This window comes from bacterium (assembly GCA_016703265.1).
In the GTDB taxonomy this organism is placed as follows: domain Bacteria; phylum Krumholzibacteriota; class Krumholzibacteriia; order LZORAL124-64-63; family LZORAL124-64-63; genus CAINDZ01.
The window spans coordinates 1-230,686 of record JADJCK010000001.1 but is presented as its reverse complement, the minus strand read 5'-3'; the positions used below and the strand labels follow the sequence as shown (position 1 = coordinate 230,686).

204 protein-coding genes, 2 tRNA genes and 6 pseudogenes (1 of these 212 cut by a window edge) are annotated in these 230,686 nt (G+C 69.1%); 19 read left to right on the top strand and 193 right to left on the bottom strand.

Annotation, left to right across the window (positions count from 1 at the left end):
* The 11 genes and pseudogenes from mtaB to uvrC form a co-directional block, all read right to left on the bottom strand.
* On the bottom strand, positions 1-1,396 hold the 5' portion of the coding sequence (gene mtaB / locus IPG61_01060) for a tRNA (N(6)-L-threonylcarbamoyladenosine(37)-C(2))-methylthiotransferase MtaB (protein MBK6732691.1). The gene continues 14 nt to the left of window position 1, outside the view; 1,396 of the gene's 1,410 nt are visible here — the first part of the coding sequence; its start codon is at positions 1,394-1,396; its stop codon lies beyond the left edge, outside the window.
* Positions 1,397-1,523: 127 nt separating this feature from the next.
* Positions 1,524-3,479, bottom strand: a complete 1,956-nt coding sequence (locus tag IPG61_01055; GenBank protein MBK6732690.1) for a 30S ribosomal protein S1 — start codon at positions 3,477-3,479, stop codon at positions 1,524-1,526.
* A 108-nt stretch (positions 3,480-3,587) separates the two neighbouring features.
* Positions 3,588-5,066, bottom strand: a complete 1,479-nt coding sequence (locus IPG61_01050; GenBank protein ID MBK6732689.1) for a (d)CMP kinase — start codon at positions 5,064-5,066, stop codon at positions 3,588-3,590.
* Positions 5,067-5,068: 2 nt separating this feature from the next.
* Entirely contained in the window at positions 5,069-5,905 is an 837-nt protein-coding gene (gene aroF / locus IPG61_01045; GenBank protein ID MBK6732688.1) for a 3-deoxy-7-phosphoheptulonate synthase, read from the bottom strand.
* Entirely contained in the window at positions 5,905-7,008 is a 1,104-nt protein-coding gene (locus IPG61_01040; protein MBK6732687.1) for a histidinol-phosphate transaminase, read from the bottom strand. Before IPG61_01040 ends, aroF begins: the two co-directional genes overlap by 1 nt.
* Positions 7,009-7,055: 47 nt before the next feature.
* Entirely contained in the window at positions 7,056-7,877 is an 822-nt protein-coding gene (locus tag IPG61_01035; GenBank protein MBK6732686.1) for an rRNA pseudouridine synthase, read from the bottom strand.
* Positions 7,840-8,601 (bottom strand): SMC-Scp complex subunit ScpB, encoded by a 762-nt coding sequence (scpB, locus tag IPG61_01030; protein MBK6732685.1) that lies wholly within the window; start codon positions 8,599-8,601, stop codon positions 7,840-7,842. The genes IPG61_01035 and scpB overlap by 38 nt, the downstream gene beginning before the upstream one ends.
* Before the next feature lie 833 nt (positions 8,602-9,434).
* A pseudogene (locus IPG61_01025) lies at positions 9,435-9,908 on the bottom strand (segregation/condensation protein A).
* A gap of 51 nt (positions 9,909-9,959) precedes the next feature.
* Positions 9,960-10,916: a tryptophan--tRNA ligase gene (gene trpS / locus IPG61_01020; protein ID MBK6732684.1), complete on the bottom strand. Its 957-nt coding sequence runs from the start codon at positions 10,914-10,916 to the stop codon at positions 9,960-9,962.
* 175 nt (positions 10,917-11,091) lie between these two features.
* Complete coding sequence (locus tag IPG61_01015) at positions 11,092-12,012, bottom strand: site-specific tyrosine recombinase XerD (protein MBK6732683.1); 921 nt, start codon at positions 12,010-12,012, stop codon at positions 11,092-11,094.
* Positions 12,009-13,835 (bottom strand): excinuclease ABC subunit UvrC, encoded by a 1,827-nt coding sequence (gene uvrC, locus IPG61_01010; protein MBK6732682.1) that lies wholly within the window; start codon positions 13,833-13,835, stop codon positions 12,009-12,011. The genes IPG61_01015 and uvrC overlap by 4 nt, the downstream gene beginning before the upstream one ends.
* Positions 13,836-14,005: 170 nt before the next feature.
* On the opposite strand from uvrC, the gene rpsT reads away from it, so the two are divergent.
* Positions 14,006-14,263 (top strand): 30S ribosomal protein S20, encoded by a 258-nt coding sequence (rpsT, locus tag IPG61_01005; GenBank protein MBK6732681.1) that lies wholly within the window; start codon positions 14,006-14,008, stop codon positions 14,261-14,263.
* Positions 14,264-14,397: 134 nt separating this feature from the next.
* Here the strand turns inward: rpsT and IPG61_01000 are convergent, their stop codons facing one another.
* The 11 genes from IPG61_01000 to IPG61_00950 all read right to left on the bottom strand — a co-directional run bounded on the left by IPG61_01000 (position 14,398) and on the right by IPG61_00950 (position 26,780).
* Positions 14,398-15,165: a 4-hydroxy-tetrahydrodipicolinate reductase gene (locus IPG61_01000; GenBank protein MBK6732680.1), complete on the bottom strand. Its 768-nt coding sequence runs from the start codon at positions 15,163-15,165 to the stop codon at positions 14,398-14,400.
* Positions 15,162-16,085: a 4-hydroxy-tetrahydrodipicolinate synthase gene (locus IPG61_00995; GenBank protein MBK6732679.1), complete on the bottom strand. Its 924-nt coding sequence runs from the start codon at positions 16,083-16,085 to the stop codon at positions 15,162-15,164. The genes IPG61_01000 and IPG61_00995 overlap by 4 nt, the downstream gene beginning before the upstream one ends.
* Positions 16,078-16,923 carry a diaminopimelate epimerase gene (locus IPG61_00990; protein ID MBK6732678.1) on the bottom strand — a complete coding sequence of 282 codons (846 nt, stop codon included), beginning with the start codon at positions 16,921-16,923 and terminating at the stop codon, positions 16,078-16,080. The genes IPG61_00995 and IPG61_00990 overlap by 8 nt, the downstream gene beginning before the upstream one ends.
* 2 nt (positions 16,924-16,925) lie before the next feature.
* Positions 16,926-18,185, bottom strand: a complete 1,260-nt coding sequence (locus tag IPG61_00985) for a hypothetical protein (GenBank protein MBK6732677.1) — start codon at positions 18,183-18,185, stop codon at positions 16,926-16,928.
* A gap of 5 nt (positions 18,186-18,190) precedes the next feature.
* On the bottom strand, positions 18,191-19,105 hold the full coding sequence (gene argF, locus IPG61_00980; protein MBK6732676.1) for an ornithine carbamoyltransferase: 915 nt from the start codon (positions 19,103-19,105) through the stop codon (positions 18,191-18,193).
* A 106-nt stretch (positions 19,106-19,211) separates the two neighbouring features.
* A complete protein-coding gene (gene hslU / locus IPG61_00975; protein MBK6732675.1) occupies positions 19,212-20,570 on the bottom strand; it encodes an ATP-dependent protease ATPase subunit HslU in 1,359 nt (452 codons plus the stop codon).
* Positions 20,551-21,120: an ATP-dependent protease subunit HslV gene (gene hslV / locus IPG61_00970; protein ID MBK6732674.1), complete on the bottom strand. Its 570-nt coding sequence runs from the start codon at positions 21,118-21,120 to the stop codon at positions 20,551-20,553. Before hslV ends, hslU begins: the two co-directional genes overlap by 20 nt.
* Before the next feature lie 23 nt (positions 21,121-21,143).
* Complete coding sequence (locus tag IPG61_00965; protein ID MBK6732673.1) at positions 21,144-22,106, bottom strand: tyrosine-type recombinase/integrase; 963 nt, start codon at positions 22,104-22,106, stop codon at positions 21,144-21,146.
* Between the two features lie 96 nt (positions 22,107-22,202).
* Entirely contained in the window at positions 22,203-23,552 is a 1,350-nt protein-coding gene (trmFO, locus tag IPG61_00960; GenBank protein ID MBK6732672.1) for a methylenetetrahydrofolate--tRNA-(uracil(54)-C(5))-methyltransferase (FADH(2)-oxidizing) TrmFO, read from the bottom strand.
* Positions 23,549-26,323, bottom strand: a complete 2,775-nt coding sequence (topA, locus tag IPG61_00955; protein MBK6732671.1) for a type I DNA topoisomerase — start codon at positions 26,321-26,323, stop codon at positions 23,549-23,551. The genes trmFO and topA overlap by 4 nt, the downstream gene beginning before the upstream one ends.
* Before the next feature lie 79 nt (positions 26,324-26,402).
* On the bottom strand, positions 26,403-26,780 hold the full coding sequence (locus IPG61_00950; protein ID MBK6732670.1) for a DUF494 family protein: 378 nt from the start codon (positions 26,778-26,780) through the stop codon (positions 26,403-26,405).
* On the opposite strand from IPG61_00950, the gene IPG61_00945 reads away from it, so the two are divergent.
* Positions 26,779-26,925, top strand: coding sequence for a hypothetical protein (locus IPG61_00945; GenBank protein ID MBK6732669.1), 147 nt, complete (start codon positions 26,779-26,781; stop codon positions 26,923-26,925). The two genes, IPG61_00950 and IPG61_00945, sit on opposite strands and share 2 nt — an antisense overlap.
* A gap of 65 nt (positions 26,926-26,990) precedes the next feature.
* On the opposite strand, the gene secA is transcribed toward IPG61_00945, so the two are convergent.
* The 8 genes and pseudogenes from secA to IPG61_00905 all read right to left on the bottom strand — a co-directional run bounded on the left by secA (position 26,991) and on the right by IPG61_00905 (position 41,690).
* Positions 26,991-30,002, bottom strand: coding sequence for a preprotein translocase subunit SecA (gene secA, locus IPG61_00940; protein ID MBK6732668.1), 3,012 nt, complete (start codon positions 30,000-30,002; stop codon positions 26,991-26,993).
* A gap of 24 nt (positions 30,003-30,026) precedes the next feature.
* The gene (locus tag IPG61_00935) at positions 30,027-31,541 is read right to left on the bottom strand and encodes a transglycosylase SLT domain-containing protein (GenBank protein ID MBK6732667.1); all 1,515 of its coding nucleotides are present in this window, start codon (positions 31,539-31,541) and stop codon (positions 30,027-30,029) included.
* Positions 31,523-32,278: a hypothetical protein gene (locus IPG61_00930; GenBank protein ID MBK6732666.1), complete on the bottom strand. Its 756-nt coding sequence runs from the start codon at positions 32,276-32,278 to the stop codon at positions 31,523-31,525. The genes IPG61_00935 and IPG61_00930 overlap by 19 nt, the downstream gene beginning before the upstream one ends.
* Positions 32,275-35,154 (bottom strand): T9SS type A sorting domain-containing protein, encoded by a 2,880-nt coding sequence (locus IPG61_00925; GenBank protein ID MBK6732665.1) that lies wholly within the window; start codon positions 35,152-35,154, stop codon positions 32,275-32,277. Before IPG61_00925 ends, IPG61_00930 begins: the two co-directional genes overlap by 4 nt.
* Positions 35,155-35,246: 92 nt before the next feature.
* Positions 35,247-36,774 (bottom strand): annotated as a pseudogene (gene purH / locus IPG61_00920) (bifunctional phosphoribosylaminoimidazolecarboxamide formyltransferase/IMP cyclohydrolase).
* Positions 36,756-37,661 (bottom strand): phosphoribosylaminoimidazolesuccinocarboxamide synthase, encoded by a 906-nt coding sequence (locus IPG61_00915; protein ID MBK6732664.1) that lies wholly within the window; start codon positions 37,659-37,661, stop codon positions 36,756-36,758. The pseudogene purH and the gene IPG61_00915 overlap by 19 nt, the downstream one beginning before the upstream one ends.
* The gene (locus IPG61_00910; GenBank protein MBK6732663.1) at positions 37,579-40,245 is read right to left on the bottom strand and encodes a DNA internalization-related competence protein ComEC/Rec2; all 2,667 of its coding nucleotides are present in this window, start codon (positions 40,243-40,245) and stop codon (positions 37,579-37,581) included. Before IPG61_00910 ends, IPG61_00915 begins: the two co-directional genes overlap by 83 nt.
* A 47-nt stretch (positions 40,246-40,292) precedes the next feature.
* Positions 40,293-41,690 carry a GGDEF domain-containing protein gene (locus tag IPG61_00905; protein ID MBK6732662.1) on the bottom strand — a complete coding sequence of 466 codons (1,398 nt, stop codon included), beginning with the start codon at positions 41,688-41,690 and terminating at the stop codon, positions 40,293-40,295.
* A gap of 209 nt (positions 41,691-41,899) precedes the next feature.
* Between IPG61_00905 and IPG61_00900 the strand changes: the two genes are divergently transcribed.
* The gene (locus IPG61_00900) at positions 41,900-43,765 is read left to right on the top strand and encodes a LysM peptidoglycan-binding domain-containing protein (GenBank protein ID MBK6732661.1); all 1,866 of its coding nucleotides are present in this window, start codon (positions 41,900-41,902) and stop codon (positions 43,763-43,765) included.
* A gap of 86 nt (positions 43,766-43,851) precedes the next feature.
* Here the strand turns inward: IPG61_00900 and IPG61_00895 are convergent, their stop codons facing one another.
* The 41 genes from IPG61_00895 to IPG61_00695 all read right to left on the bottom strand — a co-directional run bounded on the left by IPG61_00895 (position 43,852) and on the right by IPG61_00695 (position 83,303).
* Positions 43,852-44,910, bottom strand: a complete 1,059-nt coding sequence (locus tag IPG61_00895; GenBank protein ID MBK6732660.1) for a UPF0164 family protein — start codon at positions 44,908-44,910, stop codon at positions 43,852-43,854.
* 125 nt (positions 44,911-45,035) lie between these two features.
* Entirely contained in the window at positions 45,036-46,178 is a 1,143-nt protein-coding gene (locus IPG61_00890; protein ID MBK6732659.1) for a sigma 54-interacting transcriptional regulator, read from the bottom strand.
* Between the two features lie 470 nt (positions 46,179-46,648).
* Entirely contained in the window at positions 46,649-47,560 is a 912-nt protein-coding gene (locus IPG61_00885; protein ID MBK6732658.1) for an HDOD domain-containing protein, read from the bottom strand.
* A gap of 10 nt (positions 47,561-47,570) precedes the next feature.
* On the bottom strand, positions 47,571-48,467 hold the full coding sequence (locus IPG61_00880; GenBank protein ID MBK6732657.1) for an HDOD domain-containing protein: 897 nt from the start codon (positions 48,465-48,467) through the stop codon (positions 47,571-47,573).
* A gap of 84 nt (positions 48,468-48,551) precedes the next feature.
* The gene (locus IPG61_00875) at positions 48,552-48,980 is read right to left on the bottom strand and encodes a hypothetical protein (GenBank protein MBK6732656.1); all 429 of its coding nucleotides are present in this window, start codon (positions 48,978-48,980) and stop codon (positions 48,552-48,554) included.
* Positions 48,981-49,044: 64 nt separating this feature from the next.
* Positions 49,045-49,386 carry a hypothetical protein gene (locus IPG61_00870; GenBank protein ID MBK6732655.1) on the bottom strand — a complete coding sequence of 114 codons (342 nt, stop codon included), beginning with the start codon at positions 49,384-49,386 and terminating at the stop codon, positions 49,045-49,047.
* A gap of 37 nt (positions 49,387-49,423) precedes the next feature.
* Positions 49,424-50,404, bottom strand: a complete 981-nt coding sequence (locus tag IPG61_00865; GenBank protein ID MBK6732654.1) for a FliA/WhiG family RNA polymerase sigma factor — start codon at positions 50,402-50,404, stop codon at positions 49,424-49,426.
* A 64-nt stretch (positions 50,405-50,468) separates the two neighbouring features.
* Complete coding sequence (locus IPG61_00860) at positions 50,469-50,669, bottom strand: hypothetical protein (protein ID MBK6732653.1); 201 nt, start codon at positions 50,667-50,669, stop codon at positions 50,469-50,471.
* Complete coding sequence (locus IPG61_00855; GenBank protein MBK6732652.1) at positions 50,669-51,781, bottom strand: hypothetical protein; 1,113 nt, start codon at positions 51,779-51,781, stop codon at positions 50,669-50,671. The genes IPG61_00860 and IPG61_00855 overlap by 1 nt, the downstream gene beginning before the upstream one ends.
* A gap of 13 nt (positions 51,782-51,794) precedes the next feature.
* A complete protein-coding gene (gene flhA / locus IPG61_00850) occupies positions 51,795-53,918 on the bottom strand; it encodes a flagellar biosynthesis protein FlhA (protein MBK6732651.1) in 2,124 nt (707 codons plus the stop codon).
* A 17-nt stretch (positions 53,919-53,935) separates the two neighbouring features.
* Positions 53,936-54,997 (bottom strand): flagellar biosynthesis protein FlhB, encoded by a 1,062-nt coding sequence (gene flhB / locus IPG61_00845; GenBank protein ID MBK6732650.1) that lies wholly within the window; start codon positions 54,995-54,997, stop codon positions 53,936-53,938.
* 39 nt (positions 54,998-55,036) lie between these two features.
* Positions 55,037-55,819 (bottom strand): flagellar biosynthetic protein FliR, encoded by a 783-nt coding sequence (locus IPG61_00840; protein MBK6732649.1) that lies wholly within the window; start codon positions 55,817-55,819, stop codon positions 55,037-55,039.
* Positions 55,820-55,827: 8 nt separating this feature from the next.
* Positions 55,828-56,091, bottom strand: coding sequence for a flagellar biosynthesis protein FliQ (fliQ, locus tag IPG61_00835; GenBank protein ID MBK6732648.1), 264 nt, complete (start codon positions 56,089-56,091; stop codon positions 55,828-55,830).
* A gap of 17 nt (positions 56,092-56,108) precedes the next feature.
* Complete coding sequence (gene fliP, locus IPG61_00830) at positions 56,109-56,984, bottom strand: flagellar type III secretion system pore protein FliP (GenBank protein ID MBK6732647.1); 876 nt, start codon at positions 56,982-56,984, stop codon at positions 56,109-56,111.
* Positions 56,985-57,164: 180 nt separating this feature from the next.
* Positions 57,165-57,581, bottom strand: coding sequence for a hypothetical protein (locus IPG61_00825; protein MBK6732646.1), 417 nt, complete (start codon positions 57,579-57,581; stop codon positions 57,165-57,167).
* On the bottom strand, positions 57,581-57,940 hold the full coding sequence (gene fliN / locus IPG61_00820) for a flagellar motor switch protein FliN (protein ID MBK6732645.1): 360 nt from the start codon (positions 57,938-57,940) through the stop codon (positions 57,581-57,583). The genes IPG61_00825 and fliN overlap by 1 nt, the downstream gene beginning before the upstream one ends.
* A gap of 6 nt (positions 57,941-57,946) precedes the next feature.
* The gene (locus IPG61_00815; GenBank protein MBK6732644.1) at positions 57,947-58,978 is read right to left on the bottom strand and encodes a flagellar motor switch protein FliM; all 1,032 of its coding nucleotides are present in this window, start codon (positions 58,976-58,978) and stop codon (positions 57,947-57,949) included.
* A 20-nt stretch (positions 58,979-58,998) separates the two neighbouring features.
* A complete protein-coding gene (locus IPG61_00810) occupies positions 58,999-59,646 on the bottom strand; it encodes a flagellar basal body-associated FliL family protein (protein MBK6732643.1) in 648 nt (215 codons plus the stop codon).
* 212 nt (positions 59,647-59,858) lie between these two features.
* The gene (locus IPG61_00805) at positions 59,859-60,074 is read right to left on the bottom strand and encodes a flagellar FlbD family protein (protein ID MBK6732642.1); all 216 of its coding nucleotides are present in this window, start codon (positions 60,072-60,074) and stop codon (positions 59,859-59,861) included.
* A gap of 89 nt (positions 60,075-60,163) precedes the next feature.
* A complete protein-coding gene (locus IPG61_00800) occupies positions 60,164-62,194 on the bottom strand; it encodes a flagellar hook-basal body complex protein (protein ID MBK6732641.1) in 2,031 nt (676 codons plus the stop codon).
* Between the two features lie 47 nt (positions 62,195-62,241).
* A complete protein-coding gene (locus tag IPG61_00795; protein MBK6732640.1) occupies positions 62,242-62,892 on the bottom strand; it encodes a hypothetical protein in 651 nt (216 codons plus the stop codon).
* A 3-nt stretch (positions 62,893-62,895) separates the two neighbouring features.
* On the bottom strand, positions 62,896-64,551 hold the full coding sequence (locus IPG61_00790; GenBank protein ID MBK6732639.1) for a flagellar hook-length control protein FliK: 1,656 nt from the start codon (positions 64,549-64,551) through the stop codon (positions 62,896-62,898).
* On the bottom strand, positions 64,551-65,075 hold the full coding sequence (locus IPG61_00785; protein ID MBK6732638.1) for a hypothetical protein: 525 nt from the start codon (positions 65,073-65,075) through the stop codon (positions 64,551-64,553). The genes IPG61_00790 and IPG61_00785 overlap by 1 nt, the downstream gene beginning before the upstream one ends.
* Positions 65,076-65,265: 190 nt before the next feature.
* A complete protein-coding gene (locus IPG61_00780; protein MBK6732637.1) occupies positions 65,266-65,724 on the bottom strand; it encodes a flagellar FliJ family protein in 459 nt (152 codons plus the stop codon).
* Position 65,725: 1 nt separating this feature from the next.
* On the bottom strand, positions 65,726-67,168 hold the full coding sequence (locus IPG61_00775) for a FliI/YscN family ATPase (GenBank protein MBK6732636.1): 1,443 nt from the start codon (positions 67,166-67,168) through the stop codon (positions 65,726-65,728).
* Positions 67,165-67,908, bottom strand: coding sequence for a hypothetical protein (locus tag IPG61_00770; protein ID MBK6732635.1), 744 nt, complete (start codon positions 67,906-67,908; stop codon positions 67,165-67,167). Before IPG61_00770 ends, IPG61_00775 begins: the two co-directional genes overlap by 4 nt.
* Entirely contained in the window at positions 67,889-68,890 is a 1,002-nt protein-coding gene (gene fliG, locus IPG61_00765) for a flagellar motor switch protein FliG (protein MBK6732634.1), read from the bottom strand. The genes IPG61_00770 and fliG overlap by 20 nt, the downstream gene beginning before the upstream one ends.
* A 1-nt stretch (position 68,891) precedes the next feature.
* The gene (gene fliF, locus IPG61_00760; GenBank protein ID MBK6732633.1) at positions 68,892-70,451 is read right to left on the bottom strand and encodes a flagellar M-ring protein FliF; all 1,560 of its coding nucleotides are present in this window, start codon (positions 70,449-70,451) and stop codon (positions 68,892-68,894) included.
* 32 nt (positions 70,452-70,483) lie between these two features.
* Complete coding sequence (fliE, locus tag IPG61_00755; GenBank protein MBK6732632.1) at positions 70,484-70,789, bottom strand: flagellar hook-basal body complex protein FliE; 306 nt, start codon at positions 70,787-70,789, stop codon at positions 70,484-70,486.
* A gap of 27 nt (positions 70,790-70,816) precedes the next feature.
* The gene (gene flgC, locus IPG61_00750; GenBank protein MBK6732631.1) at positions 70,817-71,320 is read right to left on the bottom strand and encodes a flagellar basal body rod protein FlgC; all 504 of its coding nucleotides are present in this window, start codon (positions 71,318-71,320) and stop codon (positions 70,817-70,819) included.
* Between the two features lie 17 nt (positions 71,321-71,337).
* Positions 71,338-71,748, bottom strand: a complete 411-nt coding sequence (gene flgB / locus IPG61_00745; GenBank protein MBK6732630.1) for a flagellar basal body rod protein FlgB — start codon at positions 71,746-71,748, stop codon at positions 71,338-71,340.
* 4 nt (positions 71,749-71,752) lie between these two features.
* Positions 71,753-73,123, bottom strand: a complete 1,371-nt coding sequence (locus IPG61_00740; protein MBK6732629.1) for a sigma-54-dependent Fis family transcriptional regulator — start codon at positions 73,121-73,123, stop codon at positions 71,753-71,755.
* 29 nt (positions 73,124-73,152) lie between these two features.
* The gene (locus IPG61_00735; GenBank protein MBK6732628.1) at positions 73,153-73,860 is read right to left on the bottom strand and encodes a HAMP domain-containing histidine kinase; all 708 of its coding nucleotides are present in this window, start codon (positions 73,858-73,860) and stop codon (positions 73,153-73,155) included.
* Positions 73,857-74,255: a hypothetical protein gene (locus IPG61_00730; protein ID MBK6732627.1), complete on the bottom strand. Its 399-nt coding sequence runs from the start codon at positions 74,253-74,255 to the stop codon at positions 73,857-73,859. Before IPG61_00730 ends, IPG61_00735 begins: the two co-directional genes overlap by 4 nt.
* Positions 74,227-75,498 carry a hypothetical protein gene (locus IPG61_00725; GenBank protein MBK6732626.1) on the bottom strand — a complete coding sequence of 424 codons (1,272 nt, stop codon included), beginning with the start codon at positions 75,496-75,498 and terminating at the stop codon, positions 74,227-74,229. The genes IPG61_00730 and IPG61_00725 overlap by 29 nt, the downstream gene beginning before the upstream one ends.
* Before the next feature lie 314 nt (positions 75,499-75,812).
* Complete coding sequence (locus IPG61_00720; GenBank protein MBK6732625.1) at positions 75,813-77,267, bottom strand: sigma-54-dependent Fis family transcriptional regulator; 1,455 nt, start codon at positions 77,265-77,267, stop codon at positions 75,813-75,815.
* Complete coding sequence (locus tag IPG61_00715) at positions 77,264-79,534, bottom strand: hypothetical protein (protein MBK6732624.1); 2,271 nt, start codon at positions 79,532-79,534, stop codon at positions 77,264-77,266. Before IPG61_00715 ends, IPG61_00720 begins: the two co-directional genes overlap by 4 nt.
* 142 nt (positions 79,535-79,676) lie before the next feature.
* Positions 79,677-80,033: a flagellar biosynthesis anti-sigma factor FlgM gene (locus IPG61_00710; protein MBK6732623.1), complete on the bottom strand. Its 357-nt coding sequence runs from the start codon at positions 80,031-80,033 to the stop codon at positions 79,677-79,679.
* A gap of 78 nt (positions 80,034-80,111) precedes the next feature.
* Positions 80,112-81,161, bottom strand: coding sequence for a glycosyltransferase (locus IPG61_00705; protein ID MBK6732622.1), 1,050 nt, complete (start codon positions 81,159-81,161; stop codon positions 80,112-80,114).
* A gap of 28 nt (positions 81,162-81,189) precedes the next feature.
* Positions 81,190-82,323, bottom strand: a complete 1,134-nt coding sequence (locus tag IPG61_00700) for a glycosyltransferase (protein ID MBK6732621.1) — start codon at positions 82,321-82,323, stop codon at positions 81,190-81,192.
* Positions 82,320-83,303: a GNAT family N-acetyltransferase gene (locus IPG61_00695; GenBank protein MBK6732620.1), complete on the bottom strand. Its 984-nt coding sequence runs from the start codon at positions 83,301-83,303 to the stop codon at positions 82,320-82,322. The genes IPG61_00700 and IPG61_00695 overlap by 4 nt, the downstream gene beginning before the upstream one ends.
* Before the next feature lie 239 nt (positions 83,304-83,542).
* Between IPG61_00695 and IPG61_00690 the strand changes: the two genes are divergently transcribed.
* The 8 genes from IPG61_00690 (at position 83,543) to IPG61_00655 (ending at position 90,298) form a co-directional block, all read left to right on the top strand.
* Complete coding sequence (locus IPG61_00690) at positions 83,543-84,388, top strand: flagellin FliC (protein MBK6732619.1); 846 nt, start codon at positions 83,543-83,545, stop codon at positions 84,386-84,388.
* Between the two features lie 251 nt (positions 84,389-84,639).
* Positions 84,640-85,461 carry a flagellin FliC gene (locus IPG61_00685; protein ID MBK6732618.1) on the top strand — a complete coding sequence of 274 codons (822 nt, stop codon included), beginning with the start codon at positions 84,640-84,642 and terminating at the stop codon, positions 85,459-85,461.
* Positions 85,462-85,613: 152 nt separating this feature from the next.
* Positions 85,614-86,438, top strand: a complete 825-nt coding sequence (locus IPG61_00680) for a flagellin FliC (GenBank protein MBK6732617.1) — start codon at positions 85,614-85,616, stop codon at positions 86,436-86,438.
* A 299-nt stretch (positions 86,439-86,737) separates the two neighbouring features.
* Complete coding sequence (locus tag IPG61_00675; GenBank protein ID MBK6732616.1) at positions 86,738-87,562, top strand: flagellin FliC; 825 nt, start codon at positions 86,738-86,740, stop codon at positions 87,560-87,562.
* A 67-nt stretch (positions 87,563-87,629) separates the two neighbouring features.
* Complete coding sequence (locus IPG61_00670; GenBank protein MBK6732615.1) at positions 87,630-88,022, top strand: flagellar protein FlaG; 393 nt, start codon at positions 87,630-87,632, stop codon at positions 88,020-88,022.
* Positions 88,023-88,077: 55 nt separating this feature from the next.
* The gene (gene fliD / locus IPG61_00665; GenBank protein MBK6732614.1) at positions 88,078-89,403 is read left to right on the top strand and encodes a flagellar filament capping protein FliD; all 1,326 of its coding nucleotides are present in this window, start codon (positions 88,078-88,080) and stop codon (positions 89,401-89,403) included.
* Between the two features lie 21 nt (positions 89,404-89,424).
* Entirely contained in the window at positions 89,425-89,952 is a 528-nt protein-coding gene (locus tag IPG61_00660) for a flagellar protein FliS (GenBank protein MBK6732613.1), read from the top strand.
* Between the two features lies 1 nt (position 89,953).
* On the top strand, positions 89,954-90,298 hold the full coding sequence (locus IPG61_00655) for a hypothetical protein (protein MBK6732612.1): 345 nt from the start codon (positions 89,954-89,956) through the stop codon (positions 90,296-90,298).
* Between the two features lie 137 nt (positions 90,299-90,435).
* On the opposite strand, the gene csrA is transcribed toward IPG61_00655, so the two are convergent.
* The 16 genes from csrA to IPG61_00575 all read right to left on the bottom strand — a co-directional run bounded on the left by csrA (position 90,436) and on the right by IPG61_00575 (position 105,173).
* Positions 90,436-90,678, bottom strand: a complete 243-nt coding sequence (gene csrA / locus IPG61_00650) for a carbon storage regulator CsrA (GenBank protein MBK6732611.1) — start codon at positions 90,676-90,678, stop codon at positions 90,436-90,438.
* Positions 90,679-90,726: 48 nt separating this feature from the next.
* Positions 90,727-91,266 carry a flagellar assembly protein FliW gene (fliW, locus tag IPG61_00645; GenBank protein ID MBK6732610.1) on the bottom strand — a complete coding sequence of 180 codons (540 nt, stop codon included), beginning with the start codon at positions 91,264-91,266 and terminating at the stop codon, positions 90,727-90,729.
* Positions 91,267-91,309: 43 nt separating this feature from the next.
* Positions 91,310-92,842 (bottom strand): hypothetical protein, encoded by a 1,533-nt coding sequence (locus IPG61_00640; GenBank protein MBK6732609.1) that lies wholly within the window; start codon positions 92,840-92,842, stop codon positions 91,310-91,312.
* Positions 92,843-92,855: 13 nt separating this feature from the next.
* The gene (gene flgK, locus IPG61_00635) at positions 92,856-94,226 is read right to left on the bottom strand and encodes a flagellar hook-associated protein FlgK (GenBank protein ID MBK6732608.1); all 1,371 of its coding nucleotides are present in this window, start codon (positions 94,224-94,226) and stop codon (positions 92,856-92,858) included.
* 11 nt (positions 94,227-94,237) lie between these two features.
* Positions 94,238-94,765, bottom strand: coding sequence for a flagellar export chaperone FlgN (flgN, locus tag IPG61_00630; protein MBK6732607.1), 528 nt, complete (start codon positions 94,763-94,765; stop codon positions 94,238-94,240).
* A gap of 38 nt (positions 94,766-94,803) precedes the next feature.
* The gene (locus tag IPG61_00625) at positions 94,804-95,490 is read right to left on the bottom strand and encodes a lytic transglycosylase domain-containing protein (GenBank protein ID MBK6732606.1); all 687 of its coding nucleotides are present in this window, start codon (positions 95,488-95,490) and stop codon (positions 94,804-94,806) included.
* Between the two features lie 429 nt (positions 95,491-95,919).
* Entirely contained in the window at positions 95,920-97,065 is a 1,146-nt protein-coding gene (locus tag IPG61_00620; GenBank protein MBK6732605.1) for a flagellar basal body P-ring protein FlgI, read from the bottom strand.
* Positions 97,066-97,074: 9 nt separating this feature from the next.
* Entirely contained in the window at positions 97,075-97,683 is a 609-nt protein-coding gene (locus tag IPG61_00615) for a flagellar basal body L-ring protein FlgH (protein MBK6732604.1), read from the bottom strand.
* A gap of 1 nt (position 97,684) precedes the next feature.
* Positions 97,685-98,623 carry a flagellar basal body P-ring formation protein FlgA gene (gene flgA, locus IPG61_00610; protein MBK6732603.1) on the bottom strand — a complete coding sequence of 313 codons (939 nt, stop codon included), beginning with the start codon at positions 98,621-98,623 and terminating at the stop codon, positions 97,685-97,687.
* A gap of 3 nt (positions 98,624-98,626) precedes the next feature.
* On the bottom strand, positions 98,627-99,418 hold the full coding sequence (gene flgG, locus IPG61_00605) for a flagellar basal-body rod protein FlgG (GenBank protein MBK6732602.1): 792 nt from the start codon (positions 99,416-99,418) through the stop codon (positions 98,627-98,629).
* 33 nt (positions 99,419-99,451) lie between these two features.
* Positions 99,452-100,249 carry a flagellar hook-basal body protein gene (locus tag IPG61_00600; GenBank protein ID MBK6732601.1) on the bottom strand — a complete coding sequence of 266 codons (798 nt, stop codon included), beginning with the start codon at positions 100,247-100,249 and terminating at the stop codon, positions 99,452-99,454.
* Between the two features lie 278 nt (positions 100,250-100,527).
* Positions 100,528-102,039: a hybrid sensor histidine kinase/response regulator gene (locus IPG61_00595; GenBank protein ID MBK6732600.1), complete on the bottom strand. Its 1,512-nt coding sequence runs from the start codon at positions 102,037-102,039 to the stop codon at positions 100,528-100,530.
* Between the two features lie 164 nt (positions 102,040-102,203).
* Positions 102,204-102,593 (bottom strand): PilZ domain-containing protein, encoded by a 390-nt coding sequence (locus IPG61_00590; protein MBK6732599.1) that lies wholly within the window; start codon positions 102,591-102,593, stop codon positions 102,204-102,206.
* A gap of 386 nt (positions 102,594-102,979) precedes the next feature.
* A complete protein-coding gene (locus tag IPG61_00585; GenBank protein MBK6732598.1) occupies positions 102,980-103,279 on the bottom strand; it encodes an integration host factor subunit beta in 300 nt (99 codons plus the stop codon).
* Positions 103,280-103,755: 476 nt separating this feature from the next.
* The gene (locus tag IPG61_00580) at positions 103,756-104,646 is read right to left on the bottom strand and encodes a hypothetical protein (protein MBK6732597.1); all 891 of its coding nucleotides are present in this window, start codon (positions 104,644-104,646) and stop codon (positions 103,756-103,758) included.
* Positions 104,613-105,173: a hypothetical protein gene (locus IPG61_00575; protein MBK6732596.1), complete on the bottom strand. Its 561-nt coding sequence runs from the start codon at positions 105,171-105,173 to the stop codon at positions 104,613-104,615. The genes IPG61_00580 and IPG61_00575 overlap by 34 nt, the downstream gene beginning before the upstream one ends.
* A 281-nt stretch (positions 105,174-105,454) precedes the next feature.
* On the opposite strand from IPG61_00575, the gene IPG61_00570 reads away from it, so the two are divergent.
* From IPG61_00570 to IPG61_00560, 3 genes are all read left to right on the top strand, one after another.
* Positions 105,455-105,829, top strand: a complete 375-nt coding sequence (locus IPG61_00570) for a c-type cytochrome (GenBank protein MBK6732595.1) — start codon at positions 105,455-105,457, stop codon at positions 105,827-105,829.
* A 74-nt stretch (positions 105,830-105,903) separates the two neighbouring features.
* Complete coding sequence (locus tag IPG61_00565) at positions 105,904-107,556, top strand: DUF3373 family protein (GenBank protein ID MBK6732594.1); 1,653 nt, start codon at positions 105,904-105,906, stop codon at positions 107,554-107,556.
* Between the two features lie 9 nt (positions 107,557-107,565).
* A complete protein-coding gene (locus tag IPG61_00560) occupies positions 107,566-108,972 on the top strand; it encodes a hypothetical protein (protein ID MBK6732593.1) in 1,407 nt (468 codons plus the stop codon).
* 91 nt (positions 108,973-109,063) lie between these two features.
* Here the strand turns inward: IPG61_00560 and IPG61_00555 are convergent, their stop codons facing one another.
* From IPG61_00555 to IPG61_00520, 8 genes are all read right to left on the bottom strand, one after another.
* Positions 109,064-112,204, bottom strand: coding sequence for an efflux RND transporter permease subunit (locus tag IPG61_00555; protein ID MBK6732592.1), 3,141 nt, complete (start codon positions 112,202-112,204; stop codon positions 109,064-109,066).
* Entirely contained in the window at positions 112,201-113,355 is a 1,155-nt protein-coding gene (locus IPG61_00550) for an efflux RND transporter periplasmic adaptor subunit (GenBank protein ID MBK6732591.1), read from the bottom strand. The genes IPG61_00555 and IPG61_00550 overlap by 4 nt, the downstream gene beginning before the upstream one ends.
* Before the next feature lie 5 nt (positions 113,356-113,360).
* Positions 113,361-114,845 carry a TolC family protein gene (locus tag IPG61_00545; GenBank protein ID MBK6732590.1) on the bottom strand — a complete coding sequence of 495 codons (1,485 nt, stop codon included), beginning with the start codon at positions 114,843-114,845 and terminating at the stop codon, positions 113,361-113,363.
* 20 nt (positions 114,846-114,865) lie between these two features.
* Positions 114,866-115,507, bottom strand: a complete 642-nt coding sequence (locus IPG61_00540; protein ID MBK6732589.1) for a TetR family transcriptional regulator — start codon at positions 115,505-115,507, stop codon at positions 114,866-114,868.
* Positions 115,508-115,645: 138 nt separating this feature from the next.
* The gene (locus tag IPG61_00535) at positions 115,646-116,536 is read right to left on the bottom strand and encodes a DMT family transporter (protein ID MBK6732588.1); all 891 of its coding nucleotides are present in this window, start codon (positions 116,534-116,536) and stop codon (positions 115,646-115,648) included.
* Positions 116,536-118,089, bottom strand: a complete 1,554-nt coding sequence (locus IPG61_00530; GenBank protein MBK6732587.1) for a PAS domain-containing protein — start codon at positions 118,087-118,089, stop codon at positions 116,536-116,538. The genes IPG61_00535 and IPG61_00530 overlap by 1 nt, the downstream gene beginning before the upstream one ends.
* Before the next feature lie 88 nt (positions 118,090-118,177).
* Positions 118,178-118,927 (bottom strand): VTT domain-containing protein, encoded by a 750-nt coding sequence (locus IPG61_00525; GenBank protein MBK6732586.1) that lies wholly within the window; start codon positions 118,925-118,927, stop codon positions 118,178-118,180.
* A 94-nt stretch (positions 118,928-119,021) separates the two neighbouring features.
* Positions 119,022-119,097 (bottom strand) — tRNA-Ala (locus IPG61_00520).
* 143 nt (positions 119,098-119,240) lie between these two features.
* On the opposite strand from IPG61_00520, the gene IPG61_00515 reads away from it, so the two are divergent.
* Positions 119,241-119,327: transfer RNA gene (locus IPG61_00515), tRNA-Leu, on the top strand.
* Positions 119,328-119,468: 141 nt separating this feature from the next.
* Here the strand turns inward: IPG61_00515 and pruA are convergent.
* Positions 119,469-121,104, bottom strand: a pseudogene (gene pruA / locus IPG61_00510) (L-glutamate gamma-semialdehyde dehydrogenase).
* Between the two features lie 229 nt (positions 121,105-121,333).
* On the opposite strand from pruA, the gene fbp reads away from it, so the two are divergent.
* Positions 121,334-122,368 (top strand): class 1 fructose-bisphosphatase, encoded by a 1,035-nt coding sequence (fbp, locus tag IPG61_00505; GenBank protein ID MBK6732585.1) that lies wholly within the window; start codon positions 121,334-121,336, stop codon positions 122,366-122,368.
* Positions 122,369-122,450: 82 nt separating this feature from the next.
* Here the strand turns inward: fbp and IPG61_00500 are convergent, their stop codons facing one another.
* From IPG61_00500 to nadB, 14 genes and pseudogenes are all read right to left on the bottom strand, one after another.
* Positions 122,451-122,780, bottom strand: coding sequence for a cupin domain-containing protein (locus IPG61_00500; protein ID MBK6732584.1), 330 nt, complete (start codon positions 122,778-122,780; stop codon positions 122,451-122,453).
* A gap of 35 nt (positions 122,781-122,815) precedes the next feature.
* Positions 122,816-123,586 carry a tetratricopeptide repeat protein gene (locus tag IPG61_00495; protein MBK6732583.1) on the bottom strand — a complete coding sequence of 257 codons (771 nt, stop codon included), beginning with the start codon at positions 123,584-123,586 and terminating at the stop codon, positions 122,816-122,818.
* Between the two features lie 18 nt (positions 123,587-123,604).
* Positions 123,605-124,138 (bottom strand): OmpA family protein, encoded by a 534-nt coding sequence (locus tag IPG61_00490; GenBank protein MBK6732582.1) that lies wholly within the window; start codon positions 124,136-124,138, stop codon positions 123,605-123,607.
* Between the two features lie 32 nt (positions 124,139-124,170).
* A complete protein-coding gene (locus IPG61_00485) occupies positions 124,171-125,469 on the bottom strand; it encodes a PD40 domain-containing protein (GenBank protein MBK6732581.1) in 1,299 nt (432 codons plus the stop codon).
* The gene (locus tag IPG61_00480) at positions 125,466-126,167 is read right to left on the bottom strand and encodes a TonB family protein (protein ID MBK6732580.1); all 702 of its coding nucleotides are present in this window, start codon (positions 126,165-126,167) and stop codon (positions 125,466-125,468) included. Before IPG61_00480 ends, IPG61_00485 begins: the two co-directional genes overlap by 4 nt.
* A 1-nt stretch (position 126,168) precedes the next feature.
* Positions 126,169-126,594 carry a biopolymer transporter ExbD gene (locus tag IPG61_00475; GenBank protein MBK6732579.1) on the bottom strand — a complete coding sequence of 142 codons (426 nt, stop codon included), beginning with the start codon at positions 126,592-126,594 and terminating at the stop codon, positions 126,169-126,171.
* Positions 126,594-127,331: a MotA/TolQ/ExbB proton channel family protein gene (locus tag IPG61_00470; GenBank protein MBK6732578.1), complete on the bottom strand. Its 738-nt coding sequence runs from the start codon at positions 127,329-127,331 to the stop codon at positions 126,594-126,596. The genes IPG61_00475 and IPG61_00470 overlap by 1 nt, the downstream gene beginning before the upstream one ends.
* 196 nt (positions 127,332-127,527) lie before the next feature.
* Positions 127,528-127,905, bottom strand: a complete 378-nt coding sequence (locus tag IPG61_00465) for a hypothetical protein (GenBank protein MBK6732577.1) — start codon at positions 127,903-127,905, stop codon at positions 127,528-127,530.
* Positions 127,906-127,973: 68 nt separating this feature from the next.
* On the bottom strand, positions 127,974-129,131 hold the full coding sequence (bshA, locus tag IPG61_00460) for an N-acetyl-alpha-D-glucosaminyl L-malate synthase BshA (protein MBK6732576.1): 1,158 nt from the start codon (positions 129,129-129,131) through the stop codon (positions 127,974-127,976).
* 5 nt (positions 129,132-129,136) lie between these two features.
* The gene (gene bshB1, locus IPG61_00455; GenBank protein MBK6732575.1) at positions 129,137-129,904 is read right to left on the bottom strand and encodes a bacillithiol biosynthesis deacetylase BshB1; all 768 of its coding nucleotides are present in this window, start codon (positions 129,902-129,904) and stop codon (positions 129,137-129,139) included.
* A 51-nt stretch (positions 129,905-129,955) separates the two neighbouring features.
* Positions 129,956-130,975: a bacillithiol biosynthesis BshC gene (gene bshC / locus IPG61_00450; GenBank protein MBK6732574.1), complete on the bottom strand. Its 1,020-nt coding sequence runs from the start codon at positions 130,973-130,975 to the stop codon at positions 129,956-129,958.
* Positions 130,976-131,099: 124 nt separating this feature from the next.
* A pseudogene (gene bshC / locus IPG61_00445) lies at positions 131,100-131,363 on the bottom strand (bacillithiol biosynthesis BshC).
* A gap of 104 nt (positions 131,364-131,467) precedes the next feature.
* Positions 131,468-132,262: a class I SAM-dependent methyltransferase gene (locus IPG61_00440; GenBank protein ID MBK6732573.1), complete on the bottom strand. Its 795-nt coding sequence runs from the start codon at positions 132,260-132,262 to the stop codon at positions 131,468-131,470.
* Positions 132,255-134,045: an L-aspartate oxidase gene (gene nadB / locus IPG61_00435; protein ID MBK6732572.1), complete on the bottom strand. Its 1,791-nt coding sequence runs from the start codon at positions 134,043-134,045 to the stop codon at positions 132,255-132,257. The genes IPG61_00440 and nadB overlap by 8 nt, the downstream gene beginning before the upstream one ends.
* 34 nt (positions 134,046-134,079) lie before the next feature.
* On the opposite strand from nadB, the gene IPG61_00430 reads away from it, so the two are divergent.
* A complete protein-coding gene (locus tag IPG61_00430; GenBank protein ID MBK6732571.1) occupies positions 134,080-134,661 on the top strand; it encodes a hypothetical protein in 582 nt (193 codons plus the stop codon).
* Here the strand turns inward: IPG61_00430 and IPG61_00425 are convergent.
* The 42 genes and pseudogenes from IPG61_00425 to lexA all read right to left on the bottom strand — a co-directional run bounded on the left by IPG61_00425 (position 134,658) and on the right by lexA (position 183,392).
* A complete protein-coding gene (locus IPG61_00425) occupies positions 134,658-135,737 on the bottom strand; it encodes a tetraacyldisaccharide 4'-kinase (GenBank protein MBK6732570.1) in 1,080 nt (359 codons plus the stop codon). The genes IPG61_00430 and IPG61_00425 overlap by 4 nt on opposite strands.
* The gene (locus tag IPG61_00420) at positions 135,734-136,345 is read right to left on the bottom strand and encodes a DUF374 domain-containing protein (protein MBK6732569.1); all 612 of its coding nucleotides are present in this window, start codon (positions 136,343-136,345) and stop codon (positions 135,734-135,736) included. Before IPG61_00420 ends, IPG61_00425 begins: the two co-directional genes overlap by 4 nt.
* A gap of 1 nt (position 136,346) precedes the next feature.
* A complete protein-coding gene (gene lpxB / locus IPG61_00415) occupies positions 136,347-137,528 on the bottom strand; it encodes a lipid-A-disaccharide synthase (GenBank protein ID MBK6732568.1) in 1,182 nt (393 codons plus the stop codon).
* Between the two features lie 31 nt (positions 137,529-137,559).
* The gene (lpxA, locus tag IPG61_00410; protein ID MBK6732567.1) at positions 137,560-138,366 is read right to left on the bottom strand and encodes an acyl-ACP--UDP-N-acetylglucosamine O-acyltransferase; all 807 of its coding nucleotides are present in this window, start codon (positions 138,364-138,366) and stop codon (positions 137,560-137,562) included.
* 40 nt (positions 138,367-138,406) lie between these two features.
* A complete protein-coding gene (gene lpxC, locus IPG61_00405; protein ID MBK6732566.1) occupies positions 138,407-139,720 on the bottom strand; it encodes a UDP-3-O-[3-hydroxymyristoyl] N-acetylglucosamine deacetylase in 1,314 nt (437 codons plus the stop codon).
* Positions 139,721-139,723: 3 nt separating this feature from the next.
* Positions 139,724-140,809 carry a UDP-3-O-(3-hydroxymyristoyl)glucosamine N-acyltransferase gene (gene lpxD / locus IPG61_00400; protein ID MBK6732565.1) on the bottom strand — a complete coding sequence of 362 codons (1,086 nt, stop codon included), beginning with the start codon at positions 140,807-140,809 and terminating at the stop codon, positions 139,724-139,726.
* Between the two features lie 177 nt (positions 140,810-140,986).
* Positions 140,987-141,514 (bottom strand): OmpH family outer membrane protein, encoded by a 528-nt coding sequence (locus tag IPG61_00395; protein ID MBK6732564.1) that lies wholly within the window; start codon positions 141,512-141,514, stop codon positions 140,987-140,989.
* Positions 141,515-141,552: 38 nt separating this feature from the next.
* The gene (gene bamA / locus IPG61_00390; GenBank protein ID MBK6732563.1) at positions 141,553-143,919 is read right to left on the bottom strand and encodes an outer membrane protein assembly factor BamA; all 2,367 of its coding nucleotides are present in this window, start codon (positions 143,917-143,919) and stop codon (positions 141,553-141,555) included.
* Between the two features lie 336 nt (positions 143,920-144,255).
* Positions 144,256-146,721 (bottom strand): annotated as a pseudogene (locus IPG61_00385) (ATP-dependent Clp protease ATP-binding subunit).
* A gap of 248 nt (positions 146,722-146,969) precedes the next feature.
* Positions 146,970-148,046: a hypothetical protein gene (locus IPG61_00380; protein ID MBK6732562.1), complete on the bottom strand. Its 1,077-nt coding sequence runs from the start codon at positions 148,044-148,046 to the stop codon at positions 146,970-146,972.
* Positions 148,043-148,546: a UvrB/UvrC motif-containing protein gene (locus tag IPG61_00375; protein ID MBK6732561.1), complete on the bottom strand. Its 504-nt coding sequence runs from the start codon at positions 148,544-148,546 to the stop codon at positions 148,043-148,045. The genes IPG61_00380 and IPG61_00375 overlap by 4 nt, the downstream gene beginning before the upstream one ends.
* Complete coding sequence (locus IPG61_00370; GenBank protein ID MBK6732560.1) at positions 148,543-149,235, bottom strand: ABC transporter ATP-binding protein; 693 nt, start codon at positions 149,233-149,235, stop codon at positions 148,543-148,545. Before IPG61_00370 ends, IPG61_00375 begins: the two co-directional genes overlap by 4 nt.
* A 30-nt stretch (positions 149,236-149,265) precedes the next feature.
* On the bottom strand, positions 149,266-150,510 hold the full coding sequence (locus tag IPG61_00365) for an ABC transporter permease (GenBank protein ID MBK6732559.1): 1,245 nt from the start codon (positions 150,508-150,510) through the stop codon (positions 149,266-149,268).
* Positions 150,511-151,944, bottom strand: a complete 1,434-nt coding sequence (gene lysS / locus IPG61_00360; GenBank protein ID MBK6732558.1) for a lysine--tRNA ligase — start codon at positions 151,942-151,944, stop codon at positions 150,511-150,513.
* A gap of 152 nt (positions 151,945-152,096) precedes the next feature.
* Positions 152,097-153,201 (bottom strand): peptide chain release factor 2 gene (gene prfB / locus IPG61_00355; GenBank protein ID MBK6732557.1). Its coding sequence is split into 2 segments (ribosomal slippage): positions 152,097-153,134 and positions 153,136-153,201, totalling 1,104 coding nucleotides; the frame shifts between segments, so codons are not numbered across the junction.
* Positions 153,202-153,237: 36 nt separating this feature from the next.
* Positions 153,238-153,825: a dephospho-CoA kinase gene (gene coaE / locus IPG61_00350; protein MBK6732556.1), complete on the bottom strand. Its 588-nt coding sequence runs from the start codon at positions 153,823-153,825 to the stop codon at positions 153,238-153,240.
* Entirely contained in the window at positions 153,822-156,689 is a 2,868-nt protein-coding gene (polA, locus tag IPG61_00345; GenBank protein MBK6732555.1) for a DNA polymerase I, read from the bottom strand. The genes coaE and polA overlap by 4 nt, the downstream gene beginning before the upstream one ends.
* Before the next feature lie 37 nt (positions 156,690-156,726).
* The gene (gene nadD / locus IPG61_00340) at positions 156,727-157,320 is read right to left on the bottom strand and encodes a nicotinate (nicotinamide) nucleotide adenylyltransferase (protein ID MBK6732554.1); all 594 of its coding nucleotides are present in this window, start codon (positions 157,318-157,320) and stop codon (positions 156,727-156,729) included.
* On the bottom strand, positions 157,317-158,096 hold the full coding sequence (gene bamD / locus IPG61_00335) for an outer membrane protein assembly factor BamD (protein MBK6732553.1): 780 nt from the start codon (positions 158,094-158,096) through the stop codon (positions 157,317-157,319). Before bamD ends, nadD begins: the two co-directional genes overlap by 4 nt.
* 1 nt (position 158,097) lies before the next feature.
* On the bottom strand, positions 158,098-158,805 hold the full coding sequence (locus tag IPG61_00330) for a hypothetical protein (protein ID MBK6732552.1): 708 nt from the start codon (positions 158,803-158,805) through the stop codon (positions 158,098-158,100).
* Positions 158,806-158,879: 74 nt separating this feature from the next.
* On the bottom strand, positions 158,880-160,340 hold the full coding sequence (locus tag IPG61_00325) for a MiaB/RimO family radical SAM methylthiotransferase (GenBank protein MBK6732551.1): 1,461 nt from the start codon (positions 160,338-160,340) through the stop codon (positions 158,880-158,882).
* Positions 160,340-162,757 (bottom strand): DNA translocase FtsK, encoded by a 2,418-nt coding sequence (locus IPG61_00320; protein ID MBK6732550.1) that lies wholly within the window; start codon positions 162,755-162,757, stop codon positions 160,340-160,342. The genes IPG61_00325 and IPG61_00320 overlap by 1 nt, the downstream gene beginning before the upstream one ends.
* Positions 162,729-164,111, bottom strand: coding sequence for an acetyl-CoA carboxylase biotin carboxylase subunit (gene accC, locus IPG61_00315; protein ID MBK6732549.1), 1,383 nt, complete (start codon positions 164,109-164,111; stop codon positions 162,729-162,731). Before accC ends, IPG61_00320 begins: the two co-directional genes overlap by 29 nt.
* Positions 164,112-164,351: 240 nt before the next feature.
* Complete coding sequence (locus IPG61_00310; protein MBK6732548.1) at positions 164,352-165,494, bottom strand: type IV pilus twitching motility protein PilT; 1,143 nt, start codon at positions 165,492-165,494, stop codon at positions 164,352-164,354.
* A 209-nt stretch (positions 165,495-165,703) separates the two neighbouring features.
* A complete protein-coding gene (locus IPG61_00305; protein ID MBK6732547.1) occupies positions 165,704-166,198 on the bottom strand; it encodes an acetyl-CoA carboxylase biotin carboxyl carrier protein in 495 nt (164 codons plus the stop codon).
* Positions 166,199-166,225: 27 nt separating this feature from the next.
* Positions 166,226-166,783 (bottom strand): elongation factor P, encoded by a 558-nt coding sequence (efp, locus tag IPG61_00300; GenBank protein ID MBK6732546.1) that lies wholly within the window; start codon positions 166,781-166,783, stop codon positions 166,226-166,228.
* 133 nt (positions 166,784-166,916) lie between these two features.
* On the bottom strand, positions 166,917-167,357 hold the full coding sequence (locus IPG61_00295; GenBank protein ID MBK6732545.1) for a 3-dehydroquinate dehydratase: 441 nt from the start codon (positions 167,355-167,357) through the stop codon (positions 166,917-166,919).
* Positions 167,354-168,103, bottom strand: coding sequence for a tetratricopeptide repeat protein (locus IPG61_00290; GenBank protein MBK6732544.1), 750 nt, complete (start codon positions 168,101-168,103; stop codon positions 167,354-167,356). The genes IPG61_00295 and IPG61_00290 overlap by 4 nt, the downstream gene beginning before the upstream one ends.
* 11 nt (positions 168,104-168,114) lie before the next feature.
* A complete protein-coding gene (locus IPG61_00285) occupies positions 168,115-169,743 on the bottom strand; it encodes an acyl-CoA dehydrogenase family protein (GenBank protein ID MBK6732543.1) in 1,629 nt (542 codons plus the stop codon).
* Between the two features lie 109 nt (positions 169,744-169,852).
* Positions 169,853-170,758: a PhzF family phenazine biosynthesis protein gene (locus IPG61_00280; protein ID MBK6732542.1), complete on the bottom strand. Its 906-nt coding sequence runs from the start codon at positions 170,756-170,758 to the stop codon at positions 169,853-169,855.
* Between the two features lie 175 nt (positions 170,759-170,933).
* Positions 170,934-171,425, bottom strand: a complete 492-nt coding sequence (gene acpS, locus IPG61_00275) for a holo-ACP synthase (GenBank protein MBK6732541.1) — start codon at positions 171,423-171,425, stop codon at positions 170,934-170,936.
* Positions 171,317-172,003 (bottom strand): sugar transferase, encoded by a 687-nt coding sequence (locus IPG61_00270; GenBank protein ID MBK6732540.1) that lies wholly within the window; start codon positions 172,001-172,003, stop codon positions 171,317-171,319. The genes acpS and IPG61_00270 overlap by 109 nt, the downstream gene beginning before the upstream one ends.
* Complete coding sequence (locus tag IPG61_00265) at positions 171,993-173,582, bottom strand: glycosyltransferase family 39 protein (protein MBK6732539.1); 1,590 nt, start codon at positions 173,580-173,582, stop codon at positions 171,993-171,995. The genes IPG61_00270 and IPG61_00265 overlap by 11 nt, the downstream gene beginning before the upstream one ends.
* A 51-nt stretch (positions 173,583-173,633) precedes the next feature.
* Positions 173,634-174,332: a DUF3108 domain-containing protein gene (locus IPG61_00260; protein ID MBK6732538.1), complete on the bottom strand. Its 699-nt coding sequence runs from the start codon at positions 174,330-174,332 to the stop codon at positions 173,634-173,636.
* A 128-nt stretch (positions 174,333-174,460) separates the two neighbouring features.
* Positions 174,461-175,561: a glycosyltransferase family 9 protein gene (locus IPG61_00255; protein MBK6732537.1), complete on the bottom strand. Its 1,101-nt coding sequence runs from the start codon at positions 175,559-175,561 to the stop codon at positions 174,461-174,463.
* Positions 175,558-176,748, bottom strand: coding sequence for a glycosyltransferase family 9 protein (locus tag IPG61_00250; GenBank protein ID MBK6732536.1), 1,191 nt, complete (start codon positions 176,746-176,748; stop codon positions 175,558-175,560). The genes IPG61_00255 and IPG61_00250 overlap by 4 nt, the downstream gene beginning before the upstream one ends.
* Complete coding sequence (locus tag IPG61_00245) at positions 176,745-177,356, bottom strand: HAD family hydrolase (GenBank protein ID MBK6732535.1); 612 nt, start codon at positions 177,354-177,356, stop codon at positions 176,745-176,747. The genes IPG61_00250 and IPG61_00245 overlap by 4 nt, the downstream gene beginning before the upstream one ends.
* Positions 177,353-178,507: a lipopolysaccharide heptosyltransferase II gene (gene waaF, locus IPG61_00240; GenBank protein ID MBK6732534.1), complete on the bottom strand. Its 1,155-nt coding sequence runs from the start codon at positions 178,505-178,507 to the stop codon at positions 177,353-177,355. Before waaF ends, IPG61_00245 begins: the two co-directional genes overlap by 4 nt.
* Positions 178,491-179,666: a glycosyltransferase family 9 protein gene (locus IPG61_00235; GenBank protein MBK6732533.1), complete on the bottom strand. Its 1,176-nt coding sequence runs from the start codon at positions 179,664-179,666 to the stop codon at positions 178,491-178,493. Before IPG61_00235 ends, waaF begins: the two co-directional genes overlap by 17 nt.
* Positions 179,667-179,694: 28 nt before the next feature.
* Positions 179,695-182,073 (bottom strand): endopeptidase La, encoded by a 2,379-nt coding sequence (lon, locus tag IPG61_00230; GenBank protein MBK6732532.1) that lies wholly within the window; start codon positions 182,071-182,073, stop codon positions 179,695-179,697.
* A gap of 75 nt (positions 182,074-182,148) precedes the next feature.
* Positions 182,149-182,583, bottom strand: a complete 435-nt coding sequence (locus tag IPG61_00225; GenBank protein MBK6732531.1) for an Hsp20/alpha crystallin family protein — start codon at positions 182,581-182,583, stop codon at positions 182,149-182,151.
* Positions 182,584-182,786: 203 nt separating this feature from the next.
* Entirely contained in the window at positions 182,787-183,392 is a 606-nt protein-coding gene (lexA, locus tag IPG61_00220; protein MBK6732530.1) for a transcriptional repressor LexA, read from the bottom strand.
* Between the two features lie 253 nt (positions 183,393-183,645).
* Between lexA and IPG61_00215 the strand changes: the two genes are divergently transcribed.
* Complete coding sequence (locus tag IPG61_00215; GenBank protein ID MBK6732529.1) at positions 183,646-183,990, top strand: HIT domain-containing protein; 345 nt, start codon at positions 183,646-183,648, stop codon at positions 183,988-183,990.
* A 25-nt stretch (positions 183,991-184,015) separates the two neighbouring features.
* Here the strand turns inward: IPG61_00215 and IPG61_00210 are convergent, their stop codons facing one another.
* The 15 genes from IPG61_00210 to IPG61_00140 form a co-directional block, all read right to left on the bottom strand.
* Entirely contained in the window at positions 184,016-185,539 is a 1,524-nt protein-coding gene (locus tag IPG61_00210) for a hypothetical protein (protein MBK6732528.1), read from the bottom strand.
* 77 nt (positions 185,540-185,616) lie between these two features.
* A complete protein-coding gene (locus tag IPG61_00205; protein MBK6732527.1) occupies positions 185,617-187,101 on the bottom strand; it encodes a hypothetical protein in 1,485 nt (494 codons plus the stop codon).
* Between the two features lie 346 nt (positions 187,102-187,447).
* Positions 187,448-187,660 (bottom strand): hypothetical protein, encoded by a 213-nt coding sequence (locus IPG61_00200; protein MBK6732526.1) that lies wholly within the window; start codon positions 187,658-187,660, stop codon positions 187,448-187,450.
* Positions 187,639-189,591 (bottom strand): VCBS repeat-containing protein, encoded by a 1,953-nt coding sequence (locus tag IPG61_00195; protein ID MBK6732525.1) that lies wholly within the window; start codon positions 189,589-189,591, stop codon positions 187,639-187,641. Before IPG61_00195 ends, IPG61_00200 begins: the two co-directional genes overlap by 22 nt.
* Positions 189,592-189,658: 67 nt before the next feature.
* Entirely contained in the window at positions 189,659-192,310 is a 2,652-nt protein-coding gene (locus tag IPG61_00190; protein ID MBK6732524.1) for a hypothetical protein, read from the bottom strand.
* 302 nt (positions 192,311-192,612) lie between these two features.
* Positions 192,613-193,932 (bottom strand): hypothetical protein, encoded by a 1,320-nt coding sequence (locus IPG61_00185; protein ID MBK6732523.1) that lies wholly within the window; start codon positions 193,930-193,932, stop codon positions 192,613-192,615.
* Positions 193,929-194,606, bottom strand: a complete 678-nt coding sequence (locus tag IPG61_00180) for a class I SAM-dependent methyltransferase (protein MBK6732522.1) — start codon at positions 194,604-194,606, stop codon at positions 193,929-193,931. The genes IPG61_00185 and IPG61_00180 overlap by 4 nt, the downstream gene beginning before the upstream one ends.
* A complete protein-coding gene (locus IPG61_00175) occupies positions 194,572-195,831 on the bottom strand; it encodes an undecaprenyl/decaprenyl-phosphate alpha-N-acetylglucosaminyl 1-phosphate transferase (protein MBK6732521.1) in 1,260 nt (419 codons plus the stop codon). The genes IPG61_00180 and IPG61_00175 overlap by 35 nt, the downstream gene beginning before the upstream one ends.
* Before the next feature lie 89 nt (positions 195,832-195,920).
* Entirely contained in the window at positions 195,921-197,054 is a 1,134-nt protein-coding gene (locus tag IPG61_00170) for a glycosyltransferase family 4 protein (protein MBK6732520.1), read from the bottom strand.
* Positions 197,051-197,554, bottom strand: coding sequence for a hypothetical protein (locus tag IPG61_00165; GenBank protein ID MBK6732519.1), 504 nt, complete (start codon positions 197,552-197,554; stop codon positions 197,051-197,053). Before IPG61_00165 ends, IPG61_00170 begins: the two co-directional genes overlap by 4 nt.
* A 1,183-nt stretch (positions 197,555-198,737) precedes the next feature.
* Entirely contained in the window at positions 198,738-199,070 is a 333-nt protein-coding gene (locus IPG61_00160; protein ID MBK6732518.1) for a hypothetical protein, read from the bottom strand.
* Positions 199,057-199,581, bottom strand: coding sequence for a hypothetical protein (locus tag IPG61_00155; GenBank protein MBK6732517.1), 525 nt, complete (start codon positions 199,579-199,581; stop codon positions 199,057-199,059). Before IPG61_00155 ends, IPG61_00160 begins: the two co-directional genes overlap by 14 nt.
* A gap of 58 nt (positions 199,582-199,639) precedes the next feature.
* Positions 199,640-199,852, bottom strand: coding sequence for a glycogen-binding domain-containing protein (locus IPG61_00150; GenBank protein ID MBK6732516.1), 213 nt, complete (start codon positions 199,850-199,852; stop codon positions 199,640-199,642).
* Between the two features lie 243 nt (positions 199,853-200,095).
* Positions 200,096-200,713 carry an AAA family ATPase gene (locus IPG61_00145; GenBank protein ID MBK6732515.1) on the bottom strand — a complete coding sequence of 206 codons (618 nt, stop codon included), beginning with the start codon at positions 200,711-200,713 and terminating at the stop codon, positions 200,096-200,098.
* 204 nt (positions 200,714-200,917) lie between these two features.
* Complete coding sequence (locus tag IPG61_00140) at positions 200,918-201,355, bottom strand: divergent PAP2 family protein (GenBank protein MBK6732514.1); 438 nt, start codon at positions 201,353-201,355, stop codon at positions 200,918-200,920.
* Positions 201,356-201,619: 264 nt separating this feature from the next.
* Between IPG61_00140 and IPG61_00135 the strand changes: the two genes are divergently transcribed.
* Positions 201,620-203,437, top strand: a complete 1,818-nt coding sequence (locus tag IPG61_00135) for a SurA N-terminal domain-containing protein (protein MBK6732513.1) — start codon at positions 201,620-201,622, stop codon at positions 203,435-203,437.
* A gap of 508 nt (positions 203,438-203,945) precedes the next feature.
* Here IPG61_00135 and IPG61_00130 read toward each other — a convergent pair.
* The 26 genes and pseudogenes from IPG61_00130 to IPG61_00005 form a co-directional block, all read right to left on the bottom strand.
* Positions 203,946-205,172: a ribonuclease H-like domain-containing protein gene (locus tag IPG61_00130; GenBank protein MBK6732512.1), complete on the bottom strand. Its 1,227-nt coding sequence runs from the start codon at positions 205,170-205,172 to the stop codon at positions 203,946-203,948.
* 4 nt (positions 205,173-205,176) lie between these two features.
* On the bottom strand, positions 205,177-207,459 hold the full coding sequence (locus IPG61_00125; protein ID MBK6732511.1) for a DEAD/DEAH box helicase: 2,283 nt from the start codon (positions 207,457-207,459) through the stop codon (positions 205,177-205,179).
* 16 nt (positions 207,460-207,475) lie between these two features.
* Positions 207,476-207,718 (bottom strand): twin-arginine translocase TatA/TatE family subunit, encoded by a 243-nt coding sequence (tatA, locus tag IPG61_00120; GenBank protein MBK6732510.1) that lies wholly within the window; start codon positions 207,716-207,718, stop codon positions 207,476-207,478.
* A gap of 37 nt (positions 207,719-207,755) precedes the next feature.
* Positions 207,756-208,019, bottom strand: coding sequence for a DUF4321 domain-containing protein (locus IPG61_00115; GenBank protein MBK6732509.1), 264 nt, complete (start codon positions 208,017-208,019; stop codon positions 207,756-207,758).
* Positions 208,020-208,138: 119 nt separating this feature from the next.
* Positions 208,139-208,654 (bottom strand): HIT domain-containing protein, encoded by a 516-nt coding sequence (locus IPG61_00110; protein MBK6732508.1) that lies wholly within the window; start codon positions 208,652-208,654, stop codon positions 208,139-208,141.
* A 2-nt stretch (positions 208,655-208,656) separates the two neighbouring features.
* The gene (locus IPG61_00105) at positions 208,657-209,430 is read right to left on the bottom strand and encodes an NTP transferase domain-containing protein (GenBank protein MBK6732507.1); all 774 of its coding nucleotides are present in this window, start codon (positions 209,428-209,430) and stop codon (positions 208,657-208,659) included.
* 16 nt (positions 209,431-209,446) lie between these two features.
* Positions 209,447-210,328 (bottom strand): pantoate--beta-alanine ligase, encoded by an 882-nt coding sequence (locus IPG61_00100; GenBank protein ID MBK6732506.1) that lies wholly within the window; start codon positions 210,326-210,328, stop codon positions 209,447-209,449.
* Positions 210,329-210,333: 5 nt separating this feature from the next.
* On the bottom strand, positions 210,334-211,251 hold the full coding sequence (gene panB, locus IPG61_00095) for a 3-methyl-2-oxobutanoate hydroxymethyltransferase (GenBank protein MBK6732505.1): 918 nt from the start codon (positions 211,249-211,251) through the stop codon (positions 210,334-210,336).
* A 33-nt stretch (positions 211,252-211,284) separates the two neighbouring features.
* Complete coding sequence (locus IPG61_00090; protein ID MBK6732504.1) at positions 211,285-211,926, bottom strand: deoxynucleoside kinase; 642 nt, start codon at positions 211,924-211,926, stop codon at positions 211,285-211,287.
* An 88-nt stretch (positions 211,927-212,014) separates the two neighbouring features.
* Positions 212,015-212,489, bottom strand: a pseudogene (gene folK, locus IPG61_00085) (2-amino-4-hydroxy-6-hydroxymethyldihydropteridine diphosphokinase).
* Positions 212,486-212,887, bottom strand: a complete 402-nt coding sequence (gene folB, locus IPG61_00080) for a dihydroneopterin aldolase (protein MBK6732503.1) — start codon at positions 212,885-212,887, stop codon at positions 212,486-212,488. The pseudogene folK and the gene folB overlap by 4 nt, the downstream one beginning before the upstream one ends.
* Positions 212,884-214,038 (bottom strand): aminotransferase class I/II-fold pyridoxal phosphate-dependent enzyme, encoded by a 1,155-nt coding sequence (locus IPG61_00075; protein MBK6732502.1) that lies wholly within the window; start codon positions 214,036-214,038, stop codon positions 212,884-212,886. The genes folB and IPG61_00075 overlap by 4 nt, the downstream gene beginning before the upstream one ends.
* A 99-nt stretch (positions 214,039-214,137) precedes the next feature.
* Positions 214,138-215,322, bottom strand: coding sequence for a tetratricopeptide repeat protein (locus IPG61_00070; protein ID MBK6732501.1), 1,185 nt, complete (start codon positions 215,320-215,322; stop codon positions 214,138-214,140).
* Positions 215,323-215,464: 142 nt separating this feature from the next.
* Positions 215,465-216,259, bottom strand: a complete 795-nt coding sequence (locus IPG61_00065) for an EF2563 family selenium-dependent molybdenum hydroxylase system protein (protein ID MBK6732500.1) — start codon at positions 216,257-216,259, stop codon at positions 215,465-215,467.
* The gene (locus IPG61_00060; GenBank protein ID MBK6732499.1) at positions 216,256-217,122 is read right to left on the bottom strand and encodes an XdhC family protein; all 867 of its coding nucleotides are present in this window, start codon (positions 217,120-217,122) and stop codon (positions 216,256-216,258) included. Before IPG61_00060 ends, IPG61_00065 begins: the two co-directional genes overlap by 4 nt.
* Entirely contained in the window at positions 217,112-217,786 is a 675-nt protein-coding gene (locus IPG61_00055) for an NTP transferase domain-containing protein (protein ID MBK6732498.1), read from the bottom strand. The genes IPG61_00060 and IPG61_00055 overlap by 11 nt, the downstream gene beginning before the upstream one ends.
* Positions 217,773-218,606 (bottom strand): putative selenium-dependent hydroxylase accessory protein YqeC, encoded by an 834-nt coding sequence (gene yqeC, locus IPG61_00050; GenBank protein MBK6732497.1) that lies wholly within the window; start codon positions 218,604-218,606, stop codon positions 217,773-217,775. The genes IPG61_00055 and yqeC overlap by 14 nt, the downstream gene beginning before the upstream one ends.
* Complete coding sequence (locus IPG61_00045) at positions 218,606-219,832, bottom strand: glycosyltransferase (GenBank protein MBK6732496.1); 1,227 nt, start codon at positions 219,830-219,832, stop codon at positions 218,606-218,608. The genes yqeC and IPG61_00045 overlap by 1 nt, the downstream gene beginning before the upstream one ends.
* 65 nt (positions 219,833-219,897) lie before the next feature.
* The gene (groL, locus tag IPG61_00040) at positions 219,898-221,538 is read right to left on the bottom strand and encodes a chaperonin GroEL (GenBank protein MBK6732495.1); all 1,641 of its coding nucleotides are present in this window, start codon (positions 221,536-221,538) and stop codon (positions 219,898-219,900) included.
* Between the two features lie 69 nt (positions 221,539-221,607).
* Positions 221,608-221,892, bottom strand: coding sequence for a co-chaperone GroES (groES, locus tag IPG61_00035; protein ID MBK6732494.1), 285 nt, complete (start codon positions 221,890-221,892; stop codon positions 221,608-221,610).
* 242 nt (positions 221,893-222,134) lie between these two features.
* Positions 222,135-223,169 (bottom strand): protein-glutamate O-methyltransferase CheR, encoded by a 1,035-nt coding sequence (locus tag IPG61_00030; protein ID MBK6732493.1) that lies wholly within the window; start codon positions 223,167-223,169, stop codon positions 222,135-222,137.
* A 61-nt stretch (positions 223,170-223,230) separates the two neighbouring features.
* Positions 223,231-224,331 carry a chemotaxis-specific protein-glutamate methyltransferase CheB gene (cheB, locus tag IPG61_00025; protein ID MBK6732492.1) on the bottom strand — a complete coding sequence of 367 codons (1,101 nt, stop codon included), beginning with the start codon at positions 224,329-224,331 and terminating at the stop codon, positions 223,231-223,233.
* 35 nt (positions 224,332-224,366) lie between these two features.
* Positions 224,367-226,139, bottom strand: a complete 1,773-nt coding sequence (locus IPG61_00020) for a methyl-accepting chemotaxis protein (GenBank protein ID MBK6732491.1) — start codon at positions 226,137-226,139, stop codon at positions 224,367-224,369.
* Positions 226,140-226,197: 58 nt separating this feature from the next.
* Positions 226,198-226,704, bottom strand: a complete 507-nt coding sequence (locus tag IPG61_00015; GenBank protein ID MBK6732490.1) for a chemotaxis protein CheW — start codon at positions 226,702-226,704, stop codon at positions 226,198-226,200.
* Positions 226,697-229,639, bottom strand: coding sequence for a chemotaxis protein CheW (locus IPG61_00010; GenBank protein ID MBK6732489.1), 2,943 nt, complete (start codon positions 229,637-229,639; stop codon positions 226,697-226,699). The genes IPG61_00015 and IPG61_00010 overlap by 8 nt, the downstream gene beginning before the upstream one ends.
* A gap of 126 nt (positions 229,640-229,765) precedes the next feature.
* A complete protein-coding gene (locus IPG61_00005) occupies positions 229,766-230,617 on the bottom strand; it encodes a type III pantothenate kinase (GenBank protein ID MBK6732488.1) in 852 nt (283 codons plus the stop codon).
* Between the last annotated feature and the right edge of the window lie 69 nt (positions 230,618-230,686).

The following is a 230,686-nucleotide window of genomic DNA, read 5'->3' as shown; positions in this document are numbered from 1 at the left end:
CGTAGAGCCGGCCGTCCTGTTCGAGTTCGATGCGCACGTTGACCGGCGCCCCCGGGTGAAGGCCGTCGCCGTCCACCATCGGGATCATCACCGTTTCGTAGTTGTCGGTCGTGGCCTGGTGGCAGCCGGGCACCTCGCTGCCGTTCTCGACGATGGCCTCGCAGGCGCGGCCGAGCAGCAGCCTGCGGAACCGTGCGCGCTTGGCGCCGGACAGTTCGCGAAGGGCCGCGGCGCGCTCCGAGACCACCGGTCCGGGCACGGCGCCGGCAAGGCCGGCCGCCACGGTGCCGGGACGCGCCGAATAGCGGAACACATGCACATAGCTGAACGGCTGGTCCTCGACGAGGCGCAGCGTGTCGGCGAACTCGGCGTCGGTCTCTCCCGGGAAGCCGACGATGAAATCGGCGCCGATCCCCCAATGGTCGCCGAGGGACGCCGCGGCCGCCACTGCCCGCCGCGCACCTTCACCGCGGTAGGGGCGCTTCATGCGGCGCAGGACGCTGTCCGAGCCGCTCTGCAGGGAAAGGTGGAGATGCGGCCGCAACCTGGGCTCCGTCGCGCAGAGTTCGAGCAGCGCCGGGCCCACCTCGTTCGGATGGATGCTGCTCAGGCGCAGCCGCATGTCGGGCAACTCGGCGAGGCAGCGGCGCACCAGGTCGGGCAGGCGCCCCTCGCCCGTGTCGCGGCCCCAGCCGCCCAGGTGGACGCCGGTCAGCACCGCCTCGCGGTAGCCGGCGCGGGCCAGGCGCTCGAGCTGCGCGACGACGTCGGCCGTGCTTCGCGAGCGGCCGGGTCCGCGGGCCTGCCAGATGGCGCAGTAGGTGCAGCGAAGGTTGCAGCCGTCCTGCACCTTCACGAAGGCGCGGCTGCGCCCCGGGAACGCGTCCACGAGCGGGGCGTAGAACTTCGTTTGGGCCGCGAACGGCGCCACCTGCACGCGCGGGCCCGCTTCACCCAGTGCCGCCGGCAGCCAGGCGGCGACGTCGTCCTTGGTGGCGTTGCCGACAACGGCGTCGATCTCGGGCAGGCGCGCCAGCGCTTCCGGCTGCGTCTGGGCGTAGCAGCCCGCCACCACCACGCGGCAGCCGGGGTGACGCTGCTTGGCCTGGCGGGCCAGGCGACGGCATTCGTGTTCGGCCTTGGCCGTCACCGTGCAGCTGTTCAGGATGTAGAGGTCGGCCGGCTCGTCCCAGGGCACCACGCGCATCGGCGTCAGCTCGCCGAGGCGCAGCCGCAGGCTCTCGGTGTCGTACTGGTTCAGGCGGCAGCCGAGGGTGTGGAAGGCGACGCGCAGGGTCCGGTCGGCATCGCGGACGACGGCCGGAGCGGCGGACGGCAGCGGCGCGGACAGCGACCGCGGGAGCGTCATCTGCAGCTGCTGCAGCGGTGCGTCCATGCCGTCCTTCGCGCCGGGCGGCGGTGCCCGGTCAAAAGCAAGGAGGGGCGGGGCCTGAACCCCGCCCCTCCGGCGGGCGACCGGTGCTTCCGGCCGCTGATTGGCAGAGGCTGACGCCCCGGCCGGCCTACTGGCCGGGAGCCGGGTAGTCGACCTCGTCGGCATAGTCGTCGTCGACCGCGGACTTCTCCGGCAGCTCGCCGGCCGCCGCCAGGGCCGCCTCGGCCTGGACAACGTCCTCGAGCCGCGGGTGCGCCGCGACGAACGCCTCGACGGCGTCGTTGCCGTCCTCCTTCAGGCGCTCGGCGATCGACAGCACGATCCGCCGGTTCTCGACGTCCATCTTGATGACCTTCAGCTCGCAGGCCTCTCCCTCGCGGAAGTAGTACTGCGGCTTGTCCAGCTTCGGGATGCCCAGGTGGCCCAGGGGCACGAAGCCTTCCAGGTCGTTGCCCATCTCGATGATGGCGCCGTGATCGAGCATGCGGCTGACGGTTCCGCTCACGTCGTGGCCAACCGGGAAGCGGTCGGCCAGGTCGGGCCACGGATTGTCCTGCAGCTGCTTGATGCCCAGGCTGATGCGACGCTTCGAGGTGTCGATGTCCAGGATCTGCACCTTCACCGAGTCGCCGCGCTTGAGCAGCTCCTTCGGGTGACGCACGCGCCGCGTCCAGCTCATGTCCGAGATGTGGACCAGGCCGTCGATGCCTTCCTCGACCTCGACGAAGGCGCCGAAATCGGTCAGGTTGCGGACCTTGCCCTCGATGGCCGAGCCGACCGGGTAACGCTCGATCAGGGTCAGCCAGGGGTCGCTCTCGCACTGCTTGAGGCCCAGGCTGATCTTCTCGTTCGCCTTGTCGGTCTTCAGCACCATCACGTCGACCTCGTCGCCGATCGAGACGACCTTCGACGGGTGCTTGATGTGGCGCGTCCAGCTCATCTCACTGATGTGGATGAGGCCCTCGACGCCCTTCTCCAGCTCGACGAACGCGCCGTAGTTGGTGATGCTCACCACGCGGCCGCGCACGATGGCCTGCTCCGGGTACCGGTCTTCCACGTGATCCCACGGGTAGGACTGGAGCTGCTTGAGGCCGAGGCTGATGCGCTCGCGCTCCTGCTCGAAGTCCAGGACCTTGACCTCGATCTCCTGGCCGATGGCCACGACTTCGCTGGGGTGGTTGACACGGCCCCAGCTGAGGTCGGTGATGTGCAGCAGGCCGTCGATGCCGCCGAGGTCGACGAACGCACCGAAGTCGGTGATGTTCTTGACGACGCCCTTGCGGACCTGGCCCTTCTGCAGCTCGGAGATCAGGTTCTTCTTCTTCGACTCGCGCTCCTGCTCGAGAACGATACGGCGGCTGACCACCACGTTCCGGCGGCGCTTGTTCTTCTTGATGATCCGGCACTGGATCTCTTCGCCGATCATGTCCTCCAGGTTCGGCACCTGGCGCAGGGCCACCTGGCTGCCCGGCAGGAACGTGTCGACACCCCACAGCTTCACCACGAGGCCGCCCTTGATGCGGCGGTCCACAAGGCCGGTGACGACTTCGCCGGCTTCGTGCGCGACCTTGATCTTGTCCCAGACCTTGAGGAAGTCAGCGCGTTCCTTCGAGAGGACGACCAGGCCGTCCAGGTTCTCGAGCTTCTCCAGGAACACATCGAACGTGTCGTTCACGTTGATGATCGCCGAGCCGAATTCCTCGCGGTTGATGACGCCTTCGCTCTTGAAGCCGATGTTCATCAGGACTTCGTTCTCGCGGACCTCGATGACGGTACCCTTGAGGATCTGGCCCTCCTGGATGTCCGTCAGGGTCTCTTCATAGCTGTTGATCAGCGCGAGCATCTCGGCGCCGGACAGTTCGTCGAACTTACCGTCGTCGCCATGGTAGTCCAGATTGACGATCGAGCCGGAGGTGTACTCCGTGCTGAGCTTGGGCGCTGAGGGCGTGCGGAACTCGTCGCCGCCGCCGCTGTCGTCCTGGTCGTCGTCGTGATTCAGGCTCCCCTTGCCGCGCGGGCGGTAAGAAGAATGGCCCGCCGACCGACGGGGCCCGTCGGAATCGGAAGCGGGGTTGAAAGACATGAACGGTTGCCTCCTGGTGACAGATGAACGCACCGGACCGAGTGGCCCGGCGAGTCGCCAAATATATTCCAAGCGGTCGGTTAAGGCAAGTCCGGGAAGGCCGGAGGCTCACTGGCGGAAAACACGGGCCTGACGCGCCGCAAACTGGCGCAACTGCTTTTCGGCCAACGTCTTCTCGAATTCGGTGACCGGATGCTGGTGGTAGCTGCGCGCCTGGAGTTCCCCCCACGCGGCCCGGCACAACTGTCCGATGCGCTCGGAGACCACGCGCCTGTCCATCTCGAGCAGCAGGTCATCCACGGCGTGCCAGCGGAGCATGGGGCCGTACCAGATCTCCAGCGGCGAGTCGAGCGAGCCCCCGCAACGGCGGCCGTAACCTCCGCGCAGGAAGATGGGCGTAACCGGGGCGCGCGACTCCTGGACGAGGATCCCGAGCCCGCTGCGCACCAGCCCGGGATGCCCGATCGCCTGCCGCGTTCCTTCCGGGAAGATCAGCAGGTTGGCGCCGCGCTTCAGTCCGGCCGTGGCCTCGCTGAAGGCGTTCCGGTCGTACCCCTTGCGTCGGATCGGGATCGAGTCCAGCCAGCGAAGGAAACGACCCATCGGCCACGACGGCCGGAAGAGCTCAGCCTTGGCCAGGGAATGGACGCGCGAGCGCCGGAACGTCGCGCCCACCAGGATCGGGTCCCACAAGCTGATGTGATTCGCGGCAAGGATGCAGCCGGGCGGCGCCGGCCGTCCCGCGTTGCCGTACTCCTTCAGGCCATAGAAACGCGCGATGGTGCCCATGACGCCGTAGGCGAGCCGATATTGCGGCGGCAATTCGCGGCGCGCGCGATCGGGGTCATGGTCGATCGCCGCGTCGAGCGTCGGGTTGACCAGGCAGGCCCGCGCGCACAGTTCGTTCTGCTCTTCGAAACTGAGATCGCTGCTGTCGATCACGATGGCGTCAGGCGAGATCTGAAGCGGACTCGTAGCCCGTTCGCTGTCCTGGCGGTCGCGCGCGGCCAGTTCGGCGGCCAGGGCCACCGGGTCGACTTCCACGCCGCGCTGCCGGAACTGCAGATGCCGCCGTCGGGCGCGGGCTTCGGGGGTCGCCGTCAGGTGGATCTTGGCCGTCGCCAGCGGGAACACGACGCTGCCGATGTCGCGGCCCTCCATGACGACGCCGCCCCGGCGACCGAGCGCCTGCTGCCGCTCGACCATCAGGCGCCGCACCTCCGGATGACTGCTGACCTGCGAGACGGCGGCCTCGACTTCCGGCGTCCGGATGACCCGTGAGACATCGCCGCCGTCCCAGAGCACGGTGGTTTCCCCGCCGGATGGGCGCAGAGCGAGATCCACCGGGCCGAGCAGCGCGGCCAGCGCCGCTTCGTCGGCGGGGTCGACGCCTGCCGCCAGCGCAGCGTGCGTCAGCGCGCGGTACATGGCGCCCGTGTCGATGTAGAGCAGGCCGAAGCGCTCGGCCAGGGCGCGGGCGGTGCTGGACTTGCCCGAGCCGGCGGGGCCATCGACGGCGATCACCGCGTCGGCTGGCAGCAGGCCGGCATCGCCGGGAGGCAGGTCTTCGGGGTGGCGGAAGGCCATCGCTACAGGTCCCGGCCGATGGCGCGCGCGACGGCGCGACACGACACAGCGAGTTCGGCGAACTGCTCCGGCGTCAGGCTCTGCACCGCATCGCTGAGGGCGGCGGCCGGGTCGGGATGCATCTCGACAAGCAGGCCGTCGGCGCCCGCGGCAACGGCGGCCCGCGCCAGGGCTGCGACGAAGCGCGCCTCGCCTGCGGCGTGGCTGGGATCGACGATGACGGGGAAATGGGTCAGCTCGCGCAGGACCGCGACGGCGCCCACATCGAGCGTGTTGCGGAGCGTGGGATCGAACGTGCGGATGCCGCGCTCGCAGAAGACGATCTGCCGGCCGCCGGCGGCCAGGACATGTTCGGCGGCGTGCAGCCATTCGGCGACGGTCGTCATCATGCCGCGCTTGAGGAGCACCGGCTTGCCGCTGCGGCCGGCTTCGCGCAGCAGCGGGAAATTCTGCACGCTGCGGCTGCCGATCTGCAGCATGTCGGCCTTCTCGGCCACCAGTTCAACGTCGCGCGGATCGAGCACCTCGGTCACGAACGGCAGTCCGGTGGCCTCGCGGGCGTCAACAAGGTGCGCCAGGCCCTCGGCGCCGAGGCCCTGGAAATCGTAGGGACTCGTGCGGGGCTTCCAGGCTCCGCCGCGCAGCATGGAGCCGCCGGCTTCGCGCACGACGCGCGCCGCGCGACCAACCTGGGCATGGCCCTCGACGGCGCAGGGGCCGCCGACGAGCACCACGCGCGGGCCGCCGAAGGCCACGGCGCCCACCTGGACGATGGTCGTCGCCTGCCCCGGCTGGCGGGCGGTCAACGGGTTGGTGCCGGATAGGCGCGGGTCCGTCATCAGGACAGGATCTCCCTCAGTGCAGCGACGCAGCGGTCGTTCTCTTCGGGCAGCCCCACGCTGATGCGGAGCGCGCCCTCTCCCAGTCCGAAAGCGTGCATGGGGCGCACGATCACGCCCTTGTGCAGCAGGGCCGTGGTCAGCTGTCCCGCGTTCCCGTCGCAGCGCGCCAGGAGGAAGTTCGCCTGGCTCGGCGTGACCCGGAAGCCCAGCCCCTTCAGTTGCGCCGCGAGCCGTTCGCGCTCGCGCTCGTTGCGCAGCGCGCGCTCGGGCACCACGCGCCAGTTCTCGAGACAGGCCAGCGCCGCGGCCTGGCTCAGCGAGTTCACGTTGAACGGCTCGCGCGTCTTGTGCAGCTCGGTGACCAGGTCGGCGTGCCCGACACCATAGCCGATGCGCAGCCCGGCCAGCGAGTGGATCTTGCTGAAGGTCCGCAGGGCCACCAGGTTCGGGTACTCCTCGCGCAGGGACAACGTCTGCGGGTAGTCCGGCGCGGTGACGTATTCATAATAGGCCTCGTCAACCGCCACCACCACCCGCTTCGGCACCGCGCGCAGGAAGGACACGAACTCCTCCAGCGTGTTGTAGGTGCCGGTCGGGTTGTTCGGGTTGCAGACGATCACGAGCTTGGTGCGATCGTCGATGGCGGCGGCCATCGCCGGCAGGTCGTGCCGGTCGTCCGCCGTCAGCGGCACGGCGCGCCCGCACTCGAAATGGACCATGGTCGTCAGGGCGTAGACGATGAAGCTGTGCTCGCTGTAGACCACGTTCTCGCCGGGCGTGACCAGGGCCCGGATGAGGATGTCGATGACCTCGTTGCTGCCGTTGCCGAGGATGATCTCGCCGGGCTCGACGTCGAGATGCGCGGACAGCGCCTCGAGCAGCCGGAAGGCGGATGAATCGGGATAGCGGTTCAGGTCGCGGGCGGCACGGGCGATCGCCTCGAGAACCTCGGGCAGCGGGCCCTCCGGATTCTCGTTGCTGGCCAGCTTGATGACGGAACCGAGGCCCAGTTCGCGACGGACCTCGCAGATGGGCTTTCCTGGACTGTAGGGACGCGTCGCAATGATTCCGGGTCGGAACAGGCCCTTGAAGTCGATCATGCTTGCCTCCGGCTTCGGTTCGGCCGTCCCGTGCGTCCGCCGCCGGGTCAGCCGCCATCCCTGGCGCCCCCGCCGCGACGAGGACGCTCCCGACCCTTACCCGTTCCGAATACCGCGCCCCGCAGGGCTTCGACCTCCGCCGCCGACAGGCGCCGGAAATCGCCCGGGTGCAGGCGCCCCAGGGTGATCGGGCCCACCGCCACGCGGTGCAGCGCCGTCACGTTGAAACCCACCGCGCCGAACATCCGCCGGATCTGCCGCTTGCGACCTTCGTGCAGTTCCAGCACCCAGTGCCGCCCGTCCGGGCGGTGGCCCGGTCGCATGCGGCAGGGTCGGCAGGGCCGCCCGTCCAGCACGATCCCGCCGCCGGTCAGCTTCGGCAGCAGCGCGTCGGGCAGGACCATACTGAGTTCGACTTCGTAGGACTTCCAGACCCCGGACCGCGGTCGGCAGAGCGCCTGGTTGAGCTCGCCGTCGTCGGTCCAAAGGAGCAACCCGGAAGACGTCTGGTCAAGGCGCCCGACCGGTACGAATCGCTCGGGAAGTTCAGCCAGACGCCGCCACTCGTCGAGCGCCGGCTGGCCCGTCTGCGATTTGAGAGTGCAAACGATTCCCAATGGCTTGTGGAAGGCATAGACGCGGAAATCATCGGGCATCTGCACGAGCCGGCCATCGACCGCCACGCGGTCGGCGGCCGGATCCACGCGGCGGCCCAGGTCGGTAACGACCTCGCCGTTGATCGCCACGCGGCCGGCCACCACAAGCTCTTCCACGGCGCGGCGCGAACCGTGGCCGGCCCGCGCCAGGAAGCGGTTCAGGCGGATGCCGGGGTCAGCGGGCTTCATCGTCACCGGCATCGTCGGGGGCATCCTGCACTTCGCCGTCCGGCTCTTGATCGACGTCGGCTTCAGCCGACTCCGATTCCGGCTCCGCCCCGGCTTCCGGCTCGTCCGTTCCGTCGGGCTCCGGCGGCGTCGGTTCCTGCACGTGCGCCACGGGCGCGGCGAAGTATTCCTCCAGCTCCTCGTCCGTGACCTCGCGGCCGATGCGGCTGGCGAACTCCTTCAACTGCTCGCGATCCTCGAGCACGCCTTCGAGCGCCGGCAGGTCGGGCAACTGTCCGAGGCCCTTCAGCCCGAGGTGGTTCAGGAACTCGCGCGTTGTGCCGTAGAGGAGCGGGTTGCCCACGGTCTGCGAGCGCCCGACCACCGTGATCAGGTTGCGCTCGGTCAGCGTACTGATGGCCCCGCTGCTGTTGACGCCGCGGATCTCGTCGATCTCCAGCCGCGTGATGGGCTGGCGGTAGGCGATGATCGCGAGCACCTCGAGGCCCGCCTTGGACAGGCGCGTGAAGCTCCGCGACTTCAGCAGGTTGTCCACGAGCGGCGCATACTCGGGCCGCGTGGCGATCTGCCAGCCGCCGCCGAACTCCACCACCGTGAAGGCCAGGCCGGCCGCGGTGTAATCCTGTTCCAGTTCGGAGATGGCGCTGCGGATCTCCGCGTTCTCGCGTTCGGGGAAGATCTTCTTCAGCCTCGCAATGGTCAGCGGGCTGTCGGCGGCGAACAGCAGGGCTTCCAGTTCCCTCTTCAAGTTTCCGTCTCCCGTCAACGCTGGTCGTCGTCTTCGTCGTCGTCCGCCGGGGCGTCGTCGTCGTCATCGTCGTCGTCCCAGTCGTCCTCGTCGTCGTCGTCCCAGTCCTCGTCATCGTCTTCATCGTCATCGGGGTCGGCGACGGCGGCTTCATCGTCCTCGTCGTCCTTGTCGTCGATGGAGGCCACGACTTCGGCCTGCGACGCGGTGTCCTTGGCGTCGTCACCGTCCGGGGTGTCGTCGTCATCGACCCAATCATCGTCGTCGTCGTCATCCCACTCGACGTCGTCATCGTCATCGTCATCGTCGTCGAGGTCCTCGTCGGACCAGCCGTCCTCGTCGTCATCGTCGTCGGCAGCGCCGATGGGACGGGCGGGATCCGCGACCGGCATGGGCGCGACAGCGACAGCGGACTCTTCCAGGTCGGACCCTTCGGCGGCGGGCGCCGCGCTCTGCAGCCAGATCGGTCCCAGGGGTTCGGTTTGCACGAACACGAGACGTCCTCGTTTCACCATCTCGAGGATGGCAATGAAGGTGACCACGACTTCCATCTTGATGGTGTCGTCCGCGAACAGTTCCTCGAAACGAACAAGACTGCCGTCAACGGTGCGAGAGGCGATCAATTCGATCTTCTCGTCGACCGTAAACGGCTCACGTACGATATCGTGCACGGGCCGTTTCCGCACGCGGTCATATATGCCGGCCAGCGCGGCCAGCAGGTCGAACATCTCGATGCGCAACGCCGGCTCCACGGCCAGGTCGTTGGTGAACGGGAAGCGAAGCTGCCGGGTGTGGTACTGGCTGCGCTCGTCCTCGCGCTCCTGGAAGGCGAGTGCCGCTTCCTTGAAGCGCTTGTACTCCAGCAGGCGGCGCACAAGCTCGGCGCGCGGGTCCTCTTCGGTTTCCTCTTCCTCGTCGGCCCGCGAGGGCATCAGCATCTTCATCTTGATGACGAGCAGCGTCGCGGCCATGGCGATGAATTCGCCGGCCTGGTCGAGGCTGATCGACTGCATCACCTCGATGTGCCGGATGAACTGGTCGGTGATGCGCGCGATGGGGATGTCGTAGATGTCGACCTGGTCCTTGTCGAGCAGGAACAGGAGCAGGTCGAGCGGGCCCTGGAATCCGGTCAGCTCGATCTGGTAGGCGGCGCTGGAACGGAAATAATCCAGCTCCGGCGGCAGCGCGTCGAGGTTCCAGGTCTCGGGGCTGCCCCGGCCTGCGCGCACGGGCGCCGGGGCCGGCGCCGCACCGTCTTCTTCACTGAGCACGTCGCTGTCCTGCACCGTGTCGTCTCCCCGCTCCATCGGTCCGCCGATCGTGTTCAGCCAATGCCCATGCTCAGCCGATGCGAATGCTCAGCCGATCCCCATGGCGTCGTGGACGCTCTTCATGGTCTCGCTGGCCAGCCCGCGGGCGCGCTCGCAGCCGGCGGCGATGATCTCGTCCAGGCGCGCCGGGTTCGCTTCATATTCGGCGCGGCGCTCGCGCAGGGGCGCGAAGTGCGTGATGGCGGCCTCGGCCAGCTGCTTCTTGCAGTCGACGCAGCCGCGCGCGGCGCTCCGGCATTCCTCGGCGACCTGGGGCACCGCTTCGGGCAGGAACTTCTGGTACCAGGTGTAGACGCCGCAGACCTCGGGATGCCCGGGGTCGCTGCGCCGCAGGCGCGCCGGGTCGGTGAACGCCGGCTTGATCTTCGTGCGGATCTCGTCCGGTGTCGCGGAGATCTCGATGGTGTTGCCGAGCGACTTGCTCATGCGGTTGCCGTCGGTGCCGGGGAACCGCGCGAACTTCGTCACCAGCGCCTCCGGTTCGGGGAAGGTCTCGCCGAACAGGAAGTTGAACCGGCGCGCCATCTCGCGCGTCAGTTCGAGGTGCGGCAGCTGGTCCTCGCCCACGGGCACCGCGTGCGCGCGGTAGGCCAGGATGTCGGCCGCCTGCAGCACGGGATAGCCGAGGTGCCCGAAGCTGATCTCGCCGCCGAGATTGAGGTCGCGCACCTGTTCCTTGAACGTCGGGTTCCGCTGGAGCCGTCCCATGCTGATCATCATGCTCATCAGCAGGAACAGCTCGGAGTGCTCTTTGATCGACGACTGCAGGAACAGGACGGAGCGGTCGGGGTCGAGCCCGGCGCCCAGCCAGTCGAGGAACATCTCGCGGCTGTTCGCGGTGATCTCGCCCACCTTGTCCAGCGCCGTGGTCAGCACGTGCCAGTCGGCGACCATGAAACGGCAGTCATACTCGTCCTGCAGCCGGACCCAGTTCTCCAGGGCGCCTGTGTAGTTTCCCCAATGCAGGCGGCCGGTCGGCCGCATGCCGCTGAGGATGACACGGCGGCCGGCGGGATTCAGATCGCTCAACTCTCAGCCTTTCAGCTGGTTGCATGGATGGAGCCGAAGCGGCGGGCTCCCTCGGTGGGTCGCAGTCGCGCAACAGTACCATCGGCCATGGGTCCTGTCAAAGGGGCCACCGCGTGGGCCGTACCGGGCCTCAGCGGCGGCCGGACCGCGGATGGGCCGAGCGCCAGGCCTCTGCCAGCCAGGCGCGGTCCACGTGGGTGTAGATCTCGGTGGTGGAGATGTCGGCGTGGCCCAGCAGTTCCTGCACCACGCGCAGGTCGGCCCCGCCTTCGAGCAGGTGCGTGGCGTAGCTGTGCCGCAGCGTATGCGGGGAGATCGTGGCCGGCAGGCCGGCAGCCGCGCCCGCCTTCTTGAGCAGCGACCACACCGACACGCGCGACAGCCGGCCGCCGCGCTGGTTCAGCAGCAGGGCCGGGCTCGGGCGCTTCCCTGCCAGGTGCGGCCTGCCGCCCTGCAGGTAGGCCGCGACGGCGGCCAGGGCCGGCTCGCCGACCGGCACCTGCCGCTCCTTGCTGCCCTTGCCGCGCAGCCGCACCACCGCCTCGGCCCGGTCAAGGTCGGCGACGTCGAGGCCGCAGAGTTCACTGACCCGGCAGCCGCAGCCGTAGAGCAGTTCCAGCGCTGCCCGGTCGCGCAGGCCGGGCGGCGAGGCATCGCCCCACTCCAGCAGCCGCTCGACCTGGGCCACGCCGAGCACGTCGGGCAGGTGGCGACCCCGCTTGGGCGCGATGATGGTCGCGGTGGGATCACCCTTGAGGCGGCCTTCGGCCTGCAGGAAGCGGAAGAACGAGCGCAGCGTGGACAGCAGACGTGCACGCGAGGTCGCCGCGAGGTCGTGGGAACTGGCCAGAAGAAACGCACGCAGGTTGCTGTCGCTGACAGCCTCGGGGCCGGACAACCCGGACTCGGTGGCCCAGGCGCGCAGGCGTTCAAGATCGTGTCGCTGCGCCTCGAGCGTCGCCGCCGCCAGGCCCTTCTCGACGCCGGCGTGGCCGAGGAAGTTGTCCACGGCCTCGTCCCAGCGCTTCTCGCGTTCGTCGCTGCGGCTCATGGCTCGTCCGCAGCCGGCCCGGAGCGCGCGGCGAAGAAGGCCAGCAGGGTGGCGACATCGTGGCGGTTCAGGCCGCGCACCTCCGACAACTCGGCGGCCGAGGCCGCCCGCACCTGCGCCACGGAACCGAAATGGTACAGCAGCGCGAGCTTCTTGATGCGCCCGATGCCGGGCACGAGGTCCAGTTCGCTGGCGGTCGTCTTGCGGTCGCGCAGCAGGCGGTGGTAGGTGATCGCGAAACGATGCGCCTCGTCGCGCACGCGCTGCAGCAGCTTCAACGCTTCGCTGCGACGGGACAGGCTGATGGTCCCGTTCTCCCGGTGGATCGTCTCCTCGCGCTTGGCCAGGCCGATCAGCTGTGCGCTGTGGAAGCCGTGCCTGGCCAGCACCTCGCGCGCCACGCCGAGCTGTCCGGCCCCACCGTCGACGACGATCAGGTCGGCCGGCTCGCCGCCTGTCGCGGCCAGCTTGCCGTAGTGGCGGTCGAGCACCTCGCCCATGCTGGCAAAGTCGTCGCAGCCCTCAACGGTGCGGATGCGGAAGCGCCGGTATCGGCTCTTCAGCGGTTCGCCGCCCTTGAAGTAGACCAGCGATGCCACCGTCTCGCGGCCCTGGAAGTTCGAGATGTCGAAGCACTCGATCGTGTCCGGCACGGTGTGCAGGTCGAGCGCCTCCTGCAGTTCGATGTCGGCGGGCGTCACCTTGCGCGACGGGCGCAGGTGCCGGTTCACGGCTGCCTGCCGCAGCTTGAAGGCGGCGTTCGTCCGTGCGAGGTCCACCGCCTGGTGGCGTGCCCCGCGCACCGGCACCTTGAGGGCGCAGGCGCCGTCACGCAGGCGGCGCAGCCAGAGGTTCCAGTCCTCCACGTCCTCCACGGCATGTGACAGCAGGATCTCGGCCGGGATATCGCCGGCGCGCGGATAGTACTCGCGCAGGAGCTGGGCCATGATGTCGCCGAGCCCGCGGTCCAGCCGGTCGGTCAGCAGGAAATGGTGCGTGGTCAGGATGCGGCCGCTGCGCACGCGCATCACCACGCCGGAGGCGTCCTCGCCGTCGCGGGCGATTCCGACCAGGTCGACGTCGCCGCTGACGCCCGAGACGGGGCGGCTATGGCTGATCGTGCGGTCGAGCCGCGCCACACGATCGCGCAGCCTGGCGGCCTCCTCGTAGCGCCGGTCGGTGGCCATCTGCGCCATCTGCGTGCGCAGTTCGGCGAGCACCTCGTCCTCGGCGCCGGACAGGAAGCGCACCAGCCGGCTCACCTTCTCGCGGTACGACTGCTGGTCGTCGTATCCCACGCAGGGCGCGCTGCAGCGGCCGATCTGCCAGTCCAGGCAGGCCCGGTCGACGGTCTGCTCCGGCAGCCCCAGGTGGCAGGTGCGCACCTGGAAGGCGCCGGCCGCGAACTTGAGCGTCTCGCGCATCGCGTGCACGTCGGTGAAGGGCCCGAAATAGCGGGCGCCGTCACGTTCGAGGCGGCGCACCACCTCCACGCGCGGGAAGGGCTCGTTGAGGGTCACGCGCAGGTACGGGTACGCCTTGTCGTCCGTCAGGCGGATGTTGTATTTGGGCCGATACTCCTTGATGAGCTGGTCCTCGAGGATCAGCGCATCGGCAGCGGTCTCGGTGACGATGAAGTCGAAATCGCCGATCTGGCGCACGAGGGTGCCGGTCTTGGGGTCGTGGTCGGCGCCGGCCTGGAAATAGGACCGCACGCGCTGGTTCAGGCGCGCGGCCTTGCCGACGTAGATGACCCGGCCCTGGCGGTTCTTGTGCAGGTAGACGCCGGGGGCCGCCGGGAGGGCGGCGAGTTTCTCGCGCACCTCGGCCGGGGGGCTCCGGCAGGGCCTCGGGAACGGGCTCCTGGGCAGGCTCCGGCCCACCTGGGGAGGGCGGACCGGGCGCGTCGTCGAAATCATTGTGGTCGCTTGACATCGCCGCCCCCGGTGGGTATCTTTTCCCGTCTGTGGAAACCCTGACGGAGGTCGTAAACGTGCCCCATCACAAGAGTTGTAAGAAGCGCCTGATCACGAGCCAGAAGCGCAACGAGCGCAACCGGGCCAACCGCTCGCTGATGCGGTCCAGGATCAAGGCGTTCCGCGCTGCCGGCACCGAGGAAAAGACGTCGTCGCTGTCCGAAATGTACAGCCTCGTCGACGTGCAGGCGCGCAAGGGTCTCATGCCGAAGAAGCGGGCCGCCCGGCTGAAGAGCCGCCTGGCCGCCGCCTCGCTGAAGCCCGCCACCAAGTAATCGCCCCGCAGGCAGCTCGCCTGCCTGCCGATGCGATCGCTGTGGGACACTTCGAGGGCCTCTCCACACGAGAGGCCCTCTTGTTGTAGCCCGAATCAGGACTGTACCCGGAATCGGAGCTGCTGTTCCCTGCTTCAACGGTCGCTGTCCCGCTGCCCGAGGTCCTGCAGCACATCCCCCAGCCCGTACAGGCCGCGTTCGCGGCCGGCGACGAAGCGCACCGCCGGGAGCACGCCGCGCAGGAAGGCACTCCGTGACTGCGCACGGTGCGTCAGCACGAGGGTCTCCTCCTGGTCGCCGATCGTCCACGTGTGCTCACCGACCACGCCGCCGATTCGTTGCGAATGCACCGGCGCCGGAGCGCCGCCGCGGGCGCGCTGCCAGGCCTCGGCCAGCGTGCGCGCCGTGCCGCTCGGCCGGTCGAGCTTGGCCGTGTGGTGCGTCTCCACCAGCTCCGCGTCGAAACCGGCGGGCAGCGTCCGCGCCAGCAGCTGAAGGACCATCTGCAGTGCCGGGATGCCGATGCTGAAATTCGTGGCGTGGACAACCGGGTGCGACTCCGCGTGGCGCTGCAGCAGCGCGTGCTGCTCGGCCGTGAAGCCGGTCGTGCCGCTGACCAGGTGCGCATCGAGCAGGTCCGCCGCCGCCAGCAGGCCGGGCAGCGCGGGTGCCAGCGAGAAATCAATGATGACGCAGCCGGACGGCAGCAGCATCGCCATCGCGTCCTGGCCGATGGCGGGCAGGGTCGGGTGCAACACGCCGGCCGGCACCAGGCGGCCGGGTTCGGTCACCAGGCCGACGAGCGCACAATCCGGCGCCGCCTCGACCAACGCCGCCACCAGGCGCCCCATGCGGCCCTCGGCTCCATGGACGACGACGGCCAGCGGCAGCGTGGCGGTCACGCGGCGCCTCCGGTGGTGTCCTGCGCCAGCATGGCCGCAAGCGTGCCCTCGTAGAACTGGACCAGCCGCGTCAGGCTCTTCTCGGACACCGGCACCAGCGGCAGGCGGGGGTCGCGGCGGCAGAGGCCGGCCATCGACAGCAGTTCCTTCACCGGCACCGGGTTCGTCTCCACGAAGCAGGCGTTGCAGACCGGGTCGAGGCTGCGCGCCAGCGGCCAGGCGCGGTTGAGGTCGCCGGCGGCGAACGCCTTCCACATGCGGGTCAGGGTGCCCGGCAGCAGGTTGCTCACGACGCTGATCGCGCCGGCGGCGCCGAGCCCGTAGATGCTGAAGTTCAGCCCGTCGTCACCCGAGTAGACCTTGAGGTCACAGCGGGCGATGGCGTCCTCGATCTGGGCCAGGTTGCCGCTCGCTTCCTTGAGCGCGACCACGTTCGGCTCGGCTGCCAGCTGCGCCACGGTCTCGGGCAGGATATTCACGGCCGTGCGGCCGGGCACGTTGTAGATCACCTGCGGGATGTCGACGGCACGTGCGATGGCCCGGTAGTGCGCGAGCAGGCCGGCCTGCTGCGGCTTGTTGTAGTAGGGCGAGATCAGCATCGCCGCGTCGGCGCCCCAGGCCTTGACATCGCGCGTCTGGGAAATCGACTCGCGGGTGCAGTTGGAGCCGGAGCCGGCCACGACGGCGCAGCGCCCCTTGCAAACCTCCACGGCGGTCCGCACGAGCCACTCCCGTTCCTCGCGCGTGAGCACGGCTGCCTCGCCGGTGCAGCCGACGGGAACCACGCCGGCCACGCCGCCGTCCACCTGCCGTTGCACCAACCGGCGCCAGGCCGCGCGGTCCACCGCGCCGTCCGCCGTGAACGGCGTGACGAGCGCCGTGTAGACGCCATCGGGCATCGCCCAGGTCTTGTCAGCCATCGAGAACGACCTCGCCTTCGAACGCCACCAGGGCCGGACCGCGCAGGCGCAACGCGCCGGCTTCGCGGTCGACGGCCACGGCAAGCACGTCGCCGCCGCGGGTATGCAGCCGGACGGGACTCTCGGCCCGGCCCAGCGCGCAGAGTATCACGGCGCTTGCCGAGGCGCCAGTGCCGCAGGCCAGGGTCTCGGCCTCGACCCCGCGTTCGTAGGTGCGGATGCGCCAGGCGCCGCGCGGGCCATCGGGCGAGACCCAGTTCACATTGGTCCCGGCGGCGCCGAACAGCGGGTGCCGGCGCAGGCGCGGGCCCCACTGGACAAGGTCGACGGCGTCGACATCGGCCACGGGGATCACCAGGTGGGGCACGCCGGTATTGCAGGACGCATGCAGGTCCCAGGGCGTGTCGGTGAGCGCAACGGCCAGGTCCAGGTTGCGCCAGGCAGGCAGCGTGATCTCGATATCCCCCGGTCCGTGCACCCAGCCGGAAAGCTCGCCGGACCAGGTGTCGAAGCGGCACTCGCGGCCGGCCAGGCCCAGGTGGTGGGCGTGGGCCACGCTGCAACGGGCGCCGTTGCCGCACATCTCGGCCTCGCCCCCGTCGGAGTTGAAGTACGTCATGCGGAACGACGTGCCCGCGGCGGAACCGGGGCCGATGATGATCAGCCCGTCGGCGCCGACACCCTTGCGCCGGTCGCAGAGCGCCGCGATGAGTTCGCCGTCGAGCTTCCCGTCGGCCAGGCCCGCCGAGAGCACGCGGTGGTCGACCATGATGAAATCGTTGCCGGCCCCGTGCATCTTCACGAAGGGCAGGCGGAACGGCGCGTGGGCGGGATCCATGGTCACTCCTTCGGGGTCGCAGTACTGTCCGGCGCGGTGCCGGTGGTGCGGGCGCTGTCGGGCACGGCCCGGGCGGTGAATGTCGGCGGTTGGGCCGGTACGCGCAGCGGGGCGGCAAGGCCCGGCGGCACCTGCAGGCCCTCCACCAGCCACCACGGCTCCAGGTAGGACACGGCGCGCAGGGTGTCGGGCCAGCCGGCGGCCGTCGCCAGGGCGCGCAGCAGGTCGCCCGTCACGTCGCCGAGCAGGCTGTCGCCGTTGACGTCGGCGAAGACGACGACGCGAACGGCGCCGGACGGTACGTCGGCGACGAGCGTCTCCGCCTCCGGCATCAGCGGCGATGCGCGCCTGTCCCGCGGCCCGGCGGGCTGCACTCCGGGCGTCCAGCCCGTGTCGTTCTCGGTCACGGCCAGGGGCCAGGCGGCCCAGGTCCCCGGCCAGCCGCTTCGATCGAAGGCCGGCACGCGCAGCAGTCCTGGCGTGCCGTGGGAATAGAGCGTCAGTACGCCCACCTCGATCGCAGGCTTCTCCGCGCTCAACCTCAGGGTATCCGGGACCACGCGCTGGGCCTCGCGATCCCCCGCCCGCAGGTTGGCGTCGTTGTCGCTGAAGGCACGCACGAGCCACGGGCCACCGGGCGCCGGCAGCCAGTCGAAGGACCAGTGCCCGGCCTCGTCGGTGACGGTGCGGCGCAGCAACGGCTGCTGGAAATACTCGACGGTGTCGGGCGGGACGGCGAACAGCTCGAGGACGCCGTTGGTCACGGCCGAATCACCCATGACCAGGGCGCCGGCAAGCCGGCCGCCCGGCAGCGCGGCCCCGGTCGCGAGCGGATAGCGCCGGCTCCCGCGCGACTTCACCTTGTGCGCGTCCTGGAGCGAGGCCGTGACCTCCACCACCACGACCGTGTCGGCGGGCAGCGGCTCGAACAGTTCGACCTCGGCAACCTGCGCCCCCTTCCAACTCGTGCTGCGGAAACGCTGGGCGGGATAGAAATGCAGCCAGCCCTCGGCGGGCTGGCGCGTCATCTTCTCGCTGAACGACAGGCGAAATGTGCGCACCGGCCCGACCGCCACCGACCCGGACTCGGGGAAGGCGGCGGCCAGGCGCGGCGGGGTCAGGTCCACGGGACCGCCGGGCGGCGCTTCGACCACGGCGCAGGCAACCAGCAGCAGGCAGGCGGCCAGCCCGCCCCCGACGGTGAGACCGCGGACCGGCCACCTGCCGCTCCGGGTCCCCGTTCCTGGTCGCGCGAGCTTCATGCCGCCTACTTGATGAGCGTCGCCAGGATGGCGCGCTGGGCATGAAGCCGGTTCTCGGCCTCGTCGAACACCACCGACTGCGGGCCGTCCATCACCTCGTCGGTGATCTCCTGGTTGCGGTGGGCGGGCAGGCAGTGCAGCACGATGTGGTCCTTGTGCGCGGCCTTCAGCAGCGGTGCCGAGATCTGGAAGTTCGCGAAGTCCTTCCGGCGCTTCACGGCCTCTTCCTCCTGGCCCATGCTGTAGAAGGCGTCGCCGTAGATGACATGGGCGCCCTCGACCGCTTCCTGCGGGTCGTTGGTGATGCAGAAGGAGGCGCCGGCGGCCTCGGCCTTGGCGACGATGGCCTCGTTCGGCTCGTAGCCCTTAGGGCAGGCGAGGATGAAGTTGAATGGAAAGCGGATCGCGGCGTTCAGCCAGCTCACGGCCAGGTTGTTGCCGTCGCCGACCATGACCACGTTCTTGCCCTCGATGGTGCCGAGGTGCTCCTCGACGGTCAGGATGTCGGCCATCACCTGGCAGGGATGGTTCAGGTCGGTGAGCCCGTTGATCACCGGCACCGTGGCGTGCTTCGCCAGCTGCACCACCTCGTCATGGTCGAACCAGCGGATCATGATGCCGTCGCACATGCGGCTGAGCACCTTGGCGACGTCGTGCACCGACTCGCGCGTGCCCATCCCGATTTCCTTGTCGGTGATGAACATCGTCTGGCCGCCGAGCTGGCGGAACGCGACCTCGAAGCTGATGCGCGTGCGCAGGCTGGGCTTGGCGAACACGCAGGCCAGCACCCGGTTGGGATGCGTGTGGGGCAGCGTGTGCGCCCGCGCCAGGGGCTTGGTCTGCTTCGCGAGGTCGAGAATCGCCCGCAACTCGGGCAGCGTGTAGTCGTCGATCGCCAGGAAATCCCGCTTGTCCGCCACGTCCCGCTCCTAACGCCTGGGTGGATCCGCCGCCGGTCGTGCCGGCGCCGCAAAAATAGCCCATCGCCGGGCCGCGTCCAGCCCGCTTTGGGGTTCGTCCGCGCGGCTACAGGATGTAGCGCGTGAGGTCCTCGTCGCGCACGATGGCGCCGAGCCGCTCGCGGACGAAGGCGCCGTCGATGGCCAGGTCGCCGCGGTGCGACTCGGGAACGTCGTACAGCACGTCGTCCAGCAGCTGGGCGAGAATCGTCTGCAGCCGCCTGGCGCCGATGTTCTCCATCCGCTTGTTCAGCTCGGCCGCCAGCCCGGCCAGTTCGTCCATGGCGTCATCGGTCACCGTCAGCCGGCACCCGTCGACCTCGAGAAGCGCCTGGTACTGGCGGATCAGCGAACCCTCGGTGTCGCGCAGGATGCGCACGAAATCCGCGCGGTCCAGGCTCTGCAGTTCCACGCGGATGGGGAAGCGGCCTTGCAGCTCGGGGATGAGGTCGCTCGGCTTGCTCATGTGGAAGGCGCCCGCCGCGATGAACAGCACGTGGTCCGTCTTCACCGGCCCGTACTTAGTGCTGACGGTGGACCCCTCGACGATCGGCAGCAGGTCGCGCTGCACGCCCTCGCGACTCACGTCGGGCCCGCCGCTGTGGCCGCGCCCGCCGGCGATCTTGTCGATCTCGTCCAGGAAGATGATGCCGCCGTTCTCGACGAGTTCGATCGCCTCGGACGTGATCTGGTCCTGGTCGAGCCGCTTCTCGGCCTCCTGTTCGCGCAGCAGCTTGCGCGCCTTGGCCACCGGCACGCGGCGTTCCGTCTTCTGGCGCGGGAACATGCCGCGCAGGCTCTCGCCGATCGAGGCGTCGAACTCCTCGCCGGCCGAGGTGAAGATGTTCGCGAGCGGCATCCGCTGCTGCTCGCCGGCCACGGTCACCTCGCGGTCCTCGAGCACGCCTTCGCGCAGCTGCGAGCGGATCTTCTCGCGACTGCGCTCCCAGCGCGCCTGCCGTTCAGGGTCGTCCTTCATGCCGGCCAGGGGCGGGAAGAGGATGTCCACGAGCGACTCCTCCACGGCGGCGTCGATCTCGACCGTGTGCCGCGATTCAGCCCGACGTCGCACCAGTGCGATGCCGGCCTCGACCAGGTCCCGCACCATCGAATCGACATCGCGGCCGACATAGCCCTTCTCGGTGAACTTCGTGGCCTCGACCTTGAGGAACGGCAGGTCCGCCAGCTGCGACAGGCGTCGCGCGATCTCCGTCTTCCCCACGCCCGTCGGCCCGATCAGGATGATGTTGTTGGGCACGACCTCGCGGCGCGCCTCGCCGGTCAGCTGCATCCGGCGCCAGCGGTTGCGCAGGGCGATGGCCACGGCCTTCTTCGCGTCGGCCTGCCCGATGATGTAGCGGTCGAGCATCGCCACCGTCTGCGGGCACGTCCACGCCGAGGTGTGTTCAATCTGCCGGATCTGCATGGGGCTCGCCGCCTTCCGCGCCTGTCTCCAGGATGGTGAGGTTGGTATTCGTGTAGATGCAGATCTCGCCGGCGATCTGCAGGGATTCGCGGCAGATCTCGGCCGCGGACAGGTCGGTACGCCTGGCCAGCGCGCGGGCCGCCGCCAGTGCGTACGGTCCACCGGAGCCGATGGCCGCCAGATGGTCGTCGGCCTCGATGATGTCGCCGGATCCGGAGACCGTGAAGATGTCGGTGCGGTCCATGACGACCATCATCGCTTCGAGCCGACGCAGGACGCGATCGCTCCGCCACTCGCGCGCCATCTCGACCGTGGCGCGCTTGAGGTGGCCGCGGTAGCGTTCGAGGTGCCCTTCGAACTTCTCGAAGAGGGAAAAGGCGTCGGCGGCACCGCCGGCAAAACCAACGAGCACCTGGCCGCCGAACAGAGGGCGCACCTTGACGGCGCCGTGCTTGACGGCCGTATTGCCGAGCGTGACCTGGCCGTCGCTGCCGATCGCGCCGCGCCCGTCGCGCAGCACCGCGAGTACCGTGGTGGAACGGATCTTCATGGGGTCCTTCCGTGGGCCGCGACTCAACCGCCGCGGCGGGTGCGGGCGCGCGGGTGGGCGGCCTCGAAGCTCGCCCGCAGCCGACTGCGGCCCAGATGGGTGTAGATCTGCGTGGTCGACAGGTGCCGGTGCCCGAGCAGTTCCTGCACGACACGGATGCCGGCCCCGCCGTCGAGCAGGTGCGTGGCGAAACTGTGCCGGAGCGTGTGCGGGGAAACGCCGGCGACCTGCGCCAGTTCCCCCGCATAACGTGCCACGAGCGCCTGCACGGTGCGGCGACCGATGCGTCGCCCCGGCCGGCCCTCGAAGACGGGCAGGGCTGCCGCGGTGCGTCCCGCGGCGCCGTCGCGCACGTCCTGCCACAGGCCCGGTTCCAGCGACCCCGCCAGGTGCACGGCCAGCGCGTCGGCGGCGCAGCCGGCCAGCGGCAGCACGCGTTCGCGGTTGCCCTTGCCCAGCACGCGCACGCGCTGCTCCGGGAAATCCAAGTCACCCAAATCCAGCCCCGTCACCTCGGCGAGGCGCAGCCCGAGCCCGTAGATCACCTCGAGCAGCGCGCGGTCACGGCGCCCGCGCGGCGTCGCCGTGTCCGGCATTTCCAGCAGCCGTGCGGTCAGTTCCACGTTCAGGTCGTGGGGCAGTTCGCGCCGCCGTCCGCCGCGTCCGATGCCCAGATTTCCCGGCACATCCTCGACTTGCGACGTCAGCTTAAGGTAGCGGTAGAACGAGCGGATCGCCGCCAGGTGGCGGTCCAGCGTGCTTGGGCGGCAGCCGCGGCGGCGCAGGGCTGCCAGGTGCGTGCGGATGAGGTCGCGCTGCCCGGCCAGGCGCGGCCACTGGTCGCGACCGGCCGGCTCCTCCACCAGCCCGGAAGCGACGGCGGTGGCCAGGAAGTCGCGGATGTCGCGACCGTAGGCCGTCACCGTGCGCGGGCTCAGCCCCCGTTCGATGCCGAGGTGGTCGAGGTACGGCTGGAGCGGATCCATGGCCCAGGTTCCCTCCCGGTCCAGGGGGCGCGGACGGCGGATTGCCGACGGGGCGGGAACGTACCATCGGCGGGCAGGGCTGGCAAGCGGGGCGGCTCAGCCGGCGAGCAACGCGCGCACGGGTGACTGCGCCAGCCAGGCGGCGAGTTCGCGCGCGGCCAGGTCGCCACGCGCCAGCTTGCGAAGGCGCTTGTCGCGCACCAGCTCGGGCAGGTCCGGCAGCAGGCCGAAGTTCGCGTTCATCGGCGTCAGTCGCGCGGTGGTCTGGTCGAAGAGGAATCCGCCGAGCAGGGAGCCGAGGATCGTCTCCCGCGGCAGGGCCGGCAGGGCCAGGCCCCGTAACCGCGCGGCGGCGTGCCACGCCGTCAGCAGTCCCGAGGCGATGGATTCGACGTAGCCCTCCACGCCCGTCATCTGGCCGGCCACCAGGATGTCGGCGCGTCCCTTCAGCGAGAAGTCGGGTTCGCAGCACCGCGGCGTGTCGAGGTAGAAGTTGCGGTGCAACTGGCCGTAGCGGACGAACTCGGCGTTCTCCAGGCCGGGGATCAGGCGCAGCACGCGGCGCTGCTCGCCCTGCTTCAGTCGCGTCTGGAATCCGACGAGCCCGAACAGCGTGCCCTCCCGGTTCTCCTGTCGCAGCTGCACGACGGCGTGCGGGCGACGCCCGCCGGCGCGCGGGTCAGCCAACCCCACCGGACGCAGCGGACCGAAGGCCAGCGACATGGGACCGGAAGCCGCGATCTCCTCGATCGGCTGGCAGCCGGCAAACAACTCGTCGCGATCGAAGGCGTGGACGTCGGCCTTCTCGGCGGCGATCAGCTCGCGGTGAAGGAGTTCGTAGGTTTCCCGGTCGAGGGCCGAGTTCAGGTAGTCGCTGTCGCCCTTGCCGTAGCGGGCGGCGCGGTAGAGCCGGTCCAGGTCGAGCGACTCCAGGGTGACCGTGGGCGCGATCGCGTCGAAGAAGTGCAGGGCCGGGCGGCCCGTGACGCGGCCCAGTTCCTCGACCAGTGCTGCCGAGGTCAACGGCCCGGTCGCCACCAGCCACAGGTGGTCCGCGATGACGGGCAGTGATTCCACCGGCCCGCGGTCCACGGTGACGCCGGCCGCCGCCAGGCGCCCGGCAACTTCCTGGGAGAACGCGTCGCGATCGACCGCCAGCGCGCTTCCGGCCGGCACCGCGCAGGCGCGCGCCGCGTCCAGCAGCCGGCAGCCCAGCGCATCCAGCTCCTGCTTGAGGACACCGCTCGCGGTGGCCGGTTCGGTACTCTTGAGGGAATTGCTGCAGACGATCTGGGCCAGCGCATCGCCGCGATGAACGGGCGAGCCCGAGACGGGGCGCATCTCGGCCAGGCGCACCGGCACGCCGAGCCGCGCAAGCTGAAGGGCAGCCTCACAGCCGGCCAGGCCGCCGCCGACCACCGTCACCTGCGGCGGCGCGGCGCTCACTCGGTGCCGGGCCCGGCAGGACGCCTACGGGGCGCGGCCTTGGTCGCGGCGGCGCCATCGCCCTTCCTGGCGGCCTTCTTCACCGTCTTCTTCGCGGTGGTCTTCTTCACGGTCTTGCCGGAGCCGGCCTTCTTCGCCGTCTTCTTCACGGCCTTGCCGGCAGCCTTCTTGGTGACCTTGCGCCCGCCGCGCCCCGGTCGTCCGCCGCCCTGCGCCGCGCGTTCCGCAGCCGCCACGAGCAATGCCACCGCGTCGGCCACGGTCACTTCCTCGGGGTCGGTGTCGCGCCCGATGGTGCCGTTCGACTTGCCGTCGGTCACGTACGGGCCGTAACGGCCCTTGCAGATGACGAGCGGCAGGCCGGTCTCCGGGTGCGGTCCCAGTTCGCGCAGGACCGGCCGCCGGTTCTTGTTCTTGATGCGCTCGAGCGCCTGTTCGAGCGTCACGCTGAACAGCTCGTCGACCGAGGCCACGCTCGCGAAGACGCGCTCGCATTCGACATAGGGCCCGAACCGGCCCAGGCCGGCGCGCACGGGCTTGCCGGTGGCGGGATCGGTGCCGATCAGGCGCGGCAGGCTCAGGAGCCGCAGCGCGTAGTCGAGGTTGATGGTCGAGAGGTCCGTCTTGGCGCCGAGGCTGATGCGCTTGGGCTTCGTGTCGCCCTCCTGCTCGCCGAGCTGCAGGTAGGGGCCGAACGGCCCCGTCAGCGCGTAGATGTCCTGCCCGGTCTCCGGATGCCGGCCGATGGGCTCGCGGGAGCGGTCGCGCTCCGTGATCAGGTCGAGCGCGCGCTGCGGCGTCAGCTCGTCGATCAGCAGGTCGACCGGCACCGTGGCGCGTCGCTCGTCGTCGCCTTCCATGTTCACCGAGACGTAGTTGCGACCGATCCGCAGCACGATCGGCGCGCCCGTCTCGGGATCGTCGCCCACGTGGATGCGCGGGAACTCGATGCGGTCCAGGCCGACCGAAATATCCTTCTCCAGGCCCGCCTCGTCGCCGCGGCCGTGGTAGAAGCTGTCCAGGAACTCGACCCAGTCGCGCTCGCCGGCGGCGATCTGGTCCAGTTCCTCTTCCATGCGCGCCGTGAACGCGACATCGACGTAGCGGTTGAAGTGCTCGCGCAGCAGGTGCGTGACCGCCATGCCGATGTAGGTCGGCAGCAGCGCGCCGCCCTTCTTGGCCACGTACTCGCGGCTCTGGATGGTGGCGATGACGGACGCGTACGTCGAGGGGCGGCCGATGCCCTCCTCCTCCAGCTTCTTGATCAGCGAAGCCTCGGTGTACCGCGCCGGCGGCTGGGTCTCGTGCGCCGCATGCGTGACATCCTTCACGTCGATGCCGCCCGGCTCGCTCGCTGCGGCCCCGCCGATCGACTGGCCCTCGCGCAGGTCGGGCAGCAGTGCGTCCTGGCCGCGGTCGCCGTAGACGCGGAGGAAGCCCGGGAACTTCACGACCGAGCCGTTGGCCCGGAAGGTGAGTTCGCGCCCGTCGGCCTTCACCACGAGGTCGGCCGCGGTCTTGTCCAGCTTGGCGTCGGCCATCTGCGAGGCAACGGTGCGGTTCCAGATGAGCGTATAGACGGCCAGTTCGTCCTTGTCCAGGCGCCCGGCCACCGAGGCCGGCGTGCGACTGACGTGCGTGGGGCGGATCGCCTCGTGCGCTTCCTGCGCGCCCTTCGACTGCGTCCGGTAGCGCCGCGGCCCGTTCGTGTACTCGGGGCCGTATTCGCGGGCGACCAGCTCGGCCGTCTCGGCCAGCGCACCCTCGCTGAGGGTCAGCGAGTCGGTACGCATGTAGGTGATGAGGCCCTCGGCGAAGTCTCCCACGCCTTCGTACAGTCGCTGGGCGATGCGCATGACGCGCTGCGGCGTCATCTTGAGCTTGCTGCTGGCGGCCTGCTGCAACGTGGAGGTGATGAACGGCGGCGCCGGCCGCTGTGTCGTCTCCTTGCGCTCGACGGCGCTCACGCGCCAGGGCACGGTCGCCTTCGCGGCTGCCGCCAGGCCGGCCGCCTCCGCCTCACCCAGCTGCAGGCGCCCCTCGCCCGACTTGAGGGCCCCGGTAGCCGGGTCGAAATCCTTGCCGCCGGCCACACGCTTGCCGTCCACGGTGGTCAGGCGCGCGCCGAACTCGAGATCCCGGCCGGCCAGCGTCGCCTCGACATCGCAGTACCTGGCCACGCGGAAGGCCTGCCGCTCCTCTTCCTTCTCGACGACCAGCCGCACCGCCACGCTCTGCACGCGCCCGGCCGACAGCTTGGTCCGCACCTTCTTCCAGAGCACGGGCGACAGCGAGTAGCCGTAGAGGCGGTCGAGGATGCGCCGGCCCTCCTGCGCCCGCACGAGCTCCATGTCGATCTCGCGTGGATTCTCCAGCGCTGCCATGATCGCGTTGCGCGTGATCTCATGGAACGTGATGCGGCGAACCGGCACCTTGGGCTCGAGCACCTCGAGCAGGTGCCAGCTGATGGCCTCGCCCTCGCGGTCTTCGTCCGTCGCGAGCAGGATCTCGTCCGCCTGCTTCAGGAGCTTCTTCAGCTCGGCGACCTGCGCCCGGCTGTCGGGCGAGACGATGTAGATGGGCGCGTAGCGGTCGTCGATGTTCACGCCCAGGCGAGACCATGACTCGTTCTTGTAGCGGGCGGGGATGTCCTTGGCGGACGCCGGAAGGTCGCGGATGTGACCGTAGCTGGACGCGACGACGTAGCCGTCGCCGAGGAAGCGCGTGATGGTCCGGGCCTTGGCGGGAGACTCGACGATGATCAGTTTCAAACGGCCCGTCCTTCAAGCAAAACCCGGCCGTGGCAGCCAGCGGCCGGTTTCGCGTTTCTGAGGACGACCATGGCCGGCCTCAATGGATATTGTCGAAGCCTTCCGAGGCGCCCCCGGTCAGGCCCGGCCGCCCGGGGCGGAACAGGACCTGCTCGAGGATGGGCTCAAGGTCATAGGGCGTCAAAGGGCGGAAGGCGATGTGCGACGAATACTGCAGCAGCGCTTCCATCTGGGCACGGTCGATCTGGCCCGTGTTGAACAGGTCCAGCAGCAGGCCCAGGCCGTCCCGCGTCAGGTATTCGTCCTCCATCTCGCCGAACAGGCGGAAGGCCTTGTCCGACGGGGCGTCCGGGGCCGGTTCCTGGGGCCAGTCCTGGCGGTTGTCCGGCAGGAGACGCTCCTCGATCCAGTCCAGGAGGGCGTGAACGTCCTCCTCCTCGAGCCCGGAGGCCGTCATGCGCTCGCGCAACCGGGTCAGCCTGGCGGCCGAAACCTCGGCGCCCCGAGAGGGCCTCGAGCAGCAAAACCAGCAGGTGCTTATGCTTACCACGTTCGGTGTTCATCGCTGGCATCGCTTTCCGTCACCGGCCAATGGCCGCTGACGTGGCCAAACCTAGCACGGGCATCCCCCGGCGGCAAGACCGGCCGCCCCGGCCCGGCCCGTCGCCTAGACGGCGCCGCAACACTTCTTGTACTTCTTGCCGCTGCCGCAGGGGCACGGGTCGTTGCGCCCGATGTTGGCCGAGGCCACGTTGACCACCGGTCGGGGACGCCCCGCGATGGCATCCTCGTCCGGCGCCGGCTCGGTGGAAGCGCTGCCGAAAGCCGCGACTTCCTGGTGCTTCGTCTGCATGACCGGCGGCGGCGTCGCGGGCCGCTCGGGCGGCGGCGCCAATTCGGCCCGGAAGAACAGGTTGATGGCCGACTTCTCGATGCTGCCGACGAGCGCCTCGAACATCCGGAACGACTCGCCCTTGTACTCGACCAGCGGGTCGCGCTGCCCGTACGAGCGCAGGCCGATGCCGCTGCGCAGCATGATCAACTCGTTGAGATGGTCGCGCCACTGCTCGTCCAGGATCTGGATCATCACGAACTTCTGCAGCTGTCCCGTCAGGTGCTCGCCCAGCAGCTCGCACTTGGCCTGGTAGCGCTGGCGGGCCTGGTCGCGCAGGCGCTCGGCCAGTGCGTCGTAGCCCATCTCCAGGTGCTCACGCGGGGCAATCGGCAGCGGCGCCAGTACGAGCGGTCCCCACAGGCGCTGGAGCTTCTCGAGGTCCCAGTCGTCGGGCACGGTCTCGGGGTCGATGCATTCGGCCAGCACCCCGTCGACGGCGTTCTCCAGGAAGTCGCTGAACTGCTCGCCCAGCTCGTGGCCCTCGAGCGCATCGCGACGCATCCCGTAGATGACCTCGCGCTGCTTGTTGACGACGTCGTCATATTCGAGCAGGTGCTTGCGGGTGTCGTAGTTCTGGTTCTCGACGCGCATCTGCGCCTTCTCGATCGCCCGCGTGACCATCGAGTGTGTGATGACCTCGTCTTCCTGGACGCCCAGCTTGTCCATCACCTTGATGATGCGCTCGGGGCTGAACAGGCGCATGAGGTCGTCCTCGAGCGACAGGAAGAAGATGGCCTGGCCCGGGTCGCCCTGGCGGCCGGCGCGGCCGCGCAGCTGCCGGTCGATGCGCCGGCTCTCGTGCCGTTCGGTGCCGATGATCTGCAGGCCGGTGGCCTGGCCTTCCCATTCCTCCTTCTTGAGGTCCGGGTCGCTCGGCCATTTAGACGGCAGGTCCAGCACGCCGGGGGCCAGCTTGATGTCCGTGCCGCGGCCGGCCATGTTCGTCGCGATGGTCACCGCGCCGATGCGCCCCGCCTCGGAGACGATCTCGGCCTCCATCTTGTGGTGCTTGGCATTCAGCACGTTGTGGTTGATGCCCTGCAGCTTCAGCAGCCGGCTCAGCAGTTCACTCACCTCGACGGTGGTCGTGCCGACGAGGACCGGCAGGCCCAGGCGGTGGAGCCGCTTGATCTCCTCCACGATCGCCTTGTACTTGGCCTTCTTCGTCTTGTAGATGACGTCGTCGAGGTCCTTGCGGGCAATCGGCCGGTTCGAGGGGATGATGACCACGTCCAGCTTGTAGATCCCGTTGAACTCCGCCTCTTCGGTCTCGGCCGTGCCGGTCATGCCGGCCAGCTTCTCGTATTTGCGGAAGAAGTTCTGGACCGTGACCGTGGCCAGCGTCTGCGTCTCGCGCTGGACGACCACGCCTTCCTTCGCCTCGAGCGCCTGGTGCAGGCCCTCGCTGAACCGGCGGCCCGGCTGCAGGCGACCGGTGAAGGTGTCGACGATGATCACCTTGCCGTCCTGCACGACGTACTCGACATCCTTCTCGTAGAGCGAGTACGCGCGCAGCAGCTGGTCGGCGTTGCTGATGAGCTCGTTCTTCAGCGCATACGCCTGCTCGATCGCCGCCAGGCGCTGCGCCTTCTCGATGGGCGTGAGCGATTCGTCGTTCTGGATGGCGCCGGCGCTCTCGGCCAGGTCGGGCAGCACGAAGAAGTCGCGTTCCTCGCGGGCAAAGACCTCGCGCCCCTTCTCGGTCAGGTCGACGTGGTGGTTCTTCTCCTCGACCACGTAGAGCAGGTCGGCGTCGGCCTCCCACATGGCCTTGTCGCGCATGTAGTTTTCCTCGGTGCGCTGGATCGTCTCCAGGACGCCGGGGATCTGGCCGAGCTTGCGGAAGCGCTGGTTCTTGGGAGCGCCGCGGCTGATGCGCAGGAGCTTCAGCGCGGTCTCGTCGTCGATCTTGACGTCCTCGCCGTCGGCGGCGGCGCGGAGCGCGCGCTCGACATCGCCCAGCCAGTCGTTGACGATCTTCATCTGGCCACGGACGACGTTCTGCACGCGCGGGTTCATCTCGGTGAACTGGTGCGTCGACTTGTCAACGGCGCCCGAGATGATGAGCGGCGTGCGCGCCTCGTCGATCAGGACCGAGTCCACCTCGTCGACGATCGCGTAGAAGAACTCGCGGTGCACGAGGTGCTCGGGGTGCACGACCATGTTGTCGCGCAGGTAGTCGAAGCCGAACTCGTTGTTGGTGCCGTAGGTCACGTCGCAGGCGTAGGCCACGCGGCGTTCCTCGGGCGTCATCTCGCCCAGGATGTAGCCGACCTTGCAGCCGAGGAACTCGAGCACGCCGCCCATCCACTGCGCGTCGCGCTTGGCCAGGTAGTCGTTGACGGTCACCAGGTGGGCGCCGCGCCCGGGCAGCGAATTCAGGTACAGGGGCATGATCGCGACGAGGGTCTTGCCTTCGCCGGTGGCCATTTCCGCGATCTTGCCCTGGTGCAGCACGATGGCGCCCATCATCTGGACGTCGTACGGCACCATGTCCCAGGTCATTTCCTGGCCCCAGACGATCCAGGTGGCCTTCCGCTCGGTCAGGCGGCGGCAGCCTTCCCAGACCACGCCGTAGGCCTCGACGAGAAGGTCATCCAGCGATTCACCGGCCGTGTGGCGGCGCCCGAATTCGGTGCGGAGGGCACGAAGGTCGTCGTCGCTCAGCGAGCGGTAGCGCTCACGGTTGGCCTTGATCTTCTCGACCAGCGGGCTCAGCTTCGCCGCATCGCGGTTCTTCTTCCCGAACGCCTTCTCGAACCATCCCTGCAGGCCGTTGGCCATGAGTCGCTCCTTGTGCGGTGTACTTCAGTCGCGGGCAGGCGCCGTGCCGCCGATGACGGCCTCGTAGATGGCGCGATCGACCAGGACCTTCTCGACATAGTGGCGCGTCTCGGGATAGCCGATCCAGGCCAGGTAGATGTCGCGGGCCGCATTGCCGCCCAGTTGCCGGTCCCAGCGATCGGTGGCCTCGTAGCCGGCGTTGTAGCCGGCCAGCACCCGGTAGGGGTCGCCCCCGTAGCGTCGGGCCCCATCGCTCACGAGGTGGTCGCCCCGGGCGATGGAAATCCGCGCATTGCTCCAATGGCCCGCCCCGGGCAACGCGCCGGGTCGCTCGTAGTGGAAGGGCGTGATCTGCATCCAGCCCAGCGCGCCGGCCCAGGAACGTACCCCGGCCTCGAACAAAGATTCGTTGCGCGCGATCGCGAGCAGGAGCGCCGGGTCGTTCTCCGCGCGCAGCAGGGCATCGCGCACCGGTCCCGGCCCCGGGAGGGGGTAAAGGAATAGCCTTCGCTCGGCCGCTGTCAAACCGCGCTGTGGCAGCACACTGGCCGCACCCAGGGCCCCGCGCATGTCGCCGGCGGCCAGAGCGAACCCCAGGAGGGCGTGGATGCGCACGTAATCGCTCCCGGCGGCCTGGACCAGGGCCGGCACCAGGGAAGGCCGCGCCGGCGTTCCGCCCCCGGTCAGGAAGGCCACATCGGCATCCAGGAGCTGGCCGGCCAGACGGTCCTCCGCCAGCAGGGGGGCCACGGCAAGCATGGCCGCTGCCGCCGGCGCGCTGCTGCCCGCCACGCGAGCCAGGCGCCGGGCGTACTCGGCAGCAACTCCGCCACCGGGGTTCGAGTCCGCAAACGACAGCCCCCACTTGACCCACAGGTCCCACAGCGGGCGGTCGGCGGCCGCGACGAAGGCGTCCCGGACCGCGGCATCGGCCGGCCTCACGCGCGGCGCGCGCCCGGTCTCCACGAGCCACGCGGCGCGGGCTGTCATCTCGGCGGTGTCGGGCACCGCGGCGGCGGCCCCGAGGCGGGCTTCCCAATGCCGGGTCTCGGCGCGGAACGCATCGAGCTCCGCCCCGGTGAACGTGGTGCGCCCGGCTTCACGCAGGGTGCGGGCGCCGGCCAGGTCGCCCTTGGCGATGGCCCGCACCATCGACTGTTCCACCCATTGCCGCAGGCGTCGCCGCGTGGCGTTCGTGCCGTTGCCCTCGCGCGCCAGGGCCAGGGCCTTGTCGAGGTCGGCGCGGGCCCGCACCTCACTGCCGTCGAGCAGGCGCAGCTCTGCGGCGCGGCGCCACAGGTCCAGGCGCCAGGTCGGCTTCAGGCCGGGCGTGGCGGCGATCGCTTCGTAGGCGGCGGCATCGCCCTGCTGGGCGGTGCGGCGCCCGTTCACCCACATCCCCTGCAGGTCGATGTCGTCCGGAGGGGTCGGATGCCGGCGGAAATGGGCCACCAGTGCCGCCTTGGGCAGCACGGCGGCGCCCACGGCCGCGCGCCAGGGCTCCGGCAGCCCGGACGCGGTCAGGTCCTGCGACTGCACGCCCCGCCGCGACCGGCGCCGACGAAGAAGGCGCGCCAGGCTTCACTGGTTTCGGGCGGCATGATCGGGGCCTGTCCGCGCTGGCGGCAATACCCGACCCAGAGCGCCCAGGCGTTGCCGGCGTCGACCGAGGGCAGCGGCAGGGCCTCGGCCCAGATCGTGGAGCTCTCGGCGGCGGGACCGCCACCGAGTCGCGCCACGCGGCGGGCGCGCAATCCCCAGGTGAAATTCTCGCGCGGCTCGATGCCGGGACCGCGTCGCGTCGCCAGGTTGTCGGCGATGCCGCGGGCGGCGGCCAGGTCGCCGGAAGCCAGGGCGACGAAGAAGCGCCGGGCCCCCAGCTCGCCTTGGAGCACCGCCGCGCCGTCGACGGCGGCGAGCGCAGTTGCCGTAGCTGTCGTGTCGGCGTAGGCGCGGACGGCCTGCGACATCGCACGAAGGCGTTCCTCGGCGGTGGCCGGATCTCGCGCCGCCAGCCAGCGACGCGTCAGGTCGGCGCCGGGCACCGGCGTCTGCCGCGGGTCCAGGCAGCGCGCGGCAGCCCGCGTCCAGGCGGTGTCGATGCGCGCCGGTTCCAGCAGGCCGACCGGATAACCGTCATCCAGGCCCGCCGCAACCCCGGCGGCGCCGACCTGGAACTTCTCGAGCCAGGGATCGAAGAGCGGACCGGCCCCGGCCGCAGCCGGGACGATCGCCAGCGTGAGCGCCGTCAGCGTCGCCTTTACCTGCCACTTCAATGTCGCAGCACCACCTTGCGTGTCACGGGCGCACCGGCGCCGGATAGTTTCAGGAAATAGGTCCCCGAGGGCAGGCGTCGCCCGCCGGCGTCGCTGCCGTCCCAGGTGGCGAGCAGGGTGCCCGCAGGCACGTCGCGCCGGTGAACCAGGCGGCCGCGCAGGTCGTAGATCCGCAGTTCGCCGACGGTTCCGTCGGGAACCTGCAGCGTGAAACGGAGAACTGCCGCCGCCGGGTTGGGCCACGGCTCGCCCAGTGACGGCCCGGCAACGGCACCATCGTCAACGTACACGGTCAATGGTTCCAGCGCGAGGACTCCCCACAACGTCGGTCCCGTGACGCGCACCTCGTGACGCCGGTCGGGTGGGCCCGGCAACAGCGCCGTGATCGTCGCCCGGTCCACGGGGTCCTGCACGCCGGTCAGCAGCGTCGTCCAGATGCTGTCGGGCCTGGCGCGGGCCTGGATGTCGAACCGCGGCTCGGCCGCCCCGGCGTCCCAGGTCCAGTCCCAGGACAGGCTTCCCGACCAGCGGCAATCCTCGTCGAAGCCGGCCGGGGGCGCGCTGAGCGCCTCGCAGCGCGCGACCACCCAGCCGCGCGCACGCCACAGGGCATTGGCGGCGAACTCCAGCCGCAGGCGCCAGGGGCCGGTGCCTTCGGCCGGGACCGGGAAGATGTCCGTGCGCCAGATCGGCTCGCCGGCCGGGGTCAGTTCGGCGGCCGAGCCCCCGAACGAACCGCGACCGCGCAGGGCGCTGCCGGAGGTCGGGTCCACGCGCGCGGGCCAGCCGCGCAGCGGCTCGGCGGGTATCTCGGCGCCGTCCGGGCCGATCCAGCTGACCACGGCGGCGTCCATCGGCGCCCCGGTCGGCAACGACTCCACGTCGACCCAGTGCAGGAGGCGGACGCCGGTCGTGGCGCCGGCCAACGGCCCACTGGTCAGGCGGGCGCGGCCCCCGTTCGTGTAGGCGACGTTCGGCCAGTCGGTGGGATCGGCCGCGGCTGCGGTGCAGACGAGGACCGGGACCTGGCCTGGGGCCGGCGAATCCGCGCCGGTCCACCGTTCCCACGCGGTGCCGGGCCCGTCGGGTTGTTCGATGGTCCACGAACCCGGCCACCCCGCGGCGAAATCGAGCGCCAGAGCGGTGCTCGTCCAGGCCCTGGGCCGCGTGTCGTCGCATGTCCTGACACCCGGACCGGAAAGGGTGTAGCGGAATCGCGTGAAGGCATCCGTCGGCTGTCCGCCGGGGGTCGTCCAGCGGACGGTTGAAGCCGGTCGCCAGGCGCCGTCACCGTGCGCGAGCAGGGGAACCTCCACGGACCGCGAACCGCCGCCGAAATCGCCCCAGACCGGTTCGCCCACCGCCTCGACGCGCAGCGACAGCGAAGCGGCCGCACCCCCGTGGACGCGGGCCGTCAACACCATCTCGTGCACGGGCCCCTCGCCGAACGCGACGTCGAAGTCCAGCCACGGTTGCGCGTCACCCAGCGTGTGATGGACCGCGAGACCGTTGGCATAACCGATGCCCGATATCGCGACGCCGGTCGGTCCCCCGTAGCCGTCGCTGGAGGGAGTCGTGTCCGGTGCCAGCGAGGTGACGTTGCCCGGGCCCGGGAAGACATCCCCGGCGGCGCCTGCATCGAGCCCGTCCCGGAGTTCCCGGCCGCCGTCGGCCTCGAGCAGCCGCGCGCGCAGGTGCCATTGCCCGAAGCCGTCGTCGCGCCAGCTGCCTTCGGGCACGGTTTCGTCCACGTGCAGGGCGACGAGCCCCGCGGCCGGCAGCGCCGCGTCGAACGGGGCGGCCGCGCCCGGATCGCGCGCCTCGAGCAGGAAGAACTCGGGTCCGGGTTCGCCGCGTGTCCAGACACGATGCGTCTCGGTGCCGTCGGGCGCCGCCCGCAGCGTGTCGCCCCCCGCAGGGCTGGACGCGATGGTGACGACATCGCACCATCCGAGCAGCGCGCGCGAATAGGCATCGGGCAGCGAGGGCCCCCAGCCGCCGCCGGTGCCGCGGGCGCCGGCGGCCATGAGGCTGAAGACGCCGAGGCCGCCGGCGCCGGCCAGGTCGCCGGCGCCCGAGCCGCCCCCGGGGTCGGGCGGCAGCAGCGGATCGTAGCGGTCTTCCATGCCCAGCAGGTGCGCGGTCTCGTGCGCCCAGATGCCCGGGCCGCTGGCCAGGCTCGCCGTGGCGTAGGGACCGGCGGTAATGCCTTCGGCCGCGAAGGGCGGGTCGAGATAGTACTGCAGCGCCTGGATGAGCCCGTTCGCGGCATCGTTCTCCTGGCCCGGGTCGGCATGCAGGATGAGCACACCGTCAACCCAGCCGTCGTCATCCGCCGTGCCGGCGCGTCCATCGGGACCGTCGAGGTCCGCCGCGCGCAGGTCGAAGCCTGCGGCGGCGACCGCCTCGATCGCCAGGGCGGCCAGCCGGCGCGAACGCGTGAATCCGTTGAGGCCGATGTCCGAGTAGTCGCGGGCGATGCCGGGCAGGCGCACGAGCGGCGCGAGGACCGGCACCACCTCGCAACGCCCGGCGGAAGCGACGGTGAAATAGTGACGCAGGGATTGTCCGTCGACCGCCGTCAATCGCGGCGCCAGGCCGGCGGGATCCCACCCGGCTGGCAGCCGGTGGTCCGCGAAATCGACGGGGATGACCAGCAGTCCGAAGCGCGCCGGCGCGGCCGCGGGATCAGCCAGGGTCTTCGCAGCGCTTGCCAGGCTCCGTGCGCGCACCTCGGCCCGGCGGGCGGCGCGCCAGGCATGCAGCGCAGCGTCGTCCGCGACCGGCACCGAGGCTCCTGCATGCGGGGCCGGGCAACCCGCAGCCAGGCAGGCCGCGAGCACGATCAGGACCAGGGTGCGCGAACTCGCGAGCATACGTCTCCGGTGGCGGTACGGGGCGGTCCTGCGACCCGCAGCCGCGGTGAAGGGTCTGCCATGCCCGCTCACCCTCAATATAGGTCGGACCGTCAGTGGTTGAAATGGCGCCGTCCGGCCAGCAGGAGCGTCACGCCCAGTTCGCCGGCACGCGCCGCCACCTCGTCGTCGCGGATCGAGCCCGCCGGCGCGATCACTGCGCGGATACCCGCGGCGGCCAGTTTCTCGATGCCGTCCGGGAACGGGAAGAACCCGTCTGAAGCCGCGAGGGCCCCCGTAAGTTCCAGCCCCTGCGCGCGCGCCTTGCTGATCGCCAGCTCGACAGAATCGACGCGGCTCATCTGCCCGAAGCCGCAACCGAGCGTGGCTTCACCGTCGACGAGCACGATCGCATTGCTCTTGCCGTGTTTGGCGACCTTCCAGCCCAGGGCCAGCCCGGCCCGCGTGGCAGCGTCCGGAGCCGGCCCGGCGGCCAGCTTCGGTTCGAGCAGTTCCGGGAAACCTTCGTCTTCGTCCTGCCGCAGCATGAGTCCGCCCCAGGCGCGCGAACGGCCGCGCGTCGAGGCAAGGAAGAGCGTGAGGTCGGCCGAGAGCACGCGCACGTTCTTCTTCTTCGTCAGCTTCGCCAGCGCCGCCGGCGTGAACGACGGCGCGGCGATGATCTCGAGGAAGCGCTCGGCGAGCAACGCCGCCGCCTCTTCGTCGATCTCGGCATTGAAGGCGAAGACGCCGCCGAAGGCCGAGACCGGATCGCAGCGCAAGGCGCGCTCCAGCGCCTGCGCCGGCGTCCCCACGGCGAAGCCGCAGGGATTCGTGTGCTTCAGGATGGCGCAGCACGGCTCGCGGAAATCGCCCGCCAGCTTCAGGCCGGCGATGAGGTCGACGAGGTTGTTGTACGAGAGTTCCTTGCCGCCGTGCAGCACGAGGCCCACCGAGGCCAGGTCGCCGCCTCCGGGCAGGAACATGCGCGCGCCCTGGTGCGGGTTCTCCCCGTAACGCAAGCCGACGCCGTGGTCCACGCGGCCGGTCACGCCCTCCAGCCAGTCGGCGATGGAATCGTCGTAGCGCTCGGTCAGGCGGAAGACCGCGGCGGCAAGCCGGCGACGCAGTTCCAGCGAGGTCGAGCCGTCGTTCATCTCGAGTTCGGCCAGGACCTCGGCGTAATGCGCCGGGTCGGGGACCACCGTCACGCGCTGGAAATTCTTGGCTGCGGCGCGCAACATCGTCGGCCCGCCGACATCGATCTTCGACACCAGCTGCGCCTCCGTCCCGCCCTGCGCCCTGGCCTCGCCGAACCGGTAGAGGTTCACCGCGACGAGGTCGATCGGGGTAATGCCGAGCTCCGTTGTCGTCCGCGAACGACGCCTCGTCCGGGCCGAGGATGCCGCCGTGCACCGCCGGGTGCAGCGTCTTGACGCGACCGCCGAAGATCTCCGGGTAGCCGGTGATGGCATCGACGTCGGTGACGTCGAAGCCGGCCTCGCGCAGCGCCGTCGCCGTGCCGCCCGAGGCGACGAGCTCGAATCCGTGCGCGGCGAGGCCGCGCGCGAAGTCGGCGAGTCCCGACTTGTCGGTCACGCTGAGCAGGGCGCGCTTGCGCCTCACAGGTATGCCTGCCATGCAGCAGCCTCCTCCGGGAACAGGATTTCCAGCACTTCGCGATAGCGCTGCGCCGTGCGCGCGAGCACATCCTGCGGCAGCGGCGGCGGCGGCGGCGCCTTGTCCCACGTCAGCGTCTCGAGGTGATTGCGCAGGATCTGCTTGTCCCAGCTGGGCGGCTCCTGGCCCGGCACCACTTCGCCGGCCGGCCAGAACCGGCTCGAGTCCGGCGTCATCACCTCGTCGATGAGGGCCACGCGCCCGTCGATCAGCCCGAACTCGAACTTCGTGTCCGCCAGCACGACGCCGCGGCCGCGCGCGAAGTCCGCGCCCTCACCGTACAGCCGCAACGTCAGGTCGCGAAGGGCCTTCGCTTGTACGGCGCCCACCGCGTCTTCGACCTCGGCAAACGTCATGTCGAGGTCGTGCCCCTCGTCGGCCTTGGTGGTCGGCGTGAACAACGGGTGGGGCAACCGGTCGGCCAGCTTCAGTCCGGCAGGCAGCGGCTGTCCGCAGATCGCGCCCGTGGCGCGGTACGACTTGAAGCCGGACCCGGCCAGGTAGCCGCGCACAACGCACTCGACCGGGAAGCGATCGGCCTTGCGCACCAGCATGGAGCGTCCGCCGAGCGCGGCGGCATGCGTGTCGAACGGCGCCGGGAACCGGTGCGGATCCGCGGTCACGACATGGTTCGGCACGACGTCGCCGAAGCGCTTGAACCAGCCGAGGCTCATGACGTTGAGCACGACGCCGCGACCCGGCACGAGATCGTTCATGATGACGTCGAAGGCGGAGACGCGGTCGGTGGCGACGACCAGCAACTCGTCACCGAGGTCGAAGATGTCGCGCACCTTCCCCTCGTGATCGGGCCGCAGGCCCAGGTCGCGCGTGCTGCGCAGGGCAGGCATGGACTCTCCTCCGGGTTCGCCCCGGAGCGGCGTCCGGTGGCGGCAAGTGCGGTGGCGCCAACCGGTGCCGCGGCGCGCCCGGGCAACCCCGATGACCGGCGACGGCGTCGCGCCCGCATGGTAGGCGGGCCCACCGCCGGGTGTCAAGGCAGCCATCCGGACGTTTGGCGGACCCGTGCCAGGCGCTGTCGTGGCGCATTTGGCCCCGGCCGTCCCAGCGTACCGTGACCGTCCCGTGGAGGTCGGACCGGCGCAGGGCCAGGGTGTCCCCGCCCACCACATAGGGCCCGTGGCTCGGGTGCCGGTACCGGTTCCCGACCCCGCAGCTGACCAGGACCAGCCCGGGCCGCAGGCGCGACAGCCAAGGCTTGCCGCCCGAAGTATCACTGCCGTGGTGTCCGGCCTTCCAGACGTCGGTGGACGCCAGGTGCGGATGGGCGGCCAGCAGCCGCTCTTCGCCCGGCTCCTCGAGGTCGCCGCTCCAGACCAAGCGCAGGTCCCGCCCCAGGTAGAGCAGCAGGACCAGCGACCGGTCGTTCTCGTCCGCCGTGCCGCCTTCCGGAACCGGAGCGGCGACGAGTGTCACCTCCCACCGGCCCCAGCGATGCAGGGTGACCGTGTCGGGCCGTTCGGTGACCAGCGACGGATCCACCACACCGGCCAGCACCGCAGCCGCCTTGCCTCCGCAATACCAGCGCGCGACTGCCAGCTTCGCGGCCGCTGCGGCAGCCCCGCCCGTATGGTCGCGATGGCCGTGGGTCAGGACGATGGCGTCGAAACCGTCACGACCCCGCCGATGCAGCCACGGCAGCACCTCGCGTTCGAACGGTCCCTCGGTGGCTCCGCGTCCACCATAGACACCGGCGGTATCGAGCAGGACCGCCCAGCCGTCCGGGAACTCAAGCAGGCCGCAGTCCCCCTGGCCGACGTCGAATTGCGTCAGCACGACTTCGCCCCGCCCGCCGGGCACGCGCGATGGTGCGACCACCAGCATCAGGCCCAGCGGCGCCGACAGGCCGAGCACCAGCAGCGACCTGCCGGGACGCCCTGCCCGCCGCAGGGCGGCCAGGGTCCAGAGCAGGGCGATGCCGAGCATGAGCCAGGCCCCGAGTTGCCAGGGCGCCATTGCCGGCAGGCCCAGGTCCCAGGCCTCGGCGCGCGCCGCCGTCCAGGCGACCGAGGCCGCGAGCAGGCGGAACTGCAGCCAGGCGAACGCCCCACAGGCCTGTCCCGCGGGCAGCCACACCGGGGCCAGGGCCAGCCCGAGCACGGTCATCCACACCGCCGACCCGAACAACGGCACCGCCACCAGGTTGGCCGCCGGCGCCAGCAGTGAGATTCGCCCGAACGCCTGCGCCGCCAGCGGCAGCGTGAACCACTGCGCCGCCAGGGTGACGCCCAGGCCGCTGCCGAGCCACGCCCATGGTCGACGCCGGCAGAAGCGCAGGCCGCCCGTGGCGCGACTGGTGGCGAGGATGCCGCCCGCTGCCAGGTACGAGAGCCGCAACCCGATGTCGAGGGCCGCCGTCGGCTCCCAGGCCACGGTCGCGGCGTAGATGACGCCGAGCCCGCGCAACGGATCGAAGCGCCGACCGAGGCACGGCGCCAGCAGCGCGAGCGTGCCGAGTCCGGCGGCGCGGATCACCGAGCCCGGCAGCCCCGTGAGGACCGCGTACGGCGGCAGCAGGATGAAGACCGGCAGTGCGGCGGCGAGCGGTCCCAGGCCTGCAGCGCGTGCGGGTGCCAGGACCAGGCCCAGCAGGATGCCGACGTGCAGGCCGCTGACGGCAAACAGGTGCGCCAGCCCGAGGTCGGCGAACGGCTGGCTTGTGCGACGACTGTCGGCATCGCGGGCGCCCAGCAGCACCGAGGCCCCCAGCGAACTTTCACGCGGCGGGAGCACGAGCGAGAGCGTGCGCGTCAACGCCCGTTGCAGGGGATCGAGCCAGCGACGTCCCACCACGCCGGCGATGTCGCTCGCTCCCGTCGGCACAATGACGGTGACGGAGTCGACACGTCCCGTCCACGCGAGCCGGCGCCCCGCCAGATGACGACGGTAGTCGAACGCGCCCTCGATGCCGGCGCCGCGCGGCCGGCCGAGACTCAGTTGACAGGCAACCAGGCTCCCGATCGGGGGCGCAGGGCCTTTCCCGGTCAACATGACACCGTCGCCGGGCTGCGCCGCGCACGGTGAAGCTGTCGCGGAGCCGGGCATGCGAAAGTGCAGCACCCGCGCCGGCGCACGCCAGCGTCCGCCCGCAGCCGGTGACGACCACCCGCTGATGCGCAACAGCGCCGCCCCGTCGTGGCGCACCGCGACTGCCGGCGACCACGGGTCGGGAGCGACCGCGTCGACACGCGCAACTCGTGCCGTCGCTTCGCCCCATCCCCAGGCGCCGGCCAGGCCGAAGGTGGCCGCGCCGGCCAGCAACGCACCGCCCGGCCCCGTGCCGCAGGCCAGCAGGGGTGTCAACATCGTGACCCGTCCCCAGCTCTCCGGCGCTGCGGCGAGCAGAGCCGGCGCGGGGCCGGGCAGGGCACCGCCGACGACCACCCCGCCCAGATGCAGCGAAGCCCAGGCCACGGGCCACCAGGTTCTCAGGAGATGGACGAGGGACGCCGCCCGACCGCTCAGCTGGGTCGGGGCACCAGGCGCAGGTGTTGGCCTTCGCTGTCCCAGAAATGGCATTGGTCGCGGCCGAGGTCCTTGGAGAGGTAGAGCATCGCGTCCGCCTTGCGATAGAGCTCGAACGGGTCGAGCCCGGCGCCGGGGAACGTGACGGCGCCCGCCGAGAAGGTCACCCGCAGCGGGCGGCCGTGGCCTTCGTCATCGACGGTCTCGGTGTATTCGGCGTCGAGCAGTCGGCCGACGACCTCATGCGCGGCTTCGGCCGGCGTGTCGGTCAGGATCAGCGCGAACTCCTCGCCGCCCACGCGGCAGACATGGTCGATGCGGCGCAGCGCATCCTGCAGGCGGCGGGCCATCATCTTCAGCACGCGATCGCCGGCCGGATGGCCGTAGCGGTCGTTGACGGACTTGAAGTGGTCGAGGTCGGCGAGGACCAGCGTGAGCGGGCCCTGCGAACGGCGCGCGCGTTCGAGTTCGAGCGGGAACTGGCTGTCGAAATAGGCGCGGTTGAAGACGCCGGTGAGCCCGTCCTTGTGGATGCGCAGGTTGACTTCACGCTGGCTCTGCCAACGCCGGGTGACAAACCGCGACAGCCTCTCGGCCAGCCGCAGCAGGGGCTCGCGGCCCCAGTCGCCGCTGGCGGTGAGGTACAGGAGTCCGGCCTCGGCGAGGGCTTCGGCGGGATCGCCCGTGCGCAGCGGCTCCCAGAGCGGCACGGCGACGCCGCAATCGGCGGGCGCGCCGCGGCGGTGCTCGTGGCGCTGGCGAATGATCTCCGGCAATTCGGACGGCGACGGGATCCAGACCGAGTGGCCGGCGGGCCGCAGGGCATTCCAGCCGGACTTGAGTTGCGCGGCGTCGAGGGCGAAGACGTGCTCGGCATCGTCGGGAGCGGCCTCCCCGGCGGGAAGCTGCAGGTGCAGGTCGAACTGCGGCACGAAACGACCGACCAGGCGCAGGACGCCCGCGAGGATGCTCGCCTTGTCGGCGGTGCGCAGGTCGGCGACTTCCAGGTCCTGGGCGAATTCCATGGCCCCGAGCAGGCCCGCGACGTCACCCAGGTCGGGCGCATGTTCCGGCGTCGGCAGCGACGGACCCGGCGTGGAACTGCCCGTCCAGCTCCGGTCGCTGCCCAGGCAACCGAGGTCGATCAGGCGCGTGGACCCGGGAACCAGCACGAAAGGCCCGGCCGGGCCGCCGGCGCCGGCCTCGACGGCCACCCTCAGCAACCGGCCGCTGCGCAGCAGTTCCCCCACCACGGCGCGGGCCACGGCACGCAACCGGGGCTCGTCGCCGGCGCGCAAAGCGCGGCGCACCGCGTCCCGCTGGTCGGGTCCCACGGCGTCGAGGGGCAGGTCAACGGCGAGCAGGCGCCGCAGGCCGGGCAGGCTGGTATCCATGTTCGGGAAATGGTGCTTTCACGGTTATGGGTCTGATTCCCCCGCTCCAGAGATTATGACATATGATAAGGATTTTTTCAAGCATTGACGTTGGCGGGTGGCCCGGTACCTGCTATCTTCGGCTCTTCAGCCCCAGACGGATCTCGATCCGGGAACCGAGGCGCGGCGTTTACGTTCCAACGCGCTCCCGACCGGAAGGACTGACAAGGATGACGTTTCGACATGCCTCCTGGCCGACCAACTGCGGACGGCACAGGATCTTAGCTCGTTTTGGCCTACCTGGAACCTCGCGCGCAGCGCTTCTGGTCCTGCCTCTGGCCCTGGCGGCGATGTTCCATTCCGGCTGTGCCGGCGGGGGCGGCCCTCCCGTTCAGCGGGCCGTCGTCGCCGACGACAACTTCTACAGCGAAACGACGCGGGCACGCCGCATCGCGGACACGACGCCTGACGACGGTATCCTCGACGGTGCCCTCGAGGTGACCGCGGAGCCTGTCGTCGAGCTGCAACTCGATGACCAGGGCCGCGCTTCCCTGCCGTCCTTGGAAAAGATCGCCCGGACGGCCCTGTCCCTGGCCGCTGAAGGCCGTCTCAACGAGGCGCAGGACCACCTCTATGTGCTGGAGGACCAGGCCGCACTGCCGGCGCCTGTCGATGCCGATTCCCTGTACCTGGAACAGATGCTGAGCCTGCAGCGCCGTGCCGGGCTGCTGGGCGCCGTACTGGCCGAACAGCTCGCCTTCGCCGGCGAGGCAAGCCTGGCCGATTCGCTGCTGGCCGACGGTTACGCCCGGCTGGGCCAGAGCGCTTTTCCCGATTCGCTGGTCCCGGCTACCGGCGCCACGCTGCCGGCGATCACCGTCGATCTCCTGAAGGTCGACAACCAGGAAGTCACGCGCTGGGTCAACTATTTCGCCGGCCGCGGCCGCGACCATTTCCAGGTCTGGCTGGAGCGGCGTGCGGAAGTCGACTCGATGATCACCGCGATCCTCGACGAGAACGGCCTGCCGCGCGAGATGATCTACCTGGCGCTGATCGAGAGCGGACTCAGCCCGCGCGCGGGCTCGAGCGCGAACGCTGTCGGCCCGTGGCAGTTCATGGCGCCGACCGGCAAGGGCAACGGGCTGCGCATCGACTGGTGGATCGACGAGCGCCGCGACATGGAGGCCTCCACGCGCGCGGCCTGCAAGTACATCCGCACACTCTATGCGCAGTTCAACGACTGGGCGCTGGTGTTGGCCGCCTACAACACCGGTGAAGGTCGCGTCGAGCGCGTGATCAACCAGCACGGTCACGACGATTTCTGGAACCTGCGCCTGCCCAGCCAGACGACCGCGCACATCCCGAAGTTCATCGCGGCGGCGCGGATCGGCGAGGATCCGGAACGCTTCGGATTCGCGGTGCCGGCGGCGCGGCCGTTGCACTACGACCTGTTGCCGGTCGACATCGCCACCGATCTCGGCGTGATCGCGAAATGCGCCGGCGTCGAAGAGGCGGAGATCAAGGCCCTCAATCCGGCGCTGGTGCGGGGTGTCGCCTCGCCCGACAAGAAGACGTACAACGTGAAGGTGCCGAAGGGCAAGGGCGCGTCGGCGCAGGTGGCGTTGGCGAAGGTGCCGGCAGCGAAGCGTCTGATGTGGAGCAGCCACCGCGTGGCGCGCGGCGAGACGCTCGGGCGCATCGCCTCGACCTACGGGGCCACCGTGGCGGACATCGCGCGCCTCAACCGCCTGAACAAGCCGTACCTCATTCACCCGGGTGATGAATTGCTGATCCCGATGCCGGGCGAGTTGAGCGCATCCGCGCGCGAGCGGATGGCCTCGGCGCAGACAAGCGGCAATTCCGGCGGGAAATCCGGCGGCAAGGCGAAGGCCGCCACCAAGGGCAAGGGCAAGTACGAACCGCCCGCAGGCTGGGAGCGCGTCAGCTACGACGTGCGCAAGGGTGACACCGTGGGCATCATCGCCAAGAGGCTGGGCGTCACGGTGACACACCTGCGCCAGGTGAACTCGCTGCCGCGCTCGAACCTGATCCGCGCCGGCCAGAGGCTGTTCGCCTACAAGCCGCCCAAGGGGTAGCAGCGTCAGGCGACATGTGCATGGATCCGAAAAGAAAGAGCCCGCCGGCTGGCGGGCTCTTCTCGTCTGCGAGCGCAGGTGTTCTGCTAGAAGCGCACCGACACGCTCACCCGGTGCGTGACCTCGTCGATCTCCAGCGCATCCCCGGCGTAGGCGTAGTCGATGGTCAGCGGCTCGAGCCGGAAACCGGCGCCGGCCGCGAAGTGCCCTGCGTCGAAACCACCGTCGAATCCCGTTCGCACGAAGACCCGCTGCGAGAAGCCCAGTTCAAGGCCGGCGTGAGCGTTTGCACTCAACGAGCCGCTGCTGTACTGGTCGGCGTCACCGCGATTGTCGAATCGCGTCTCCACCGATCCGGCCAGGGTCACGTCCATGTTCCAGCGCGGCACCGGCTGCCGCCAGGCCAGGCCCGGCACGATGGCCGGCGTGATGACCTCGTTGTGGCCGGTGCTCCACGACAGGTAGGTCGTCGTGACGTCCTGCAGCTTCAGCCCGAAGTCGAGCCGCTTCCAGATGGCCGGGCGCAGCACCGCAAGGTCGGCGCCCACGCCGAGGCTCGAGTACGGACCCACGCTCTGGCGGATGAACTTCAGCGAACCGCCGACGCGCCAGGCGCCCTTCTGCTCGCCGTAGGAAAGCAGCAGGCCGAATTCCTGGTCGCTCTTGTAGCGGATCTGGTCCTGCAGGTCGAACAGGCCCAGGAGCTCCTCGTCATCGACGGTGCCGTCGCCGTTGTCGTCGAGGTCGTCAGTCAGGTGGTTCGTGAACGGGATGTCGTCGACACCCAGGCGGATCAGCGAGATGCCGACTCCGGCGCTCTCGCCGCAGAACAGGCGCCAGCCGACAGGCTGCACGTAGGCCGCGAAGTCGCGGTCGATGAGATCGCCGAAACGCTCGCTGTGCATGAGCAGCAGCTCGCGACGGGTGACGCCGGCCAGCCCGGCCGGGTTCCAGAACGTGGTCGATGGATCATCGGCCACGGCCGTGAAGGCGGCGCCCATGCCGAGGGCCCGGGCCCCGCCCCCGCTTTCCATGAAGGCGCCGGCGTACTTGTCGGCGTGGGCGGCGCCCGGAATGGCGGCGCAGAAGACGACACTAGCCAGCAGACTCAGGCGCCGCAGCGGGCGCACCGGGTTGACGATCATGCGTGCCTCGCGATCCAGGGGTTGGTTTCGCTTGCGAACGGGCGATGTCGAGCGACCTGTGGAAGATTATAGAGCATTTCCGGTTCCCCGCAAAGCACCGGTCTGGCCGCCGGCGGGCCCCGCCCCTACAGCCCGTAGGACCGGATCTTCCGGTAGAGGGTCCTTTCGCTGATCCCCAGTCGTTCGGCGGCTTTCCGCCGGTTGCCTCCGTTGGTGCGCAGGGCCGCCTCCACCAGGGTCCGTTCGGCGGTCTGGAGGTCCCCGGCCGCGGCGCTGCTCAGGGGGCTGTAGGCGTCGTTGCCCCCGAACGTCTCGACGCCGCCGGTCGCCGGTTCCCAGGCCGTGGTGTCCGCCGGGTGCCAGCCGCCGGCCAGGTCGGCCGGAGGCGCCTGCCGGGTCAGCAGGGTCCGCAGTTCGCGGATCTCCTGCCGGATGGCCAGCAGTGTCGAGGCGAACATGGCCATGTCCAGCTCGGGCGCCACGGCCGCGCCCAGGGCCACGGGCAAGTAGGAACGTGAGCCGCCGGCAGCCGGCGCGCCGCCGGGCAGGTCCTCCACGTCGATCAGCCCGTTCTGCTTCATCACCACGGCGGAGCTGATGAGGTTGCGAAGCTCCCGCACGTTGCCGGGCCAGTCCATCTCCAGCAGGGCCTGCTCGGCTGCGCGGGTCAGGCCGCGGACATGCAGTCCGTGCTTCTCGTTCTCGGATCGCAGGAAGGTGCTGGCGAGAATCGGGATGTCCTCGCGATGGGCACGCAGCGGCGGCGTCTGGATGACGACCACGCGCAGGCGGAAGTAGAGATCCTGACGGAACCGGCCGCGGGCGACATCGTCGGCCAGGTTGCGGTGGGTGGCTGCGACCAGGCGGATGTTGCTCGTGCGCGGCGCGCGGCCGCCCACCGGCGTGAACTCGCCGGTTTCCAGTGCGCGCAGGAATCGCGTCTGCATGCCGAGCGGCATCTCGGCGACCTCGTCCAGAAACAGCGTGCCGTTATCGGCGCGGCGGAAGACGCCTTCGTGGTCGGTCACCGCGCCGGTGAACGCACCGCGCGCGTGCCCGAACAGTTCGCTCTCAAGCACGCCTTCGCTCATGGCACCGCAGTTGAGGCTGACGAAAGGTCCGGCGGCGCGGCGCGAATTGTCGTGGATGGCGCGCGCCACCAGCTCCTTGCCGGTGCCGCTCTCGCCGAGGATCAGGATGTTGACGTCGAGCGGTGCGGCATGGGCCACGAGCGACAGGACTTCCTGGATCGGTGCGCTGCGTCCCACAATGCCGCTGCTCGCGCACGCGCCGCAGGCGCAGGTGCCGCTCGATCGTCTGGAAGATCTCGGCGGGTTCCGAAGTCTCCGGCAGGGCCGTGACCGAGGCCGAAGGAGCCCCGTCGGCGCCGTCCTCGTTCACGTCCTCGCCCCCGACGAGGACCAGGTCCGCGTCCACCTTCATCGACAGGAACTTGCGGACGACATGCCGGTGGCGCGGGTAGTCGCGCGTGTCGAAGACGAAGACCGCCGCGTGGCCCAGTGAGAGCTTGGCAAGGGCCTCGGACGGCGAATCGAACAGGAACAGCTCCACCCCGGGAACCTTCCAGCCCGCGGCGGCGGCAAAGAGTCGGTGTCGGCGGCTGAGCAGGACCACCATGCGCATCGTTCGGCCTCCCTGACCGGATACCTGTCAAGTTGGCAGGATAACGCAGGCAGGGCTGCACGGCAAGTTCGGCAAGTCGCTGAATAGAGGTGACTTAGAGCTGCAGGAACGCTCCGGCCTTTTCGACTGCGTCGCCGATCGCGTCGCGGTTGGCCTCGACCAGCTCCACCGGCACGCCGGCCGTGTCGTGCAGTCGGGCGGCGTCGACGACGGTCGGGTCGAAGCCCAGGTCGCTGCGGGCCGGCTCGAAGGTGTTGGCGAGGTAGTCGGCCAGGGAGACGAGGGCGGCAGCCTGTTCGTGGCGGGCGCGGGCCCGTCCCACGATCTCGCAGTGGTGTTCGGCGAAGGCGCGCACCAGCAGCGGCGGGAAGCGCCACGATTCGGCGAACGCGGCGCCGAGGCTGGCGTGGTCGAAGCCGAAGGTCTCGCGTTCGAGATCACTGAGCGAGCCGCCGCGGCGCCGCCGCTCGGACACGACCTGGGTGTAGATCTGCGGTGCGTGGACCTCGAGCACGAACTTGCCCATGTCGTGCAGCAAACCGGCGGTGAAGGCCTCTTCGGGATCGGGATAACCGGTCATGCGGGCAAGGTGCTTGGCGATGGCGCCGGTAACGACGGAGTGTCGCCACAGCTCACGGTAGTCCAGTTGTCCGCCGGCCTTCTCGACCGAGGTGATCAGGCTCGTGGCCACGGTGATGCAGATGGCCACCTGGCGCACGGTGCGGTAACCGAGCACGGCGACACAGCGGTTGATGTCGGCGAGATCGCCGCGGCTCGAATAGTAGGGCGAGTTCGCCAGGCGCAGGATCTTGGCCATGACGGGCGCATCCATGCGGACAACACGCGTGAGATCGGCCGGGCCGCTGGCCGGATCGTCGAGCACCTTCAGGATCCGGATCAGGGTCTCCGGGATCGAAGGCAGATCGTTGACCTCTGCCAGCAAAACCTGCATGTCGACCGTTCGGGAGGGGTCGATCAGGATCATCGAGCTGTTCGCGTTGCTCATGGCGCCGCCTTCAGATGTAGATCTCCATCTCACTCTCCAGGGTCACCTGGAGCGTGGCCGCAGCCGACTCGAACGACGAGCGATCGAGGCCGAGGATGCGGTTTGCCGGACAGTCGAGAATGTCCAGTTCCGGCTCGTCGATGAACCCGATGCCCATCTTCTTACACATCTTGTTGCCCAGGTCGAGATACAGCAGGAGCGGATTCTCGGCCGTGAGAGCCTCGGGGTTGTGGTGGTTCAGGATCGCTTCCTCGAGCAGCGGCGAGAGCTTCCACTTGTTGACCAGCAGGGCGCCGACCTGTGCGTGGTCGAACCCGAGCAGTTCGGCTTCGGTCGTGTGGAAGGGCCGGTTCTCGTTGTAGACCACCTGCACCACTTCGTCGAACTTCTCGGGCACTCGCAGGTTGAGGACCAGCTTGCCGATGTCGTGCATGAGGCCGGCAAGGAAAGCTTCTTCCGCCAGGCCGGGGATGCGTTCCGCGGCCAGCAGGCGGCAGGCGATCGCGCAGCCGATGGAGTGCTCCCACAACAGCCGTTCCTTCAGGCCGGTGCGGGACTTGCGCGTGTTGTAGAGGTTGCGCGCGGCGCTGGTGACGACCAGGCTCCGGATCGAATTGAAGCCCAGCATCACGATCGCCTCGCTGAGCGTCTTGATGCGGCGGCTGCAGGAGTACATCGCACTGTTGGCGATCTTCAGGATGCGGCCGGTCATGGCCTGGTCGTCGGAGATGACCTGTTGCAGCTGGCCGGCGGAAGTGCCCGGGTCGGAGGCGAGCTCAAGCACCTTCGCGGCGACCTGCGGCATGGCCGGCAGGTCGCGCGTCGTCATGACGATGCTCTGCAGCCGTTCGGCAGTCTCCGGCGCGAGCAGGGCCACGCTTCCTTCGACTTCGACCGATGTGCTCATGCCGACTCCTGCCACCGCTGTACCCGGGCGCGGCGCCGGCAACCGATGCTGCCGGCGGGAATACGCCGCGGTGGGCTTCGGCTGCTAGCCGACGCCTCTGCGGTACAGTTGTTCGGTACGGGCAGGGGCTGCCTTTAGGCGGGAATCGCCGGTCTCGGCCTGGATGGCGGCGAGGCGGTCGCTGGCGCGCCTCAGGCGGGCCAGCAGGGGCTCGAGATCGGGGGCTTCGGCCGCGACGGGGGCCTTGACCTGGCTGGGCATGGCCGGCCGGGCGGGTGCGTAACCCCCGGGAACCGCCTTGGCGAGGCCGGGGACGGCGGTTCGGGACGGACGGGACGGCCGGAGTCGGAACCGGAGCCGGCCGAAGCGCGGGCGGCGAACAGCGGGACCCCGGCGGCGCAGGTGCATGACCAGGGCGGCGCTCAGGAGGGCCGCGCCGAGGGCGGCGGCGGCGGCGGCGCCCCAGAAGAGCGGCCCCTGTCCCGTCATGAGTGTCCGGAGTCCCTCGAACATGGCAGGTGTCCTTCCCTTGCCCCCAGGTGCCCGTCCCTGGACTTCAGGTGCCCATCCTCTGCCCTCAGGCCCGCAGATCGACGAGGTTGCCCAGCGGCGAGGCGTTCTCTTCGTCTTCCGCGCCCTCGGCGGAGGCGCTCCCCGCCCCCTGCTCCTCATTCCTGCCCAGGCGCTTCTGGCGCCGGCGCTGTCGCTTGTCCAGGCCGTCATGGTCCGGGTCGACCTTGTGGTCGGCCGTCTGGGCCTGCGTCTCCTGGACGCGATGGGCCTTCACCACGCCCTTCTGTTCCGCGAGATCGGCGAACGGGGTCGTCGGCTGCGGCACGGCAGTGGCCCGCACCTGCGTCTTGGCGACGTTGCCCAGCTGGGCCAGCGTCGTCGGCAGTGATACCCCGTCACCGGCCATGGGCGCGCCTCCCTTGCGCGGCCCGCGCGAGCGGGCGCTAGCCCGGCCAGTTGCCGCTGCGGGCCAGCCACGTCAGGCATGACGTGAGCTGGAACAGCGACAGGCAGGCCATGACATTGACCGGTTCGAACTCGCGCCGAACGGCCTTGACGTTGGTCGGCGTCGGCTCGAGTTCGTCCTGCCGGTCGGTCTCCTCCTGGCGACGGCGGATCTGGCGGGTGATCTGGCCGATCGAGCTCTTGCCCTCGTGGCGGTCGATCTTCCCCTTCAGCCGCATGATCGCGCGCGTGTGGATCTGGCAGACGCGGCTCTCGGTCACGTCGAGGATCTCGCCGATTTCCTTCAGCGTCAGTTCCTCGTAGTAGTAGAGCACCAGCACGAGCTGCTCCTTCTCGGGCAGCTCGGCCATGCGTGAGCCGATCAGTTCCTTCATCTCCTGGCGCGCGATGACCTTCTCGATGTCTTCCGTGCGCGAATCGGCCAGGTAGTCACCCAGGCTGGTCGAGTTCTCGCTGTCGTCGCCGGAGGTGTCGGCATCCAGCGAGACGATCGTGGCCACGGCCACCTCGCCCAGCATGCCGTCCAGTTCGCTGATGTCGATGGACAGGCGTTTGGCCACCTCGGCGTCGGTCGCCGGGCGGCCCAGCTGCACTTCCAGCGTGCCGTACGCTTCTTCCAGCATCTTCGCCTTGCGCCGCAGCGAGCGCGGGAACCAGTCCTGGCTGCGCAACTCGTCGAGGATCGCGCCGCGGATGCGCGGGATCGCGTAGGTCTCGAACTTGATGCCGCGCTCCGGGTCGAAGTTGTCGATGGCCTGCAGCAGTCCCAGCAGTCCGGCCGAGATCAGGTCATTGAACTCGACGTAGTGCGGCAGCCCGATCGCCATGCGACCGGCCACATATTTGACGATCCGCGCATGGAGATCGACCAGGTCCCGCCGGGCGTCCTGGCAGTTCTCACGGCGATAGTGGCGCCACAGGTCGAGGTGCGGGATCGGGATGACGACGGTCTCAGTCATGCTGGAACCTTTCTGGAGAAGCGTCCTCGGCCATGGCAGCAGATTCCGTGCCATGGCCGCGCGTTCAATCCTGTCCCCCGTGATCACGGGGATTCAGGGCGCCCGACCGCACGAGCAGGAGCAGCAGGGCGCCCAGGACGAAGAAGCCGAGATAGGCGATGGCAGCCCGCTTGAGCACCGCCAGGGTGCCCCAGCCCTGCCAAAGCCCCACCGCGAGCACACAGCTGGCCGCCGCGACAGCCACTGTCTGTATGACTTGGGCCATCAACGCAGCACTCCGCGGTCAAGGCGGCCGGCTGCCGGTGCGGCCGTCGGGACCATCAGGGCGGCCAGCGCGGCCGAGGCGCCGACGGCCAGGTCCCCGCCATGCAGCGGATCACGACCGACCAGCGAGACGGCCAAAGGCACGGTCTCGAGCAGATCCAGGAGCTTGCCGGGACGCGTCGTCCGGTCCAGGCGCGAGAAGGCGACCCAGTCGCAGTTCCAGTCGCGAACGGCGCCGGGCAGGTCGCTCTGGTCGGCCGGGTCACGGTCGGCGGCGACGACGAGATGGCGATGGAAACCGGTATGCGGCGCCAGCCAGGCGTGGAGGGCGCCGCCGAGGGCCATGGCGGGGTCGTCCAGCCGCGGCAGTTCGACCAGCACCGCGTCATAGGCGGCGAAGTGCGGCTCGGCTTCGGTGAGGTGCCGGGCTTCGTTCACGACGGCGGCATCGTAGCCCCCGGCCCCCGCCGACTCCTGCAGGCGGTGAACGTGTCCCGGGTCCGACGGCAGGGCGGCCATCACCAGCGTCTTGCGGCCGAGGGCCTGCAGGCGGGTGGCGGCGGCAAGGACCAGGTCGGAACGGCCGCAGCCGCTGTCGCCAGGGAAGGCGTGGCAGCCGTAGAAGCCGTCCCAGCCGCAGTTGCTGGCGCGCAGCTGGGTGGTGAGCCAGCCGCGGAATTCGCCGGCGTCGCGGGGCGCATGGCCAAGGGTCGCCGCGCACCGCGCCAACAGGCGACGTACGACCGCGGTCGAGACGCCACACGCCAACAGGGGGCCGGCGACGGCGTCACGCGACAGCCAGGCCTCGTCGTTGCGGCCGCGTTCATAGTCGGCGGCGACCTGCTCGACCAGGGTCTCGATGCGATCGATCTCGCGCATCAGATCGTCGGGGATGCCGGCCGCTTCGGGAGCGGCGACCGGCCGGGACTGCCAGGTGCGGCCGCGCGACGGGCCGGAGCCGGGCGGCTGCACGGTCACCTCGACGCCGCGATCCTGCCCCAGGCCCAGTTCGTGTCGGCGCGTGACCGAGCGCGTGCTCAGGATCACCGCGTCGTCACCGAAGCGCTCCCGGATGCGACGATGGGCGGTCTGCAGCGAGGGGGCTGCGATCACCACCGGTCCGCCGTCAGGCGACTGCCTGCTGTTCGAGCCTGGCGCCATTGGTCACCACCGTTCCGGCGGACACGATGGACGCCGAGGAAGTGACCTCGGTGTACCCCATGACCGCCAAATTGGGATAGGTCGGCTCGATGAGCCGCTTGACGAAGAGTCGGATCGGCGTTGGTACCAGCAGCACGGGCGGCGTGCCGCCGGCGTAGGCTGCGCGAAGCACGGTCTCGAGTCGCGACAGGAACTCGCGGGTGAAGCCCGGGGCGATGGCCACGCCGCCGCTGCTCTCCGAATCGCGGGCGGCAGCGACCAGCACCTGTTCGCATTCGGGATGCAGCGCCACGACGTGCAGCTTGCCGTTGCCCTCGGTGTAGAGGGCGGTGATCGAGCGCGCCAGCGCCTCGCGGACGCGCGCGACGAGGAAGTCGGGTCCGTGCGCGGTGGCACCCTGGTTGGCCAGCGTCTCGAGGATGGTGGTCAGGTCCCTGACGGGTACGCGCTCGTGCAGCAGGGCCTTCAGGACATTGTGCAAGGTGTTGATCGGGACGCGATCCGGGATCAGGTCCTCGACCAGCGACGGCGCGAACTCGCGCATCGACTCGCACATGTCCTTCACGTCCTGCCGGCTCAGCATCTCGTCGGCATGCGCGCGGATGAGCTCCGACAGGTGCGTGGCAAGCACAGCCGCCGGCTCGACCACGGTGTAGCCCTCCATCTCGGCCCGTGACTTCGAATCGCTGTCGATCCAGACGGCCGGCAGGTTGAATGCCGGCTCGGTCGTGGCCATGCCTTCAAGCGGCCCGCAGTCGGGCCGCGTGCTCATCGCGAGCAGGCGGCCGGGGATCAGCTGGGCCCGCGCCACCTCCACGCCCTTGAGCTTGATCACGTACTCCTGCGCCGAGAGCTGCAGGTTGTCGCGGACCCTGACCGGGTGGATGAAGATGCCGAGCTCGCTGCCGACCTGCCGCCGGATGCTGCCGATGCGGTGCAGCAGGTCGCCGCCGCGGGCCTCGTCCACCAGGGGGATCAGCCCGTAGCCGATCTCCAGCTCGAGCTTGTCCAGCACGAACAGGTCCTCGCCGCGCAGGCCCGGCCGCTCCTCGACGGCCTTCGCCTGCTGCTGGACCTGGTCCTCGTTCTCGATCTGGTCCTCGGTCGCCTTGTCGAAGTCCTTCACGCGCCGGCTCATGAAATTGCCGGTGATGGCGGTGCCCGCCGCGAAGATCAGGAACGGCACCGTCGGCAGCCCGGGCACCAGCGCCAGCACCGCCAGGGCGCCCGACGACAGGTAGAGCGCCTTGGTCTGCCGGAAGATCTGCACCGTGATGGTCTGGCCGAGGTTCAGGTTGCCCGAGGTGCGGGTGACGACCAGGCCGGCCGCCGTCGACACCAGCAGCGCCGGCACCTGGCTCACCAGGCCGTCGCCGACGGTCAGCATCGTGAAACGCGACAGCGACTCGCTGGCCGACATCCCCATCTGCAGCATGCCGATGGCGAAGCCGCCGACGATGTTGATGACGGTGATGATGATGCCGGCCATGGCATCGCCCTTGACGAACTTGCTGGCGCCGTCCATGGCCCCGAAGAACTCGGCCTCGCGGGCGATGTCCGCGCGGCGCATGCGGGCCTGCTTCTCCGTGATCATGCCGGCGTTCAGGTCGGCGTCGATGGCCATCTGCTTGCCGGGCATGGCGTCGAGGGTGAAGCGCGCGGCCACTTCGGCGATACGGCCGGCGCCCTTCGTGACGACGACGAAGTTGATGATCACGAGGATGATGAACACGATGATGCCGACGGCGTAGTTGCCGCCGACCACGAAATGGCCGAAGGCGTCGATCACCTGGCCGGCCTGGCCGGTGCTCAGGATCAGCCGCGTCGAGGCCACGTTGAGCGACAGCCGCATCAGGGTCAGGATCAGCAGCAGGGACGGGAAACTGTTGAACTGCAGCGGTTCCTTCAGGTACAGGGCGACCAGCAGCACCGTCACGGAAAACGCGATGCTGAAGGTCAACATCAGGTCGAGCAGGATCGGGGGCACCGGCACGATCATGAGGCCCAGCACCACGAGCACCGCAACGGCGCTCAGGATGTTGCTGTTGGCCAGCACCAGATCGCGATTGATGACCTGTTCCTGCTCCACGCACTATCCCTTCGCGGTCAGGACCGCTTCAAGCGGTACACGTAGGCCAGCACTTCGGCCACGGCCTGGAAGAGGCTTTCGGGGACGTAGTGCCCCACTTCGACTTGCGCATGCAATGCCCGCGCCAACGGCTTGTTCTCGATGACCGGCACGCGGTTCTCGCGCGCAAGCTTGCGGATGATGCCTGCGAGGTGGTCCTGGCCCTTGGCCACGACCTTCGGCGCCGGGGAACCTGGCTCGTATTTGAGCGCCACGGCGAAATGCGTCGGGTTAGTGACCACCACGTCGGCAGTCGGTACGGCGGCGATCATCCGCTTGCGGAACGCCTCGTACTGCATGCCGCGGATCCTGGCCTTGATCTGCGGGTCGCCGTCGTAGTCCTTGGCCTCCTGCTTGACCTCGTACTTGGACATCTTGAGGTTTTCCTCATAGCGCCATTTCTGCCAGAACCAGTCGCCCAGGGCCAGCACGGCGCAGAACGCCAGAAGCTTCGCCACCACCTTGATGAAGGCGGCCTTGCCCGTCGCCACGACGGCCGGCAGCGACAGGAGCGACGATCCGACGATCGTGTCCATGAGCCCGCTGATCGTGGTCCAGGCCAGGATGCTCACGAGCACGATCTTCAGGAAGTTCTTCCCCAGTTCGAAGAACGCCGTCATCTTGAAGAATTTCTGCATGCCCGAGACGGGGTTCAGCCGGTCGAACTGCAGGCCCATGGCCTTCGGCGTGAACTTGAAGCCGAACTGGGCCACGTTGCCCCAGATCGAGGCGATGAGGATGCCGAGGATCAGCGGCGCCAGGGCGCCGGCGATCGGCCAGAACGAACCCTCGATGAGTTCACTGGCTGCATAGACGTTGATCGGCCCCAGGATATGGGCCTGCCCGAGCATGTAGCCGGTCGTTTCGCAGATCTTGTTGGCCATGAATCCGGAGCTGGCCACCAGGAGGGTCATGCCGGCAATGAGCACGACAGCGCTGCTAACTTCCTGGCTCTTGGGTACGGTCCCCTTCTCGCGCGCTTCGTCGCGCCGTTTACCTGTCGCTTTTTCTGTGCGTTCCCCGGTTCCGCTGTCGGACATTGCTCACCTCCCCTGCGGCGCGGTGCCGCTGAACCAACCCTATTGCATGGCAGCGAGTGTCCGGGCAAGCTGGTCGGGCATGCCGGCGAACATCCCGGTGACCACCTGCTTGAAGAACATGAGCGAGGCGCCGAGCGTGATGAGGCCGACCCCGATCTTGATCGGGAAGCCGACCACCAGCACGTTCAACTGGGGCACCGTCTTGACGATGACGCCCATGGCCGCGCTGATCAGGAGCAGGACGATGACGATCGGCGCCGCGATGCGCAGGCCCATCACGAATACCGAACTGAACTCGCGCAGCAGGTGCCAGGCTCCACCCGTCAGGTCGCCGCCGCCGAACGGAGGCAGCGCCAGGCAGGACTGGAACATCGCCGAGATCAGCACCAGGTGCGCGCCGGTGGCGAAGAAGAGCAGCACCGCCAGCAGGTGGTAGAACTGCGAGATGACCGAGATCTGGCTGTTGGTCATGGGATCGAAGGCATTCACGATCGAGAAGCCGATCTGCATGCCCGCCACGTCGCCGGCGAAGCGGACGGCGACGAAGACGAGGTTCAGCGTGAAGCCGAGCATCATGCCGATGACCAGCGAGCGGAAGGCCTCCGTCACGAACGGGCGCCAGGCCAGCGTGATTGCGCCCGGCGGGACGGAGAGAGCCACCGCCGGCGCCAGGGCCGCCGCCAGCGTGACGGCCAGCCCGAAGCGCCAGATCGCAGGCACTGCCTTGACGTCGAGCATGGGCAGCGTCGCGGCCAGCACGGCGAACCGGACGGTCAACGCGAAGGTCACGGCCAGCAGGGTGATGTCGAGCTCGAAGACCACCGGGCCCCCTACATGTTGGCGATGCGGTTGAACATCGCCTCGGTGAAGGCCGTCATCTGCTGGATCGTCCAGGGCAGGGTGATGATCAGCACGACGAAGACGGCCAGGATCTTCGGCACGAAGGTCATGGTCATCTCGTTGATCTGGGTCGCCGCCTGGAAGATGCTGATGACCAGGCCGACGACCATGCCGGCCAGCAGCATCGGGCCCGCCACCAGCACCACCGTCTTCATTGCGTATTGTCCGATCTCGACCACGCTCTCCGGGGTCATGGCTGTCCTTTCCGCGGCTACTGGAACGCCTGCACGAGCGACTTGACGACCAGGAACCAGCCGTCAACGAGCACGAACAGGAGGATCTTGAAGGGAAGGCTGATGAGCACCGGCGGCAGCATCATCATACCCATCGACATGAGGACCGAGGCGACCACCATGTCGATGATGAGGAAGGGCATGAAGAGCACGAAGCCCATCTGGAACGCCGTCTTGAGTTCGCCGATGACGAAGGCGGGCACGACGACCAGCATCGGCAGTTCCTCGGGGCTGCCGGGCACCGGGGTCTGCGTCAGGTCGAGGAACAGCGCGATGTCCTTCTCGCGCACCTGGCGCAGCATGAACTCCTTCAGCGGCACCTGGGCCTTCTCGAAGGCCTCGCGCTGCCCGATCTGCTCGTTGAGCAGCGGCTGCACCGCATCGGTGTTGATGCGCGTGAAGGTCGGCGCCATCACGACCATGGTCAGGAACACGGCCAGGCCGACGAGGATCTGGTTGGCCGGCGCCTGGTTGGCGCCGATGGCCTGGCGCAGGAAGCCCAGCACGATCACGATGCGCGTGAAGCTGGTCAGCAGCATGAGGATGGCCGGCGCCAGCGAGAGGACCGTCATCAGGATGACGATCTTCAGGGCCGAATCCATCGACTTCGGGCCGTCTGCGCCCTCGAGCTTGAGGGTCAGCGTCGGCGACGAAGGAGGCGCGGTATTGGCCCCGCGGATGGGCGCGATCGGCGCGGCGGCCAGGGCCGGGGCCGCCAGGCCGGCCAGGAGCGCCAGCAGGAGCACCAGGTGGACGACCCGGACCAGCCGGCGCGGGCCGGCCCCGTGCGGTGCGGCGGCCAGCGGTCGGAGCAGTGAGTCGAGATGCGACAAGCGGTTCCCCGTTTCCGGCATGGTCCCGCCCACCGAGCGGTGACTGCCGCTGAGGTACCGCAACGGGCGTGCCAGTCGGGGCCTTCCCGGCGGGCTGCTAACATCTTGTCGAAAAGGAAGTTGCGAAATCGGGCGGGCGGCGGGAGGCGCTTCCGGGGCCACCGTCGCCGGGGCCCCGTCAGCCAGGCGGCCATATTCTGGTCAGGCGCCGGGGCGGTTCAGACGCGCGGTGAGCGGGTTGAACAGGCGCGCGAAGGCCGGCGGGATCGTCGCTCCCGGCACGGGCCCGGTTGCCGCGTCCCCGTACTGGCGACGGTACTCGTCCCAGGCCTCCTGCTTCAGCATCACCATCGCGTTCTCGTGGCGGTAGACGTAGGAGACGGCGTCCCCCAGCCGCAGCACCTGGATCTCGCGCCGCGGGCCGAGGTGCCACACCGTCAGCAGGCGGGCCTGGGCGGCGCCCGTGCGCTTGCCGTAGCGGGTGAGCAGCTTCAGGCAGAGGAACAGCAGCCCGAAGACGACGGCCAGGCCGCCCATGACGCGCCACCACGAGCCGCCGCCGAGCGAAGCGGTCTCGAGGGCGCCGGGCGCGATGGCAGCCAGGAAGTGCGGCATCATCACAGGACCCTCTTCAGGCGTTCGACGCGGTTCAGGAGCTTTGTGATGCGAACGGCGAAATGGTCATCGATGACAACGACTTCGCCGCTGGCCAGCAGGGCCCCGTTGACCATGATGTCGACCGGTTCGCTCGTCTGCCTGCCCAGCTCGACGACCGAGCCGGACGACAGGTTGAGGACGTCGCGGAACTTCAACCTGGCCCGGCCGAGTTCGACCGAGATCTGCAGGTTGACGTCCAACAGGAGGTCCAGGTTGGCGGCGCCCACCAGGTCCTCGCCCAGGTCGGCGATCAGGGCACTGGATTCGTCGTCGCCGGTCACCGCCGCGCCGCCGCGCCGGTTCGTGTCCTCGCTGCTCATGAGGCGCTACTCCTTGGTCAGCTGTCGGGTCAATTTCACGGCGCGCTTCTGGCCGAGGCGCCCCGCCTCGCCCAGCCACGCGGTCTGGCCCTCGATACGCACCCGCAGCGGCCCGTTCACCGACTGCGGCAGGTGCAGGATATCGCCGGGGACCAGCTTCATCACTTCCTCGAGGTTCATCTCGACTTCGCCAAGCACCACGACCAGCTCGCTGCTGGTCGAACGGACCATGTCCAGGATCTTCCGCCGGTCGTCGCGCAGTTCGGGCGCCGTGCGCATCTCGAGCGCGTCGCGCGGATCGAAGACGTCGCGCACGGGGCCGAAAGCCGACTGCGGGATGGCGATCTGGACCGGGCCTTCCACGGTATCGAGGCGGAACTGGAACTTGAGGATGATCAGCGACTCGCCGTCGTTGATGCCGCTCAGGTAATTCGCGTTGTTCTCGAGCGAGACGAACGACGGTTCCATCTTCATGAACTTGGTGGCCGAGCGCCGCAGCAGGTCGAGGAACCGCTCGATCATGCCGGCGTTGATCCCGCGCTCGATTTCCGTGAATTCCCGCACCGAGTCCTCGGCGTCGGGGATCCCGCCCATCAGCTTCTTCATGAACACGAAGCCGAGCCCCAGGTCCACATGGACCAGGGCGTAGCCCTTCAGCGGCGACATCGTCACCAGCGACACGCAGGTGGGGTTCGGCAATTCGGAGACATACTCGCCGAACGTGCACTGCCGAAGGCCCTTGTAGTCGATCTGCACGCTCATGCGCAGCAGGCTGGTGAAGTCGATCGAACCCATCTTGGCGAACCCGTCGGCCACCGCCTGCAGGTTGTGCTCGAAGGTGCGGGAGATGTTGTGCGGGCGGTAGAAATCGTAGCGCCGCGGCCCGCGGTCGCTGCCGCCCTCGTCCGGACCCGCGCGCAGGACCTCCTCGAGGTCCAGGCCGCCCGCCCCGTCGACAACGCCGGCCATGCTCTCGGCCGCGTCGATCGCGGCGTCGAGGTCCCGGGAGTCGTCGTTGTTGCTGCCCTGGCGCGCCATGGTCTTCTGCTCCGTGTCTGCTACTGGACGACGAGGTCGGAGAAATACACGTTGAGGAGCGCGCCTTCCGGCAGCTGCTCGGAGGCGCGCCGGAAGATCTCCTCGCGGAGGCGCTTCTTGCCGTCAGGTGTGCTCAGCATCGCCGGCGTCTTGTCCGAAAGGGTCATGATGACGGCGTCCCGCACCTGCGGGCGCCTGCCGACGACCAGGGGCACGAATTCCGGGTCGGCCATCTCGAGGTTGACGGCGATGCGCAGGTAGCGCGGGCGGGCCGAGTCGCCGGCCAGCGTCACGATGATCTCCTGCAGGTCGGCCAGGTTGCCGCCTTCGCCTTCCGCGCCGGCCTCGCCGCCGCCGCCGCCGTGGCCGCCCTTCTTTTCGCTCTTCTTTTCCTTCTTTTCCTTCTTCTCGCCCTTGGCTTCCTCGCCGTGCTTGCCTTCGGCGGCGGGCTTCTCGCCATGGGCGTCGGCCACGGCCTCGCCCCCGGCGGCGGCGGCGCCGACCCCGAGCCGGGGCACGATCACGAACTGCGTCAGGCCGATGGCCACCACGGCCTGGACGATCACGATGATGCCCAGCACCAGGGCCTTGTTCTCCAGCAGGTTCGGCTTGCCCTTGGCCTTCGGCGCCGCCTTCTCCTGCTCCGCGTCCTTCTTGTTCTCGGCCATCTCTTCGGCTCCTTCCCCGGTCAGCGGGGGTTCGTGCGCTGGTCCGGCTTCGGCCCGCCAGATTGTCCTCAGGATGCAAACTGGCCGCACCGCCGGATTTCCGGGCACCTGCCTTCAGGCCGCGCCCCGCCACGCCGCCATTGGACGCCTTGCGAAGGTCCTGCCTTCCGGCAAGGTGTCGGATTTGAAATATTCGTGCCAGCCGCGACGGCTCAGGCGCCCGTGGCGGCACCGGCGAAGGACACCTGGCGCATCACAAGGACCCGGTAGTCGAGGACAAGCTGCACCACCTCGTCGGGCGTCTCGCGGACGATGAGCTTGCGGCCGCTCGTCAGGGAGACCAGGGTGTCCGTGCCGCAGTTGACGGATTCGATCAGCTCGGCGTTGACCACCAGCTTCTCGCCGTCGATTTTCGTCAGTTTGACCATTTGCGTTGCTCCCATGGGCCGTGACGCCGCCGGCTCCCCTCAGGAAGTCCGGCGGCGTCCGGCATTCAGGACCAGGTTGCCGGACCGGACTACCTGACCAGGTTCACCAGTTCCTGCATCACCTGGTCGGCGGTGGTCACGACCCGGCTGTTGGCCTGGAAGGCGCGCTGAGCGACCACCAGGTTGGTGAACTCGCGCGCCAGGTCCACGTTGCTCGTCTCCAGGGCGCCCGTCACCAGCGACACCCCGTTGCCGGAGCCGGCGAAGACCTCGACGGCCTCGCCCGAGTTGCCGCTGCGCCGGTACGTATTGTTGGCTTCACGCGTCAGGCCGTCGGCGTTCGAGAACGTCGCCAGCGCGATCTGGGCGATGGCCTGCGAGGTGTCGTTGGAGAAAACGCCGGTGATCAGGCCGCTCTGGTCGATGTTGAAGTCGACCAGGGTGCCGGTTCCGTAGCCGTCGGCCACGGACTTCAGCGTGCCGGAACCCTCGAACTGGGTCAGTCCGTTCAGGGCGCCGATGTCGCCGTAATCGATGGCCAGCGTCACGTTCGAAGCGCCCTCGAGGCCGGTCGCCTGCGGCTGGAACTGCAGCCCGCTGCTGCCGTCGTCGAAGGTGAAGCTGCTGATGGCGCCGGCCTCGGAGAACCGCATGCGGCCCGAGCCGCCCGACAGGATGTCCTCGCCGCCCTCCATGGCGGCGTTCCAGATCCATTCGTTCTGGCCGGGCACCTTCTCGAAGCTGAAGCTGACCGTATGCTCGGCGCCAAGCGAATCGTAGACCGTCGTCGACATCGAGAAGGTCTTCTGGTCCTCGGCCTGCTGGGTTTCGGTGAATGCGAAGGCATCGTCGAAGTCGGTCACGGCGCCCACCTGGGCGATAGTCACGTCGCCGATGGCCTGGTCCATGCCTACTTCGCCGCGCACCACGATGCGGCCCGTGTCGTTGATCTCGACGGGGCTCGTGTTGATGCCGAGTGAGTACTGGATCTCCTGCATCAGGTCGGCCAGCGTGGTCGTGCCGTCGACCGAGAGCGTCCGGCCGGTGACCGGATCGCCGCCGACGGAGCCGCCGACCGCCAGGTCGACCGCACCCGCCGTGACGTCGATGCCCAGAGGTTCACCCTCGGCATTGCGCAGGTTGACCAGGAGATCCGTCTCGTCGGCGTAGGACAGGGCCGCCGTCGAGGAGCCGGTGCCGGCAGCGGCAATCGAGCCCGCGAAGGAGAACAGCGTACCGCCGCCGCTGCTGTTGGAGATGGAGAGGTTCTCGACGATGCCGCCGGCATTGGTCGCCGTCAGCGAACCGTCGGCGGCGACGGCCAGCGTGAGCAGCTGGCTGTCCGCCGTCAGCGCCGCGTTGAGGCCGGCGACGAGGTCCTGCAGCGTCATGCCCTCGGTGATCGTCACCGGCGCGGCGGTGATGGCGTTGCCTCCGGCCTGACCGTTGATCTGCACCTGCGTACCGGGGCTCAGGGCCATGCTGGAACCGGTTGCCGTGCTGAGGGTGCTCAGCAGGTCGGTGCCGGCGGCCGCGACCAGGAAGCTGCCGCTCTGGCGCACGGTGCCCTTGGCGTCGCTGGCCGAGTCGAGGTTGCCCATCAACTGCACGGTGCTCGACGGCTGGGCCGGCACCACGAGCGCGGGGTCGATGAAGATGTCGCCGAGCGGGCCGGCGACGATGTTGCCGGTGGTGTCGGCCATCAGGCCCTGAACGCGCAGGCCGGTGGCCGGGTTGACCATCTGGTTCTCGCTGTCGAGGCCGAACACGCCGGCGCGCGTGTAGACACGGCTGGTGCCGTCACTGAGCACGAAGAAGCCCGGCCCCTGGATGGCGATGTCGGTCTTCTTGCCGGTGGTCTCGAAGTTGCCCTGGTTGAAGTTGGTGTCGATGCTGCCCACCATCGTGCCCAGGCCGATCTGCTGCGGATTGGTGCCGCCCAGGCCGCCGCTCACGGGACGGCTGGCGGACTTCATGGTCTGCGTGAGCATCTCGTTGAACGTGACGCGCCCCGACTTGAACCCGACAGTGTTGCTGTTGGCAATGTTGTTGCCGATGACGTCCAGGTTCGTCAGGTTGGCACCGAGGCCCGATACACCGGAGTAGAGAGACTTGAACATGGATTCCTCCCGGTTTCCGTTTAAGCCCCGTTGCCGGGGCTGTCGCGTCAGCTGACCTTGTAGATCTCCGAAACGAAGAATTCCTCGCCGTTCACGATGACGACGGCCTGGTTGTCGCTGTAGCGCAGGCCCGACACGGCGCCGGTCATCAGGTTCGTGAATTTCACGGCTTCGCCGTTGTTGTCCTTGACCTCGGCCGAGATCGTGTAGGCGCCGTCGGTGGCGACGGTGCCGTCGTCGGCCTTGCCGTCCCAGGTCACGGTGTTGAGGCCCTTGGTGATGTCCTGCTCGTAGGTGCGCACCACGCGGCCGTTGCTGTCCGTGATCTTGATGGTGGCCCTGCCGTTGCCGCTGGCGGCAATCATGCTCTCGTTGGCCGTGCCGCCCGTGAGCGTCACGTCATTGCCCTCGACGGTCACCTGGCGGCCGACCAGCGCCAGCATCGCCGTGTTGTTGATGGCCGTGCCCACCGCCACGTTGTCCTCCATGCTCTGCGACATGGTCTCGAGCTGCTCGAGCATCGAGAACTGCGTGATCTGGCTGGTGAACTGCGCGTTGTCCATGGGACTGGTCGGGTCCTGGTTCTTGATCTGTGCGACCAGCAGCGTCATGAAGTCGAGCTTGCTGACCTGCGAGTAGTCGCGGCCGGCCTGGCCGAGTACGGCCCCGGTCCCGTCGGTGATTCCGGCGATCGGCATGGTCTAACCCTCCTGCCCGAGATCGGCCCAGGCCCGCGCCCAAGCGGCGCTCGCCTCGTCGCGGCCGTTGCCGGGGCGGCGGTCCCGCCCCTCTTCACGGCCTTCACGTCGTCCATCCTGGCGGCCATCCTGGCGGCCGTCCTGCTTCTGGTCCTGCTGACGATCGTCGGTGCGATCCTGGCGCGGCGTGGCGCCGTCGCGCATCTCGACGCGCACTTCAACGTGCTGGAAGCGTCCCGAACGATCGACGATGGAATCGGTCAGTTCGCGCGCGCCCGAACGCAGCGCCTGCTCGGCCTCGGGCGTGCTCGCCCGCAGGATCACGGTCAGGCGGTCGCCTGCAGAGTGGAACTCGGCGTCCACCTGGCCCAGGTTCTCCGGGTGCAGGCGCATGGTCAGCTTCTGCTCGGCGGCGGGGTCGAGCAGGCTGCGCGTCAACTGTTCCGCAACCTGGGTGCGGATCGAGGCGGCCAGTCCGCCGTCGGCGCGCTGCGGCGTGCCGAGGGAGTTCGTGTTCACTGCCGGCGCTTCGCCGTCACCGAGCGTGGCCATCGCCAGTGCCGCCAGGGCGCGGTCCACGGTGGCGGCAAAGGCCGCCGGGCGTCCCTGTGCGGCGGCTTCACCGGCAGCCTTCTGCTGGCCGGCGTCGAGAGCGCTCGCGTCCTGGTGGCCCAACGCGCTCACCTTCGCGTAGCTCTGCAATGCCGCCTGGGTCACGGCGAAGGGCAGGGTCACCGGCTGGCGGGATGCGGGATCGTGTGTCCCGGTTTCCGCATCCGACGCCTGGGCATCCGACGTTTCGGCATCCGACGTTTCGGCATCCCGGTGGCTGTCATCGTCGGCAGTCGCGGACTCTTCGCCTTCGGGCAGGTCCTGCTCGACTGCGGCCGCTTCGATGGCGGCGGTCTCGACGCCGGCGTTGTCGACGTCGGCGATGGCGGCATCGGTCACCGTTACCGGCGCGCCGGCATCCACGGGCTCGCGTCCGGCCAGTGCGCTGCCGGCTGCCGCGGCTTCGTCCGCCGGTGCGGGCTGCGCCTGCGCCAGGGCGGCGTCGTCAGCCGGCAGCACCGAAACCTGGTCGGTGGTCGCAGGCGCAGCCGCGGCCGTGGCGGCCGGGGCGGCGGTCGGCGCCACCGGCACGGAGACCGGCGCGGGGACGGCGTCGGACACAGGCTGCCCGGCAGGCACGGCCGCGGCCGCTTCCGTCGCCGGCGTGGCCGCACCGCTCGAGACGACGATTCCGGCCGGGCCTGCAGCCGGATCCACGGCAACGATCGGCGTCATGGCGGTGCCGGTGGCGGCAGCAACGGTCGGCGCCTGCACGCCGGCGGCAGCGGGAACGAGCTGGCCTGCGGCGGTTGCGGGAGCCTCGGCCGTCGCACCGGCGACTTCCAGCCCAGGCAGCGGGGCCTGCGCGGTCGTGTCGGGCGCGTTGACCATGGCGGCGACGACGGCAGCTGCGCCCTTCGACATCGTGACACCGGGCACGCCGTTCACCGCGCCCGTGGTCTCGGTCGCCGGCGTGGCCGGGACGGCGGCGAGGATGCCGGCGAACGCCGACCCGGCGGCCTCGACCTCGGCTGCATTCGCGCTGCGCGGGGCGCCGGCGGCCGGGCGCGTGGCCGCGGGCACCAGTCCGAGAAGGGCGGCATCCATCAGCTTTCCCCCCGCAGGCTCATGCGTGTGCTGACCTGGGCGGCCAGGCCGGCGTCCATGTGCGCCAGGATCTTCGCCGCCGGGCGCTCTTTCATCCGCCCCATGATGTCGAGGATGATCTCGAGTTCGAGGGCGCTGATGATCGGCGCCGCCTGGGCCGGCTTCATGGCTTCGTACATCTTCGCCAGCTTGGCCGCTGACTGGTCGCGTTCCTCGGCGTAGACCTTCTGGCGTGCCTCGAGCTGGCGGATCACCTCGAGCAGCTGCTCGCGTTCCTGCACCAGGATGACCTGCTGGGCGGACGTTGCCTGCCGCAGCGTGGCGAGTTCCTCGCGCTCCTGCTGGATCCGGTCCCGCTCGATCTGCATGTCGCGAAAGACGCGCTCGGCGCCCTCGTAGTCGGTCGCCGTCAATTCGGGCCCGCTCACGGGGGCGGCCGCCTGCTTCATCTGGGTGCTGAGCAGCATGACGCCCCCGAAGATCAGGGCGAAGGTCAGTGCGGAGATGATCAGGACGCTCTTCATGCCGAATTCCCCTCAAGTTCGCTCGCCAGCGGCCGACGGCTCCGATCCCACTCGCAACGTCCGTTCCCATCGGCGCCTGCGACGCTTATCGCCGCGAAACGCCGCCAATGCGGCCCGCGGCCGCTGTTTCGGGACGGTCCGGGCCCTATGCCGGCCGTTCCGTCCGGGGCCCGGCGGCAGTTCGTGCCGCTCAGGAGGAAACCTTTGACCGTCGCAGCCGGTCGGCCCGGATGCCGCCGACCTCGTCCAGCCGGCGACTCTCGTCGCGCCGCTGTTCCTCGTCCCACTGGTCACGCCGGCGCTGTTCCAGCTTCCGGAGCACCTCGACATCGCGCCAGGCTGCGGTCAACCGCTGGCGCTGCTGGTCCAGTTCAATGGTGGCGGCCAGCGTGGCGCGGGCCGCTTCGAGCCGCAGTTCGCCCAGGCGCCGCAGGCGCAGGGCCTGCTCGGCCAGGTCGCGCACATCCAGCAGGGCGCCATTGGCGGCGGGCTCGGCCTCGCTGACGCTCCGGTACGCTTCAGCCACGGCGGCTTCGCGGTCCAGGCAGGCCTGGCGGGCGCGATCGGCCTCGGCCACCTCGCGCGTACGCTGTTCCAGCACCCGCTGGCGGACCTTCAGGACCTTCTCGAGGCGGAAGCGGAAGGGCATGTCACGCCGTCCCGGATGTCCGTGTGCCCGGCGCCGTCAGCCTGGCTGTCGTCGGCCTGGCAGGCGCCGGCTTCGCTGCCGCGGGCTTCGCTGCCGGTGATGTGGCGGCAGGCGCGGCGGCCGCGGGCGCTTTAATGCCCGTCAATTGCCGCAGGCCGGCCAGGCTGGCCTCGACGTTGGTCGACTCCAGCACGTCCTGCTTCAGGAAGGCGCGGATGTCCTTCTCGCGGGCCAGGGCCTCGTCCAGCACCGGGTCGGCGCCGGCCACGTAGGCCCCGATGTTGACCAGGTCGCGGTTGTCCTCCAGCGTCTTCAGCCACTGCATGAGGCGGGCGCCGGCTTCGCGGTCGGGCGCCTCGACGATGTCGCTCCGCAGACGGCTCACGCTGCCGAGCACGTCGACGGCGGGGTAATGGTGCTGGCGGGCCAGATCGCGGCTGAGCATCACGTGGCCGTCGAGGATCGAGCGCATGGCATCGCCCACGGGGTCGTGGATGTCGTCGCCCTCGATCAGTACCGTGAAGAAGGCGGTCATCGCGTTGACCTCGGACCAGCCGGCGCGTTCGCAAAGGCGGGGCAACGCGGCGAACGTGGACGGCGGATAGCCCTTGGTCGTGGGCGGCTCGCCCGCCGCCAAGCCGATTTCGCGCAGGGCCATGGCATAGCGGGTGGCCGAATCCATCATGAACAGCACTTCGTGGTCGCTGTCCCGGAACTGCTCGGCGATCGTCATGGCCGTGTCGGCGCCCTTCGCGCGCATCACGGCGCTCTCGTCCGAGGTGACGACCACCACCACGCTGCGCGCCAGGCCTTCGGGGCCCAGGTCGCGCTCGATGAACTCACGGACCTCGCGGCCGCGCTCGCCGATGAGCGCCAGGACGTTGACGTCGACGCGGGCCTGCCGGGCCAGCATGCCCATCAACACGGACTTGCCCACGCCGCTGCCGGCAAAGATGCCCATGCGCTGGCCGCGGGCCGTCGTGATCATGCTGTCGATGGAGCGGATGCCGGTCGAGACGGCGTCGGTCACGCGACGTCGGTGCATGGCGCTCGGCGGTGTCCCGCCCAGCTTTACGCGCGGCAGCGAGCCGAGGCCGGGGCCGCCGTCTAGCGGGCGCCCGAGCCCGTCGACCACGCGACCCAGCAGCGCCGGACCGACCGGGACGGTGAGATGGCTGGCCAGGATCGTCGCCCGGCAGCCCGGGGCGATCCCGCGGGCCTCCTGGTAGGGCATCACCAGCAGGCGGTCGTCGCGGAAACCGACGACTTCGCAAAGCACGGGAGCCCCCTGGCGCCCGGTCTCGATGCGGCACAGGGAACCGACGGGCGCGCCGAGGTCGGCCACCTCGACGATCATGCCGACGAGATTCGCCACGCGCCCCACCGCGCGGCCGGGGTCGGCCAGGCGCAGCCGATCCTCGAGATCGGCCCAGTCGAGACTCATGGCTGGCCGCCAAGGGAGTCGCCGGCGCGCGTGCTCACGGCTTCCTCGATGATTTCCGCCAGCACTTCCAGCTGGCCGGCAATGGTCAGGTCCCATTCGCGACCATCGGAACGGACACGGCAGTCGCCGTCGGCCAGGCGGCGATCGTCGGACACGACGGCGATGTTGAGGCGTTCGCGAAGCCCGGACTGGTCTGCCAGCCAGACGGCGTCGCGAGGGCTGACAAACACCTGCAACGGTTCGGCGGCCTGCTGCTTGAACAGGATCGTCTCGATGGCGCGGGTGAGCACGGCATGGTCGACGGCCACCGAACCGCGCACGATCTTCTCGGCGATCCGGATGGCAAGCCGCGCGGCGCCGGCGGCCGCCGCCGAAAGATCGGCCTGCACCACCGTCTCGAGATCGCGGGTCCATGACGCGAGGCTCGCGGCGGCCTCCTGCTTCGACTCGGCCAACTGGGAGGCGAACGTGTCCGCCAGCGACTTCTGGCGCTCCTCGTAGGTGCCGGCCACGTCCTGCTCGGCCAGTTCGTACAGGTCGGCGCGTTCACGCCGCGTCAGCGTGGCCAGCAGGGAATGAGGGTCGGTATACCCGGTCTCGCCCTGGAACTGGAGCGGTTCGCCCTCGACGGCGGCATCCGCCGCGGTGGCGGCGCCGTCGGTTCCCCGGAACACGAGCCCTGCTGCCGGCGAGGCCGGCCCGTCGACAGCCGCGAACGGCTCAGGACACCATTTCTGCATCCTTGCCGCCCTTGCCGAGGGTGATGGTGCCGGCTTCCTCCAGGCTCCGGATGACTTCCACGACGCGCTGCTGGGCTTCCTGGACCTCGGAGAGCTTGACCGCCCCCATCAGTTCCATGTCCTCCTGGATGCCCTCGCCGGCGCGCTTGGACATGTTCTTGAAGACCTTCCGCCGGATCTCGTCGGTGGCGCCCTTCAGCGCCATCGTCAGTTCCTTGCCGTCGATCTCCTTGAGGACTTCCTGGATGTGCTGGTCGCTCATCAGGACGACGTCCTCGAACACGAACATGAGGTTGTTCACCTCGTTGGCCACCTCGTCGTCGATCTCGCGCATCTCGTCCAGGATCTCCTGCCAGACCTCGCGCTCGATCTCGTTGAGGATCTCCGCCACCTGCTTCTTGCCGCCGTACTTCGAATCCTTGGCCGCAACCTCGCCCTGGAGCTGGCCGGCCAGCACCTTCTCGACGGCCTTGAGCGTCTCGGGATGCGGCGCCTCGAGCACCGCCATGCGGTGGGCGACGGTCCCCTGCATCTCGGCCGGAAGCAGCTGCAGGATCGGGCCGCTGCTGCGCGGGTCCATGTGCGCGAGAACGACCGCGATCGTCTGCGGGTGCTCGTTCTTCAGGTAGTTCGCGATCGTCAGCGGATCGACGGCGCGCAAGCTCTCGAAGTTGTTGATCTCGCTATAGCTCGTGACGCGGCTGAGCAGCGACGTGGCCTTGTGGGTGCCGAAGCCGGCCTCGAGGATCTGCTTCGCGGTCTCTTCGCCGCCGAAGCCGATGCCCGAGATCTGGCTGCTCATCTTGATGAACTCGCTGAGGACCTTCTTCTTCTCCTCGAACGTGACATGGCCGATGGAGGCGATGTTGTGGGTCAGCTCTTCCACCATGGATTCGGGCAGCTTTGCCATCACGCGGCCTGCCACATCAGGCCCCAGCGACATCAGGAAGACCGCGGCCTTGCGTACCGACTGCTGCTTCACGTCAGTTACCCACCGCTTCCCGGCTGTTGCCGGAGAGGTCGATCTCCCGGATCCAGCTCTGGATGACCTCGGCCACCCGCTCCGGATTGTCCGCCGCGTAGTCCCGGATATCGCCCATGACCTGGTCGTTCAGGTCGGGGATACCGTCGAAGTGCTCGAGTTCCTCGGCCGGCACTGCCGGCGCACCGCGGGCCGGAGTACCGGCGCGGGCCGCGGCGACCGCCGCCTTGCCGCCGGTCGCCTCGCCGCCGGTCACCAGCTTGCCCAGGGTGCGGCGCACGCTCAGCGCCATGACCAGGAGCATGACCACCAGCAGCACCTTGCCGCCGTACTCGGTCACCAGGCCCATCCAGTCGGTGAGCGGCGTGGCGCCGGCGGGCTCTTCCATCTGCCGGAACTGCATGTTGACGACCTCGATCTGGTCGCCGCGCATGGCGTTCAGGCCCACCGCGGTCTGCACGATGCGCCGCAGCTGGCCCAGCTCGTCCTCGGTCAGCGGGGTGTACGTCGGCTCACCCTCGCCGCCGGGTGCGGGCTCGTAGTGCCCATCGACGAACACCGAGACCGACAGGGTGCTGATGCCGCCCGTCTGCCCCACGATGTGTTCGACTGTCCGGTTGATCTCGTAGTTGGTCGTGCTGTTCTCGGTGGTGCCGCCGGTCGACGGGTCGACTTCCTCGTTCCGGACCTCGCTGCGGACCACGGTCGAGGCCGGGTCGTAGATCTCGCGCTCGCGCGTGATCTTCTCGAAGTTCAGGGTGGCATCCACGCGCACGATGGAGCGGCCGGCGCCCAGCACCTTGTCCAGCATCGAGCCGGCCTTCTCGGTCAGGTAGTCCTCGACGTCCTTTCGCAGCGCCAGCTGGGTCTCGGAGCGCCCGGTCTCCTCGTCGGACACGGCGGCCGAGAGCACCTTGCCGGTCTGGTCGATGACGGCCACCGATTCGACGGCCATGTTCTCGACGCTGCCGGCGACCAGCGCCTGGATGCCGGCGATCTGCGCCTCGTTGAGCTTGGCCCCGCGGCCGAGCCGCAGGACGACGCTGGCGGTGGCGCCGGGATCGTTCTTCTTGAAGATCGAAGGCTGCGGCAGCACCAGGTGCACGCGCGCCGACTGGATGCCCTGGAAGGTCTCGATGGACTTGGTCAGCTCGCCCTCGAGGGCGCGCTTGAAGTTGACGTTCTGCAGGAACTCGGTCAGCCCGTACTGCTTGCCGTCGAAGATCTCGAAGCCGATCGGGCCGTTGGAGACGACGCCCTTGCCGGCCAGCTCGATGCGCAGGCGCGCGACCATGCTCTCGGGCACGAGGATGGTGCCCCCGCCGTTCTTCAGCTCGGTCGGGATGTCCTGCTTGGCCAGTTCCTCGAGCGCGGCGGCCGCATCCTCGGGGCTCAGGTTGGAATACAGGACGGCCTTGTCTTCCTTTTGCAGCCACAGGCTGAAAACGGCGACGCTGATGATGCCGGCGACCGCGACGACACCCAGCAGGGCCTTCTGGTTGAACGAAAGTTCACCAAGCCTGGCCTTAAGGTTGTCAGTCAGCTGCTTGAATCCGTCCACGCCTTTACCTCGGCTCCGTCATGGGCTAGCGGTCAAACCTGCGTCCGCATGATCTCCTGATACGATTCCAGGAGCTTGTTGCGGACCTCCAACAGCAACTCGAAGGCCAACTGCGACTCGCGGGCCGCGATCATCACGTCATGGGTCTCGGTGACCCGTCCGCTGATCATTCCGTCCAGCGTGTCGTTGCTGACCTGCTGGAGGCTGTCCACCTTCTCGAGGGCCTTCAGGAACTGCTCCTGGAAGCCGCCGCCACCGGTCGCCGGGGCCACGGGGACCGCCCCGTGCGCGGCCCTCGGGTCGATGGAGCCCAGTGCCTTGATCGTGTCCACAGCCATCGGGAACCCCCTTTGCGCGGCCTGCCGCTAGATCTTCAGCGCGTCGCTGAACATGTCCTTGGACGACTGGACGGCGCTGACGTTGGCCTCGTAGGCCCGGCTCGCCGTGATCATGTCCACCATCTCGGTGATCGGGTTCACGTTGGGCATCAGCACGTAGCCGCCCTCGTCGGCATCCGGATGCCCCGGATCGTAGATCACCCGGAACTCGGAGGCGTCGGGCGCCACGGACACCTCGGCGCCGATCCCGCCGCCGGGCAGCTCGGCCCTGCCCACCGTCTCGAGCATGTGCGCGGGGTGGGTGCGCGACAGCCGGCTGTCCTCGTCGCGGCCGAGCAGGGTCTCGTGCGTCTTGACCTTCTCGCCGAGCACTTCCTCGAACACCGCGCGCTGGCGCCGGTAGGGCGTGCCCTCCGCCGTCTGCGTGGTCTCGGCGTTGGCCAGGTTCCTGGCCACGACGTCCATCTTCATGCGCTGGCCGCGCAGGCCCGAGGCGCTGATGCGGATGGCCCCGAAAAGTCCGTTGCTCATGGCTTCTCCTTACCCGCCTAGGTCATTCGCCCGCGGATGGCGCCGCGCAGCGTGTTGTAGCGTCCGCTGAGCAGCCTCGTGGCCAGGCGGTAGCTCAGGTCGTTGGTCGCCAGGTTCGTCATCTCGCCGTCGATGTCGACGTTGTTGATCCCGTTGTCGAAGTCGGTGCCGGCATCGACGACCTCTTCCTGCATTTCGGACGGATTCGTCGCCCCGATCTGCATGTGGTCCGGGTGCGTCGTGTATCCGCGCAGGCGCATCTGTTCGGAGGACAGCATCTCCTCGAACTTGACCTTCTGTGCGCGGTAGCCGCCCGTCTCGACGTTGGCCACGTTCTGGACGGTGACCTCATGCCGCTTGGCGTAGACATCCAACGCCTTCTTCAGCATGTCGAGATGGTCGTTCTTGAAGAAGCCGGTCTTGATCATGGCCTCAACCCGGGATCTCGACGCCGAGGTCCGTGTAGATGTTCAGCTTGTTGCGCAGGGTCCGGACACTGATGCCCAGTTCCTGCGCGGCCTTCGTGCGGTTGCCGCGCGTCGTCTGCAGCTTCCGCAGGATCAGTTCGCGCTCCATGTCCCTCAGGGTGAGGTCGCCGCCCAGCTCGCGACCCTTCTCGGTGGCGTCCATCTCCTCCGACAGGCCCAGGATCTCGCGGTCGAGCTCGGGCCCGGTGCAGAGGATCACGGCGCGCTCGATCACGTTCTGCAGCTGGCGGACGTTGCCGGGCCAGTCCATCGCCACGAGGCAGCGCATCGCCGGTTCGGAGATCGGCAGCAGCGACCGCCCGTTCTCGGCGCAGAACACCTGGCAGAAGTGCGTGGCCAGCATCGGGATGTCGTCCTTCCGCAGGCGCAGGGGGACGATCCGCAGCGGGATGACATTGAGGCGGAAGTACAGATCCTCGCGGAACGTGCGGGCCTTGATTTCGTCCTTCAGGTTGCGGTTGCTGGTCGCGATGATCCGCACGTCGGTCTTCGTGGCATACTTGGCGCCCAGGCGCATGATCTCGCGTTCCTGGAGCACACGGAGCAGCTTGGCCTGCATGGCGAACGGCATCTCGCTGATCTCGTCGAGCAGCAGCGTTCCGCCGTCCGCGAGCTCGAACTTGCCCTTGCGGGCCGACACGGCGCCGGTGAAGGCGCCACGCTCGTAGCCGAACAGTTCCGACTCCAGCAGGGTCTCCGGGATCGCTGCACAGTTGATGCGGATGAACGGCCCGTCGCGGCGCGAACCGGAGTCGTGGATGGCGCGGGCGACCACTTCCTTGCCCGTGCCGCTCTCGCCCTGCAGGAGCACGGTGCCCCGTGCATCGGAGATCATCGCGATCTTTTCGCGCAGCTGCATGATGGCGACGTTGTTGCCGAGCAGGCCGTGCGTTTCCTGGCGGGCCGAGACGGTGGTGCGCAGCGTCCGGTTCTCGGTGCGGAGCTGCTCGAACTCGAAGGCGCGGTTCAGGACGTGGTCCAGCTGGTCGAGCCCGAAGGGCTTCGTCAGGTAGTCGATGGCGCCGCGACGGGTCGCTTCCACCGCCTGCGCGATGGAGCCGAACGCGGTCATCATCACGACGAGCGGGCGGTAGTCCAGCTGCGCGTTGATGTCTTCCAGCAGCTCGAGGCCGCCGCGGCCCGGCATCTGGACGTCGGAAAGGACCAGGTCGAAACGCTGCTTCTTCAACTCGGCCAGGGCCGCGGCGCCGTTGTTGGCCGTCCGCACCTGGAAGCGGCTTCCGAGCGAGGAGCCCAGGAAGTCCCGCATCGTCTGTTCGTCGTCGACTACCAGCAGGTTGCGCTTGTTCGCCATCGCTGTGCCTTTCCTCCCTGAAACCGGGCTCAGCCCGTGATTTCGGCCACTTCCAGCGTGACCGCCGTTCCTTCGCCCGGCGCGCTCACCAGCGTCCACGCCAGGCCGTACATTTCGAGCAGGGTCTGCACCCTCGTCAGGCCGACCCCGAGGTGGCCGTCCTTCGTCGTCACGAACGGGTCGCAGGCCTGCGGCAGCAGGTGCGGGTCGATGCCCGGCCCGTTGTCGCGCAGCCGCAGGGCCAGGCGCCCCGTGGGCTCGCGCATCGCCGTCACCTCGACCCGGGCGGGGCCCGGCTGCCCCTCGACGCCCTCGACGCTGTTGAGCAGCAGTTCCGTGAGCACCAGGCAGAGGTCGCCTTTCGGCAACAGCAGGCTGGCCCGGGGCACGCGGCCGCACAGCACCTGCAGGCCGCGGCAGCGGCTCTCGCAGACGCGGAAGACGTCATCGAGCAGGCCCGGCAGGTCGACGCCGCGATCGGGATTCCCCTTCGGGGCCGTGAGGTCGTGCACGGACCGGTAGATGGCCTCCATGCGCTCCACTTCGCGGATGATCTTCTCGGCCCAGCCGGCGCTCTTGGCCGTGTCCTGGTCCGGCGTCGCGATCAGGCTGGCGTAGCCCTTGATGCCGCAGAGGCTGTTGCTCGTCTTGTGCAGGTACGAACGCAACAGGCGTTCGGCTCCCGGAGCCGCCGGTGACACGATCGCCTCGCTGCGTTCCTGCAGCGCCGCGTTCAAGACACACCCGTCGCGGCGAAGAGTTCACGGTCGTTGGCTTCCTCACAGGCGATGATGCCCTCGATCAGCCCTCCCACGCGATCCAGCGCGGCCCGCAGCCTGGCCCGACCGCTGGGCGACATGGCGGCGCGGCGGCTCTCCCACTCGCGCTTGGAGCCGACTTCGCCCCGCTCGAGGCGGGCGATGAGGTCCAGGCAGCCGCGCTTCTGTTCCAGCAGGCGGCGGATCTCGCTGAACGGCGCTCCCTGGCGAACGGCTTCGCCCTGGCGCTGGGACAGTTCGAGCACACGCGTGTACACGCGGGCCTCCTCCTCGTACAGGCTCAGCAACCGCCCGAGCAGTTCGCTTTCCCCCGGCGGCGGCAGGTCAATGCCCGTAGTGCGCGGCAGCTCCATAGCGCTCCCCTTCGGAAAGCAGTCGTTCCAGCTGCGCGGCGATGTCCGCCATGGCGCAGGCATGTTCGGCCCAGGCGCCCTTGGCCTCCGCCTGGCAGATCTCGCGATATCCCGCCGCGGCTTCGCCGTAACGGTTGGCCACGAAGGCCAGGCCCGCGGACTGCAGCCGTCCCCAGTCCCGCAACGCGGGAACCCCGCTGTCGGCTAGGCGGCGGTAGCGCAGTTCGGCCTCGTCGCGGGCGCCTTCGAGCAGCATCAGGTCGGCGTACGCGGTCAGCACCCAGCCGCGCTCGCGCGGGCCCAGTGCGCGTTCCCGGCCGCCCATGTCCAGCAGCCGCCTGATCTCGGCCAGGCATTCGCCGCGGCGCTCGAGCCACGACAGGGCGTAGGCGCGCCAGAAGGTCACGCGGACATCGGCCGACAGCTCCGGCGCCGCGGTGCGATCGACGAACCAGCCGAGCGTGGCCCCGTCCTGGCGGCTCAGCAGCCAGCGCATGGCCAGCACGAACTCGCCTTCGCGTCCGTCCAGGTCCGGTGCGGACATCGTCGAAGCGATGGCGAGGCCCGCGGCCGCCGTGTCGCGGGCGCAGATCGCCGCGGCCAGCGACTCGCGGCCCGTCTCGCGCCGGAAGTGGCCCTCGGCGTCCTGTGCCGCCGCCCGGCCGTACCAGGCCAGGGCCTGTTCGTATTCGCTCAGGTTCAGGTAGTTGCGCGCATTGGCGAGAGCCAGCAGGGGCGATCCCGAGCCGCCGGTGCCATGGCTGCTGCCGTGGGCGTTTCCGTGCTGGTCCTTCTTCGCGCCGGGGGCGCCTTCGAGCTGGGTAACGGCCTTGGCGATGGCCAGGTGGCGGTATGGCTTCGCCGAAGTCTCGCTGTGCGGCGCGGCGTCGTGCGGATAAAGCAGGCCGCCTTCGGCGTGCCCGGCCGCCGCCCCGGCGACGGAGTGCTCCAGGGCCTGGAGCCAGCGCGTCCACGCATCGCCGGTGCCGGGCTCGTACGCCTCCTCCGTGGCGGCGTGATCCGTCGTCAGCTCCGCCGCCTCGCCGTGCAGGCCGGCATCGTCTGCAGCTGCGTCGTCGTGCCCGGCTGCGGCGGCCGGTCCGGCCGCGTGCTCACCGGCAGCGGTGACCGGCGCCGCATGGGGGTCTGACGCCGCCGTCCGCGACGGCAGGGCGCCGAGCGCCAGCACGATGGCCATCGCGATGGTCGTCGGGGCCGCAATGATGGTGGTCCAGCTGCGCATGGTTCCCTTTTCCCGGTGGTGGCAGATTTGTCCCTGCAGAGGCGCTGAGCGCAAACGGTGTGCCGGGAGGGGGAAACGAGGCAAAACGTGCCGGGCCCGGGAGGAGGTTCAATCCGTCATGGGCGTGACGGCCTGGAACTCATTACCTGACAGCAACATGGGGGCATCGATGAAAGTGGCTTCGAGGCCTCTCGCAGATATGCGGCGCGCACGCCCGGGACGAGAGCGATGGCAAGGCGATGGGCGGGACACTGCGGGTGGACAGCGGCAGGCAGGGGCTGGCCGAACACTGGCCAGCCCCCGTGCCGGGTTGGTCAGCCCTCGGCTTCGGCCGACTTGAGGTCCGGACCCTCATCGACCTCGCCGTACTGGCGCAGCTTCTCGCGCAGCGTCTGGCGGCTGATGCCGAGGATCCGCGCGGCCTTCGACTTGTTGTTGTCGGTCATCTCGAGCGTATAGAGGATCTGGGAGCGCTCCACCTCGGCCAGCGGCTGCAGGCCGGTCAGGCCGGTGCCTCCGGAGACCCGGCCGGCCGCCCGGGGATTGCGACCGTTGAGCACGTGCGCCGGGAAGTGGGATTCGGACAGGCGCTCGGGTTCCTCCAGGATCATGATGCGCTTGAGCACGTTCTTCAGTTCGCGCACGTTGCCGGGCCACGGATAGCGCTGCAGCGTCTCCAGCAGGCCGGCGTCGATCGGCTCGGTCCGCAGGCCCAGCTGGGCGTTGAGCTCGCGCAGGAACCCGTTGACGAGGATCTCCAGGTCCTGGGGCCGCTCGCGCAGGGGCGGCACGTCGATCTCGACGACCTGCAGGCGGTAGTAGAGGTCGTTGCGGAAGGTGCCGGCCTCGATGGCTTCGCTCAGTCGACGGTTGGTGGCCGCCACGATGCGCGCCCGCACCTCGTAGTCGTCCTTGCCGCCGACCCGGCGACAGCGGCGGTTCTCCAGCACCCGCAGCAGGCGGCTCTGCAGCAGGATGCCCATCTCGCCGATCTCGTCGAGGAAGATCGTGCCGGCGCCCGCCAGCTCGAACAACCCCTCCTTCGCCGTCTTGGCGTCGGTGAAGGCGCCCTTGGCGTGACCGAACAGTTCGCTTTCGAGGAGCGTCTCGGGCACCGCCGCGCAGTTGATTTCCATGAAGCGCTCGGTGCGCGCAGTCGTCACCTCATGGATGGCGCGGGCCACGATCTCCTTGCCCGAACCCGACTCGCCGCCGATCAGGATCGACGTGTCGTTGCCGCTGCGGCTCTGCCCGATCTTCTCGAGCACGCGGGCCACCTTCTCCAGGCCGGGGCAGGCCTTGATCATGCGCATGTACTGGCCGTCCGGGCCGGCAGCGGCGACGGCCGCAGCGGGCGCCGGAGCGACGGCCACATCGTGCGCCTCCACCATGCCGGTCGGCTCGGCGGTGGCGCGCAGGGCCGCGCGCACCTGCTTGCGGAGCATCGTCAGCTTGAACGGCTTGGCGATGAAGTCGTAGGCGCCCAGGCGCATGGCGCTGACCGCGGTGTCGACGTCACCGTAGGCCGTCATCATGATCACCGGTGTCTGGCGTCCCTGGTTGCGCAGCGCCTGCAGGATCTCCAGGCCGCTGACTCCCGGCAACTTGAGGTCGGTGACGACCAGGTCGTAGGCGGTGGCGTGGCAGCGCGCGAGCGCTTCCTCGCCCGACTCGGCGGCGTCGGTCTCGTAGCCGTCCGCCGCCAGGGCTTCCAGCAGCGAGGCGCGGATGGTCGCCTCGTCATCGACGATCAGGATCCTGGGGTTCATGAGGCCTCCTCTTGCTTCTGTCGCAGCGCGGCGGACGCGTCCGCCGGCAGGATCACACGGAAAACGGTAAGTCCGTCAAGCCGCTCGGCGCGGATGTCGCCGCCGTGTGCATTGACGACCTTCTGGCACAGCGAAAGCCCGAGCCCGGTGCCAGAGCTCTTGGTGGTGTAGAAAGGCTGGAACAGGCGGGCGGCGTCACCGTCGCGGAAGCCGGGGCCGTTGTCGCGCACCTCGACCGACAGGCCCGCGCCCCAGCGATGGCCGCCCGAGCGCACGTCCGGCAGGTCGCAGCGTTCGTGGCGCGCCAGGGCCAGGGTCACCTGGCCACCGGCCGGCGCGGCATCGATCGCATTGAGGAGCAGGTTCAGCAGCACCTGCTTGAGCTGGCCGGCGTCGGCAGTCAGGGTGTATGCGGCATCCGGATCCGCGGCGCCACCGGCGTCGAGCAGCAGCGATACCGAAACCGCACCCGCGCGCGGTCGCACCAGGTCCAGCGCGTCGCGCGCCGCTTCCCAGAGTGCGCAGGGAGCCAGCGCGGGTTCGTAGGGGCGCACATAGTTCAACATCCGCGTGATGGTCTCGTTGATGCGCTCCACCTCACGTGTGATCACGTCGAGGTATCGCCCGCGCGGATCGCCTTCGGGCAACTGGGCCGCGAGCAGCTCGGCCTGCGCGCTGAGGCCGGCCAGCGGGTTGCGGATCTCGTGCGCCAGCGTCGCCGACATCTCGACCAGTGACTGCAGGCGGCCGGTGCGCAAACGTTCCGCCTCGAGGCGCCGTGCCGGGCGCAGGTCCTCGGCCACGACCACCAGCCACTTCTCGCCGGGCAGGCGACCGGGCATGAACGAGGTCTGCAGCTGCACCGGGATGCCGGCGCCGTCGTCGCGGCGGATCTCGCCCTCGCCCTGGTAGGCGCCTTCGGGCGCCGCGCGCAGCGTGGCGAGCGCAGGCCCCGCCGCGTTCAGGGCCAGGCGCGCGTCGAGGAACAGTTCCGGCAGGCCCGCGGCCGGCGGCCCGGCATGGCCGCGACCGCGGCCGACGCGGAAGAGCGCATCGTCGGGCGACGTCTCCTCCACCGCCTGGCCGGTGAGCATCTCCTGCCCGGCGCGGTTGCAGTAGACCGTGCGGCCCGTCTCATCCGTCACCCAGATGGCGCTGCTGAGAGTCTGCAGCACCCGGGCATTGAAGGCGCCGACCTCGCGAACGCGGTCGGAGTGCTGCGCGCCGGCGATCTCCTCTGCCAGCACCAGGCGCACCGCCTGCAGGAACGGCAGGTAGCGGCGCGAGACGGCCTCGCGTGTCTCGGGGCTCACGAACAGGAGCAGCAGGTAGCCGAGGCGCACGTCCTGATGCTCGAGCGGCAGGGCGATCAACCGCTGGCCGGCGGCGTCGCCGGGCGAGCGCCCCGGTTCCACGCGGAAGATGCCCGGCGCCAGGATGCTCTCGGTGACCGCCGCGTCGACCTGGTCCTGCAGGTTCACGAGCACCTTGTCCCACGCGCTCTCGTTCCATTGCCAGGTCTGTCGCGGCGAGTAGGCGCCGCCGGCCGCAGCCCGCAGCACCAGAGCCGCGCCGCCGGCGCCGACAAAAGCGGTCAGGCTGCGCAGGATCTCGCGCAGCACCTCGTCCCAGTTGCTGGCCGCGCTCAACTCGCGACCGAAGCGGTAGAGCAGAGACAACTCGGCCATCGCTTCGCTCAATTGCCGATTGGCCGTCTGCAGGCTGTCGCGCGCCTGCAGCAACTCGGCCGGGCTCTCCTCGGGATCCCCCAGCTCGCGCTGCAGCTGGCGCAGCGTTTCGCGCGTGCGCCCGGAGGAGGCGAGCAGCAGGCGTCCGCGGTGGCGGCGTTCGATCTGCTTCTCGGCGCGGATGAGCATGTTGACCCAGTCGGCGCGCGCCACCGGCACCGCCAGGGCGTCGAAGAGTCCGGCGCGGAAGAACTCGACGAGTTGCATGGCCGGCAGGTCGCCGTGCAGCAGCACCGGCAGCAGCGGTGCGCGCAGCGAAGTGACGTCGTCGAGCCATGTGGTCAGCCGGCCGGCGCCGTCATGACCGGCGAAGGCGTCCTGGTGAATGATCAGCAGGCGGGAGAGTGACGTCTCGCGCTCGACCGCAGCGCGCACCCACGCGAGGGCCCGGGCCGGGTCGTGGTGAACGGCGCCGCCGTCGCCGGCCACGGCGGCGTCGGCCGTCCAGCCGACGGGGCCGAGCCAGACCGCATCAGCGGGCCAGGGCCTCGGAAGATCGAAAAGCTTGCCGTCGATCATCGAGGGGCAGCCGTCCGGTTGGGGTGGTGCGATCCGTCGCGGCTGCAACTGTAAAGTTATTTACCATCCCATGCAACAAGAAAAGGGACCCCGCGAACGGGGTCCCTCCCACTGGGAAACGGCGCCTGATGGGCGCTTCGGACTAGAGCTTCTCGATGCCGTCGAAGACGCCGCCGAGCCGTCCCGCCACCACCTGGCGTACCTCCAGCGCGTTGTAGAACCCGCTGACCAGTCGCTCGCGGGCGGCCGTGACCTTTTCCGGCCGCACGTCGGGCAACTGGGCGATGGCGTCGCGGCCGGCGTCGACCACGTGCTTCAAGTCCACCAGGCGGCGCGCCGCCTCGCTGATATCGGCCTTGTCGGCCGTAGCCGCAGCCGGCAGGTCGGCGCTGGTAGCGGGCGTCCCTGTCGGCTTGGTCTCGTCACGAGCCGTGCCGCGAAGCCGGTCCAGGAGTCCCCGACTCTGCAGGGGCGAACTGTTGATCTTGTCCATACCCATTGCGAACCTGCCTGGTTGACCGGATGGATGTCGGCGTCGTCGTGCTCGTGCCGGTCTGATTGCAAGCCGGATGCCCGTTCAGGAGCAGGCGGCTTCCTGCTTCCCGTTATCGGCCGCTGGCACTTGGACTTGAGCAGTCAGAGCGGCCAACCGCGGATCCAGCGGGAACAGCCGGGACCACTGGGCCAGCGCCTCCTGCGCCCCGTCCTGATCACCTGTCAGCCATCTGACCCGGATGAGATCCACCCAGCCGTCCGTCAGGTCGGGCCGTGCGGTGACGGCGGCCGCGCAATGTTCCCTGGCCGACGCCCGGCGGCCTGCGGCCAGTTCGAGCCGCCCCAGGAGCCGATGCGCGTCGGCCGCGCGCGGACCACCGGGGGCCTCGGCGACCAGGCATTCCAGGAGACGCCGGGCGAGTTCCGGCTGCCGTTCGGAGACCAGCTGCTCCGCAAGTTCGTACCGCGCGCGCGGGTCATGGGGGTCGTCGGCCAGCTTCAGCCGCAGCAGGCGGCTGTTCCGCAGCAACCTGGCCTGCTGCACGGCGCCCTGGTCCCGGTGTCCGTGATGGTGGACCGGGATCTCGACCGTGGTCAGCGAGAGTCCCTGAACCAGAAGGCTGGGCTCCACCGTCTCGTGGATGCGTCCCTCGTAGCGCGCCTGCGGGCCGGCCGGAAACAGGCGCACCTGGTGCGCGATGATAAACCCCGCCGCGCCGGCGGCCTCACCTGCGGTGGCCGGCGTCAACGGCCGCCAGCCCGGCAGCCCGGGCTCGTCGGCATAGTTCCACTGCGGCAGGATGATGCCGCCCGGCGCCGATCCGGCGACCACGGTGCGCAGCGTCGCCTGGTCCGCGAGCGCGATATGTTCGTCGGCGTCGAGGACGAGGACCCACTTCCCGCGGCACCGGGCCAGGGCTTCGTTGCGCGCGGCGCTGAAATCGTCGCGCCAGGCCACCGTCGCCACGCGGGCTCCCAGGGACGCGGCCACACGGACCGAGGCGTCCGTCGAGCCCGTGTCCACGACCACGGTCTCGTCATATAGTCCACGGTGGGCGCCGAGCAGCCGGGGCAGGTTGGCCGCCTCGTTGCGGACGATGACCGCCAGGCTGATCAGGGGTCGATCGGTCATGCTCACTCCCGGGCCGGTCGGGTCCCGTTCATTCGCGGTCAGGGGTCTCCCCGGTCGCCGTGCGCAGGCGGTCGCGCACGCCCGCCAGTTCGGGCCAGCCCGGGCAGCGCGCGACCACCCGGTCGGCCAGTTCACGTGCGGCCACGAGTTGGCCGGTGCGCGCCAGGGCCAGCAATTCCTCGCGATCCAGCAGCGGCTCGTCGTTCCCGCAGGAGCGGCGTGCCTCGGCCAGGGCCGCGAACACTTCGCGCCACCGCTCCTGGCCCGCCAGCAGGCGCAGCCATTCGAGCCACCCGAACAGGAATGTCGGGTCGTCGCGCACCACGGCCCCAAGCAAGTCCCCTGCCGCCGCCAGGTCCCCAGCCTCGCGCCGCAGGCGGCCGAGCAGGAAGCGGCCCCGCGCCACGGGCCGCAGGTGGCCCGGGCCGGCGGCGAGCCGGGTCAGTTCGGTGTCCGCCGCCTCGATGCGCCCGCGCTCCAGCAGTGCGCTCGCATACTCCAGTCGCGCGGACCAGTCGGCGGGATCATCTCCCAGCTTGGCGGCCGCCAGTTTCTCGTAGAGTTCGCGCCGCTGTTCGTCGACGGCTGCGCTCCGCACGTAGCCGTAGTGGTGGACCGGGATTCCCAGCGCCTCGACGCGCAACCCGATCGCCTGGCATGCGGGCAGCACCGACTCGTGGATGCGGCCCCGGAAGCGGAGATCGTCACGACGCGGGAACAGGCCGACCCGGCGCGCCAGGAAATAGCCCGTGCAACTCCCCTCCTCCGCCGGATACCGGCCCTGGACCGGCCGCCACTCGAGGTGCGAGCGCTGGTTGCAGTAGTTGATGGTGTCCTGCAGCCAGGCTCGATCGGCCGCAGCGGCCGCCGCGGCGCGCAGCGCGGCGAAGTCGCGGGTGGCGATGCGCTCGTCGGCATCCAGGACCAGGATCCAGTCGCCGCCGGCCTGCTGCAGCCCGAAGTTGCGCGGCGCCGAGAAGTCGTCCAGCCACGGTTGCCTGAAGACGCGGGCGCCGGCCTCGGCCGCCCGCTCCGGCGTCCCATCGGCCGAGCCCGTGTCGACCACCACGGCCTCGTCCCACAGGCCGGCATGGTGCGCGAAGAAACCGGGCAGGAGGTCGGCGGCGTCGCGAACGATCATCACCAGCGAGAGCAGGCTCATGCGGAATCGAACCCCCAGACGGCGATCCCCAGCGGACCGGGTTCGACGATGCCGTCAACGTTGACACCGCCCAGCCAGGCGCGCGGGTCGGTGTCGGACGCGGGCGCAATCCGTCCCGCTGCCGCAAGCTTCTGTCGCAGGAGGTCCGGGCGCGTGACCGCCCAGCACGCCGAGGGCAGTGCCACCGGCGCCGACCCGGCGGCCTCGAGTTGCGCCAGAAGCGCCGTGCCGCAGGACGGCACCAGCACCGTGGAGGCCCAGCCGCGTTCGCAGGCCCGGCCGAGCAGGGCCAGCACCAGGCCAGGCTCACCGCTCCACTCGGTGACATAGTCGGGAAAATCGGCGCCCTTCCCGCAGAAGACCGCCGCCCTGACCTGCCCCGCGGCAACCGCCACCAGCCCGCGCGTGCCCGGCATGCCGTACAGGCGCCCGGCATCGCCGGGCCGGCGCAGCGTGCGCCACGGGTGGTCCGCGTAGAGCGCTGCGGTTGCCGGCGCATCGGCGGGCTCCCAGTCGCGGATCACGACCGGCGGCGGCGGCGGCGGCAGGGTGGCCGTTTCCAGGCCGGCATGCCATTCCCAGCCGGCCGGCGTGAAGCCCCGCCCGGCATAAATTTCCGGCTGATCGGTCCAAAGTGCCGCGAGCGGCACCTCCTGCCGCTGCAGCAGCGCGACCGCCGACGCCTGCAGTCGCGAACTCAGGCCGCGGCCGCGGCAATCGGGCCGCGTGACGACGCTGCCGACGACGCCGACCACGATCTCGCCGCAACCGGTTGCAAATGGGCGCACTAGAACCGAGAGGCCGCCGGCCAGGCGCCCCTCCCCGTCCACCGCCCCGAGCATCCAGGGCAGGTTGTCGAGCCCCAGGGCGAGCGGGAAATCGTCCCACGGACGGGTGGTGGCATGCGGTGGCCTGATCTCTGCATCGACGAGGGCAAGGTAATCGGCATGCTGCGCAACGGTGAGGCCGGCGATCTCCATGGGGGCTCCCGGACTGCGGGTCTGCTGGCGCCGGCCCGCTGACAACGGGTCCTGCTGGACGACACCGGGACAGACTACGGTCACGCCGAACCGACGGGCAAGCAGCATTTGGCCAGGGCACTCTCCGGGGTGTCGCGCGGCCAGGGCGCAGCGGAACGGGGCGCGGCGGATCCAAGTGGCATTCCAGTCCACGGATCCGGATCCGCCAGACCACAGAGCTAGTCACGGAGGAAGAAGGCATGGGACTCAGAGTCAATACCAACGTCGCGTCGCTGAATGCTCAGCGGCACCTGTATGACACGACGACCCGCTTCTCGAAGTCGATGGAGCGCCTGAGCTCGGGCCTGCGCATCAATCGCTCCGGTGACGACGCAGCCGGCCTGGCCATCAGCGAGAGCCTCAAGTCCGACATCCGCGCGTTGCAGCAGGCCTCGCGCAACGCTGCCGACGGCATCTCGCTGGTGCAGACGGCGGAAGGCTCGCTGGACGAAGTCAACAGCATCCTGCTGCGCCTGCGCGAACTGGCGGAACAGGCCGCGACCGAAACCCTCGGCGAGGACGAGCGCGTCTACCTGAACAACGAGTTCCAGGAGCTGCTCGACGAGATCAACCGCATCAGCCTGACCGCGGAGTTCAACGGCATCAAGCTGCTGGACGGGACCGTGCAGACGCTGGAAGTGCAGGTCGGCATCGGCACCGACGCGGCGACGAGCGCCGTGTCCATCGACCTCAACCAGGCGATGAGCGCCCAGGCGCTGGACCTCACGGCCGGCATCACCAGCATCACCGGCACCAACGGCGATGCTGCCCGCGGCGCGATCGGCCTGATCACCGAAGCGACGGGCGTCGTCAGCTCGATGCGCGCCAACTTCGGCGCCGCGCAGAACCGCTTCGAGACGTCGATCCGCAACATCGGCATGACGGCGGAAAACCTCGCCGCCGCCAACAGCCGTATCCGCGACGTCGACGTGGCACTGGAGACATCGACGATGACCAGCCTGCAGATCCTGCAGCAGGCCGGCGTCTCGATCCTGGCGCAGGCGAACATGACCTCGCAGCTGGCGCTCAACCTGCTGCAGGGCTAGATCCGGCAGGGCGCTTTCCGCCCTTCCACCGGTCGACGGCGACCGTCCGCATCGCGCGGGCGGTCGCCATTTGTTTTTCTGCAAATCAACGCTCAAGTCGCCCTCCCCCGCCGACGATACCCCTCCTGTCACGCGAGGATGGTCGGGCCGCGAAAGGATTCGCAGCACGCACCCGGAGCGGGACAGACATCCGGCCCCACCGGGCGCCGGCAACCAAGTACCCAGCGTTTTCAAGGAGGAAAACCATGGGCATCCGGATCAACACGAACGTTCCCTCGATCAACACCCGCCGCCACCTGTCGAACTCGACCAACGCCTTCAACAAGTCGATGGAGAAGCTGAGCTCCGGCCTGCGCATCAACCGCGCCGGCGACGACGCCGCCGGTCTGGCCATCAGCGAAAACCTGAAGTCGGACATCCGCGCGCTGAACCAGGCCGCCCGCAACGCTGCCGACGGCATCTCCCTGATCCAGACCGCGGAAGGTTCGCTCGACGAGGTCAGCAACATCCTGCTGCGCATGAAGGAACTGGCCGAGCAGGCGCTGAACGGCACCCTGTCGGACACCGACCGCGGGTACCTGAACGCCGAATTCGACGCGCTGAAGGGCGAAATCAACCGCATCAGCGACAGCGTCGACTTCAACGGCGTCAAGCTGCTGGACGGCAGCGGAACTTCCGTGGCCATCCAGGTCGGCATCGGCACCTCGGGGAGCGACAGCGTGGCCGTCGACCTGACGACCGACGTCGACACCACGGGCCTGGGCCTCGCTGCCGCCGTCGACACGGCCAGCAATGCCGGATCGGCCATGGACCAGATCGATGATGCGATCTCGCTCGTCGTCAGCTCGCGCGGCGGCTTCGGCGCGGTCCAGAACCGGCTCGAGAGCTCGATCCGCAACATCAACATGATGGCCGAGAACCTCTCTGCTGCGAACAGCCGCATCCGCGACGTGGATGTGGCCTACGAGACGTCGAACATGACGTCGTACCAGATCCTGCAGCAGGCCGGCGTGGCCATGCTGGCGCAGGCCAACATGACCAGCGGCCTGGCGATGAACCTGCTCGGCGGTTAGCACGCGGCCCGGGCCGGCGGCGCTGCGGCACCGCCTGCCCACCGCGCGCCCAACGCCGGTGTTTGATACGGTCCGGCGGCAGGTATGCCGGGCCGGTTCCTGAAAGGCGGGCACGGAAGCCCGTCAGGCACTCTCAAGGAGGAATTGGAATCATGGGTATCCGCATCAACACGAACGTGTCGTCGATCAACACCCGTCGGCACCTGGCGAACTCGACCAACGCTTTCAACAAGTCGATGGAAAAGCTCAGCTCGGGTCTGCGCATCAACCGCGCCGGCGACGACGCGGCCGGCCTGGCCATCAGCGAAAACCTGAAGTCGGACATCCGGGCCCTGGACCAGGCCGCCCGGAACGCCGCCGACGGCATCTCGCTGATCCAGACGGCGGAAGGCTCGCTGGACGAAGTGTCGAACATCCTGCTGCGCATGAAGGAACTGGCCGAGCAGTCCCTGAACGGCACCCTGTCCGACACCGACCGTGGCTACCTGAACGCGGAATTCAGCGCGCTGAGCGGCGAAATCGACCGTATCAGCGACGGCGTCGATTTCAACGGCGTCAAGCTGCTGGACGGTTCGGGCGGCACGGTGGCGATCCAGGTCGGCATCGGCACCTCGGGCAGCGACAGCGTGTCGGTGGATCTGGGCGACGACCTGGATGCCACGGGCCTGGGCCTGAGCGCCACCATCGACAGCGCTTCGGGAGCCGGCACCGCCATGGATGAGATCGATGACGCGATCTCGACCGTGGTCAGCGCCCGCGGCGACTTCGGCGCCATCCAGAACCGGTTGGAGAGCTCGATCCGCAACATCAACATGACGTCGGAGAATCTCTCCGCCGCCAACAGCCGGATCCGCGACGTTGACGTGGCCCACGAGACCTCGTCGCTGACGTCGTACCAGATCCTGCAGCAGGCCGGCGTGGCCATGCTGGCGCAGGCCAACATGACGACCGGCCTGGCGATGAACCTGCTCGGCTAGGCGGGCAGCGGCACGGCGGTCTTTCCGACCGCTGACGGGCGGAGTGCTTTCGGGCACCCCGCCCGTTTTTCGTGACCGTCGTGGCCACAAACGTCGGAGACCCGGACGAAACCTGATAATTCCAATAAATGTCAAAAAAGAACGCTAAAGGTCAAAGCGTGCGTTGCCGATAAATTTCGTACCGGACGACAAATGGAGGTCGCCGGCGCCCGAAGACTCTCCCAGGCACAATCCGGTGAATCCGGGCCTGCGGAATCTGAGGGCAAGGACGTCCAGAACGCATTTCATGGAGGAATGTCATGGGAATCCGCATCAACACCAACATCAGCTCCCTCAACACCCAGCGCCACCTGTCCAAGAGCTCCACCGAGTTCCAGAAGTCGATGGAGAAGCTGAGCTCCGGTCTGCGCATCAACCGCGCCGGTGACGACGCGGCCGGCCTGGCCATCAGCGAAGGCTTGAAGTCGGACATCCGGGCCCTCGACCAGGCTTCCCGCAACGCTGCCGACGGCATCTCGCTGGTGCAGACGGCGGAAGGCGCCCTGGACGAGGTCAGCAGCATCCTGCTGCGCATGAAGGAACTGGCCGAGCAGTCCCTCAACGGCACGCTGTCGGACACCGACCGCGGCTACCTGAACGCTGAATTCAGCGCTCTGAGCAGCGAAATCGACCGTATCAGCGACGGCGTGGACTTCAACGGCGTCAAGCTGCTCGACGGCAGCGGCGGCTCCGTTGCCATCCAGGTCGGCATCGGCACCTCCGGCAGCGACAGTGTCGCCGTCGACCTGGGCGATGACCTGGACGCCACCGGCCTGGGCCTCGCGGCCACGATCGACAGCGCTTCCGGCGCCACGACGGCCATGGACGAGATCGACGGCGCCATCTCGACGGTGACCAGCTCGCGTTCGGACTTCGGCGCGGTGCAGAACCGGCTGGAGAGCTCGATCCGCAACATCAACATGACCTCGGAGAACCTGGCGGCCGCCAACAGCCGTATCCGTGACGTGGACATCGCGAAGGAGACCTCGCGCATGACCTCGTACCAGATCCTGCAGCAGGCGGGCGTCTCGATGCTGGCGCAGGCCAACATGAGCAGCGGCCTGGCGATGTCGCTGCTGGGCTAGTCCGGAACGGGGCCCCGCTGCGGCGGGGCCCCACCCCCCCTTGGGGGACGGCACAAGGAGAGGTGCCATGAACACCATCCAGTCCACCCAGAGTGCTTCGACCGTCAGGCCGGGGACCAGAGCCGAGACAGCACCCGCCGGGGAAGCCGCCACGCAGCCGGCTGCCCGCACGGGTGCCGAGGAATCAACGGCCACGGACCGCGAACAGGCTGCCGGTATCCCGGCCTACGATCCCGAAGCCGCCCGCGAGTATGTGCACCAGGTGCAGGAAGCCCTGCAGAAACTGGTGCCGGAGCCCCATTCCATCACGTTCCGGCAGGACGAGGCCACCCACGGCTTCGTCATCGAGGTCCGTAATCCGGACGGTTCGGTTATCCGTCAATATCCCCCGGAAAAACTGCTAAACCTCCGCCGCAATCTGGACGAACTGTCCGGTATGGTCATCGACGAGATGACCTGACGGAGCGCAGGCGGGTCGACGGATCGACTAGCTGTCTGAAACCGGGGAGCCGATCATGTCGTCAGTCTCGTTTTCCGGCCTGGCAACCGGGTTGAATACCGATTCCATCATCTCCCAGCTGGTGGAAATCAAGCGCGCCCCGATCTACCGCCTGCAGAAGGACAAGAAGTCCTACCAGGACCAGATCAGTTCCCTGGCCACCCTGAAGACCAAGCTCCTGGCGGTGCAGACGGCCGCCCGCAAGCTCGACACCGCGAGCGAGTTCTCGTCGGCGAAGGCCACCTCCAGCCTGGCGGAAGCGCTGACGGCGACCGCCTCCGGCAGCGCGGCGCCCGGCGAGTACGACATCGTCGTCAAGACCCTGGCCACGGCGCAGAAGCTGCAGTCGCAGGCCTACGCCAGCAAGCTGGACAACGTCGGCGCCGGCACGCTCTCGATCACCATGGGCGGCGAGACGAAGTCTTTGACGCTGGTCGGCGTCAACACCATCGAGGGCCTGGCCGGTCTCATCAACGACAACTTCGAGGGCGTGTCGGCCTCGGTCATCAATACCGGCGCCGCCACCAACCCCTACCGCCTGGTCGTCAACGGCAGCGAGGCCGGCACCGCCAACGCCTTCACCCTTGACCTGTCGGGGCTGAGTGGCGGCGTCGTGCCGACCATGACCACGGTGAAGACAGCGGGCGATGCCTCGCTCGTCATCGATGACATCGAAGTCACCGCGACCAGCAACAATCCGAGCGATGTCATCAGCGGGCTGACGCTCAACCTGCTCGAAGCCAGCACCACCCAGCACATCACGATCAGTGTTGCTCGCGACACCGACGGCATCAGTGCCAAGATCAAGGGCATGGTCGACGCCTACAACGACCTCTACACCTACCTCGACAAGCAGACCGGCGCCGAAGGCTCGCTGCGCGGGAATTCCGCGGCGCGCACGGTCGACAGCCGCATGACGAGCCTCATCGGCTCGTCGCTGGAAGGCGGGCTGGGCAGCATCACGCGCCTCTCGGAGATGGGGATCACCCGCGGCGAGGACGGGACCCTCCAGTTCGACGATGCTGAGTTCAAGGACGTCCTGGCCGAGCAGTTCGGCAACGTGCGCGACTTCTTCATCAGCCGCGAGGGGAACGTCGGCAAGGCCTACATGCTGGACCAGGCCATCAAGAACATGACCAGCAGCACCGAGGGCCTGTTCAAGATCTCCACCGACTCGCTGAACAAGCGCATCAAGTACACGGACGACAGCATCAGCCGCTATGAGCGCAGCATCGAGTCGTACCAGACCACGATGCAGCGTCGCTTCACGGCCATGGAGCAGATGGTCTCGCAGCTCCAGGCGCAGGGCAACCAACTCAGCAGCATCGTCTACCAGTCGTAAGCAGCGGGAAGGCAAAACCACATGTACGGGAATCAGGGTGTGCGGCGGTATCGGGAGACGGACCTGGGGACGATGACCCGGGAACGCATGGTCGTGCTGCTCTACGAGAAGTCGATCTCCGACCTCGAGGAAGCGTTGCGCTGCCTGGAGACGGGCGATCGCAGCGGATTCACGAAGAAGGTCAACCACTCGCAGCGCATCGTGGCCGAGTTGCGCGGCGCACTCGACCATGCGACCGGTGGCGACATCGCCCGCAATCTCGAGGCGATCTACGACTTCATCTTCCGGGAGCACCTGAGCCTGCTGGTCGACCGCGACGCCCGGCGCGCGCGCTCCTGCATCGATGTGCTCACGCCGCTGCTCGAGGCCTGGCGCCAGATCCCCAACGGGACAGCCGAAGCCGCGGCGCGCGACCGCGCCCGGGGACCGGCTGGCGCGGATCCTGCAACCGTCCCGAAGGCCGGCGAGGCGCCTGCGGCTGCCGCTCCCCGTCCTGCCACGCCCGAAGCCCCGGGTGTGCGGCCGAACCTCCTGTCCGTATCGGCGTGAGATGAGCCTGGAAGCCTGCCTGACCCTGAATGAAGAGCTCACCGAGGCGCTGCGCCAGGCCCTCGCCGGCGGCGACGAGGCCGCGTGCGAGGACCTGCTGCGGCAGCGCGCCCTGGCCCTGACGGAACTCGACGGCGCCCTGCGGGCCGGCGGGCAGGCGCGCCGGACCGCCCTGCAGCCCCGCCTGCAGGCGCTGGCCGATGCCGATCGCACGCTGCGCCTGGCGGCGGAAACCGCCCTGGCCCAGGCCGGGGACGCTTTCCGTGCCCATTGCGGCGGGACCGGTAGCGGCCCTGCAGCGCCTGATCGGGCTCCTGAACCGGCGTGCGTGGACCTCCGGGCCTGATCCGGCGCCGACGGCCGCCCTGGCCCCCGAGCCGCGACAACGTCGACTTTCCCGGAAACGACAGAACTCCCCGGAAACGACGAAACTCCCCGCGTGGGGAGTTTCCTTCGTTGGCGACAGCATGGCGGGCGCCGGTCCTATTTGTCCCCGTCCGCCTTGCGCGCCCGGCGGCGCATCGCCTCGAGGTCGACCTTCTCGGAGGCCGCGGCCCCCAGGGTCGTGCTCTTGATCTCCTCGTAGATCTCGTGCCGATGCACGGGGATGCTCCGGGGGGCGTCAATCCCGATCTGGACCTGATCCCCACGGATATCGACAATCATGATCGCGATGTCATCGCCGATCATGATCTTCTCGTTGCGCTTGCGACTGAGGATGAGCACGGGACCTCCCTGTCCTGTTTCGAGTCGGCTCGGACGGGCGACGCCGACTCAGGCCCCGACCTTCTCGGTCGCCCCGGCGGTCATCCGCAGGGCGCCCAAGGTAGCCGGCACCGTCTGGCCGGCATTTTCCGGGGTCTGCCCGGTTACGGCAAGCTCAAATTTACAGTAGTCGATCTCCTGGCGCAGGCTCCACCGGGGGTCGTCCAGGGTCAACTGCAGTCCCTGCCGGGTCTCGGTGTCGATCACCAGCGGGGCCATCAGGTTGCCGGTCACCAGGACGCCGCCCGGGTGGATCGTCGTGATGATGAGCACCGTCAGGTTCGCCGGCTGGGTGTTCCCCAGTTTCCGGCACGACGCCGCGGGCACGTCGAATTCGTAGTCGTCCTGGAAGAGCCAGGCATGGCTGACGGGCACGCCGAAGTCGCTGCGGTCGATCGACTGCAGCCACTTCATGGGGATGTCGTCGCCCATCTCCAGCAGGAGCCAGTTGCGCAGCTGCGGCATGCCGACCAACCCGTCCGGCAGGTGAATCACGTCCTGCTGCTGGTAGTCCAGCTCCCCGAACCGCACTGTCTTGAACTTCGGCATCTGAGGCTCCTTGTGATCGCGGCGCGGCGCGCCGCCTCCCCGTCTAACGCAGGAACTGCATCAGGTTCGTCTGGTAGAGCTTGCTGGCCACCAGCAGGCTCGCCTGGTACGTCGTCTCCGCGCGGCTGAGATCGGCCGCGACCTTCGCCACATCCACGTCCAGCTCCAGCGAGAGGTTCGAGCGCAGGCGCTCGTCCCGCTGGCGGAGGACGCCCTCCGACCAATCGAGGTCGTTCTGCCGGCCACCGGTCTTCATGAGCAAACGCTGGACCATGTCCTCCAGCGAAGAGAGTTCGTTGGCGGCGCCACGGATGGCATCCTTGTCGCCGGCCAGCAGGGCGGCCTTCAGGTCCTCGAGCATGCCGAACAGGCGGACCGGGCCGCCTTCACCGGCAATGCCGAGCACCGATGCCGTATTCGTGCCGTCGGCGCTCGTGACCTGGAACGCATCCGGGCTGCCGCTCACGATCAGGAGCGATGAATCGCGGATCTGCAGTTCCATACCCGGCACGGCGGCGGCGAATGTGGTCCGGAGGTCGCCCAGCGTCACCGCGGCACTCAGGTCCACCGGATAGGTGGTGCCCTGCCAGGCCACGTTGATGACGCCGAGCGGCAGCTTGCCGGTGAATGCGGCCACATCGGTCAGGAGGGTCGCATCCGTGGCCGCAGGGCGCACATCGCGGCCCGCCATCGTGTTGGCGGATGAACGCACATTGATGCCCAGCGAGGCCGCCGTGCCGCCGTTTCCGACCTCGCCGATGAACAGCGGACCCGTACCGCTGAAGGTGAAGCCGGAACCGTCCGCACTGATCGACGCCGTCACGGCACCGCCGGTTCCCGTCGTGATGGCCGCGGCAATATCGCCGGCCGTGGCCGCCGCCCCGAGATCCACCTGCCACAGGTTGCCGGCGCCGTCGCTGATCGAGACGCTGCCCCGCACCCAGCCCTGGCCGAGGTTGATGTCGGAAAGGGCGGTCCCGGCCTGCAGGCGCGGTGCCACGTCGACACGTCCGCCCAGGGTGGCGCTCTGGGAACCGATGAAGACATCGCCCGGCAGGTTGACCGCCATCGTCGAGTTGGGCCCCGTGCGGGAAGAGATCTCGCCGGAGTCGCCCTGGTAGACGACGGAATCGCCGCTGCGCACGAACGGAGGCGTATAGACCTGGCGCCCCGAGAAGATGTAGTTGCCCTCGACGTTGGTGTTGAGCACGTCGAGCAGGCGGTTCATGAGGTTGTCCACCTCGACGGCCGCCGTCCGGTTGGAGGCGAGCGCCGACGACTCGCGCAGGGCCAGCACCCGGGTGTCGGAAAGGACCTCGCTGACGCTCTGCAGCGCGACATCGGTGGCGTCGACGATGATCCGGTTGCGCGACACGTTGGACATGTACTCTTCGTTGTTGGCGATGAGGGCGTTGTAGCGCTGCACCGTGCCGACAGCTCGCGGGTCGTCGGCAAAGGAGTTGATGCGCCGCATGGAACCGGCCATGCGCTGCTGGTCCAGCATGTTGCCGAGACTGCGGTTCAGGTCGGTCAGCAGGATCGACGCCATGTAGCTGTCGGTGATGCGCATGCTCATCGCGTGTCGCCTCCTAGACCATGTTCATCAGGGTGTCGTACATTTCCTGGACCGTGGCGACGATCTTCGCGGCGGCATTGTAGCTGTTCTGGTAGCGGACCATGGCAGCGCCTTCCTCGTCCAGGCTGACGCCGGCGATGCTGGCCAGCTTCGATTCCAGCGCCACCACCACGTCCTGCTGGTTCACGACCATGAACTCGTAGGTGCTGCGGTTGCTGGCCAGTTCGGTCAGCAGGCTGCGGTAGACGTCGTTCACTGTGTCGTCGCCGCCGATGCCGGAACTGACATTCCCGAGGTTGGCGATGGCCAGGGCCAGTTCATTGTCGCCCGGCGCCGTCGTGCGGCCGATGGCGACGAGCCCTGAGTTGTCGATGAGCTCCTGGTTGACCCCGATCGTGTGCATGTTGTCGCCCGTGAAGAACTGCAGGCCGCTGCCGGACAGGGTGCGCCCCTGCGTGTGCAACGCGTTGACATCCTCGATCAGCTTCCTGGCCACGCCGTCCAGCTGCGCGCGCACGTTGGTGATGTGCACGTCGCGGCTTGTCATCAGCCCCTCGAGCTTCCCGAGCGAGAGGCGAACGGCCTGCTTCGTGCCGTTGGTGACGATCGTCATGCGGTAGCCGTCGGCGGACTTCTCGTAGGCGCTCTCGAACAGGGTGACGCTGTCGCGGGCCACCATCGTGCGCCCGGCCAGGATCACGTCCTTGGTCCCGTCCTCGCGTTCGTAGGTCGAGACCTCGGCAATGGACGACACCTGCGTGATCAGCAGGTCGCGCTGGTCGCGCAGGTCGTTGGCCTCCTGGCCACCCGCCTCGGCGGACATGATCTGGCGGTTGAGGTCGGCCACCTGCGTCAGGAGGCGGTTCAGGTTGCCGATCTCGAGCTGGATGCTGCTCTCGATGTTCGTCTCGAGCGCCGTCAGGCTCTCGTCGATGGAGTGCAGGTCGGTCACCAGGCTGACGGCGCTGGTGACGACGTTCTCCTTGAGGCTGTCGGTGATGGTCGGTTGCGCCAGTGCGTTCCAGGCGCCGAAGAAGCGCGTCAGTGCATCACCGAGATGGTCGTTGTCGATCGATCCCAGGATGGATTCGACTTCGCTGAGCGCCGAATCGACGGCGGCATACGACTCGCCCCGGGCCGTCTGCGAACGGAGGTTGTTGAGGATGAACTCGTCCTGGATACGCCGGACGCCCTCGACCTCCACACCGCGGCCGATGGCGCCGACCGCCGTCATGTCGGGGCGCCGCGCGGCGAACTGGACGAGCTGGCGGCTGTAGCCCGGCGTGTTCGCGTTCGCGATGTTGTGGCCGGTGGTGGCCAGGCCGGCCTGCGCGGCGAACAACGCCGAGAGGCTGGTATCCATGATCGAGTTCAAACCGGGCATGCGGTCACCCCTCAGGCTTGCCGGACGAGCACGCCGCCCGGCCCGCGATCACTCTGTTTCGCGTCCCCGCGGTAGCAACCGGAGGGATCCTGGAGCACGCAGCGCTTGAAGATCTCGGCTTCCTCGTGGGCCAGGTCGATGCAGAACTCGGCGAGCTGGCGATTGTGCCCGTTCTGGCGCGCCAGCCTGCCGGCCGTGTGGCGGATCTCCGCCAGCAGGGCGTCCACCACGGCGCGCTGGTCGGCGGCCGCGTAGTCCATCAGGTCTCCCACCCTGCCGGGCGGGATCGACACTCCCAGCCGCTGGGCCAGCGACGCCACCAGGCGCTCCCGGGCCAGGCGGGCCCGGTCGGCGGCCGGGATCCAGCGCCCCCAATCGCGTGCGTTGGCGGCCAGGCGGTCGACATCTTGCCGCTTCATGTAGGAATTCTGCCGCCACGCCAGCCGCAACAGGCGGCGATAGTGGGTCAGTTCCTCGCGGAGGAGCCCCGCCAACAGGCGACCCTCGTCCGGTTGCAGCAGATTCGGCTCGTTGCGCATCGTCCAGCGACCTCGGGAAACGGGTGAGTCGAAACCGGTCACCTTTGCCCTGTATCCAGTTCCGTGCCAGTGCGCAGTCGCGCGTAGCGGTCCATCACGCGCGACACGTAGTTACGGGTCTCGCGGAACGCGGGAACGCGCCCGCCGGCCTTGTCGACATTGCCGGGACCGGCGTTGTAGGCAGCGAGCGCCAGGTCGAGGCGGCCGTCATAGCGTTCGAGCTGGGCGGCCAGGTAGCGGGCGCCGCCGCCAAGGTTCGTGGCCGGGTCCGCCGGGTTGGCCACGCCCAGGTCGCGGGCCGTGCCGGGCATGAGCTGCATCAGGCCGCGGGCGCCGGCAGCCGAACGGGCCGACGGATCGCCGCCCGACTCCTCCATGACCACGGCGAGTACCAGCCTCGGGTCCAGCCCGGCAGCGGCGGCGGCCTTGTCGATGGCGGGGCCGAAGCGCCGCACCGTGTCGGCCTCGGCGGTGCCCAGCGGGGCCTCGGCCAGGCGGCGGTCGGTGGGCAGCAGATTGGGGCGCGGCGGGCGGGCCGCGATGGCCGTCTCGCTGGTATCGGCCGCCGGAGGCGGTGTCGCCGCGACGGGGAGCCACCGCGGGCGCGCGTGGCGGCGTTTGCGCCTTCGGCTCGGCAACAGCCATCGCCGGGGCCGGAGGGCCGAAGACCTCAGGGACGGAAAGCTTGCCACGCACAGCCGGCGCCGACTGCGCACCCTGCCGATAGCGCGCCAGCGCCAACGGCGTCGGCAGGCCGCGCGAAGGGGCGGCTTCCTCCATCTCCGCCGTGCCGCCGGGATCCGCCTGCTCCTCGCTGAACTGGTCGGCGAACTGCGACTCCAGCAGCTTGGCGATGCCGAAGCCCCCGCCGGCGTCCGACAGCGACCGTGCGATCTCGGAATCGTGCATCTGGCGATAGATCTGCGTGGCCCCGCCCGAGCCCATCAGGTCGTTCTGGGGCACGGTGCTGCGCATCGCGCGCATGAGGATGTCCATGAAGACGCCCTCGAACTCGCGGGCCGTCTTCGCCAGGTCGTCGCGGGTGTGCGCTGCCGGCTTCTGCTCCAGCGTACGCAGGCGGGCCTGCTCACCGGCCGCCTGTGCGCGCTCGAGCACGCCGTTCGCCTGCCCGTTGCCCGGCAATTCCATGTCGCCTACATGATGACCAGGTCGGCCTGCAGCGACCCGGCCTGCTTGAGGGCCTCGAGGATGGCGATGATGTCACGGGGCGTGGCGCCGATCTCATTGAGCACGCCGACCACGTCGGCCACGGTGCTCGTGTCCGGTACGCGCAGCACGCGCGCCTCATGCTCGGTCGCATCGGCACGCACATCGGGTGTCACCGTCGTCTGACCGCCGGTACTGAACGGATTGGGCTGCGACACGTCGTAGAGCGTGCTGACGATGACCTTCAGCGTGCCGTGCGCGACCGCCGCCTCCTTGAGCTTCACGTTCTTGCCCACGATGATGGTGCCGGTGCGCTCGTTCAGGACCACCCGAGCAGTGGCGTCGCTCGTCGAGGCAAGCTGTCCCATGGCGGCAACGAAGGTGACAGGGTCGGCGCCAAGCGCGGCCGGGATCACGACCTCCACGCGCTGCGCGTCACGCGCCAGCGCCGTGCCGGCGCCGAACTCGGCGCTGATGGCGCCGGCAACGGCGGCAGCCGTCGAGAAGTCGGGTGAATGGAGCAGCCAGGCCAGGCGCCCGGACTGCTGCCAGCTGCCACCGAATGCCACGCGCACCGTGCCGCCGTTGCTGATGATGCCGGACTGTGCGTGGTTCTTTCGCACGCTGTTGCCCGAGCCCGCGTTCACGTTGAAGCCGCCCAGTGAGACGCTCCCCTGCGCGATGATCCTCACCACGCCGTCCATCGACTTCAGCGGCGTCATCACCAGGGTGCCGCCCTCCAGGCTGCCCGCGTCGTTCAGCGAGCTCACCTTGACGTCCACCCGGCCACCGACGCTGGTATTCGGGTCCAGCTCGGCCGTGACCATCACCTCGGCCACGTTCTTCGCCTTGAGGTCGCTGGCGGCGACGGTCACATCGAGGCGCTCGAGCAGCGTCGCGAGCGAATTCGAGGTGCCGCCCGCCTTCGGGCTGTCGCCGGTCCCGTTGAGGCCGATCACCAGGCCGTAGCCGACCAGCGGCTCGGGACTCGTGCCCTCGAGGAAGGCGAGGTCCTTGATGCGCGACTCGTCGGCCTTGAGCGCCCTGGCGGGCGATGCAGGCAGTACAGCCATCATCGCCGCGAGGGCCAGGCCCGTGGTCGCGAATGCCCGTCGGTTGTGACCGCGCTTCATGCCGTCCTCCTAGAAGAGCCAGTTCAGGATGCGCGTGACGACGCCCGGCTGGGCGGCGTCCGTCACCAGGCCGGAGCCGTTGTAGGCGATCTGCGCGTCCGAGATGTACGTGCTCATGATCGTGTTGTCGGCGCCGATGTCGCGCGAGCGGCAGACGCCGGTGATCTCGATCAGCTGCTTCTCGCCGTTGATGTTGACCATGCGCGTGCCCGCCAGCCGGAAGTCGCCGTTGTGCATCACTTCGGTGATGCGCGCGGTGATCTCGGCACGAAGGCTGCCGTTGCGCTCGGTGTCGCCGTTGCCCTGGTACTTGTTCTCGGTAGACATGTCCCAGGGGCGGATGAAGTCGAGGAAGCCGAGGCCCGGGCCCCCGCCGTGCTCGCTCTTGTTGTCGGCCTTCGTCTTGGCGCCGGCCGCGGCCGTGGCATCCTCGGTGATGAGGATCGTGACCAGGTCGCCCACGCGGTGCGCCTTCAGGTTGCTCACGAGCGAGGCGCCCGATTCCAGGTCGATCAACGGTCGGCGGCCGGATGTCGCCGCCGCCGGGGTGGCCACAACGGCCGCCACGCCGGCCGCAAGCACCAGGACCACTGACCGTCGCACGATGTCGTTGTTCATCTCAGCGCCTCCATTCGACCCTGCCTGGTCCCGCCACGCGGGCGTTGACCAGGCGGCCCGTCAATTCGTTGCGCACCGGGATCGTCTGACCCACGCTGCCCGACTGTCGGGCCAGCGCGCCGACGCTGACCGCGACGCTGCCGCGTTGCACGAGGAGTTCCACCATGTCGCCGGCCCGCACGACGGGTGTCGGCTTCAGGTCCGTGGCCCGCAGCTGCTCGCCCGCGCGCAGCGTGCGCGCGGCGCTGGACTGGGCCAGTTGCAGGCGGGAACTGACGAGCCCGGCCGGCACCTCGGCCAGGTCCAGCCAGCGCCAGTCGAACATCGTGTCGGCCAACGGTTGGTCGCGATCGACGGCCACGCGGGCCACCGCCACCTCGCCGTGGGCGTGAACGACCACCGTGGCCGGCACCTCACGGGCCTGCCAGCCGTCCAGCAGTTCCAGGCGGACCTGGCTGCGCCCGGGCGGCAGCGGCTCGCGCCGGCTGCAGGCCAGGCTCCAGGGGCCCGACGCGGCGACCGCGCCGCTCGGCAGGGTCACCTCGCACCACGTTGCGGGTGCCCCGGGGGCCGCGGCCGGCAGCAGCGTGCCGACCAGGCGCTCGGCCTCGACCTGCAGCGCCGACGGATCGATGAGCGAGCCACCGAAGCGGATGACGCAGCGCTTGGCGCCGTCCAGTTGCACGGCGTCGGCCAGCCCCAGGGCCACGAGCCGGCGCAGGACACCCTGGCGCGTCACGATGGTCGATCCACCCTGCTCGCCGGCCTCGGCCAGCAGGACGGCGGCCGCTTCCGCCGGCACCGGCGACAACGACACCTCGCCCAGCCGCACCACCTCGGTGGCGACGGTCAGGCTGTCGGGCAGCACCACGAGCCAGGCGGACGCCGCCCCGGGCGCGAGCAGCGCCAGCAGCAGCAGGATCCGGCCGGTCGACGTCATGGCCTACCTCACCAGCCGGTTGACGATCTGCAGCATCTCGTCGGCCATGGTGATGGTCTTGGAGTTGAGTTCATAGGCGCGCTGCGCCGTGATCATGTTGACGAGCTCGTCCACCGTCTCGACGTTGCTCATTTCCAGGTAGCCGGCCGAGGTGGCGCCCATGCCCTCGAGGCCAGGCTGGCCCAGGATCGGCTGGCCGCTGCCCGGCGTCTGGCTGAAGACGTTGCCGCCGAGGGCGGCCAGGCCGGCCGCGTTCGGGAAGCGCGCCAGTTCCAGCTGGCCGATCTCCTGCACATTGGCGTCGTCGCCCTGCACCATGGTGCTGACGATGCCGTCGCGCGACACCGACACCTCGAGGGCATCCTCGGGGATCACGAGAGCCGGCTCGAGGCGGTAGCCCTCTGCGGTGACGACATTGCGGTCGGCGTCCATCTTGAAGCTGCCGTCACGGGTGTACTTGATGGTGCCGTCGGGCATGCGCAGCTGGAAGAAGCCGTCGCCCTCGATCATCACGTCCAGCGGGTTGCCCGTGGCGACGATCGTGCCCTGGTCAAAGTTCTTGTTCGTGGCCACCAGCTTCACGCCGTGGCCGACCTCCACGCGCACGGGCGTAGCCCGACCTTCGGCGTTGACGAGCCCGCCTGGCATGACCTTCTCGTACAGCAGGTCCTGGAATTCGGTGTGGCTGCGCTTGTAGCCCGTCGTATTCACGTTCGCCAGGTTGTTGGCGATCGTGTCGATGTTCATCTGCTGGGCCTTCATGCCCGAGGCGGCGGACCCCATCGCTCTGATCATGTCACATCACCTTTCCCGCCGGACGTTGCCGTCCTAGGCGCTCGTCCGGGGCAGGTTGTTCACCGACTTGCTCAGGAGGTCGTCTTCCTTCTGCAGCACCTTGCTGTGGATCTCGAAGGCACGCTGGGCCTCGATCATGGCCACGAGCGTGTCGATCGCGTTCACGTTGCTGCCCTCGATATGGCCCTGGGCGACGATGGTGTCCTCGAGCGCCACCGGCTGCGGGGCCATGTCGGCCGGCGCCCTGAGCAACGCATCACCCATGTGTTCCAGCTTCGAGGGATCGGCGAAGTCGACCAGCTTCAGGCGGCCCACGGCCTGCCCGTCCACGGTCACGGTGCCGTCGTTGGCGATCGAGAATTCGTTGCCGTCCAGGCGCAGCGCGCCACCGTCGCCCGCCACAGGGTGGCCGTCGGGCGTGGTCAATTGACGGTCATTGTCGAGGATGAACGACCCGTTGCGCGTGTAGCGCGGCCCGTCGGCGGTCTGGATCTCGAAGAACCCGCGGCCCATGATGGCCACGTCCGTGTCGCGGCCCGACGGCCGGATCGGGCCGGGGCGTGCATCGAGGGCGTGCGAAAGGTCGGCGCGCGACACCGGGCGCCAGCGCGGTTCGGCCGCGCCGCCGGCCGGCGTGCGCGCGGCCCCGGCCGCCTGGGCGGCAGCATCGGCTGCCGGCGTACCTGCCGACTCCTTCGCGGGTTCGGCCAACCGCGTGATGATCTGCCGGAAGCCGCTCGCCGACGCATTGGCCAGGTTGTTGGCCAGGGCGTCGATGCGCACCTGTTCCAGCTGCATGGCGCGCGCGGCGGTGTTGAGGCTGCGGATCACGGGCACTCCTTCCCCGGGACACAATGATTCCCGCCGGATCCGCAAGCAGCGTGCCTCCATCATCGGCGGCCGCTGTCACGGCGGGCGGCAGGCATTGCCGGGGCAGGAATGCCACGGCGCGGGGCGCAATCGCGGTTGCAGGGCTCGCCGGACGCGGCGCCCGTCCCGGCCCGGCAGGAACTGCCGCACGGGCAGGAATTGCCGACGGGAAAAAGTCGACCGGCCGGCTGCCCCGGAGGGCAACCGGCCTGGCCGGATAGGAAGCAGCGGGTGATCGATTAGTGGACGGCGGTCGGCTGGTCCACGGTCAGGGCTTCCACGGCCGAATCCGGCGTCCCGGGCCCCTCGCTGGCGGGTCCGATCGCCAGCGGCAGGGTGAAGACGAAGGTCGACCCGCGCCCCGGGGCGCTGGCGACCGTGACGGTGCCGCCGTGGCTCTCGACCAGCTTCTTGACGATGACCACGCCCAGCCCGACGCCCTTGATGCGGCGCTGCGAGGAGCCCCGCGTGTACGGCTGGAAGAGCACGCGCTGCTCGTCCTCGCTCATGCCGATGCCGCCATCGCAGATCTCGACCCGCGCCCAGCGGCCTTCGACCGCCAGCGACAGCCGTATCCACCCGCCCTCGACGTTGTACTTGATCGCGTTCGACAGCAGGTTGCGCATGATCTGCGTCACCCGCAGCGAATCGGCGTGCACCAGCAGGGCGTATTCGGGCAGGTTCACCTCGATCGCGATGTCCGAGCTCTCGGCCATGGGCGTCAGGTCGTCGACGACGCCGGCCACCAGTTCGCCAAGGTTCATGTCGTCGCACTTCAGGTTGACGAACCCGGCATCGATCTTGTTGATGTCCAGGAAGTCGTTCAGCAGCGACGTCATTTCCCCGATCTTGCGATTGACCGACTCGAGGAACTCGTTCTGCGTGGCGTTGATGGCGCCGGTCTTGCCGCTGGCCATCAGCGAAACGTAGCCCTGGATCACCGACATCGGCGAGCGCAGGTCGTGGGCGATCATCGAGTGGAAATCGGCCTTCATCTGCTCGGCCTCGACCTCGCGCGTGACGTCGCTGAAGATGTAGGCGAGCGCCGTGCTGTCCTCGCCGAGGTGGATCCGCGCCGTGCGGCACTTCAGGTACGTCGTCTTCTCGTCGAGCGTGATCTTCAGCCGCACGTCCTCGTGCGTCCCGGCCTGCAGTTGCGCGATGGTCTCGGGCCCCACCTCGAGCGTCATCAGGATCTCGGTCATGGACTTGAACTGCGTCACTTCGCGCGGCATCCGCAGCAGGCTCAGGAAGACCTGGCTGGCCAGCAGCAGGCGGTCGTCGGCGCCGCAGATCGCCACCGGCTCGTGCAGGTAGCGGAAGATCTGGTTCAGCTTGTCGCTCTCGCGGCGCAGGCTGTCCTGCAGGTCCTTGATGCGCAGGAACGCATTGATCTTCGAATAGAGCTCCTCGCCCGAGATGCCCTTGGCGATGAAGTCGTCGGCGCCCATGTCCAGGCCGCGGATCTTCTCCTCGATCTGCGACTCGGAGCTGATCATCAGGATGGGGATGCCGCTCGTGTCGTTGTGCCGGCGCAGGATGCGGCTCACGTCGAAGCCGTGCATCCCGGGCATTTCCTTGTCCAGCAGGATCAGGTCCGGCAGGTGCTCCATCGCCATGCGGACGCCCACGACGCCGTCCCCCGCCGTGAGCACACGATAGCCCTTGCGTTCAAGCAGGCGCTTGAGGTACAGGCACGTCGGCGGCGAGTCGTCGACGACCAGGATCAGGCGTTCGGACGGATCGGTCATCTGCGGGCCCCATCGGCACGGGTTAGCGAGCGGCGCGCCGGCGGAGCGCACCGTTACCCGTCCGTTTTCGACCGGGCCATGGGTGGCTTGAGGGGCAATGGCGAAAAACAACCGTGGCAGGCGGTTGCGCCGTCGCACGCAGCGGGGCGGGGACGGCGCCGGGGTCAGTCCGGATCGTCGATGAGCAGGGCGATATGGCGCTCGAGGTTGGCCATGCCTTCCGGGGTGATGCCCGTGAAGAACACGGCTACCTCGTAGTCGGCACAGTCGGGGACCTCGGTCTCCGGGGTCACGCGGACCACGAGTCCGTCGCAAGGCACCAGGGCGGTGCCGTGCTCCCCGCCGTCGTCGGCGGGGACACTGACCTCGATCTCCATGGCCAGGCGGGTCATCGGCGGCACAAAGTGGTCGGAACGGAAATACACGCCCGACGAACTGATGTTGATCGTCTGCAGCGTGGCCGTCCGAGCATCGGCGCCCGGTACCTTGACTTCGAGCTTGAGGTTGGCGCTGACGCGCTGGGCCCGGCGTCGCTCCGGCGAGTTTCCGGTCATCGGCGAGGCTCCCTCCGCGATGTGATCCTGACGCGACTCGGTTCAGTAGGGACGCCGGCTGGTCCGGCGTCCGCCGGCACCGCCCACGGACCTGGATCCGGGCGGTGGCCGGCGGCAGCCTACCTCTTCTTGTGGCGGTTCTTGCGCAACCGCTTCTTGCGCTTGTGCGTCGCGATCTTCTTCCGCTTCCGCTTGCGTCCGTTCGGCATCGTCTTCCCACCTTTCACCGGTCAAGGCCGGCCCCGCCCCCGAGGAACGGCAGCAGTCAAAAACGCGCGCGGGCAGTCGGGCCCCGCCTTGCAGGACCCACCGTCATCCTCACCGCGCGACGTGATGTGCGGCGAACAAGATAGATCATCGAACGGCCGCTGACAAACGGAAGTTGGCTACTCGGTGTCGGTCGACCCTTCGGTCCCGTTCAGGCGGTCCTTCAGCTCATTGGAGGCCTTGAAATAGGGAACCCGCTTGGCCGGCACGTCCACGGCGTCACCTGTCCGCGGATTGCGCGCCAGGCGCGAGCGCCGGCTCTTGACCTTGAAGCTGCCGAAACCGCGCAGCTCGACCTTGTCGCCGGCGGCCAGCGCACTGCCGATATTCTCCATGATGAGATTGACGACCGTGACGGTATCCCGCCGATTCAACCCGGTATTCCCGGTGATGAGGTCGACCAGTTCAGCTTTCGTCATGCAGGGAACCCTCTTGCTGCGCGTCCTGAAGCTGCGATTCCGATTCACATCGACGATGCATCGCCATGGCTGCACCGCTGTCGATGCATGTTCGTAGATGCATTGGTGAACGGAGGTTACAGTGATGAATTCTAACATCTCACGAAACCGTTGCCAATAAGAAAATGTCCCCCGCGAACTGCCGTGTGTGGACCAACCGGGATCTACAAAGTTGTTGTAGATACTGGGTCCCCAATCGCGAACAGCGCAGAGAACATTTGCTGGGGTTTCAGCAACTCGCGTGCCGCATGGGATTTAGGAAGTGCATGGGGAGAATGAACTCGAACATGGTGTAATATCATGTTGTTATATAACAGCTTAGACCGGCGACGATCCGGGCCTTCCCGGAAACCCGGCGCCATCTCGCGCCCCGCGCCGCCGTCATCGGGCACGATCGCACGCCGCAGCGCCGGGCAGACTGCACGCTGCCGCGACGGTCAGGCACCCTCCGCGAGCCGGGCGAAAAGGTTGTGGTGGGCCGGCAGGAACCGGCAGCCGCGCCGTCCCATGACCACGGCGGCGGTGGACGCCGCCTGCTCCAGGCCGTAGGCGGGAGCCGCCTCGGACCCTCCCCAGCTGAAGGCGGGCACCAGCTTGGGCGGCATGGCGCCGCCGAAGATGTTGCTCGCGAACCCCACGCAGGTGCCGGTGTTGAACAGCGTGCCGATGGCCGTCTTCACGTGGTCGCCGGCGAGCAGCCCGACAAAGCGCAGCCCGGTGTCCTCGCTGCCGCCGCCCAGGTCCACGCGCACGGTCCCGTAGTTGTTCTTGAGGTCGCTGCAGGTGGTCATGGCGCCCAGGTTCACCCACCAGCCCCGCACCGCATGGCCGATGAAGCCCTCGTGCTGCTTGTTGGTGAAGTCGCCGAAGGTCGACTCGCCGATCTCCCCCGCCAGCCGGTTGCCGATGCCGAAGCTGGACTCGCCGTAGATGCGGGCCCCGGCCTTGACGCGGCAGCCCGGCCCCAGGTACAGGGGCCCTTCCAGCAGCGTATGCGGGGCGATGTCGCAGCCGCGGTCCAGGATCACCGGTCCCCGCCGCGCGTCGACCACGCAACCGGGAGCCAGCGCGACCTCGGCGCCGCACCACAGGTCGCCGCCGAGCAGCCAGGTGCCGGCCGGCATCTGTGCAGCATCGACGCGCGCCAGGGTGGTGCGGCCGGCCCACGGCCCGGGCGCCGCCTCCAGCGCGGCCAGGCCGAACGGCCGGCACTCCCAACCGCCCGCCGCGACGGCCGCGCCGAGGTCCGCGGCCAGGGCCCCGGCCGTGGCCGGGACGATCTCCCAGACCCGCCTCAGGGCCGGCGCGGCGCCGCCGCACGCGGCCACCAGGCCGGCGGCGAGGCTGCGGGCGACAGCGGGGTCCGTGCCGGCCGCGAACCGCAGCGTCTGCCCCGGTCCCGGTTCCAGGACCAGGTCGTCGGGAGCCGCAGCCGGGCCGTCCCACCGCGGGGCGGCGTTGTCGCTCCAGCGCACCCAGCTGCCAGGCGCGCCCCTGTCTCAACCGCTCCCGTCCGCGCGGCCACGAGCCCGTCTTCGTCCCGCCAGGCAAACGCGGGCCCGGGCGCCACCGTCGCCAGCAGCGCCGTCACCAGCGCCGGGGCGGGCGCCAGCCTGCCGCTGATCCACAAGGCGTCCCGTCCCGGCGCGATCGCCGGCGCGACCTGCCAGGGTCCTTCGGGGCAGAGCGGGCGCAACCACGGGCGGACCAAGTGGGTGCCGGCGGCCCCAGCCAGTTCCAGCCTCGCCCGCGTGGAGAACAGCCCGCAGCGCTGTTCTCCCACCGGCACGGAGGCGGCCACCGGTTGGAACCGGCTCCAGGTGTGGTCTTCGAAAAGCAGGATCGCGGCGTTCAAACGGTCCCCCGTTCCCGGTTGGCCTCAGGTCTATTCGTGAACCCCAGTTTCGGGCAATCCGGCTGCGGGCTCAAGCGTTAAGCGGCCGCTGGGGCCCGATCGCCGGTCTGAGGCCGCGTTCCAGTTTGGAGAATCGTTCTCATCCTGTTGGCATCGCAAGAGATGGTTCCCGGTTGTTAAACTTTGTGCTTGATTGTTGATAATCCGTCTATCAATTTCGCAATCTATAGACGGTTGAACTCCCGCCGTCGCGCCCGCACCTGAAACCCCGGAGGGCCTCCATGCTTCGCTCCCCATCCTTCCTGCGTGTCCTGCTCGCAGTCACCTCGCTGGTCTTCGTCGCCGGCCTGGCGATGGCCGCTGACGAGGCCGAGAAGCCGAAAGCCCTCGACGGCAAGGAACTCTTCAAGACGAGCTGCAAGGTCTGCCACGGCGCCAAGGCGGCGGCCGGCGAATACACGCCGATGACGCTCATCCAGGAACAGTGGGACGAGTTCTTCGACGGCGCCTACGCGGAAACCCACGCCAAGGTCGCCACCCCGGAAACCGCCGACAAGATGGTCACCGACGCCATCACCCCCGAGATGCTCGAAGCCATCCGCAAGTTCTGCGTGGACCACGCCGCGGACAGCGAGCAGCCGATGACCTGCGGTTGAGCGCCTTCGCCAACCACCGGCTCCTGAACCGGGCCCGAGGGCCCCGACCGCATACCCTGAACGGAGGCGTCTCCATGAACCGCAAGCTCGTCATCCTGCTCGGCGCGCTGCTCGCCCTGAGCCTGGCCGCCGGCACCGCCCTGGCCGAACGCACCACCGAGGAGCGCCTCAAGGCGCTCGAGAAGAAAATCCAGAAACTGCAGGTCAACGACGTAAAGGATGCCATCCAGTGGGGCGGCGACCTGCGCGTCGAGGCCCACAACGTGACGGGCGAGATCCCCGACTACATCGACGGCATGCGCATGCAGGCGCTGGTTTTCGGGACCATGTTCTACACCGACCCGAACTACAACCCGAGCTTCGACCCGATGGTCCCGTTCGGTCCCGCGCAGGTCGACCAGTTCATCGGCCAGAACTACGCGGCCTTCCAGGTCTTCCAGGGCCAGACCTCCTTCGGCGACGTGAAGGATTGGGTCGGGTTCATGATGGCGAACAACCCGAACATGGGCGCGATGATGCAGGCCTATGCCCAGGACGCCTACCGCCAGGGCTTCAAGACCGACAACGACATCCTCTACACCACGCGCCTGCGCCTGAACCTCGACGCGGCCGTGGCCGACGACGTGTCGTTCACCGGCCGCCTGTCCATGTACAAGCCCTGGGGCGCATCCACGCAGACGGGCATGTTCAACGGCCAGGCCAACACCTTGAACACCGACGCCAACTGGCCCGGCGTGCCCGGTGACGGCACGCTGAAGGTCGACCGCGCGTACTTCACCTGGAACAACCTCTTCGCGCAGCCGGTGTACCTGAGCCTCGGTCGCCGCCCCAGCACCGAGGGCCCGCCGCTGCACTACCGCCACGACGAGATGCGCGCCGGCACGCCCATGGGCACCATCATCGACTTCCAGTTCGACGGCGCCACCGTCGGCTGGCACGTGCGCGAGAACACGACGCTGCGCGCCTGCTACGGCCTCGGTTACGAGTCGCAGTACGGCCAGGGCCTGGTCGACGCCGATACGGCCCTGAAGGACGCCCAGTTCTTCGGCTTCAACATCGACGCCTGGGACACGCCGAAGATGCAGGTGCAGACCACGATCGCGCGCGCCTTCGACATCACCGACGGCTTCGACGGGCAGATCATCCTGCCGAACAACCCGGTCAGCGGCCAGCCCATGCCCGGCCCGATCGTCACCCGCTTCAGCCCGTCGGCCAACCTCGGCGACTTCGACATCGCCTCGGTGCTGCTGTCGCGCACCGACGGCCGCGTGGACTGGTTCGCCACCGGCAGCTGGAGCAAGAGCCGCCCGGTCGACGTCACCGGCCCGTTCGGCGGCCTCATGTGCGACCCGTACGAGTCGCCCGAGTCGCAGACCGGCTCGATGTACTACCTGGGCGCCCGCTACAACCTGGCGAACGGCAAGACCAAGCTGGGCCTCGAGTGGAACAAGGGTTCGCAGTACTGGTTCAACTTCACCCCCGCCGCCGACGACCTGCTCGGCGCCAAGACCGCCACGCGCGGCACGGTCACCGAGGCCTACGTCACGCATCGCTTCGCGCCGAAGTTCGTCGCCAAGCTCGCGTACATCAGCTACGCCTACGACTACACGGGCAGCGGCTGGCACGTGGGTGCGCCCAAGGAGATCAGCGAGACGCCGGTCGTGCAGGGCTTCCCCACCTGGGAGAAGGCCGGCAAGGTATCGCTCAGCTTCTCGGCCCGGTTCTAGGAGGCACGCATGAAGCGCACCGCATTGATCGTGCCGGTGCTGGTGATCGCAGTCCTGGCGGCCGGGGATTCCCCGGCCGCCACCAGGACGTACACCCACCAGGAAGGCTATTTCGAGCACTACGAGGGCACCTCGACCTGCCTGCAGTGCCACGAGGACGAAGCCACGAGCTTCTTCCACTCGCAGCACTACCAGTGGCAGGGCGAGACGCCGCAACTCGTCAATGCCGAAGGCCGCCGGCTCGGCAAACTGAACACGATGAACGACTTCTGCACGAACCCGCTGGCCAGCTGGATCGGCAACGCCGTCAACAGCGACGGCAAGGTGATCGCGCAGGGCTGCTCGAAGTGCCATGCCGGGCTCGGCGCCAAGCCCAGTCCGGTCCTCAGCCGCGAGCAACTGGAGAACATCGACTGCCTCATCTGCCACGCCTCCGGTTACCGGCGCGACGCCTACCAGGACGAGGCCGGCAACTGGTCGTGGAAGCCGATCCTCTGGCAGAACCAGCAGGGCCTCGATTCGGTGGCCAAGCGCATCTCGCTGCCCGAACGCACGATGTGCCTGCGCTGCCATGCCGGCGCCGGTGGCGGCCCGAACTTCAAGCGCGGCGACCTTGAGTACGAGCTCAATGACTGTTCGCCCGAGTTCGACGTGCACATGGCCTCGAGCGGCAACAACCTGCAGTGCGTCGACTGCCACCGCGGCGACGACCACCGGGTCCGCGGGCGCGGTTCCGACCTGTCGGGCACCGACAGTCCGGACAACCCGCTCGACTGCGAGAGCTGCCATGACGCGCAACCACATAAGCTGGCGATCCTCGATCGCCACACGGACCGGGTCAACTGCACCGTCTGCCACATCCCCACCTTCGCCAAGAAGGATCCCACGGACATGGTGCGTGACTGGTCCACGCCGCAGCGCCACGAGGTGGCGAACAAGTGGTCGGCCACCATCACGATGGGCCAGGATGTGCAGCCGGTCTACGCCTGGTTCAACGGCAAAAGCCGCATCACGCTGATGGGCGAGCCGGTACGGCCCGACGCTGACGGTGTCGTCACGTTGATGCGGCCCGAAGGCAGTCGCAAGGACAAGGCGGCGAAGATCCACGCCTTCAAGCTGCACCAGGCCACGGTGCCGCTGCTCGAGGGACGCGACTGGCTCATCCCCCTGGCGGTGGACGAGTTCTTCATCGACGGCGACCTGCACAAGGCCGTGGTCGACGGCGCCGAGGCGGCCTACGGCGTGCACGACCAGCCGTACCGGTGGATCCCGGTGCGTCGCTACATGGGCATCTTCCACGAGGTGCAGCCGGCGGCCCAGGCGCTGGAGTGCCTGGATTGCCACCGTGAGGGCGGGCGCATGGACTGGGCCGCCCTCGGGTACAAGGGCGATCCCCTGCTCGAGGCGATCGACTGATCCTCCCGCGACAGGCCGCGTCAGCAGAAGAGCCGCCGGGGACATCGCCCCGGCGGCTCTTTCGCATGAACGGTCGCCGGGCTGTCGCCCGTCAGTTCCCGCGCCGGAACGGGCGACCCAGCGCCGCCTTGATCGGCTCCAGCGTCGAGTACATCACCGGCACGACGACCAGGGTCAGGAACGTGGCCACGGTCAGGCCCCAGATGACGGCCACGCCCATCGGACCCCACCACTGGCTCGACTCGCCGCCGATCACCAGAACCCGGTCCATCTTCCCTTGCACCAACGCCGAGAAATCGACGGCCATGCCGGTCGTCAGCGGGATCAGGCCCAGCACGGTGGTCACTGCCGTGAGGATGACGGGGCGGAACCGCGTCTGGCCGGCCAGCCGGATCGCCTCCATCTTCTCCATGCCGCCGGCCCGCAACTGGATGATGTAGTCGAGCAGGACGATGGCGTTGTTGACGACCACGCCGGCCAGCGAGATCACGCCCACGCCCGTCATGATGATGCCGAACGGCGTCTGCGTGGCCATCAGGCCGGCCAGCACGCCGATCAGCGACAGGATCACGCTCGAAAGAATCACGCCCGGCACCGTCACCGAGCCGAACTGGCTGATCAGCACCACGAAGATCAGCAGGACCGCGACCAGGAAGGCATCGCTGAGGAAGGCCGACGCTTCCTCCTGGTCCTGGCTCTCGCCGGTGAAGTCCATCGTATAGCCGGCCGGCATCGCGTAGTCGGCCAGCAGGCCGCGCACTTCCGCCAGCAGGGCGTTGGCATTGTAGCCGGCGGCCACTTCGGCGGTCACCGTGACGGTGCGCCGCGTATCGAGCCGGTGCACGGCCGCCAGACCGGTGCCGAATTCCGTGCGCGCGAAGGCGTCGAGAGGGATGTTGAATCCCTCGTGGAACACCGTGGCGTTCTCCAGATCCTCGACCTTGCCTCGGAACGGCTGCTGGTAACGGACGATGACGTCATACTCGTCCTCGCCCACGCGGTACTTCGCCGTCTCGCTGCCGTGCAGGGCCGTGCGCACGGTCCCGGCGATGTCGGTGGTCCGCAAGCCGTCGCGCCCGGCCTTGTCCACATCCGGCACCACCCTCAGTTCCGGCAGCGAGTGATCGTAGTTGTCGGCGATGTCGACCAGGCCGACCACACCGCGGATGCGGTCCTTGACGCCGGCAGCCAGGTGGCCGAGCTCGTCGAAGTTGTCACCGGAGATCTCGATGTTCACGGGCTTCCCGGTGGGAGGCCCTTCCTCCATCTTGTCGACGGTGATGCGCGCGCCGGTGACCCCGGCCAGCTTCGCCCGCAGGTCCTCGATCGACTGCCGCGACGAGTGCGTCCGCTCGGCCTGGTCGACGAACTCCATCGTGATGCCGCCCTGGTGCGATGGCAGGCCGGCGCCGCCGGAACTCGCGTCGATGGGCGTGCCCACCGAGGTGGCGTAGGCCTTGAGGTCTGGCACCGCCGCCACTTCCTTCTCGATCATCTTCGCCAGGTTGTCCGTCACCTCGATCCGCGTGCCGCTGGGCGCATCGATCTTGACCGTGGCGAACTGGGGCTCGACGTCCGGGAACAGCTCCACCCCGGCATTGAAGGCGCCGAACAGGGCGATCATCACCACGAGCAGCACGTTCATGCCCGTCATCAGCCGCCAGGGGTGCTTCAGGCCCCACTCCAGCACGGGGCTGTAGGTCCGCATGCCGAAATCGAGCAGCTTGTCGCCGATACGGGGCTTGTCGCCGGAGAGCCGCGGCGGCCGCAGGAATCGCGCGCAGAGCACGGGATTGAAGACCATAGCCACCAGCAGCGACGCCAGCAGCGTGATGATCACCGTGATGGGCAGGTACTTCATGAACTCGCCCATGATGCCGGGCCAGAAGATGAGGGGCGCGAACGCCACCACCGTCGTCAGCGTCGAGGACGTCACGGCGCCGGCGACCTGGTTGGCGCCCAATGCCGCGGCGGTGTCGGCGTCCCTGCCCTCGCCGCGGTGGCGATAGACGTTGTCCACGATCACGATCGAGTTGTCGACCAGCATGCCGAGCGCCAGGATCAGACTGAACAGCACGACCATGTTCAGCGTGATGCCCAGCAGGGCCAGCACGATGAACGTGATCAGCATCGAGAACGGGATCGCGACCGCCACGATGAACGAGTTCCGCACGCCGAAGAACGCCAGCAGCACCACCACGACCAGGATCAGGCCGCTGATGATGTTGTCTTCCAGCTCCTTCACCATGCGCTTGATCTGGATCGACTGGTCGGCCACGATGTTCACGGTCATGCCGGCCGGGAACGCCGGCTTCATCCGCTCGATGGTCTCGTTGACGTCGCGCGCGATGGCGATGAGGTTCTCGCCGCTCCGCTTCTTGACGACCAGGGTCACGGCGTCGCGCCCGTTCACCCGGCTGATCGTCTCGCGGTCGCGGATGCCGAGCTTCACGGTCGCCACGTCGCCCAAGTGGACCGGTGGCGTGATACCCGGGTTCAGCACGAAACCCAGAAGTTCGTCCACATCCTCGATCTCGCCGCGCACGCGCACCTGGTAGTCGTACTGCCCCAGGCTCAGCTTGCCGCCGGGAATGGTCAGGTTCTGCAGGGCGATGGCATCCTGCACGTCGACCAGGCCGAGGTCGAAATACGCCAGCTTCTCGGGGTCGACGTCGACCTGCACCTCGTTCTCGATGCCGCCGACCAGGTCGACGCCCAGGACGCCGCGGATCTGCTCCAGCGCCTCCTGCAGGTCCTCGCCGGTGCGCTTCAGCTGTTCCAGGTCGATGTCGCCGTACAGGTTCACCTGCATCACGGGGAAGGCATCGGAGCTGCTGATCTCCTGCACGACCAGGTCGTCCCGCGGGTCCTCCGGCAGCTCCGGTTTCGCCAGCTCCACGCGGTCGCGCACCGACTGCAGCGCATCGCTCATGTCCACGCGCGAGTCGAACTCGAGCGTGATGACCGACATGCCGTAGGACGAGGAGCTGCTCATCTCCTTGAGGTCCTCGACACCCTTGAGGCGCTGCTCGAGCTTCCGCGTGACGAGGTTCTCCATGTCCGCGGGACTCGTGCCCGCGTACGGCGCGGAGACCATCACGAACGGGATCTTCACGTCCGGCGACGATTCGCGCGGCAGCTCGAGGTACGATTTCAGGCCGAGGATCGTCGCCAGCGCCATGAAGGCGAAGATCATCGGGTAGCGCCTGATGGCGCCTTCCGTGAGTTTCATCGGGCCGCCTCCGCTGTCGGCTCCCCGACCCGCGTGGCAGCGCCCTGCGAGCGGACTGCCGCCGGGTCGCCCGGCACGGTGCCGTCGGGGGCGGTGGCCGTCTCGGTGATCGCCACCAGGCTGCCTTCGGACAGCTCACGCTGCCCGCGCACGACCAGCTTCTCGCCGGCACGCAGGCCCTCCCGCACGACCACCAGCAGGCCCTGGTCCTCGCCCAGGGTCACCTCGCGCAGGGTGGCGCGGTCGCCGTCGACCACGAACACCCGCGGCCCGGCGTCGCTTGCCAGAACAGCGTCACGCGGCACCACGACCACGTCGGCCACGGTGTGCCTCGGCAACCGGGCCCGGCCGATCACACCGCTGTGCAGGGCCAGGTCGGGATTGGGGATCTCGATCTCGACCGGGAACTTGCCCGTGCGCAGGTCGGCCTCGGCGCCAACCCAGGTCACCTCGCCCACGCCCCGTTCGCCCGCTTCCCCGAGCGACACCTCGGCGGCATCACCCACGCGCACCCATGCAATGTCGGTGTCCGTGACGTAGGCAGAGAGCTTCAGGCGGTAGGGATCGATGACCCGCGCGACCGGCTGCCCGGCAGTGACCGTGGCGCCGAGCTCCACGAAGCGCTCGGCGACGATGCCGGCGAACGGCGCCTTGATCGCGGCACGTTCCCAGCGCCGGCGGCTGATGTCGGCGAGCGAGGCGACCTGCGCCTGCGCGCTCTCGGCGTTCAACAGGTCGAACTCGCTGACCTTGCCGGCCTCGAACAGCTGGCGCACGCGGTCGAGGTTGAAGTCCTGCGTCTTCAGCTGTGAAGCGGCCGCGTCCATCTCCGCCTTCAGGATGGTGCGCTCCTGCTCCACCAGCACCTGGCCGGCGCTCACGGGCGCACCCTTGGCAGCCCGGATCGCCGTGACCGGTCCCGACTCCTCGGCCGCGAGGTCGGCCCCGCGGACGGGCGCGACCGGCCCCGAGATCTCGTGGTATTCGGCCAGCGAAGTGGCGGACAGTTCCAGCACGCGCACGTTGCGAGCCACTTCGCGCGGCGCCGCGGCCGGCGCCTTGCCGCACCCGGCGGCGCCGAGGGCCGCCAGCAGGCCGGCCACGACCAGGATGTTGCGCACGGTGTTCTTCCTTTCCCGCGGACGATTCATGTCGGCTACTCCTTGACCAGCAGGTCGGGGATATCGGCGAGGCGCTCGGCCGGGCTGCGGCCGATGGCGCGCTTCAGCGAGGCGGTCAATGCGAGCACCTCGTAGCGGGCGTCGATGACGGCGGCCTGCGCATCGCTGCGGTTGGCTTCGGCCACCAGCACGTCGACATAGCTGGCCTTGCCCAGCTGCAACTGCAGGACACTCTGCTCGCGGGCCTCGCCCGCGCGCTCCAGGTTCACCGTGACGGCCGCCAGTGTCTGCCGGGCGCTGTCGAGCCGCGCGAGAACGTCGAGCACCTCGACCTCGACGCCGCGCCGCTGCGACGAAAGCTCGGCCTCGCTGCGGCGGATGCGGCCATCGGCCTCGCGCACCAGTCCGCGGGTGAGCAGGCCGTCGAAAACCGGCACGTTCAGGGCCACCGCGGCGCGCCAGGTGTCGTGCCCGTCGTCGAACAGGGTGTCGGTGGTACGGCCGACGTACCCGTACGAACCGAAGATGGTCAGGTAAGGCAGGTTGTCGGCCTTCGTGGCCTGCTTTCCGCGCCGCTGGATGTCCACCATCATGCCGTTCGCCGCCAGGTCGGGCCGACCGCGTGCCAGGGCCAGCGCGGCCTCCACGTTGATGTCGCCGCCCTCCAGTTCGGATTGCGGCAGCACCTTGAGCGGCGCGCCCGCCTCGCGGCCGAGCAGGGCGTTCAGGCGCGCCCCGGCGGTGCGCAGGTTCGCCTGGGCGCGCGTGAGGTCGGGAATCGTGTTGGCCCGCCCGACGGCCGCCTGCAGCGTGTCGAGCTGCGTGGCCAGGCCCAGCGAATAGCGCAGGCGCACCACCGAGAGGATCTCGTCCTGGTTCGCCAGGTGCGCCTGCATGGCGTCGATGCGGTCGGCCGCCGAGACCACCTGCTGGTAGGCCGCGACTACCTGCTCTCCGACCTGCTGTTCCACCGCGAGCACCGCGAGTTCCTGGCGGTCGAGCCCGAGACGCGCCGCGCCGACCGCGCCCAGCACCTTCACCGGGTTCAGCGTCCAGTTGAGGTTCAGGTTGGCGCGCCAGTACGACTGCGCCGCGATCTCCTGCGGCGGCGGGATCAGCGAACCGAAGCCGGACAACCAGTCGTTGAACCAGGGATCGGCGCCCGGCACGGAACCGAAACCGCCGCCGCCGCCGAAGGTCGAATCGAGCGCGAAACTCGGGTCGCGGCTGCGCGACCAGTCGCCCACCAGGTCGAGCGTGGGCAGGCCTGTCGCCAGCGCCTGCTTCATCTGTCCGTCCAGTTCGCGCCGCCCCCAACGCTCGGCCACGACCAGGTCGTTGGCCTGCAAGGCGGCCTGCAGGCACGCGTCGAGGTCCATTACCGAACCTTCGCCGGGAACAGCGACAACCACGCCGTCGGGCGATGGCTGGGCCGCCGCCCGGGTCTCCATGGCAAGCAGCACAGCCAGTAACACCGCCAGCGGCGCCGCGGCACGGCACCCGCGCATGCGATCACGCATCACTCGCCTCTTTCGGAAGTTCAGGTCCCGGTCTGTCGTTCGGTCGCACCACGCGGCACTCGCACAGCTTGGCCAGCAGTGCGATCTCGGCTTCGGAACGCGGCGGCCGGTTGAAGGCGTCGGTCACCATGGCCCTGCCGGCTTCGCTCAGCAGCATCAGCACCTCGTCCCACGATTCCTCGTCGGTGTGGCCGGCCATCACGTGCAGGGCCAGTCCCTGCGTGAAGATCGCCATCTTCCGCAGCAGGATCAGGCGCTCGGCCGGATCCAATGCCGCCAGCGATTCCACGGCCGACATGCGCCCGAGCAGCACCTGCAGCAGGTGGTGCCCTGCTTCCGCTTCGCCGGTGCCCGGGCATGAAGACCGCGGCGTACAGTTCCGGATGACTGCGCGCGAACGCGAGCACGCCGATGCCCATGTCGAGGAACGGCTCGCCGCTGCGGCAGACCTCGGTTTCCGCCACGACCAGATCGGCGATCGCCAGCTTCACCGCCTGCGCCAGCTCTTCCATGTTCGCGAAGTTGCTGTAGACCGGGGCGGTCGAGGCGCCCAGGCGATCAGCGACCCGCCGGGCGCTCAACTGGGCAAAGCCCTCAGCGCGCACGACCGACACGGCGGCCGCCACGACGTCTTCGCGGTGGTAAAGGTTGCGGCGTACCACGGAAACGGCCCCATCCTCGCGGGTTCCGGCGACGCCAGGGCGCCTCCAGCCAAAAAGTACGGCCGTTATATAACAACTGTTATCTGGGCTCGCAAGGGGAAATGCGGATCGCTTGTGGAATCAGAAAAGAGCCGCGACCTACCGGGAAGCCGCCCATGGGCGCAGCACGAGCACCACCCCGGCCAGGGCCAGGGCCGCGGCCAGCGCTGTCCGGCGCGTGAACTTCTCGCCCAGCAGCAGCGAAGCCAGCACCAGGGTGTAGATGGTGCTCGTCTGGTTGAGCACGGCCGCCTTGCCCACGGCCGTGTACTTCATGCCGGCGATCCACAGCATCAGTGCCACATAGGAGCCGAGGATCGTGCCGGGGATGGCGTACTTCCAGCCGGCCCCCGGCCGCAGCGCGCGCAGGCGTGCCCGACGCCCGGGCAGGAACAGCGCCGCCGGCGCCAGGACGGCCAGCGCGCCGAGCTGCCGCATCGACGTCGCCCACACCACGTCGGCGTCGGCCAGCACGGGCTTGGCCATCACCACGCCGGCCGCCAGCGCCACCATCGAGGCCACGCCGAGCAGCACGCCGCTGACCAGCGTGCGGCGCGACGTGCCGGCCGGCGGCGCCATGCGCGTGGCCACGACAACCGATGAGATCACCAGCAGCATGCCGGCGACCTGCCAGCCGTCGAGCCTCTCGCCGAGGAAGGCAAAGGCCCCGAGCGCCGTGAGCGGGGAATAGAGTGTGTCCACCACGGCGTTGATGCCGGCGCCGACGCGGTTCAGAGCGGCGTGGAAGAGCGTATCGCTCAACGCGATGGCGATGATCCCGCTGCCGATCAGCAGCAGGTAGTCGCCGAGCGGCGCCCGGTGCCACAGCCCCTGGCCGCCGGCCAGCAGCGTGACCATGAAGAGCGCCGAGGAGATGCCGACGCGAAACAGGTTCAACGCCAGCGGCGGCATCGTTTCGCCCGAACGGCGGAAGAAGACGACCGCGAACGCCCAGACCAGGGCGCAGCTCAACGCGAAGACTTCTCCCATCAGGCCTCCGCTTCGGGCGCGTCGGGCCCGGGAACGCCACCGGCCAACGGGACGCTCAACTCGACGCGGCAGCCGGAGCCCGGCCGGCTGTAGAGGCGGAACCGGCCGCCCACCGAACGCAACCGCTCGCGGATGCTGAACAGGCCGAAGCCGAGGCCGGAATCGCGGGCACCAGGGTTCGAGCCCTCGCTGTCGGCGAGCCCACGGCCGTTGTCGACCACCGAAACGCGCAGGGCATCGGCGTCGTGCTCGAGCGCGATGCGGACCTCGGTCGCTGTCGCGTGCTTGGCGACGTTGGCCAGCAGTTCGCGCACGCTCTGGTAGGCCAGGGCGCGCGTGTCCTCGCTCAGGTCGAGCGGGTCGGCCACCGCCCCGCTGGCATCGACCGTGCAGTTGATGCCCATGCGCTCGGACCACTGGCGCGCCAGCCAGGAAAGCGCCGCCTCCAGGCCCACCTCGTAGAGCACCGGCGGGTAGAGCTCGAACGACAGGCTCCGCGCTTCCCGCATCGAGTCGTCGAGGATCCCGAGCGCCTCGTCGACGATCTTCGCCTGGTCGGGCAGCTTTTCCGGATAGCGCAGGAGCGTCACCTTGGCCCGGGCCGCGAACAGCTGCTGCGCGAGGCCGTCGTGGATGGCCACCGCCAGTTGCCGCCGCTCGCGCTCCTCGACCACGGCCAGCTGGGCGCTGAGGGCCCGCAGGCGATCCTGGTAGTCGAGCAGCCTGCGCTCGGCGTCCTTCTGCTCGGTGATGTCACGCACCACGGAAAACACGAGTCTGCGATCGGGATACGGGAACGACGACCAGGACAGCCACCGGTAGGTGCCGTCACGGCAGCGGAAGCGGGTGCCGAGGTCAGCCACCACGCGGTCCTCGGCCAGGGCGCGGTAGGCGGCAGCCGTCAGGTCCTGGTCCTCGGGGTGGATGAACTCGCCGACGGCTCGGCTCATCAGTTCATCGCGCGACCAACCCAGGACGCGCACCCAGGCCGGGTTCACCTGGTGCAGGAACCCGTCGAACCCGCCCACGGCCAGCAGGTCGAGCGAGACGTTGAACAGGCGGTCGCGCTCCTCTTCGGCCGCGACCCGCGCCGTGACGTCGGCCCACGTGCCGCTGACGCGCGTCGCGACCCCGCGCTCGTCGCGCTCGATCGCCGCGCGCACCGCCAGCCAGGCATGCCCGCCGCCACGCACGATGAACTTGAACTCGAGGGTGAACTCGGTCGCATCGCCTGCCAGGAGGCTGCGCAGGCGCGCGGCGATGGCTTCGCGATCGTCGGCGGCGACATGGCGGCTGAGATCGGCCATCGCCGTCCCGAACTCTTCGCGGGTATACCCCGTGAGGGCCAGGACGCTGGCCGGGACCTGCATGCGGTCGGCCAGGACATCCCATTGCCAGAGCTCATGGCGAAGCACGGCGGGGATGTTCGGCACGGCCTCGCGCCGCGAAACCTGTTGCCGGGCACGGACCAGCCAGGCTCCCGCCAGCCCGGCTGCGGCTGCGATCGGGAACAGGATCCACGGGCTGGAGAAGTTGGCAGGCATCGCCGGCACGTCAGCCTTCCTCCGGCGCGTTGCCGGCTCAGCCCGCGATTGTCGCGAGGCCGCCTACCCGAACGACCGAAACGGCAGGGAACGGCAATCAGTCCCGGCCGTCGCTGCCCTGTCGTCGGCCCGCGACTCCGGTTGCCAGGCCCGGCGCGCCAGCCGGGCGAGCGCGTAACCCAGCCCCAGCAGGCCCAGCCCGCCGACGATGAGGAGCGCCAGCTTCAGGGAGCCCGGTGCGTCGCTTCCCCGGGCCCCGCGCGCCGCAGCCGCCCCCAGCCACACGTAGGCCCAGAGCCTCCGGCAGAGCGCCCGCCAGGCCCGCTGCGTAGGTGCGTAGCGGCGCTCCGCCCGCGGCAAGAGTGTAGCTTGTCAATGCGTAGTTCAAGGGTGAAAGGCGGGCCACCAGGTGCAGCCCGAGCCCGCCCGCCGCCGCTTCCCGCTCCAGCCGCGCCAGGCGCGGCTGGGCCGCCGTCAGGCGCGCCACGCGAGGGCGAAGCCAGCGCCGCCCGAGGCCGAACATCAGCAGCCCGGAGACCAGCAGGCCGCCCGTGGCCCCAGCGGCGCCGCCGACGGTTCCGAAGAGGAAACCCGACGTCAGTCCCAGGCCCGCGGCCGGGAAGCCGCAGGGCACAGCCAGGAGCCACAGGGCCACATAGATTGCCGGCCTCCAGGGGCCGAGAGCGGCCAGCCGCGCCGGCCAATCCGGCCAGCGGGAGTTGGCCAGGTGGGCTGCCGCCGCCAGCGCCGTCAACACCAGCACGGGCCCGAGCAGCTCCCGCCACACGGCGCGCGCCGGCCGTGGCGTCACGGACGGTCCGTCGGATCTCTCGTCAACGGGATTCACCTTGACCACCCCGCCCCGGGTTCCGTCCCCGGGACAAAAAAAAGACCCGGCCTGGCGCCGGATCCCGCTGCTTGCCTTCGGATGCTGGTGCAGGTGGTGGAGCCAAGGGGGATCGAACCCCTGACCTCTTGCATGCCATGCAAGCGCTCTCCCAGCTGAGCTATGGCCCCACCTGATGCGACCGGGCGCAAATATAGCATCGGCCCGGTGTGTGTCAAACATTTCGGCCGCCTTGACTTCGCGGCCTCCGGCGGGTTAAATCCCCCGGTCGCCGGTGGTCGCCCCTGGGCGCGGCCCGGCCCTCCCCTTCGGTGCCGGAGTGGTGGAACTGGCAGACGCGCTGGACTCAAAATCCAGTGTCCTTCGGGACGTGTGGGTTCGAGCCCCACCTCCGGCACCACCCTGCTCCGCCTCGCTGGACTTCCGCGAATCCGTTCCGGGCGCCCCGTCACCGGTTCCACCGCCGCCAAAACAACGAGGGACGGCAGGATTGCCGCCCCTCGCCTTGTTCGCCCTTCGGGCAGCCGCGTCTGCGGGGCGGCTACCTTTCGGACATGTAGGGATACGGATAGGCACGCGGCGGGTCAAACGTCTCCTTGACCGACCGCGGACTCACCCAGCGGATCAGGTTCAGGTAACTGCCCGCCTTGTCGTTCGTGCCCGAGGCGCGGCTGCCGCCGAACGGCTGCTGCCCCACCACGGCCCCGGTGGGCTTGTCGTTGATGTAGAAGTTCCCGGCGGCGCCCTGCAAGGCATCCTTCATCTGGATGATCGCGGCGCGGTCCTGCGCGAAGATCGCGCCGGTCAGCGCGTACGTGGCCGAGCGGTCGCAGATCGTGAGCATCTTCAGGAGGTCCTTGTCGGCGTAGACGTGCAGCGTCAGCACCGGCCCGAAGATCTCCTCGACCATCGTCTCGTACAGCGGATCGAGCGCTTCGATCACGGTGGGCTCGATGAAGAACCCCGTCGTGGCATCGCAGCCGCCGCCGGCCAGGATGCGCGCCTTGCCCTTCGCTTCCTTCGCCCTGTCGATGAAGCCCTTGATGTCGTTGAAGGCGCCCTTGTCGATGACCGCGCCCATGAAGGTGCGGAAATCGCTCACGTCGCCCATGCGCAGGGAAGCGATGTCGGCCAGCAGCCGCTCCTTCACCTGCGGCCAGATGCTCTCGGGAATGTAGGCGCGGCTCGCCGCGCTGCACTTCTGGCCCTGGTACTCGAAGGCGCCGCGGACCATCGCCGTGGCGAGCGCTTCGACGTCGGCGCTCGGGTGCGCGAAGATGAAGTCCTTGCCGCCCGTCTCGCCCACCAGCCGCGGGTAGCAGCCGTATTTGGCGATGTTGCCGCCGATCGTGCGCCACATGTCGTGGAAGACGCTGGTCGAGCCGGTGAAGTGAACGCCGCCCAGTTCGGGCGCCGCCATCACGGGGTTGCCGACCTGGCCGCCGCTGCCGGGCACGAAGTTGATCACGCCGTCGGGCAGCCCTGCTTCGCGCAGGATGTTCATGATCACCCAGCCGCTCAGCACCGAACTCGATGCGGGCTTCCACACCACCGTGTTGCCCATCAATGCCGGCGCCGTCGGCAGGTTGCCGGCGATGCTCGTGAAATTGAACGGCGTCACCGCGAAGACGAAGCCGTCGAGCGGCCGCTGCTCGAGGGTGTTCCAGGTGCCCGGGCGAACTGCGCGGCTGTTCACGCATGATCTGCTCGGCGAAATGCGGGTTGTAGCGCCAGAAGTCGATCAACTCGGCCGCCGAGTCGATCTCGGCCTGGAATGCCGTCTTGCTCTGGCCGAGCATCGTCGCGGCGTTAAGGAGCATCCGCTTGCGCCCGGCCAGCAGGTCGGCGGCCTTCAGCAGGATGGCGGCGCGCTGCTGGAACGGCATGGCCGCCCAGCCCGGGCGGGCCTTCTCGGCCGCCTGGATCGCGGCCTTAACTTCCTTCTCCTCGGCCTTGTGGTAGCTGCCGAGCTTGTGCGCGTGATCGTGCGGCATCACGCAGTCGGCCAGCCGCCCGGTGCGCTCTTCCTGTCCGCCGATGAACAGCGGGATCTCCACCTGCTCGGAGGCCATGGCCTGGAGCGCTGCCTTCAACTCGGCCTTCTCGGGCGAGCCTGGCAGGTAGCCGAGCACGGGTTCGTTGCGGGGCTCGGGGATCGTGAACATGACGTCGGACATAGTGTCGCCTCCGGAAGGACGGGGCCTGGCGGGTGCCCGTTGAGAGTTGCCTCGACGATGGCAAACGGCCCGGTTCCGCGCAAGAAGATGGTTGTTGTTTGCTGGCAAGGTGTTACAATGGATGTCACATATTCGGCGTTCCGTGTCCGGACCCGGAATCGCCCCGCACCAGGCCCTGGCCGGCCCGCCGTTCCGGCGCCCTTCAGGACCGCCCCACCAGGAAGGGATCATGACCCAATCCCCCCGTATCCTCCAGACCATCGAGGCGCACATCCTCGAGTTGCAGAAACTGCATCCCGCAGCCAGCGGCGACTTCACCGGGCTCCTGAACGACATCACGTTCGCCGCCAAGATCGTCAGCCGCGAGGTGACCAAGGCCGGGCTGGTCGACATCCTCGGCGCCACCGGCGAGTCGAACGTGCAGGGCGAGACCGTCCAGAAGCTGGATGACTACGCCAACGCCGTCCTCCTGAAATGCCTGGGAACGCGCGGCCAGGTCTGCATCATGGGCAGCGAGGAGATGGCCGACCCCGTGTTCAACGAGGTCGGTCCCGGGTCGCACAATTACGTGGTCATCTTCGACCCGCTCGACGGCAGCTCGAACATCGATGCCAACGTCTCGGTGGGCACCATCTTCGGCATCTGGAAGCGCCGCTCGTTCCTCAACAAGGTGGGACCGGCCGACCTGCTCCAGCCCGGTCGGCAACTGGTGGCCTCCGGTTACGTCATCTACGGTTCGAGCACCATGTTCGTCTACACGGCCGGGCACGGCGTGCACGGCTTCACGCTCGACCCGAGCATCGGCGAGTTCCTTCTCAGCCACGAGCACATCACCACCCCGTTCGAGGGCGGCATCTACTCCGTGAACGAGGGCAACGAGCCGAAGTGGTCGCCCGAGGTGCGCGAGACGGTTCGCCAGTTGAAATACGGGCGCGATGCCGCCAACAACGGCGGCCACAAGGTGCCCGGCAAGACCTCGCGCTACATCGGGTCGCTCGTCGCCGACTTCCACCGCAACCTGCTCTACGGCGGCGTCTTCCTCTACCCGCCCACGCTCGACAAGCCGGGCGGCAAGCTGCGCCTCATGTGCGAAGCGGCGCCGCTGGCCCTCGTGGCCGAGAACGCCGGCGGCTACGCCAGCGACGGGCACGGCCCGGTCCTCGACATCGTGCCCGACGAACTGCACATGCGGGTGCCGCTGTACATCGGCAGTCGCGGCGACGTGATGTGGATCGAGAAGATGATCGGCGGCGGCCAGAGCTGAGCACTGCCGGACGCGATGCGACATGAAGAAGGGCGGCCGCGGGGCCGCCCTTCCTGCTTCCCTGGCACATCCCGGCCTGGAGCTAGACCTGCGGGTCCATCTGCTTCTGCAGTCCCTTGGTCTCGACCACCAGGCCCAGCGCGTTGTTCCGGCACCGGGGACGGTGCTTCACGCCCGCGGGCACCAGCAGGGCCTCGCCCTGCCGCACCTCGACCTCGCGCCCTTCCATCTCCACCACCAGCGAGCCCTCGAGGATGTAGACGAACTCATCCTTGTCGTGGGCATGGGTGATGTAGTCGCCGCTGTAGCGCACGATGAAGGCGTGGTAGCGACCGTCGATGTCGGTCAGTTCCACGGGGCGGAAGACCTGCGACAGGCCACGCGCCATCTTGAGCACCGAGAACTTGGGCACCGTGATCTCTCCCCGGGCCGCCCGCGCGGCCAGCATCAGTCCTTGCCGGTTTCTTCCTTGAGCAGCGCCGCCTCGTCCGAGGCCGGGAACTTCGCCAGGAGGTCCCCACCCATCTTCCTGGCGTCCTGCTTGCGGCCCAGTGCCAGGTAGCTGGCCCGGGCCTTGTACATGGCCGCCGGGACCCACGAGCTCTCCGGGTGCTCCTTCAGGAGCGCCTCGAAGCGCTTGACCGCGCCGGCGTGGTCACCGTCGGCGTAGTCCAGGTCGCCCAGCCGGTACAGCGCGTCGTCCGCCGATTCCGAACTGCCGAACCGCTGCAGGAACTCCTCGTAGCCCTGGCGGGCCAGGTCGTTGTTCCCCCGGGTGCGGTCCTGCTCGGCCGCGGCGAAGATCGAGCGGCCCTCCTCGGGCATCGCGTCGGCCGCGCCCCCGGCCTGGGGCGGCTTGTACTCGCCCAGCGTGGGGATCCCCTGCCGGGTGGCCAGCAGGTCCACGCGGGCGGACAACTCGCGCATGTACTGGGCGTTATCGTCCAGCTTCTGCATGAGTTGATCCAAACGTGCGGAAACCTGCGACAATTTCGCCAGGCGCATGGCCGAGGTCTCGTCGCCCGCGTCCTTCTCGATCCGCATGAGCTGGTTGAGAGCCTGCATCTCCTGGAGGAGACGCTTGTTCTCGGCCTGCATCCGCGCGACCTGGTCGCGGTTGTCCTGAACCGCGACCTCGATCCGGTTCAACTGCGGGGCGCACCCGGCGAACAACGTCACCAGGGTGAGCCCCGCCACGACCAGCATTTGCCTGCGCATCCTGCGACGCCTTTCCAATTACGGGCGCTCGAAGTGGGCGCGGCGATTCTGGGCCCAGTCGTTCTCGCCATGGCCGTTCGAGAACGGGCGGCTCTCGCCGTAGCTGGTGACCCGCAGGTTGCCCGCGGGCACGCCCAGGCTCACGAGGTAGTCGCGGGCCGACTTCGCGCGCTTCTCGCCCAGGGCCAGGTTGTACTCGATCGTGCCGCGCTCGTCGCAGTGACCAGCCACGACCAGCGTGACGCCGGCTTCCTTGAGGATGCGCGCGTTCTTCGTCAGCACGCCCATCGACACGTCACTGAGGTCATACTGGTCGTAACCGTAGAAGACGTCCTCGATGCCGTACTTCGACGGGTCAAGATTCGCGTAGTCGGGACCCTTCGGGGCCTCGGGCTCGGCCTTCGGCGGCGCCTGCACGACTTCGACGGGGGCCTGCTCCACCGGGACTTCCGTCACCACGGGCGGCTTCTTGCTGCAACCGCCGAGCGCGACGAGCGCAAGCGCACACAGGACCAGGACGAGCGAGAAGCGTTTCAGCGAACTGTTCTTCATCTTGACCACTCCTTGGTGTTGCCCGGCTGGTTCTAGCGTGACCAGGCCGGGGTGATATCGGGATCATTCCCGAAAGTCAGCTGGCGGAACGAGTTCTCCACCACATCGTACACATACAGTTTCGAGGCGCCCGTCCTGTCCGAGGTGAAGACCAGGTGGCGGCCGTCCGGCGCCCAGCTGGGGTCCTCGCAATTGCGCCACGACGTGTCAGTGACCACCCGGCGGTCTTCGCCGCCCGGGCGCATCACGATGATCTGCGTGATGACATCCTCGCGGGTGGCGTAAGCCAGCCATTCGCCGTTGGGCGACAGGGCAGCCGAGTCGTTGTACTTGCCCTCGAAGGTCACCCGGCGTTTCCCGGCGCCTTCGCGGTCGATCATATATAACTGCGGGGTACCGCTGCTGTCACTGGTAAAAACGAGTTCGCGGCCATTCGGGGCCCAGTTCGGGCTGATTTCGATGGCGGGAGACACTGTCAGTCGTTTGACGATCTTGCCGTCCGGGGTGATCCGGTAGATCTCCGGATCCCCACCGCGCGACAGGGAGATCAACAGTTCCTTGCCGTCGGGACTCCAGTCGGCGCCGAGGTTCAGGCCCTCCATGGCGATGACCTGCCTGACCGCGCCCGTGGCCGTCTCCAGGCTGTAGAGCCCCTGCTGGCCGCCGCGGTAGCTGGTGAAGGCGATCCGGGCCCCGTCCGGCGACCAGTCCGGGCACAGGTTGAGCGTCCGGTTGGCCGTCAGGCGGAGCAGCCCCTCGCCGTCGTAGTCCACCACGTAGATGTCGCGGCGGTCGCCGCGGCCGCGCGAGAACGCCACGCGGGTCAGGGCGATGCCCTCGCTGCCCACGGTCGTCCGCACCACCTCGTTCGCGAAGTGGTGCGCCGTCGTGCGGACCTGGTCCTCGCCCGGGCGGTAGCGCTTGGTCAGCACCAGCTGGCGGTCGGGCCAGGTGAGCAGGTTCAGGTTCACGGTCACCGGCCATTCGCCCGCAGCGGCGCCTTCCACCGTGGCCTCGATGGTCCAGCTGAAAGGCAGTTCCGCCGGCTTGAACCCGGTCCCGCCCACGTTGAACAGGCCGCTCAGGAGCAGGTCGTTGGCCACCACCTCGCGCAGCTTGGCGGCAGTCTCCTGCACGTTCCGGCCGGCCGAGAGCGCCCGGAAGTCGCCGATGCGCACGTCGGTCTTCAGGACCGCCTGCTGCGTGTGGTCGATGGTCACTTCCGTGCGCCCGCCCTGCGCGCCGGCCAGCAGCGGCCAGGCCAGGAAGCAGAGCGCGGCGAGAACGGCGGCGGCGGACGGGGCCGCCGCGAATCGGGACAATCTCGTCATTGGGTTCCGGGCTCCAGGTTGAAGTCGAAGGTGACGCCCAGGTCGCTGCCGCGGTACTGCGGCGGCAGGGGCGGCAGGCGCGTGGTCTGCACCGCGCGCAGCGCCTCGCGATCGTAGACGCCGAGACCGCTGTTACGCACGAGCCGCGCCTGCGACACGACCCCGGCGCGGTTGATGACGAAGTGCACGCTGCAGGAGACCACGGCCTTCTGGCCGAACCCCAGCTGCCGCGGCTTCCAGTTGGCCACCACCTTGCTCTCGACCGCCTGCAGGTACCAGGCGAACGGGAAGTCGGTGTCGGTACCGCTGACGGCCGGCCCGGTCAGGCCGGTGGCCGCGCCGGTCGTGGTGCCTTTGACGCCGGCCTCCGGCTTGGGCGGCCCCGTGGCGGTCGAGGGCGGCGTCACGACCGGCTTCGGCTTCTCCTTCGCCTTCTCTTTCGGCTTCTCGCGCGGCACTTCCTTGGGTGGCCGGACCACGTCGGGCTTGATCGGTTCCGCCTCCGGCTCCGGCAGGGCCTTCACCTCGGGCGCCGGCGGCGCCGATTGTGCCGGTTGCACTGGAGCGTCGACCAGCCTCACGGCGATCACGCTGGGGATGTGGGCTGCCTGCGTCGTCACGCGATCGCCCCACAGCAGCATCGCGGTGAACGCGATGGCGTGCAGCACGACCGAGGCCGGCACCGCGCGCGTCATCATGTCAGGGCTTCCGCGCCGGGGTGGCCACCGGCTGGTCGGCCACCAGGCTCAGGTTGACGAATCCCTCGCGCTCGACGGCCGCCATCAGCTTCAGGACGAAGCCGTACGGCACTTCCTCGTCGCAGCGCAGGTACACCGGCACCTTGTCCTTCTGGTCCGACCACGGCGCCAGCAGCGAGGCGAGTTCATCCATCGCCACGGCCTGCTCCTGGAAGAACACCTGCCGCGTAGCCGTCACCGAGATGACGGGACCTTCCTTCACGATGACCTCGCGGGTCTCCGTCTCCGGGAGGTTCACCTCTACGCCGCCCTGGATGTACGGCGCCGTGAGCATGAAGATGATCAGCATGCACATGGTCACGTCGACCAGCGACGTGATGTTGATCGTGGCCATGGCCGAATAGCCGCGACGGCGGGTAGGCGCCATCAGATGGTCTCCCGCTCGTGCCGCTCGGGGCGGCGCGCCGCGTCACGCGACGTTGCGCCCTCGCCGGTCGCAGCCTCCTCGAGGATCGTCCGCAGGCGGTCCAACTCGTTGGCCACCAGATCGATCTTGCGCACCAGCATGTTGTAGAAGATGACCGCCGGAATGGCCGCGCCCAGTCCGGCCACGGTCGTGATGAGCGCTTCGGCGATGCCCGGCGCCACCACGGTGAGATTGGCGCTGTGCATCGAGGCCATGCCCCAGAAGCTGGCCATGATCCCCCACACCGTGCCCAGCAGGCCCAGGAAGGGCGCCACCGTGACGGTGGTCGACAGCAGGATCACGTAGCGCTCGAGGTGCTCGACCTCGAGGTAGATCACGCGTTCGCTCGCCCGCCGCACGGCCGCCTGGTCGCGGGCACCGCCGGCCTCGGTCATCAGGCTGCACAGGGGCAGGTCACTGTGCGCCTTGCACCAGGCGTCGAGGTCACGCCGGCTCACCTCGTCCGCCAGCCAGCGCTCGCAGTGTTCCCAGAAAACGAGGTGGCCACGGCGCAGCTTGGCGTAGGTGCGGGCCTTGTCGATGAACACGGCCCACGACAGCACCGACATCACCAGCAGCACGAACAGGATGAACTTGCCGAAGAATGTCGAGGTGTTGATGAGCGCGATGATGTCGCCCGCCGTCAGGGCGCCCAGGAACGGCACCGGCGTCAATGCCGCGGCAAAGGTGAGGGCCATGGGCTCTCCTTGGCGGAGGATGGTGGTCGCCAGCGGGGTCCCGGTCTCGCTCCGTCCGGACCGGATCCGGCCGGGCCCTCCTGGCCCGGCGCCGCCTGCGGCCGGCGGCCATCCGTCGTGGGGTGGGCCGCTGCGCGACCCGAATATCGGTCAACCCGGAAAATGGTCTCCGGTTCCCGCGGGCGCCAGCCGGCCCTCAGGCCTGCCCCCGCATCACCTTCAGGGAGAAGGCGTCGTCGAAGTCGAACTTGTCGATGAAGTCGCTCAAGGAGTCGCGTTCCCGCTTCTTCAGGAGGCCGGCTTCCACAAGGTGGAACACTACCCGTCCGAAATCGATCGTCGCGCGAACGCCCCAGGCGCGGAAGACCTCGGGAGCCATCACGCCAAAGCGCTCCCGGCCCAGTTCGCGCACGGCCGCCAGGAGATCCTCTCCGGTGACGTCCGGCCGCTCCGGGTGCTCGGCGGCAGCGCTCTCGAGGGCCTCGAGCACGAAGAAATACGCGTCCTGACGGAACACCCCGCGGCGCCCGGCCAGGTCGTGGATCGTCTGCAGCAGTTCCAGGGTCTCGCTCACGCCTCACGTCCTTGGGCGCGCCCGTCCGGCAGCGCCGTGCGGTCATTGTAGGTGCGTCCGCCGATCTGTCAACTATCGCGGCGAAAGCTCACGCGCAGGCCGCCCGGCGCCAGGAGCCGGTCATAGAGATCAAGGTACTTCTTCACCACGCACGGGGCCCCGAAGTCGCCGGCCGCGTCGCGCCGCGCCTCCTCGGCCAGGTGCTGTCGCAGGGACTCGTCGCCCAGCACCAGCAGGGCGGCGGCGACCATGCCCTCCATGTCGTCGGGATCGCGGAGGTAGCCGTTGACGCCGTCGTGAATGAACTCCCCCGCCCCGCCCCGGCTGGTGGCCAGCGGCACGACGCCGCAGGCCATGGCCTCCAGTGCGACCAGCCCGAACGACTCGTGCAATGACGGCAGCAGGAGCAGGTCACAGGCGGGAAGCAGGTCCTCGAGCCCGGTCACCGCTCCCAGGAACGTGACGCGGTCCAGCAGTCCGCGGCCCGCCAGGTCCTCGCGCACCGAAGGCATCTCGGGCCCGTCGCCGATCAGCAGCAGGCGCGAAGGCACGACGGCCGCCACGCGTGCGAACACCTCCACCACGGCGCGGGGGTTCTTGACCTTGCGGAAGTTGGAGGCATGCACGAGCAGCTTCTCGTCGGGCGCCGCGAACCGGGCGCGCACGGCTTCGTCGCGCTGCGGCGTGTAGAGCCGGGCATCGACGAAGTTGGGGATCACCTCGATGTCGCGGCCACCGCCGAACACGCGCACGGTCTCGTCGCGCAGGAAGCCGGAAACGGCGGTCACCGCATCGCTCTGCTCGATCAGGAATTTCGTGATCGGGTAGTAGGACGGCTCCTGGCCCACCAGCGTGATGTCGGTGCCGTGCAGCGTCGTGACCAGCTTGATGCGATCGGCGCCCAGCATCTGGCGCGCCAGGTAGGCTCCCGCTGCGTGGGGAATCGCGTAGTGCACGTGCAGGATGTCCAGCCCGCAGCGCAACGCGACGTCATGCATCGTCGAGGCCAGGCTCAGCGTGTACGGCGGGTGCTGGAACACCGGGTACTGCGGGATCTCGACCGGGTGGTAGAAGATGTTCTGGTGGTACGACTCGAGCCGGAACGGCAGGTGCGTGGCGATGAAGTGCACCTCGCAGCCCATGCGGGCCAGGTGCAGCCCCAACTCGGTGGCCACGACGCCGCTTCCGCCCTGGGTGGGATAGCAGGTGATGCCGATGGCGGGCATCTTCATCAGCGCCACGGCTCCGCGGGCAGGTCCGCCAGCACCGGCACCTGCCGGGTGGTCAGGGCCTCGGCCAGGGCGACGCCGCCCTGCCGCCCCCAGCGGCGGGCGCGATCCTCGATCCGCTGCAGGAAGGCGGGATCGTTGATCACCGTGGCGCGGCGGCCGTCGTCACGGCGCAGCTGGCTGCGGTAGCAGGCCAGGGCTTCCAGCTTCCGCTCCCAGTGCGCGCTGATGTCGAACAGCAGCGACGGGTGCTCATCCTCGGGCGTCACCTGCGCCACCGTCAGCGTTTCCCAGCGATCGACGGCCTCCGGCAGCGCCGGGGCGCCGTGCAGCCGGTGGGCGGGCAGGGCGGGCTGCCAGGCGGGAAGGCGTGCCAGGAAGACGGCGCGCTCAACCAGGCCGGGAGTGGCCTGGTGGTCGGGATGGCGGCGCGGTTCGGGCGCGGTCACCAGCCAGGCAGGGCGCAGGCGGCGGATCACCGCCACGACCGCCGCGGCCTGGGCCGGGTCCTCCCCATGGACGAACCCGTCGGGCAGCGTCAACTGCACACGCCCGGTAAGCCCCAGCACATCGGCTGCCGCCACCGCCTCGGACCAGCGCTCCTCCGGCCCGGCGTTCGTGCCGAGCTCCCCGCGGGTCAGTTCCAGCGCCCAGACGCGGTGCCCGCGGGCGCACAGCGCGGCCAGCAGACCGCCGACGCCGATCTCGGCATCGTCCGGATGCGGCGACACGACCAGCAGGTCACAGCCCGGGTCTTTCTCGTTGATCATCGCTTCCTCGTTCGGGAGTGCGCGGATGTGTCCTCCGCATCTGTCCGGAGATCACTTGACATGGTACTCGCGCCAGTCCCCGCCGGCACCGGCAAGCAGGTGGGCCCGCGCCGCGCCGACCAGCGCCTCGACCAGCTCATCCCCGTACAGGGCCGCCGTCGCACAGGCGGCCAGCCGCCGCTCCTGGCGCTGCCCGTCGGGAAGAACCCACGGCGGCAGGCCGGACAGCTCCTGCTGCCACTGCCGGGCGCCCTCGGCCTTCAGCATGGCGGCCACGCCCCGGCGCCAGCGCCGCGCCCGCCCCGCGGCCAGGGCCGCTGCGCGCACGGCGGGCAGTCCCAGGTCGTGTTCGAGGACCCGGGCCACGCCGGCGGCGGCGTCGCCGGCCAACTGCGCGGACCGCGTCTCGGCATCGGCGCGGTCGAACCAGGGCCCGGCAGCCAGTGACTCCAGCCGTCCGGCAGGCAAGCCCGCCGGCAGGACCCAGCCGAACAGGCGCGGCACCAGCGGCGCGCGCGGCACGCCCAGTCCGGCGTAGAGCGGCAGCAGCTGCGCCAGGTAGGCGGCCTCGCCGGGACCCACGACCACGGCCGCCGGTTGCAGCAGCCAGTCCTGCACGAGGCTGCGCAGCAGCACGCCGGGGCGCAGCGACGCCGCATCCGGCAACGGCGATCCGTCGGGCACGAAGACGCGTCGCCCGTCGACGGCGGCGAACAGGTCCCGCCCCAGGGAACGTTCCGAGATCGGCGCGGTGCCGGCCATGCGCTCGCCCTCGCGGCGGGCCAGTTCCCGGCAGTGCGGGCGACGCGCAGCGACCGTCGCGTAGAAGGGCCCGGCTGCGGCCTGCAGCGCCGGATCGTTGCCGCGGACAACCAGCAGCGGATGTCCGGCAAAGAGGCGGCGCAACGCCGCCACGTTCAGGCGCGACCAGTCCCAATCCTCCGCCAGCGCCTGCTCCCAGAGCAAAGCCAGGTCGGCAGCCAGCGCGCCCGGCCGGCCCCCGGCCGCAAGAGACCGCAGCACGGCCGCACCGGGGCCGCACCAGCGCCGCGCAGGCAACAGTCCGATCATCGCGCGCTCGAAGCGGCCGCTGCGCGCCGCCGGCGCGACCGTCCGCGCGCACCAGCAGATTGTTCGGCGCGTCCCAGGCCAGGGGATCGAGCGCCTCCACGAGGTCGTCGTCGTCGTCGCCGCACCAGAACACGGGCACGCAGGGCCGGCCGGCCGCGGTCCTCTCGGCAGCGAGTGCCACGGTGGCGGCGATCTTCAGCAGTGTCAGCAACGGGCCGCCCAGGAATCCCGGTTGCTGGCCCGTCACGACAACATCGATGTTGCCGGCAACCAGTCCCGCTGCCGTGGCCGCGTCGAGGCCTTCGCAGGGCACCGGTCCGCTGCCGGGAGCGAACAGCGGCGCGGCCCCACCCGATGGCGCGCCGGCGCCGGCAAGCGCCTCCCGCACCGCGCGTGCGGCGGCGCCATCGGGGGCGAGCCAGGCGCCGAAGCCGGGATCGACGCCTCGCAGTCCCGCGAGCGGCGCACCTGCTGTCCAGCCGAGGCTCACGATCAACAACCCTTCCGATAAGCCAGGAGCCAGCGAGGCCCGTCGCCGAGCGGAGCGCCGTCGTAGTCACCGGCCGCGCCCACGCGGTGCAGGCCCGCATTGCGGGCCATCTGGTCAAGGTCTTCCAGCGTGTACAGCCGGACCCGCTCGGAGTACTCAACACCGTCCGGCCCCACGCCGAGTTCCCCGGCTTCCCCGCCGCGCCCCGGGAGCCCGGTCAGGCGCACGTCCTTGACCACGGCCCCCGCCTCCAGCCGCCGCGTTTCGGTCACCGCCAGCGGTCCGGCGACGCGCGACCGCGCGAGCGCCCCTCCGGCCAGTTCCGCGCGGACCCGTTCGGCGTTCAGGAAATCGAGGAACCAGTGCCCGCCCGGCGCCGACACGCGCGCGATCTCGCGGATGACCGCGGCGTCCCCGCCGGCACCGTCCGCCGCCGTTTCGCCAAAATACCCGAAGGCCGTGAACAGCGACAGGACCGCGCCGAACGCACCGTCGCCGAAGGGCAATCGACGCATGTCCGCACAGACGAGGCCCGCCCCGGGCCCGCGTGCACGCGCAGCCCGCAGCAGGGCCAGCGAGAGGTCGAGCCCGGCTACGGGCAGTCCCTGCGACCGCAACCGGGCGAGATGACGACCGTCGCCGCAGCCGAGAGCGAGCAGTGGGCGTCCTTCCGCGTTCCCGAGCGGTGCCAGGCGCGCCAGCGTATCCACGCAGCGGCGCGCCTCGTCGTCGTCACGATGGCTGTAGAGACAGGGATAGAATGCGCCGAAGGCGACCCCGTACCACGGCTCAGCCACGGTCCGGCTCCGGTGCTTCCCAGCAGACTTCGCCGCCCAACGCCTGGCCGCGCCGGATCACCGAGTCGACGGCCTCTTCAAGGCGCTGCGGATGGTCGAGCGTGAAATGCAGGCCGCGGCTCTCCGGTCGCGACAACGCGCAGATGACGATGAGCTCGCCGAGGAGCGCGATGTTCGCGAGCTCGGCCAGCTCCGGCGTCGGCGCCGACCGCCGACGCACCGATTCCACCGTGCGCCGGATCGCACGGACCCGTCCGAGCGCGATTTCCAGCCGCTCGCGGTCGCGCACGATGCCGACGTAGTCCCACATGATGCGCCGCAGTTCGTCCCAGTCGTGCTCGACGACGACGGCCGGCGCCCCATGCCCGCCGGTGCGGGGCGCAAGGACTGCGGAAGCCGCCTCGGCCGGCGCCTGCGCCCCGAACAGACGCGGCTCCGTGGCCACGGCGCCGGCGGCCCGTTCCGCGAAATAGACGGCTTCGAGCAGTGAATTGCTGGCCAGCCGGTTGGCTCCGTGGATGCCGGTGCACGCGGCTTCGCCGATCGCGAAGAGCCCCGGCAGCGTGGTGCGCGCGTCCAGGTCGGTTGTCACGCCGCCGCACATGTAGTGGGCGGCGGGCACCACGGGCACGGGTTCGCCCGCCATATCGATGCCGTAGCGCCGGCACGCAGCCACCAGGTTCGGGAAGCGCTGTTCGACCATCGCACGGTCCAGGTGCCTCAGGTCCAGGTAGACACAGGGCTCGCCGCTGCCCTTCATTTCCTGGTCTATTGCCCGCGCTACGGCATCGCGCGGCGCCAGGTCGGCCTGCGGATGATGCCGCGCCATGAAGCGTACGCCGCGATGATTGATGAGCACCGCGCCTTCGCCGCGCACGGCCTCGCTGATGAGGAAACTCTTGGCCTCGGCGTGGTAGAGGCAGGTGGGATGGAACTGGACGAACTCGAGGTTGCGCAGTTCGGCGCCGGCACGGAAGGCCATCGCCAGGCCGTCGCCGGTCGCGATGTCGGGATTGCTCGTGTAGAGATAGACCTTGCCGCAGCCGCCCGTGGCCAGCACCACGGCATCGGCCAGGTGCAGCACGACCCGGCGCGTGCGTCGGTCGAGCACGCGCGCGCCGACGATGCGCTCGCCCGCTTCGGCGGTCAACCCGACCTCGCGGCCGCGCACCAGTTCAAGGCCCATGTGGTCCTCGTCCACGCTGATGTTCGCGTGCGCCGTGCAGGCGGCGAGAAGGCGCTCCTCGATCTCGCGCCCGGTCAGGTCGCGGCAGTGCAGCACCCTGCGCTGCGTGTGGCCTCCCTCACGTCCGAGCGCGAAGTCGCCGCTCCCCGCTTCCCGGCTGAAGTCCACCCCGTAGCTGAGCAGCCGTTCGATCAGGTGCGGCCCCGCCTCGACCATCTTCCGGACCACGCCCTCACGGCAGAGCCCGTCGCCGGCGGCCAGGGTATCCTGAACATGGGTTTCAAAATCGTCGAGGGGCGAGACCGCGGCGGCAATGCCGCCCTGGGCGTAATTGGTGCTGCTTTCGCGGCTTTCCTTCTTGGTTACCACGCGCACCGGCCCCCCGGACGCCGCCAACAGGGCGAATTGCAAGCCTGCAATGCCCGAACCGATCACCAGGCAACGGCTGACGACGGTCTCGCGGGAAGATGCGGATACCACGGGTAACCACCGGGAAGGGAGGGAACTGGCCCGGAAACCGCTGGGAACATGCACGATGATTGCGCTAAAGGCCCGCGGCCGGCGGACGATCACACTAGCGCCGTGGAAGATAAACATTCCGGCGGATGTCTGTCCACCAGGAGGATGAAACGTGAAATCCCGTGTCCTGTTCGCCCTGATCGCGGCGGCGCTGCTCGTGAACGGCTGCTCGTCGAACAATAACAACGAATGGCAGCGGGTCGTCTGCTCCGTGCAGTCGATCAACGGCGGCGCGCCCATCGTCTCGGCCGCACTGAACACCGGCTCGGACGCCACCAACCCGACGGACGACTTCGTGCCGCTGGACATCGTGAACGTCCTGTTCTGGGCGCGCCCCGGCAACACGATGTTCACGATCCCCGAGGAAGGCGCCTACAGTTCGTTCATCATCACGTCCTATGACGCGACCTGGACCCCTGGCGCCGGCGCCCCGGCCGAGCTGGTCGACTACAACGTGACGCGCGGCCTGCTCAGCGCGCGCGTGCCCATCAATGACGAGTTCCTGGTGGCGTTCGTGATCGCGCCGCAGCAGATGAAGCAGGAACCCTGGTATCCTGACCCGGCCGGCTCGACCGTCTTCATGGCCAACCTCGACCTGGTCTTCTACGGCCACGAGGAAGGCAGCGAGCACGAGGTCGCGATCCCGGCCGGCACCACGGTGACCTTCCTGGGCGCGGTCGCCGAGAACGACTAGCCGGGCGAAGTTCCGCGGCGGAGGACATCCAGGCGCTCCCGGACCAGTTCCGGGAGCGCCTTGTCGCCTGTCCACGACACCTGCATTTCCAGCACGGCCAGCGGCGGACGACGTCCCCAGAGCGGCGCCAGCTTCACCTTGTCCTTCGCCGTGGTGACGACCAGGTCGGCTCCAGCCTCATCGAGCAGCCTGTCGATGCGCGCCAGGCAGCGCCCGTCATAGCGCTCGTGGTCGCGGCAGCGGATCGCCAGGGCCCCGGGCCGGCCCAGCAGGCGCACCGCCTCGGCCTCGAAGGCTGCGGGGCGTGCGATTCCCGACAGCAGCACGGGCGCGCCGGACCCTGCGGGCTCCGGCACCTGCAGGCGATAGCTGCGGGTGAATCCTGCCATGGCAACGCCGGGTGGTCCGGCCGGCAGCGGCGAACCCATCTCCACCAGCCAGACGCCGGCACGACCCGCGCCGCGCACGGACTCGCGCCAATGGCCGAACGGCGCCACCGCCCCGGTCCGTGGTTCAAGGCGCAGCGCCCGGCGCTCCCCGGATGTCCGCCAATCGTCGAGGATGAGTACGTCCAGGTGGCGGCCGACGCCGGCGGTCTGGTGGCCGTCCTCGAGCACGATGATGTCCAGAGCAGCAGCCTGCGCAGCCAGCCAGGCGACGCCGAGGGCCCGCCGCCGCGACTGCACCACGCGCCAGCCGCTGCCGTCCAGCAGCCCGGCCAGCAGGCGCGCCTCGTCGCCCGCTCCCGGGGTGGATGCGGACACGGCCACGGGTCCCGGCAGCGGCGAGCCGTAGCCGCGGGTGACGATGGCGCCCCGCAGGCCGGCTGCCGCCAGGTCGAGGGCCAGTTGTGCGGTCACCGGTGTCTTGCCCGTGCCGCCGAGGGCCAGGTTGCCGATCGAGAGCACCAGGGGCGGCCCGCCCGGCGCCGGTCGACGCGTGGCCTGTCGGGCCTGCCAGCGGTCGACGATCGCCGTCAGCAGCAGACCGGCCCCCGTGGGCGCCGAGCCCGCACGCGCCTGCCAGCGGGCTGTCAGGGCCCGTACCGCAGGATGGCGCAGGTCGACGATCCTCATCCGCCCTGCCCCTCCGTCGCGAAGAACGCGAGCAGGCGACCGCGCAACCGGGCCGCCTGCTCCTCGGGACTCCCCTCGCCGGCGGCAAGGGGCTCTCCCACACGCATCAGGACGCGGCTGCCGGGCAGCGGCACCACGGTCCGGTCCCAGGTCCGCAGCCGCATGGCGCGCGACGGCTCGGCGACCAGGGGCACCACGGGCCTGCCTGTCAGGCGCGCCAGGTGCGCCACCCCGTCGCGGATCTCGCCATAGGGCCCCTTGGGGCCGTCGACGGCGATGCCGACGGCCGCGCCCGCATCCAGCTTGCGCCGCAGCTCGACGAGCGCGCGGCCGCCGCCCTCGCCCGTGGCGCCACGCACGAACTGGAAGCTCGAGCCGCGCAGGGCGTGCACGAGGATGGCGCCGTCCTCGCTGCCGCTGACCAGCAGGCAGGGGCGCGCAGGCTCCACGAACAGCAGGCAGGGCAGGATGTCGCGATGCAGGCAGGCATAAATGACCGGACCGCCCGTGCCGGCGGCGAGCACGTCAGGCGGCGAAAGCCGCACGGTGCGGCGCAGCAATCGCCACAGGGCCGGGGCGGCTGCCAGCTTGAGGGGCTGCGGGCCCATCTCAGGGCCTTCCCGCCGCTCGAGCACCCCGGTCGAGCATGACCATGGCGGCATCAGCTGCGCGCTCCCAGGCGCCGGGTGCGCCGCACAACTGGCGCAATCGACGCACCTCGCCGTAGTACGCCTGACGATCGGCCGGGCGGGCCAGCCACCTCAGCAGTTCGCGGGCCAGGGGCAGCGGGCTCGCTTCGTCCTGGAGGTGTTCGCGCACAACACGCTTGTCGAGGATGAGGTTCGCCAGGCCGATGTGCGGCGATTTCACGAGCCGGCGCCCGAGAAAGGCGGTGACCCTGCCCGTGCGGTAGACGATCTCGTGCGGGACGCCGGCCAGCGCCACTTCGAGGCTGGCCGTGCCGCTGCAGACGAGCGCCAGGTCCAGGCGCGGCATCAGATCCCGCAACGGCTCCGTCGTCATCTCCGCGGCCGAAGTGAAGAGTGTCTCCACGCGTGACCGGTCCACACCCGGCGCCAGGCTGAGGATGAAGCGAACCTCGCGGCCCGCCATGTGCGCCGTGATCGCCTGGCTGGTCACCTTGAGCACCGGCAGGAGCGCTTCCAGTTCCTGGCGCCGGCTGCCGGGCAGCAGGCCGATGGTCAGCGGCCCGTCACGGTGATTGAGTCGCTCCTCGCGCCGCGTCAACCCGGGCTCGAAGGCGAAGCGGTTCCCGTAGTCATCCATCAGCGGGTGGCCGAGCGGCTCGACGTCGAAGCCCAGGTTGCGGAAGAAGGCGGTCTCGAACGGCAGGATGGTGCCGAGGCGGTCGACCCGCCGCCGGAACGACGCCGCGCGCCAGCCGCCCCAGGCCCACAATTGCGGGGCCACGAGCCAGAACACCGGCACGCCGCGGCGGTGCGCGCCCGCGGCCAGGTGCCCGTTGAATCCGGGAAAATCGATCGGGAGGAACAGGTCGACGGCGCCGTTGGCCAGGTGCCGGTCGAGGCGTCTGCGCGCCTCCAGCAGCGCCGGCAGCGCGCGGGCCACCTCGCCCACGCCCATCACCGCCACGGCTGCCGACGGCTGGATGATCTCGACGCCCGCCGCCTCGAGCAGCGGCCCGCCGAGCGCGGTGAAGCGCAGGTCGGGATCGCGCCGGCGCAGGGCTGCGACAACGCGCGCCCCGTAGCGGTCGCCGCTGGCCTCGCCGCACGAGAGGAAGACATGACGAGGGGCCGCACGGCTCAAGGCTCGATCCTCCAGGCCGCCTGCGGCCGCGTCAGCGGACGATGCCCCGGTCCGAGCGCCTGATGAAGGCCATCAGGTCCTCGATGTGCTGCGTCAGCTGGCAGTCGGCGGCAATGCGCTCGAGTGCCTGCGTGACGTTGAGACCCGACCGGTAGAGCAGGCGGTAGGCCTTCTTGAGGTTCTGCAGGTCCTCGTCCGAGAAACCGCCGCGCTTGAGGCCGATGGCGTTGATGCCCGCCACCTCGATCGGGTTGCCGGCCACCTTGATGAACGGCGGCACATCCTGCGGCAGGCGACTGGCGCCGCCGACGAACGAGAAGGCGCCCACGCGCACGAACTGGTGCACGGGCGTCATGCCGCCGAGGATCGCGTGGCTCTCGATCTCGACATGCCCGGCAAGATTCACGGCGTTGGCCAGCACGGTGTGGTCGTGCACGCGGCAGTTGTGCGCGATGTGCACGTACGCCATCAGCAGGTTGTCGCTGCCGACCCGCGTGCTGGCGCCCTCACCCGTCGCGGGATGGATCGTGCAGTACTCACGGATGTCGTTGTTGTCGCCGATCTCCACATAGGAGACTTCACCGTGGTACTTCTTGTCCTGCGGTTCGCAGCCGATGGCCGCGCCGTGGAAGATGCGGTTGCCGCTGCCGATGATCACGTGTCCGGTGAGCAGCACCGACGAGCCGATCACGCAGTCCGGGCCGATGACCACGTTGGGTCCGATGATCGCGTAGGGCCCGACCTTCACGTTGTGCCCGAGGCGCGCACCGGCATCGACCACCGCCGTGGGGTGGATCTCGGGGGCGTTCACCGGGCGCAGGCCGGCGGTCTTGTTCATCTTTACCGGGTCCATCCCTCTCCTCCTTCGGGTCCGCGGCTCAGGCATCTACGATGGTAGACATGAGCTCCGCTTCGGCAACAAGCGTCTCGCCGACCCAGGCAGTCCCCCGCATCTTGCAGAGCGTACCGCGCAATTTGAGCAGTTCCAACTCGAAACGCAACTGATCTCCCGGCAAAACCGACTGCCGGAAGCGGGCCGCATCGATGCCGCTGAAATAAACCAGTTTCCCTCGCGGATCCTCGACGCTGCTCAGGAGCAGCACGCCCCCGACCTGCGCCATGGCCTCGATGATCAACACCCCGGGCATGATCGGGTGCCCCGGGAAGTGGCCCTGGAAGAAGGGCTCGTTGATGGAGACGTTCTTCAGGCCCACCACCCGCTTGCCCGGCTCGAGCTCGGTGATGCGGTCCACCAGCAGGAACGGGTAGCGGTGCGGCATGATCGCCATGATCGAGGCGATATCCCAGTGTTTCGGTTCGCGTGGCGGGTAGATCCGCGGCATGCGCCGTTCGGTCTTCGCCAGCAGGCGCGTGAACTCGACGTTCGCCGCGTGGCCGGACAGCCGTGCGTGCACGTGTCCCTGCAGCGGCATGCCCAGCAGCGCCAGGTCACCGAGCAGGTCGAGGATCTTGTGCCGGACGCACTCGTCCGCGAAACGCACCGACTGCCCGCCCTCGAGCACGCCGTCGTTGTAGACCAGCGCGTTCTCGAGGCTGCCACCGAGAGCCAGCCCCTGGCGGCGCAGGCCCTCCACGTCGCGCATCAGGGCGAAGGTACGCGCCGGGGCGATCTCCTTGCGGAAGATCCACGGCCTCACTTCGAACGAGGCCGATTGCTTCCCGATCAACGGTTCGTCGTACTCGATCTCGAAGCTGACCCGGAAGTCGTCGGCGGGCACCACGCTCAACGACGCTTCACCCAGCGTGAGCGACGCCGGCCGCGTGATCTTGTGGTACGTCGCAGGCAGGCCCTGGTCGCGCAGGCCGGCCCGATCCAGCATCTCGACGTACGGCAGGCTGCTCGCGCAACCCATGACGGGCGGCTCGCCGCCTTCCAGCCGGATCACGCAGTTGGTCACGCCCATGCCGTACAGCGCCGCCAGCACGTGCTCCACCGTGTGCACCGTGACGCCCTCGTGCTGCAGCGTCGTGGCGCGCACCAGGTCGGCGGCCGCCACCGCGTGCTCGACCAGTGCCGGGATGCGGGTGTCGCCGCCCGGACCGGGAACGACGAAGACCAGGCCCGTATTCACGGGGGCCGGCTGGAACGTCATGCGCGCAGGGGCGCCCGAATGCAGGCCGACCCCTTCGATCGTCACTTCCGAATCGACGGTGCGCTGGAGCCAGAGCAACGTTCACTTCTCCCGGTTCGGTTGGTCGTTCTGGTCGTTCCGGGCGTCCTGTCCCGCCCCGGGCGCCGGACTGCCGGTCAGCCGGTGTTCCAGCGACCGCAGCCGGCCGAGGGCCGCCGGCAGCCGTCGCATGGCTGCCGTGATACGGAACGATTCCTGGAAATCGAGTGCCGGGTAGCCGAACACCGTGGCACCCTTCGGCACGTCCTTGATCACGCCGGCCTGGGCCCCGATGCGCGCACCGTCGCCGATCGTCAGGTGGTCGGCGATGCCGACCTGCCCGCCGGTGATCACACCGTCGCCGAGGACGCAGCTGCCCGCAATGCCCGTCTGCGCACTGAGGGCGCAGCTGCGCCCGATGTGGACGTTGTGCGCCACGTGCACCTGGTTGTCCAGCTTCGACCCGGCCCCGATGACCGTGCGGCCGGTCGTGGCCCTGTCGATCGTCACCAGGGCGCCGAGTTCGACGTCATCGCCCACTTCGACGATGCCCACCTGCGGGATCTTCAGCTGGCCCCTGGGCCCGGGCAGGTAGCCGAAGCCGTCGGCCCCGATCACCGTGCCTGCGTGCACGATCACGCGCTCGCCCAGCCGGCAGCCTTCGCGCACCGTGACGTGCGCATGCAGCACACAATCGCGGCCCAGCCGCGCGTCGCAACCGACCGTCACATGCGGGCCCAGCCGACACCCCGAGCCGACCTCGGCGCCGGCGCCGATCACGCAGTACGGCCCGACGGAAGCCGCGCCGACCGAAGCCGTCGGATGCACCACTGCGGTCGGGTGCACGCCCGGGGGATACAGGCGGTCCGGGTCCGGCAGCAGGCGCGCCAGGAAGCGCGCGAAGGCCTCGTAGGGCCGGTCGACCTCGATCGCGGGCCGGTCGAGAGCCAGTCCCGGCGGCACGAGAAAGGCGCCGGCGGCACTGCGCTGCGCCTCCCCCAGCCGGTCGGCGCCGGTCACGAAGCTCAAGTCATCCGGACCGGCGTCCGCGAGGGAGGCCGCGCCGGTGACGTGCGGATCCGCTCCCGGGCGAAGATGCCCGCCCAGTAGTGCCGCCACTTCGCTCAACCGCAACGGCGTCCAAGCCACCTTCCCGGTCCTCCTTCCAACGAGCCCTCCGAGTATTCCTTCCAACAAGACGATCCTTCCAGCCGCCCCCGCCGTCCGGGCGGGGGGCTAACGCTTCGGAACAAGACCTTTGCCAATTTCCCAGCCTGCGGCCGAACTGTCAACCCCCAACCGTGCCCGGCGGGGGTCCCGCGGCAGCTACTTGTCGCCGCGGACGAGGGCCTGCAGGACATCGTTGGTCAGGTCGAATTCGGGGTTCACGTAGAGAACGGAAACGGCCGCCGAGTCGAGGATCAGCCCGTAGTTGCGCTCCTTGCCCAAACGCTCGACGATCGTTTTGACCTGGTCGAGGATCGGCTGGATCCGCGTCTTGTACTCGGCCTCGGCACGCTGGTCGATCGTCTCGCGGAACTGGAAGTACTCGGCGCGCTGGCGCTCGAACTGCTGGGTCTTGGTCGCGAGCGCTTCCTGGCCGAGCAGCAGCTTCTGGCTGTCGATCTCTTCCATCAGCGCCGTCAGGGCCTTTTCCTTGTCGGCCACTTCGCGCTCGAGCTCCTTGATGAACTTCTGGTACTGCTCCTGGGCGTCGCGCGCCGCCTCGTATTCCTCGGCGATCCGCTGCGAGTCGATGATCGCCAGGGGCCGGGGATCGGCCGCCTGCGCGACCGTCGCCGCCAGCAGGAAGCCCGCCACCAGGGCCAGGCGCGTCATCTTGGTCCGCTTCATTGCATGCCTCCGTCGCCGACCCTGCCTAGGGCCACCGTCTAGAAGAAGTTGCCGATCGTGAAGTGTGGCTCCCAGGCCGGACCACCGGCCCGGTCGAAGCCGTAACCGTAGTCGAACCCGATATTGCCCATCATGGGAACCTCGACCCGGATGCCGAACCCGGCGCCCTTGCGCAGGTCGCCCAGGTCGGCCTGGGAGAAGCTGTTCCAGACATCCCCCATGTCCAGGAAAGTGAGCAAATGGACGGCCGGGGTCAAGGGATAGAGGATCTCCGTGTTGAAGATCGAGAAGCACCTGCCGCCGATGAAGCTCGGGTTGCCGCGCGGCACCACCTCGAGGTCCTTGTAGCCGCGCAGCGGCAGGCGCCGGTTGCCGCCCAGCCGGTAGCGCTCCCAGTCCGGCACGCCGTCGGCCGAATTGAGACCGTGGATCAGGCCGAAGAACCCGCGCAGGTGCAGCGCGAAACCGCCGGGCAGCTTGTTGTAGAACGAGTGCTGGAGCATATGCTCCTGGAACTCGATCCGGCCGCCGAGCGGGCCGCCGGCGTACTCGAAGGTGTAGCTCGTCTTCGAACCCTGGGTCGGGAAGAACGGGCTGTCGGTCGAGTTCCGGTTGAACGACACCTGGATGCTGCTCTTGGACTGCGGCCAGTCGATGCGGTCGAGACGCTGCCACGGCAGGTCGCTGGTGCCGAGCGACCGCTCGAGGTCGTCCAGGTACTTCACGTACGAGGCGCTGAAGTTGTCGAGCCGGGTCTGCGACCATTCGTAGCGCAGGCCCACGCGGCTGAACCGGGTGCCCGGGATGCGCCGCCCGAGCCGCGCATTGAACCCGCGAACGCGGCTCTCGTAGAAGTCGTCGTAGTTGTACTGGAAGCGGTCGAAAATATCGACGCCCACCAGCGTCGGCGTCCCGCGGAACCAGGGCTCGGTGAAGCTGATGTCCAGGTAGCGCCGCCGCGTGCCGAACTGCCAGGTGAAGCCGAGGTTCTGGCCCTTGCCGCGGAAATTGGTCTCCGCCACCTGGATGAAGCCGCTGGCCGCCGTCTCAGCGCTGTAGGACATGCCGAACATGAACTGGCCGGTCTGCTTCTCCTTGACCTTCAGGTCCATGTCGACGTCGCCGTCGGGTGTCGGCTGGATGTCCGGCTGCACGTCCTCGAAGAATCCCGTCTGGAAGATGTCGCGCATCGTCGAACGGATTCTCGTGTTGCTGAAGGTGTCGCCCGGGAAAATGGTCAGTTCACGCAGGATCACGTTGTCGTGCGTCTTGGTGTTGCCCGACACGGTGATGTCGCGGATGTTCGCCGGCCGTCCCTCGAGGAAGCTGAACGTGACGTTGACGTTGCGGCCGTCCAGTTCGCGCTTGGGCTCGACCGTGATGTAGATGTAGCCCTGGTCGGCGTAGACCTGCTGCAGGTCGTCGAGCGTCTGGAGGTACTCGTCCTCCTTGAAGACCCGGCCCTTCTGGAGCAGGACGCGGTCGGCAACGGCCAGGTCGTCGAGCACCGTATTGCCCTGCCAGCGCACGTCGCCGACGAAGTACTGCTCGCCCTCGCTCACCTCGACGACAATGTCCAGGCGCTCGCGATCCTCGCGGAAATTGAGCTGCGTGCCGGTAACCGTGGCATCCAGGTAGCCCTGGTTGCGACACCAGGTGACCAGGCGCTCCTGGTCCTCCTCGAACTGCTTTTTCTTGAACGAGCCGCTGCGCAGGAACCCGGTGGTGCCCTGCTTCATCGCCCCGCGCAAGTCGTCTTCCTTCAGGTTGACGAGCCCGGTGAAGGAGATGCTCTCCACCTTCACCTGACGCCCCTCGACCAGGGTAACGACCAGGTCCTGCATGTTGCTGCCGTCGACACGCGTCGAGTCGGTGTGCGCCTCGATGTTGTAGTAGCCCTTCTCGTAATAAAGGTCGCGCAGCGGCTGCAGGTCGCGACGGACGGCGGCGGGATTCGAGAACTGGCCGATGGTGACCGGGAAGGCCTCGCGCAGGTCTTTCTCCTTCACCTTGTCGTTGCCGCGGAAGGTGACGCTGCGCACCCGCGGGAACTCGCGCAGGTTGATGACCAGGCGCACGCCGTCGGGCTCGTCCTGCCGGTAGACGAAGACGTCGGCGAACTTGCCGGTGGCGAAAAGCTTGCGGATGGCCTCGCTGGCCAGGTCGGTCGTCATGACCGCGCCTTCGGACAGGCCCGACCACGCCAGGACCTGGCGGGGCCCGACGGTCAGTGCGCCGACAACGTCGATGGCCTTGATCGTCGTCGCGGCTTCAGTCGCAGCGGGCATGCCCGCAGCCGGCACTGCCTCCTCGGCAGCGATCGACACGGCAGCCGGCAGCGACAGCACGCAGGCCAGCACCAGTGCCAGCAGCCGTGGGCGCGCGGAAGCGAACAAGTCTGGCAAGGGGCTCCCCATCGTCGGGTTGGCGGATTCGGCGGCGGCAGTCTAGCACCGTGCGCCGCGGTCCACAATGTGCAAGCACGCGCGGCGGGCCGGAAAGCGGCTCGGCGGCGTGGCGCGGCTCCGTCCGGGACCAGGGTTTCCCGACCATGCGCCAGAGCGGCTACAACCCGCGGCGCCGGTGCAAGTTCCCGCGCAATGGACGCCCAAGATAGGGGACGCCGGGCGTGGCCCAAAGCCCAAATCGCGTCCGGGGGCAAAACGGCGGCGGCGCCCCGTTCGGGAGCGCCGCCGCCCGGACCGTTCGCGGCAGCCCTGGCTGCCGTTGATCGCAGGCGATCAGCCCGTCTTCACCTCTTCGCGCGGCTCGGCCTTGAACGAAAGCTTGCCGCTCTGGACGCCGATGACCATGCGGCTCTTGCTGGCCACCTCGCCCCTCAGCAGCTTCTCGCTGAGCGGGTCCTCCACGTGCTTCTGGATGGCGCGGCGCAGCGGCCGGGCGCCCATCTGGGGATCGTAGCCGACGTCGCAGAGGAAGTCCTTGCAGGCCTTCGTGAAGTCGAACTCGATCTCCAGGTTGCGGAGGCGGTGGCTGACGTCGGCCAGCAGGATGTCCACGATCCGCGAGATATCCTCGCGGTCCAGCGCCTTGAAGGTGATGATCTCGTCGATGCGGTTGAGGAACTCCGGGCTGAACGTCTTCCGCAGGTCGGAGTCGATGTTTCCCTGCACGCGCTGGTTGTTGTGGGCGTCCTCGTCCGAGCCGAAGCCGACGCCGCGCACACCGTGCGTCTTCCGGCTGCCCACGTTGCTGGTCATGATGACCACGGCGTTCCGGAAACTGACGATGCGCCCGAAGCTGTCGGTCAACTGCCCGTCGTCGAGCACCTGGAGCAGGATGTTGTAGACATCCGGGTGCGCCTTCTCGATCTCGTCTAGCAGGATCACCGAATACGGCTTGCGGCGCACCTTCTCGGTCAGCATGCCGCCCTCGTCGTAGCCGACGTACCCCGGAGGGGCACCGACCAGCCGGCTCACGGAGTGCTTTTCCATGTACTCGGACATGTCCACGCGGATCAGCGAGGTCTGGTCGCCGAACAGGAACTCGGTCAACCGGCGCGCAACCTCGGTCTTGCCGACGCCGCTGGGCCCGAGGAAGATGAACGAACCGATGGGACGCCGCGGGTCGCGCAGTCCGGCGCGATTCCGGCGGATCGCCTTCGAGACGGCGGTCACCGCCTCGTCCTGGCCGATGACCCACTTCCCGAGCTCGTCCTCCATCCGCAGCAGCTTGTTGGTCTCCTCTTCCTCGACCTCCGACACCGGAATGCCGGTGATGTCGGCGATGACCCGGCAGATCATCCGCTGGTCCACCGTGGCGGTGGTCTCGGCGCCGTCGCCGGTCCAGTTCTGCTTGAGGTCCTGGAGCTTCTTCTTGAGCTCCTTCTCCTCGTCGCGGAACGCTGCCGCCCGCTCGAATTCCTGCGCCTGGATCGAGGATTCCTTCTCGGAAATGACACCCTCGATGCGCTTCTCGATCTCGCGAAGGTCGGGCGGCACCACGGCCTGGCTCAGGCGCGCACGGCTGCCCGCCTCGTCGAGCACGTCGATCGCCTTGTCCGGCAGGAAGCGCCCCGAGATGTAGCGGTTCGACAGGAAGACGGCCGCCCGCACGGCGTCGTCGTCGAAGGTCACGCGGTGGTGCGCCTCGTACTTGTCACGCAGGCCGAACAGGATCTGGACGGCCTCCTCCTCGGAAGGCGGGTTCACCGTCACCGGCTGGAAAGCGCCGCTCGAGGGCGCCGTCCTTCTCGATGAACTTGCGGTACTCGTCCATGGTCGTGGCGCCCACGCACTGGATCTGGCCGCGGCTCAGCGCCGGCTTCAGCATGTTCGAGGCGTCGATGGCGCCCTCGGCGCCGCCGGCCCCCACGATCGTGTGAAGCTCGTCGATGAACAGGATCACGTCCGGGTTTTCCTTGATCTCCGCCATGATCTGCTTGAGGCGCTCCTCGAACTGCCCGCGGTACTTGGTACCCGCGACCACACTGGCCAGATCCAGGGAGACGATTTCCTTGTCCCGCAACAGGGCCGGGACGTTCCCTTCGACGATGCGCGTGGCAAACCCCTCGACGATGGCGGTCTTGCCCACGCCGGGTTCACCGATAAGTACGGGGTTGTTCTTCTTGCGGCGGCTCAGGATCTGGATGCAGCGGTCGATCTCGCGCGCGCGACCGATCGTCGGGTCGAGCTTCCCCTCGCGGGCCATGTCGGTCATGTTGCGACCGAACTGCTCGAGGACGGAATTCTCCTTCTTGCGCGCGGTCTTGCGCTTGCGGGCGTCGGCGGCCGCCGGGCCGGCGGTCTCGCCGCTGCCCAGTGCCTTCATAATCTCGCGCTTGACGGTCTCGTGGTCGGCACCGAGTTCGCGGAGCACGCGTGCGGCCACGCCCTCGCCCTCGCGGATCAGCGCCAGCAGCAGGTGTTCCGTGCCCACGTAGTTGTGGTTGTGGAGGCGGGCCTCGTCGATCGACAGCTCGAGCACCTTCTTCGCCCGGGGCGTGAAGGCACCTCGCCGATGCTGACCGGCCCCATGGGCGCCGTCACCGAGTCCTCGATGGCCTTCTGGATGCGGTCGAACTCGAGATTCAAGCGCCGCAGCACGTTGGCGGCCACGCCTTCGCCCTCGCGGATGATGCCGAGCAGGAGATGTTCGGTCCCGATGTAGTCATGCTGGAGCCGGCCCGCTTCGTCCCGGGCCAGGAACAGGACCTTGCGCACTCGCTGGGTAAAACGGTCGTTCATGCCGCGCGCCTCCGTTCGCCGCTGCCGGATACCGTCCGCGGCGGGGTGCGAACCCGCGCGGCCGGATGCTGTTGCAGAATATACTGGACCTGCCGGGTGGACGCTACACCGGCCTCGGCTGACCCGCAGCGGGGTGCAGGCAAGTTCCGGGCCCTGCGTCGCTCAGTGCCGTCAGGGGTTCATCGCCGTTTCAGGGCCTGACTTTAAAGGCTTTGCGGAGGTCCCGGGCCATGGCGTCCGGCGCGGCTTCAGCACGGGGCGGCAAAATGTTCCCGCAGCAGGTCGGCGCGGGCGGCCGATTTGCCGCGGCCGTCGAGCACCCGACCGGAGGTCAGTTCCAGGTGGGCGCCCTGCTGGCGCACCAGGAGGCGGTTGAAGAGCCCCCAGAGGGGCCGGCCGTCTGTGGTTCCGGGAACCAGGCCGACCCCTGTGCCCAGCCGCGCATGCGACAGGCTGTCCCAGGCTTCCTGGGCGGTCATCAGGCGGGCGTGCTCCAGCGCGGCGCGCCCGCGCCAGGCCAGGTCCTCCAGGCCGCGGCGGTCGCGGGCCAGCAGCAGTTCGCGGGCGGCGCGTTCGTAGCTGATCACCTTGCCCACGTGGGCGGCGAAGTCCTCGGTGATCTCGCCCTCGTCGCGGCCCAGCGTGGTCAGGTTCCCGACCCGGAACAGGGCGCCGCGCACGGTACGGCCCTCCCCGGCCAGTCCGCGGACCCCGAATTCGAGCTGGCGCAGGGCATTGAGAACCTTGTCGATCTCGTCGGCCATGACCAGCGCCGGCAGGTGCAGCACGGCCGTCAGGCGCAGCCCGGTACCCACGTTGCCCGGCGAGGCCGTCAGGTACCCGTAGTCCTCGCTGAACGCCGGCTCGAAGGAACCGGCGAGCGCATCGTCCAGCCCCATAACGTCGGCCAGCGCGGCGACGGGGTCGAAACCCGAGCGCCAGGCGCACATCTGCAGATGGTCCTCGGCATTGAGCAGGCCGGCCTGGGAGAGATTGCGCGCCGTCACGAGAACCCGGTGTTCCGGGTTCGCCAGCAGGTCGGGGCCGGCCAGCATCTTCTCGCGCAACAGTTGCCGCGAACGGGGCTCGCAGGCGCCCACTTCGATCGACCAGCCGTCGGCAAGGCCGGGCAACCGACGCAACTGCCGCCCCAGGTCGGACGCGATGGTCGCCAGTTCGGCTGCGCCGGCCCGGTGCGGGAAGGGAAGCCCGGCCAGATTCCGGGACAGTCGCGCGCGAGTGGCGATCACGATGTCGGCGTGAGGTCCGCTGCCGTCAAGCCAGACTGCATCGATTCCGGCCAGTTCGTTCATGATGCCGCTCATGAGCCGGCCCGCGCATCGGAATCCGTGCCGTCCTCGAGGGCGCGCAGCCGGTCGCGCAGCGATGCTGCCCGCTCGAACTCCTCGGCAGCAACGGCCTTGGTCAGGCTCAGGCGCAGCCGCGTGATCTCCGCGAGCCGCGACGAGGGCCGGCCGCCGCCCGGCACCTTGCCGACATGAGACACGTGCCGATGGAACCGCGCCAGCAGGGGCAACAGCGTCGACTTGAACGACGTGTAACAGGCGCCGCAGCCCAGGCGATTGTCGCGCCGCACGTCGTCGATGGTGGTTCCGCAGACCGCGCAGACGCTCGGCACGCCGCCCACGCTGCCGAGACCGCGGCCCAGGAACGAAACGAGGGGCTCCGGCCCCGGGGACGTCACCGGCTCTCGCTCGCCGGGCGCCGCACAGTCGGCGCACAACCAGACACTGTGCCGCGTCTCGCCGGAAATCTCCAGCCAGTGCACCGTGGCCTCGCGTTGTCCGCAACGATGGCACTTCATGCCACTGCCCCCTCCGTCGCCGTCAGGCGCCCTTCCACCAGCCGCCAGCGCGCGGAGGCCCGGGCTGCCAGCGCCTGGTCGTGCGTGACGAGCACCAGGCCCACGTTCTCCTGCCGGTGCAGCGAGAACAGGAGGTCGCCGAGGCGCGCCCCGATCTCGGCGTCGAGGTTCCCGAACGGCTCGTCCGCCAGGACCACGCGTGGCCGGTTCATGAACGCGCGCGCCACCGCCACCCGCTGCTGCTCGCCGCCGGACATCTCGCCGGGCAGGTGGTTGGCCCGGTCAGCCAGACCCATCGCCTCGAGGAAGGAAAGCGCGCGCCCGCGGTCGGCATCCGTGACCGGGCCCAGGCTCCGCACCGGCACCAGCAGGTTCTCCAGCGCGGTGAAGTCGGGCAACAGGAAATGGAACTGGAAGACGAAGCCCACGCCACGCGCGCGCCAGAGTTCGCGGGCGCGCCGCTGGTCCGAGGCCAGCGGCTGGCCGTCCACCAGCACCTGACCGGAAGTGGGCGTGTCGAGCCCGCCGAGGATGTTCAGCAGCGTGCTCTTGCCGCTGCCGCTGCGACCGGTGATCGCCGCCGTGCCGCCCGGCTCGAGCCGGAAGTCGACGCCGCGCAACACCTCCACCGTGCTCTCGGCGCGGCGGAACGACTTGTGCAGGTTGCAGGCTTCCAGCAGTACGGACATGCCCTTGGGCGCCCTTCGTCGCGTGGTGCGTCAGGTGTAGCGGATGATGTCCATCGGCTCGAGGTTCGACGCTTCCCAGCTCGGCCACATGCCGGCCAGCAGCGCCATCACCAGGCTCACTCCCGCGATCAGCACGAAATCCGTCCACTGCAGGAGCACCGGGATGCGGTCCACGAAATAGACATCGCCCGGCAATCGCACCCCGTAGGCGTCGAGGAACCAGATGCCGGCCAGGCCCACGGCGCTCCCGCAGACGATACCCACGGCGCCGAGCCACAGCCCGTTGAGCAGGAAGATGCCCATCACCTGGCCACGCCGGGCGCCCATCGCCAGCAGGATGCCGATCTCGCGGCGCCGTTCACCGACCATCATGGTCAGGATGCCGATGATGTTGAAGCCGGCAATGAGGATGATCATCCCCAGCAGCAGCACCATGATGATCTTCTCCAGCTTGATCCACTGGAAGAGGTTCTGGTTGAGGGCCATCCAGTCGGTGGCGTAGAAATCGCGCCCGAGCTTGTCGCCCAGCGCCCCGGCGACGCGGTCGGCGCGCATCAGGTCGGCCACCTTGACGCCCAGCAGCGAGGCGCCATCGGCAGGATAACCCAGGAAGGCGCCGATCGCCTCGCGGCCGCCGTAGACGAAGCGGCTGTCGAATTCGTACATGCCGGTCTCGAAGAACCCGACTACGACAAAGCGCTCGCTGACCGCGCGGATATCCTGAAGGTCGAGTTCCTCGTTCACCGAGGTGAGGATCACGGTGTCGCCGATGGCTGCGTAGACGTTGGCGGCCAGTTCGGTGCCGAGGATCACGCGCGGTACCGAGCCTCCGTCCAGTGCGGCGAGGATCGCGGGATCCGGGCGCAGGTAGGTGCTCAACGGTTGCACCGTGTCGACCAGGTCGGGTTCGACTCCCCAGACCACGGCCGCCTGCGGCCGCGGCGGCCCCACCGTCCGCGGCGACGAGACCAGCACCTCCTGCCGGATGAACGGGGCCACGCCCACCACTTCGGGCACGGCAGCCACGCTGTCCATCACCGCCCCGAGCGGGCCGAAGCCCTCCGGGCGGCTGGTGATGATCGAGATCATCGGCATGTTCTCGACGAAGGTACGGCGCATCTCGGAGTGGAAGCCGTTCATCACCGCCAGGGTGATGTTCAGCACCGCCACGCCGATCGCGATGCCGACGATGGCGGTGACACTGCCACGGCTGAGGAACCGGCTGTGCCGGCGGCTGCGCAGGTAGCGCTGCGCGATGTAGGTGGCGAAGCGCATCTAGCCTTCGCCGCCCGCCCGCTCGGGGCGCATGGCGGGGAAGAGGAGCACGTCGCGGATGTTGTTCGTGTCGGCCAGGAGCATTACCAGGCGATCGACGCCCATGCCCATGCCGCCGGTGGGCGGCATGCCCTGCTCCATGGCCTGCAGGAATTCCTCGTCCAGCTGCTGGGCTTCCTCGTCGCCGGCGTCGGCCAGCGCCTTCTGCGCCTCGAACCGCCGCCGCTGCTCGAACGGGTCGTTCAGCTCGGAAAAGCTGTTGGCAACCTCGAAGCCGGCGCAGAAGAGCTCGAACCGCTCGACCAGGCCGGGCGTCTTCCGGTGCGCCTTGGCCAACGGTGACAGTTCCTTGGGGTGGTCCATGACGAAGGTCGGCTGCACGAGCCCGGGTTCCACCAGCTCGCCGAACAGGGCGTCGAGGATCTTGTCGCGGCCCATGCCCTTGCGCGGCTCGATGCCGTGCCGCCGAGCCACCTCGATCACCTGCGCGTCATCGAGCGCCATCAGGTCGGTCCCCGTCTGCTCGGCCAGGGCGTCCATGAAGCGCAGGCGCCTGAACGGGCGGTTGAAGTCGAGCTCGTGCCCGCCGTAGGCCAACACGCCCTCGTTGCCGAAACGCAGGGCCAGGCGCCGCAGCAGGCGCTCGGTCAGGTCCATCATGTGATGGTAGTCCCACCACGCCGCATAGCACTCGAGCATGGTGAACTCGGGGTTGTGCGTGCGGTCCATGCCCTCGTTGCGGAAGTCCTTGGCGATTTCGTAGACGCGCTCGAGGCCGCCCACGATCAGGCGCTTGAGGTAGAGCTCGTCGGCGATGCGCAAGTACAGCGTGGTATCCAGCGCGTTGTGATGCGTCGTGAACGGGCGTGCCGTGGCGCCGCCGTACAGCGGCTGCAGGACGGGGGTCTCGACTTCCAGGAACTCCTCGCCGGCAAAGAAGGCGCGGATCTCGGCGATGATCGCGCTGCGCTTCTTGAAGCGGTCGCGGCTTTCCTGGTTCATCACGAGGTCGAGGTGCCGACGGCGACTCTTCAGCTCGAGGCTCAGGTCGTGGTACTTCTCCGGCAGCGGCCGCACCGCCTTGGCCAGGAAGGTGAAGTCCGTCACCTGGATCGTCAGTTCGCCCGTACGTGTGCGGAACAGCGTGCCCTCGACGCCGATCCAGTCGCCGATGTCGATCAGCTTCAGGATGCGCTGGAAGCGCTCCTCACCGAGTACATCCAGCTTGAAATACGCCTGGATACGGCCCCACTCGTCCTGCACCGGGGCGAAGATGGTCTTGCCCGTGCCGCGCTTGGTCATGATGCGGCCGGGCACGCGCACCACGGCGCCGGCTTCCGTGAGAGCAGCTTCCTGCTCGCGCACCTGCGCGCTTGTGTGCGTGCGTTCGTAGGCGTACGGGTAGAGATCGACCGAGCGTCCCAGCTCGCGCATCTTCTCGAGACGCCCCTCGATCAGGTGGTGGTAGGCCGCGGTTCCCTCCGCCGGCTGTTCCGCCCCTTCGGCGGGCTTGGTCTCGTCGCGATCGCTCAAGGCTTCCTCCCGGCGCTGCGGCTCGCCGCGCGCCCGTTGATCCGATGTCACGCTCAGCGGTTGCGGGATCCCTGCCAGCGCAGGAACGCGTCGATGAAACCGTCCAGGTCGCCGTCCAGCACGCCGGTCGAATTGCCCGTCTCGAAGTCGGTCCGGTGGTCCTTCACCTTGGTGTAGGGCTGAAGGACATAGGAACGGATCTGGCTGCCCCAGGCGATATCCATCTTCGTCGCCTCGACGGCGTCCTTCTCGCGCTGCCGCTCCTCCATCGCCCGCGCGTACAGCTTGGCCTTGAGCATCGTCATCGCGCTCTCGCGATTGCGGTGCTGGCTGCGCTCGCTCTGGCACGAGACCACGATGCCCGTGGGCTCGTGGGTGATGCGGATGGCGCTGTCCGTCTTGTTCACGTGCTGGCCACCGGCCCCCTGGGCGCGGTAGGTGTCCACGCGCAGGTCGCCCGGATCGATCTCGACGGAAATATCGTCCTCGACCAGCGGATAGACGAAGACCGAGGCGAACGAGGTATGCCGCCGCTTCTGAGCGTCGAACGGCGAAATGCGCACGAGCCGGTGCACACCGGTCTCCGATTTCAGGTACCCGAACGCGAACGGGGCGTCGATCTCGATCACCGCCGTCTTGATCCCGGCTTCCTCGCCCGCCTGCAGGTCCAGCGTCTGCGATTTCCAGCCGGAAGCCTCGATGTAGCGTGTATACATGCGCAGCAGCATCTGCGCCCAGTCCTGGCTCTCGGTGCCGCCCGCGCCGGGGTGGATCTCCAGCACGGCCCCGCGCTCGTCGGCCTCGCCGCTGAGCAGGAACTGGAAGTCGATCTTCTCGACGGCCTTCTCGAGTTCGGTGACGCCGGCGCCGACCTCGGCCACCGTCTCCTCGTCGCCGGCCTCGGCGGCCAGCTCGACGAATACCTGCAGATCCTCGGCCCGCGCCATGGCGGCCATCATCGGCGCCGTCCACTGCTTCAGCGTGCGAATGCGGCCGACGACGCGGCCGACCTCCTCCTGGTCGTTCCAGAAGCCGGGCGCGGCCTGCTTCGCCTCGAGCTCCCTCAGCTCGGACTGCAGGCGGTCGAAGTCAAAGCCCCTCCTTGAGGGTGGCCAGGCGGGCCAGCGCGGCGTCCAGGCGGTCGACGATCTCCTTCACGGGGCGGCTCCTTCCCGGCGCCGGGGCGCCGGTGGTTCAGGGGGCGTGGTCGGTCCACAGGCGGTCCACCGCCGCGGCCAGTTCGGCCGGTCCCCCGTTGTTGTGGATCGTCAGGTCGGCACGGGACCAGTCTCGGTCCAGGTGGGACAGCGCGCCCACGCGCGCCAGTGCTTCCGCAGGCGTCAGGCCCGCCCGTGCAGCCAGCCGCTCCGCCCTCAGCCCGGGTTCGGCGACGACCGCGATGACCAGGTCGGTGCGCGGCGGGGCCGGCAGCCGAAAATACACGGCCGCTTCGAGGACGGCAAGAGCATGCCCCGCCGCAGCCAGCCGCGCCAGCCCTGTTTCCATCGCCTCGCACAACGGACCGTGGGTGATGCCGTCCAGCGCCGCGAGTTCGGCCGGCCCGCCGAACACGCGCCTTCCCAGGGCCGCGCGATCGACGGCGCCGTCGCGCACGCAGCCCGCGCCGAAGCGGTCGGCGATCGCGGCCACGACAGTCGGCAACGCCAGCACCTCGTGGCCCAGGCGATCCCCGTCGAGCACGGCGGCGCCGCGGGCCGCCAGCAGGGCCGTGACCGCCGACTTGCCGGCTCCCGTCGGGCCCGTGACGACCCAGCGCCTCACCCGTGCGCCTCCGCCCAGTTCGAGCCGGTGTGGATGTCCACGACCAGCGGCACCTTCAGGGACAGCGCACCCTCCATGCCGTCACGGACCAGCGCGGTCACCGCCTCCACGCTTGCGCGGGGCACTTCCAGCACCAGTTCATCGTGCACCTGCAGGAGCAGGAGCGCGCCGCTGTCGCCGGCGTCGAGCGCGGCCTGGATCCGCAGCATCGCCAGCTTGATCAGGTCCGCGGCCGTGCCCTGGATGGGCGTGTTCACAGCCACCCGCTCCTGGAAGGCGCGCGTGCGGTTGTCCGCCGACGTGATGTCCGGCAGCAGCCGGCGACGTCCCAGCATCGTCGAGACCCAGCCGTTACGGCGCGCCGATTCGCGCGTGGTCTCGATGAAGGCACGCACGCCGGGATAGGTGGCGAAGTAGCGGTCGATGAATGCGGTCGCCTCCTTGACCGGGACGCCCGTCTGTCGCGCAAGGGCCCGTGCGCCCATGCCGTAGATGACCCCGAAGTTGATCGCCTTGGCGCGGCTGCGCATCTCGGAAGTGACCTGGTCCTCGGCTATGCCGTTGATGAGCGCAGCCGTGCGCCGGTGCACGTCGGCGCCGTCGCGGAACGCGGCCTGGAGTCCCGGGTCGTCCGCCAGGTGCGCCAGCAGGCGCAGTTCGACCTGCGAGTAGTCGGCGGACAGGAACACATTGTCGGCGGCGCGCGGCACGAACGCGCGCCTTATCTGGCGGCCCAGGTCGGTGCGGATCGGGATGTTCTGCAGGTTCGGGTCCGAACTCGACAACCGCCCCGTGGCGGCCACGGCCTGGTTGTACGAGGTGTGGACGAGCCCCGTCGTTTCATCGGCCAGCAGGGGCAACGTCTCGACATAGGTGCTCTGGAGCTTGGCCACCTGCCTGTACTCCAGGATGGCCGCCGGGAGTTCGTGCTCCTCGGCCAGCACCGACAGCACCGACACATCGGTGCTCCAGCCGGTGGACGTCTTCTTGATCGGGGTCAGCTTCAGCTTCTCGAACAGGATCACGGCCAGCTGCTGCGAGCTGTTGACGTTGAAGTCCTGGCCGGCCAGCGCGACGATGCGCTTCTGGAGCTCGGTCAGTTCCTGTTCGAAGCGGCGGCGCAACGTCCCGAGAAACGCACGATCCAGGCGGATGCCGTTGCGCTCCATCCGCAACAGCACCGCCGACACCGGCATCTCCAGCCCGGCGAACAGTTCCCTGAGGCCGGTCTCGTCAAGGAGTGGCGACAGGAAGGCGTGCAGGCGCAGCGTGTAGTCGGCGTCCTCCGCTGCATACTGAGCCAGACGCCAGGGATCCACAGACAGGATGTCGCGCCGGCGATCCCCGCGCTCGAACAGCTCGTCGTACGGCATCATGCGGTGCTCGAGAAAGTCCCCGACCAGGTCATCGAGCCCATGGGAACGTCGACCGGGATCCAGCACGTACGAGGCAAGCATCGTGTCGAAGCGCGGGCCGTCCAGCGGCAGGCCGTGCCGAACCAGGACCCACTCGTCGTACTTCAGGTTCTGGCCCACCTTGAGGCAATCCGAAGCCAGGACCGGCGCCAGCAGCGCCGCGACGGCCTGCAGGCGGTCGTGCTCACGGCCGGCCGGGAACAACGAGCCTTCGGCGGCCGGCCCGGGCTCGCTGTCGCGCCAGCGCACCGGGATGTAGGCCGGCGGCAACGGACTCCCGTCGCGGGCCGCCCCTGCGAGGCTGATGCCGACAAGGCGGCAGCTCTCCGCGCGCAGGCTGTCGGTCTCGGTGTCGACGGCCAGGGCCGCCTGCGGATCGAGCCGCGCCAGCCAGGCAGCCAGGGACTCGTCGTCGGCCAGCCGGACGTAGCCCAGCGCGGCGCAGCGTTCCCGCCAGCCGGATTCATCCGGCGCCGGCTGTGTCGGTGTCCCTGCGGCTTCCGGAGCCCGTCGCCGGCGCGGCGCGTCGGATTGGCCCGGTTCGGCTGCCGCTGTCGATGCGGCCTTAGGTGCAGCGGCCGCCAGTTTGCCGGCCAGCGTCTGCACACGACGGAGCCCCAGCTGGCCGAGCAGTTCCTGCGCGGGAGCCGAGACCGGCAGAACGGTGTCCAACCGCTCCCAGTCGAGCTCGACCGGAACATCGCGCCGGATGCGGAACAGGTCGCGCGACAGCAGGACCAGCTCGCGGTTCTCGCCGATCACGCGCTTGAGTCGCGGTGTCAGCGTGCTGGATTCGAGCCGGTCGAAGAGGTTCTCGAGCGTGCCGAATTCCTGGATCAGCTTGAGCGCCGTCTTGTCGCCGACGCCGGGGGCACCCGGGATATTGTCGGCCTTGTCGCCCGACAGCGCGAACACATCGACGAGCGCCGCCGGTTCCAGACCGAAGTCGCGCCGCACCGTGTCGGCCGTCACTTCCGAGACTTCGTCGCCATGCTTCCCCGGCTTCAGGATCCCGACGTGTTCGCCCAGCAGCTGCAGGAAGTCCTTGTCTCCGCTGTACAGCCAGGCCTGTTCGCCGCGTGCGGCCGCGCGCGCCGCAACCGTGGCCATCACGTCGTCGGCCTCGACGCCGTCCTCTCCCAGCACGGGCACGCCCCAGGCCGCCAGCAGTTCGTGCAGGCGCGGGAGCTGCTCGGCCAGCTCGGGCGGCATCGGCTTGCGATGGGCCTTGTACTCGGGATACATCACGTGGCGAAAATTGGGGCCCTTGCGATCGAAGACGACGGCCAGCCGCTCGGGGCGCCGCGACTCCACGAGCGAGAGCACCGAATGGCAGAAGCCGAAGGCCACAGAAGTGACTTCACCCGAGGGCGCGGTCAACGGGCGCGCGGCAAAGGCGTAGTGCGCCCGGTAGACGAGTGCGGAACCGTCAACGAGTATGAGCGACAAGGGCCTGACCTTTCGCGGGATGGGTGCGGGAATCCCGTCAGTCGACGCGATACAGGCGGTGCGCATCGATATAGGCGGCGACGGCCGCCGGCACAGGGGCGAAAGCGCCGGCGCCGGCCGCCAACATAGCACGAACGGCGCTGGCGGACACCGGGTGGTCGAACGGCGGAGCCAGGACGATCCGTTCCCGCGGCAGCCCGGGCCCGCACAAGCCCGGGGAATTCCCGGCGACTCCGGCGCGCGCCAGCACGACCAGCTCGACCAGGCCCAGGATGCGTTCGGGTTCACGCCAGGCGTTGAACGTCGCGAGATGGTCGGCGCCTACGACGAGCCGCCAGCGGTCCGCGGGGTACTCGGCGCAAAGAGAGGTCAGTGTCTCGACCGTGTAGACGGGGCGGCCGGCGGCGACTTCCCGGTCATCGATCGTCACGCCGGCGTGCCCGGCGAACGCCAGTCGGCACATCGCGAGGCGGTCGGTCGGCGATGCGCCGGTCGCTTCGCGCCAGGGAGAGCGCCAATTGGGAACCAAGGTCACGTGGTCGGCCAGGCCGTGCTCGAAGATGTGCGCGACCATCGCGACATGGCCCGTGTGCACCGGGTCGAAACTGCCACCCAGCAGGGCGCGGATCACGACCCGGCGCCGGCCTTCAGCCGCGCGGCCGCCTCGGTGGCGCCGCCGGCGTGCCGGCTCTGCGGGAAGTCGCCGGCCAGCCGCGAGTAGAAACGCGTGGCGCCGGCCGTGTCGTCGAGCTTTTCGGCAGCGCGCGCCCGCTCCCACAGCACGTCCGGGACAAGCGCACTGCCGGGTTCATCCTCAAGCACGCCGTCCAGCACCGTTGCCACGGCTTGCCAGCGCCCGAGTTGCCGGAAGACCTGTACCTGCGCCAGCCGCTTCTGCACCAGCAGGTCGCTGATCCCGGCCAGTTCGGCCGTGACCGCGGTCCGGCGCGTCGACTCGGGATACGCCACCAGGAAGCGCTCGAAATGGGCCCGAGCCTCCAGCGCGCCGCTGGCGTCACGTTCCACATCGCCGACCTGGCGCAGGTAGGCCAGGCCTTCCTGGTACTGCGCCTCCTCGACCCGGTTGCTGGTCGGGAAGTCCTTGCGCAGGATCTGGAATTCGACCGCGGCCAGCGGGTATTCCTCGAGGTCCATGTAGATCATGGCCTTGCGGAACTGGGCTTCGGCCGCCAGCGAGTCCGTCGGATTGTGCCGCACGAAGGCTTCATAGGCAGCGACCGCTTCCAGCCGGTTGCCCTTGGCCGCGAAATAGTCGGCGCGGTCCAGCGTGGCGGGCGGGTGCGGATTCCCGCCGGCGCAGCCGCCGATGAACAGCCCCAACGCAACCGCCGCCATGAATGCGAACCGGATCCGGCTTCTGGCCGGCACCCTCTGCGATGCCTTCACGTCAGTCTCCCGTGTTCGCGAAATAGACGGCCACGAGCCCGGCCAGCGTGCCGAGCACCGCGAATTCCTCAAGCCGGCGTTGCCAGCCGCTCTCGCCCGGCGCCGCACTCGTGAACGGGTACAGCGTCGAGTTCACCACCGGGAACTCGTCGTTCGTCACGCGGTCGGTGAAATGACGCGCCATGCGTTCAGCGAGCAGCAGGCGCCCGGTGCTGTTCTCGGTGATCTGGGCCGTGACGACCACGACCAGGTCACGATCGACCCAGCTGCGCCACAGTCCCAGCGTGCGGCCGACGTCGGGGTAGGTCAGCGCAACCTGCGTGGCCGTCAACTCGGCCGTATAGTCGGGCGCGGCGACCAGGGCCCGCACGCTGTCCGGCTGCGCCACGAGCACCTCGTAGCCACGTTCCTTGAGCACGCGCGCCGACACGATGCGCAGGAGCTCGCCCGAAACGTCCGTCGGCGCCGCGCGTCCCGCCAGCAGCACACGCGCCGGGGCCGGCGGCAACGCTCCGACGGCCTCGGCTACGATCTCGCCCATCAGGGCCTCGACCAGCCACAGGTTCGTCCGCAGCGAATCGGCGACGGCCGCGCCGCCGAGCCCTGACGGGCCCGTCGCCGGCAGGACCGGTGTCGCCGCACGCGCTGCCGGTGCCGTCGCCGCCAGGGTGAGGACCCATCCCATTGCCTTCAGCCAGCGCTTGTCCACGGTACCCCTCTTCGCTACGGGCGCGTTCGCGCCCAGCCCGTCATTGTTCCGCCAACCGCATCAACCGGCCTGCTTCAGGCCTTCTCGCCCCAGACATCGAACGGCGTCACGGCCGCAAAGCGAGCCTTCACGATCTCACCCGGGCGGGCACCAGGCGCCGCCAGCAGCACGCAACCGTCGAGATCGTAGCCGAAATGATAGCTCCGCCCCACCGCGAGGGAAACAGCCGACCCGACAACACCGTCGAAGTCGCGGCGTTCCCGTTTGCCCAGCCATTGGCCATCCGCCAGGTCGGCCGCCAGCTCGTCGACGCCCGAATCGCCCCGCTCCCCCGGTTCCACGACCTCGTCGATGACGACGTCGAACACCTGTCCGAGCCGGCCCTCCTGTCGCTCCAGGGAGATGCCCGCCTGCACGTCGGTGATCAGGGCCTCGCGGTCGAGGACCACCTCGGGTGAGACCTGTTCGTCCATGCGCGCCGCCGGCGTCCCGGACTCCGGCGAGAAATGGTGCGTGCCCACGTGGTCGAACGAGACCTCGGCCAGGAAGTCCGCCAGCTGCTCGACATCCTCGTCCTCCTCACCCGGGAAACCGAGCAGGACGGTCGTGCGCAGGACCAGTTCCTCGCGGCCCTCGCGCAGCTTGCGGAAGAAGGCCGGTGACGACTTCTCCCCGCCCGGCCGCTTCATCGCCTTCAACAGGCGCGGCGAGGCGTGCTGGATGGGCAGGTCCAGGTACGGCGCCACCTTGGGCAGGTCGAGCAACCGACGCAGGTCGTCCGCCGAGACCAGTCCCGAATAGAGGTAGAGCAGCCGGATCCAGCGGAGATCGTCGACGCCCGACAGCGCGGTGACCAGCTGCAGCAACGTCTCGCCCGTCTCGCGCCCGAAGTCGGTCGTGTTCTGCGAGACGATCTGGATCTCGCGCACGCCGCGCCCGGCCAGTCCCCGCACCTCTTCCACGATCTCGGACACCGGGCGGCTGCGTTGCGGCCCGCGGATCAACGGGATGCGGCAGAAGGTGCAGTGGCAATTGCATCCTTCGCCGATCTTGACGAAGGCCACGTGCGAGGGCGTCAGGAGCGGTCGGTCGACCAGCCCGCCGTAGGGCGCCGCCTCGGGCCGCGAGATCAAGCCAGCGGATGTCGCGGGCCCCGCCAGCGGAAAGTCGGGCGCCAGGACGCGCGCCGGCGGCTCCTCGCCCAGGCAGGCCGCCACGACGTTCGCGAACTGGCCCACGCCGGCCACCACGTCGACATCCGGGAACCGCTCGCGGATCATGTCGCCGTGTTCCTGCGACCAGCAGCCGCAGACAGCCAGGAAGCGATCCTCCTTGGCTTCGCACATTTCGCGCAGGGCACGCTCACTGTCGCCGCGGGCGGCGTCGATGAAGCCGCAGGTGTTCAGCACCCAGATGTCGGCATCCTCGGGCTCGCGCACGATCGCGGCACCGCGACGCGCGAAGTGCCCGAGCAGGGCCTCGGAGTCGACCAGGTTCTTGTCGCAGCCGAGCGTCGAGCACCACACCTTGCGCATCAGGCCCTGCCCTCCTCTGCCATGGGCAGGTCTTCCGGTTTGATCAGCACGTCGCGGGCCTTGCTGCCGGTGAACGGCCCGACAATGCCTGCTTCCTCGAGCATGTCCATCAGGCGCCCGGCGCGCGTGTAGCCGATGCGCAGGCGCCGCTGGAGCAATGACGTCGAACCGCTCTGGTGCAGCACGACGATGCGCCTGGCGTCCTCGAACAGGTCGTCCTCGCCCGTGTGCTCGCCGGCGGCGGCGCCCTCTTCCACCAGGCTGATCTCCTCGGTGGTGCCGGCGTACTGCCGCCAGTGCGCCGCGACGGCGTCGCACTCGTCGACGTCGATGAAGGCCCCGTGCACGCGGACCGGCAGGGCGCGACCCGGCTGCAGGTAGAGCATGTCGCCGTGGCCCAGCAGCGCCTCGGCGCCGTTCATGTCGAGGATCGTACGCGAGTCGTTCTTCTGGATCACCCGGAAGGCGATGCGGCAGGGAATCTTCGCCTTGATGACGCCGGTCAGCACATCGACGCTCGGTCGCTGAGTCGCCAGCACCAGGTGGATGCCCACGGCGCGCGCCTTCTGGGCCAGGCGGGTGATCGGGCCCTCGAAATCGTTGCCGAGCTGCATCATCAGGTCGGCCAGCTCGTCGACGATGCAGAGGAAGTACGGCATCGGGTCGGTGACCTTCTGCCCCTGCACATCGGTGATCTCGCCGCGCTCGACCTTGTCGTTGTACTGCTTGATGTTCCGCACCGAGCACCTGGCCAGCTGCCGGTACCTGAGTTCCATCTGCGCCACCAGCCACTGCATGGCCTTCAGCGCCTCGCGCGGGTCGGTGACCACCGGCAGCAGCAGGTGCGGGATCCCGTTGTAGACGTTCATCTCGAGCATCTTGGGATCGACCAGCACCATGCGCAGCCGTGACGGGTCGTTGCGCAGGAGCAGGTTGCAGATCAGCGCGTTCAGGCAGACCGACTTGCCGCTGCCGGTCGAGCCGGCGACGAGCAGGTGCGGCAACGAGGCGATGTCGATGCCCACGGGCCGCCCCACGACATCCTTGCCGAGGATCACCGAGAGCGGCTCCCGCGTCTGGTTCGCCGTCAGTTCCAGCACTTCGCGCAGGCGCACCATCCGCGCCGTCGGATTGGGGATCTCGATGCCGACGGCCGCCTTGCCGGGGATGGGCGCTTCCATGCGGATCGAGCGGGCGCGCATCGCCAGCGCCAGGTCATCCGTGCGCTGCACGATCTGGTTGACGCGGATGCCGGGTCCGGGCTGGTACTCGTAGGTCGTCACCACGGGGCCGGGCCGGACATCCTTGACCTCACCCTCCACGCCGAACGAGCGCAGCGTGGCCTCGAGCAGGTCGGCGGCCGCGTCGAGTTCGGTGGCCGCGACCGGCTGGCCTTCGGGCCCCGCCGGGGTCAGCAGTTCGAGGCCCGGCATGCGGACCGGCCCGCGAGGGGCCTTGCGAACGGCACGGGCCGGTTTCGCCGCGCGCGCGACCGGCGCGGCGTCCGGCATTTCCTCGCCGTCGGCGCCGGGCAGTTCGAGGGATTCCTCGTCGTCCCACTCGCCTTCCTCATCTTCCTCGTCGTCGAACTCATCGACCTCGTCAGCCGCCGGAACCGGAGCGTTGTGTACGACCCGTTCACGGGCGGCCTTTGCGGCGGCCAGGGCGGTCGAAGCTGGAGTCGTTGCCGTGCCCTCTACTGCGTCACCGGTGCCGTCCGCAAGGGCCCGCCGCGGCCGCGCGGCCCACATCGACGCCAGTGCACCGACGACGCCCGGTCCCAGACTACCGAACAATCGACGCAGTGAGCGACCCAGCTGGCCACCCAGTGCCGCGAACGCACGGACCAGCGGGCGCCCGATCACGCCCAACAGGGCCAGCCGGCGCCCGGCCACGGCACCGGCCGCCACGACGAGCCCCGTGGTCAGGATGATGCGCCCGCCGCCCTCGCCGAAAAACCTGTGGAAAACCCCGGCCAGGTGGAAGCCCGCGGCGCCGCCCCAGTTGGCGGCGCCGGGCGTGCCGAGCGGCCACCCGGGCTGACCCATCCAGGTGGCGGTCACCAGCCACAGGGGCAGGGTGCGCCACAGCCAGGCGCGCGGACGTTCCACGCGGTTGGCCAGCGAGGCGATGCCGAAGGCGACCAGGAACAGCGGCACGGCCCAGCACCACAGGGCACCGAAGCCGAGTCGGCCCGTCACGTTGAGCAGGGAGCCCACGGGTCCGCCGGGGTTGCCGTCGGGAAAGACCTGGTCAGGGGTGCGGCCGTAGATGAGACCCGTCCACGGTCCCGGGTCGCCGGTGAGCGCGAGGCCGCCGTAGACACCGCAGGCGATCAGGATCACACCCGCGAGCCACGGCGCACGGTACCAGGGTGTGTCCCCGCCGCTAGCCTTCTTCCGACTTCGCCCGGCCACGCAGTCCCTCCTGGAGATGGGTCAGTTCCTCTTCCAGGAAGCGGGTCGTCGCCTTCCCCTGCAGGAAGACCGGATTCTCCAGCACCTCGATGTGGAACGGGGTGCTCGTGGGAATCCCCTCGAATACACACTCGCTCAGGGCGCGGCGCATCCGTGCGATCGCTTCCTCGCGGTTCTTGCCATGGGTCATGATCTTCGCCAGCAGCGAATCGTAGTGCGGCGGGACGAGGTAGTCCGAATAGATGTGCGTGTCCACACGCACTCCCGGCCCGCCCGGCGCATGGTAGTAGAAGACGCGCCCCGGGCACGGCATGAAGTCGCGTTCGGGATTCTCGGCATTGATGCGGCACTCGATGGCATGGCCCTTGACGGCGATGTCCTTCTGCACGAAATCGAACGCATCGCCGGCCGCCACGCGGATCATCCACTTCATCAGGTCGATGCCCGTCACCAGTTCCGTGACGCCGTGCTCGACCTGGATCCGGGTGTTCATCTCCATGAAATAGAACGAGCCGTCGGTGTCGAGCAGGAACTCCACGGTGCCGGCGCTGCGGTAGCCCACGCGCTCGGCCAGCCGCACCGCGGCGGCGCCCATCTCGCCGCGCAGTTTCGGCGAAACGGCCGGCGACGGCGCCTCCTCGATCAGCTTCTGGTGGCGGCGCTGGACGGAACAATCGCGCTCGCCGAAATGCAGGATGTGCCCGTGGTGGTCGCCCATCAGCTGGATCTCGACATGCCGCGGCGTGACCAGGTATTTCTCGATGTAGACGCCGTCGTTGCCGAAGGCCGCCTTCGCCTCGGTGCGCGCCTGGACGTAGTTCTTGCGCAGCTCGGCGTCGTCCCAGGCCACGCGCATGCCCTTGCCGCCGCCGCCGGCCGTCGCCTTGATGATCACCGGGAAACCGAACCTCTCGGCCGCCAGCGACGCTTCCTCGACCGTATCGATCAGGCCCGTGCCGGGCACCACGGGCACGCCGGCCTCCACCGCCATGGTACGCGCCGTCGCCTTGTCGCCCATGCTGCGGATGACTTCGGGCGGAGGGCCGATCCAGATGAAGTCGTTGTCGACGCAGATCTCGGCGAACTCGGCGTTCTCGGCCAGGAAGCCGTACCCGGGGTGGATGGCCTCGGCGCCGGTGATCTCGGCCGCGGCGATGATATTGGGAATGCGGAGGTAGCTTTCGGCGCTGGTCTTCTTCCCCACGCACACGGACTCGTCGGCGTATTTCACATGCAGCGAGTCGGCATCGGCGGTCGAATGGATGGCTACGCTCTGTACGCCCAGCTCCCGGCAGGCGCGCATGATGCGCAGGGCGATTTCGCCCCGGTTTGCCACGAGAATCTTCTTGAACATCCGCGACTTCCTGCTTTGGGGACAAACACCTGCACGCCGGCCCCTCCCGGGCGCGCCGGCAGATCCGGGCGCCCCATTCTGGGCTGCGCCTGCGGCGATGGCAAGGGAAAACGGGTCAACCGCCGAAGGGCAGGCAACCCGCTCCCGCGGCATCGGTTCCCGTAAAGCGGCGACCCGGCCGCGGGGCCGGGTCGGGGTGGCGTTGCGTTGCGGATCGACGTCCCGGGCCCGGGAAGGCGGTCAGGTCCGCGTCATCGCCGGCTTGCCGTCGTCGGCGTCCTTGTTCTCGAACCGCTGCCAGGTGTTGTCCGAGCTGGCCTGGATGCCCTTGACCCGCAGCATGAACTCGTGCGGGTTGCTGCTGGCCTGCAGGGCCGTCTCGATGGTGATGCGGTTCTCCTTGTAGAGCTGCATCAGGGACTGGTCGAAGGTCTGCATCTGGTACTGGATGAAGCCCTCCTGGATCGCCTGCCGGATCATCACCGTCTTCTCCGGCTCGCGGATGTACTCGCGGATCGTGCCCGTGGCGATCAGGATCTCGCAGGCCGGGAAGCGCCGCAGCCCATCGGCGTCGGCAACCAGTCGCTGCGAGATCACCGCCTGAAGCGTCGAGGCCAGCAGGTACCGGATCTCCTGGTGCTGGTGCGGCGGGAAGAACGAGATGATGCGGCTGATCGTCTGGGTCGCGTCGATCGTGTGCATGGTGCTGAGCACCAGGTGGCCCGTGTCGGCCGCCGTGATCGCGATCTTCATCGACTCGGCATCGCGGATCTCGCCGATCAGGATCACGTCGGGATCCTGCCTCAGGACATGCTTCAACGCATCGGCATAACTCGTCGTATCACAGCCGATTTCGCGCTGGCTGATGATGCTCTTGCGGTCACGATGCAGGAACTCGATCGGGTCCTCGATCGTGATGACGTGCCGCGACGCCTCGCGGTTGATGATGTCGACGATCGACGCCAGCGTGGTCGACTTGCCGCTGCCGACAGTCCCGGTCACCAGCATCAGGCCGCGCGACTTCATCGCGAGTTCCTTGACCACCGGCGGCAGGTGCAGGTCGTCCGGCGTGTGGATCTCGACCGGCACATGGCGGAAGACCATTGCCACGCTGCCCCTCTGCACGTAGAAGTTCGCGCGGAACCGGGCTACGCCCGGCACGCCGAACGCGAAGTCGATCTCCTTGGTCGCCTCGAACAGTTCACGCTGGTTTGGGGCCAGGATCTGCTGGCAGACCGCCGCCATGTCCTGGACCGTGGGCGCCTCATAGTCGCCGAACACAAGCGTGCCGTTGATGCGGAAGACCGGCGGCGACGCGACTTTCAGGTGAAGGTCGCTGGCGCCCCGGGAGATCATCTCCTTGAGGATCCGCTTGATGTCCATCATGGCCCGCTCCCGGCAAAGAGGGCCGCGCCGCCTCCCGGGGCCGCGCGGCAAATGTGATTGTACCGGTGGTTTCGGCAGTATCGGGCCGGGACTTGAACGCTGATCTGGGCACCCCCCGGGGCGCCCGGCGGGCAACGGAACGGGCCCGCCTCCGGAGGGAAGCGGGCCTGTGGGAATCACTTGCGGACGGCTGGAATCAGCTCGCCTCAGTCGGGATCGACAAGGAACAGGACCGCTTCGGCCTCGACCGGGCTGCCGTTCTCGACCAGGATCTCGCGGATGACCCCGTCCATCTCCGCCTCGATCTCGTTCATCACCTTCATGGCCTCGATGATGCAAAGCGGCTGCCCGCGGCTGACGCGGTCCCCCACGTTGACGAAATTCGGGCTCGTGGGCGCCGGCGCCCGGTAGAGCGTGCCGACGATGGGCGACCGGAGTTCCTTCCAGCGGGCCCGGGCCGGGTCGGCGACCGGGGCCGCCGCCACGGGCGCCGCCGCCGGCGCCGCGACCGGAGCCGCTGCGATCACCGCTGCGGGGGCCGGCTGCGCCATCTGGGCCAGTTGCGCCATGGCCGGCATCCCGACCGCCGCCGCCGGCGACTTCTGGATGCGGATCGTGGTGTCCTTGTTGATGATCTCCAGTTCCTCGATACCGCTCTGCTCGACCAGCTTGACCAGTTCCCGGACTTTCTCAATATCCATGCGTTCGCCTCCGGTGCGCGCGAAAGGTCAGACGCGACCCAGGTATTTCCCGGTCCTCGTGTCGATCTTCAGGATCTGGCCCTCTTCGATGAAGAGGGGAACCTGGACGACCAGGCCCGTCTCCATGGTCGCGGGTTTCGAGCCGCCCTGGGCCGTGTCGCCGCGCAAACCGGGATCCGTGGTCTTCACGGCCAGTTCCACGGTGAACGGGGGCTCGACCGAAAGCGGCGTGTCCTCCATCAGCAGGATGGTGCACATCTCGCTTTCCTTGATGTACAGAAGCAGGTCAGCCAGCCCGTCACGGTGCAGCTGGATCTGCTCGTAGGTCTCCGTGTTCATGAAGACCAGGAAGTCGCCGTCGGGGTAAAGGTACTGGAAAGCGCGCCGTTCGAGGCGCACCTCATCGACCTTCTCGCCGGCCCGGAAGGTCTCTTCGACGACCTTGCCGTTCTTGATGTTCTTGAGCTTGGTGCGTACGAAGGCGCCGCCCTTGCCCGGCTTCACGTGCTGGAAATCGACGATCGACCACAGCTGGTCCTTGAACCGCAACGTGAAGCCCGTGCGAAAATCACTCGTATCCGCCACTGCCGTCCTCGCTTCGTGACCTGTTGGGATACGGCCCCCTCCCGGATACAGTCCTTCGGGGGCCAAACCTGTTCATTGATAACACGCGTCCCGGGGGAAGGCAATCTTCGTTAACCCGCCCCCGGGCACCCGTTCAGGAGCGCAGGCGGGCCGCCAACCCCTCCAGCGCCAACCGGTAGCTGTCGACGCCGAAGCCGCGGATACCCGCGCAAACGACGTCCTCCAGAAGGTTTTGCCGGCGAAATGGTTCCCTTGCAGCGGGATTGCTCAGGTGGATTTCGATAACCGGAATCGAAATCGAGGTGACCGCGTCGCGCACGGCGACCGAGGTGTGGGTGTAGGCTCCGGCGTTGAGGATCAGGCCGTCGGCCTGGTCGCCGGCACGATGGACCAAGGAGACGAGCTCGCCCTCCCCTTCGCACTGGTCGAAGGTCAGTTCCAGGTCGAGCGCGGCCGCCCAGCCGGCACACAGCCCCGACAATTCGGCCAGGGTGGTGGTGCCGTACACCTGCGGCTCACGGCGGCCCAGCCGCGAGAGATTCGGGCCATTGAGGATATGGACGCGCGCCGTCACGGCGTGGCTCCCCGCTCGGCCTTCAGGCGCTCGATCCACATGGCGAACTGCTCGCGCGACTGCTCGCGCTTGTCGCCGGCGCCCGGCCCGAGCCGCGGCAATGCGGGCGGCGCCGCCCGCTCCACCGGAGCGCCAGGGTCGTCATCGGCCCCGACGAGTTCGGCCAGTCGTCCCCGCACCACCGCATCGCCGGGGCGCTCGTCGGCCAGCCGGCGCAGCAGGGTCTCGGCTTTCTGGCGGTAGCCCTGCGCCAGGTACAGGTTGACCAGGGTCAACGTCGCGAAACCGCCCTCGGCGTCGCCTGCGGCCGCTGCGGCGCTCGCCAGGCGCTGCTCCCGCAACCGGCCCAGTTCCGTGGTCCAGTGGCGATCGGCGGGTTCCAGTTGGGCCAGGCGCTCATAGTGCCCGATCGCCGCCACCAGGTCGCCGCGCCTCTGCTCCTCCTCGCCGAGGATCTCCAGCGCCACGAGGTTGTCCGGGTCCAGTTCGAGGATCCGGCCACCGACTTCTGCCGCCTGCGTCGTCCGGCCCACGCCGGCCAGACAGCGCGCCAGGGTCACCAACGCGCCGACAGCCCGCGGATGCCTGGCCAGTCCCGCCTCGAGGATGGACAGCGCCTCTTCGGTGCGGCCCGCCTGGCGAAGCAGGTCGGCCAGCGGGATGAACGCCCGCGAAGCCGGCGCCTCGGTGCAGCGCTGCCGGCAGGCGGCAATCCGCAGTTCCAGGTCGGACATTGGCTCAGTCAACGGTGCCGTCCTCAAGCCAGCGCCTTGAGCGCCAGGCCCACTTCGTTCATGTCGTCCCACAGTCCGGCTTCGCTCGACGCCGGCAACAGGCGGCCGACGGATTCGAGCAACGCCGCGGCCGCCGCCGCGGAACCGTCCTGTCCGTCGGACTGCAGGCAACCCGCACACAGGCCGGCGCCCTGCCGCACCTGTCGGGCAGCCTTGCGGGCGAAGGCGCGGCTCATGGCCGGCAGGGTTGCCGCCGGCACCCCGGTGTCGTCGGCGCCCGCGGCAGCCTGTTCCGCAAAGGCAGCACCGACCTCGGCCACGGTCATCATGTCGGCGAAGGTGAACATCACCATCTGGCTGCGCGTCAGCTTGGCCCGATGCATGGCGAGCACGGTCTCGTTGAGCGCGCGCACCGAAGCCGCCAGCAGCGCGGCGCCCACGTTCCCGTTCTTCGCCGCGAGCGCATCCAGCCTGCCGGCCAGTTCGCCGTAGAATTCGCCCTTCGAGCGCACCGTCTCCTTCCAGCGGAACATCGAGATGATGCTCTGCTGGATCTCGCTGGTGCCCTCGTAGATCGTCGTGATGCGAACGTCGCGCCGCATCTTCTCCACCAGGTACTCGCGCGCGTAGCCGTAGCCGCCGAGCGCCTGGATCGCGGCATCCGCCGCGCGGTTGCCGGCCTCGGTGCACCAGTACTTGGCGATGGAGCCCTCGGTGGTAAGCTCGGTGTGGCCTTCGTCGATGCGCAGCGCCGTCTGTTCCATGTAGGCGCGGCCGGCGGCCAGGTCGATCCACGGATCGACCAGCAGCTTCAGGAGGTAGCCTTCCTTCTCGACCAGCGGCGCACCGAACTGCTCGCGGGTCTTGCCGTAGGCGAGCGCGCGGCGCAAAGGCGCCTGCCCGCCACCCAGCCCGAAGGCGCCCACCATCAACCGCGTGTAGCCGAAGACGGCGTTCGCCTGCTTCAGGCCCTGGCCCTCGACGCCGCCGATCAGGTTGTCGAGCGGCACTTCGACGTCTTCCAGCAGCACGCCCGTCGTGTTCGAGGCGCGGATGCCGTGCTTGTCCTCCTTCTTGCCGACCGACAGGCCAGGGGTGCCCTTTTCCACGGCGAAGAAGCTGGGGCCGGCGGGCGTCTTGGCCAGGATGGTGTAGAGGTCGGCGACGCCGCCGTTGGTGATGAACTGCTTGGCGCCGTTCAGCCGGTAGCCGGTGACGTTGCCGGACGCGTCGATGATCTGGTCGGCCGTCGTCTTGAGTGACGAAACATTGCTGCCGGCCTCGGGCTCGGTCACGCCGTAGGCCACGATCAGGCCCTCGGTCGCGATGCGCGACAACCAGCGCTGCTTCTGGGCCGGCGTGCCGCCGACCAGGATCGGGTCCGTGCCGAGGCAGATGGCCAGGAACGCGGTGGCCACGCCCAGGTCCCAGGCCGCCATCTCCTCGCTGACCCGGCAGATGTCGCGCGCGCCGCCCCCGAGACCGCCGCAGTCCTCCGGCAGGAAGATCAGGTGCAGGCCCACGTCCGGCGACAGCAGCTTCTGGATCAGCTCCATCGGGAACTTGTCCTGCTCGTCCATCTCCATGATCCGGTGGTCTGTCAGTTCGCGACCCACGACCTGCCGCAGTGTCTGCAGCACCATCGCGCTCATCTCGGGGGCCAGTCCAGCGGGAGCATTCATGCGGGAGTCCCTCTTTCCGCGCGGGCCCGCAGGCCCCGCTCAGGTGGATGCTCGGGTTGGGCGACCGCTCGGATCGCGCTCAGGAAACGTCCAGCCGGCCGCGTCCGACCAGGACGCACGACCCGCCGACGCGGATATCGGTAGCCTGGCCGCCGCGCACCGAGGCCTCGGCCACGATGCGACTGGGGCGACCCATTTCGAGGCCCTGTTCGCTGACGATGCGGACCGACTCCTCACACTTGACCAGCCGGTGCTTGACGAGGTAGGCCACGAGGGCGCCCGTGGCCGCGCCGCTGGCCGCGTCCTCGGGAATCCCGAAATGCGGCGCGAACATGCGGCAATGGACCGTCGCCTCGGGGTTCTCCACCTCGCAGGTGAACACGAACAGGTCACCGAACCCGAGGTCGCGGGCGATCGTGTCCGCTTCGCGGCGCCGCAGGTTGATCGCCGCCATGGATTCCAGGGAAGCCAGCGGGACGATATGGATCGGCAGCCCGGTGGAAATCACTTCGCACGGCAAACCGGTGATGGCGATCTCGTCCTCGGGAAGGCCAAGGGTCCGCGCCACCTTGCCCCGCTGGAAATACTGCCCCATGAAGACGGGCGGCTCCAGCGTGAGGTAGTAGACCGGCTTCTCTTCCTCGAGGCGCCGTTCGACCGTGAACCGGCCGGCCTCGAGATCCCAGGTGAACGGCACACCGTCACCCGCGCGCCGGCCCAGCGTGTCGAGCGCGAAGGTCGCGCCCAGCACCGAGTGGCCGCCGAACGGGATCTCGCCGCTGGGCGTGAACACGCGCAGCCCGGCGGCCGGCGCCGCCGATGAGCGCGGCGGCACGATGAACGCCGTCTCCCCCGCTCCCATCTCCATCGCCAGCTTCTGCATCAGGGTGTCGGCCACCCCTGCCCCGTCGGGGAACAGGTACAGGCGACTGCCTCCGAAAGGCCGGTCGGTGAAGACGTCGATGAGCAGGAATTCGAGTTCCATCGTGTGGTGTCCGTCCCGGGGCCGTCGGCGCACATCGGCAACCGCAGGCTTACCCCGCGGGCCGATCCCATGCGCGTGAATTTAGCACAAGCGCGGCGGCGGGCCAAGCCGATTGCCCGGTCGGCTGGTTGCCCCTGCGGCCCGTTTCCCGGCGCCCGGCGCCGATCCCCGGGCCTCAACCTTCGATGATGACCATGCCGACCGCCGTCTCGCGTTCATGGCTCAGGCTGGCCAGCACACGCCCGCCGCCGCCAGCGGTGAGGGCCGCCGCCGCCGCTCCGTGCAGGACCACGACAGGCGCGCCGCCCTCGCCGCGCAGGACCTCGATGTCACGGTAAGGAATGACGGCGATGCCGCCGCCGAGCGCCTTCAGGCAGGCTTCCTTCACGGCCCACCGCCCGGCGACCCGGGCGGCGCTACAGCCTGCCTGGCTCCCCGGTCCTGCCGGCGCCAGCTCGGACGGCCGGAAACACCGTTCCAGGAACCGGCCCCCGTGCCTGGACAGGAGCGCTTCCACGCGCCGTACGTCGACGATGTCGACGCCGATGCCGCGAACGCTCAATACGCGCCCTTCCTCTGGATGACCGCCGGCAGCGTACGGACGAGGATCCGGAAGTCCAGGCCCGGACCTGCGGCCGCCACGTACTGGCGATCCAGTTCCATCCATTCGCTGAAGTCGAGATGACTGCGCCCGGACACCTGCCACAGGCAGGTCAGGCCGGGCTTCACCAGCAGTCGCTGGGCTTCCTGCGGCGTGTAGTCGGCGACTTCGCCCGGGATCTGCGGCCGCGGGCCGACGATCGACATCTCGCCGCGCAGCACGTTCAACAGCTGGGGAAATTCGTCGAGGCTGCTGCGCCTCAGGAAGCGGCCGACACCGGTGATGCGCGGGTCGTCCTTGATCTTGAAGGCCGCGCCGTTCGCCTCGTTGAGGTGGCGCAACTGGTCCTTCCGTGTTTCCGCATCGATCGACATCGAACGGAACTTGAAGCAGTCGAAGAGCCGGCCGCAGCGGCCCACGCGCTTCTGCCGGAACAGGACCGGGCCTGGCGTTTCCAGCTTGATCAGCAGCACGATGAACGGCAGCAGCGGCAGGAGGAGGAACAGGCCGGCCAGCGCCGCCGCAACGTCGAACGCCCGCTTGGCGAATGCGTACAGGCGTCCGGGAGCAGCGCCGGCGCAACAGCGTGTGTCCACGAACCGCTCGTAGCCCGCCCGATCCCCGTAGAAGTACTCAGCCGCCATGCGCAGTCCCGCCTGTCGCTGACCGTTCCCAGGCGAAGATCCGCGTGCCTGCCGGCTGCGCCACGAGGCGCAACGTCCCCAGCCGCGCCAGCGCGGTCGGCAACTCGCCGTGCGGGTCGAAGTACCACTCGCGGGCGAGCACCACCCAGCAGCGATTGCGACCGGTCAGCACTTCGGCACAGAACGCATCGGCCTGTTCCGGGCCGGCCAGTGCCGGGCGCCCGAGTGTACCGAGCAGCGGCAACCGGCCGTCGTCGTAGAATTCGTAGACGTTCGACACCACGGGCACCAGTACGGCATCGCCCGGCGCGGCCGCCGCCGAGACCACGCGCACCGCCTCGCGCACGTCCTCCCGTGCGTAGCGCAGGTCCGACCGCGCGGCGCCCAGCGACCACACCGTCAGGGCCAGCAGCACCGTAGCCGACAACGCACCGACCATGCGAGGCAGCCGGACGAGGCCGCGGGCGGCCAGCAACAGCACGAGGGGCAGCACGACCGAGACATAGCGCGGGTTCCACGGCTTCACGTTGCGCATCGCCAGCAGGACCAGCACCGCAACGGGCACCAGGATCCAGAAAAGCAGCCGCGCCCGTACGCGGTCGGGGCGACGGCCGAGGCCGCCCACCAGCGCCACGCCGACGGCCAACCCCGCGATCGCCAGCAACGGCAATGCCGAGCGAATGAGCGCCATGCGATCGGGCCGGTGCAGTTCGGCCAGCGACGGGCCCAGGCTGTAACCGTAGAAAAACGTCAGCAGGGTGTAGGGCAACGCGGCCAGGGAGAACGTTGTCTCTCCCCGCAACGCTTCGCCGGTCGCCATCCCCGGCACGATGCGGTCCACCGCCCAGATCCCCGTGGCCTGCAGCAGCCAGGGCATGGTCACCAGCAGCACGCCCCCGAAGGCCAGCGCCACCAGAAGGCGATCGCGCCCGAGCCGCGGCCGGTCGACGAAGATCATCGCCAGCGCCATCGCGCCCCACAGGAACAAGCCGGACAGGTTGCTGAGGATGCAGGCCGAGACCGCCGCGATGAAGGCCGTGATGTGGCGACGCCGCAGCCGTCCGGCCGCCAGGTCCAGGTAGGCAAGCGCCGCGAGCACGGCGAAGAACATCAGGAACGCGTAGCCGCGTCCCTCCTGGCTGTACCAGACATGGAACGGGTTGATGGCCAGCAGCAGTACCGCCAACCGGGCCGAGCGCCCGTCCAGAAGGCGGCCGGCGAGGATGCCGAACGCCGGTATGGTCAGGATCCCGGCGACGGCCATCGGCAACCGCATCATCAACTCGGGATCGCCCAGGCGTACGAGCAGCCAGGCAATCGCCGTATAGAGCGGGCCCTGGATCGTGTCGTGCAGCTGTTCCCAGAAGTCGAGGCCGATGCCGGGGCGGATCGCCTGCCAGGTGAGGATCTCATCGACCCACAGGGACTGGGCGCGCAGGCCCAGCAGGCGCGGTACGGCGGCCAGCAGGGTCATTCCCAGCAGGAAACCGGCACCGGGTGCGCCTTCGTTGGGAGCGTCGACATCGGCCAGCCAGTCGGCAGGCGGCACGAACGGCGAACGGCGATGGTCAGGGGTCATGCATCCGCCTTGCTCGGGAAATCCAGCGGCCGCCGGGCGGCCGCGGGTCGGTCAGCGCTGCTTGAGCGGTACGCCGGCCCGGTACTCCTTCAATGCGACATCGATCGATCCGACCGGCACCTTGGTCTTCATCAGCACCGGCACGCGCCGCGCATCGGCGCTGATGTAGAGCGTGATGCGTCCGTCGTGCTTGAACAGCCCTTCGCCTTCGAGCACCGGCTCGACGACGAAGCAATCGAACTTCCCCGCCGGGACCTCGACGGTCTCCCGGCCGTGGACGATGACCTTCATGTTGTAGTTCCGGCGCGACGTGTGGGCCGGCAGCACCAGGTCGCGCCCGGCTTCCAGGTCCAGGTTCCGCACGTAGTAGAAGGCCGACAGCTCGTCCTGGATACCCGCAGGCACGGCCATGGCATGGCCGTCGCCGTAACGGGCCATGCCCGCCTCGCGATCGAACTCGATCTCCAGCGTCTTCTTGTAGTCGCCCTCGCGCAGCCGCTTGTAGAAATAGGCGCTGCTCAGGTCGGCCACATCGATGTAGGTGACGATCTTGTCGCGCACCTTGTAGATCGACGAGAAGAAGCGATTGCTGTTCGCCGTGCTCTGCACATGGTAGCACGTCCGCCCCATGTGATCGACTGTTCCCATCGTCTCCAGAATGCCCTCGCCGGCGGTCACCGGTCCATAGCTGATCTCGAAGACCATCCGTTCGCCGGGGCCGTAGACAGTGGGTGCGATTCCGGTCGGCATCGCGGTCGGCATCGCGGTCGGCATCACGGCGGTCGAATCGGGCTCGGCCCCCGTGGCTGAGGGCGGGCCGGTGACGAATCTGCCGGCCAGGAGAAGCAGCCCGGCCAAAAGGGTCAAACGGCGGTGGTTCAGCAATGCTGTGCCTTTCCAGTTTCGGGTCCCGGCGCCGACCCCGGCAGTCCGGCCGCTCCCCGCGCCGCAAGGAGCGCAAGGGCCGCGGCCGCGACCGGCCCGGGACCGAGGTTCTCCAGGCACGGCCGGCCTGCGACGGGGCAGGTGGTCAGGTCGCAGGGCGAGCAGGCCTCACCCGTGCGAACGGAAACGTGGCGTGGCCCCGGCGGGTTCCAGCCCGCCGGATCGGTCGGCCCGAAAACGGTCACCGTGGGCAGTCCCAGCAGGGCGGCCAGGTGGCGCAAGCCGTTGTCGGTGCCGACGAAAAGGTCGGCTCGCCTCAGCAGCGCCGCCATCTCCGCCAGCGATGACGGCGGCGCGAAGGCATCACCCGGCAGCAGGGTGGCCAACTCCCCGACCAGGGGCCCATCGCCCGGACCCGGCGCCAGCACCGCACGAACCCCGGCGGCCCGCAGCTGAAGCCACAACCCCGCCACATGGCGGGCGGGCCAGGCCTTGGCGCTCCAGGTGGCGCTCATCACGAGGACCACCGCACCGGGGCCGGTCGGGCGCGCATCCCATTCCCGCAGCCAGCTCCGGAATGCCGAATCAGCCGCCAATTCGAGCGCCGGTCGTTCGAGGCTCCGGCCCGGCGTCCAGGGCATCGGCTCCAGCCCCAGGACACGCAACGGATCCAGGAAGGCCTCGCCGGCAAAGCCGCGCAGGGCGTGCGCGCCGGCCCGGTTGCGGGGCACACGCAGGTTGTAGGCCCAGCGACGTCCCGGCAGGTCGTAGCCGACGCGAACGCGGGCCCCCGACAGCGCCGTCCACAGGGCCGTGCGCGGGCTGCCCAGCCAATCCACGACCAGGTCGTAGTGCTGCCGGCGCAGCCACGGATACCATGGTTCGCCGCCCACGTGGGGATACTCCAGGACATTGACGTTGCCCGCCAGTTCGCGAAACAGGCCGGCCAGCGGCCGGTCGATCACCAGGTCGATGCGCGCACGCGGCCAGGCCTCGGCTACGGCCGTGACGGCGGGCAGGCAGACGAGCGCATCCCCCAGCGCCTTGCGCCTGATCAACAGGATCCGGCGGTGATCGGCGTGTGGATGCGTCATGCGGCAACCCCGTTCCCGAACAGCGCCAGCGCGCGCGCGGCCACCGTGGCGACCGTCAGTTCGGGCAGGCACACGAACGCATCGCAGGCATGGCGGTCGCAGGGATGACACGGCGGTCGTTGCGCCAGCACGGCGAACGGCCCCGCGCCTTCATAGGGGAACCAGATCCGCGGATCGGTGGGCCCGAACAGCGCCAGGACCGGCGTGCCGAGGCCGACGGCGGCGTGCATGACGCCGCCGTCGACGGTGACCAGGCCCGCCGCAGCGGCCAGGACATCGAGGACGACCGTCAGCGGCAGCACCGGCAACGCCGCGCCGCGCCCTTCCGGAAGCGAGGCCACGATCGCCGCGCTCACCTGCTCGTCGCCGGGGGCCGTCAGGACCACGATGGGCCCGGCCCAGGTCCGCGCCAGTTCCGACGCAAGGTCGCGCCACTGCCCCACAGGCCAGCGTTTCGTCTCCCAGGTGGCGGCCGGCGCCAGGACGAGGTATCCGCACGCCGGATCCAGGTGCGCCTTCTCCAGCAGCGACGCGGCGCGGGCCGGCGCCTGCGGCCGGCGGGCGAGCCGCGGCAACGCGCGTTCACCCCTGGTCGCGAACCAATCGCTGAAACCGAGTCCGGTCTCCACGTGCGTGAGCGGCCCCAGGCGTGCCAGGTGATCGCCGAGCCCGCCGGGAGCCAGCGTGTCCCAGCGCGGATCCCGTCGCGCGGCCCGGGCATCGGTCAGGTGCGTGTACAGCCGCGAGCGGCTTCCGGCGGGCCCGGCCAGGCGCGCCGGCATGCCGGCCAGGCGCAGGAGCCAGGCACTGCGCGGGTTGAAGAACAGGTCGACAGCCGCGTCGTAACGGTGTCGACGCAGTTCGAGTACCTGCGCCATGGCACCGACTGCAGGCGATACGCCCGCCCCTGGCGCAGCGGCGTCCACCATCTTCCGCGCGCTGCCCGGCCGGCGTGCGCGCGCATCGGCGCCGCGACGCCGCACGGCCAGCGCATGCACGCGGGCGAGGTCCGGATGCCCCGCCAGTACCGGCGCGTAGGCCTCCTCGCACAGGTAGCCGATCTCGAGCCGGGGATCGCCGCTGCGCAGCGCCTCGATGACAACGGTCGACATCACGACATCGCCGAGGTAACGAAGGCGCGTGACGAGTATCCGTCGCAGTGGCCGGTCACCCAGTCGCCAGCTCATGGCGCCACGCTTCCATTTGCGGGATCCGCAGCCATGACCAGCGCCACGGCCGTCGCGAGGTCGGCGGCGAACAACACGCGCGCATCGCCCGGCCATGCACTCTCGACGCGCGCCCTTTCGACGGCGCCGTAGCCGGTGCCGACAAGCACGACGCCGAGCCCGTGCCGCCGCCCGAGGTCGACATCGCTCGCCTTGTCCCCGATCACCCACGAGCGGTCTGCCGGCCACTCGAAACTCGCCGCGGCTTCTTCCAGAAGGCCCGGTCCGGGCTTGCGGCAGCGGCATTGGTCAGCGGGCGCGTGCGGACAGTAGTACATGGCATCGAGCTCCGCTCCGTGTCCGGCCAGTTCGGCATCGACCCGCGACATGACAGCCGCCAGTTGCGCGGGCCCGAATCGCCCGCGGCCGAGGCCGCTCTGGTTCGAGAGCCCGATGAGCGCATAGCCGGCCGCAGCAGCCTTCACGAGGGCAGCCGGTACGCCGGGCACCAGCTCGACCCCGTCAGGATCGGCCAGGTAATCCTTGTCGACGATGAGCACGCCGTCGCGGTCGAGGAAGAGGGCCGGCGCCTGCCGCAGCCCGCCGCGCGCCGGACATTTCCAGATCATGATGCCACCCCTCCCGTCCGGACGTCACCGTCGGCGCGCAGAAGCCCGCGCACAGCGCCGAGGACACGCAGCCCGTCCACGGTGTCGAGACAGAAGACCGGCTGGTTGCAGGTGCGGCGGTAGCACGGCCGACAGGCGAACCCGTCGGCGGTGACAACGGCAACACGTGCGCCCGACGGCCGCGTCCAGTCCGGGTTCGATGAACCGAAGAGCCCGACCGTCGGGGTGCCGAGCGCCGCCGCCACGTGCATCAGCCCGCTGTCGTTGCCGATGTAGGCGCTGCACCGGCGCATCCAGCCGACGGCGGCCGGCAGGTCGGTGGCCCCCGTCAGGTCGATGATGTCGGCCAGGGGCTCGGCGTCGACCGCATCTTCGCCTGCCGCCCAGCGCAGCCCGGGCGTTGCTGCACGCAGGGCCGCGACCAGGGGCGCCGCGCCGGAATCGCCCAGCAGCAACAGCCGGACTCCATCCTCGGTGACGGCCGCCGCGGCGAAAGCCGCCATCCGGCGGGTCGTCCACGTCTTGGCGGGGCCGTACGTCGTGCCCGCCCCCAGCGCCCACAAGGGCCTCCCTCCCGCGGCACGAGGAGGCCTTGAACCCTTCATGGCGCCGGCCAGGCTGGCCGGGCCGATCGTGTCGATGGCCGGCAGCGCCCGGGCATCCCAGCCCACATTCGTCGCCAGTTCCCGGCCGAGTTCGAGCAGTTCCATGCTGTAGTGACGCGTGCCCCGGGAAGGACGGGCAACCGCCCGCGTCAGGAGCAGCGACCGGCCGTCGCTCCGGTGACCCACGCGGACCGGAATACCGGCGAGCCGCGCCACGAGGGCCACCCGCAGTGACGGCGGCGCGAGCAGCGCGGCGTCGCACTTGGCCTCGCGCCAGCGAGCCGCCAGCCGCACGAGGCCGGCGACTCCCGCATGTTGTCCGGGGCGCTCGGTGACCAGGAGTTCGTCGACACGCGCGTCGCCCGCGAACAGGGGCGCCCAGGCGGAGCGAACGGCGAGGATGAGGCGGAAACGGGGGGCGCCTTCGCCGAGCCGCACCTGCTGCAGCCAATCGAGCAGGGGCGTGGTCATCACCACGTCGCCCAGCCAGTTCGGGGCGACGACAAGCAGGCGATCGACCGGGTGCGGACTAGAGCGACGTGGCATCGCTCACCGCCGGCGGCTCAGGCGCGACGGGAGCAGCCGGAGGCGTTCCGGCTTCGGCCTCCGGTGCGGACACGACGGTGGCAACGCCCGTCGTTCGCCGACGTGGCCCGACAACGGCCTCCACCGCGGCCAGCAGGGCCTCGGGATCGACACGTCCGTCGCTCTCCAGCGTCAGGATGCGCACATGCGCCCGGCCGGAAGGAACCCAGCACGGCGCCACTCCCGCCCGGAACAGCCCGACCGTGGGCACGTCCATGGCGACGGCGAAATGGAAAGCATCGGTGTTGTCGGCGATGAACAGGTCACACTGCGACAACAGCAGCACGACTTCCAGCAACGTGTCGCGGCTGAGCCCGCTCGGAACGCTCGACAGCAGCACTTCCAGCCGCGACAGGCGCTCCTTCTGTTCCGGATGGCCGAGCGGAATGACGCGGCACTCCAGCTTGGACGCCAGGGTCCGGGCCACTGCCTGGAAGGTCTCCAGCGGGAACGGCGCTCCCGTCAGCGGATCGCCGGGATCGATGCCGACCAGCAACTGGCGGGGATTCGGCTTGTGGAAATGCACCTGCTGGGCCATCTGCCGCACCTTGTCCATGGGCAGCGGCCAGCGCGGCTTGAGGTCGCCGGCCGTAAAGCCGAGGAACGGCGCCAACTGGCCGAGCCGGTCGCCGAGGTAGCGGTCCGGCGAACTCCGCACCTCGCAGTTGACCGCCGGCCAGCCATCGGGGTGCGAAGGCCCGAAGCGCAAGGCCGCACCACTTGCCAGCGCCGCCATCTCGAGCGGCGGCTGCGGCTCGTGCGACATCACCAGGGCCAGGTCATAGCCGCCGGCCTGGACCTGACGCAGCAGCGAGGCGAACGCCGGCCGCCAGGGATTCAGCTGGCCCGGCTTGTAGATCAGGCACTGCCGTGCCAGCCCGCTCGGCACGATGAGCGGCGCGTGCTTCTCCGGCATCAGGAAATCCATGCAGGAGCCGGGGAAACGGCGACGGATCGCCGTCAGCAGGGGCATATGGAAAAGCACATCGCTCAGGCGACCGCTGTCGATGCAGAGCAGCCGCGAATCCTCCTGCACACAATCGGGCACGGAGAACCACGCCGCGGTTCCCTTGCGGAAGAACGGCCGCAACAATGCGCTGAGCAGCTTGTGGTCGGACACCGCCAAACCTTCCCGGCGCCGGGCCCGCTCAGGTTTCCAGGTCCGGGAAGATGGCCTCCCAGACCTCGTGGACACGACTGACGGGCACGAACTCCACGGCCTCGCGCACTTCGTCGGGGATCTCCGCCAGGTCGACGACATTGTCGGCGGGAATGATCACGCGCCTGATGCCGACCCGGTGGGCCGCCAACACCTTCTCCAGCAGGCCCCCGATCGGCAGGACCGCTCCCGTCAGGGTGATCTCGCCGGTCATCGCCGTGCGCCGGTCGATCGCCCGGCCGTGCAGCAGCGAGAGCAGCACCGAAGCCATGGCGATGCCGGCACTCGGTCCGTCCTTCGGCACCGCGCCCGCAGGCAGGTGGATATGCACGTCCTTCTCGAGGAAGAACTGGCGATGTTCCTTGCGGTCGCCGAAACGGTTCCGCAGGTAGCTGTAGGCGGCAGAGGCCGACTCCTGCATCACGCTGCCCACCTGGCCGGTCAGCTTCAGGTTGCCGTGGCCGTTCGGGAGCGCCAGCCCTTCGATGTACAGGATCTTGCCCCCGACCTGGGTCCAGGCCAGCCCTGTGCAGACACCCGCCTGGAGATGGCTGCGCAGCCGGTCGCCGGAGTAGCTCGGCGGTCCCAGGTAGTCCTCGAGGTTCTTCGCACCGATCGCATGCGGCTTGCGCTTCCCCTTGGCAACATCCGTCGCGACCTTGCGGCAGACGGCGCCGATCTCGCGCTCGAGGTTGCGTACGCCGGCTTCCCGCGTATGGTCCTCGATCACCTTCATCAGCCCCGCGTCCGTGAAGCGGATCTGCGTCGTCTTCAGGCCGTTGTCCTCGATCTGGCGCGGCAGCAGGTAGCGCTTGGCGATCTGCAGCTTCTCCAGGTTCGTGTAGCCCGCCAGCTGGATCACTTCCATGCGGTCGAGCAGCGGCCGCGGGATGGTGTCGAGCATGTTCGCGGTGGTGATGAACATCACCTTCGAGAGATCGAACGGCAGCGTCAGGTAGTGGTCGGTGAAATCCGAATTCTGCTCCGGGTCCAGCACCTCGAGCAGCGCGCTGGCGGGGTCTCCGCGGAAGTCCTGTCCCAGCTTGTCGATCTCGTCGAGCATGAACACCGGATTGTTGGTCCCGCATTCCTTGAGCCCGGCGATGATGCGCCCGGGCATCGAGCCCACGTAGGTGCGCCGGTGCCCGCGGATCTCGGCCTCGTCACGCATGCCGCCCAGCGAGAAGCGGAAGAACTTGCGCCCCACCGCTTCGGCGATGCTGCGCCCCAGCGACGTCTTGCCGACGCCCGGCGGACCCGCCAGGCACAGGATGGGCCCGCGGTGGTTGTCCTTCAGCTTGCGCACGGCGAGATACTCGATGATGCGCTTCTTGACGTCATCCAGCCCGAAGTGGTCGCGCTCGAGGATCTCCTCGGCGCGCTTGAGGTCGAGGATGTCGTCCGAACTGCTGGACCAGGGCAGGTCGAGCAGCCAGTCCACGTACGTCTTGCTGACGGTGTACTCGCTCGCGCCCGGCGACATGCGCGCGAGGCGGTCGTACTCGCGATTGGCCGCGGCGAGCACCTTCTCGGGCAGGTCGGCCTTGTCGATGCGCTCGCGCAGGTCCTCCAGCTCGACCGAGCCCTCGTCGGTGTCGCCGAGTTCGCGCTGGATGGCCTTCATCTGCTGGCGCAGGTAGTACTCGCGCTGGTCCTTGTCGATGGACTTGCGCACGCGAGACTGCAGCTTCTGCCCGAGCTCGAGCACGTCGAGTTCGCGCATCACGATCTTCGACAGCAACTGCAGGCGCTTGCGCGGCGAACGCTCCTCGAGGATGGCCTGCTTCTCGGCCACCTCGATGTCGAGGTTCGAGGCGATCAGGTCGGCCAGGCGCCCCGGCTCGTCGATGTTCATGACGACGACCTTCAGCTCGTCGCTCAGCGTCTCGGAGGAATCGATGATCTTCAGGAAATTGTTCGCGACGCCGCGCATGTAGGCGAGCGTGCGGGAGTCGTCCTGCACTTCCTCCGTGATCAGTTCGACCCGGGCGACCATGTAGGGCTCGTCGCGAACGAATTCACGGATGCGGCAGCGGGCGATGCCCTGGCCGAGCATCCTCATGCTGCCGTCGGGAAAGCGCAGCATCTTCTGGATCTTCACGGCCGTGCCGACCTGGTAGATGAGGTCGCGGTCGGCCGGGTCTTCCTCGTCGTCGCCGGTTTCCCGCTGCGCGAACGTGCCGAGGATCTTGTCGCCGGCCAGGCAGTCGTCGGCCAGGCGCACCAGGTTCGTATCGGTCAGGACCAGCGGCACCATCATGGCCGGGAAGATCACGGCTTCACTGATGGGCAATACCGGCAGTTCCCGGGGCAGGGTGACCTCGGACACATGTTCCTGGTCCTCGTGATCCCGGTGGTTGTCCGCCATGTCGTGGAGCTCCTTCCCGTGGCCGGTGGTGTCGGACCGCCGGCCGTTCCCTGTTGGTCCCGCCCCGTGCGGAACTCAGCGCTCGATCGTGATCTGCCTTCGGTCGCCGCGGCCGTCCCCGCCCTTGCGGAAGGTCACATACAGGAAGCCGCCGCGGTAACGCGCCGTAGCCGAGGCGGGATCGATCGCCACGGTGATGGGCACGCGCCGTGCGAACGGCCCCACGCTGATCTCCATTTTATGAAAGTGCTTCTTGCCCGGGCCCGAGGCGTCGGGCCGGATGCCGCGGACCAGCAGGCTCTTCTCGTCCGCAAGCACTTCGATCTGGGCAGGGTCCATGCCCGCGAGGTCCATCTGGACGATGAAATCGTCGTCGGTCTCGTAGGCGTCGGTGGCGGGGCGCCAGCAGAGGTCGCTTTCGCCCGGTACCGTGCCGCCCTTCTGGGCATAGGCGGTCACGAGGATCTCGAAGATCTCTTCCAGCTCGCCCGGCCTGTCCTTGCTGCCCATGGTCGAACCGCCCCGCTCCAGGAAACCCGAAAGTGCAAGCACCGCATTCGGGTATGCTACCTGTCGGAAGCGGGGGCGTCAACCAGACGGCAACCCGGCCTGCCCGGGTTCGCACTTCCGGGGCAGGGAACAGGCAGGAGCGCCGCAGTGCGGGCCCGTCGCGGGCCCGCCCGGGGCGGTTCGTTCCAAGGGACCGGCTGCGGTCAGTTGTACCGGCGCAACACGCCGATGACGACGCCCTGCACGGCCACCCGCTCCTCGGGAAAGACCATGACCGGATAGGCGGGATTGGCCGGCTGCAGCCTGATCTGCGCTCCGTCGCGGTAGTACTGCTTGACCGTGACGGACTCGCCATCCACCAGGGCGATCACGGTTTCCCCGTGGCGCGCCGTCTCGCGGGCCTCGACCACGACCGTATCGCCGTTGCGGATCTGCTCGTCGATCATCGAATCGCCCCGGACCCTCAGGGCAAAGGTGCGGCCCTTCCCGAGCCATTCCTCGGGTACGCGCAACTGTTCCTGCTCGGCCAGCGCCTCGATCGGCCGGCCGGCCGCGACCGTGCCCAGCAGGGGGATCAGCGCCATGCCGGAACCGCCGTCCTCCACCACCTCGATGTCGCGACTGGCGTTGCGGCGCTCCCGCTTCAGGTAGCCCTTGTCGACCAGGTGCCGCACATGCTTGTGCACCGTGGCCACCGACGAGAGCCCGAAGCGGTCACCGATCTCCTGGAGGGTCGGCGCGAAGCCGCGCTCCTCCGCGTAACTGGTCACGAAGGCCAGGATCTCGGCCTGGCGCGGGGTCAATCCCATGGGATCCCTCCTCAGGGAGAAGCTTTGCCGGCCGTAGAGCCTATCGGGCCGACTGTGACCAGGGCCGCCGACAGGTGCGCAGCCCGGCCGCCTCGGGAGGGCGGCAGCAGCATGATGGACGAAATAATGGCGAAAGTCCAGTCCAAAAACAAAGAAAAGGCGAAAGCCCTCCGGCCGGGCCTTGTTGCCGGTCCGTCCACTCGCGTGCTACGCTGCGGGATCGACAGCCAAACCCGCAGCCGAAAGGCTTCCCATGAGCAACTGCCTGTTCTGCGAGATCGCCGCCGGCCGGATCAAGGCCGAGATCCTGCAGTCCGATGACGACTTCGTCGCCTTTCGCGACGTGAACCCGAAAGCGCCGAGCCACGTCCTGGTCATCCCGCGACGGCACGTCGCGGGGCTGAACGACCTGGTCGGGCCCGACCGGGGGCTGGTTGACGGGCTGCTGGCGGCGGGTGTGGCGGCGGCGCATGCAGAAGGACTGGCCCCGGGCGGCTACCGTTTCGTAATCAACTGTGGCGAGGACGCCGGGCAATCCGTGGCCCACCTGCACCTGCATGTGCTCGGCGGGCGTCCGCTGGCCTGGCCTCCCGGCTAGTCTGGCCGGCGATGCATGGCGTTGCTCACCGCTCGAATCGGCGCATGTCCACGCCCTGCGGCAGGCGCCGCAGCGTGCGCACTGCGTGGATCTCGTCCGGGTGGATTGGCTGGGCCAGCGAAAGGTTGCCCGAGGCCCCCAGCACCATCAGGTGACCGGCCTGGTTGCAGAAGAGGGAATGGTCCACCATCCCCAGCACGTGCCCCAGTTCGTGCAGCGTCACTTCCTGGAAGAACTGCGGCGTGAACAGGCCCGTCTCCACCTCCACGCGCACGCGTTGCGGGATCACGTCGCCCATGACACCGCCGGCCGGCTGTTCCAGCACCGCCACTCCGTAGCCGCCGGAGCTGTTGGTGACCCATTCGAAGTGCACATCCGCCGCCGCCTCCGTGGCCACTTCGACCAGCAGGACCTCGCCCAGCGATTGATTCCACAGGTCGACCATCGCGCGTGCGAGGACGTCGAGCTGGCGCCCGTTCGCGAGCGTGGAGTCGGGCAGGTGCACGCTCACGGGCCAATGATCCCACTTCCAGAGTCGCGAGGCCGACGTGTCGGCTTCCGAGGTCTCCGTATTGGTCATTTCCCGGAAGAAGGTGAGGAAGTCCGCGTCGTAACCGGTGCATTCGTCCGCGATGCCGAAGCGGTACGGCAGCACGAGATCGAGATCGACGTCGACACTGCTGAGCAGCCGCGCCGTCGTGAAGTCGTAGTAGTCGATCGTCGTCGTATAGACGGCCACCGAGTCGATGCTGCGGTAGGGCCCCAGCCGGAAGATGCCGTCACCGTCGGTATTGTCGTTGCGGAGCGGGTTGCCGGAGCTGACAATCACGCCCAGGAGCGGCTGACCGGTGACGTCGAAGACGTGGCCGTTGATCCACCATTCCGTCGTGATGGTCGTGAAGCGCGTCGAGACCGTGCTCGAAAGCTGCCCGCGATCGTCGCGCGCGCGAATGGCGAACCAGGCCTCAGCGCCCGGCACCAGCCCGCCGTTCGCCCGGTCGTAGGTGGCATTGTAGCCCACCTGCCCGGCCACATGGGCGATGGTGCCGAGGATGGTGGCCTGGTCCCAGTTGGCGGTCGTGACCACCCCGGCGTAGCTCACCGCGACGACGTACTCGACGATCGGATAGGTCGAGACGCTGACCCTTGTCCAGGAGAGCGAGACTTCCACGGGGTCGTCGCCGGGAAAGAGGGCGAAACTCGGCACTGCCGGCGGCTCGGTCCGGGGCTCGGCCGACACTTCGATCACCCAGAAGTAGTCGCGAACCGACTCGCCGGCCTCGGCGTGGACCCGCAGCGTGTCGCGCCCCACCTGGCTGGCCGCATAGACAAATTCGCGCGCCGTGCCGACGATGGCACCGCCGCGCCGCCACGTCACCGACAGTGCTCCCTCCGGCGAGACGCCTGCACTGAAGTCCAGGTTCTGGCCGATCGCCAGCTGCTGCCCCTGGACTGCCGGCGTGAACAGGATGGTCGGCGGCTCACCGGGATCCGGGGAAGTCCCGCCGCCGCCGCATCCCCCGACGAGCAGTGCGCCTGCCGTAAGCATCGCGACCGCGCGCCCCCGCCCCCATGTCCCTGCGTGCTTCATGGGCTCAATGTACGTTGGTCGCGGGCCGCCGACAATCATCGCTCCGCACTTCCTCCGCCGTCGGCGCCACGCCGGTCGACCGGCGCGATCCACCATTCGGCCAGGTTGTTCACCGGCGACAGGAGGTGCGGCCGTACGTCGTGAAGACGCGCATTGATGGCAACCAGGTTGTCCGGATAGAACAGGAAGGCCGCCGGCGGATCCTCGGCCAGGACTTCCTGGAGCCGCTGCCAGACCGGCAACGCTGCCGAACGGTCGCCGAGCCCGAGTGCCACATCCAGGAGGGAATCGACGGTGGCGTTGGCGTAATGCCCAAGGTTGTATTCGCTCGTCGCGGTCGAGCGCACGTACGGTGCCGGGTTCCCGTAGAGGTTGGCGTTGAACAGCCCGAAGTACGCGTCGAACAGTCCCTCGCGCGCCCGCGCCTGGCCCGCCAGGGATTCCATCGCCCTCACCTCGACCGCCGCCCCCACCGCGGCGAAATTCTCGCGGAGAATGACAACGCCCTGTTCGCGGACCGGATCGCCGCTGCGCGTCAGGATCTCGAAGCGGAGCGGACGGCCGTCACGGTCGAGGACGCCGTCGCCGTCAGCATCACGCCATCCCGCCACAGCCAGCAGCCGCCGGGCTTCAGCGGGGTCGCAGGTCGGCGCCTCCAGGCCGCGGTGATGGTTCCAGAGTGCCGGGGGAATCGGCCCGACAGCAGGCCGTCCGTGTCCCACGACCAGCGCCGAGATGAGCCTGCCGCGATCGATCGCCAGCGACAGCGCCCGCCGCGTGCCTGCATCCGCAAACGCGGGATTGCGGCAGTTCCACTGCAGGTGGTAGATGCTCCGGCCACCGGTGGCCACGAGCCGCAGGTCGCCCCGGGCCGACAGCCGCGCTGCCGCTGCCGGCTGCACGCCGTCCGCCAGGTCGATCTCCCCCGTCTCGAGCATCAACAAGCGGGTCGCTTCCTCGGGCACGATCCGGAAGACGACGCGCGACAGCAGCGCCGGCTTGCCCGGGTAACGTGGGTTGCGCACCAGGACCAGCTCGCGGTTCGGGGCCCACGACTCGAGGGTGAACTCGCCGGAAGACAGCGGCTGGCGGTTGATGGGCCAGTCAGCCACCGTCGCCGGGTCCAGTTCGCCGACAACATGCCAGGGCACGATATGGTGCCACGTCGCCTGCACCGGGTTCGGCACCGCACGCAGGAGGTCGTAGCGCGCCGTGCTGTCGTCCACGGCCACGGCCTTCGCCACGTCCCGGTACAGCCCGCGGCGCCTGCTGGCGACCCGTTCGTCCTGGAACAGTTCGAAGGACCGGACCACGTCGCGCGCGGCCAATGGCGCCCCGTCGGACCAGAACCAGGGGCGCAGGTGGTAGGTGATGGAGAGCCCGTCAGGCGCGATCTCCCAGCCCCGTGCGATGCGCGGCACGTAGGAGAGGTTCTCGTCCATGTCCGCCAGGCCGTCGTGCAGTTCGGCGATCACGATGCCGGCAATGGTCGAGGAATAGATGAGCGGGGTTGAGGACATCGGGGTCGGCCGCAAGGGCGACGACGGCGGTGCCCCCCGGGGCCGCACTGCCGGCCGCGGACCCGTACGCCGCCACATCGCCCTTCCGGCCGCAGCCGCCGGCTGCGAGGCAGACGAAGCAGAAGAGGCAAACGAGGCCGATGCTGGTGGCCATGCCCTCGCGAAGGTTCTGTGTGCGTCCGCGCAGACTCGGCATCTCCACCCTCTCTTCAGCAACGAACGGGCTGCGGCATCAGGTTAGGTCCGTCGGGGCACCGGTGTCAACGACCGCCAGGAACCGAAAGACGACGGCCGCCGGGTCCAGGTTCCCGGCGGCCGCCGACATGATACAGGCTGTAAGCGGCAACTATTTCACGAGCGTCATCTTCTGGACGCCTTCAGTGCCGGCAGCCCGGGCCCGGACCAGGTAGACGCCGCTGGCCTGCCCGCGTCCGGCGTCGTCACGCCCGTCCCAGACCATCAGGTGCCAACCGGCGGCGATGGTTCCCTGGTGCAGCGACCGGACGCGTCGCCCGAGCACATCGTAGATGTCGACCGTCAACTCGCCGCGTTCGGCCACGTAGAGGCTGAACTTCGTCGACGGATTGAACGGGTTCGGGTACGGGCGATCCAGCTGCAGGGCCGCCTTCGGCAGTGTCGGGCCGTCGTCGACGCCCACCAGCTCGACCGGGAAATACACGCCCGTGCGCTGCATGTTGCCCTTGAACGTCGGCCAGGCACGTCGTGGCGGTCGTAGGCGAACGGCATGTCCCAGACGTGGCAGAGCGCGTCCCAGCCGGCATAGGCCAGGTCGACGTCACCGTCATCGTCGAGGTCCGTGATCGTCACGCCGTTCATCAACGGACCTTCCAGCGTGATCGGGAAGCCGGATACCGGCTGACCGTTCGCATGGTAGGCATAGAGATTGTACGGCGCTGCAGCGTCGCCGCCACCGATGCCGTGCAGGATCTCCGGCGAACCGTCGCCGTCGATGTCGCCGATGACCGGGCTCGCTTCCGAGCTGCCGGGCAGGACCACGGGCCAGCCCGGCATGAACTGGCCGCTTGTCCCGCCCGCATAGTCCGTGCTGAGAGCTGCCAACCGGCTGATCAGCCCGGTCTGGTTGGGCGTGTAGACGATCTCGAGCTTGCCGTCGCCGTTAAGGTCGCCGAGCGCCGGCACGCATACCCAGTCGGCATTGACAGGAAGTCCGGTGGCCTTCGGGTAGCCCGGGTAGTTGGTCCCGTCGGCCCGCACGGCGTAGACCGTGCCGGCGTGCGTGTAGAACACGAGGTCGGCCTGGCCGTTGTGGTCAAGGTCGCCAATGACCACGTCGGTGCTGATGCTGCCGTTCGCGATATAGGGGAATCCCGCCACGTCGGTGCCGTTGTAGCGGAGCGCCATGACGCGCTTGAGGCCGCTGCTGTCGTTCCTGGTGCCGAAGATGATGTCCAGCGCATCGTCGCCGTCGAGGTCGAACAGCGTCGGCCCGCTGCGCGACCATTCGAACTCGGCGCCGGCGCGCTTGTAGAAGACGCCGGTGGTGGCGGGGTTGGCATCGCCGTCGCGCACTTCCGTGCCGTCGGCATTCCAGGCCCAGACCACGCCGTTGAGCGTGTTGACGACGATCTCCGGGGCGCCGTCGCCGTCGATGTCGCCGACCGAGGGCGCCGCCCAGTTCCAGTTGCTGCTGCTCGGCAGCACGAGGCTGCGCGGCCAGCCGGCCAGCTCGGCGCCGGTCTTCGTGTAGATGTGGATCTTGTAGGAGGGCGCCCGCTCGCTGATGATCATCTCGAGCCCGGGCACGTTGTCGAGGTTGGCCAGCGTGACCGCCGCCGGCTGCAGGATCGCGCCCGCGGCAAAAGCCGTGAAGTTGCCGAGCGTCTGCGAATTGCCGTCACCGTCGCGCAGCTCCTCGCCGTTGTGGTGCCAGACGTAGACCTGGTTGCTTGCCACGACGACCTCGAGGTCGCCGTCGCCATCCACGTCCCCGACGGCCAGCGGGCTGCTGGTCTCGCCCACGAAGGGGACCGGGAAATTCGTCGCCTCGGCCGGGGCCGTGCTGCGGTTGACCGCCGCGGTCAGGAAGCTGGGCACCCCGGACTGGTCCACGGTCTCGATCTTGTAGTAGTACGTGGAGAGCTGGGCCAGCCCGGTGTCGGCGAAGTACGACGTACCCAGGATCAGGTCCTGGTTGGCGCGGACGAACGGACCGCTTTCCGAAGTCGCACGGTAGACGTTGTAGCCCCGGATGTCGGACGATGTCGAGGGCTCCCACGACAGGGCGATCACGTCGGCCCCGAGGGTCGTGCTCGTGGAGACCGCCGTCGGCGGCAGCGGGCGTTCGAGCGTGAAGTCGTGCCGCAGCGTGCGTCCGTAGGCGTCGCTGAAGACGATCCGTGCCGTGTTGTTCCGCGAAGGGTCGATGGCCATCGAGAACGCCGGGGAACCGACGGCCGTTTCCAGCAGGTCGAACGAGGGCCACGTCGCGACCGAATCGTACCGCGTCACGAACGCACTGTCCGTGCGCAGGCGCCCGGTGAGCGCCCCGGTGGCGCCGGTGCCGAAATTTTGAGCATCACGGTGACACCGAGCCGCTCCCGGTCTCCAGCGCACCGTCGCCATCGCCCCAGGTTTCGTCCTCCCAGTCCAGCGACACGACTTCGAATTGGGGGGCGCGCACGGCGAGAGGCCACTCGGAGAACGAATGGGCGGCACCGGACACCGCGTCGTACGTGAGCGTGAACGTCGTGGCGTCGGCCACACTTGCTGCAATCGTGACCAGGAAAGGCGTCAGGGCCGCCGTCGAGGCCCCGGCACCGACGGCGCCGAAGGCGGCGCTGGCGTTGACGATGGTGATACCGGGGTCGGCACAGCTGACCGTGGCGGTGATACCCGCCGCAGGCGCACCGCCGGTCTCGCGCAGGACGGGCCAGATCGCGATCGTCTCGCCCGCGTCGGCGAAGCCGTCGCCGTTGCCGATGCTGCCGCCCGAGCCGTTATCGGCGATCCCCGCAGCCTCCACCCTCAGGTAGCTGCCGCCGGCCACCACCGGAACGGTGATCACCTTGCGGGCCAGGTTCCGACCCGTGACCACGACGCTGGCACTCCCCGTGCTGGTCGGCAGGACGCCCAGCGAAACCTGTCCCGCAGCGTCCGTCAGGCCCCACGCCAGTTCCTCGCCGGCCTTCTGCAGGCAGACCCGGGCACCGGCGACCGGCTGGCCTCCCGCCGTCACGGTGAACGCGGCAGCCTGGGCGCCGATGGCCAGCGACGCCGGCCCCGCCACGCTGAGGGTCTGCGGGGATCCGGTCCAGATGGGCAGCGTCGGATCGCCCAGCAGGGTGTAGTTCTCGAAGGTCCAGCGGTCAACGTAGTTGTTCGCCGTCAGCCCGATGAAGGGCAAGCGGCTCAATGCCATCAGCCGACCGACGCGGTTCTCGGTCGTGCAGTACAGTTCACTGAAGAACTCCTGCTGGTACGAGTTGGAGTTGTTGGGGAAGGCTGCGCGCACCGAGCCGAGAGAGCAGACGGCGCCGCCATTCGGGTTCTGCACGAACCGTTCGAGCAGGCAACTGTTGTCGAAGGCGGCCGAGGCGCAGTTGAGCGCATACATGACGAACGAATGCCCGGCATTCGTCAGGTTGTCGGCGTCGGTGGTCATGAAGTTCGCGTCACCGACGGACATGTTGAAGTAGTAGCCGTGCCCGATCTGGTTGAAGATGCCGTAGCGGCCGTTGTTCAACGTATCGACGAGGGCGGCCCGTGTCAGGGGCGCATCGCGCGGGTACAGGAGGTCGGTCTCGTACATGCGCGTGTATTCCATGTCCGTGCACGGGACGATGTGGTTGTTGATCTGCTCGGCCGCGAACTTCGCGCCGTCGAGGATGATGTACTGCTGGACATGGAAGTCCTCGGGAAACAGCACCTCGGCCGCGAACAACGCGCGATTGGTCCAGCCCGCGCCGGCTGCCGTGTTCTCGTACGCGATCACCTTGTTCACGAAGACGGTTGCCGCCGCCGCCGAGCTCACGGCGGCGCGCCCGACGTAGACCTCTTCCGCGAAGTCGGCCACGTCACCGGTCGAGGTGGTGGTGATCGGCTCCCCGAAATAGGAGTCGCCGTCCGCGTTCCAGTTGCCGTCCAGGCAGGCGAAATAGAGGTCACAGGGAATGGCCGTGGAACCGTTCGTCGGATAGAACGTGTTGATCACGTAGCGCGGAGGGAGAACGTCCGAATCGCCGCCCAGCAACACGTAGTCGATCCCCCACTTCTGGTAGGCGTCGCGGATGAACAGCCGCAACGTCTCCTGCAGGTCGGCTCCGCGCCGGTAGTTCGCCTCGATGTACTCCCGCGTGGCCACGACCGACGGGATGCCCTGCGCGGTCTTGTAGGCCGCCAGCGTCTCGAAAGCCGGACGCATCGCTTCGCTGGTGATGATGAGGTAGCTCACCGCGCTGCCGGTAAGGCTCGGGGTCTTGTCGGGCTGGAACCCGCCGCTGCCGGCAGCCACGGCCACGCCGTCCTGGCGCGCATAGCCGGCCAGCTGCGCGGGGTTCGCCACCAGGCGCGAAAGGACATCGGCATTGGCCGCGCTCTCGCCGGCAACCTGGCGTTCACGGACGACCATGTCGTCGCCGGCGGTGCCCGGCGCGAAGCTCACGTGCACCGCGTAGCTGTCCAGGAATTCGAGGACGTCGCCCGAGGCATCGACCGACTGTCGCAGCGGGTAGACTTCCAGCGCGAGCAGTCGATAGCCGCGCCAGGTGTGCGTCCCGGCGAAGCGGCCCCATGATTCCGGGAACGCATTCCCACCGGCCGGCAGCCGGGGCTCGTGCACATAGACGCCGGTATCGGTGAACAAGGGTTCGGCAATCGCCAGGGTCCCGCTGGTCTTGACGCGGTGGGTGGCCAACGGCTCGACCCATGCGTCCTGCACGCGGGCGTCGGCCGGCACGAGCAGGAGCAGGGTGCGCAGCGGCAGGCGCGGACGACCGGGATCGTCGATGCCGCGCAGTCCCGCCATGACGGGGTAGGTGGCGCCGGCGCGATCCTGATCCCAGGAGAGATCGCCGGCCGCAAAGGTGCCTTCGTAGATGACCGTACCGGTACCGGACGCCGCAACGGCGCACGGCGCGGCGATGGCCAGCGCGAGGAGCAGGGACAGGGCAAGGGAACGGGCGCCGAACGCATTCATCTGCAGGCCTCCGGTCGGGCGAACGTCCGGCATGCCGGACGGTGACTTCAAATGCACTGTCGAGGCGTGAGCCTCAGGAACCCAGGTTGTCGAGCCGTCATCGCACCCGATCGTGCAATGAATGATGCACGTTAGCTTGGCGTCCTGACGTCCTCCCGGGACGGTCCGCTGGCCGGAATCCACATCCGGGCGGGCCCTTCGGCTCGAGTGTTGATGGCGTGCGGTGGGCGACCGGAAGACTATACCAAAACAGGGAAAACTGGTCAATGGCACAAATGTAGCCACGATATCGATCGAATTCGATCGAAATGCACATCCGGTTACGGCACAAGCTGTTAGTCAGCGCCCGCCCGCCCCCGTTCCGCAAGGGGCAGCGCACCGTGGTAACCGGAATCCAGGAGAATTAACATCCGGCTCCCCTGCGCAGCCCCGCCGCCGGGTCCGGCGTCCACCAGACGTCGGCTTCGGGTGCCGTTGCGGGCGATCCGTTCGGCCCCCCGCTCGGCGAGACTCGTGCCGTTCCGGGCCAGCGCTGCGATCTCGGCGTCCGTCAGGAAAACCGCGCCCGGGCCGGGCAGCGCTCCGACGCCATCGAGATAGGCGGCCAGGGCGCGCAGCCCTGTCCCCACGACGGCCGTATCGACGTGCGCGAAGTTGACGCGATGGGTCTCGACGACAGCGGGCTCACCGCGCTGCCAGGCGCGCGCGGTCTCCTCCACGCAGCGCCGGGCCACCGCCATCGGGTCGGTATCCTGAACCGGTTCGAGCCGGCAGTTGCGCTCCAGATAGGTCCGGTCCGGATGGGCCGCACGCGACCACTGCCGATCCACGACCTTCAGCAACCTGCCGGCCACGCCCGCAGGCAGGTCCGGATGCCGCTGCTCGCGCTTCGCCTGGATGACCCGAAGGCCGCGTGACGACCACAACCGTTCCACGCGCCCGTTCCAGGTGTAGTCCGGCGCGATCAGCGATCGGGGCCGGGACCCGAACAGGTCGCTGAAGATCCGCAGGCCGGCATCCAGTTCGGCGGCCAGTGCGTCGTCGGAGCGCCAGGGGCCGAGTTCCCGCGCGGCCTCGCTGCCCGGAAACAGCATGATGCCGCGCGACGCCGCCTCGAGCGCCACGGCGCTGGCGGCGGTGGCCTCCTGCCTCAGCTCGGGATCATAGTGCCAGACGGCGTGGTATTCGGGTTGCCAGACGCCCGTCGCGCGCGCGGATGCCACGGCCCGCCAGAGGCCGGGCCGCGGATAGGCGCGCGGCAGTTCGGGCAGGTCGTAGCGACGCCACTGACCGTCCTCCCAGGCCAGCGACGAGAGCACGTAGTTCGGTTGCAGAATGGCCGGACGGTCGTCGCGCCCGCGCCGCGCGCGCAGAACCGCCGCGAGGTCGGCGACCATCGCGCTGTCCTCGAGGGTTGAACGCCAGTACACCGCCGGGAACGCCCCGGGGGTCAGGTCCTCGCGCCGCAGGCCCTCCCAGGCCGCGTCCGAAGGCACGAAGCCGGCCAGGCCCCAGTCGTCACTCTCGAGCGCAACCGCGCGCACCTGCGCCCAGTTGACCGCGTCGCGCGGTCCCGCCGTGAGCAGCGCCGCCGCCGCCAGCAGGGCCGCCGCCGCAACGCCGACAGCCGTTCGCAGGTTCCATTGCCGCATCATCGCAGTTCGCTCCCGCTCGGATTCGCCAGGCGACACCACCACTGCCGGCCACACGCCACGCCGTTTGCGCCGATCGCGGCCAGCAGGCGAGCCGCCGTCCTGCCGGGCGCCGGCCGTCCGGAGGCCAGCATGCCCATGACGGCGGCAGCGTCGAGCGGCCAGCGGTTGTCCATGACGCCGCCGTCACGCACGGTCGCCGCCAGGTCCGGCGCCAGCGCCCGCCGGAACGCGTCCGCCGACACCAGCGGCCCGCGCCCGAGCGGGTCGAGCCGGGCCAGGAAGGCCTGAAGATCGCGATAGTTCGCCGCCGCCGCACCTCCGCCCGGTTCGTCTTCTAGTACGAACAGCGATCCACCGGGCCGCAGCAGCCCCAGCCATTCGCGCAGGAAGGCGCCGTCCGGCCGCCGGGGAAGCAGGTGACGCACAAAGTTGCCGGCCACGAGGAGATCGATGGAACCGGGAAGGAACGGCGGTCGGCAGGCATCGCCGACAACGTCCGCCAGGCTGCCGGCCGCGCGCGGCAGGCGGTCGAGGCCCGTGCACCGCAGGCCGTCCCGCCTCAGCAGGCCAAGCAGGCGTCCATCGCCGCAACCGAGCTCGACCGCGCGGAAATCCGCAGCGAACGGCGGACGGCAAAGCTCAGAAAGGCTCTCCGGAAGGGGGTCGAACGGCATCGGCCGTCTCCTGGGAAACGGTCACGGTGCCGGTGGTGCCGTCGCGAACGCCGGCCTTCAGGCGCGCGACGCGCTGCCGCTCCGTCTGAAGGTCGATGATGTCCGCCACGTCCTGTTCGATGCGCCCGGTCAGCTTGTCCAGCCGGTCGTCCAGGCCCAGCGCGTACGAGAGTTCGCTGAAGAGGTCCAGTCCGTGCCGCCGGTTCTGCAGGTGACGCTGCGCCCCGAGCTGCGCGGCCATCATCCACATCCCCATGGCCGGCAGGCCGAGCCAGGCCACGCCCAGGAAGTCGCTCAAGGCGAAGAGGATCATGCCGGTCGTGACCAGCAACAGGCAGAAGGTCGCCGAAGCCGGCGAGAAGCCGAGGCGCAGCAGGCGATGATGCAGGTGGAAATCGTCGGCCTGGAAGATCGAGGTGCGGCGGCGGTAACGCCGGATGATCGTCGTGCCCGTGTCCCAGATCGGCACGATCATCGGGGCCAGCAGCACCGGCAGCTGGATCGGCGTGATCTGGCTGAGGTTCAGCATCAGGCTCGCGAGCACCAGGCCCATCCACATGCTGCCCGAGTCGCCGAGGAAGATCTTCCGCTTGCTCACGTTCCAGTAGAAGAACGCCGCCGTGGAACCGCAGACGGTGGCCGCGAACAGGGTCGAGAACATCTCCTGCACGGCCATCGAAATGACGACCAGCGCCGCCGAGGCCAGGATGCTGATGCCGCTGGCCAGGCCATCGAGGCCGTCGATCAGGTTCATCGAGTTGATGAAGCCGAGGTACCACAGCAGGGTGACGGGCCACGCCCAGCCGCCCAGGGGTATCGTGCCGAGCAGGGGCAGCGTGACCGTGTCGAGGCGCTGGCCGAACAGCATGAGGGCCACGATGACCACGAGCTGTCCATACAGCTTCTTCTCGGCGTGGATGCCGAAGCGGTCGTCCCCCACGCCGAGCGCGAGGATCGCAAGGCCGGCACCGCTGAGGATGCCCAGCCAGGACCAGGGCAGTCGCGTACCGAGGATCACATGCTCGAGGAAGAACAGCGCACAGAAGAACGAGATGAAGATGGCCATGCCGCCGGTGCGCGGCACCGGTTCGCGATGGGCGCGCCGATGGCCGGGATGGTCGACGATCTCCGTCAGGAAGCCGAGGTTGCGGAAATGCGGCTGCACAAGCCACGACATCAGGAAAGCGGCCGCAAACCCCAGCAAAGCGACGATCTCGAGCTTCACGATTCCTCCCTGAAACGCCCAACCGACCGGACTCCTGCCGGAGCCGGCACCTTCGGCAAGGTATGGCAACCGCCTTGGTCAGGCAATCACTATCTCCGTCGCGGCAACCTGAGGATTTCCCTGTAAGCCCCTGTGGTAAGGTCAGCTGTGCGTTCCCAGGTCCATTCCTGCGCACGCTGCGGTCCGCCTGCGGCAAGGCGCGCGCGCAGCCTTGAATCGTCCGCCAGACGGGCCAGGGCCAGGTGCATCGCTCCCGTGTCGTGCGGGTCGACGAGCAGCGCGGCGTCGCCGGCAACCTCGGCTGTCGCGCCGCAGTCGGAAGTCAACACCGGCAGGCCGCAGGCCATCGCCTCGAGGATCGGCAGGCCGAAGCCCTCGAGCAGGGACGGGAAGACGAGGGCGAGGGCGCCGCCGTACAAGGCACGCAGTGCGGCAGGTTCGCAGTACCCGCGGATGTCGACATGCCCCTGCAGCGTCGGCCTCGAAAGGCGTTCCCGCAGCGGCCCGTCGAGCCAGCCTTCGGGACCGGCCAGGACGAGGCCCGGGGCTTCGGAGCCGCTCCCGGCCAGCAGGCGTTCGTAGGCGTCGAGAAGCCGCGGCAGGTTCTTGCGGGGTTCGCGCGCGCCCACGAACAGGAAGTAAGGCCTCTGGGCCCCGCCCGGCGCGGGGAGCGGCGTACGGCCGATCCAGGTCGGCGTCCCCAGGGGCGTCACCCGAATACGGGTCGCCAGGTCCGGGAAGGCGCTTGCCAGGCCTGCCGCGGTGGCAGCGCTGCTCGCCAGGAGCAGGTCGGCGCTGCGCCAGCCGCGCGGGATGACGGCATCGTAGTAGAGGCGCCGCGAGCGCCGCACCACCTGGGGCAACACCCGCCAGGCCAGGTCGTGGACCGTGACTGCCAGCCCGCAGCCCGGTCTTGCCGGCGCGACCGGCTGCAGGCAGTGCAGCACATCCGCGCCAGCCGCGCGACACAACGCCGGCAACCCGCGCTGGACATACCACGCGCGGCGCAGGTCCCCGCCGGCGGCCGGCCCGACGACCACCCGCCAGCCCGGTCGCCCGGCAAGGCCCGGGAAAGCGTCCGGCGCGGCGGCAACGACGACGAAATCGAGACCGCGGTCGTTCGCGGCGAGGGCCGTGACAAGATCGCCTGCCGCGCCGGCCACGCCGGTCGGTTCGCTGCGGACGGACAGGGCTTCCAGCACCACGACAGGCCGCCTGCTCACCGCGCGCTCCCTTCGCGTGCTTCCAGGAGGGCCGCAGCCAGCAGTCCGAGCGCGACCCACGCGTGAGGCAGGTTGTACTGGGAGAACGTCATCGTCTGGATCGCGATCGCGACACCGGCTACCGTCATCGTGCCGACGGCCGTCCCGGGGTGCCCACTCCGGCACGGCGTACGGCGGCACTGCGCCGCGCCGCGCAGCAGCCCGAACGCGCCCGCCGCCATTGCCGCAAAACCGATCAGGCCCGTCTCGCAGAGGACCAGCAGCGGGAAATTGGCGACGACAGGCCAGGTGAACATCGCCTGCAGCCCCGCCGGGTCGACCAGGGCCGGGAAGTGCCAGCCGAACTGGCCCCACCCGATGCCCACCACCGGACTGAGGGTGAAGGCGCGCCAACCCGCCTGCAGAGAATAGAGACGCGTGAGATTGGACCAGTCGTGCGTGCTGAAGGTCTGCGCCAGGCGACGGGCCGGCAGCAGCGCCGGTTCCCAGCCGGCCAGCATGGCCAGCCCCGCCCCGACGAACGGCGACGCCGGCGGCGACAGCCAGCCTGCGGCGCCACCTGGCCGTTGCCTGCCACGTCGTCCCGCCCGCCAGCCACCAGGCGGCGACGAGGACCCCGCCCATCGCCCCCAGCCAGGCACCGCGTGACCAGGTGAGGAGCAGCAAAAGGGCGAGACTCGCGGCAGCCGCCACCCGCCACGCTGCTCGCCAGCCGGTCAGCGCCACCATCGGCAGCGCCAGCAGCAGGTAATTCCCCAGGTAGAGCGGTTCGCAGGCCGTTCCGCGCAGCCTCGGCACATCAAGGAACGCATTGCCGACGTACAGCGCGGTGGAACCGCTGAGAATCGACGGATTCGAGGTGAAGACCCGCTCCAGGCCCGCCAGCAGGGGCCCCGGGCTGGGATAGGAAACCTGCTGCAGCAGGCCGTATCCGGCTTGCAGCAGCGCCCCGGCCACCACGCAACGGGCTGTCCGGCGCCAGGCCTCAGCACCGCGCAGATGCAGCATCGGCCACAGCGCAAAAGACACCATCACTGACAATTGGATCGCTTGCTTGATAAATTTCATCAACGCTTCGGATGCGTTCGCGGCAGCCGGCGCCAGCACCAGGCCGGCGACGGACAGGACAACCGCGGCAAGGCCTGCCCCCATCACGATCCGCCACGGACGCGGCAGGGCGCGCCAGCCGGGACCCGGCCCGGACACGACCCAGGCGGCCGCCATCAGCAGCCAGGAAGGCTGCAGGCCCGCCCCGGCGTCGCGCCCGGTCAGCAGGATGATGACGTCGGCGCCGACCCACGGCAGGGTCACCAGCGTGGCGCCCCACAAGGCGGCGGCGAGTCGGGCGCGCCGGCCCGACAACGTGCTTCCCGGCAATGGGCCTTCCGGCAAAGTGATTCCCGACATGGGTCAGCGTCCGCGCCGCGGACCATCGGGCCGCCATGGCTCAGCGGACAACGAGGCGGCAGGGCACGCCCCGGCGGACCGCGGCGTCGGCAAGGCGAAGCGGGCAGGATACGCGGACGGGATGGCTCGGCGGAACAGCGGCATGCGAACCTCGTCTGCAGTGCCCGCCGCGCGTGGCGAAACTCTTCGAAACAGCGGCGCGGCGGCATGGTGGACCATTCACCGGGACGTTAGGTCAGTCCCCACGTCCGGTCCACCGAAAACGGCCCACAGCCGTCAACCACACCGCGCGGCATCGCCGAGCCCGGCGATCGTGGCTGCGATTCCGGCCAGCAGATCGGCGCCGACACCGCCGGCGGCCGCAGGTTCGTCAGGAAAGACCCGCACGCTTGCCGGCACGTCGCCCGCCGCCGAGCGTGCGACATTCTGCAGATGGGCCAGATTCCGCCAGCCGGGATCGCGACGACGCCCCACCAGCCGCCAGGCGCCCGGCGGTGTTTCCCAGGCGTCGGGCACGACCAGGAACTCCACGCGATCCGGGCGGAGCAGGTCCACCAGGCGCCGCAGACTGGCCGCCGGCTCGGGCTGTGCCGCTTCACCGACGCCCACGCACCAGACGAGTGCCGACCAGTGCGGTGACGCCGCGCGCGCCGCCGGCGGCAGGCCACAGGCCACCTCCCACGCCGGCAACGTGGCCGCGGAGGCTTCTCCCGAGCAGGCGCCACCGCAGCCAGCGGCGCGGCAGCGGACCCGAAGCCCTCGCCCCGATGCCGCCCAACCAGCGTGCCCGGACACCTGGCGGCAGGTCCGCCGCTGCGACCGGTGGCAACGCGGGCGGCTTCACCCCGCCCAGGTAGCTGAATGCGGACCATGCCACCGCTTCGTCTTCAACCAGGCAGTTGCCCCAGTCGCCGACAGCCAGGGCAGCGAGCCCCGACGCCGCACAGGCCGCTGCGCGGCCGGAACCGGGCGTCGCCACGGCGACATCGCGGAGAACGCACGTCACGGCGCCCGGCTGCACCGGTTCGTCGGTCGAGAGGAAATGGTGGGCGATCGCGTCGATATGGTGCACACGAGGGGCACTGTCGCCGGCGGCAGCGGGTCGCGGTTGTCGGCTCATGGTGCGGGCTCCGGGCTGCGCTTGCAGGCGGCGGCAGGTGCCGCCGCCGACGTTGCGTTCACGACACGGTGATCAGGCTGTTGGCGCCGCCGAACTCGTTGGCAACCGTTTCCGGATTGTGCGGATCCGGCAGCCAGGCTCCATCGACAATGAACCGGTAGGCATGGCTGCCGGGCTCCATGGCCAGGTACGTTTCCCAGATGCCGTCCTCGCGTTTGGTCAGCGGCAGTCCCTTGGCTGACCAGTCGCAGAACGTCCCGGTCAGGCGCACCGAGCGCGCGCGCGGGGAAGTCGGCCTCGAAGCGCACGCCCGCCTTCGTCACCTGCGGGCCGTGCAGCAGGGCTGTCCAGTGGTCCAGCGCCGCGACCGCCACCGTGGCGCCGGCCCCGGCCACTTCGCGCGCCAGCAGCCGGAAATCGTGGGCGCCGCGCGAATCGGCGTCGAGGCTCGCCACCGGCTGCCCGGCCCCCGCCGCCTCGCGGAACCGGACCGTGTGATGGATGATCGTCTCCATCAGTTCGTCGGGATAGAGCTCGGCCAGCTCTTCCATGATCTTGCGCACGAACAGCGGTCGCGTGTCGAAGGCGGCCATGAGGATGCGCGGCACCACGTCGTGCCCCTTCTTCTGGCGCAGCATCGACAGCGTCTCGCGCATCTTGCGCACGGCCTGCAGGCTGTAACAGCTGGGATCGACGGGGATGATGACTTCCCCGCTGGCCAGCAGCGCATTGAACGTGAGCAGCCCCACGCTGGGCGGACAGTCGATGAGGATGAAGTCGTACGGCAGCGCGCTGCGCCGGAGGTTGCTGCGCAGGCGCAGTTCCTTTTCCGGCTCCGGGCCAGCGCCATCTCGACGGCGCTCAGTTCCACGCCGGCCGGCACCAGGTGCAGGTCCGGGCTGATCTCCAGGAAGGCGTCCTCGACGAGGATATCGGTCGTCAGGAACAGGTCGTAGGTGCTGAGCGTGAAATCGCGTTCACGGAAACCGAACGACAGGGTCGCGTGCCCCTGGGGATCGTTGTCGATGAGCAGGACCTTGTGCCCGAGCTGGGCAAGTGATGCGGCGAGGTTGGTTGCGGTAGTGGTCTTCCCGCAGCCGCCCTTCTGGTTGGCCAGGGCTACGACGCGCATGCCGAATCCTTTCGATCATGGATCGCCCGCTATTGCGCCCCGCCGGCACTCCTCCATCCGGCGGCGCCTCCACGGCGCAAGGGGCGGGTTCAGCGACCGTATCCCGCCTCCAAACCCGAGATTAGGTGCGGCCGCGCCGCTGTCAACGATTATTTAAGGATCCCCTTAGGGGGCCCGCCCTTCGCTTCGGCCACTATCCATTGCCTAGGGCCGCACCAACCCCCCCAGCAGGTAGTAGGCTCCGACTCCGGCAACGATCCCGCCGGCCACCTCGCCCCAGGTGTGCCCGACCAGTTCACGCAGCCGACCACCTGGCAGCGGCAGCCCCTGGTGCAGGGCCTCGCGCAGGTCGTTGAGAAGGCGTGCCTGCTTGCCCATCTCCTGCCGCAGGCCGGTCGCCTCGAACAGGACGAACACCCCGAAGACCAGCGACAGGGAGAACAACGCAGAGCCAGGGCCCTCGGCCCTTCGGATCAGCAGCGCCAGCGTCGTGACGGTCGCCGCGTGCGAACTCGGCATGCCGCCGTTCGCGAAGAACAGCAGGGGACGCCAACGGTGCCGGGCGACCGCCTCCCAGACCACCTTACCCGCCTGGGCCAACAGGCCGCTGAGCAGGGCCACCAGGCCCGCGTTCCACTCCACGTGTTCCTCCCGGGCGCCGGCCGCTGCCTCCCGGCAACCATGCGCCGGGCGGCAGTCTACGACATCAGGCGGCCCGGGCAACGCGCAACTTGAGATTTTCCGGTGATTCTGCCATTATGGATGATTGATCCGGAGAGCGGCGGGCCGGCCCTGCGGCCGCGCCGTATCTTGTTGTGCCGTTCCCGCAAGACCCGGTCCGGGGCGGGCACCGCGCCGCCGGCGCGGGCTCCCGGTCCCCTCCACCACTGGCAAGGGGTTCGATCGATGTTCCAGTTCCTGCGTTCCCGGGCGAAGCTGTTCTACTGGGTGATCGCCCTGTCGTTTCTGGCCTTCGTATATATCGGCTTCGGCGACGCCGGCTGCGATCGCAGCGGGTCCGCGGGCGCGAATGCGGGGGTCATCGGGACCGTCAACGGCACGCCCATCACGGCACAGGAGTACGACCAGGCCGTGCGGCAACAGGTCGCGATGATGCGGCAGCAGGCCCCCGATCGCGAACTGAACGCCAACCAGTACGCGACAGCGCAGGACCGGGCCTGGGATTCGCTCGTGCAGAACGCGCTGGTCGAAGCGGCCATCCGCGAGCGCAAGATCAAGATCAGCGACCAGGAAGTCCTGGACACGCTGACCAAGAACCCGCCCGCCGAGGTGCTGGCGCAGTACCGCGACGCCAACGGCCAGGTCGACATGAACCGCTATTATGCCGACCTGCAGAACCCCGACAACGACTGGACGCAGATCGAGAACTACGTCCGCCAGGTGCTGCTGCCCCGCCAGAAGCTGAGCGACGAAGTCGCCGCCGGCGCAGTCGTCAGCGAGGAGGATGTGCGCCGTGAGTACGCACGTCAGGCCGGCCTCGCGATGGCCGAATACATCGGCGTGCCGTTCGCGGACATCACCGACGGCTACAATCCGACCGAACAGGAAATCAGCGACTGGTACGCTGCCCACCCTGACGACTACAAGCACGACGGCCTCGCCACCTGCAAGGTGGTCCGCTTCGCCAAGGCCGCCAGCAGCGCCGACGAGAAGGAAGTGCTCGACACCCTGAACGAGGTGCGTGCCAACATCGAGTCCGGCACGATCGACTTCGCCACGGCCGCCAAGCAGTACAGCGACGACACGGGCAGCGGCGCGCGCGGCGGCGACCTGGGTACCTTCGACCGCAATCGCATGGTCCCCGAGTTCACGACGGCCGCCTTTGCGCTGCCGGTGGGCAAGATCAGCGAGCCCGTGCGCACGAAGTTCGGCTTCCACCTCATCGAGGTCACCGCCCAGCAGACCGGTCCCGCCGGAATCGTCGACCAGATCTCGGCCCGTCACATCCTCATCAAGGTCGTGCCGGGCCCGCAGACGCTCGACCTGATCGCCGAGGCCGCCAACGGCTTCCGCGGTCGCGTGGATGCCGCCAGCTTCGCGTCCACAGCCGAGGCCGAGGCCCACGAACTGCTGACGCCGGCGCCTGCCATGCGCGGACGCGACATCCCCGGCCTGGCGCTGTCGCTCATGGGCACGAACTGGCTGTTCACCGCCAAGCCCGGCGCGATCAGTCCCATGTTCGAGAACGACGACTGCTACTTCGTCGTGCTCGCCGAGCGCATCGACCCGGCCGGCGTGCGGCCGCTGGACGAAGTCCGCAGCCAGATCATGCTGGCCCTGCGCAAGCAGCACAACACGGCCGTCGCCAAGCAGCGCCTGGCGCCGGCGATCGCCGCTGCCAATGCCGGCGCGGCGCTGAGCGTGGTCGCGCGCGACTTCAACCTGCAGTACGCCGTGACCGACACGTTCTCCTTCAACAGCAACGTGGCCGAGGTCGGGTACGGCACGGACTTCAACAAGAACGTGCTCGAAGGCCTCGTCGGCCGCCTGACGCCCGAGGTCGAAACCGCCCGCGGCGTGTATGCGGCGATGCCCCTGTGGATCAAGCCGATCGACGAAGCCGATTTCGCGGCCCGGAGAGCGGGGATCCAGCAGGCGTTGCTGGCCCAGGCCCAGGGCGAAGTCGTCGACAAGTGGCTGAAGGAACAGCGGGAAAAGGCCGAGATCGAGGACAAGCGCGCGGAGATGCGCGGCAACGGCTGAGAACTCGGCTCCCGATGGAAGCAGAGGGCCCGGGACGCGTGCCCGGGCCCTGCTTGTCCGCACCCGCGGCGCGGTTCCAGCGTCGTCTTGCCGAACGGATTGCGCGGTTTCCGATTCCTGAAGTCGCGCAGGTCAGCGTCCATCTTCCGCAGCTGTTCCTGCCGCAGCTCTTCGTGTTCTCCCGTGTCGAACAGGCGCGCCATCTTCTCCGCTTCCTCGCGCTTGCGCACATCGAAGGCGCGGAGATCGTCGCTGATCGCGGGGCCTTCGCCTTCCGCGAGCTGTTCGACCGCCAGGTGGTCCCGGACCTCCAGATGCGTCTCGTAGGCGCTGCTGACAAGCGCCATCGCGCCCAGTTCCTGCAGCGCCGCAGCCTGGAGCCGCACCTGGCTCTCCGCCGCGCCGAGCAGGTCAGCCAGTTCCTCGGGCGTAGGGCCGCGCCCGAGCCGGTGCGACAGCACGCGCACGCCGGCCAACAGCAGGTGCGCTTCGGATCTCGGCAGCTTGATCACGACTCATCCTCCATGGCTGCGCCCGCCATGCGGGCAAGCCGTCGCTGCAGGCGCGCCAGGCGCCCCGGTTCGTCCAGTTCGCCGGCGTGCCGCAGCGCCTGCTCGAGACGCGGCAGCCGGTGTTCGTACAGGATCGCGGCTTCGCGGTGCGCCCAGACGCCGGCGCCAGCCAAGATCTCGGTGTGGAGCAGGCGCTCCAGGTCCTCCCAGCGGCGCGCCCGCTTGAGGATGCGCACGGCATCGACGGCAAACGCCACACCTGCTGCCCGCGCCTCCCTGCCGCCGTCGGCATCCAGGGCCGCCGCCAGCCAGCGCGCGGCGGCGGCATCGTCCCGCCGCCTCTCGGCCACGCGGGCCAGCGCCCACGCCCGCCGCCAATCCTCGACCGCGGCAGGTTCCGCCGCCAGGGCGGCGCATTCGCCACACAACCGTTCGAGGATGCAGGCCATGCCGACCAGGTCGCGCCGATTGTGGCGCAGGACGCACAGCAGTTCCTCCGTGTCGCCGCCCGAGAGCCAGGCGCGCCAGACCTCGGGAATCCGGGCGCCTTCGATGTCACCCTCGCCGCGGACGAGGCCGCACACGACCGATTCGACAGTCTGCTGCCGGCAGTCCGGCAGCGAGCGCCCCCATAGCCGTCGCGCCGCCGGCAACAGGTCCCACGACAGCAGATGGGCCAGCGGGTCCGTGCGCCGGTTCATCAGGGCGCGCGTGCGCAGCAGCGGCAGGTCGAACGAGGCGCCGTTATAGGTAACGACCACGGCAAAGCCCGCGGCCCACTCCGCCAGGGCGGCAAGCAGGGCGGCCTCGCGCCCGGGCCCCGGCAGGAAAAGCTGCCGGACGACCAGTTCAGTGCCTTCCCACCACGCCACGCCGACAAGGAATGCCAATGTCCCGGTGCCCCCGGCCAGTCCCGTGGTCTCGGTGTCGACCAGCAGGACCTGCCCTCGCCCGGGGCGGCTGTCACCGTGCCGCGACAACAGGCCGGTCAGGTCGGGCAATGCATCCGGGACCGCCGGGGGCGCCTCGCGCCACTCGCGCACCCAGCACGGGCCTGCGCCGGTCGACTCCTCGCGCAGGCCCAGTTCAGCCGGGGGCGCCTCCGGCGGCGCGCCCTGCGACGTGCCCGGCACGGCACCGTCAGGGGAGTCGGCAGCATCGAGATCGACCACATCCCGCCGCGTCAACCGGTCCAGGCGGGCAAGGCGCCGGCGCAGGTCCATGCCCCTAGCCGCCCGCTGCGGCAGCTGCCGGTCCCGCCAGCAGCCAGGCGGCGCCGGCGCGGGCCGTACTTCCGGAGTCGACGGCGGCGCCCACACAGGCCGGGCAACCGTGGGCGCACGGGCAGGCTTCGAGGTGACGCCGCGCCGCTTCGCAGATCTCGTCGAACTGTTCGTAGATCCGCCGGGCGAAGCCGACGCCGCCAGGCACGGTGTCGTAGAGATACAGCGTCGGCTTGTCGGTGAACGGCGAGCGGATCATCGCCGTCGCGTGAAGGTCGGCGCTGTCGGCCATGATGAACATGGGCGCCACGCACCCCAGCAGGTGCGCCAGTCCCTTCAGGGCATCCCCGAGGTCCAGGCCCCGCGCCGAGAGCGAAGCCGCCGCCGATTCCGGCACCTCCCACCAGAAGCTGGTGGTGTGCATCTCCATCTCGGGCAGGTGCACCCGTCCGGCCCCCACGTTCTCGTGCGTGCCGAGCTTGATCTTCTTGTAGACCGTGACCTTCGAGACCAGGCCGATCTCCCCGACGGCCAGCGCACCTTCCCCGTGCGGCTTCTCCTCGTCGGCGGTCAGGGTCTTCAGCTCGCTCTTGCGCTGCGCGTCGGTGTAGTAGTCAACCTGTACCGGCTTGACGTGCGCCTCCCGACGCTCCCAGTCCAGCTTGTCGACATGGTGCTGCTGGGCGCCATGGATATAGATCGCGTCGTCGTGCAGCATCTCCTGCGCACTGAACAGGTCCATCTCGCCGATCACGAGCCCGCCCTGCTTAGAGTCGTCGATGATGACGACATTGTCGGGCGCGGCGCTGCGGAGGCTGACATCCTCCGCCGGGTACGTGTCGGCCATCCAGTGGAACCGGCCCTCGGCGCGATGCAGCACCCGCATCGAGCACAGGTAGTCGAGGATCTCCGTCACCCGGTTGCCGCCGTAGAGTTCGTCCTCGGCGAACGGCAGCTCGAACGCCGCGCACTTGAGGTGGCTCATCTGCACGACCAGGTTGTCGGGATCGAGCGTCGCGTACTCCGGGCTGCGCCCGAAGAAGAAGTCGGGATTCGTGACGATGTACTGGTCGGCAGGACTGCTCGAGGCCACCAGCACGACGGCGCTCACGTTCTGCCGCCGGCCGGCGCGCCCGGCCTGCTGCCAGGTGGCCGCCACCGTCCCGGCATACCCGGCCATGATGCAGACGTCGAGCCGCCCGATATCGATGCCCAGTTCGAGCGCGTTCGTCGAGACCACCGCCCGCACGCTGCCGTCGCGCAGTCCCTGCTCGATGGCCCGACGCTCGCCGGGCAGGTAGCCGCCGCGGTAGCCGCGCACCTCGCCGGCACGGATCCCCACCTTGCGACCAGCCTTCTCCAGGTAGGTCAGCAGCAGTTCCACGCGCATGCGACTGCGGGCGAAGACGATCATCTGCGCCCCGCACCCGAGAAAGCGCTCGGCGATGGCGCGCGTCGTCTTGATGGTCGAGGCGCGGATGCCCAGTTCGCGGTTGATGACCGGCGGGTTGTAGAAGATGAAGTGCTTCAGCCCGCGCGGCGCCCCGTTGTCGGAGACCTCCGCCATCGGCAACCCGGTCAGGCGCTCGGCCAGCTCGAGCGGATTGGCGATCGTCGCGGAGCAGCAGATGAACTGGGGATCGGCGCCGTAGAAGCGCGCCACCCGCTGCAGCCGCCGGAGCACGTTGGCGACATGGCTGCCGAACACGCCGCGGTACTGGTGCACCTCGTCGACAACGACATAGCGCAGGTTCTCGAACAGCTTCACCCACAATGTGTGATGCGGGAGGATGCCCTGGTGCAGCATGTCCGGGTTCGTGACGACGATGTGCCCGGAACTCCGGATCGCCCGGCGCGCCGTTTCCGGGGTGTCGCCGTCGAAGGTGAACGTCTTGATGTCGACACCAAGTTCGGTGACGAGGCCGTGCACCTCGTGCATCTGGTCCTGGGCCAGCGCCTTGGTCGGGAACAGGTACAGTGCGCGCGCCTGCGGGTCGCGCAGGATCGCGTCGAGCACGGGCAGGTTGTAGCAGAGGGTCTTGCCGCTGGCGGTGGGCGTCGGCACCACGAACGAGCGCCCGGCAGCCGCCAGGGCCACGGCTTCGCCCTGGTGCGTGTAGAGCTCGCTGACGCCCCGGCGCCGCAGGGCATCACCCAACCGGGGATCAAGTACATCCGGAAACGGCACCGTGCGGGCCGGACACGCCGGGATGACCTCCCAGCGGGTGACGTGGCGCAGGAATCGTTCGTCGGCCTTCAGTTGTTCCAGAAGCTGCGCGAGGTTCAAGCCGACCTCCGTATCATCAGGGCTGCGCGGGCCCCTGCGGCTTCTCGCCGCCGCTGTCCCGCGGCGTCTCGGTGGGGCGCGTGTTGCCGGCGTCGTCGAGTTCGCGACGCACCTCGCGCGATGCTTCCTGCGTCGCGCTCTTGAACTTGCGGATGGACTTGCCCATCGCCTCGGCGATCTCCGGCAGGCGCCGCGGCCCGAAGAACAGCAGCACCAGGACGAGGATCAGCAGCATTTCGGGCCAACCGATGCTGCCCATGATTGCGAGGACTGGAGTCATCACGGCCTCCCGTGTCTCAGCGGTACCACCTCAGGATCTGTGAAGCGACGAAGACGCCGATCACACTCATGAGGTTGAAATGGATCTGGAACCCGAACGTGATGTCGAGGATCACGAGGTTCCAGTGGTTGACCTCGGGGCCGAACGCAACGTAACGGACGAAGAGCTGCTCGGCCACACTGCCCTTGCTCAGGAACAGGCCGAGGACTTCGCTGACGATCGCGCCGATCAGCACGCCCAGCATCAGGGTGAGGATCACTGTCCCCAGCGACTTCCGCATCGTCGATCGTCACTCCCCGCGGCGGTCCGTCGGCACCCCTGTTGGCCCCGACCCGGCCGCGGGCGCAAGATAGCACCCGGATCCCGGGAACGGAACCGGTGATTGGCCAAGTACCAGGCCTAGGCCTGCCCTGTCGCGCCCGGAAGGCCGGCAGCCAGCCGCTCGACCACCGGCTGCAGGCGTTCCCGGACCTGGTCGAGGGTCTGCGGCATGACCCTCGTTTCCCCGATCGTGCTCATGAAATTCGTGTCGCCGGTCCAGCGCGGCAGCATGTGGACATGCAGGTGGCCCGGGATGCCCGCCCCGGCGCTGGCACCGCCGTTGTAGCCGCAATTGATGCCGTCGGGCCGGAACGCCTCCTGGAGCGCATCCTCCATGAGCTTGAGCAGGCTGGCCATGTCGACCAGTTCCTCCGGCGTGCAGTCGGCCAACCGCTGCGCGTGCCGACCCAGCACCAGCAGCAGGTGGCCGCTGTTGTACGGGTACAGGTTCAGGATCAGGTACCACCGCGGCCCCCGGTACAGGACATAGTGCTCCCGGTCGCCGCCGGTCAGGCGGTTGCAGAAGACGCAGCCTTCCTCTTTCCGTTCGCCGCTCACGTAGCCGTACCTCCAGGGCGTGCAGAGCCGTTCCATGGTCACTTGTCCCGGGTCGCCAGCAGGGTCTCGGCCACTGCCAGCTCATCCACCGTGTTGATGCCGACGACCTCACCCGGGTCATCGGTCTGCACGGCGGTCACCGGTCGGCCGCGCCCGACAAGGTACGCCACGGTGTCGGTCAGGTAGTACTCGCCCTGGTCGTTGTTCGGCTTCAGGCTGCCCAGCGCCTCGGCCAGGTCGGCGGTGCGGAAGCAGAACACGCCGCTGTTGTACTCGCCGATCGCCTTCTCGGCCGGCGTCGCATCACGCGCCTCGACGATGCGGACAACCTTGCCCGAAGCGTCCTTGACGATGCGTCCGTAGGCGCCGGCATCTTCGACGACGCACGTCAGCACTGTGGCCGCCGCGCCCGATTTCACGGTGCCTTCAATCAGGCGTTGCAGCGTCGAGACACGCAGCAGCGGCACGTCGCCGGCAAGCACGACACACCAGCCGCCTTCGCGCACCGCCGGCAGGCCCATCTGCACGGCGTGCCCGGTGCCCAGCTGCGGCTGCTGCAGCGCGAAATCGAGGCCCGGCCGCGCGCACGTCCTCTTCACCAGTTCGGCTTCGTGCCCCACCACGACCACGGTATGGCCGATGCCAGCGCCCGTCGCCGTGTCGAGTACGTGGTCCAGCAGCGGCCTGCCTGCCAGCTTGTGCAGGACCTTCGGCAGGTCGCTCTTCATCCGCGTGCCCTTGCCGGCGGCAAGAACCACGGCGTCAAGAACGACCGCGTCGATGATACGTGCTTCGCGCTCGCTACCTTCCACGTGTATCCGCTCCCTGTCAGTCGCCGGCGGGGAATTCCCCGCCCAGCAGGTTCGTTTCGACCACTCCACGGGCCCCGATTTCCAGGGCCACATTGTCGATCAGGCGGGCCGGCCCCACCTTTGCCGCAATGGCCAGGACCACGCGGCCGTCCGGCACCCGGGCGGGCGCCCCCAGTTCCGGCAGCACGCGCAGTGCCGCGTAGTCGACGCTGTCGCTCGCCGCCAGTTCGCCGGTCATCGCCGCCTCGATCGCGCCGCGTTCGCGAACTCCCTCGGCCAGGAGCGCCCGGCCTCGCGCCAGGGCGCGCGACAGGCAGGTCGCCCGCCCGCGCTGCGCAGGATCGAGGTAGCGATTGCGCGACGACATCGCCAGCCCGTCCGGCTCCCGCACCGTGGGCGCATCGACCAGGCGCACCGGCAATCGCAGGTCGTGAACCATCTGCTCGATGACCAGGCACTGCTGTGCGTCCTTGCGCCCGAAGATCGCGATATCCGGCCGGACCATCCCGAAGAGCTTGGCCACGACCGTCAGCACACCGTCGAAGTGACCGGGCCGCGACGCGCCGCAAAGCCCCTCGGCGCGGCGACCGGCGCGCACGGTGACTTCGCCCGGCGGCCCGTACATGTCGGCCACGGCCGGCGCGAATACCGCCGCCGCCGAAGTCCCCTCCAGAAGGGCCAGGTCGGAGGCCAGGTCGCGCGGATACGCGGCGAAATCCTCGCCGGGGCCGAACTGGGTCGGATTCACGAAGATGGTGACCACGACCGTGCCCAGTGCAGCGCCCTGCTCCACCAGGCTCAGGTGACCCTCGTGCAGGGCGCCCATCGTCGGCACCAGCACCAGGGGCCCCGGCCTCCGCAATGCGTCCAGGCCGGTCAGTTCGCCGGCTCCCTGCATGACGATCATGTCGCGGGCTCCCCGCCGGCCGAACGCCCGCCCGGGTAGGCCGGGCCGGTCGATTCGCTGCCGGTGGAATCCGCTGCACCCGGCGCCGCGGCGCCCGTGCCGCCGCCGTAGCTGTGTTCCGCGCCCGGGAACTGCCGTTGGCGGACATCCGCGGCGTAGGCGGCAACGGCCTCGGTGGCCAGGCGCCCGAGATCGGCATACCGGCGCACGAACTTCGGCGGCTGCCCCGGCAGCAGGCCCAGGAGGTCGTGGAAGACGAGGACCTGGCCGTCGCAGCCGGGACCGGCGCCGATGCCGATCGTCGGGATCGGCGATGCGGCCGTCACGCGCGCCGCCAGTGTCGCCGGCACGCACTCGAGCACCAGCGCGAAACAGCCGGCCTGCGCCAGGAACGCGGCGTCCTCCAGCAGCCGGGACTCGGCGTCGGCACCACGACCCTGCACGCGGTAGCCGCCGAGCCGATTGACCGACTGCGGCGTCAGGCCGAGATGGCCCATCACCGGGATCTCGGCGGCGAGCAGCGCCGCGATCATCTCGGCACGCTGCCGTCCGCCTTCGATCTTGACCGCATGCACGCCGGCCTCCTGCACCAGTCGAAGGCCTGCCCGCACGGTCTCGGCCGGCGAGACATGGAAGGTGCCGTACGGAAGGTCGGCAATGACCGGCACGCCGGGGCGCGCCCGTTGCACGGCCCGGCAATGATGCACCATGTCGTCGATGGTCACGGGCAACGTGCTCTCGTGCCCCAGCATCACCATGCCGAGGGAATCGCCCACCAGGAGTGCGTCGGCCCCGCCGGCGGCACCGATGAGCGCGCTCGAGAGGTCATAAGCCGTGACCACGACCAGTGGCTGGCCCTCGCGCTTGCGCCGGGCGAACACGTCCAGGCTCGGGGCCGGCCGCGGTTCCTGCATGATGGGCCTCTCCTGCGGCGTCGGCCTGCCGCGTCAGGCCGGACGCGAATCCGGCGCGTAGTAGCGGGCGCCGACGAATCGCTCCGCCAGCTGCTCGTAGAGCATCTCGAAGTCGCCCGGCACGTTGACGAAATCGAGGTTGTCGGTATTGACCACCAGCAGCGGCGCGTCCTTGTAGTGATGGAAAAAGTAGCTGTATGCGCTGTTGAGCGCTTCCAGATACTGCGGCTCCATGTCCTGCTCGAACGAACGGCCGCGCCAGCGGATGCGCTGTTGCAGCATCTCCGTCCGTGCCTGCAGGTAGATCACCAGGTCCGGCTTCAGCACGCGCTGCTCGAGGATGGTCGCCAACTGGCCGTAGAGGGCCAGTTCGTCATCGGCCAGGTTCAGGTTCGCGAAGATGCGGTCCTTCGCGAACAGGTAGTCCGAGACCAGCGTCGCATTGAACATGTCCTGCTGGCCCAGTCCCTGCTGCTGGCGGTATCGGCTGAGCAGGAAGAAGATCTGTGTCTGGAACGCGTAGGCCTCGCGGTCACGGTAGAACTTCGCGAGGAACGGGTTCTCTTCCACGATCTCGAGGTTCAGGCGTCCACCAAGCCGTGTCGCCAGCAGCTTGGTGAGGCTGGTCTTACCGACCCCGATCACGCCTTCGACGACGATATAGCGCCAGGGCAGCACCCCGGTCCTCCTTGTTCGCGCCCCGGGACCTGCTCCCGCAGGTCCCCCCCGTCGTGCAGCCGCACCCACGGCCCGGGTTTACGCCTTATTTTCGCACATGCCTCGGCGATTGTCTCCCCCGAATCGGGGCAAACCCGTTCGCCGGCAATTTCGGCCAGGGGCTCCAGGACAAACGCCCGGTGCCGCAGTTCCGGGTGCGGTACCTGCAACCGACCTTCGCTGACCACCGCCTCGCCGTAAAGAAGGATATCGAGATCGATCGGCCGCGGTCGCCGATGCCCGTCCGGCATCCTGCCTGCCGCCGCCTCGAGCGCCTTCAGGGCGTCGAGCAGGGCCAGGGGCGCCAGTCCGGTGCGCACGGCGACACAGGCATTCAAATAGGGATCCTGGACGTCCGGCCCCACATGCTCGGTTTCCCAGACCCGGCTGGTCGCGATGACCTCCACCGGCGGCAGCGCCGCCAGCGCCGCCACCGCTCGCCGCAGTTCGCCCAGCCGATCGCCCTGGTTGCTCCCGAGCCCGAGGAACACGAGCTCGCCGGTCGGTGCAGCGGGATTCATGCGTCGACCCGGCCCGTCGCCGCCGACTTGGCGGCCCAGCCCCGGTCGCGTTCGAGGGTGACCTGGGCGTGCCCGAAGAACCCACTGATGGGCGGCTGTGTCTTGCGCACCGTCACGCGCACCCGTTCAGCAGGGAACGCAGCAAGCAATTCCCGGCACAGGCAGCCGGCCAGGGACTCGATGAGGTGGAACGAACCACGGGTCGCAGCCGCTACCACGACGCCGTGAACCGCCGCGTAGTCGATGCCGCGCGCCAGGTCATCGCTCGCAGCGGCCGCCTCGAGATCGGCCTGCATCTCGACATCCACCACGAAACGCTGCCCGAGTTCCCGTTCGGCCGGGTGGGCGCCGTGATGGGCGTAGACGTCGATGCCCTCAAGGCGAAGGCTGTCGTTCATCGCCAACCCGCCAGCCGTCGGGCACCTTCCTCGAGGTCCGATTCCGAGGCCGTGAGGCTGAGGCGGAACCAGCCCTCGCCCCCCGAACCGAAACCGGTGCCCGGGGTGATGACGACGCCGATCTCGGCCAGGGCCCGCTGGCAGAATGCCGCCGCCTCCTCGCCGGTCGGGATGCGGCACCAGACATAGAAAGTGGCCTTCGCAGGGAAGATCTCGTAGCCCGCGGCACCCAGCGTGGCCACCAGCTTCTCGCGCCGCGCCGCGTAGGGCGCCGCGACACCGGCCAGCAGGCGCTCGAAGTCGGCGCCGAGGGCAAACGCCGCCGTGCGCTGGATGGCCGTGAAGACCCCGCTGTCCATCGTGTCCTTCACGCGACCGAGGGCTTCGATCAGCTCGGGGTGTCCCACGGCGAAGGCGATACGCCAGCCGGTCATGTTGAACATCTTCGACAGGCTGTGCAATTCGACCACGCGTTCACGCCGGGCATCGGCCGTCGCCAGCAGGCACGGCTGCGCGCGTCCGTCGAGCGACATCTCCAGGTAGGCCGCGTCATTCACCAGGGTCACGCCGCGCGAAGCGCAGAGATCGGCAGCACGTCGCCAGAACGCGGCATCGGCCGTGGCTCCGGTCGGGTTGTTCGGGTAGTTGAGGAAGAGCAGGCGCGTGCGATCGTCCATCAGCGACGCCACTTCGTCGAGGTCGGGCAGGAACCCGGACTCGGCGCGCAGGTGGAACGTGCGCGGCTGGCCACCTGCCAGGATCGTCGACTGTGCATACACCGGATAGCCGATGTCCGGCACCAGCGTGTTGTCGCCCTCTTCCACGCAGGTGATGGGCAGGTGTGCGAGCCCTTCCTTGCTGCCGATCAGCACCAGCACCTGCGTCACGGGATCCACTTCCACGCCATGCCTGCGCCGCAGCCACCCGGCGATCGCGCGCTTCAGGTCCGTGTCTCCCCGCTGGGCGGGATAGCGATGGCAGGTCGGATCGGCGATGGCCTCGGTCATGACCCGGATCAGTTCCGGCGGTGTCGGCCGGTCGGGGTCGCCGATGCCCAGGTCCACCACCGCCACGCCGGATTCGCGCGCACGGCGCTTGGCGGCGTCGAGGGCGGCAAACAGGTATGGCGGCAGCTTCTGCAGTCGTCCCACGGGAACCTCCCCGCCGTTCGGCGGCAAAAAAAACCCCGCGGGCCGCCAAGGGGCCCGCGGGGGTAATATCGCACACGAGGGGCCGTTCATCCACCCCGGTCAGCGGCCTCCGGCAGCCTTCTTGCGCTCGGCGTCGGCCACGGCCTTGAGTCCATCCATACGTTCGACCTGGCGACGCGCCGACGCGGCATAGCGCTCGCTGCCGCTCTCTGCGCACTGCGTGAACTTGGCCCGGGCGCCGTCATAGTCCTTCTGGCATTCCAGGGCCAGGCCCCACGAAAAGAGGATCGGGGCGACGGCCAGGTGGCCCTTGGCGCGGTGCTCGTCGAAGGCTGCTGCGGACCGCGTGGCCGCGTCGCTGCAACGACCGGACTCGACCATCACCTGCAGCATGGCACCCCACTCGGTGGTGTCGGTGGGCTTCAGGGCCAGGTACCGTTCGTAGGCCGTGATGCTGCCGGGGTCGTCGCCGAGCTGGTCCTTGGCGCGCGCCAGGTTCAGCCAGGCATTGGGCTGCTCCGCGTTCTTCGCCAGGATGCCCTCAAGCAACGTGGCGGCCTCTCCGTACTGCCCGGCCTTCATCTTCTGCTTGATGAGGTCGTTCGTCGTCGAGCCGCCGGCCTGGCCGCCGTACTGCTGCGACAGTTCCATGAAGTACTGGGCACGATCACCGTTGCCGGCACGCTTCTGCTGTTCGCCGGCCCGTCCTGCCACTTTCGCCATCATGACCAGGACCTTGTCGCGCACCTTTTCGCAGGAGTCCTCGTCCAGCAGGCGCTGGCAGACATCGACAGCCTGTGTCGAGAAACCGGCGGCATCGTGCATGGCCGCGAGATTGAACAGCAGGCCGCAGTCATCCGGCGCCAGCTGCTCGGCCTTCATGAACTCGGCACGTGCTTCCTTGTACAGTTTCTGCTGCGCGAATGCACGGGCCAGGTTGTTGAAGTCACCAGCCTGGACGTCCTCGCCCCGCAGTTGGATCACCTTCTGGAAAGCAGGCACCGCCAGTGCGAACTGCTGCTTGCCCATCAGCGCCGTGCCGATGCCGCGCGTTGCCTCGACATGCTCCGGGCAGACGCCCACGATGGACTGTAGGCGCGCCAGCGCCTGGTCCCAGCTCTGAGCGTCGAGGAACTCCTTGGCCGACTGGTAGGCGAGGTTGGCTTCCTGCAACTGGCCCGGCTGGCACTCGGCCAGGGCCGCGCCGCCGCCCAGAACCAGGGCCAGGGCCAGCGCCCCGGTCAACGCCCGTCCGCCTTCGAGAATCCTGCGCATCCGAACCACGTGTTTACCTCCAGCAGGGGGAGCAGTGCGGCAACGGCCTCGCGGCGCCGCCCGTGTAACAGAAACGGCCCGGTCGCGTGGCCGGGGCCACTCCTTACATAACCATCGGGCCCCGGGGCTGTCAATCCACGTCCCCGGCCCGTCAACCGGCGGCGACACCAAGCCGACCCAGCGCCCGCAGCACCCCGTCGCCGATCGCCAGTCCCTTGTCGGTGACCACGCGGGGATCGGTGGCACCACCCCGGGGATCCACATCGCCAACCTTCAGCCCGGCGTAAAGTTCCGCCTGCTCGTGGATGAGGCCCCTGAGGAGCCCGTCGAGCTGCGAGATGACCGGCAGGCCGGCAACCGTGCCGACCGTCTGCCCGGCAGCGACCAGGTCGCCGATGACGCAGCAGGGCCGCAGGTGACCGGCGGCGGGCGCGCGCAGCACCCTGGCCGTGGTGTGCCCGGCGATGACCCCGGGCACGCCGGTGTCGGGAGCGGCCCCACCGACACTGATGACGGTCCCGGGGCCCGCTGCCCGGTGGGTTTCGATCACCAGGTCGGCATCGACGCCGCAGGTGAAGCCGGGTCCGAGTCCGATCAACGGCGCCGGCGCGTGCGGGAGCGCAACCGGGGGACGCTTGGTCAGTCGCGCGTCGACCACGGCCCGCGGTGCCAGGCGCCGCAGCGCGGACGCCCCGGGGTCGACCGCGACCCCGACCACCCGCTCGCGAAAGACGAGCCCCGCCGCGCTCGCCATCTCCGCGGGGATCCCTTCGACCGTGGCGTGACCGGCGTACACCGCTTCGCAGAAGCAGACCAGCCGCCGCACAGCCAGCGGACGTGGCAACTCCGCCATGACCACGCGATAGCCCGCGCGGACGAGTACCACGGCCACGGCCGAAGCCATCTCGCCGGCGCCCTGGATCCAGATGCCCGCGGCCGGGTTCACGTGCGCCGGCTCCTCAGCCGTAGACCGAGTTCACGTCCGGCCTCGTCCTTCAGGAACGCGCGACCGCGCACCACGGCCAGTGCCTCGGCCAGGACCGCCAGTGCGATCTCGGCGGGCGTCTCGTCGCCCAGATCCAGTCCCACCGGCGCCCGCACGCGCCCCAGGGACGGTGCCGCCACCCCGCGCCGCTCCAGTTCCTTGAGCGTGACAGCCGTCTTGACGCGGCTTCCGAGCAGGCCGATGAACACGAACGGCCGGCCGAGGCCCGGTGCCGCCTTCAGCAGGGCCTCGAGGTAGTCGGCGTCCTGGGCATGGCCGCGGCTGGCGATGAGCACGGCGCCCCCCGCCGCGCCGACGAGATGGCCCGCCAAGGCCTCGGGCCCGCAGGCCACCGTGCGGACGCCGGCACTGTCCGGCAGACCTTCGAGGATGTCCGCGCGGTCATCGACCAGCAGGAAGCGGAACGGCAGGGTGCGGCCGACCTCGACCATGGCGCGCCCCACGTGGCCGCCGCCGACCAACACGAAGGGCACGGCGCGAAGCACGGGTTCCAGGAAGATCTCCATGCGACCGCCGCAGACGCCATGTCCACCGTCGAGATCGATCGCGACGAGTCGACACTCGCCACCCGCCGCCACCTCGCCGGCACAGCCCACGACATGGGCCTCCGCGGCACCGCCGCCGATGCTGCCCGTCAGCCTGCCGTCGGGATGGATGATCATCTTCGCGCCGGGCTGCCGCGGCGTCGACCGCTCGGTGCGCACGACCGTAGCCAGCACGCCGGCGCGCTGCTCATGGACCATGGCGCCCAGTTCAAGCAGAACGTCGCCTTCGCACGGCGTGCGCCAGGGATCAGGTGTCATCGTTCCGGCCTCCAGAGGCGGCGGCGCCGCCCGTTGCACCAGGTTCGTCATGATCGTGGACCACGCCGGGGTCCGCCACGGCGACCAGCACCGGGGCGGAAATGCGCCCCTCCGCCACCGCCTGCTCCATCAATGCGCGCCAGGGCCCGGTCCAGGTCCTGGCTTCCGGCGCGAGCAGGCCCAGTGTCGCCACCGGCAGGACCAGCGGATGACCGGGCGTACCGGACCAGGTCGGGCGCACGGCCCGTTCCGGCCGCGACTCCGACACGCCGGCAAGCTGCACGAGCGTTTTCGCCGAGATATCCGGCACATCGACAGGATGCGCCCAGACATGCGTGCAGGTCGGCGCCCGGGCAGTCAGGTGCTCCCACGCCAAAGCCAGTGTGAGCGCCGTGTCGCCTCCGGCCGGTCCGGCAACCACGACCACGTCCGGCACGCCCTCCAGGGCACTGCGACACCGGGCTTCAAGGTCCCCGGTGGTGATGACGATGATGCCGCCGGCGAAGCGGCCGGTGAAGCGATCGACAACGCGCCGGAGCAGGGGCTGCGGGTCGTTGCCCACGCAGGCGAGGGCTTTCGGGGAGCCGAACCGGCGGCTGGACCCGCGGCACATGATGACCGCGACATCGCACCGTGCGACGGCGTCAACGTCAGCCCCGGTCATGATCGTCGCCTGGATGAACGGCGCCGTCGTCGGCGTCCTCTTCCTCGTCCTCGTCCTCGCCCTCGATCCGGCACGCGGCCCGCAGCGAGAGGCCGCCTTCACCGCGACTGCAGAAGAGCACCAGCGGCACCCGCGGGTGCTCCATCGCACGCCCGGTAAACCCGAACAGGCCGATGCTGTCGGGCTGGTCCTCGAGTCCGGCCAGCACCAGCACCACCGGCACGCCCTCTGGCACCTGGTCGAGATAGCCGCCGGGCCCGGTGAGCAGCGTGTAGGCCTGGTCCCACTGCCAGACGTCACCGGCGGCAACGCCGACCGGATCGGTGACGTCTTCGCGCCCGAGGCGGTGCACAACCTCGCCGGCCAGGTCGCCGACGCCACCCACACCCATGACCACCAGCGCCAGCGATGTCCGCTGCGGCCAGACCGGCTCACCGGCGCGGTAGTACTTGAACGGCCGCTTCGCCGCACCGTCGACCTCGACAACGACGAGGCGTCCGGGCAGTTCGCTGTCGAGGGCATCGACGTCCGCCGCGGCAATGCCTTCCCACTTGCCGTCTGCGCGCACGCCTCCGTGGCGGTAGACGACCGGTGCCGTTCTTGCCGCTGCCGCCGTCGCCGCCGAATCGACCGCCAGGACATCGGCGAGCTGTTCGGTACGCGTTGTCGTCGTCGCCACGACAGGCAGGCCCTCCGCGGCCCACAGGCGGGCAATCTCCATCAGCAGGGATGTCTTGCCGCCGGATCCGCAGAGGGCAACGACATGTCCAGCTTCGCGTGGCAGGAACACGTGCCAGGGGTCGAGGAACGAATACCGCATCAGGACGCCCCGCCGTTCGTGTCGGCCGCCAACCGGCGGTACCACGCCAGGAGGCGACCGATCATCGCCTCCCGCGTGAAATGCTCGTCGAAACGGGCGCGGCCGGCTTCACCGAGTCTGTCAGCAAGATCGCCGGCGGCGCAGATGTCGGCAATCGCACCGGCCAGCGCGTCGATGTCCCCCGGCGCCACCTGCAGGCAGGTGCGCCCCGGCAGCCCCACTTCGCGCACACCGGTCGGCAGGTCGCTGCAGATCACGGCCACGCCCGCCGCCATCGCTTCGAGCTGGACGAGGCCGAACGCCTCGCTGCGGTCGATGCTCGGCAGGACGAGAGCGCGGGCGCCCGCCAGTTGCTGGGCGATTCGCGAGCCGTCCATCTCGCCGAGGAAGCGCACGCGACCGTCGAGCCCGAGGCGGCCCGCCAGTCCACGCAGTTCCGCTTCCAGCGGGCCCTCGCCGACAATGTCGAGACGCGCCCCGGGCACACGCGCCAGCGCTTCCAGGAGCACGGCGACGCCCTTGTAGCCCACCAGTCGCCCGACGAAGAGCAGCGGGCCGTCCCGCCGCGCGGCCACATCGCGCCACGGCAACGCCTCGATGCCGAACGGCACCACCGAGATCTTGTCGCGCCACGCCGCCAGTACCGGTGAACCGTCACGCAGGGCTGCCGACGAGACGCAGATGCCGTCCGCCTCGCGCAGGCAGGCCGTCACCACCGGCGCCACGAGCCGCGCCCCCAGGCGCTGTCGCGTGATGTCGGCGTGGTACCAGACGGCCAGCGGCACTTTCGCGACCGACGGGTCGCGCCGCAGGGCCAGGCACGTTGCCGCCGCCAGCGGGTTCGGCAGGTGTACGTGCAGGATGTCCGGCCTCCGGCGCGCCAGCTCGCGTCGCAGGTCGCCGGCGAGGGAAGGGTTGATCGGTTGTGAATTGACCAGCCCCAGCCGCGCCACCCGCAGCAGGCGGCCTTCCCTTCCCGAGCCCGGTCCACGGACGGTCTCAACCAGGCTGCGCGGCCCCTCGGCCGAGACCACGAGCGTGACGTCGCAGCCCTCGTCAAGCAGGCCCTCGGCCATCGCCTGCAGGATGGTCTCCATGCCGCCGCGGTACGGCGCGTAGTACTTGCCCAGGTGGAGGATGTGCATCCGCGCAGTGTAGCCCGTGCCGGCGCCGGCGTCAAAGCTCTGACCGCCGTCGGCAGGCAGGCGAAAGCCCCTCCCGGCCATTGCCGGAAGGGGCTCGCTTCTCCCGTCACGCGGGGTGACGGGACTTCACGCGGGAAGGAGGACGACTACATCATCCCGTCCATGCCGCCCATGCCGCCCATGCCGCCGGGCATGCCGCCGCCCTTGTCCTTCTCGGGCTCGTCGGTGACGCAGGCCTCGGTCGTCAGCAGCATGGCCGCGATCGAAGCGGCGTTCTGCAACGCGCTGCGGGTCACCTTCGCCGGGTCGATGATACCGGCCTCCATGAGGTCCTCGTATTCCATCGTCGCGGCGTTGAAGCCCACGTTCGGCTTCTTCTCGTCGCGCAGGCGCGCGACGACCAGCGAACCCTCGATGCCCGCGTTGGTCGCGATCATCCGCAGGGGCTCCTCGACCGCGCGCATCACGATGTCGCGGCCGACGGCCATCTCGCCGGTCAGCTCGAGGGCGGCAATCGCCTTCGCGGTCTTCAGCAGCGCCACGCCGCCGCCGCAGACGATGCCCTCTTCCACCGCGGCGCGGGTCGCGCTCAGCGCGTCCTCCACCCGGTGCTTCTTCTCCTTCATCTCGACCTCGGTCGTGGCGCCGACGCGGATGACCGCGACGCCGCCGGCCAGCTTGGCCAGGCGCTCCTGCAGCTTCTCCCGGTCGTAGTCGCTGGTCGTGTCCTCGATCTGGGCGCGGATCTGGGCGATCCGGGCCTTGACGTCGGCAGCCTTGCCCTTGCCGCCCACGATCGTCGTGTTGTCCTTGTCACAGGTGATCTTCGAGCACTGGCCCAGGTCGGCCGTCGTCGTGTTCTCCAGCTTCAGGCCGGCATCCTCGGACATGAGGCGGCCGCCGGTCAGCACGGCGATGTCCTCGAGCATGGCCTTGCGGCGGTCGCCGAAGCCGGGCGCCTTCACGGCCGCGATCTGCAGCGTGCCGCGCAGCTTGTTGACCACCAGCGTGGCCAGGGCCTCGCCCTCGACCTCTTCGCAGATGATCAGCATCGGGCGGCCGATCTGCGCGACCTTCTCCAGGACCGGCAGCATGTCCTTCATGTTGCTGATCTTCTTGTCGTAGATGAGCACGAACGGGTTGTCCAGCTCGACGCGCATCTGGTCGGCATTGGTGATGAAGTACGGGCTCTGGTAGCCGCGGTCGAACTGCATGCCCTCGACCACGTCCAGCTCCATCTCGGTGCCCTTGGCCTCTTCCACCGTGATGACGCCGTCCTTGCCGACCTTCTCCATCGCCTCGGCGATCATGGCGCCGATCGCCTTGTCGTTGTTCGCGCTGATGGCGGCGACATTGGCGATCGTGGCGCTGTCCTTCACCGGCTTGGCCTGCTTGAGCAGCGCCTCGACGGCGGCGGCGGTGGCGGCCTCGATGCCCTTCTTGACGTACATCGGGTTGGCGCCGGCGGCCAGGTTGCGCAGGCCCTCGTGGATCATCGACTGGGCCAGGATCGTCGCCGTCGTGGTGCCGTCGCCGGCCACGTCGTTGGTCTTGCTGGCGACTTCCTTGACCATCTGGGCGCCCATGTTCTCGAACGGGTCCTTCAGTTCGATCTCGCGGGCGATGGTCACGCCGTCGTTGGTGACGATGGGCGCGCCGAACTTCTTGTCGAGGATGACATTCCGGCCGCGGGGCCCGAGCGTGATCTTGACGGTGTTGGCCAGCGCATCGACGCCGCGCTTGAGCGCATCGCGGGCACTGTCGCTGTGATGAATCAACTTGGCCATGTTTGCCTCTCCTTGATCAGGGACCGGTCGGCGGCTTGTCCGCCCCGGAGTGTGGTTACCGGTGGGTCACTAGCCGAGGATGGCCAGGACGTCGCTCTCGCGCAGGATCAGGTAGTCGACGCCGTCGACGTTGACTTCGGTGCCGGAGTACTTCCCGTACAGCACGGTGTCGCCCTTCTTGACTTCGGGCGTCACGCGCTCGCCGCTGTCGCTGATCTGGCCGGGGCCGACCGCGACGATCGTGCCCTGCATGGGCTTTTCCTTGGCGGTGTCCGGAATGATGATGCCGCCCTTCATCGTTTCCTTCTCGGCCGGCTTGACGATGACACGGTCGGCCAGCGGCTTGATGTTCATGGCCATGCTTGGTTCCTCCCTGCGATGGTCTGCTCGGGTCGAAACCGCCGGAACTCTGATTGGCAGTCTCGCACTTCGAGTGCTAATTGCCCGCAATATACCGACGAGGGGGAAAGCAGCAAGGGCTTTCGGGGTGATTGCAGCGGAAAAATGCATTAGTGCGGCAGATCTGCCAAAATGACATGTCGATCACCGACAGACTGGCAGGCCCGTCCAGGCGCCGACAATCGAAATCGGCATAACTATTTGTCGTATTTAGCGTTCATGTCCTTGAGACGCTGCATCACCGCGTTCAGGTCCACGGACGTGCCGGCCGGCGCGGCGCCGGATTCGGGAGCCCTGCCCTGCGGCGCAGCGGGCGGAAGCGGCGCCGTCGCCACGGGGGGTGTCGCCGGGCGCGCCGGGGCGGGCTGGGCCGCCTTGCCGGCGCCGGCTTCGACCTTCTGGTACCAGGTGGCCCGGGCGCGCCGCACCATGGCGTAGCCCGGCACGTTCTCCGGCAGGCTCTCGCTCGAGCCCAGGAAGAGGACCCCGCTCTTGTCGAGGGCGCCGTGGACCTTGCGCAGGACCTCGCGCTTGAAGTCGTCCTGGAAGTAGATGAGGACATAGCGCGTGAGGATGATATCGAACGAGCCCATCATGACGAACGAGTCGCGCAGGTTGAACTTGCGGAACACGACACGGTCGCGGATCTCGCGCCGGACTTCGTGGCGGCCGTCGGCGCCAGGCGTGAAATAGCGCTCGAGGTAGCTGTCGGGAAGGCCGCGCTGGATGGCCATGCCGCCATAGTTGCCCGCCCGGGCGGTGGCCAGCGAGGAATCGGAAAGGTCCGTGGCCAGGATATCGAGGTTTTCGGGGCGCAACGACGGGAAGCGGCGCGAAGCCTCGTGGTACAGCATCGACAGCGAATATGGCTCCTGGCCGGTCGAACAGGCGGCTGACCAGATGCGGACCTTCTGGCGCTTGCCGGCCGCGATCTCCCCCGCCCAGGCCGGCAGGAGGTGGTCGCGGAAGGCGTCGAAGGGGGCGACGTCGCGGAACCAGAGCGTCTCGTTGGTGGTCATGGCGTCGATCACCAGGTCGCGCAGGCCGCGCGGCAGGTTGGCCTGCAGGGCCATCGACAGCGCACCGTAGTCGGGCAGCCCGTGCGCCTTCATGATCTCGGACAGCCGGGTCTCGACCAGGTAGGCCTTGTCGTCGGTCAGGCTGATCGAGGTTTCCCGCTGCAGGAATTCGCGAATGCGGTCGAATTCCCGTGTCGTGATCGCCGTGGCCATGGTGTCTCCCCGTCACAGTTCCCAGCGACGGCGCCCACGCCGTCCCTCCCGCACTCCAGCCTCAGACCTTCGATGCGCGGCCGCAGCCGGCCAATGTCGTCAAGCGGCTCGCCAGGTCGTCGAGCGCCACCGTTTCGTCGCTGAGGCCGGCGACGTCCACCGCCCGCGGCATCCCGTACACGACGCAGGAGCCCTCGCTCTGCGTCACGCACCAGCCGCCGGCCGCTTTCACGAGCCGCACGCCGGCCAATCCGTCCTCGCCCATGCCGGTCATGACGGCCGTCAGCACGCGCTGCGTGCCGTTGATGCGGGCCAGCGAACGCAGCATCACGTCGGCGGCGGGACGCACGCTCTGTTCCGGCGCGTCGTCGTTCAACCGGACGACAGCCTGCGCGCCTTCCCGGACCACCGCGAGGTGACGCCCGCCCGGCGCGATGTACACCTTACCGGCCACCAGGACGTCACCTTCGGCCGCTTCGACGACCGTCAGCGCCGACTTCGCGTCGAGGCTGCGGGCCAGCGAGAGCGTGAACACCGGCGGCATGTGCTGAACCACCACGACCGGCACCGGGTACCCGGCGGGCAGGCGGGGAATCACCCGCGACAGGGCTTCGGGGCCGCCCGTCGAGACCGCGATTGCCGTGACCCAGAATCCGGCGGCGTGCGGACGCGTGCTGCGCGCCGCCCGCACCTCCACTCCCGGCGGCGGCGGTGCTGCCGGTCGCAGCGCCGGCCTGCCGGCGGCCACCGCCACGCCGAGCTGCGAACGCACCGTGTTCACGACCGGCTCCAGCTCGGCCTTCAGCATTGCCACCGATTGCTGGAAGCCGCTGCCGGACGGCTTGCGCACGAATTGCTGCGCACCCCGGGACAACGCCGTGATCGTCAGGTCGGCACCCTCGATGGTCAGGCCGCTCACCACCACCACTCGCAAGCGGGGCCAGCGCGCCTTCATCCGGTCCAGAACAGTCAGCCCGTCCATGTCCGGCAGGTGCAGGTCGAGGAACACCACGTCGGGGGTCTGGCGCGCTGCCGCAGCCAGGCCGTCGGCGCCGTTCCCGGCCAGGTCGACAGCCTCGACACCCGGCAGGCTTCGCAGGACCTCGGCCATGATCTTCTGGAAGACCAGGCTGTCCTCGATCACCAGCGCCCGCAGTCCCATATTCCAGTCGTCCTTTCCTTGCGCCGGCGGCGCGCCTACAGCGTGAACCGCGAAACCAGCTCGTCCATCCGCTCGGACAGGTTAGAAAGCTCGGCGGCATTCCGGCGCGTCGCCTGGATGCCCTTGTCCGTCTCGTGCACGCCCTCGCGCACGGCCTGGATCGTCCGCGAGATCTCCTGGGTGCCCTTGGCACCCTCGTTGACCCGGCGCGAGATCTCCTGCGCCGCCTGGTTGGCCACGCCACCGCTCTTGGCGATCTCGTTCAGGGTGGCCGACTGCTCCTCCACGGCGCCGGCGATCGAGGTCGAGATCTCGTTGACCTCGCCGATAACCTTGCTGATGCTCTCGACGGCCGACACGGCGGCGGTCGTGCGCTGCCGCATGTCGTCGATCTCGCGGTTGATCTCCTCGGTGGCCTGCGTGGTCTGCCGGGCGAGTTCCTTGACCTCGTTGGCAACCACGGCAAAGCCCTTGCCGGCATCGCCGGCGCTGGCGGCCTCGATGGTCGCGTTCAGCGCCAGCAGGTTGGTCTGGTCGGCGATGTCGGAGATGACCTCGAGCACCCGACCGATCTTCTCGCTGGCCGCCTTCAGCTGCCCCATGATCTCGACCGTGGACTTGCTCTGGCGGTTCGCGTTGTCGGCGATGTCCGCGCTGCGCACGCTGTTCTTGGCCACTTCGGTGATGGAGGCCGTCATTTCCTCGATGCTGGCGGCCACCGTGTTGAGCATGTTCGACATGTCCTCGGCGCTGCTGGCGATGCCGGCGATGCTCGAAGAGAGCTCCTCACCCGCGGAACTGACGGTGTTGGCCACGTCGGTCATCGACTCCGAGTCGGAGGCCAGCTTGTCGCTCTGCGAACCGAGACTGCCGCTCGACTCCTTCAATGTCTGGCTGCCGGACCTCATATCCGAGATCAGCGTGCGCAGGCTGTCGGCCATCGCGTTGAGCGAACGGCTGAGCCGGCCGATCTCGTCCTGGCGATCGGCGTGCGCCACCCGCGTACCGAGATCACCGGCCGCCAGCCCGTCGGCGAACTTGACGCTCTCCTGCAGCGGCCGGATCAGGATGCGCTGCAGCGTCCACTGCAACAGCAGCGCCAGCGCCGCCAGCCCCACAACCACGAAGACCACCATGCGGGCCACGCCGGCCCGGAACGCCGCGTCGGCGGCGTCCAGGGACTGCAGGACCTCAAAGGCGCCGTGGACTTCGCCCACCTTCCAGCCTTCCATGCGGGCACCCGTGATATCCGTACCGTCGTTCGTGCCCCAGACCATTCGGCTGGTCGCCGGGTCGCCGTGGCAAAGCAGGCAGTTCTCCGTCAAGACGATCGGGCGGAAGTAGCGCAGCTTGTTCGTCTCGTGGTCGATCTCCCAGTACTCCGACTGGCGCTCCTTCTCCAGGAACCGCAGGGCGCGCGCCTCCGTCGCATCGGGCTCGTTCTCCGGATTCCGCGGCGAGAACTTGGGCACCTTGAACTGGTAATCGCCTTCTTCCGCATGGGCCATGGCCGTCCGCCAGCCGGCGACGATGGGCACGGCATTGATGGCACGATCCGCCTGGCCTTCATCATGCCAGCGACGGAGCATGGCGGCGTCGAATGCCCCGCTCTTCCAGCTCTGCTCCATGTAGTCACGCGCACCTTCAGCGCCGTAGACCACCGCGCGCGCCTTGTCCACGTACTGCTCGTTGACGGCACGGCGCTCGTCTCGCGCCCAGGTGATGGTCAACACCGTGAACAGCGCCGTCGGCAGCAGCACGCTGGCCAGCGTCACTTTCGCGCGGATCGACAACTTGGACAGGAACATGACGAATCCTTTCCCGATCGGAAACCCGGCATGTCGGGCCGATTGGTCGGCCTCAGGTTCAGCTTCTCGCGGCCAGGCCCCTGTGGCCCAGCCCCTCTTCGAGCAGTCGCTTCAGTCCCAGGACCAGCAGGAGCCGGTCCTCGAGTCGCACGACCCCGCGCAGGTGGTCGGAGTCGATGCCGTTGGCATTGGCCGGCGGCGGATCCACGCCCTGTTCGCCCGGCCGGATCACGTCGCTGATGGCGTCGACCAGCAGGCCGACGGCTTCACCGACCGGTTCCTCGTCGACGAGTCCAGCCGCCAGCAGGTGCGCCGTCTCTTCGGGCGACTTCAGTATCAGGCAACGGGAGTCGGGGCCGATCTCGCGCAGCGGCAGGCCGAGCGCCGGGCCGAGGTCGAGCACCGTGATGATCTGGCCGCGCAGATTGAGCAGGCCACGCACGGCCGCGGGCGCCTTGGCGACCGGCGTGAAGTCGACATTCCGGATGATCTCGCGCACGAGCAGGATGTCGATCCCCAGCAGGTGGCGGTCCATCACGAACGACACATAGTGCGGCTCACGCATGGGAATGCACCTCTTCCAGTACCTGGCGGATCGTCGCCGCCAACCGGTCCTTGTCCAGCTTCACTTCATAGGCCGTGATGCCGGCTGCCAGTCCGGCCTCGCGATTCTCGTTCGATCCCAGCGAGGTCAGGGCCACGATCGGGAGTCCCGCGTGCCGGGACGAGGCGCGGATATGACGCGTCAGTTCCAGACCGTCCATGAGCGGCATCTCGATGTCGGTCACCACCATGTCGAAGGCATCCGGCGTCTCGTTCAGCAGTCGCCACGCCTCGCGGCCGTCCTTCACGGCGGTGACCGTGGCCCCGAGCGCCTCGATGTACTTCTTCTCGACCGCCCGGAAGAACGAGGTGTCCTCCGCGAGGAGGATCCGCGCCTTGTCGACCGTTGCCGCCCGGCGTTCGTCGGCCTTGTAGATGTCGGGCTCGGCGGCCTCGAACAGGCCGTAGATGTCCAGGAAGACCGTAAGGTTGCCGTCAATCATGCCCGAGCCCAGGATGCCGGTGCCGCGAACATTGTCGCGGTCGACCTCCACACGGGCGGAGACGACGTCGTCACACTCCCAGGCGATGATCCCGAGCGGGTGCTTGACCAGCTTGGGTATGATGACATAGACCTCGCGCGGCTCCTCGGCAGGCCCGGGCACCGGCAGGAAGTCATGCAGGCGCAGGAGCCGCAGCGATCCTTCCTGGAACCGCAGGTACTCCTTGCCGCCGACCCGCTGGATGTCCTCGAGTGCGACCTTCTCGATACGTGAGATCAGGGCCAGGTTCAGCGCGAAGCGCTCACCCTCGGGCGCGTTGCGGAACAGCAGCAGGGTCTGGCTCTCGGTGCGATCCAGGTAGCTGTCGGTGTGTTCGTCCGCCTGGGCCGCCTTGGCCAGGTCGGTGAATCGCAGCCCGGCGACGTCGGCAATGCCGAGAACGTCGAGGATCATCGCCACCGAACCGTCGCCCATGATGGTCGCCCCCGCATAGCAACGGGAGTCCTTCAGGGAGCCCGGCAGCTGCTTGACGACGATCTCCTCGCTGTCCAGCACCTCGTCGACAATGAGCCCGTACCGGTTCTCGCCCATCTTGAGCACCGCCACATAGGTGGCCGCGCGTTCGGTCGCACCGACTTTGGGATCGATCCCAAGCAGGGTGGACAGCCGCACCAGCGGCAACAGGTGCCCCCGCAGCCGCATGACCTCGGCGCCCTGCACGTGCTCGATCTTCTGGTCGTCGCGACCACGCCGCAGGCGCACGAGCTCGTCCAGGCTTACCTGCGGCACCGCAAAGCGGCGTCCACACGCGCGCACGAGCAGCGAGGGGATGATGGCCAGGGTCAACGGCAGCTTCAGGCGTGTGCGCGTGCCGATGCCGACCTGGCTGTCGATCTCGATGCTGCCGCCGAGGCTCTCGATGTTCGTGCGGACGACATCCATGCCGACGCCGCGGCCCGAGATGTCGCTGACCTTCTCGGCGGTCGAGAACCCTGGTGCGAAGACAAGCAGCACCGCCTCGCGATCGTCCAGACGCGCCGCCTGCTCCGCCGTGATGATCCCCTTTTCCACCGCCTTGGCCCTGATCCGCTGCGGATCGATCCTGCGCCCGTCGTCCTGATCTCGATGTTGACTTGCCCGCCCGTGTGGAACGCCTGACATCCAGGCGCCTCGCGGCTTGCCGGCTCCCTCCCGCGCCAGGGGCGCCTCGAAGCCGTGGTCGAGCGAGTTGCGGATCAGGTGGTTCAGCGGGTCCGAAAGAGCCTCGACGATGGACTTGTCCAGCTCCACCTCGTTGCCCGTGACGACCAGGTCGATCTCCTTGCCGGTCTGCTTGGCCAGCTGGCGCACCTGGCGCGGGAGCTTGCCGAAGAGCGCCTCGATCGACTGCATGCGCGTGCGCATGATGTTTTCCTGCAGATTGGTCGTTACCGCGTCAAGGTTGACCATCGTCGCGTTCATGCCGGGCAGTTCGCTGAGGCGGCCAGGCAGCGCCTGGGTGATGCGGTTGCCCAGGTCACCCAGCGCACGGTCCACCTGTTCGCAGCGCATTCGCGCGTCCTCTTCGCCCGCACCCTCGCGCCGTTCCTTCACGATATCGAGAAGGACCAGACGGGCATCGTCGAGCGCCTTGTGCGTCGCGGTGAAGATCGCCTCGCCGGCTGCCGTCTCGCTGAACTTGCGGTCCAGTGCCTGCAGCAGCTGGTTGCGCGCGAGCACCAGTTCGCCCGCCAGGTTCATCAGCCGGTTGAGCAGGTCGACCTTCACGCGCAGCACGTCCGGCGCACTGTTGCGCTGCGCGGACGGTCCCGCGGTGCCGGCGGCGCCGGTTTCGGCGGCTTCCGGTCCGTCGTCGCCCTTTCGCGGTGCAACGACAACCGCCTCGATCGCCTCGCTGAGCGGCTGCATAGTCTCCGTGCCGGGATCATCCATGTCGATTTCACGTGCGGCGGGCACCCGCGTGTTGAGCGGGATGTAGCCGTGGCGCCCCTGTTCGGCGACGGGCGCGGGCGCGTCGGGTGCCGACGCCGCCGGCATGGTCGCGGCGACTGCGACACCCGCCTCGTCGGCGGCCAGGAACGGTTCGAGGCGCCGGTAGATGTCGGTGGCGTCCACTTCCCCGGAACGCGAGACATCGGAGAGCATCTCCCGGACCCGGTCGGTGCCGTCCAGGAGCACGTCCACCATGACCTGAGTCACTTCGAGGCGACGCGAGCGCACCTTCATGAGGACGCTCTCCATGGCGTGCGCCAGGTTCTGCACTGCCGTGATGCCGAGGAAGCCGCACCCACCCTTGATGCTGTGGATGCCGCGGAAGATGCGGTTGACCAGCTCCAGTGCCTCTTCCGGCGAGGCCCCCTTCTCGAGCGCCAGCAGATCGGGCTCCAGGGTGCTGAGGTGGTCCTGCGACTCGACAACGAGTTCCGCCAACAGTTCACGATCGTCCAGATCCATGGGAACCAGGCCTTTCGCGGATAGCCGCCGGGACAGGGCGCTCGCATGCGCCCGCCCTTCAAAGAGGCTGACCGCCCGTTTATCGGGTGGGTGCGTAAAGGCTTAACGGGAAACAATCGGGAATTATCAGATCAGTCCGGCCAGGACCGCGGCACCGCGCAGAGTCCAGTCGGTGTCGACAAAGCGCCCGGGGGCAGCCAGGAACCTGCTGAGTCCCCCGGTGACAACGACTTCCCGGGATCCATGGGCGGACTGCAAGCCCGTGATCAGGTTCTCGACCCCGCCGATTCCGGCGTGAAAGGCCCCGGCGGCCATGGCCGAAGCCGTGTCGGTCCCGGCCACGAGGGGCACCTCGGTGAACGGAACCTGGCGCAAGCGGGCCGCCCGCGCGCCGATCTGCTGCAGGGCGAACGCCATGCCCGGCGCGATCACCCCGCCCTCGAAAACGCCTCCACTCAGGACATCGACCGTTGTGGCCGTGCCGACGTCGACAATGAGGGCGTCGGTGAGCCCGGCAGCCACCGCCGCCGCCACATTGCTCAAACGGTCGGCACCCGTGGCCCCCGGTTCGGCAAGACGGTGCCGGTACGGCAGCTTTGCCGTGTGGTCCAGTTTGACCAGGTCCGGGACGCCGATCGACAAGAGCTCGTCGACCCGCGGCACAACCGAGACCAGGAACACAGGGAGATCCGCGGTTGCAGCCAGGATCGCCAGCGATGCCGCCAGGAAGGATTCGCCTTCAGGCTCGTTGCCGGGCGTCGCCAGTTCCCCGAGGCGGCGCAATCGGGGCGCTGGCCGCCAGCCCCCGGCCTCGCGGCGCGGGCAGTTGTCCGCGGCCGTCCAGGCGGCGAAAGCCACACGGGTATTCCCGGCGTCAACGATCACCGCCTGCATCGGCGCTTCTTCCCGGGGCTCATCGGCGGCAGGCAGGAGGTACATCGCCCACTCGCACGGCATCGACACGCTTTGAACCGTCATCCAGCTGGGTTTCCACGAGCAACGCACTCGGTCATCGATCCTGATCGCGCGACCCCGGATCTCGCCTTG

Coding starts and splice junctions, on each gene's coding strand:
- IPG61_01055 (MBK6732690.1), bottom strand. CDS start 3,479: ATGTCTTTCAACCCCGCTTCCGATTCCGACGGGCCCCGTCGGTCGGCG.
- IPG61_01050 (MBK6732689.1), bottom strand. CDS start 5,066: ATGGCCTTCCGCCACCCCGAAGACCTGCCTCCCGGCGATGCCGGCCTG.
- aroF (MBK6732688.1), bottom strand. CDS start 5,905: ATGACGGACCCGCGCCTATCCGGCACCAACCCGTTGACCGCCCGCCAG.
- IPG61_01040 (MBK6732687.1), bottom strand. CDS start 7,008: ATGATCGACTTCAAGGGCCTGTTCCGACCCGGAATCATTGCGACGCGT.
- IPG61_01035 (MBK6732686.1), bottom strand. CDS start 7,877: ATGCCCCCGACGATGCCGGTGACGATGAAGCCCGCTGACCCCGGCATC.
- trpS (MBK6732684.1), bottom strand. CDS start 10,916: ATGCGGCCGACCGGCCGCCTGCATTGGGGAAACTACACAGGCGCCCTG.
- IPG61_01015 (MBK6732683.1), bottom strand. CDS start 12,012: ATGAGCCGCAGCGACGAACGCGAGAAGCGCTGGGACGAGGCCGTGGAC.
- IPG61_00995 (MBK6732679.1), bottom strand. CDS start 16,085: ATGGCTGACAAGACCTGGGCGATGCCCGATGGCGTCTACACGGCGCTC.
- IPG61_00990 (MBK6732678.1), bottom strand. CDS start 16,923: ATGGATCCCGCCCACGCGCCGTTCCGCCTGCCCTTCGTGAAGATGCAC.
- IPG61_00985 (MBK6732677.1), bottom strand. CDS start 18,185: ATGAAGCTCGCGCGACCAGGAACGGGGACCCGGAGCGGCAGGTGGCCG.
- hslU (MBK6732675.1), bottom strand. CDS start 20,570: ATGCAGATCCGGCAGATTGAACACACCTCGGCGTGGACGTGCCCGCAG.
- hslV (MBK6732674.1), bottom strand. CDS start 21,120: ATGAAGATCCGTTCCACCACGGTACTCGCGGTGCTGCGCGACGGGCGC.
- IPG61_00965 (MBK6732673.1), bottom strand. CDS start 22,106: ATGGATCCGCTCCAGCCGTACCTCGACCACCTCGGCATCGAACGGGGG.
- IPG61_00945 (MBK6732669.1), top strand. CDS start 26,779: ATGCGCTCGCGCAACCGGGTCAGCCTGGCGGCCGAAACCTCGGCGCCC.
- IPG61_00950 (MBK6732670.1), bottom strand. CDS start 26,780: ATGACGGCCTCCGGGCTCGAGGAGGAGGACGTTCACGCCCTCCTGGAC.
- secA (MBK6732668.1), bottom strand. CDS start 30,002: ATGGCCAACGGCCTGCAGGGATGGTTCGAGAAGGCGTTCGGGAAGAAG.
- IPG61_00925 (MBK6732665.1), bottom strand. CDS start 35,154: ATGCTCGCGAGTTCGCGCACCCTGGTCCTGATCGTGCTCGCGGCCTGC.
- IPG61_00915 (MBK6732664.1), bottom strand. CDS start 37,661: ATGCCTGCCCTGCGCAGCACGCGCGACCTGGGCCTGCGGCCCGATCAC.
- IPG61_00905 (MBK6732662.1), bottom strand. CDS start 41,690: ATGGATACCAGCCTGCCCGGCCTGCGGCGCCTGCTCGCCGTTGACCTG.
- IPG61_00900 (MBK6732661.1), top strand. CDS start 41,900: ATGACGTTTCGACATGCCTCCTGGCCGACCAACTGCGGACGGCACAGG.
- IPG61_00895 (MBK6732660.1), bottom strand. CDS start 44,910: ATGATCGTCAACCCGGTGCGCCCGCTGCGGCGCCTGAGTCTGCTGGCT.
- IPG61_00885 (MBK6732658.1), bottom strand. CDS start 47,560: ATGAGCAACGCGAACAGCTCGATGATCCTGATCGACCCCTCCCGAACG.
- IPG61_00880 (MBK6732657.1), bottom strand. CDS start 48,467: ATGAGCACATCGGTCGAAGTCGAAGGAAGCGTGGCCCTGCTCGCGCCG.
- IPG61_00875 (MBK6732656.1), bottom strand. CDS start 48,980: ATGTTCGAGGGACTCCGGACACTCATGACGGGACAGGGGCCGCTCTTC.
- IPG61_00870 (MBK6732655.1), bottom strand. CDS start 49,386: ATGGCCGGTGACGGGGTATCACTGCCGACGACGCTGGCCCAGCTGGGC.
- IPG61_00865 (MBK6732654.1), bottom strand. CDS start 50,404: ATGACTGAGACCGTCGTCATCCCGATCCCGCACCTCGACCTGTGGCGC.
- IPG61_00860 (MBK6732653.1), bottom strand. CDS start 50,669: ATGGCCCAAGTCATACAGACAGTGGCTGTCGCGGCGGCCAGCTGTGTG.
- flhB (MBK6732650.1), bottom strand. CDS start 54,997: ATGTCCGACAGCGGAACCGGGGAACGCACAGAAAAAGCGACAGGTAAA.
- fliQ (MBK6732648.1), bottom strand. CDS start 56,091: ATGACCCCGGAGAGCGTGGTCGAGATCGGACAATACGCAATGAAGACG.
- fliP (MBK6732647.1), bottom strand. CDS start 56,984: ATGCCGGAAACGGGGAACCGCTTGTCGCATCTCGACTCACTGCTCCGA.
- IPG61_00825 (MBK6732646.1), bottom strand. CDS start 57,581: ATGATGCCGCACTTCCTGGCTGCCATCGCGCCCGGCGCCCTCGAGACC.
- fliN (MBK6732645.1), bottom strand. CDS start 57,940: ATGAGCAGCGAGGACACGAACCGGCGCGGCGGCGCGGCGGTGACCGGC.
- IPG61_00815 (MBK6732644.1), bottom strand. CDS start 58,978: ATGGCGCGCCAGGGCAGCAACAACGACGACTCCCGGGACCTCGACGCC.
- IPG61_00810 (MBK6732643.1), bottom strand. CDS start 59,646: ATGGCCGAGAACAAGAAGGACGCGGAGCAGGAGAAGGCGGCGCCGAAG.
- IPG61_00805 (MBK6732642.1), bottom strand. CDS start 60,074: ATGGTCAAACTGACGAAAATCGACGGCGAGAAGCTGGTGGTCAACGCC.
- IPG61_00800 (MBK6732641.1), bottom strand. CDS start 62,194: ATGTTCAAGTCTCTCTACTCCGGTGTATCGGGCCTCGGTGCCAACCTG.
- IPG61_00795 (MBK6732640.1), bottom strand. CDS start 62,892: ATGCCGATCGCCGGAATCACCGACGGGACCGGGGCCGTACTCGGCCAG.
- IPG61_00790 (MBK6732639.1), bottom strand. CDS start 64,551: ATGGATGCCGCCCTTCTCGGACTGGTGCCCGCGGCCACGCGCCCGGCC.
- IPG61_00785 (MBK6732638.1), bottom strand. CDS start 65,075: ATGAAGAGCGTCCTGATCATCTCCGCACTGACCTTCGCCCTGATCTTC.
- IPG61_00780 (MBK6732637.1), bottom strand. CDS start 65,724: ATGCCCTTCCGCTTCCGCCTCGAGAAGGTCCTGAAGGTCCGCCAGCGG.
- IPG61_00775 (MBK6732636.1), bottom strand. CDS start 67,168: ATGAGTCTCGACTGGGCCGATCTCGAGGATCGGCTGCGCCTGGCCGAC.
- IPG61_00770 (MBK6732635.1), bottom strand. CDS start 67,908: ATGCAGAAATGGTGTCCTGAGCCGTTCGCGGCTGTCGACGGGCCGGCC.
- fliE (MBK6732632.1), bottom strand. CDS start 70,789: ATGGCTGTGGACACGATCAAGGCACTGGGCTCCATCGACCCGAGGGCC.
- flgC (MBK6732631.1), bottom strand. CDS start 71,320: ATGAGCAACGGACTTTTCGGGGCCATCCGCATCAGCGCCTCGGGCCTG.
- flgB (MBK6732630.1), bottom strand. CDS start 71,748: ATGATCAAGACCGGCTTCTTCAAGAACGACCATCTCGACATGCTGAAG.
- IPG61_00740 (MBK6732629.1), bottom strand. CDS start 73,123: ATGGCGAACAAGCGCAACCTGCTGGTAGTCGACGACGAACAGACGATG.
- IPG61_00730 (MBK6732627.1), bottom strand. CDS start 74,255: ATGGAGCTGCCGCGCACTACGGGCATTGACCTGCCGCCGCCGGGGGAA.
- IPG61_00725 (MBK6732626.1), bottom strand. CDS start 75,498: ATGCGCAGCTGGACCACCATCATTGCGGCCCCGACGACCATCGCGATG.
- IPG61_00720 (MBK6732625.1), bottom strand. CDS start 77,267: ATGAACCCCAGGATCCTGATCGTCGATGACGAGGCGACCATCCGCGCC.
- IPG61_00715 (MBK6732624.1), bottom strand. CDS start 79,534: ATGATCGACGGCAAGCTTTTCGATCTTCCGAGGCCCTGGCCCGCTGAT.
- IPG61_00710 (MBK6732623.1), bottom strand. CDS start 80,033: ATGGGTATGGACAAGATCAACAGTTCGCCCCTGCAGAGTCGGGGACTC.
- IPG61_00705 (MBK6732622.1), bottom strand. CDS start 81,161: ATGACCGATCGACCCCTGATCAGCCTGGCGGTCATCGTCCGCAACGAG.
- IPG61_00700 (MBK6732621.1), bottom strand. CDS start 82,323: ATGAGCCTGCTCTCGCTGGTGATGATCGTTCGCGACGCCGCCGACCTC.
- IPG61_00695 (MBK6732620.1), bottom strand. CDS start 83,303: ATGGAGATCGCCGGCCTCACCGTTGCGCAGCATGCCGATTACCTTGCC.
- IPG61_00690 (MBK6732619.1), top strand. CDS start 83,543: ATGGGACTCAGAGTCAATACCAACGTCGCGTCGCTGAATGCTCAGCGG.
- IPG61_00680 (MBK6732617.1), top strand. CDS start 85,614: ATGGGTATCCGCATCAACACGAACGTGTCGTCGATCAACACCCGTCGG.
- IPG61_00675 (MBK6732616.1), top strand. CDS start 86,738: ATGGGAATCCGCATCAACACCAACATCAGCTCCCTCAACACCCAGCGC.
- IPG61_00670 (MBK6732615.1), top strand. CDS start 87,630: ATGAACACCATCCAGTCCACCCAGAGTGCTTCGACCGTCAGGCCGGGG.
- fliD (MBK6732614.1), top strand. CDS start 88,078: ATGTCGTCAGTCTCGTTTTCCGGCCTGGCAACCGGGTTGAATACCGAT.
- IPG61_00660 (MBK6732613.1), top strand. CDS start 89,425: ATGTACGGGAATCAGGGTGTGCGGCGGTATCGGGAGACGGACCTGGGG.
- IPG61_00655 (MBK6732612.1), top strand. CDS start 89,954: ATGAGCCTGGAAGCCTGCCTGACCCTGAATGAAGAGCTCACCGAGGCG.
- fliW (MBK6732610.1), bottom strand. CDS start 91,266: ATGCCGAAGTTCAAGACAGTGCGGTTCGGGGAGCTGGACTACCAGCAG.
- IPG61_00640 (MBK6732609.1), bottom strand. CDS start 92,842: ATGAGCATGCGCATCACCGACAGCTACATGGCGTCGATCCTGCTGACC.
- flgK (MBK6732608.1), bottom strand. CDS start 94,226: ATGCCCGGTTTGAACTCGATCATGGATACCAGCCTCTCGGCGTTGTTC.
- flgN (MBK6732607.1), bottom strand. CDS start 94,765: ATGCGCAACGAGCCGAATCTGCTGCAACCGGACGAGGGTCGCCTGTTG.
- IPG61_00620 (MBK6732605.1), bottom strand. CDS start 97,065: ATGAAGCGCGGTCACAACCGACGGGCATTCGCGACCACGGGCCTGGCC.
- IPG61_00615 (MBK6732604.1), bottom strand. CDS start 97,683: ATGAACAACGACATCGTGCGACGGTCAGTGGTCCTGGTGCTTGCGGCC.
- flgA (MBK6732603.1), bottom strand. CDS start 98,623: ATGACGTCGACCGGCCGGATCCTGCTGCTGCTGGCGCTGCTCGCGCCC.
- flgG (MBK6732602.1), bottom strand. CDS start 99,418: ATGATCAGAGCGATGGGGTCCGCCGCCTCGGGCATGAAGGCCCAGCAG.
- IPG61_00595 (MBK6732600.1), bottom strand. CDS start 102,039: ATGACCGATCCGTCCGAACGCCTGATCCTGGTCGTCGACGACTCGCCG.
- IPG61_00590 (MBK6732599.1), bottom strand. CDS start 102,593: ATGACCGGAAACTCGCCGGAGCGACGCCGGGCCCAGCGCGTCAGCGCC.
- IPG61_00585 (MBK6732598.1), bottom strand. CDS start 103,279: ATGACGAAAGCTGAACTGGTCGACCTCATCACCGGGAATACCGGGTTG.
- IPG61_00570 (MBK6732595.1), top strand. CDS start 105,455: ATGCTTCGCTCCCCATCCTTCCTGCGTGTCCTGCTCGCAGTCACCTCG.
- IPG61_00565 (MBK6732594.1), top strand. CDS start 105,904: ATGAACCGCAAGCTCGTCATCCTGCTCGGCGCGCTGCTCGCCCTGAGC.
- IPG61_00560 (MBK6732593.1), top strand. CDS start 107,566: ATGAAGCGCACCGCATTGATCGTGCCGGTGCTGGTGATCGCAGTCCTG.
- IPG61_00555 (MBK6732592.1), bottom strand. CDS start 112,204: ATGAAACTCACGGAAGGCGCCATCAGGCGCTACCCGATGATCTTCGCC.
- IPG61_00550 (MBK6732591.1), bottom strand. CDS start 113,355: ATGAATCGTCCGCGGGAAAGGAAGAACACCGTGCGCAACATCCTGGTC.
- IPG61_00545 (MBK6732590.1), bottom strand. CDS start 114,845: ATGCGTGATCGCATGCGCGGGTGCCGTGCCGCGGCGCCGCTGGCGGTG.
- IPG61_00535 (MBK6732588.1), bottom strand. CDS start 116,536: ATGGGAGAAGTCTTCGCGTTGAGCTGCGCCCTGGTCTGGGCGTTCGCG.
- fbp (MBK6732585.1), top strand. CDS start 121,334: ATGACCCAATCCCCCCGTATCCTCCAGACCATCGAGGCGCACATCCTC.
- IPG61_00495 (MBK6732583.1), bottom strand. CDS start 123,586: ATGCGCAGGCAAATGCTGGTCGTGGCGGGGCTCACCCTGGTGACGTTG.
- IPG61_00490 (MBK6732582.1), bottom strand. CDS start 124,138: ATGAAGAACAGTTCGCTGAAACGCTTCTCGCTCGTCCTGGTCCTGTGT.
- IPG61_00485 (MBK6732581.1), bottom strand. CDS start 125,469: ATGACGAGATTGTCCCGATTCGCGGCGGCCCCGTCCGCCGCCGCCGTT.
- IPG61_00480 (MBK6732580.1), bottom strand. CDS start 126,167: ATGATGACGCGCGCGGTGCCGGCCTCGGTCGTGCTGCACGCCATCGCG.
- IPG61_00475 (MBK6732579.1), bottom strand. CDS start 126,594: ATGGCGCCTACCCGCCGTCGCGGCTATTCGGCCATGGCCACGATCAAC.
- IPG61_00470 (MBK6732578.1), bottom strand. CDS start 127,331: ATGGCCCTCACCTTTGCCGCGGCATTGACGCCGGTGCCGTTCCTGGGC.
- bshA (MBK6732576.1), bottom strand. CDS start 129,131: ATGCCCGCCATCGGCATCACCTGCTATCCCACCCAGGGCGGAAGCGGC.
- bshB1 (MBK6732575.1), bottom strand. CDS start 129,904: ATGATCAACGAGAAAGACCCGGGCTGTGACCTGCTGGTCGTGTCGCCG.
- bshC (MBK6732574.1), bottom strand. CDS start 130,975: ATGATCGGACTGTTGCCTGCGCGGCGCTGGTGCGGCCCCGGTGCGGCC.
- nadB (MBK6732572.1), bottom strand. CDS start 134,045: ATGTTTATCTTCCACGGCGCTAGTGTGATCGTCCGCCGGCCGCGGGCC.
- IPG61_00425 (MBK6732570.1), bottom strand. CDS start 135,737: ATGAGGATCGTCGACCTGCGCCATCCTGCGGTACGGGCCCTGACAGCC.
- IPG61_00420 (MBK6732569.1), bottom strand. CDS start 136,345: ATGGGCCCGCAGCCCCTCAAGCTGGCAGCCGCCCCGGCCCTGTGGCGA.
- lpxA (MBK6732567.1), bottom strand. CDS start 138,366: ATGAACAAGACCGCCGGCCTGCGCCCGGTGAACGCCCCCGAGATCCAC.
- IPG61_00395 (MBK6732564.1), bottom strand. CDS start 141,514: ATGAAGCGGACCAAGATGACGCGCCTGGCCCTGGTGGCGGGCTTCCTG.
- IPG61_00380 (MBK6732562.1), bottom strand. CDS start 148,046: ATGAGCGGCATCATGAACGAACTGGCCGGAATCGATGCAGTCTGGCTT.
- IPG61_00375 (MBK6732561.1), bottom strand. CDS start 148,546: ATGAAGTGCCATCGTTGCGGACAACGCGAGGCCACGGTGCACTGGCTG.
- IPG61_00370 (MBK6732560.1), bottom strand. CDS start 149,235: ATGTCCGTACTGCTGGAAGCCTGCAACCTGCACAAGTCGTTCCGCCGC.
- IPG61_00365 (MBK6732559.1), bottom strand. CDS start 150,510: ATGCGCTTCGCCACCTACATCGCGCAGCGCTACCTGCGCAGCCGCCGG.
- lysS (MBK6732558.1), bottom strand. CDS start 151,944: ATGCGCGAGCTGGGACGCTCGGTCGATCTCTACCCGTACGCCTACGAA.
- IPG61_00325 (MBK6732551.1), bottom strand. CDS start 160,340: ATGCGCAAGGTGTGGTGCTCGACGCTCGGCTGCGACAAGAACCTGGTC.
- accC (MBK6732549.1), bottom strand. CDS start 164,111: ATGTTCAAGAAGATTCTCGTGGCAAACCGGGGCGAAATCGCCCTGCGC.
- IPG61_00310 (MBK6732548.1), bottom strand. CDS start 165,494: ATGGACATCAAGCGGATCCTCAAGGAGATGATCTCCCGGGGCGCCAGC.
- IPG61_00305 (MBK6732547.1), bottom strand. CDS start 166,198: ATGGATATTGAGAAAGTCCGGGAACTGGTCAAGCTGGTCGAGCAGAGC.
- IPG61_00285 (MBK6732543.1), bottom strand. CDS start 169,743: ATGAGCGCGATGGTGCTGCAGACACTGCGGCAGGTCGTGGGTCGCGAA.
- IPG61_00280 (MBK6732542.1), bottom strand. CDS start 170,758: ATGGAACTCGAATTCCTGCTCATCGACGTCTTCACCGACCGGCCTTTC.
- acpS (MBK6732541.1), bottom strand. CDS start 171,425: ATGGATGGAACTGGATCGCCAGTACGTGGCGGCCGCAGGTCCGGGCCT.
- IPG61_00270 (MBK6732540.1), bottom strand. CDS start 172,003: ATGGCGGCTGAGTACTTCTACGGGGATCGGGCGGGCTACGAGCGGTTC.
- IPG61_00265 (MBK6732539.1), bottom strand. CDS start 173,582: ATGACCCCTGACCATCGCCGTTCGCCGTTCGTGCCGCCTGCCGACTGG.
- IPG61_00260 (MBK6732538.1), bottom strand. CDS start 174,332: ATGCCGACCGGAATCGCACCCACTGTCTACGGCCCCGGCGAACGGATG.
- IPG61_00255 (MBK6732537.1), bottom strand. CDS start 175,561: ATGACGCATCCACACGCCGATCACCGCCGGATCCTGTTGATCAGGCGC.
- IPG61_00250 (MBK6732536.1), bottom strand. CDS start 176,748: ATGAGCTGGCGACTGGGTGACCGGCCACTGCGACGGATACTCGTCACG.
- IPG61_00245 (MBK6732535.1), bottom strand. CDS start 177,356: ATGATCTGGAAATGTCCGGCGCGCGGCGGGCTGCGGCAGGCGCCGGCC.
- waaF (MBK6732534.1), bottom strand. CDS start 178,507: ATGCCACGTCGCTCTAGTCCGCACCCGGTCGATCGCCTGCTTGTCGTC.
- lon (MBK6732532.1), bottom strand. CDS start 182,073: ATGGCGGACAACCACCGGGATCACGAGGACCAGGAACATGTGTCCGAG.
- IPG61_00225 (MBK6732531.1), bottom strand. CDS start 182,583: ATGGGCAGCAAGGACAGGCCGGGCGAGCTGGAAGAGATCTTCGAGATC.
- lexA (MBK6732530.1), bottom strand. CDS start 183,392: ATGGGATTGACCCCGCGCCAGGCCGAGATCCTGGCCTTCGTGACCAGT.
- IPG61_00215 (MBK6732529.1), top strand. CDS start 183,646: ATGAGCAACTGCCTGTTCTGCGAGATCGCCGCCGGCCGGATCAAGGCC.
- IPG61_00210 (MBK6732528.1), bottom strand. CDS start 185,539: ATGCTTACGGCAGGCGCACTGCTCGTCGGGGGATGCGGCGGCGGCGGG.
- IPG61_00205 (MBK6732527.1), bottom strand. CDS start 187,101: ATGTCCTCAACCCCGCTCATCTATTCCTCGACCATTGCCGGCATCGTG.
- IPG61_00190 (MBK6732524.1), bottom strand. CDS start 192,310: ATGCCGGACGTTCGCCCGACCGGAGGCCTGCAGATGAATGCGTTCGGC.
- IPG61_00185 (MBK6732523.1), bottom strand. CDS start 193,932: ATGATGCGGCAATGGAACCTGCGAACGGCTGTCGGCGTTGCGGCGGCG.
- IPG61_00180 (MBK6732522.1), bottom strand. CDS start 194,606: ATGCCGTTCGACCCCCTTCCGGAGAGCCTTTCTGAGCTTTGCCGTCCG.
- IPG61_00165 (MBK6732519.1), bottom strand. CDS start 197,554: ATGCTGGCCGGCTGGGAACCGGCGCTGCTGCCGGCCCGTCGCCTGGCG.
- IPG61_00155 (MBK6732517.1), bottom strand. CDS start 199,581: ATGAGCCGACAACCGCGACCCGCTGCCGCCGGCGACAGTGCCCCTCGT.
- IPG61_00145 (MBK6732515.1), bottom strand. CDS start 200,713: ATGCGCGTCGTAGCCCTGGCCAACCAGAAGGGCGGCTGCGGGAAGACC.
- IPG61_00135 (MBK6732513.1), top strand. CDS start 201,620: ATGTTCCAGTTCCTGCGTTCCCGGGCGAAGCTGTTCTACTGGGTGATC.
- IPG61_00130 (MBK6732512.1), bottom strand. CDS start 205,172: ATGGACCTGCGCCGGCGCCTTGCCCGCCTGGACCGGTTGACGCGGCGG.
- tatA (MBK6732510.1), bottom strand. CDS start 207,718: ATGGGCAGCATCGGTTGGCCCGAAATGCTGCTGATCCTCGTCCTGGTG.
- IPG61_00115 (MBK6732509.1), bottom strand. CDS start 208,019: ATGCGGAAGTCGCTGGGGACAGTGATCCTCACCCTGATGCTGGGCGTG.
- IPG61_00110 (MBK6732508.1), bottom strand. CDS start 208,654: ATGGAACGGCTCTGCACGCCCTGGAGGTACGGCTACGTGAGCGGCGAA.
- IPG61_00100 (MBK6732506.1), bottom strand. CDS start 210,328: ATGCAGGGAGCCGGCGAACTGACCGGCCTGGACGCATTGCGGAGGCCG.
- panB (MBK6732505.1), bottom strand. CDS start 211,251: ATGCAGGAACCGCGGCCGGCCCCGAGCCTGGACGTGTTCGCCCGGCGC.
- folB (MBK6732503.1), bottom strand. CDS start 212,887: ATGAACGACAGCCTTCGCCTTGAGGGCATCGACGTCTACGCCCATCAC.
- IPG61_00060 (MBK6732499.1), bottom strand. CDS start 217,122: ATGACACCTGATCCCTGGCGCACGCCGTGCGAAGGCGACGTTCTGCTT.
- IPG61_00055 (MBK6732498.1), bottom strand. CDS start 217,786: ATGACCGGGGCTGACGTTGACGCCGTCGCACGGTGCGATGTCGCGGTC.
- yqeC (MBK6732497.1), bottom strand. CDS start 218,606: ATGCGGTATTCGTTCCTCGACCCCTGGCACGTGTTCCTGCCACGCGAA.
- IPG61_00045 (MBK6732496.1), bottom strand. CDS start 219,832: ATGGCCGGGAGGGGCTTTCGCCTGCCTGCCGACGGCGGTCAGAGCTTT.
- groL (MBK6732495.1), bottom strand. CDS start 221,538: ATGGCCAAGTTGATTCATCACAGCGACAGTGCCCGCGATGCGCTCAAG.
- groES (MBK6732494.1), bottom strand. CDS start 221,892: ATGAACATCAAGCCGCTGGCCGACCGTGTCATCGTCAAGCCGGCCGAG.
- IPG61_00030 (MBK6732493.1), bottom strand. CDS start 223,169: ATGGCCACGGCGATCACGACACGGGAATTCGACCGCATTCGCGAATTC.
- cheB (MBK6732492.1), bottom strand. CDS start 224,331: ATGGGACTGCGGGCGCTGGTGATCGAGGACAGCCTGGTCTTCCAGAAG.
- IPG61_00020 (MBK6732491.1), bottom strand. CDS start 226,139: ATGTTCCTGTCCAAGTTGTCGATCCGCGCGAAAGTGACGCTGGCCAGC.
- IPG61_00015 (MBK6732490.1), bottom strand. CDS start 226,704: ATGCGTGAGCCGCACTATGTGTCGTTCGTGATGGACCGCCACCTGCTG.
- IPG61_00010 (MBK6732489.1), bottom strand. CDS start 229,639: ATGGATCTGGACGATCGTGAACTGTTGGCGGAACTCGTTGTCGAGTCG.
- IPG61_00005 (MBK6732488.1), bottom strand. CDS start 230,617: ATGACGGTTCAAAGCGTGTCGATGCCGTGCGAGTGGGCGATGTACCTC.